Annotated in this window: 154 protein-coding genes and 2 pseudogenes; 79 read left to right on the top strand and 77 right to left on the bottom strand. The window is 71.0% G+C overall.

Annotated features, from left to right (window positions below; genetic code table 11):
• Nucleotides 1-614 precede the first annotated feature (614 nt).
• A pseudogene (locus AB0E94_RS16435) lies at nt 615-3,544 on the top strand (ATP-binding protein).
• Here the strand turns inward: AB0E94_RS16435 and AB0E94_RS16430 are convergent.
• Nucleotides 3,525-4,835, bottom strand: a complete 1,311-nt coding sequence (locus AB0E94_RS16430) for a lipase family protein (protein WP_360326882.1) — start codon at nt 4,833-4,835, stop codon at nt 3,525-3,527. The pseudogene AB0E94_RS16435 and the gene AB0E94_RS16430 overlap by 20 nt on opposite strands.
• An 82-nt stretch (nt 4,836-4,917) precedes the next feature.
• Nucleotides 4,918-6,516, bottom strand: coding sequence for an FAD-dependent oxidoreductase (locus AB0E94_RS16425; protein ID WP_360326881.1), 1,599 nt, complete (start codon nt 6,514-6,516; stop codon nt 4,918-4,920).
• Between the two features lie 97 nt (nt 6,517-6,613).
• On the opposite strand from AB0E94_RS16425, the gene AB0E94_RS16420 reads away from it, so the two are divergent.
• The 4 genes from AB0E94_RS16420 to AB0E94_RS16405 all read left to right on the top strand — a co-directional run bounded on the left by AB0E94_RS16420 (nt 6,614) and on the right by AB0E94_RS16405 (nt 9,268).
• Nucleotides 6,614-7,150 (top strand): helix-turn-helix domain-containing protein, encoded by a 537-nt coding sequence (locus AB0E94_RS16420; RefSeq protein ID WP_360326880.1) that lies wholly within the window; start codon nt 6,614-6,616, stop codon nt 7,148-7,150.
• The gene (locus AB0E94_RS16415) at nt 7,150-7,749 is read left to right on the top strand and encodes a methyltransferase domain-containing protein (RefSeq protein WP_360326878.1); all 600 of its coding nucleotides are present in this window, start codon (nt 7,150-7,152) and stop codon (nt 7,747-7,749) included. The genes AB0E94_RS16420 and AB0E94_RS16415 overlap by 1 nt, the downstream gene beginning before the upstream one ends.
• 73 nt (nt 7,750-7,822) lie before the next feature.
• Nucleotides 7,823-8,530, top strand: coding sequence for a VIT family protein (locus AB0E94_RS16410; RefSeq protein ID WP_360326877.1), 708 nt, complete (start codon nt 7,823-7,825; stop codon nt 8,528-8,530).
• Between the two features lie 15 nt (nt 8,531-8,545).
• Nucleotides 8,546-9,268 carry a helix-turn-helix domain-containing protein gene (locus tag AB0E94_RS16405; RefSeq protein ID WP_360326876.1) on the top strand — a complete coding sequence of 241 codons (723 nt, stop codon included), beginning with the start codon at nt 8,546-8,548 and terminating at the stop codon, nt 9,266-9,268.
• Here the strand turns inward: AB0E94_RS16405 and AB0E94_RS16400 are convergent.
• Nucleotides 9,250-9,828 (bottom strand): dihydrofolate reductase family protein, encoded by a 579-nt coding sequence (locus tag AB0E94_RS16400; RefSeq protein ID WP_360326875.1) that lies wholly within the window; start codon nt 9,826-9,828, stop codon nt 9,250-9,252. The genes AB0E94_RS16405 and AB0E94_RS16400 overlap by 19 nt on opposite strands.
• 147 nt (nt 9,829-9,975) lie before the next feature.
• Here AB0E94_RS16400 and AB0E94_RS16395 point away from each other — a divergent pair, with 147 nt between their 5' ends.
• The 3 genes from AB0E94_RS16395 to AB0E94_RS16385 all read left to right on the top strand — a co-directional run bounded on the left by AB0E94_RS16395 (nt 9,976) and on the right by AB0E94_RS16385 (nt 12,721).
• Nucleotides 9,976-10,674: an SDR family NAD(P)-dependent oxidoreductase gene (locus AB0E94_RS16395; RefSeq protein WP_360326873.1), complete on the top strand. Its 699-nt coding sequence runs from the start codon at nt 9,976-9,978 to the stop codon at nt 10,672-10,674.
• 74 nt (nt 10,675-10,748) lie between these two features.
• The gene (locus AB0E94_RS16390) at nt 10,749-11,735 is read left to right on the top strand and encodes an ATP-binding cassette domain-containing protein (RefSeq protein ID WP_360326872.1); all 987 of its coding nucleotides are present in this window, start codon (nt 10,749-10,751) and stop codon (nt 11,733-11,735) included.
• A complete protein-coding gene (locus AB0E94_RS16385; RefSeq protein WP_360326870.1) occupies nt 11,732-12,721 on the top strand; it encodes an ABC transporter permease subunit in 990 nt (329 codons plus the stop codon). The genes AB0E94_RS16390 and AB0E94_RS16385 overlap by 4 nt, the downstream gene beginning before the upstream one ends.
• 56 nt (nt 12,722-12,777) lie before the next feature.
• Here AB0E94_RS16385 and AB0E94_RS16380 read toward each other — a convergent pair whose 3' ends face one another.
• Nucleotides 12,778-13,005 (bottom strand): hypothetical protein, encoded by a 228-nt coding sequence (locus tag AB0E94_RS16380; protein ID WP_360326868.1) that lies wholly within the window; start codon nt 13,003-13,005, stop codon nt 12,778-12,780.
• Between the two features lie 214 nt (nt 13,006-13,219).
• On the opposite strand from AB0E94_RS16380, the gene AB0E94_RS16375 reads away from it, so the two are divergent.
• Nucleotides 13,220-13,618, top strand: coding sequence for a hemerythrin domain-containing protein (locus AB0E94_RS16375; protein ID WP_360326866.1), 399 nt, complete (start codon nt 13,220-13,222; stop codon nt 13,616-13,618).
• A gap of 160 nt (nt 13,619-13,778) precedes the next feature.
• Here the strand turns inward: AB0E94_RS16375 and AB0E94_RS16370 are convergent, their stop codons facing one another.
• From AB0E94_RS16370 to AB0E94_RS16350, 5 genes are all read right to left on the bottom strand, one after another.
• Nucleotides 13,779-13,943, bottom strand: a complete 165-nt coding sequence (locus AB0E94_RS16370) for a hypothetical protein (protein WP_360326864.1) — start codon at nt 13,941-13,943, stop codon at nt 13,779-13,781.
• A gap of 159 nt (nt 13,944-14,102) precedes the next feature.
• Complete coding sequence (locus tag AB0E94_RS16365) at nt 14,103-14,753, bottom strand: carboxypeptidase-like regulatory domain-containing protein (protein ID WP_360326862.1); 651 nt, start codon at nt 14,751-14,753, stop codon at nt 14,103-14,105.
• A gap of 18 nt (nt 14,754-14,771) precedes the next feature.
• Nucleotides 14,772-16,286: an aldehyde dehydrogenase family protein gene (locus AB0E94_RS16360; RefSeq protein WP_360326860.1), complete on the bottom strand. Its 1,515-nt coding sequence runs from the start codon at nt 16,284-16,286 to the stop codon at nt 14,772-14,774.
• A complete protein-coding gene (locus tag AB0E94_RS16355) occupies nt 16,283-17,680 on the bottom strand; it encodes a VOC family protein (protein WP_360326858.1) in 1,398 nt (465 codons plus the stop codon). Before AB0E94_RS16355 ends, AB0E94_RS16360 begins: the two co-directional genes overlap by 4 nt.
• A gap of 9 nt (nt 17,681-17,689) precedes the next feature.
• Nucleotides 17,690-18,820 (bottom strand): FAD-binding oxidoreductase, encoded by a 1,131-nt coding sequence (locus tag AB0E94_RS16350; protein ID WP_360326856.1) that lies wholly within the window; start codon nt 18,818-18,820, stop codon nt 17,690-17,692.
• A gap of 72 nt (nt 18,821-18,892) precedes the next feature.
• Here AB0E94_RS16350 and AB0E94_RS16345 point away from each other — a divergent pair, with 72 nt between their 5' ends.
• Together AB0E94_RS16345 and AB0E94_RS16340 are read left to right on the top strand one after the other, a co-directional pair.
• On the top strand, nt 18,893-19,870 hold the full coding sequence (locus AB0E94_RS16345; RefSeq protein ID WP_360326855.1) for a LysR substrate-binding domain-containing protein: 978 nt from the start codon (nt 18,893-18,895) through the stop codon (nt 19,868-19,870).
• 551 nt (nt 19,871-20,421) lie between these two features.
• Nucleotides 20,422-20,712, top strand: a complete 291-nt coding sequence (locus AB0E94_RS16340) for a hypothetical protein (protein WP_360326853.1) — start codon at nt 20,422-20,424, stop codon at nt 20,710-20,712.
• A 257-nt stretch (nt 20,713-20,969) separates the two neighbouring features.
• Here AB0E94_RS16340 and AB0E94_RS16335 read toward each other — a convergent pair whose 3' ends face one another.
• The 4 genes from AB0E94_RS16335 to AB0E94_RS16320 form a co-directional block, all read right to left on the bottom strand.
• Nucleotides 20,970-21,350, bottom strand: coding sequence for a hypothetical protein (locus AB0E94_RS16335; protein WP_360326851.1), 381 nt, complete (start codon nt 21,348-21,350; stop codon nt 20,970-20,972).
• Nucleotides 21,350-32,803 (bottom strand): LamG-like jellyroll fold domain-containing protein, encoded by an 11,454-nt coding sequence (locus AB0E94_RS16330; protein ID WP_360326850.1) that lies wholly within the window; start codon nt 32,801-32,803, stop codon nt 21,350-21,352. Before AB0E94_RS16330 ends, AB0E94_RS16335 begins: the two co-directional genes overlap by 1 nt.
• Before the next feature lie 349 nt (nt 32,804-33,152).
• Entirely contained in the window at nt 33,153-41,468 is an 8,316-nt protein-coding gene (locus AB0E94_RS16325) for a hypothetical protein (protein ID WP_360326848.1), read from the bottom strand.
• Nucleotides 41,469-41,898: 430 nt separating this feature from the next.
• Nucleotides 41,899-44,256 (bottom strand): DUF6055 domain-containing protein, encoded by a 2,358-nt coding sequence (locus AB0E94_RS16320; protein WP_360326846.1) that lies wholly within the window; start codon nt 44,254-44,256, stop codon nt 41,899-41,901.
• Between the two features lie 176 nt (nt 44,257-44,432).
• Between AB0E94_RS16320 and AB0E94_RS16315 the strand changes: the two genes are divergently transcribed.
• The 4 genes from AB0E94_RS16315 (at nt 44,433) to AB0E94_RS16300 (ending at nt 50,032) form a co-directional block, all read left to right on the top strand.
• Complete coding sequence (locus AB0E94_RS16315; RefSeq protein ID WP_360326844.1) at nt 44,433-45,509, top strand: serine hydrolase domain-containing protein; 1,077 nt, start codon at nt 44,433-44,435, stop codon at nt 45,507-45,509.
• Nucleotides 45,506-46,303: a MerR family transcriptional regulator gene (locus AB0E94_RS16310; RefSeq protein ID WP_360326843.1), complete on the top strand. Its 798-nt coding sequence runs from the start codon at nt 45,506-45,508 to the stop codon at nt 46,301-46,303. Before AB0E94_RS16315 ends, AB0E94_RS16310 begins: the two co-directional genes overlap by 4 nt.
• 154 nt (nt 46,304-46,457) lie before the next feature.
• On the top strand, nt 46,458-48,521 hold the full coding sequence (locus tag AB0E94_RS16305) for an ATP-binding cassette domain-containing protein (RefSeq protein ID WP_360326841.1): 2,064 nt from the start codon (nt 46,458-46,460) through the stop codon (nt 48,519-48,521).
• A 467-nt stretch (nt 48,522-48,988) separates the two neighbouring features.
• Nucleotides 48,989-50,032, top strand: a complete 1,044-nt coding sequence (locus AB0E94_RS16300) for an NAD(P)-dependent alcohol dehydrogenase (RefSeq protein ID WP_360326888.1) — start codon at nt 48,989-48,991, stop codon at nt 50,030-50,032.
• Between the two features lie 169 nt (nt 50,033-50,201).
• Here the strand turns inward: AB0E94_RS16300 and AB0E94_RS16295 are convergent, their stop codons facing one another.
• The 3 genes from AB0E94_RS16295 to AB0E94_RS16285 form a co-directional block, all read right to left on the bottom strand.
• Complete coding sequence (locus AB0E94_RS16295) at nt 50,202-51,185, bottom strand: aldo/keto reductase (RefSeq protein WP_360326840.1); 984 nt, start codon at nt 51,183-51,185, stop codon at nt 50,202-50,204.
• Nucleotides 51,186-51,255: 70 nt separating this feature from the next.
• Nucleotides 51,256-52,140, bottom strand: a complete 885-nt coding sequence (locus AB0E94_RS16290) for an aldo/keto reductase (RefSeq protein ID WP_360326839.1) — start codon at nt 52,138-52,140, stop codon at nt 51,256-51,258.
• On the bottom strand, nt 52,137-52,544 hold the full coding sequence (locus AB0E94_RS16285) for a DUF2255 family protein (protein ID WP_360326838.1): 408 nt from the start codon (nt 52,542-52,544) through the stop codon (nt 52,137-52,139). Before AB0E94_RS16285 ends, AB0E94_RS16290 begins: the two co-directional genes overlap by 4 nt.
• Nucleotides 52,545-52,644: 100 nt before the next feature.
• Here AB0E94_RS16285 and AB0E94_RS16280 point away from each other — a divergent pair, with 100 nt between their 5' ends.
• Nucleotides 52,645-53,517, top strand: coding sequence for a helix-turn-helix transcriptional regulator (locus AB0E94_RS16280; protein ID WP_360326836.1), 873 nt, complete (start codon nt 52,645-52,647; stop codon nt 53,515-53,517).
• Nucleotides 53,518-53,536: 19 nt separating this feature from the next.
• On the opposite strand, the gene AB0E94_RS16275 is transcribed toward AB0E94_RS16280, so the two are convergent.
• On the bottom strand, nt 53,537-54,043 hold the full coding sequence (locus AB0E94_RS16275; RefSeq protein ID WP_360326835.1) for a GNAT family N-acetyltransferase: 507 nt from the start codon (nt 54,041-54,043) through the stop codon (nt 53,537-53,539).
• A 55-nt stretch (nt 54,044-54,098) separates the two neighbouring features.
• Here AB0E94_RS16275 and AB0E94_RS16270 point away from each other — a divergent pair, with 55 nt between their 5' ends.
• The gene (locus tag AB0E94_RS16270; protein ID WP_360326833.1) at nt 54,099-54,749 is read left to right on the top strand and encodes a TetR/AcrR family transcriptional regulator; all 651 of its coding nucleotides are present in this window, start codon (nt 54,099-54,101) and stop codon (nt 54,747-54,749) included.
• Between the two features lie 250 nt (nt 54,750-54,999).
• The gene (locus AB0E94_RS16265) at nt 55,000-55,965 is read left to right on the top strand and encodes a GNAT family N-acetyltransferase (RefSeq protein ID WP_360326832.1); all 966 of its coding nucleotides are present in this window, start codon (nt 55,000-55,002) and stop codon (nt 55,963-55,965) included.
• An 18-nt stretch (nt 55,966-55,983) separates the two neighbouring features.
• Here the strand turns inward: AB0E94_RS16265 and AB0E94_RS16260 are convergent, their stop codons facing one another.
• Nucleotides 55,984-56,358 (bottom strand): hypothetical protein, encoded by a 375-nt coding sequence (locus AB0E94_RS16260; RefSeq protein WP_360326830.1) that lies wholly within the window; start codon nt 56,356-56,358, stop codon nt 55,984-55,986.
• A gap of 196 nt (nt 56,359-56,554) precedes the next feature.
• On the opposite strand from AB0E94_RS16260, the gene AB0E94_RS16255 reads away from it, so the two are divergent.
• Entirely contained in the window at nt 56,555-57,352 is a 798-nt protein-coding gene (locus AB0E94_RS16255) for a DedA family protein (protein WP_360326829.1), read from the top strand.
• Nucleotides 57,353-57,421: 69 nt separating this feature from the next.
• Complete coding sequence (locus AB0E94_RS16250; RefSeq protein ID WP_360326828.1) at nt 57,422-59,077, top strand: polysaccharide deacetylase family protein; 1,656 nt, start codon at nt 57,422-57,424, stop codon at nt 59,075-59,077.
• 9 nt (nt 59,078-59,086) lie between these two features.
• On the opposite strand, the gene AB0E94_RS16245 is transcribed toward AB0E94_RS16250, so the two are convergent.
• Nucleotides 59,087-59,644 (bottom strand): TetR family transcriptional regulator, encoded by a 558-nt coding sequence (locus AB0E94_RS16245; RefSeq protein ID WP_360326826.1) that lies wholly within the window; start codon nt 59,642-59,644, stop codon nt 59,087-59,089.
• A 101-nt stretch (nt 59,645-59,745) separates the two neighbouring features.
• Here AB0E94_RS16245 and AB0E94_RS16240 point away from each other — a divergent pair, with 101 nt between their 5' ends.
• Together AB0E94_RS16240 and AB0E94_RS16235 are read left to right on the top strand one after the other, a co-directional pair.
• The gene (locus AB0E94_RS16240) at nt 59,746-60,915 is read left to right on the top strand and encodes an MFS transporter (RefSeq protein WP_360326824.1); all 1,170 of its coding nucleotides are present in this window, start codon (nt 59,746-59,748) and stop codon (nt 60,913-60,915) included.
• 170 nt (nt 60,916-61,085) lie between these two features.
• Nucleotides 61,086-62,312 carry an oxygenase MpaB family protein gene (locus AB0E94_RS16235; protein ID WP_360326822.1) on the top strand — a complete coding sequence of 409 codons (1,227 nt, stop codon included), beginning with the start codon at nt 61,086-61,088 and terminating at the stop codon, nt 62,310-62,312.
• A 1,005-nt stretch (nt 62,313-63,317) separates the two neighbouring features.
• On the opposite strand, the gene AB0E94_RS16230 is transcribed toward AB0E94_RS16235, so the two are convergent.
• The gene (locus AB0E94_RS16230) at nt 63,318-64,481 is read right to left on the bottom strand and encodes a TetR/AcrR family transcriptional regulator (protein ID WP_360326821.1); all 1,164 of its coding nucleotides are present in this window, start codon (nt 64,479-64,481) and stop codon (nt 63,318-63,320) included.
• A gap of 59 nt (nt 64,482-64,540) precedes the next feature.
• Nucleotides 64,541-65,731 (bottom strand): cytochrome P450, encoded by a 1,191-nt coding sequence (locus AB0E94_RS16225; RefSeq protein ID WP_360326819.1) that lies wholly within the window; start codon nt 65,729-65,731, stop codon nt 64,541-64,543.
• 248 nt (nt 65,732-65,979) lie between these two features.
• Between AB0E94_RS16225 and AB0E94_RS16220 the strand changes: the two genes are divergently transcribed.
• The 5 genes from AB0E94_RS16220 to AB0E94_RS16200 all read left to right on the top strand — a co-directional run bounded on the left by AB0E94_RS16220 (nt 65,980) and on the right by AB0E94_RS16200 (nt 71,294).
• Entirely contained in the window at nt 65,980-66,597 is a 618-nt protein-coding gene (locus AB0E94_RS16220; RefSeq protein ID WP_360326818.1) for a permease-like cell division protein FtsX, read from the top strand.
• A complete protein-coding gene (locus tag AB0E94_RS16215; protein WP_360326816.1) occupies nt 66,594-67,148 on the top strand; it encodes a SigE family RNA polymerase sigma factor in 555 nt (184 codons plus the stop codon). The genes AB0E94_RS16220 and AB0E94_RS16215 overlap by 4 nt, the downstream gene beginning before the upstream one ends.
• Nucleotides 67,149-67,369: 221 nt before the next feature.
• Entirely contained in the window at nt 67,370-68,884 is a 1,515-nt protein-coding gene (mmsA, locus tag AB0E94_RS16210) for a multiple monosaccharide ABC transporter ATP-binding protein (protein WP_360326887.1), read from the top strand.
• Entirely contained in the window at nt 68,881-70,176 is a 1,296-nt protein-coding gene (mmsB, locus tag AB0E94_RS16205; protein WP_360326814.1) for a multiple monosaccharide ABC transporter permease, read from the top strand. The genes mmsA and mmsB overlap by 4 nt, the downstream gene beginning before the upstream one ends.
• Before the next feature lie 8 nt (nt 70,177-70,184).
• Complete coding sequence (locus AB0E94_RS16200; protein WP_360326813.1) at nt 70,185-71,294, top strand: sugar-binding protein; 1,110 nt, start codon at nt 70,185-70,187, stop codon at nt 71,292-71,294.
• Nucleotides 71,295-71,361: 67 nt separating this feature from the next.
• Here the strand turns inward: AB0E94_RS16200 and AB0E94_RS16195 are convergent, their stop codons facing one another.
• Nucleotides 71,362-73,125 (bottom strand): SDR family NAD(P)-dependent oxidoreductase, encoded by a 1,764-nt coding sequence (locus AB0E94_RS16195; RefSeq protein ID WP_360326812.1) that lies wholly within the window; start codon nt 73,123-73,125, stop codon nt 71,362-71,364.
• An 87-nt stretch (nt 73,126-73,212) separates the two neighbouring features.
• Complete coding sequence (locus AB0E94_RS16190) at nt 73,213-73,773, bottom strand: TetR/AcrR family transcriptional regulator (protein WP_360326810.1); 561 nt, start codon at nt 73,771-73,773, stop codon at nt 73,213-73,215.
• A 48-nt stretch (nt 73,774-73,821) separates the two neighbouring features.
• Between AB0E94_RS16190 and AB0E94_RS16185 the strand changes: the two genes are divergently transcribed.
• Complete coding sequence (locus tag AB0E94_RS16185; protein ID WP_360326808.1) at nt 73,822-75,249, top strand: MFS transporter; 1,428 nt, start codon at nt 73,822-73,824, stop codon at nt 75,247-75,249.
• Here AB0E94_RS16185 and AB0E94_RS16180 read toward each other — a convergent pair.
• Nucleotides 75,218-77,698 carry an alpha/beta hydrolase gene (locus AB0E94_RS16180; RefSeq protein WP_360326807.1) on the bottom strand — a complete coding sequence of 827 codons (2,481 nt, stop codon included), beginning with the start codon at nt 77,696-77,698 and terminating at the stop codon, nt 75,218-75,220. The two genes, AB0E94_RS16185 and AB0E94_RS16180, sit on opposite strands and share 32 nt — an antisense overlap.
• Before the next feature lie 58 nt (nt 77,699-77,756).
• Nucleotides 77,757-79,844, bottom strand: coding sequence for a BTAD domain-containing putative transcriptional regulator (locus AB0E94_RS16175; RefSeq protein WP_360326806.1), 2,088 nt, complete (start codon nt 79,842-79,844; stop codon nt 77,757-77,759).
• 293 nt (nt 79,845-80,137) lie between these two features.
• Between AB0E94_RS16175 and AB0E94_RS16170 the strand changes: the two genes are divergently transcribed.
• Entirely contained in the window at nt 80,138-80,779 is a 642-nt protein-coding gene (locus AB0E94_RS16170) for a ThuA domain-containing protein (protein WP_360326805.1), read from the top strand.
• Here AB0E94_RS16170 and AB0E94_RS16165 read toward each other — a convergent pair.
• The 3 genes from AB0E94_RS16165 to AB0E94_RS16155 all read right to left on the bottom strand — a co-directional run bounded on the left by AB0E94_RS16165 (nt 80,776) and on the right by AB0E94_RS16155 (nt 83,573).
• A complete protein-coding gene (locus AB0E94_RS16165; protein ID WP_360326803.1) occupies nt 80,776-81,768 on the bottom strand; it encodes a LacI family DNA-binding transcriptional regulator in 993 nt (330 codons plus the stop codon). The genes AB0E94_RS16170 and AB0E94_RS16165 overlap by 4 nt on opposite strands.
• A gap of 180 nt (nt 81,769-81,948) precedes the next feature.
• Nucleotides 81,949-83,145, bottom strand: a complete 1,197-nt coding sequence (locus tag AB0E94_RS16160; RefSeq protein WP_360326801.1) for an MFS transporter — start codon at nt 83,143-83,145, stop codon at nt 81,949-81,951.
• Nucleotides 83,142-83,573, bottom strand: coding sequence for a MarR family transcriptional regulator (locus tag AB0E94_RS16155; protein WP_360326800.1), 432 nt, complete (start codon nt 83,571-83,573; stop codon nt 83,142-83,144). The genes AB0E94_RS16160 and AB0E94_RS16155 overlap by 4 nt, the downstream gene beginning before the upstream one ends.
• 88 nt (nt 83,574-83,661) lie before the next feature.
• On the opposite strand from AB0E94_RS16155, the gene AB0E94_RS16150 reads away from it, so the two are divergent.
• From AB0E94_RS16150 to AB0E94_RS16140, 3 genes are all read left to right on the top strand, one after another.
• Entirely contained in the window at nt 83,662-84,297 is a 636-nt protein-coding gene (locus AB0E94_RS16150; protein WP_360326798.1) for an NAD(P)H-dependent oxidoreductase, read from the top strand.
• Nucleotides 84,298-84,530: 233 nt separating this feature from the next.
• Nucleotides 84,531-85,871, top strand: coding sequence for a hemolysin family protein (locus tag AB0E94_RS16145; RefSeq protein ID WP_360326796.1), 1,341 nt, complete (start codon nt 84,531-84,533; stop codon nt 85,869-85,871).
• Nucleotides 85,868-86,947 carry a hemolysin family protein gene (locus AB0E94_RS16140; RefSeq protein ID WP_360326794.1) on the top strand — a complete coding sequence of 360 codons (1,080 nt, stop codon included), beginning with the start codon at nt 85,868-85,870 and terminating at the stop codon, nt 86,945-86,947. Before AB0E94_RS16145 ends, AB0E94_RS16140 begins: the two co-directional genes overlap by 4 nt.
• On the opposite strand, the gene AB0E94_RS16135 is transcribed toward AB0E94_RS16140, so the two are convergent.
• The 6 genes from AB0E94_RS16135 to AB0E94_RS16110 all read right to left on the bottom strand — a co-directional run bounded on the left by AB0E94_RS16135 (nt 86,936) and on the right by AB0E94_RS16110 (nt 93,409).
• A complete protein-coding gene (locus AB0E94_RS16135; RefSeq protein ID WP_360326792.1) occupies nt 86,936-87,253 on the bottom strand; it encodes a hypothetical protein in 318 nt (105 codons plus the stop codon). The genes AB0E94_RS16140 and AB0E94_RS16135 overlap by 12 nt on opposite strands.
• A gap of 40 nt (nt 87,254-87,293) precedes the next feature.
• A complete protein-coding gene (locus tag AB0E94_RS16130; protein ID WP_360326791.1) occupies nt 87,294-87,923 on the bottom strand; it encodes a TetR/AcrR family transcriptional regulator in 630 nt (209 codons plus the stop codon).
• A gap of 1,064 nt (nt 87,924-88,987) precedes the next feature.
• Entirely contained in the window at nt 88,988-90,061 is a 1,074-nt protein-coding gene (locus AB0E94_RS16125; protein WP_360326789.1) for a hypothetical protein, read from the bottom strand.
• Nucleotides 90,062-90,153: 92 nt separating this feature from the next.
• Entirely contained in the window at nt 90,154-91,506 is a 1,353-nt protein-coding gene (locus AB0E94_RS16120) for an NAD(P)/FAD-dependent oxidoreductase (protein ID WP_360326787.1), read from the bottom strand.
• Nucleotides 91,503-92,498 carry an agmatine deiminase family protein gene (locus tag AB0E94_RS16115; protein ID WP_360326785.1) on the bottom strand — a complete coding sequence of 332 codons (996 nt, stop codon included), beginning with the start codon at nt 92,496-92,498 and terminating at the stop codon, nt 91,503-91,505. Before AB0E94_RS16115 ends, AB0E94_RS16120 begins: the two co-directional genes overlap by 4 nt.
• The gene (locus AB0E94_RS16110; RefSeq protein ID WP_360326783.1) at nt 92,495-93,409 is read right to left on the bottom strand and encodes a nitrilase-related carbon-nitrogen hydrolase; all 915 of its coding nucleotides are present in this window, start codon (nt 93,407-93,409) and stop codon (nt 92,495-92,497) included. The genes AB0E94_RS16115 and AB0E94_RS16110 overlap by 4 nt, the downstream gene beginning before the upstream one ends.
• 96 nt (nt 93,410-93,505) lie before the next feature.
• Between AB0E94_RS16110 and AB0E94_RS16105 the strand changes: the two genes are divergently transcribed.
• Nucleotides 93,506-94,120, top strand: coding sequence for a TetR/AcrR family transcriptional regulator C-terminal domain-containing protein (locus AB0E94_RS16105; RefSeq protein WP_360326781.1), 615 nt, complete (start codon nt 93,506-93,508; stop codon nt 94,118-94,120).
• On the opposite strand, the gene AB0E94_RS16100 is transcribed toward AB0E94_RS16105, so the two are convergent.
• The 3 genes from AB0E94_RS16100 to AB0E94_RS16090 are packed head-to-tail and all read right to left on the bottom strand — an operon-like array spanning nt 94,105 to nt 97,100.
• Nucleotides 94,105-95,433, bottom strand: coding sequence for a DUF1343 domain-containing protein (locus AB0E94_RS16100; RefSeq protein WP_360326780.1), 1,329 nt, complete (start codon nt 95,431-95,433; stop codon nt 94,105-94,107). The two genes, AB0E94_RS16105 and AB0E94_RS16100, sit on opposite strands and share 16 nt — an antisense overlap.
• Before the next feature lie 34 nt (nt 95,434-95,467).
• On the bottom strand, nt 95,468-96,433 hold the full coding sequence (locus tag AB0E94_RS16095) for a hypothetical protein (protein ID WP_360326779.1): 966 nt from the start codon (nt 96,431-96,433) through the stop codon (nt 95,468-95,470).
• 58 nt (nt 96,434-96,491) lie between these two features.
• Nucleotides 96,492-97,100 (bottom strand): M23 family metallopeptidase, encoded by a 609-nt coding sequence (locus AB0E94_RS16090; protein ID WP_360326777.1) that lies wholly within the window; start codon nt 97,098-97,100, stop codon nt 96,492-96,494.
• Nucleotides 97,101-97,223: 123 nt separating this feature from the next.
• Here AB0E94_RS16090 and AB0E94_RS16085 point away from each other — a divergent pair, with 123 nt between their 5' ends.
• The 4 genes from AB0E94_RS16085 to AB0E94_RS16070 all read left to right on the top strand — a co-directional run bounded on the left by AB0E94_RS16085 (nt 97,224) and on the right by AB0E94_RS16070 (nt 102,134).
• A complete protein-coding gene (locus AB0E94_RS16085; protein ID WP_360326775.1) occupies nt 97,224-98,342 on the top strand; it encodes a DUF3500 domain-containing protein in 1,119 nt (372 codons plus the stop codon).
• Nucleotides 98,342-98,980, top strand: a complete 639-nt coding sequence (locus AB0E94_RS16080) for a hypothetical protein (protein WP_360326773.1) — start codon at nt 98,342-98,344, stop codon at nt 98,978-98,980. Before AB0E94_RS16085 ends, AB0E94_RS16080 begins: the two co-directional genes overlap by 1 nt.
• 69 nt (nt 98,981-99,049) lie before the next feature.
• Complete coding sequence (locus AB0E94_RS16075) at nt 99,050-100,609, top strand: FMN-binding glutamate synthase family protein (RefSeq protein WP_360326771.1); 1,560 nt, start codon at nt 99,050-99,052, stop codon at nt 100,607-100,609.
• A 70-nt stretch (nt 100,610-100,679) separates the two neighbouring features.
• Nucleotides 100,680-102,134: a GGDEF domain-containing protein gene (locus AB0E94_RS16070; protein WP_360326770.1), complete on the top strand. Its 1,455-nt coding sequence runs from the start codon at nt 100,680-100,682 to the stop codon at nt 102,132-102,134.
• 19 nt (nt 102,135-102,153) lie between these two features.
• Here AB0E94_RS16070 and AB0E94_RS16065 read toward each other — a convergent pair whose 3' ends face one another.
• Together AB0E94_RS16065 and AB0E94_RS16060 are read right to left on the bottom strand one after the other, a co-directional pair.
• Complete coding sequence (locus tag AB0E94_RS16065; RefSeq protein ID WP_360326768.1) at nt 102,154-103,014, bottom strand: hypothetical protein; 861 nt, start codon at nt 103,012-103,014, stop codon at nt 102,154-102,156.
• Between the two features lie 123 nt (nt 103,015-103,137).
• Entirely contained in the window at nt 103,138-103,686 is a 549-nt protein-coding gene (locus AB0E94_RS16060) for a helix-turn-helix domain-containing protein (protein ID WP_360326766.1), read from the bottom strand.
• Between the two features lie 88 nt (nt 103,687-103,774).
• Here AB0E94_RS16060 and AB0E94_RS16055 point away from each other — a divergent pair, with 88 nt between their 5' ends.
• Nucleotides 103,775-105,523: an ABC transporter ATP-binding protein gene (locus AB0E94_RS16055; RefSeq protein ID WP_360326764.1), complete on the top strand. Its 1,749-nt coding sequence runs from the start codon at nt 103,775-103,777 to the stop codon at nt 105,521-105,523.
• A 180-nt stretch (nt 105,524-105,703) separates the two neighbouring features.
• On the opposite strand, the gene AB0E94_RS16050 is transcribed toward AB0E94_RS16055, so the two are convergent.
• From AB0E94_RS16050 to AB0E94_RS16020, 7 genes are all read right to left on the bottom strand, one after another.
• A complete protein-coding gene (locus AB0E94_RS16050) occupies nt 105,704-106,651 on the bottom strand; it encodes a hypothetical protein (RefSeq protein ID WP_360326762.1) in 948 nt (315 codons plus the stop codon).
• Nucleotides 106,652-106,819: 168 nt separating this feature from the next.
• Nucleotides 106,820-111,694: a diguanylate cyclase gene (locus tag AB0E94_RS16045; protein ID WP_360326760.1), complete on the bottom strand. Its 4,875-nt coding sequence runs from the start codon at nt 111,692-111,694 to the stop codon at nt 106,820-106,822.
• Between the two features lie 82 nt (nt 111,695-111,776).
• Nucleotides 111,777-112,085, bottom strand: coding sequence for a hypothetical protein (locus AB0E94_RS16040; RefSeq protein WP_360326758.1), 309 nt, complete (start codon nt 112,083-112,085; stop codon nt 111,777-111,779).
• A gap of 88 nt (nt 112,086-112,173) precedes the next feature.
• Nucleotides 112,174-113,049, bottom strand: coding sequence for an ABC transporter substrate-binding protein (locus AB0E94_RS16035; RefSeq protein WP_360326757.1), 876 nt, complete (start codon nt 113,047-113,049; stop codon nt 112,174-112,176).
• A 26-nt stretch (nt 113,050-113,075) separates the two neighbouring features.
• On the bottom strand, nt 113,076-113,798 hold the full coding sequence (locus tag AB0E94_RS16030; protein WP_360326755.1) for an amino acid ABC transporter ATP-binding protein: 723 nt from the start codon (nt 113,796-113,798) through the stop codon (nt 113,076-113,078).
• Complete coding sequence (locus AB0E94_RS16025) at nt 113,795-114,559, bottom strand: amino acid ABC transporter permease (protein ID WP_360326753.1); 765 nt, start codon at nt 114,557-114,559, stop codon at nt 113,795-113,797. The genes AB0E94_RS16030 and AB0E94_RS16025 overlap by 4 nt, the downstream gene beginning before the upstream one ends.
• Nucleotides 114,552-115,727, bottom strand: a complete 1,176-nt coding sequence (locus AB0E94_RS16020) for a M20 family metallopeptidase (protein WP_360326751.1) — start codon at nt 115,725-115,727, stop codon at nt 114,552-114,554. The genes AB0E94_RS16025 and AB0E94_RS16020 overlap by 8 nt, the downstream gene beginning before the upstream one ends.
• A gap of 104 nt (nt 115,728-115,831) precedes the next feature.
• Here AB0E94_RS16020 and AB0E94_RS16015 point away from each other — a divergent pair, with 104 nt between their 5' ends.
• Nucleotides 115,832-116,911 carry a DUF5937 family protein gene (locus AB0E94_RS16015; RefSeq protein WP_360326749.1) on the top strand — a complete coding sequence of 360 codons (1,080 nt, stop codon included), beginning with the start codon at nt 115,832-115,834 and terminating at the stop codon, nt 116,909-116,911.
• 87 nt (nt 116,912-116,998) lie between these two features.
• Here AB0E94_RS16015 and AB0E94_RS16010 read toward each other — a convergent pair.
• Nucleotides 116,999-117,838, bottom strand: a pseudogene (locus tag AB0E94_RS16010) (DMT family transporter); the annotation flags it as partial.
• A 73-nt stretch (nt 117,839-117,911) separates the two neighbouring features.
• On the opposite strand from AB0E94_RS16010, the gene AB0E94_RS16005 reads away from it, so the two are divergent.
• On the top strand, nt 117,912-118,856 hold the full coding sequence (locus AB0E94_RS16005; RefSeq protein ID WP_360326748.1) for a LysR family transcriptional regulator: 945 nt from the start codon (nt 117,912-117,914) through the stop codon (nt 118,854-118,856).
• Here AB0E94_RS16005 and AB0E94_RS16000 read toward each other — a convergent pair.
• Nucleotides 118,767-119,636, bottom strand: a complete 870-nt coding sequence (locus AB0E94_RS16000) for a dihydrodipicolinate synthase family protein (protein WP_360326886.1) — start codon at nt 119,634-119,636, stop codon at nt 118,767-118,769. The two genes, AB0E94_RS16005 and AB0E94_RS16000, sit on opposite strands and share 90 nt — an antisense overlap.
• Nucleotides 119,637-119,706: 70 nt before the next feature.
• Here AB0E94_RS16000 and AB0E94_RS15995 point away from each other — a divergent pair, with 70 nt between their 5' ends.
• Together AB0E94_RS15995 and AB0E94_RS15990 are read left to right on the top strand one after the other, a co-directional pair.
• Nucleotides 119,707-120,576 (top strand): LysR substrate-binding domain-containing protein, encoded by an 870-nt coding sequence (locus tag AB0E94_RS15995; protein WP_360326746.1) that lies wholly within the window; start codon nt 119,707-119,709, stop codon nt 120,574-120,576.
• A 5-nt stretch (nt 120,577-120,581) separates the two neighbouring features.
• Nucleotides 120,582-122,120 (top strand): sodium:proton antiporter, encoded by a 1,539-nt coding sequence (locus AB0E94_RS15990; RefSeq protein WP_360326745.1) that lies wholly within the window; start codon nt 120,582-120,584, stop codon nt 122,118-122,120.
• A gap of 194 nt (nt 122,121-122,314) precedes the next feature.
• Here the strand turns inward: AB0E94_RS15990 and AB0E94_RS15985 are convergent, their stop codons facing one another.
• Nucleotides 122,315-122,938 (bottom strand): NAD(P)H-dependent oxidoreductase, encoded by a 624-nt coding sequence (locus AB0E94_RS15985; RefSeq protein ID WP_360326744.1) that lies wholly within the window; start codon nt 122,936-122,938, stop codon nt 122,315-122,317.
• A gap of 115 nt (nt 122,939-123,053) precedes the next feature.
• Here AB0E94_RS15985 and AB0E94_RS15980 point away from each other — a divergent pair, with 115 nt between their 5' ends.
• Nucleotides 123,054-123,566, top strand: a complete 513-nt coding sequence (locus tag AB0E94_RS15980) for a MarR family transcriptional regulator (protein ID WP_360326742.1) — start codon at nt 123,054-123,056, stop codon at nt 123,564-123,566.
• A 744-nt stretch (nt 123,567-124,310) separates the two neighbouring features.
• Here AB0E94_RS15980 and AB0E94_RS15975 read toward each other — a convergent pair.
• The gene (locus AB0E94_RS15975) at nt 124,311-125,198 is read right to left on the bottom strand and encodes a LysR family transcriptional regulator (protein WP_360326741.1); all 888 of its coding nucleotides are present in this window, start codon (nt 125,196-125,198) and stop codon (nt 124,311-124,313) included.
• A 73-nt stretch (nt 125,199-125,271) separates the two neighbouring features.
• Here AB0E94_RS15975 and AB0E94_RS15970 point away from each other — a divergent pair, with 73 nt between their 5' ends.
• On the top strand, nt 125,272-126,159 hold the full coding sequence (locus AB0E94_RS15970) for an EamA family transporter (protein WP_360326739.1): 888 nt from the start codon (nt 125,272-125,274) through the stop codon (nt 126,157-126,159).
• Here AB0E94_RS15970 and AB0E94_RS15965 read toward each other — a convergent pair.
• From AB0E94_RS15965 to mptB, 3 genes are all read right to left on the bottom strand, one after another.
• On the bottom strand, nt 126,131-126,988 hold the full coding sequence (locus tag AB0E94_RS15965; RefSeq protein WP_360326737.1) for an NAD(P)-dependent oxidoreductase: 858 nt from the start codon (nt 126,986-126,988) through the stop codon (nt 126,131-126,133). The genes AB0E94_RS15970 and AB0E94_RS15965 overlap by 29 nt on opposite strands.
• Nucleotides 126,989-127,259: 271 nt before the next feature.
• Nucleotides 127,260-128,636: a CotH kinase family protein gene (locus AB0E94_RS15960; protein WP_360326735.1), complete on the bottom strand. Its 1,377-nt coding sequence runs from the start codon at nt 128,634-128,636 to the stop codon at nt 127,260-127,262.
• Between the two features lie 37 nt (nt 128,637-128,673).
• Nucleotides 128,674-130,140, bottom strand: coding sequence for a polyprenol phosphomannose-dependent alpha 1,6 mannosyltransferase MptB (gene mptB / locus AB0E94_RS15955; RefSeq protein ID WP_360326734.1), 1,467 nt, complete (start codon nt 130,138-130,140; stop codon nt 128,674-128,676).
• A gap of 124 nt (nt 130,141-130,264) precedes the next feature.
• Between mptB and AB0E94_RS15950 the strand changes: the two genes are divergently transcribed.
• On the top strand, nt 130,265-130,810 hold the full coding sequence (locus AB0E94_RS15950) for a helix-turn-helix domain-containing protein (RefSeq protein WP_360326733.1): 546 nt from the start codon (nt 130,265-130,267) through the stop codon (nt 130,808-130,810).
• Between the two features lie 53 nt (nt 130,811-130,863).
• Here AB0E94_RS15950 and AB0E94_RS15945 read toward each other — a convergent pair whose 3' ends face one another.
• Nucleotides 130,864-131,502, bottom strand: coding sequence for a hypothetical protein (locus AB0E94_RS15945; protein ID WP_360326731.1), 639 nt, complete (start codon nt 131,500-131,502; stop codon nt 130,864-130,866).
• 422 nt (nt 131,503-131,924) lie between these two features.
• Nucleotides 131,925-132,722: a PmoA family protein gene (locus tag AB0E94_RS15940; protein ID WP_360326730.1), complete on the bottom strand. Its 798-nt coding sequence runs from the start codon at nt 132,720-132,722 to the stop codon at nt 131,925-131,927.
• A gap of 154 nt (nt 132,723-132,876) precedes the next feature.
• Between AB0E94_RS15940 and AB0E94_RS15935 the strand changes: the two genes are divergently transcribed.
• A complete protein-coding gene (locus AB0E94_RS15935; RefSeq protein ID WP_360326728.1) occupies nt 132,877-133,215 on the top strand; it encodes an STAS domain-containing protein in 339 nt (112 codons plus the stop codon).
• Here AB0E94_RS15935 and AB0E94_RS15930 read toward each other — a convergent pair.
• Entirely contained in the window at nt 133,193-134,215 is a 1,023-nt protein-coding gene (locus AB0E94_RS15930) for a serine/threonine protein phosphatase (RefSeq protein ID WP_360326727.1), read from the bottom strand. The genes AB0E94_RS15935 and AB0E94_RS15930 overlap by 23 nt on opposite strands.
• 155 nt (nt 134,216-134,370) lie before the next feature.
• Here AB0E94_RS15930 and AB0E94_RS15925 point away from each other — a divergent pair, with 155 nt between their 5' ends.
• Nucleotides 134,371-134,526: a hypothetical protein gene (locus AB0E94_RS15925; protein ID WP_360326725.1), complete on the top strand. Its 156-nt coding sequence runs from the start codon at nt 134,371-134,373 to the stop codon at nt 134,524-134,526.
• A gap of 400 nt (nt 134,527-134,926) precedes the next feature.
• Here the strand turns inward: AB0E94_RS15925 and AB0E94_RS15920 are convergent, their stop codons facing one another.
• Nucleotides 134,927-135,928: a LacI family DNA-binding transcriptional regulator gene (locus AB0E94_RS15920; protein ID WP_360326723.1), complete on the bottom strand. Its 1,002-nt coding sequence runs from the start codon at nt 135,926-135,928 to the stop codon at nt 134,927-134,929.
• 287 nt (nt 135,929-136,215) lie between these two features.
• Between AB0E94_RS15920 and AB0E94_RS15915 the strand changes: the two genes are divergently transcribed.
• Complete coding sequence (locus AB0E94_RS15915; protein WP_360326721.1) at nt 136,216-136,698, top strand: hypothetical protein; 483 nt, start codon at nt 136,216-136,218, stop codon at nt 136,696-136,698.
• Between the two features lie 2 nt (nt 136,699-136,700).
• Here the strand turns inward: AB0E94_RS15915 and AB0E94_RS15910 are convergent, their stop codons facing one another.
• Both AB0E94_RS15910 and AB0E94_RS15905 read right to left on the bottom strand, forming a co-directional pair.
• Nucleotides 136,701-137,369, bottom strand: coding sequence for an enhanced serine sensitivity protein SseB C-terminal domain-containing protein (locus tag AB0E94_RS15910; RefSeq protein ID WP_360326720.1), 669 nt, complete (start codon nt 137,367-137,369; stop codon nt 136,701-136,703).
• 67 nt (nt 137,370-137,436) lie between these two features.
• A complete protein-coding gene (locus AB0E94_RS15905) occupies nt 137,437-138,480 on the bottom strand; it encodes a hypothetical protein (protein WP_360326719.1) in 1,044 nt (347 codons plus the stop codon).
• Between the two features lie 148 nt (nt 138,481-138,628).
• Between AB0E94_RS15905 and AB0E94_RS15900 the strand changes: the two genes are divergently transcribed.
• Both AB0E94_RS15900 and AB0E94_RS15895 read left to right on the top strand, forming a co-directional pair.
• A complete protein-coding gene (locus tag AB0E94_RS15900; protein ID WP_360326717.1) occupies nt 138,629-140,485 on the top strand; it encodes an alpha-amylase family glycosyl hydrolase in 1,857 nt (618 codons plus the stop codon).
• A 116-nt stretch (nt 140,486-140,601) separates the two neighbouring features.
• A complete protein-coding gene (locus AB0E94_RS15895; RefSeq protein ID WP_360326716.1) occupies nt 140,602-141,624 on the top strand; it encodes a hypothetical protein in 1,023 nt (340 codons plus the stop codon).
• A 42-nt stretch (nt 141,625-141,666) separates the two neighbouring features.
• Here the strand turns inward: AB0E94_RS15895 and AB0E94_RS15890 are convergent, their stop codons facing one another.
• The gene (locus AB0E94_RS15890; RefSeq protein ID WP_360326714.1) at nt 141,667-142,842 is read right to left on the bottom strand and encodes a BTAD domain-containing putative transcriptional regulator; all 1,176 of its coding nucleotides are present in this window, start codon (nt 142,840-142,842) and stop codon (nt 141,667-141,669) included.
• 138 nt (nt 142,843-142,980) lie between these two features.
• Between AB0E94_RS15890 and AB0E94_RS15885 the strand changes: the two genes are divergently transcribed.
• Both AB0E94_RS15885 and AB0E94_RS15880 read left to right on the top strand, forming a co-directional pair.
• Nucleotides 142,981-144,057, top strand: coding sequence for a hypothetical protein (locus AB0E94_RS15885; protein WP_360326712.1), 1,077 nt, complete (start codon nt 142,981-142,983; stop codon nt 144,055-144,057).
• Between the two features lie 2 nt (nt 144,058-144,059).
• Nucleotides 144,060-145,619, top strand: coding sequence for a hypothetical protein (locus AB0E94_RS15880; RefSeq protein WP_360326711.1), 1,560 nt, complete (start codon nt 144,060-144,062; stop codon nt 145,617-145,619).
• A gap of 7 nt (nt 145,620-145,626) precedes the next feature.
• On the opposite strand, the gene AB0E94_RS15875 is transcribed toward AB0E94_RS15880, so the two are convergent.
• The 5 genes from AB0E94_RS15875 to AB0E94_RS15855 all read right to left on the bottom strand — a co-directional run bounded on the left by AB0E94_RS15875 (nt 145,627) and on the right by AB0E94_RS15855 (nt 152,876).
• Nucleotides 145,627-147,027 (bottom strand): serine/threonine-protein kinase, encoded by a 1,401-nt coding sequence (locus AB0E94_RS15875; RefSeq protein WP_360326885.1) that lies wholly within the window; start codon nt 147,025-147,027, stop codon nt 145,627-145,629.
• Between the two features lie 184 nt (nt 147,028-147,211).
• On the bottom strand, nt 147,212-148,288 hold the full coding sequence (locus AB0E94_RS15870; protein ID WP_360326710.1) for a calcium-binding protein: 1,077 nt from the start codon (nt 148,286-148,288) through the stop codon (nt 147,212-147,214).
• 53 nt (nt 148,289-148,341) lie between these two features.
• The gene (locus AB0E94_RS15865; RefSeq protein WP_360326708.1) at nt 148,342-148,725 is read right to left on the bottom strand and encodes a hypothetical protein; all 384 of its coding nucleotides are present in this window, start codon (nt 148,723-148,725) and stop codon (nt 148,342-148,344) included.
• Between the two features lie 98 nt (nt 148,726-148,823).
• Nucleotides 148,824-151,667, bottom strand: a complete 2,844-nt coding sequence (locus AB0E94_RS15860; protein ID WP_360326706.1) for an AAA family ATPase — start codon at nt 151,665-151,667, stop codon at nt 148,824-148,826.
• A 120-nt stretch (nt 151,668-151,787) separates the two neighbouring features.
• Complete coding sequence (locus AB0E94_RS15855) at nt 151,788-152,876, bottom strand: calcium-binding protein (RefSeq protein WP_360326705.1); 1,089 nt, start codon at nt 152,874-152,876, stop codon at nt 151,788-151,790.
• Nucleotides 152,877-153,189: 313 nt separating this feature from the next.
• Here AB0E94_RS15855 and AB0E94_RS15850 point away from each other — a divergent pair, with 313 nt between their 5' ends.
• Nucleotides 153,190-155,049 carry a PQQ-binding-like beta-propeller repeat protein gene (locus tag AB0E94_RS15850; protein ID WP_360326703.1) on the top strand — a complete coding sequence of 620 codons (1,860 nt, stop codon included), beginning with the start codon at nt 153,190-153,192 and terminating at the stop codon, nt 155,047-155,049.
• 128 nt (nt 155,050-155,177) lie between these two features.
• Complete coding sequence (locus AB0E94_RS15845; RefSeq protein WP_360326701.1) at nt 155,178-155,798, top strand: PilZ domain-containing protein; 621 nt, start codon at nt 155,178-155,180, stop codon at nt 155,796-155,798.
• 45 nt (nt 155,799-155,843) lie between these two features.
• Here the strand turns inward: AB0E94_RS15845 and AB0E94_RS15840 are convergent, their stop codons facing one another.
• Nucleotides 155,844-159,545, bottom strand: coding sequence for a GH92 family glycosyl hydrolase (locus AB0E94_RS15840; protein WP_360326883.1), 3,702 nt, complete (start codon nt 159,543-159,545; stop codon nt 155,844-155,846).
• Nucleotides 159,546-159,759: 214 nt separating this feature from the next.
• Here AB0E94_RS15840 and AB0E94_RS15835 point away from each other — a divergent pair, with 214 nt between their 5' ends.
• From AB0E94_RS15835 to AB0E94_RS15825, 3 genes are read left to right on the top strand one after another with little or no spacing between them, the layout of a single operon-like run.
• Nucleotides 159,760-160,221 carry a (2Fe-2S)-binding protein gene (locus AB0E94_RS15835; protein ID WP_360326699.1) on the top strand — a complete coding sequence of 154 codons (462 nt, stop codon included), beginning with the start codon at nt 159,760-159,762 and terminating at the stop codon, nt 160,219-160,221.
• Nucleotides 160,218-162,176 carry a molybdopterin cofactor-binding domain-containing protein gene (locus tag AB0E94_RS15830; protein WP_360326698.1) on the top strand — a complete coding sequence of 653 codons (1,959 nt, stop codon included), beginning with the start codon at nt 160,218-160,220 and terminating at the stop codon, nt 162,174-162,176. Before AB0E94_RS15835 ends, AB0E94_RS15830 begins: the two co-directional genes overlap by 4 nt.
• 5 nt (nt 162,177-162,181) lie before the next feature.
• Nucleotides 162,182-162,598: a MarR family transcriptional regulator gene (locus AB0E94_RS15825; protein ID WP_360326696.1), complete on the top strand. Its 417-nt coding sequence runs from the start codon at nt 162,182-162,184 to the stop codon at nt 162,596-162,598.
• A 24-nt stretch (nt 162,599-162,622) separates the two neighbouring features.
• Here the strand turns inward: AB0E94_RS15825 and AB0E94_RS15820 are convergent, their stop codons facing one another.
• Nucleotides 162,623-163,609, bottom strand: coding sequence for a saccharopine dehydrogenase (locus tag AB0E94_RS15820; protein WP_360326695.1), 987 nt, complete (start codon nt 163,607-163,609; stop codon nt 162,623-162,625).
• Nucleotides 163,610-163,680: 71 nt separating this feature from the next.
• Between AB0E94_RS15820 and AB0E94_RS15815 the strand changes: the two genes are divergently transcribed.
• From AB0E94_RS15815 to AB0E94_RS15745, 15 genes are all read left to right on the top strand, one after another.
• Nucleotides 163,681-164,631 (top strand): helix-turn-helix domain-containing protein, encoded by a 951-nt coding sequence (locus tag AB0E94_RS15815; protein ID WP_360326693.1) that lies wholly within the window; start codon nt 163,681-163,683, stop codon nt 164,629-164,631.
• A 273-nt stretch (nt 164,632-164,904) separates the two neighbouring features.
• The gene (locus AB0E94_RS15810; protein ID WP_360326691.1) at nt 164,905-165,816 is read left to right on the top strand and encodes a sulfotransferase domain-containing protein; all 912 of its coding nucleotides are present in this window, start codon (nt 164,905-164,907) and stop codon (nt 165,814-165,816) included.
• Between the two features lie 306 nt (nt 165,817-166,122).
• Nucleotides 166,123-166,944, top strand: a complete 822-nt coding sequence (locus AB0E94_RS15805; protein ID WP_360326689.1) for a transglutaminase-like domain-containing protein — start codon at nt 166,123-166,125, stop codon at nt 166,942-166,944.
• A gap of 196 nt (nt 166,945-167,140) precedes the next feature.
• Nucleotides 167,141-168,598 (top strand): FAD/NAD(P)-binding protein, encoded by a 1,458-nt coding sequence (locus AB0E94_RS15800; protein ID WP_360326687.1) that lies wholly within the window; start codon nt 167,141-167,143, stop codon nt 168,596-168,598.
• Complete coding sequence (locus AB0E94_RS15795) at nt 168,595-169,824, top strand: ATP-grasp domain-containing protein (protein ID WP_360326685.1); 1,230 nt, start codon at nt 168,595-168,597, stop codon at nt 169,822-169,824. Before AB0E94_RS15800 ends, AB0E94_RS15795 begins: the two co-directional genes overlap by 4 nt.
• Nucleotides 169,821-170,741: an EamA family transporter gene (locus tag AB0E94_RS15790; RefSeq protein ID WP_360326683.1), complete on the top strand. Its 921-nt coding sequence runs from the start codon at nt 169,821-169,823 to the stop codon at nt 170,739-170,741. The genes AB0E94_RS15795 and AB0E94_RS15790 overlap by 4 nt, the downstream gene beginning before the upstream one ends.
• On the top strand, nt 170,738-171,571 hold the full coding sequence (locus tag AB0E94_RS15785) for a class II fructose-bisphosphate aldolase (protein ID WP_360326681.1): 834 nt from the start codon (nt 170,738-170,740) through the stop codon (nt 171,569-171,571). Before AB0E94_RS15790 ends, AB0E94_RS15785 begins: the two co-directional genes overlap by 4 nt.
• Nucleotides 171,568-172,371, top strand: a complete 804-nt coding sequence (locus AB0E94_RS15780; RefSeq protein WP_360326680.1) for an HAD-IA family hydrolase — start codon at nt 171,568-171,570, stop codon at nt 172,369-172,371. The genes AB0E94_RS15785 and AB0E94_RS15780 overlap by 4 nt, the downstream gene beginning before the upstream one ends.
• 13 nt (nt 172,372-172,384) lie before the next feature.
• On the top strand, nt 172,385-173,347 hold the full coding sequence (locus AB0E94_RS15775) for a pyridoxal-phosphate dependent enzyme (RefSeq protein WP_360326678.1): 963 nt from the start codon (nt 172,385-172,387) through the stop codon (nt 173,345-173,347).
• A complete protein-coding gene (locus AB0E94_RS15770; RefSeq protein ID WP_360326676.1) occupies nt 173,344-174,492 on the top strand; it encodes a hypothetical protein in 1,149 nt (382 codons plus the stop codon). The genes AB0E94_RS15775 and AB0E94_RS15770 overlap by 4 nt, the downstream gene beginning before the upstream one ends.
• A gap of 95 nt (nt 174,493-174,587) precedes the next feature.
• On the top strand, nt 174,588-175,559 hold the full coding sequence (locus AB0E94_RS15765; protein ID WP_360326674.1) for a chlorinating enzyme: 972 nt from the start codon (nt 174,588-174,590) through the stop codon (nt 175,557-175,559).
• On the top strand, nt 175,556-175,840 hold the full coding sequence (locus AB0E94_RS15760; RefSeq protein ID WP_360326673.1) for an acyl carrier protein: 285 nt from the start codon (nt 175,556-175,558) through the stop codon (nt 175,838-175,840). The genes AB0E94_RS15765 and AB0E94_RS15760 overlap by 4 nt, the downstream gene beginning before the upstream one ends.
• 4 nt (nt 175,841-175,844) lie before the next feature.
• Nucleotides 175,845-176,600 carry an alpha/beta fold hydrolase gene (locus AB0E94_RS15755; RefSeq protein ID WP_360326671.1) on the top strand — a complete coding sequence of 252 codons (756 nt, stop codon included), beginning with the start codon at nt 175,845-175,847 and terminating at the stop codon, nt 176,598-176,600.
• Nucleotides 176,593-178,164, top strand: coding sequence for an amino acid adenylation domain-containing protein (locus tag AB0E94_RS15750; RefSeq protein ID WP_360326670.1), 1,572 nt, complete (start codon nt 176,593-176,595; stop codon nt 178,162-178,164). Before AB0E94_RS15755 ends, AB0E94_RS15750 begins: the two co-directional genes overlap by 8 nt.
• Nucleotides 178,161-179,276 (top strand): acyl-CoA dehydrogenase family protein, encoded by a 1,116-nt coding sequence (locus AB0E94_RS15745; protein ID WP_360326668.1) that lies wholly within the window; start codon nt 178,161-178,163, stop codon nt 179,274-179,276. The genes AB0E94_RS15750 and AB0E94_RS15745 overlap by 4 nt, the downstream gene beginning before the upstream one ends.
• Nucleotides 179,277-179,284: 8 nt before the next feature.
• Here the strand turns inward: AB0E94_RS15745 and AB0E94_RS15740 are convergent, their stop codons facing one another.
• On the bottom strand, nt 179,285-180,520 hold the full coding sequence (locus AB0E94_RS15740) for a benzoate/H(+) symporter BenE family transporter (RefSeq protein ID WP_360326666.1): 1,236 nt from the start codon (nt 180,518-180,520) through the stop codon (nt 179,285-179,287).
• Between the two features lie 206 nt (nt 180,521-180,726).
• On the opposite strand from AB0E94_RS15740, the gene AB0E94_RS15735 reads away from it, so the two are divergent.
• From AB0E94_RS15735 to AB0E94_RS15710, 6 genes are all read left to right on the top strand, one after another.
• The gene (locus AB0E94_RS15735; RefSeq protein ID WP_360326665.1) at nt 180,727-181,356 is read left to right on the top strand and encodes an XRE family transcriptional regulator; all 630 of its coding nucleotides are present in this window, start codon (nt 180,727-180,729) and stop codon (nt 181,354-181,356) included.
• Between the two features lie 279 nt (nt 181,357-181,635).
• Nucleotides 181,636-183,336, top strand: a complete 1,701-nt coding sequence (locus AB0E94_RS15730) for an AfsR/SARP family transcriptional regulator (protein ID WP_360326663.1) — start codon at nt 181,636-181,638, stop codon at nt 183,334-183,336.
• Nucleotides 183,337-183,465: 129 nt separating this feature from the next.
• Nucleotides 183,466-184,047, top strand: a complete 582-nt coding sequence (locus AB0E94_RS15725) for a DUF6218 family protein (protein ID WP_360326662.1) — start codon at nt 183,466-183,468, stop codon at nt 184,045-184,047.
• A complete protein-coding gene (locus AB0E94_RS15720) occupies nt 184,008-185,273 on the top strand; it encodes a cation:proton antiporter (RefSeq protein ID WP_360326660.1) in 1,266 nt (421 codons plus the stop codon). The genes AB0E94_RS15725 and AB0E94_RS15720 overlap by 40 nt, the downstream gene beginning before the upstream one ends.
• Before the next feature lie 13 nt (nt 185,274-185,286).
• On the top strand, nt 185,287-186,342 hold the full coding sequence (locus AB0E94_RS15715) for a sucrase ferredoxin (RefSeq protein WP_360326658.1): 1,056 nt from the start codon (nt 185,287-185,289) through the stop codon (nt 186,340-186,342).
• On the top strand, nt 186,296-187,282 hold the full coding sequence (locus AB0E94_RS15710) for an LLM class F420-dependent oxidoreductase (RefSeq protein WP_360326657.1): 987 nt from the start codon (nt 186,296-186,298) through the stop codon (nt 187,280-187,282). The genes AB0E94_RS15715 and AB0E94_RS15710 overlap by 47 nt, the downstream gene beginning before the upstream one ends.
• Before the next feature lie 434 nt (nt 187,283-187,716).
• On the opposite strand, the gene AB0E94_RS15705 is transcribed toward AB0E94_RS15710, so the two are convergent.
• The 8 genes from AB0E94_RS15705 to AB0E94_RS15670 form a co-directional block, all read right to left on the bottom strand.
• Nucleotides 187,717-189,078, bottom strand: a complete 1,362-nt coding sequence (locus tag AB0E94_RS15705) for a Gfo/Idh/MocA family oxidoreductase (protein ID WP_360326655.1) — start codon at nt 189,076-189,078, stop codon at nt 187,717-187,719.
• Nucleotides 189,075-189,860 carry a cupin domain-containing protein gene (locus AB0E94_RS15700; RefSeq protein WP_360326653.1) on the bottom strand — a complete coding sequence of 262 codons (786 nt, stop codon included), beginning with the start codon at nt 189,858-189,860 and terminating at the stop codon, nt 189,075-189,077. The genes AB0E94_RS15705 and AB0E94_RS15700 overlap by 4 nt, the downstream gene beginning before the upstream one ends.
• Nucleotides 189,857-190,750, bottom strand: a complete 894-nt coding sequence (locus AB0E94_RS15695) for a PmoA family protein (protein ID WP_360326651.1) — start codon at nt 190,748-190,750, stop codon at nt 189,857-189,859. The genes AB0E94_RS15700 and AB0E94_RS15695 overlap by 4 nt, the downstream gene beginning before the upstream one ends.
• The gene (locus tag AB0E94_RS15690; RefSeq protein ID WP_360326649.1) at nt 190,747-191,814 is read right to left on the bottom strand and encodes a Gfo/Idh/MocA family oxidoreductase; all 1,068 of its coding nucleotides are present in this window, start codon (nt 191,812-191,814) and stop codon (nt 190,747-190,749) included. The genes AB0E94_RS15695 and AB0E94_RS15690 overlap by 4 nt, the downstream gene beginning before the upstream one ends.
• 58 nt (nt 191,815-191,872) lie before the next feature.
• Complete coding sequence (locus tag AB0E94_RS15685) at nt 191,873-193,153, bottom strand: extracellular solute-binding protein (RefSeq protein WP_360326647.1); 1,281 nt, start codon at nt 193,151-193,153, stop codon at nt 191,873-191,875.
• Nucleotides 193,154-193,176: 23 nt separating this feature from the next.
• Complete coding sequence (locus AB0E94_RS15680) at nt 193,177-194,031, bottom strand: carbohydrate ABC transporter permease (RefSeq protein ID WP_360326646.1); 855 nt, start codon at nt 194,029-194,031, stop codon at nt 193,177-193,179.
• A complete protein-coding gene (locus AB0E94_RS15675; protein WP_360326644.1) occupies nt 194,024-194,950 on the bottom strand; it encodes a sugar ABC transporter permease in 927 nt (308 codons plus the stop codon). Before AB0E94_RS15675 ends, AB0E94_RS15680 begins: the two co-directional genes overlap by 8 nt.
• 153 nt (nt 194,951-195,103) lie before the next feature.
• Complete coding sequence (locus AB0E94_RS15670; protein ID WP_360326642.1) at nt 195,104-196,144, bottom strand: LacI family DNA-binding transcriptional regulator; 1,041 nt, start codon at nt 196,142-196,144, stop codon at nt 195,104-195,106.
• Nucleotides 196,145-196,251: 107 nt separating this feature from the next.
• On the opposite strand from AB0E94_RS15670, the gene AB0E94_RS15665 reads away from it, so the two are divergent.
• Nucleotides 196,252-197,586, top strand: coding sequence for a LacI family DNA-binding transcriptional regulator (locus AB0E94_RS15665; protein ID WP_360326641.1), 1,335 nt, complete (start codon nt 196,252-196,254; stop codon nt 197,584-197,586).
• Between the two features lie 389 nt (nt 197,587-197,975).
• Here AB0E94_RS15665 and AB0E94_RS15660 read toward each other — a convergent pair whose 3' ends face one another.
• A complete protein-coding gene (locus AB0E94_RS15660) occupies nt 197,976-201,329 on the bottom strand; it encodes a carboxypeptidase regulatory-like domain-containing protein (protein WP_360326639.1) in 3,354 nt (1,117 codons plus the stop codon).
• Between the last annotated feature and the right edge of the window lie 487 nt (nt 201,330-201,816).

Genomic DNA, 201,816 nt, shown 5'->3' with positions numbered 1-201,816 from the left:
CTATCTCTTCCCGTTCCGCCACACTCAACCGCGCCGCCATCACAGCATCCCATCAAGATCCATCGACAGTGATGCAACGAAGTATTGACTCCGCCCCGACAGGAAGAAAGCTGCAAGGTCTCCCCGGCGCAGTAGACCTTGCACGACAAACCACTCCCAGACATGAATAAACGTGCAAGATCGGCGCGAGGGTGGAGAACCGTGCAAGATCGCCGCGAGGGTGGGGAACCGGGCAATATCGGCGCGAGAGTAGCGAACCGGGCAGGATCGGCGCGAGAGTGGCGAACCGGGCAAGATCGGCGTGAGGGTGGCGAACCGGGCAAGATCGCTGCGAACGTGGAGAACCGTGCAAGATCTACGAGGGTCGGCTCGGGCTGGATCCTCTTCGAGCACGACATTCCCGCCCCGGCCCGGTGTCGCGGTCGCATGCGTGACCGGCGCGACAGTCCGATGGCGGCGGGACAGCGGGGAGCCGGGACGACGGGGAGGGCGACCAGGCAGTTCGGCTGGCGGACGGTCGGTGGCGGATGTGAGGAGGCGATTCGGCCGACAGCGGTGGGTGGGGGCGGGGGGTTTGGCTCACGGGTGGGCGGGGGTGGCCGATGTGACTACATGTGACGGCGGACGTGATCGAGGATCCGGAGCGACTGCGGGCGCTCCGGGCCACCGGGCTGCTGGAGCACGGCACCGTCGTGACCGGGCTCGATCGGCTCACCCGGCTGGCGACGAGGCTGCTCGATGTTCCGGCCGGTGTGGTCACCCTGATCGAGCCGGATCGGCAGGTCTTCGCCAGTCACTGTGGGCTGACCGGGGAACTGGCCGAGAAACGACAGACCCCGATCGCCTACTCGTTCTGCCAGTACGTCGTGGCGGACTCCGCTCCGATGGTGGTACGCGATGCCCGTACCGATGAAAGGCTCTCCGGAAATCCGGCAATCGGTGAGTATCAGGCGATCGCCTATGCCGGATTTCCGCTTCGTGATCCGGACGGGCACGTCCTCGGGTCGTTCTGTGTCTTCGACGGCGAGCCGCGGGCCTGGAGCGAACGCGACGTGGCGGTTCTCGGGGATCTCGCGCAGGAGGCCGAGGCGGAGATCGCGCTGCGGGTCAGCCAGGGGCAGTTGCTGCTGGCCGCGGCCAGGACGCAGACGATCCTGGACACCTGCCCGGACGCGTTCATCTCGATGGATCACGCCGGGCATGTGACGGCCTGGAATCATGCGGCTGAGCTGCTGTTCGGGTTCCCGACTGCGGAGGCGCTGGACCGGCCGCTGGCCGAGCTGATCATTCCGGCGCCGCAACGGGCGGCGCACACGCAGGGTCTGGCGCGGGTCGCCGAGACGGGGACGTCGGTGCTGGCCGGGCAGCGGACCGAGCTGACCGCCGTCGATCGGGGCGGACGGGAGTTCCCGGTCGAGATGAGCCTGTCCGTGGACATCTCCGGTGAGCAGCCGATGTTCCACGCGTTCGTGCACGACATCAGCGGGCGGCGGGCCGAGCAGCAGCAGCTCGAATCGGAGCGGCAGCAGCTGGCCGAGGAACGGTCGTTCCTGGCGGCGCTGCTCGACAGCCTGGACACCGGGGTGGTGGCGTGCGGCAGTGACGGGCGGCTGCGGCTGTTCAACCGGGCGTTGCGGGAGGCGCACGACACGACCGAGGAGCCGCTCGGCCCGGAGGAGTGGGCGCGGGCCTATCAGTTGTACGCGGCCGACGGCCGTACCCCGCTCAAGCCTGAGGATGTGCCGCTGGCCAGGGCGTTCACCGGGGAGCAGGTGCACGGGGAGCAGCTGGTGGTGCGGCCGCCGGGCCGTCCGATGACCAGGTACATGACCAATGCCCGGCCGATCGAGCTCGGTGACGGCCGCCGGGCCGGGGCGGTCGCGGCCATGCACGACATCACCGCCGCGTACCGGGCCGACCGGTTGTTGCGCTGCCAGCATGCGGCGGCCGCGGCGCTGGCCGAGGCGACGACCGCCGGGCAGGCCGCCGCGGCGGCCACCGCCGCCGTCGGGGAGCAGCTCGGCTGGGCGTGCGCGGAGTACTGGGAGGTCGACGAGGACCGTGAGCAGGTGGTACGGGCCAGCTCCTGGACCCGTCCCGGCCTGGATCTGTCGGCGTTCACCGGCGCCGGCCCGCTCTCGTTCGAGCGGGGGCAGGGTCTGGCCGGCCTGGTCTGGAAGCGCGGCGCCGAGGTGTGGAGCAGCCGGATCGCCGAGGAGGCCGACAAGCCCGGGCGGCTACGGGAGGGTGTCCGGGCCGGCCTGGTCACCGGGATCGGCCTGCCGGTGCGCAGCGGCCGCCGCTGCGCCGGGGTGATCGCCTTCTACCTGGACGAGACGACCCCCTGCGACCCGGACGTGCTGAACATGCTGCGGGTGGTGGCCGCCCAGGTGAGCCGTTTCGTGGAGCGCCGCCGGGCCGAGGATCTGACGCTCGCGCTGTCGGCGGCCCGGCGTGACCTGGACCGGATGATCGAGCACGTCGACGACTACCTGTGGACCGTGCAGGTGCATCCGGACGGGCGGGTCGAGTCGGTCTACGCCAGTCCGAACGGCACGGGTGTGTTCGGTTCGGTGCTGCCGGTCGACGCGGACATGGCCGAGGTGCTCGCCGCGCGTATCCACCCGGACGATCTGCCGCTGTTCGGCGAGTTCCACGCCACCGTCGGCGCCGGGCAACCGGCCGAGGTGGAGGTGCGGGTGATCGGTTTCGACGGGGTGGTCCGCTGGGTGTGGACCCGGGCGACCTGCCGCCACGACGAGGACGGCCGCCTGTTCGTCGACGGCATCTGCACCAACATCACCGAGCGCCGGGAGCTCGCCGACCAGCGCGAGCAGCACGTGGTGCAGCTGGAGCGGCTGGACCGGATGAAGGACGAACTGGTCGCCGTCGTCAGTCATGAGCTGCGCAATCCGATCGGGGTGATCGCCGCCTACACCGAGGAACTGCTCGACGATCCGGCGCTCGCCGGGCGGCGGGAGCTGCAGGTCATCGAACGCAGCAGCGCCCATCTGCTGAACCTGGTGCAGGACCTGCTCGACCTGGCCCGCCTGGACGCCGGCCACGACACCATCGACCCGCGGCCGGTGACGATCGCCCGGCTGCTGCGTGAGGCGGTGCAGGCGCATCAGCCGTCGGCGGCGACCGCGAACGTCACGATCGTCACCGATCTGGCGCCGGTGCCGATCGTCGACGGGGATGCCGGCCGGCTGCGGCAGGTGCTGGACAACCTGCTGTCGAACGCGGTCAAGTACACCCCGGCCGGTGGCACGGTGACGGTGTGCAGCCGCGACGACGGGGACACGGTGACGCTCACGATCGCCGACACCGGCATCGGATCCCGGCCGAGCAGTACCCGAAGCTGTTCACCAGGTTCTTCCGGGCCAGCACGGCGACCAGCCGTGGCATCAAGGGCACCGGGCTCGGGCTGGCCGTGACGCACGCCATCGTGACCGCGCATCACGGCACCATCATCGCCCGGCCGTGCCCGCGGGGCGGGACCGAGTTCGTCGTGACGCTGCCGGTCAGGGCAGCAGCGGCATGACCCCGCAGTTGCTCTTCGCAGTCTTGCCGGCCAGCCGCTGGGACAGCCAGTCGACCGCCGTGCCCTGGTCGGTGAGCAGCGGTCCGAAGTGGTTGAGCAGCGGGCTCACCGTCCACGGCAGGGTCACCGGGGCGTAGACGACCGAGCCGCCGAGGCGGCACCAGGACGAGGCCAGGGTACGGGCCTGGCCGTGCGGCACCAGGTTGTCGAAGACCCCGGTCGCCACCCGGACCACGCCGGCCGGTTTACGGGTGCCGATCAACTGCTTGCCGATGTACGCCTGGAGCACCGGCTCGGCGTTGATGATGTCGGTGACCGACTGCCCGCCGGTGGTCCAGGCGGTGCTGCGGCGGCCGGCGTACGCGAAGATCGCGTCCCCCACGCACATCGTGGACAGGTCGGCCAGCACGGCTTTGCCGGAGGCGCTCAGGTATCTGTCGAGCAGTGGCCGCAGGCCCGGCTCGGCCTGGGCGAATCCGTTGACCGACCAGCCCAGCGCGCCGAGCAGCTCGCTGCCGTCGATCGCCTTGGTGACGGCGGCCAGGTCGGCCGGGGGCGCGCCGGCGTAGGTGGCGGTCACCTTGACGTCGGGCGCGTAGGTCGACTGCAGTTCGGCCGCCGAGGCCACCGCGCCGCCGCCCTGGCTGTAGCCGTAGAGCCCGATCGGCGAGTTCGCGGTGAGCGACGTGCCGGGCAGGGCGCGGGCGGCGCGGGCGGCGTCGAGCACGGCGTGCCCGGAGTCGACCCGGTTGACGTAGGTGTGCAGCCGGTCGGTGGTCCCGAGCCCGGGGTAGTCGGTCTGGACGACGGCGATGCCCTTGGCGAGCAGGCGGTAGATGGCCAGCACCTCGTAGCCGATCGAGACGGTCGTCTGCCCGTCGCCGGCGCCGAGGACGAGGCCGCGCTGAAGGGCGAGCGAGGTGGAGCACTGGTCGCCCTGGCCCATCGTGCCCGGGGCGAGGACCACGAGTGGGCGGGGTCCCTTCCAGGTGGCGGCCGGTTCCAGGTAGGCGCCGGTGACGGCGACCGGGTTGCCGGTGGAGTCGGTGGACTTGTACATGATCCGGGTGGCCCGGCCGGGCAGGGTGCCGTCGATGCCGGGCAGGGACAGTGCGAGCGGCAGCGCCTCTGTGCGGATCAGGGCGCCGTCGGCGGTGGGGAGCGTGGCGGGCGGGGTGTAGAAGTCGGGGACGGTGATGCCGCGGGAGACGACCGCGGCGTGGGCCGGGCTGCCCGCGACGAGCAGCGCGGCAGTGATCAGAGCGACGGAGAGACGGGTGCGTACGGACATGTACGGCCTCCGGGAACTCAGCTGTGTTACCGGACGGTAACCAGACGAACCGAGGGTTCCCAGAGGTTTCATTTCTCAGCTGTTACGGGGCGGCGTCGCGGCCCGCGAGGTAACCGAACACCACGGCCGGCGCGATCGTCGACCCCGGACCGGGATAGGTCCGTCCCATGACCGACGCCGACGTGTTCCCGGCCGCGTAGAGCCCGGGAATCACCGCGCCGGACCCGTCGAGGACCCGGCCCGCCTCGTCGGTGAGCAGCCCGCCCTTGGTGCCGAGGTCACCCGGCACCAGCTGGACCGCGGTGAACGGCCCCTTCTCGATCGTGCCGAGATTGGGGTTGGGTTTCACGCCCGGGTCGCCGTAGTAGTTGTCGTAGACGGTGCGGCCCCGGCCGAAATCCTCGTCGACGCCGCCGCGGGCGAACCCGTTGAACCTGTCGACGGTGGCGCGCAGCCGGCCCGGGTCCATGTCGAGCACCCCGGCGAGTTCCTCGATGGTCGCCGCGGACCTGACGATCCCGGCCGCCCGCAGCTTCTTCGTGCCCTGGAGAAACGCGTTGAACAGGTACCGGCGGCGGTGCCGGGTGTCGAGGATCAGCCAGGCCGGGATGGCGTCGCGGGCCAGCAGGGCGTGTCCGAAGTCGATGTAGCTGGCCGACTCGTTGGTGAACCGGTCGCCCGCCTGGTCGACGACGATGCTGTACGGCATCGACCGCTCGGAGAGGACGAACTGGTGGTGCCCGTCGCCGAGCGGCACCGACGCGCCCCACCAGGCGTCGTCCATCAGCGCGACCTGCGCGCCGGCGTCGCGGGCGATGCGGATCGGGTCGCCGAGGTCGCCCTCGGCGGCGCTGCTGTAGCCGGACACCCCGTGGTGTTCCTTGCGCCATTCGGCGTTCTGCGCGAAGCCTCCGCCGCCCAGGATCACGCCGCGGCGCGCCCGGATGCGGGTGCCGCCGCCGACGACCGCGCCGGTCACCGCGCCGCCGGCGTCGCGGACCAGATCGGTCAGCGGTGTGTTCAGCAGAACCTCGACACCCTGCTTGAGCAGGATGGACATCAGGTTGGCGGTCAGCGCGCCGCCGATCCCGAAGAGACGTTTCCCAGAGACCAACCCCCATATCGTACGGAAGACGAATCTCGCCCCGCGCAGGAAGCCACCGGGTGTGGACCAGGCCCGCGACAGCAGCCACACGTCGTCGGTCTTGAGGGGCGCCGGGATGCTGTCGCGCCCCCGGAAGGTCGCGAACCAGTCGCCGAGCCGGCGTGTGTCGAAGGGTTCCGCCTCGATGCCGCGGCCGGTCATGCCGCCGGGCCGGTCCGGGTAGTAGTCGGGGTACTCCTTGGCGACCGCCCACCGCACGCCGAGCTTCTCGAGGAAGGTGTACACCTCGGGCACCGTCTCGACGAACGCCCGCCGGCGTTCCGGCGAGCTGGCCGGCCCGGCGTCGCCGATGGCCGCCGCCATGTAGGTGAGCGCCTTGTCGACCGAGTCGGTCCCGCCCATCGCCGGGTGCGTCGGCATCCACAGTCCGCCGCCGCTGAGCGCCGTGGTCCCGCCCCACTTGGCGGTGCTCTCCACGATCAGCACCTCGGCGCCGCGGTCGGCGGCGGCGATGGCGGCCGTCATCCCGGCCGCTCCGGTGCCCACGACCAGCACGTCCACTTCACGATCCCACACGGCGCCCCTCCGCATCGACTAGCCGATCGGCTATCTTGATGTTGTCGGAAAAGTAGCCGAGCGGCTAGGCGGAGGCAAGGGCCGATAGGGTGATCCGATGGCCGAGAAACGCGCCCGGGAGCGACTGCTGTCCGCGGCCCTGGACCTCTTCACCGAGCACGGCGTGACAGGCACGTCGCTCCAGATGATCGCCGACCGGCTGGGGGTCACGAAGGCGGCCGTCTATCACCAGTTCCCGGCCAAGGAGGAGATCGTCCTGGCCGTGATCGGCCCGCCGCTGGCCGAGCTGGCCCCGATCGCCGAGGCCGCCCAGCGCCGCCGCACCCCGGCCGCCCGCCGCACCGCCGCCCTCACCGGCATCATCGACCTGGTGGTCCGTAACCGGCGGATCGCCGCCGCCCTCACCTTCGATCCGATGGTCAACCAGCTGGTCCGCCGGCACATCGCCATGGAGGTCCTCGAACAACTCCAGGATCTGCTCACCGGCCCCGACCCGGACGACGCCACCCGGGTCGCGGTGACCCTGGTCAGCGGTGGCCTGATGATCGCCGGTTCGGATCCACGGCTGGCCGCCCTCGACGACGCGACGCTGCGCGACCATCTGCTCGCCACGGCCCGGCGGGCGCTGCGCTGATGGAACACGTCCGCCGGGCGTACGGCTCGATCGCCGCCCTCTACATCGACCTGTTCGGCGCCGAGGACAAGGTGCACGCCGACGACCTGGCCCTGATCCGCCGGCACCTGACCGGACGGCCCGGCCCGGTCCTCGACCTGGGCTGCGGGCCCGGCCACCTCACCGCCTGCCTGCGCTCGCACGGCGCCGAGGCGATCGGCGTCGACCTGACGCCGGAGTTCGTCGACCATGCCCGGGCCACCTATCCGGACGGCGACTACCGGCTCGGCTCACTGACCGGCATCGCGTTCCCCGAAGCCTCGGTCACCGGCATCCTGGCCTGGTACTCCACGATCCACCTGCCGCCGCCGGAGCTGGACGCGGTGCTCGCCTCGTTCCACCGTCTGCTCGTGCCGGGCGGCCGGCTGGTGATCGGTTTCTTCACCGGCGACGAGCCCGGCCCGTTCGACCACAAGGTCACCACGGCGTACCGCTGGCCGCCCGGCGAGATGGCCGCCCGCCTCGCCGCCGCCGGATTCACCGAGGTGGAGCGCCTGCTGCGAGCCGACGACCCGGCCCATCGGCCACACGGGGCGATAGCGGCCACCGCCGGGCCGTGAGACTCTTCCGCATCCGGGAATCCACGGCGGATCATCGCGCTTGAACAGGCGGGCGATGAATCGAGGAGAGATCGTGGTCCGGCATCCTGGCGAGGCGCACGACACGGCCCTGTCCGGGCGGCTCAACTGGCTGCGTGCCGGTGTGCTCGGCGCCAACGACGGCATCGTGTCGACCGCGGGCCTGGTGATCGGGGTGGCCGGCGCGACCACCGCGACCGCCCCGATCGCGACCGCCGGCCTGGCCGGGCTGGTGGCCGGGGCGGTGTCGATGGCCCTGGGCGAGTACGTGTCGGTGAGCAGCCAGCGCGACACCGAGCGGGCGCTGCTGGACAAGGAGCGCGCCGAGCTGGCCGAGTTCCCGGACGAGGAGTTCGAGGAGCTGACCGAGCTGTACCGGGCGAAGGGCCTGAGCGCGGCGACCGCCCGTCAGGTGGCCCGGGAGCTCACCGACCGGGACGCGTTCGCCGCGCACGCCGACGTGGAGCTGCACCTCGACCCGGACGAGCTGACCAGCCCGTGGCAGGCGGCCGCGGCCTCGGCGGTGGCGTTCACCGCGGGCTCGCTGGTGCCGCTCGGGGCGATCCTGCTGCCCCCGCCCGGCGCGCGGGTGCTCGTCACGTTCGTGATGGTCGTCGTCGCGCTGGCCGCCACCGGCTACCTGAGCGCCCGGCTCGGCAGCGCCCGCCCGGGACGTGCGGTGGCCCGGCTGGTGCTCGGCGGCGCGGCCGGCATGGCGGTCACGTACGGCATCGGCGCCCTGGTCGGCGCGGCGGCCGGCTGACGTACGCTTCGATCCGTGGGGTTGCTCTTCGGGTCACGCCGATCCGACTCGCCGTGGGTCGACAGCGTCTGGACCAGCACGAGCCGCGGAGTCACCGAGATGACCTCGGTCGCCGGGGTGCACTGGGGCCTGGTCTTCTGGGAGCAGGCCGGTCAGTCGTTCGCCGCGGTCACCGGCCCGGAGACCCGCACCGGCACGGCGCCGGTGCCGGAGGATGCGACCTTCACCGGCATCGAGTTCGCGGTCGGCACCGCACTGCGGGCGCTGCCCACGCCGGCGCTGGTCGACGGTGGGATCGAGCTGCCCGACACCGCCCGCCGGACGTTCCGGCTGGACGGCGGCCGCTGGGAGACACCCGGCCCGGACGACGCCGAGGCCCTGGTCGACCGGCTGGTCCGGGCCGGGATCGTGGTCCGCGATCCGCTCGTCGCCGAGGTGCTGCGCGGCGCGGAGCCGGACGTGTCCGGGCGGACCGTCGAGCGCCGGTTCCGGGCCGCGACCGGTCTGACCAGGGGCGCGATCCGGCAGATCGAGCGGGCCCGCACCGCCGCCGAGCTGCTGGCCGGCGGCACGACGGCCGCCGACGTGATCACCAAACTGGACTACTTCGACGAGCCGCACCTGGCCCGCGCGCTGCGTTCCTACGTCGGGCGCACGGTCCGGCAGCTGCGGGCGGGCGACGTCGGCGCGATCGCGCTGCCCCTCGACGAAGAAAACGGTCAGCGCCGCACGTCGTAGATCAGCTTGAGGATGCCATTGGCGTAACTCTGCGACTCCCGCAGGGTCAGCATGTGCTTGTCCCGGTCGGCCCGCCCGAACAGGCTCTTGCCCGCGCCCAGCAGCACCGGGAAGACCAGCAGGTGGTAGCGGTCGATCAGGCCGGCGTCGGACAGCCGCCGGGCCAGCTCGGCGCTGCCGTGGATGAAGATCGCGCCGCCGTCGCCCTGCTTGAGCGCGGCGACGTCGTCGGTCGAGCGCAGGATCGTCGTCGGCCCCCACCCGTCGGTCAGCGCCTCGCCGGTCAGCGTGGACGACACCACGTACTTGGGCAGGTCCTTGTAGGCGGCATGGTCCTCGGAGCCGGGCCAGACCGGGGCGAACGCCTGGTAGCTGCGCCGGCCGAACATCAGCGCCGTGGTGTCGGCGAGTTCCTCGCCCTTCAGCGACCACGCCTCCGGCACGAACTCGAGGTCCTTGAACACCCAGCCGCCGCCGCGGTGCTCCTCGCCGGGCCCGCCGCCGGGCGAGTCCACGACGCCGTCGAGCGACATGAAACCGGTGTAGACCAGGTCACGCATGGTGTCTCCTCATGCTCGGGGGCTGCCTGGTCCACGCTAGGGCCCGGCCCCGGCCGCCGTCTTGGACAGAAACGACAGGGTGGTACTCGCGGTCCTACCGAGGAGTGGTCCCTGGATGGGCCTCCCGGACCGGCGGAGGGTGGTGGCATGTCAAAAATCGTGCTCATCACCGGCGCCAACAAGGGACTCGGCTTCGAGGCGGCCCGCCGGCTCGCCCAGCTCGGGCACACCGTACTGGTCGGGTCCCGGGACGCCGACCGGGGCCGCAAGGCCGCCGCCGAGATCGGTGGCCGGTTCGTGGCGCTCGACGTCACCGACGACGCCTCGGTCGCCGCGGCCGCCGCCGACGTCACGGCCGTCGAGGGCCGGCTCGACGTGCTGATCAACAACGCCGGCATCGCCGGGCCGCAGACCCAGGCCACCGAGCTCGCCGCAGGCGAAGCGGTCCAGGTCTTCGAGACCAACGTCATCGGCATCGTACGGACGACCGGCGCCTTCCTGCCGTTGTTGCGGGCGGGCACCGACCCGGCCGTCGTGAACGTCAGCAGCGGCCTGGGCTCACAGGCGCTCACCCACGACCCGAACCGGATCGAGTCGTCGGTGGTGGCGCCGCTCTACAACGCGTCGAAGGCGGCCGTCACCATGATGACCGTGCAGTACGCGAAGGCGTTCCCCGGAATCCGGTTCAACGCGGTCGACCCCGGATACACCGCGACCGATCTGAACGGGCACAGCGGCCCGCAGACGGTGACCGAGGGAACCGACGCGATCGTCACGTGCGCGACCGAGGAACCGGGCGCCGGCACCGGCCGCTACCTGGACCGATTCGGCCCGCTGCCCTGGTGATCTGTCACCCGTACCGATGAATGGCATTTTCCCGGGACATCGAAGGGTGGCACCGGTGATCTAGGGTCCCCCGAGTGACCCCCGTACTGGAGATATCAGGACTGCGAAAGACCTATCGCAGCCGTAAAGGTGTCCGGAACGCCCTGGACGGCTTCGACATGGTCGTCGAAGCCGGTCAGGTGCACGGATTCCTCGGGCCCAACGGCTCGGGCAAAACCACCACGCTGCGTACGCTGCTCGGGCTGATCAAGCCCAACGGCGGCCGCATGGCGATCCTCGGCAAAGAGGTGCCGCACCACCTGCCCGAGGTGGCCGGGCAGGTCGGCGCCATCGTGGAGAGCCCGCAGTTCTTCGGCAACTTCACCGCCGAGGTGACGTTGAGCCTGCTCGCCGACGCGGGCGGGGTGAACCGCAACCGGGTTCCGGCGGTCCTCGACCTGGTGGGCCTGCGGGACCGCTCCAAGGAGCGGGTGAAGACCTACTCGCTCGGCATGAAGCAGCGCCTGGCCGTCGCGTCGGCGCTGCTCAAGGAGCCGAAGCTGCTGATCCTGGACGAGCCGGCGAACGGCCTCGACCCGGGCGGCATCCGGGAGATGCGCACCCTGATGCGCGACCTCTCCGACTCCGGCATGACGGTGCTGCTGTCCAGCCACATCCTCGGCGAGATCCAGCTGATCTGCGACTCGGTCACGATCATCTCGGCCGGACGCCGGGTGACCTCGGGTTCGGTGGCCGACGTGCTGGCCCAGCACACCTCGGGCGCGGTCCGGGTCCGGCTGGAGGCCGGCGTCGACCTGCTGGCCGCGGCGAACACGCTGCGTGAGGCGGGCGCCCAGGTGAGCCTGGAGAGCGACTACCTGACCGTCGCGAACGCCCCCAACCCGTCCACCATCACCCGGGTGCTCGCCCAGAAGGGCGTCTACCTCAGCGAGCTGACCCCGGTCTCGGCCGACCTCGAGGACGTCTTCCTCGAGCTCACCGGCACCGCGCCGATCGCCGGGCAGAACCGGCAGGTCGACGAGTCCGCCATCAGCGGCGCCAAGAACGGATGGGGCCAATGAGCCTGGTACGCGCAGAGACCCGGCGCCTGTTCAAGCGCCGTTTCACCTCGGTGATCCTGATCGGCGTGGTGCTGATCATGTCGGCGGTCGTGGCCGGCACCTTCTTCAGCAACCAGAAGGTCACCGACACACAGATCGCCGCGGCCAAGGCCGAGGCGGACCAGTATTACCAGGACGCCGTGAAGATGGTGGCCCAGGAGAAGCAGAAGTGCGTGGCCGACAATCCGACCAACGCCGCCCAGTGCGAATGGCCGGATCCGTCCCCGTCCGACTACGACTACCAGTGGTACATGCCGGAGACCTTCGAGCTGCGGGCCGAGTACGGCAACATGATCACCCTGCTCGCGGTGCTGCTCGCGTCGGCGGCGTTCCTGATCGGCGCGTCCTTCGTCGGCTCCGAATGGCACAGCGGCGGCATGATGAACCTGCTGCTCTGGCGGCCGAAGCGGCTACAGGTGCTGAGCACCAAGCTGGCCGTCGTCCTGAGCTGGTTCACCGGCCTGTCGCTGCTGCTCGGCGCGCTCTGGACCGGGGCGTTCGTGCTGATCGCGAACCTGCGCGGCAGCACCGAGAAGATGACCTCCGGGGTGTGGCAGTCGTTCGGCCTGACCGGTCTGCGCGGCATCGCCCTGGTCGTGGTGGCCGGCGCCCTCGGCTTCGCGCTGGCGTCGCTGGGCCGGCACACCGGCATGGCGCTGGGCGCGCTCGTCGGCATCGGCGCGTTGCAGATCGGCGTCTACATCATGGCCAGCATGACCGGGGCCAAGTATCCGGAGGCGTGGCTGCTCCCGGTGTGGGGCTTCGCCTGGATGTACAAGGAGTACGTGGTCCAGGACTACAACTCCTGCAACTCCTCGTCCGACAGCGGCTGTGAGCCGGACACGTTCCTGATGACGTGGCAGACCGCCGGCATCGGCATGGCGATCGCCACGGTGCTGGTGGTGGGCGCGGCCATGTACGCCATGCGCCGCCGCGACATCGCCTGATCATTCGGCACGGACAGCCCCCGGACCTCGGTTGAGAGACGGGGGCTCTGTCGTGGTCAGCCGTGCACGCAGGTGACGATCATGCACAGGTGCGGGCGCGCCAGGTGACTGCGCGCCCACGGCAGGAAGCAGCACAGATCCGGTTCGAGGTAGTGGAGATCCGCGGCCCGGCCGGGCGACGGGCGGACCCGTCGCGGGCGGCGGCTGAGAGCGTCTGCCGAGCAGCTGATCATGGCCCGGCCCTCCTCCACATGCAGTTCGCCCGGGTGAATCGTAGGCGTCATCGTTCACCCGGGGAGATCGAACTCGTGGAACCGCGGCGGGCGCGGTAGGGTCTCGGCAGCGTCGCGTGCCGGTGGCAGACCGTGTCAGGCATGGAGGCGCCGTACCGAAGGAGGTCGACCTTGATGTCGCGCCCTTCGTTCCCGCAAAGCTGAGGCCGCCGTGTCTGAGCGCGAGACGACCAGGCTGGTGGCCTGGGCCCAAGAAATGCGAACGATGCACGCGCGCCTGCGTGCCGCGTTACGCCTGACCCTCGAATCGGAGTCGATGGCGATCGACGACCTGCTGCTGTACTGCCGCGGGTTCTGCGCCGCCCTCGACGGCCATCACCGCGGTGAGGACCGCACCCTGTTCCCGGCCATCGCGGCCGCCCACCCGAACCTGCGTCAGGTACTGCAGAAACTGACCCAGGACCATTCGATGATCGGCTACCTGCTGGGCGGCCTGCAGGCCGCCGCCGACCGGTCCGCCGGGCCCGGCGAGCTGCGGCAGCATCTGGAGGGCGTCGGCGCGATCATGGAGAACCATTTCCGGTACGAGGAACGCATGCTCCTGACCGTGCTGGAGTCCCTCGACCTGCGCGTGGATCCCGAGGAGGCGCTCGGCCCACTATGAGCTCGTCGCGGAGGCCGGTGCGTCATGAAGCGGCCGCCGGCCAGGCCGAAACCCGCCGGCCGTCGCCCACCACGGGAATCCGCGGCGGATTACCGCCGTAGGCGACGGCCGGCAGGCCGAAACCCGCCGGCCGTCGCCCACCACGGGAATCCACGGCGGGTTACCCCTGCTTCAGGGTGCCGATCACCAGGTCGGCGGCTCGGAACTCGGCCTCCCGGCGCAACGTCCGGGTGGCCACCAGCAGCGCCACCCACGGATGTTTCGCGTACGACTTACGGGTCGGCGCGGCGGGCGCGGCTACCGCGGGCAGGGCCGCCACCAGCACGGCCAGAATCGCCGCAAGAGCCGCGAATCCCTCGGACAGTGCGTTTCCCCTGGTGCATCCCGTTTCCCGGCGCCGGCGGCCACACATTTTCGCCGCGGCCCGCCCGCACGATGCGGCGGCGGCGCCGCATCGTGCGGGGTTGTCGGAGGACGGGTGGGGTCAGAACGCGGTCAGGGTGAAGTGGTTCACCTGGTCGGCGTCGGTGGTGGTCAGATCGAAGGCGGTCGCGTCTGCGGTCCAGGCGGCGATGACGTAGTCGTCGGCCGGCAGGTCGGCCAGGAGCAGGGTGCCCGACTCGGTGCAGCCGGTCTCGACGAAGTTGTCACCGCTCGCGTCGGCGCAGAAGGCGTCGATCGGCTCCCCCGCCAGGTCCAGCAGGGTCAGCGACAACGAGCCGGTCCGGAAACGGGTCTCGTCGACGACGACGTCGGATCCGGCGGTCACCGTGAACCGGGTCGCGCTCGCCGGCCAGGTCACCTGGTGGGCCCACTGGTGCCAGCGGGAGTTGGCGCTGCGCTCCACCCAGAACTGCACCCGGTAGGTGCCGGGCGGCAGGTCGGCGACGCTGTAGTGCCCGGCGGCGTCGGTGCGGGCCGGGGTGCCGGCGGCCGGGCCGGCGAGAGTGTGGACACTCACCCCGACGTCGGCCAGCGGGGCGCCGTCGGCGCTGGTCAGGGTGCCACTGATGGATCCGGTCACCGGGTCGGCCTGTGCGGCGGCGGGTGCCACCAGGGTCGCCACGGCGGCGGCGAGGATGCTCGCCACCGCCGCCGACCGTGCCCGGTGCCCCCCATGCGTATTGATCAGCATGAGGGCAACGTACCGGAATCAGAGGAAGCTGACGTTCTGGGCCAGCGCCAGCGTGCTCGTGTAGTTGACGGTGTTGGTGGCCCGGCGCATGTAGGCGCGCCACGCGTCGGAACCCGACTCGCGGCCGCCGCCGGTCTCCTTCTCGCCGCCGAACGCGCCGCCGATCTCCGCGCCGGACGTGCCGATGTTCACGTTGGCGATGCCGCAGTCGGAGCCGTCGGCGGCCAGGAAGCGTTCGGCCTCCTGCTGGTCACGGGTGAAGATCGACGACGACAGGCCCTGCGGTACGTCGTTGTGCAGCTCGACGGCCTCTTCGAAGGTGTCGTAGGTGAGCACGTACAGGATCGGCGCGAACGTCTCCTCCCGCACGATCGGGGACTGGCGGGGCATCCGGACGATCGCCGGTTCCACATAGGCGCCGCCGGCCGTGTCGAGGCGGCGGCCACCGGCGACGATCTTGCCGCCGTCGGCCTGGGCACGGTCCAGGGCGGACGCCATCGCGTCCGCCGCGGTGTCGGTGATCAGGGGGCCGACCAGGGTGGCGTCCTCGAACGGGTTCCCGATCGGCAGACGGCCGTAGACGGTGGCGAGCTTCTCGACCAGCTGGTCGGCGATGTCGCGGTGCACGATGAGGCGGCGCAGGGTGGTGCAGCGCTGCCCGGCGGTTCCGGCGGCGGCGAACACGATGCCCTGCAACGCCAGGTCCAGGTCGGCCGACGGGGCGACGACGGTGGCGTTGTTGCCGCCGAGTTCGAGCAGCACCCGGCCGAACCGGGCGGCCACCCGCGGCGCGACCTCGCGGCCCATCCGGGTCGAGCCGGTCGCGCTGACCAGGGCCACCCGCGGATCGTCGACCAGCAGTTCCCCGACGGCCCGGTCGGCGAGCAGCAGCCGGTGCAGTTCGCGGGGCGCGCCGGCCTGCTCGATCGCGCGGTCCAGCAGGTGGCTGGAGGCGAGCGAGACCAGCGGCGTCAGCTCACTGGGCTTCCAGACGACGGCGTCGCCGCAGACCAGCGCCACGGCGGTGTTCCACGACCAGACGGCCGCGGGGAAATTGAAAGCCGAGATCACTCCGACCACACCGAGCGGATGCCAGGTTTCGGCGAGGCGGTGGCCGGGCCTTTCCGAGGCGATCGTACGGCCGTAGAGCTGCCGTGACAGCCCGACCGCGAACTCACAGATGTCGATCATCTCCTGCACCTCGCCGAGCGCCTCCGAGCGGATCTTCCCCGCTTCGATGGTGATCAGATCGGCAAGATCGGATTTATGGGTACGGAGCAGTTCGCCGAGCGTGCGCACGAGTTCGCCACGCGCCGGCGGGGGTGTGACCCGCCACGTGCGGAACGCCTCGGCGGCCTCCCCGATCGCCTGTTCGGCCTGCTCGGCAGTGGTGGCCCGGAGCCCGAACAGCTGTTCGCCGGTGATCGGGGACCGCGCGTGCAGGTCGTCACCGGCGGGCACGGCCACCCCGATCCGGTCGAGGGCGGCCCGGGCCCGGTCGCGCAGCTGCTCGGTGGTCGGCAGGAAACTCATGGCACGTCCTTCAGCGTCGTCAGGTTCAGGTGCGCGGCGACCGCTTCGATGGAGGCGGCCTGCTCACGTGCGTACAGATGGAAGGGGTTTTGAATGTCGCGGTTGATCGCCCCGGCGAGCCAGTCCTGGTCGTAGTCGACGCCTTCGGCGAGGGTGTCGCGGCTGCCCTCGCTGCTGAGGTTGGACTGGAAGATCCCGGCGGCCGAGCGGGGCAGGAAGTCCTCGTAGACGATCGGGGTGGCCGTCACCCAGCCCTGTTCGACCAGGCCGGGGAGGCTTTCCGGGGGCACACCGCCGGGGCGCGCCGGGTTGACCGTGTAGGTGAAGTACGCGAGTTCCTGCTCGCGCAGGCCGGCCTCGGTGTCGGGCAGGCCTTGCTCCCAGACTTCGACGGCGATGTCCGCCCGGCTGCGCCCGGTGCCGCCGGCCAGCCTCCTGTCGATCTCGGTGAGGAGGAGATCGTACGAAGACCGGCCTTTGGGGGTGAGGGCGACGCCGCGTGCCTCGACCTCGCCGAACCGGACGCGCAGGGCGCCGGTGTTGATCGTGCCGTCGGCGTCGCGCATCGCGCGCGGCTCGGCGAGGGCCCGGAAGGACGTCTGGCGCAGCAGCACGTCGGGGCCGCGCCAGAGTGGCGGGCCCTGGATGGTGTCGATCATCTCGATGCCGCGGTCGGTCATCCGGCGGTAGAGGTCGTCGATGTCGAGCACCCGCGGGGTGAGGTGGTTGATGTGGGTGCTGCGGACGCCGCCGATGTCGGCGGCGACCGCGGAGACGGCTTCGAGTTCGGCGTACCAGGCGCGGTCGACGGGTTCCGGGGACAGTTCGAAGGCCTGGACGGCGAGTTCGAGGAAGCGTTCGGCGTCGGGTTCGGGCAGGCCGTGTTCGGCTTCGGCGCGGTCGGCGAGGGCGAGCAGTTCGGGGCCGAACAGCTCCCGGGCGGCGAGGAAGGCCTCCAGGCGGGCACGCAGTCCGGGGCTGAAGAACCGCGGGTCGGCCGGGGTGAGCATCGAGGTGAAGACCCGGAACGGGTTACGGGCCAGCTCCTCGGCGTCGACCGGGCGGAACGCGGTGGAGATCACCGGGACCGCGCTCTTCGCGGCTTCGCGCAGGTCGTAGAAGCCGACCGGGCGCATGCCGAGAGCGCCGAAGATCCGGGCCACCCGAGCCAGCTCGGCGGGGGTGCCGACCCGGATCGCGCCGTGCCGTTCGGCGGTGATCCGGTCGATCGTGCCGAGCCGCTGCGCCTGGTCACCGTCGCGGCCGACGACGTCGCGGTTCACCTGTCCGGAGACCTCGACGAGGGTGTTGTAGGCGGGCACCTCCCGGCCGTACATGCTGGAGAGACGCCTGGCGAAGGCGGCCCGCAGCTTCCATTGCTCGATGATGCTCATCGGGTCCCTTCAGACGATGTGGGTTTCCGGGCGACCGGACGCGCCGCCGGCGAAACGGTCGGTGGACAGCGGGGTCACGTCGACGAACGGCGTCCGGTCCAGGTGCAGGTCGCGGATCACCTCGCCGACGGCCGGCGCCTGGAGGAACCCGTGGCCGGAGAAACCCGTCGCGTAGAGGAAGTTCCCGGTCCGGCCGATGATCGCGTTGTGGTCGGGGGTCACCTCGTACAGTCCGGCCCAGCCGTTGCCCAGGCCCACGTCGAGCAGGCCCGGCGCGCGCCGGCCCATCGCGGCGCCGAACCGGGGCAGCCACTCGTCGGTGTAGTCGAGGTGGAAGCCGGGTTCCTGTTCCGGGTCGGACATGCCCATCAGCAGACCACGTCCCTCCCGGTGGAAGTAGAAGGTCGAGGCGAAGTCGATGGTGAACGGCACGACCCCGGTCAGGTCGGGCATCGGCTCGGTGAAGATGATCTGCCGCCGCAACGGGACGACCGGCAGGTCGACGCCGGCCATCGCGCCGATCGCCGCCGACCAGGCGCCGGCCGCGCAGATCACCGCGTCGGCGTCGATCGGGCCGCGATCGGTGTGCACCGTACGGACCTCGCCGCCGGCGGTGTCGATGCCGGTGACGGTGACGCCGGTCAGCACGGTCGCGCCGTGCCGGCGGGCGCCGGTGGCGTAGCCGAGCACCACCGACTCCGGGGTGCAGTGCCCGTCGTCGGGTGACCAGGCGGCGGCCAGCAGCCCGTCGGTGTCGATCAGCGGCGACAGGGCCTTGGCCTCGGCGACGTCGATCATGCGGCTGTTGACGCCCAGCTCGTTCTGGAGTTCGACGTCCTCCTCGAACGACTTCACGTCCTCGGGTGTCGACAGCAGGAACAGGTAGCCGACCCGGTGCAGGTCGATCTCCTGCCCCGGATGTTCGGCGAACCGCCCGAACGCGGCCAGGCTGCGCGCGCCGAGCTCGATGTTGATCCGGTCGGAGAACTGCGCGCGGACGCCACCGGCCGCTTTGCAGGTGGAGCCGGCGCCGAGTTCGCCGCGTTCGAGGAGTACGACGTCGCGTACGCCCGCCTCGGCCAGATGGAAGGCGATGCTGGTGCCGATCGCACCGCCGCCGATGATCACGACCTTGCCCATGTCTCATGGTCGGCCGCGTACTTCGTTGACGTCCATTCCTGATCTGCCGACGGAATCCTTTAGATTTTCTATATGGACTGGACGAGCGTGCAGCTGCGGTCGCTCGTCGAATTGCGCCGCCTCGGCACGGTCACCGCGGTCGCGGGAGCGCTCGGCTACACGCCCGGGGCGATCTCCCAGCAGCTCGCGGCCCTGGAGCGGTCGGCCGGGGTGCCGTTGCTGCGGCGGGTGGGGCGGCGGGTCGAGCTCACCGACGCGGGTTTGGCGTTCGCCGGGCACGCCCAGCAGATCCTGGACATCGAGGCCGCCGCGACGGCCGCTCTGGAACGCAGCGCCGGACGGGTCGCCGGGGAGCTGCAGATGGCGGTGTTCGCGACGGCGGCCGCCGAGATCCTGCCGGTGCTGCTGGCCCGCCTCGCCCGGCGCTACCCCGACCTGGTGGTCCGCAGCCGGGAGCTGGTCGTCGACGACGTGTACGACACGGTCGCCTCCGGGGCGGTCGACCTGGCCGTGGGCCTGGAGTATCCGGACGTGCCGATCCGCCGGGACCCGTCATTGCGGGTGATGCTGCTGCACCGGGAGCGGTTCTTCCTGGCCGCCCCGGCCGGGACGCTGCCGCCCGGCCCGGTGAGCCTGGCCCGGACCGGGCCGCCGCTCGGGTGGATCCTGCCGCCCGAGGACACCCACTACGGCCTGGCGATCCGCACGGTCTGCCGGCGCGCCGGGATCGAACCGGAACTACGGCACGAGGTGGTCGACACGGCGGTGTCGCTGGCTCTCGTCGAAGCCGGGATCGGTCTCAGCACGGTGACCGATCTGATGTTGCGGTTGCGGCCGTCCCGGTTCGACGTGCGGCCCCTGGTCGAGCCGTTCGAGCGGCACATCGTCGCGGTGATCAGGGCGTCAGCCGAGCACCGGCCGAACGTCGCCGCCGTGGTCCGCGTGCTGCGGGAGCTCCAGCTGGAACCCGTCGCCGGTCAGGGCGGTCAGGAAATCGGTGGGGTCGACCAGGTCTTCCAGGTGGGCGATTCCGGGGCGCAGCCCGGGTAGGCGGCGGATCACGTGCGCGGCGACCAGCCCGGTGGCGCGGCTCTGGCCGTTCCCGGTGAATCCGGGCCCGCTTCCTCTCGCCCTCTGGCCAGCAAGGCAGCAGTATCGGGGACCGTCTTCTCGAGTTCCGCGCAAGAGCCGCAGATCAGGCTCACGTCGTTTCCATGCCGGGCACCGCATGGTCTTCCTGATCCCCACCTGACGCATCACGTGCGCCTTCTCCCAGGCGCTCACCACGACAGTCTTCGGCCTAAGCCCGTTCTGTTCACGGTCGGTGACTCGTGTCGGTGCGGCAGCGGCGAGGGTGTAGTGACGAGGGCCTGCCGTCAGGCTACGCGACAGCCCTCAGAACAACACCGCGCGCCGTCTGGGGCAACAGGACGTGCGAAATATCGAGACGGTCAGATCCAACTACCGGAACGGTTGAACTCGCACCCAACGGCAAGATCGACTCGTGGTCAGGATGCGAAGATAAACCGGTCCGGAAAGCTGCATATCGTCAGCAATTACAGCCGATACTACGACACTAGAAAAAGAGATTAGGAGATCCCATGAAGCGCGCAAGAATAATATTGATCGCTGGCCTTTCCGCAGCCACTACAGCTCTTGCTTCATCGACCGCAGCTTCCGCCACAACCGCCTCGCCCACCAGGTCAGAAATCGCCCAGAACCCGACCGGAGAATGGCGATGGATGAAGCTGGGAAACTACCCCACCTCCGAACTCTGCACGCAGGCGCAAAAGGCGTACGAGGCGGCCGGGTATCGCGCCTTCTGCGGCCTTGACACCTGGTTCCAGAGCTACAACCTCAACGTCTACTATTACGACCCGTTCCAGCCTTGACTCGATGATTTGCTCGGCGACTATTGACCTCCTCAATGAATCGCGCGGCTGCCGCCCCGCCTGCCCCGACAGGCGGGGCAGAAGAGACGTTGTTCCATTCCGCGCCAAGGCCATCAACGGCGCGTCTGGCTCGAGGAGAAAACGTCAGATCTCGTTGCAGGTCGAAGCTGCGGGCAAGGTGTTGCGCCACGCAGTCCTCCCATCTGGAGTCAGTGACTATTCACCTCCTTTAATAAATCACCCACACAAACAGTTCGTCACAACCCAAAATCGGACGGCACCTCGCCCGCCTTTCTCCGATATGCATCAATTACCAGACTACTTTCGTTGATCAGATCGTCAAAAACCTCTTCTTTCTCTTCATCATAATCAGGTCCACCATACGTCCCGACCAGCTCGGCAAGCAGATTCGCCACCTCAATGAGATCAAGGTACCTGAATCCTTCTACCGCCCGATCAAATTCATTTGCATCAATCACCTCCATTGCGAAGTCAAATCCGCCGCCCATTATTGCGTTGTACACCCGGTGCACGTAGGCAAGCTTCTCAACCCCAGCCGGCGTGCCAGCAGGGACCGAACCATCGACACCGTAATCGATAGCCAGGTTGTAAACGCCATCTACCGAATTAGCTGCCATTAAACGTCCCCCACCAATCCAGGTTTGCCGAGCGTCGCCAGAGTTCTATTCACATAATTCCCGAAGTCCCACTGCTGATGGAACGGCATGTCCGAGAGCATCTCTCGAATCGGCTTCCCACCCGTCCAGTTGAACGTCTTGCCGTAGTATCCATTTTTTGCGAAGTTAATTTTCGAGTCCAGCAGATGCATGTTATCAGGATGGTTGATCCACTCCGGCGGGAAATTGGCTCGCCCTTTCTTGGCCTGGGACTGTTCAACAACATGCTCCCAGTTCAAAGTGGGACCACCCGGAGTGGCGTAATCCTTGGCCTTGCCATGCACCTGCAACCACCCACCAGCCTTTTTGTAACTAGGATATCCGTCTGCGGCATCTGGCGTCCACGCATTCGCACCGAAGTCGACGGGGCAAGACTCGCCGGCGGGAACTCCGAGCTGGATGAGGCCGGGATCATTGATGTTGTGGACAAGGACCGCGTCATTACCTGCGACGACAAAGTAGGTGTGGATGTCGTCAACGGTGAGGTCGCGCATCACCTTGGAGCCGGTGTAGTTCCGGACCTCGGTGACGTACTGGATCTGGCCGTCCGGGCCGACCAGCGTGGATTCGCCCGCGACCAGGTCGGCCGCGTCGACCCAGGCGCCGGTGGTGGCATCCCAGAACGGGTGGTGAGCAGTCGTCTCCAGCAGTGACTTCCCGGTCGGGCCGCGCGTACTGCGGTCGCCCCTACCTTCGGTCACGGACTTGCCGACGGTTACCAGCGCCCGGTCCGAGACCGTGACATCGGTCAACTCCAGGTCACGGTTAGCGTGGAGCAGGGTGACCGGGCGCGCGCCAACCTCGCCGGTAACCGGATCATTGGCCTGGACCTCGTCACCCAGGTTGATCTCGGAGATTGGCCTGGTCGAGCCGTCAGCCATCAAAACCAGCGTCGACGGGTCGAAACTATGCTTCGGAGTCGGCTCAGGCTTAACCTTCGGGCACGTCCCCGCAGTCTGCTCCTCAGTCCCCTCCTCAGTATCCCGATTCTGCTTCGCGGGCTTCTTGGGCTGGTCGGTCTTCGCCGCAGGCTTGGACGCCTTGGTCGCGGCCGGCTTCTTCTCCTTCTTCGGCTCGGTCTTCGGCTTCTGCGGCTTGGCCTGCTTTGCTGGCTTCGGCTTGGGTTCGGGCTTCGGCTTCGGCTTCGGCTTCTTCTTCGCCGGGGGCTTGACCTTCTTCTTCGGCGGCTTCGGCTTCTTCGGGACCTTCTGCATGATGTCGTTCAGGTGCTTACGCGCCTGGTTCATCAGGTCCTGCGAACGCCGCATCACCGTCTGCGCACCATCCACGATGCGCTTCCACGTGCGATAACCCGTCAACGCGCGGTCTGCGGCGTTGAACAATGAGCGGCCGATCTTCAACGCCTTGATCGGACCCAAGGCGCTCATGGCCAGGTCGACGCAGTCGAAGATGCTGCCGCCCAGACAACCGACCACCGAGTTGTAGCCGATCATGTCCAGCAGCATCCCGACACCGACCTGCAAGAGGATGTCCAGCAGCGACGTCTGGCTCTCGGCCACCGCCCGCTGGTACTCCGCCTCCTGCGCGGCGATCTCGGAACCGACCGCCTTCATGTCACGGTCGCGCTGTTCCATCTGCCCGGTGTAGACCGCCAGCTCCGCCTGGTACTTCTTCACTGCGCAGGCGTAGTCGTACTCACCGCACTTGCCGTCGACAGCGTTACCCGTGGTGTCGGTGTTCGACATCGGGTCGCCCTCGGCGTACGCGAACTTGTTCGCCGCACCCGACGACGGAGTCGGGCTGTTGTTCGCCGTGTCGCGGGTGTCGAACGCGCCGGTCTCCGGATCGTACCAGCGGGACCACATGTTGACCTTGCCGGTCGTCTGGTCGGTCCACTCCTGCTGATAGCCCAGGCGCCCGGTCATCCCACCCGCTGCCAGAACCTTGCCCCACGGGTCGTAAGAGACCGACCCGGTGAGCGCGGTTCCGGTCGCCGTGAACTCGCCGACCACATCCGTGTGGGTGTCGGTCCAGGCGTACCGGTTGCCGGCCGAGGACGAGACCCCGATCAGCTGGTCGGCGACGTCGCGGACGTAGACGGAGCTGCCATCGGCGGCCACGTCGTTGCCCAGACCGGTGTAGGTCAGGTTGGGCTGGATGACCCGGCCCAGACCGTCGTAGGAGTAGGTGCTCCGACCACCGCTCTCGGAACCCTGGGCGACCACCTGGTTGAACGCGTCAGTGGTGGTCTCCACCGTCTGACCGTTCTGCACCGTGGAGGCCAGAGTGCCGCGAGCGGTGTACTGGTATGTGGTGCCGTCGGAGTCGGTGGCCAGCTGGTTGCGCTGGTCATAGGTGAAGGTCTTGGTACCGGCCTGCACCCGGTTACCGGACTTGTCGTAGGCGTACACCACCGGGGTGACGCCGTTGTCCCACCCGATTAGCCGGTCAGCCAGGTCGTAGCTGTAGGTGTTCGTCGACGCACCGTTGAAGCCGGTGGTCGTCTTCTTGGTCAGGCTGTCGTTGAGGTTCCACTCGTACGCGAGCTTGCCGACACTGCCTCCGGCCGACGTCTTCAGCTCGTCCGAGGCCAGACGCTTCAGGTTGTCGTACTTCAACGTCCGGGTGTTACCGCCGTAGGCGATCGTCTCGACCTGCGACAGGTTGTTGTAGCCGTACGTCATGCTCACGCCGGCCGCGGTGTTGTCGACCTTCGCGGGACGGCCTGCCGTGTCGTACTGGTACGTCGTCGTACCGGCGCCATCGGTCCGCTTGGACATCTGCCCGTCGGCGTTGTACTCGTAGGCCGAGTTCCCGGACACGCCGCTGATCGACTTGACCAGACCACGGTCGTCGTACGAGATCGTGTTGGTTCCCGCTGAGCCGGTGAAGGCCGTCATCCGGCCGACCAAGTCGTAGTCGTAGGTCTTGTCAGCCGTCGCAACCTGGGCACCGGTGCCCGAGCTCTTCTTCAGGCGGCCCATCACGTCGTACTCGGACGTGACGCTCACCCCGCCCGGTGAGTCCAGGCGGGTGACCCGGCCCGCCTTGTCGTAGGCGATCTTGAAGGTGCGGTCGGCCGCGTTCGGCGTGCTCGTGGTCGCAGGTTCGATCTGCGACTCGACCAGACCCCACGAGTTGTACGTGGTGACGAACGTGTTGCCACGGCCGTCGGTGTACCTCGTCGGGTTACCGGCCTTGTCGTAGCCGAACGTGGTGACGATCGAGTCACCCGAGCTGATCGGCTCGTACTGCTTGGTCAGCTGGCCGAGCACGTCGTACTCGAGGTACCGGTAGGTGCCCCGGGCATCGGTCGATCCGGTCAGGTTGCCGGCGATGTCGTAGTCCTGGCTACGGGTACGCAGCGCCGTCGTCCCACCCGGCGCGTAGTCGGCTGTCCGGACCGCGCGACCCGCGAAGTCGTACGCTGTATTGGTGAACGAACCGTCCGGTGAGGTGACCCGGACCGGGCGGCCGGCCCCGTCGTACTTCGTCTTCGTGACGTTGTTCGCGGCGTCGATCATCAGCGTCGGCTCGCCGACGGTGTTGTACTTCGCCTTGGTGACGATGTTGCCCGGCGAGGTCACCTGGGTCGGCCACGGGCTGGTGCCGTAGGCGTACTTCGTCGTGTAGCCGGCGCTGTTCTGACGCACCGCCGACGTGCTCTCGATGGTGCGGCCCAGGTAGTCGTAGGTCGAGGCGACCGCCGAGCCGTTCGGGTCGGTGTGCTTGAGCAGGTCGCCGTTGGGCGTGTACTCGTACTGGGTGATCCCGCCGTCCGGAGTGGTGATCTTGGTGGTCCGGCCGAGCACGTCGTACTCGTAGTCGGTCTCCGCGCCGTTCGGGTCGGTGGTCAGCTCGACCTGGCCGGCCTGGTTGTACTCGACCCGCTTGAACGCCGTGACCGGCTCGGTGCTGCCCGGGGCGGTGTAGGCCGGCGACTGTGTCTCGACCAGGTTGCCGACACCGTCGTACCGGTTGATCGTGACCTTCTTGTGCGGGTCCTCCTGCTCGGTCGCCTCACCGAAGGTGTTGTAACCGACCCGCGTGACCGCCACCGAGGTGACCGGGGTGCCCTCGCCTTCGACGGTGGCGACCGCCGGCAGGGTGGTGACGACCGGGCGGCCGACCTCGTCGTTGCTGATGTAGGTGGTGACGCCCTTCGGGTCGGTGACCGAGTTGACGTTGCCGTCACGCGAGAGGGCGTAGCTGGTCCGGGAGACCCGCGCCGTGTCGGCGGGGGCGGTGCCGGCGACGAGCTGACCGATCTCGGCGGCGGTCAGGACCTTCTGGTAGGTCTGAACGTCGTCGATCTGGCCGGAGAAGTTGCCGCTCGACTCCGACTCCGCACCGAGACGCAGCCCGGTCGCCCGGTTGTTGAGGCTCTCCGTCGTGGTCACCGCCGCACCGGCGGCCGTGCCGTTGACATACAGCTGCGCGGTACGGGCAGCCGGGTCGACCGTGACCGCGAGGTGGGTCCAGGTTCCGGAGGTCGCCGTGCCGGTGGGGGTGGCGCTGCCGACCCAGGCGGTGGTGCCGTCCGCCTTGCGGACCGACATCGTGTACTGCCAGGCGTCGGTCTCGACGTCGTAGTACAGCTTGAACGCCGAGGTGCCGAGGTCGCCGGTCACAGTCGCGACGTACCGGTCGGCGTCTTCGATAGCCAGCTTCGTCCAGGCGCTGATGGTGTACGCCCGCTGGGTGTCCACCGACGGACGCGCCGACAGGTAGGAGTTCGCCGAACCGTTGAACACGGCGGCGCCACTGCGCTCGGTCGACCAGGTGACCGTGCCGGTGATGGTGGCGTTGTTGTTGCCCGCCGCGTCGGTGGCGACAGTGCCGGAGGTGTGGTTCATCTTCCAGCGCGCCGTCGGCGTCAGACCGCTGCTCAGGTACGTGGTCTGCTGGTGGGTCCGGCCCATCCGGTCGTAGATGAGGTCGGACTCGGCGAGCACCGTGCCGCCCTCGAGCAGCTGGGTGTTCACCACGTCGTCGTCGGCCGAGTAGGCGTACTTCGTGGTGCGGGTGGTCGTCGTGGTGACGGCCGGGGTGACCGTGTCGTCGACGTCGGTGACGACCACCGACGCCGCCGTTCCGCGCCCGACATAGTCGTAGGTGTGGTCGGTCGTGGTCAGGCCGTTGTTGGTGACCTGCTTGATCCGGTTGCCGGCCACGTCGTAGGTGTTGCTCTCCAGCACGTACGACTCCAGCGTGCAGCCCGGAGTCACCGCCGGGTCGCAGCCGTTCGTCCTGGTCACCGTGGCGAGCAGGTTGTTGTCGGTGTACGTGTACTTGGTGACGTAGTTCATCGCGTCGGTCTCGGACGCGAGACGCCCGGCCGGGTCGTAGGCCAGCGAACGGATCCGGCGGTTGCGGTCCGCCTCGACCTCCGCGTCCGGGTCCTGCACCCAGGTGGCCAGTTCGTTGCCGGCCGCGTCGAACTCGGTCAGCTGGATCGTGCCGTCGGCACTGATCTGCTTGTTCATCCGGCCGAACGCGTCGTAGCCGTACTCGGTGGTGAAGTTGCGCTGGTCGGTCTCCGACACGCGCCGGCCGAACCGGTCGTAGCCGTAGACGACCCGCCGGTCGGCGTCGCCGCCGGTCGCGTCGGAGACGGTCTCGGAGGCGAGCAGGCCGTCGACGTTGTAGTTCAACGTGGTGACCGGCTTGTGCTTGGCGCCGGTGACCGCGTTGGTGACCTCGGTGTCGGTGGTCTTGACGACCCGGTCCAGGCGGTCGTGTTCGAACAGCGTCTGCGAACCGATGTCGTCGACGCCGTTGGTCGTGCCGAGGTACTCGTACTCCTTGACGGTACGGCCGACACCGTCGTACTCGTACCGGGTGATCGCGCCGGCCGGGTCGGTGGTCTGCGCGATGTCACCGCTGGCGAAGTAGAGGATCTCCTGCATGCCGCCGTTGGGCTTGACGATCTTCCACGGCAGGTCGGGTGGGGCGGTGCCGCCCTGGTAGCCGCCGTTGGTGCCGCCGTCGGTGTAGGTGATCGAGGTCCGGCGGCCGAGCGGGTCGGTCTCGCTGGTCCGGTTGCCGCGGGTGTCGTACGTGAAGGTGGTCAGGTACTTGTTGTCGCTGACCGACGCCGAGCCGGGTCCGCGCTGCTGCAACAGCCGGTCGTTGCGGATGTCCGACGGGTTCGCGGTGTCGAGGTAGTACGTGGAGTACGACGTCGAGCAGTTGTTCGCCGACCGGTCCTGACAGTTCGTCGCCGACACCACGTTGCCGCGGGCGTCGTACTCGTTGATCGTCATGTTGCCGTTGGCGTCGGTGATCGTGCGCAGGTTGCCCTTGCCGTTGTACCCGTATCGGGTCACGTTCTTGAGCGCGTCGATCTCGGCGACCTTACGGCCGTACATCAGATCGGTGACCGTGGTGGTCTGCACGTTGTTGGGGCCGGTGATCGTGTAGTCGATCTCGCCGGCCGGCGCCGCCTTGGCCGCGTGCCGGGCCTTGAACTGGTACGACGCCTGCGCGTCGTCGAGCGCAGAGCCGTAGAAGGCGGCCTCGGCGATGCTGCCCTTGAAGAACGAGCTGGCCTGCGCGTTCAGGTAGTAGAAGTTGCTGGCCGCGTTGTCGATGTAGCCGCCGCCGAGGATGTACGTCGGGGTCTGGTCCGGGGCCATCGCCGGGCTGCCGGCCGACGACTGGGTCTTCGCACCGTCGACGTACAGGGCCTGGTTCGTGCCGTCGGTGGTCAACGCGATGTGGTGCCACTTGCCGTCGTTGACCGCGGTCTTGCTGGTCAGCGACGGGAGCCACTTCTGCGCTCCGGTGCTGTTGCAGTCGTACAGCTGAAGGTCGGTGCCGTAGGCGGTGGAACTGTTGGGGATGTCGATGCACCGGCCGGAGGCCGGGTTGTACAGCGCCTCGGCGGAGGCGTGGAACAGCTGGGCGGCGCTGTTGGCGCAGGTCGCCAACTTGAGCGTGGAGCCGTTGGCGGTGCCGCCGGCCGTGACGCACTTGTCGAGCAGCCGCAGTGTGAACCGGTTGCTGTTGGCCGCAGTCTGGACCAGCGACACGTTCTGCGCCGCGGTGCCGTTACAGCCCCAGCTCTGGATCACCCCGCCGGCGCTGCTGTCGACGTCCATGCACTTACCGGCGATGCCGATCGAGTTCATCGGGCCGGTGGGCGTCTTCGACGGCGACAGACCTCGCAGTTTGCCGTCCGCTGTGATCCACAGGGTCGGCATCTCCAGGTAGCCGGCCGTCCCGGAAGCGTTGTACTTCATGCCGAGCAGAGTGGTCTTGGTGCTGGTCGTGTTGATCCACATCGACACCGAATTGCTGCCGGTCGGCGCCACCTGCGACGGCAGCGTCAGGTAGGAGTCGGTGCCGTTGAACGAGCCGGCCTTGCCGGCCGCGCCGAACGGGCCGTCCACCGAGCCGAGCCCGACCTTGTTGTACGTGGCCACGTTGCCGTTGACCTGGTTCACCGCGTCGGTGACCCCGGCCGTGGTCTCGGCCATCCGCCAGTAGTTGGTCGGCGCGCCGCCGAGGACCGCGCTCTCGTACACCTTCGAGGTGCCGCCGAGGACCGGCTCTTCCGGCTTCCAGCTGGTGCCGTTGCCGTCGACCAGTTCGCTGACCCGGCCGCTGACCCCGTCGTACAGGATGATCGCGGCGTCGGCGCCGGACGGGCGGACCACCCGGGTCAGCTGCTTGACCGGGTTACGGGCCGCCCACAGGTCGTCGACGACCTGCTTGTCGACGGCGGTGTCGAAGATCGCGACCTCGGCGATCGTGCCGTTGAAGCCGTCCCGGGTGCCGACGTTGCTGTTCGCGTTGGCGAGGGTGGTCTGCGGCCAGCCGCCGCCGAGGAAACCACGGCCGACGTACGAGCTGTTCGCGCCTAGGTCCTGCACGGTGACGCCGGTCTCGGAGGCGACCTCGACACCGTTGACGTACATCTTCTGGGTGTTGCCGGAGGCCGACAGGACGACGTGCTTCCACTCGCCGTTGTTGACCGTGACCGACGACTCCATCGGCTTGTGCACGCGGGCGGTGAACAGCTGGTCGACCGGCCGGCTCTTGCCGCAGACCCAGATCTGCATCAGCGCGCCGGCCTGGCTGCCGTCACCGACCGAGTCCATGCACAGGCCGGAGGCGTCGTTGACGATCTGGCCGTCGACCTGCACGTCCCACTTCTGCGTGGCGTAGGTGCTGTTGCAGGAGTTGATGATCAGGTCGGCGCCGTTGGTGAAGCCCTGGTCCTCGGTGTCGATGCACTTGACCACGCCACCCGTGGTCACCTGGAGGCGGCCGTCGGTGGTCCAGGAGAAGCTCTGGTTCGCCGCGGTCGAACAGGTGGCCAGCGCCAGGACGGTTCCGTTGGTCGACGTGTTGCCGGGAACGGTGAGGCACTGTCCCTGACCGGCGGCCAGCAGGGTGCCCAGCGAGGTGCCGGGGGTGGCCGCCTTCGGGAAGCCGCCGAGCAGCTTGCCGTTGGTGCCGATGTAGAGCGTCGGGTTGTAGGCGGTCCTCGTGGTCGCCGCGGTCGAGCTCGTCGGCTCCAGGGACTGCCCGTACAGGACGCCGTCGGTCGCGGTGGTCTTGAACCACATGCTGACCGCCTGGTTGGTGGCGTCGCTCGCCGCCTTCGCCGGCACCTGGAGGTACGAGGTGGTGCCGTTGAACCAGGCCGCCTTCGCGGTCGAGCCGGTCAGCGGGCCGGGCTGGTTGAGCGACAGGTCGAGGTGCGGGGCGACGTCGGTGCCGCCGTTCTCCAGGATCTCGCTCTCCGCGGTGGTGCCGCTGGAGTGGGTCATCCGCCAGTACGAGGCCGGGCGGGCGTTGAGCATCGCAGTCTGGTAGAGCGACCGGGTGACCGTGTACTGGTAGGTGTGGCAGTCACCCCAGTTGGTCGGCGGGCACACCTTGGTCAGCTGGCCGTCGACGTAGTCGTACCACCAGGTGTTGACGCTGTCCCAGTCACCGGGGACCACCGGGTCGGTGGCGACGTAGTTGACCCGCTTCGGGGTGGTGGAGGTCCAGTACAGGTCCAGGGTCCGGCCGGACGCCGCGGTGATCGTCGACAGCAGGTTGTCGGTGTAGGCGAACGTCTGCTTGCGCCCGGAGACGTCGGTGATCGACGAGATCGCGAAACGTCCCTCGGCGACCTTCTGCGCGTACTCGGTGACCGAGCCGTCCTTCTCCCGCAGCCGGTAACCGGCGCCGCCGGCCAGTTCGGTGAACGAGGCAGCGAGCCCGGCCGGCGAGTTGAAGGTGCCGTCGGCGTTGCGGCCGTACGCCATCTCCCGGCCGTTCGGGCTGGTCACCACCACGGTGTTGACCGCCGTGACGCCGCCCACGGTCGCGGTCTTCACCACTGCCTTCGCGTCGACCACACTCGACCAGCCGGCGCCGAACGCCTGATCCGAACGGGGGTCGATGCTGTTGTAGGCGCGGGAGATCTCCAGCGGCGGGCCGACAGTGGTGACCATCGCGTCGCGGACGGTCGTGGTGTAGTTGCCGATCACCGGGTCGAAGCCCTGGCCGGAGTTCTGCGACAGGCCCGAGGTGATCGACGGCTGCGGCACCGGTGTGACCAGCAGATGTTTCGACAGGTATTCGGCGTTGTTGGTGAGACCGTCGGAGACCATCGCGGTCCAGTAGTAGGTCTCGCCCCAGACCATCTTCCCGGCCGGGACCGTCCACGACTTCTTCGAGATCCAGCCCGAGTTGGTGATCTCGGTCTTGGCGTCCTTGCTGTACAGGATGAACTTGTAGGTCAGCGTCTTGGGCCAGTTGTCCGGGTCGTGCGCGTCGGCGATCAGCTCGGGACGCAGCGTCTTGGCGGCCGCGCCGTACGCCGGGTACTGCTCGTCGACCTGGGCGTCGACGTTGTAGTCGTAGGTCAGCTCCAGGTACGGGTCGGTAGCCGCGCCGCCGTAGTTGGCCGAGGTGAACCGCTTGAACGCGGTCGAGTCGGTCTCCGACGCGGTCAGCGCCAGACCGAAGTTCGACATGGTGCCGCTGGACCAGCCGTTGAACGTCTTGACCGGCAGCGACGCCGACCGGAACTTGCCGGTGCCCCGGTTCGAGCCGGTGTTCTCACACGCCGGGTAGTTGTCGGTGATGTTGAGCTGGCCGATCGGCGCCGAGTAGGTCGGGCCGTCGGCGAGCTTGCCGTTGTCCTCCAGGCCGGCCACGGTCCAGGTCTTGGTGATCTGGCGGATGTCGACCGGCTTGTGGGTGGCGCAGTTGTACGACCAGGTGTGGAACAGGAACAGCTTCGCCGACCGGATCTGCGTGCCCATCAGGCCGTCGTTGTCGAAGTCGTCGAAGTGGATGAACGCCCGCGACCGGGTGGTGCCGCCGTCCCAGGTGCCGACCGGCAGGTTGTCGCCGTTGTGGTTGGTGGTGGAGTCGCTGTCGTCGGTGAAGACGTCACCGGTGTCCGGGGTGCTCCACTCGGCGGTCGGGTCGACGCGCACCGGGTACTGCCGGGCCGGGTCGTTGAGCCACGCCGCGTCCGCGGTCACCTTGAGCGCCTGCCGGCCGTCCTGGGTGATCAGCTCGTACTGCACACCCGAGGACTCGGCCGGGGCGCCCGACTTCGGGTCGACCTTCGAGTCCTGCATCCAGCCGCGCGGCACCCGCATCGCCACCGCGCCGGTCGAGGTGACCAGGTTGATCGAGCCGTCGGCCTGCTTCTTCGGCGTGAGGCCGTCGAGTTTGAGCGGGAAGACCCATTCGTTACCGGCGGCCGGCGACTTCAGGATCAGGGTCTCCTTGAGACCGTCGTTCAGAGAGCGCAGCTCCAGGTCGGTGCCGGGCAGGATCTCCGGGTACGTGGCGGTGTCCCCGTTGAGCACGGCCTGCACCGGGGCGGCGCCGTCGAGGTCGTACGCCATGGTGTGACCGGACGCGGTGGTGATCGAGGCGAGCGGGTCCTCGTCGGCCGCCGGCGTGACCGGAGTGGACGGCGTGACGGGGGTGGACGGCGTGACGGGGGTGGACGGCGTGACGGGGGTGGACGGCGAACCCGACGGCGTCGGGAGCGGCGCCTCGGTGGCGTCGGTGCCGACCGCGCTCAGGCTGACGTCGATCGAGTTGGCGCCCGCGTCGAGACGGTCGCCGTTACGGGTCAGCGACGTGTCGATCGGCTGGTACGAGCCGTCGGCGGCCCGGTAGTTGACCCGCGAGTCGTGAATCTGGCGGGTGATCGACCCGTCCTCGTTCTCGAACTCGGTGTACGTCGCCGTCGACTTCTTCGGCAGGCGCTCACTGGTCAGCGGGTCGAAGCTGTTGCCGTCACCGGGCTTGGTGTCGGTGGTGAACGCCTCGGCCTTCGGCTGCGTGGGCGGGGCCGGGTCGACAGCGCCCTTGCCACGGCCCGGCGCACGACCCGCGCCGCCCTCGGCCTGGGTCTCGTCCGTCGCCACATAGTGGTCGTCACCGGTGCCGGCGCCGAGCTTCTGCTCAGGCAGTCCGGTCACCGCGCCCAAGGCTGCTACCTGCCGGAACGGCGACAACAGACCGGCCACCGGCCAGCTTCCGCCCTCCGGAACAACCTCTGGTGGCACGCCCAGCGACAGCGCTACAGCCAAAGCGGTAGCGCCAGCGATCCCCCGCAGCATCGCGTTTCCCCGATCTCACAGCAACTATTCAGGTGCCGCGGCAGCATGCCGGAGAAAATCGATTGTTTCAAGATCTTGCATAAAGTGGCCCCGGCGTGCCTACCCGCTGGTAACGGCGGACATCGGTGATCAATGTGGTGGCGAAGCGTCCACTCGTGGACGAGGGCTTATGGCGCAAGTCACCGTGCAGACAACGGCTGGGCGGGGTTCAGTCCGGGAGTTCGAAGCGCCTTGCGCGGACGGCGCTCAGCAGCGTCAGCAGGATGCCACCGCCGAGCAGGAACACGCCGCCGACCAGCAGTGGCAGGCCGTCGCCGCCGGTGATCGGGTTCTCGCCCGGGTTGGCGCCGTCGTCGGTCCGCGACGGTGCCGGGGACGGCGAACGCGACGGCGTCCGCGACGGGGTGGCCCGGGACGGGGTCCGGGACGGCCTCGTCGACGGGGAACGTGACGGCGTCCGGGACGGCGACGCCGACGGGGACGGGGTACGGCTGGGTGTCACCGACGGTGACGGGGTGGCGGACACCGACGGCGAAGGGGACGGTGTCGGGGCCGGTACGGTCGGGTCGATCGAGGCCGGCGCGTCGGCCTGTGCCCCACCCGAGTTGTCCGGGGTCGTTCCGTTCGCCCGTACCAGAAAATTGCCGTGGCCTTGCGCGATGTCTTCCGCCGTCAGGTGGTACGGGTCGGACACGCAGGTCATGCTCTCGCCCGGGGCCAGGGTCGTCTTCGGACAGGTGACGCCGACCGGCAGCCCACTCAGGGTGATGTTGTGCAGGGTCACGTTGCCGCTGTTGGTGACGACGATGGTGGACGTGACGTCGTCGCTGGTGCCGAGGATCCCGTCGCCGTCGGTGTCGGCCCATCCGACGGTCTGTGCCGCGCCGACCGCGGGCACCTGCGGCTCGACCGGGGTCTCGGCGGCGGCCGGGCCGGAATCGGTCGGCACCGTGGCGCCCGGTTCGAGCCCGCTGGTCGAGGCGGCGGTGGTGATGATCCGTTTGCTGTCGATGTCGGCCTGGGTGACGATGTACAGCTTCGGGGCGACGCAGGTCATCAGCTCGCCGACGGCCAGGGTGGGTTGCGGGCACGGGATCGCGCCCATCGTCACGTCCGTCACGGTCACCGTCGACATCGTCACGTTGCCGTTGTTGACGACCAGGTAGCGGTAACGGATGCCGTCACCGACCGCGGGCATCCCGCCGGTGGACGCGATGCCGGCCGGGCGCAGCGCCCGCTCCTCGATGGTGGCCGAGATGTCGATGCCCAGGCTGCCGTGCCCGACGACGAGCCGGACGGTGGCCGCGTCGGTGTCGTAGGGGGTGTCGGTGAGCGCGCCGTTGCGGCGGCCGGTCACCGTCGCCGGTTCCCGGATGGCGCGGTCGGCGTCGACGTCGGCCTGGGTGATCCGGTACGAGGACTGGCTGGCGCAGATCATCGAGCCGCCGACCGGCAGGGTCGTGCCGGGGCACTGTGCGGGCCCGACCAGACTGTCGTCGACGGCGATGTTGGTGACCTCGAGGTCGCCGTCGTTGACGACGGTGTACCGGAACGCGACGGTGTCACCGGTCTGCGCGGCCGCCTGATGGTCGGACGGGGTGACCACGGCGACCACGGACAGGTCGAGCGAGTCGGCGGCGACCGCCATCTGCTCGGTGTCGGTGGCCGGGCCGAACGTCTGGTCCGAAGTGGCGCCGGGGGCACGCGCGGTGACCGACGCGCTCTCCACGATCGGCTGGCCGGCTTCGACGTCGGGCTGGGTCACGACGTACGGTGTGCCCGCGTTGCAGGTGGTGGAGGCGCCGGCGGCGAGCGTGGTGGCCAGGCAGTTCGCCGTCCCGGTGCGGACGCCGGTCACGGCGACACCGGTCATCGTGACGTTGCCGGTGTTCCGGACAGTGAACTCGTAGTCCACGATGTCGGCACGGACCAGCTGGTCGCGGTGCGCCCCGGGGGTGACGACGGAATCGGCCACGATGGTCAGTGCGGGCGCGGCCGCGACCACCGGGAAGCTGGCCTGCGGTGCCAGCAGGGCGGTGGCGGCCGGGTCGGACGGGCGTCGCCCGGAGACGGTCACGGTGGTCAGGACCGGGGTGTTGGTGTCGATGTCGCCGGCCGTGACCGTGTACGACGACACGCTGGTGCAGGTCATCGACGCGCCGGGGGCGAGACTGGTGCCCGGGCAGCTCGCGGTGCCCGCGCGGGTGTCGCTGACGGTGAGGTTGGTGATCGTCTGGTTGCCGTTGTTGGTGAGCACCGTCCGGTAGCTGACCGTGTCGCCGGCTTCGGCCGCGGTCTGGTGCCCGGCCGGGGTGACGAGCGCGTCGACGGTCGCGGTCAGTGACGGCGCGCCGGTGGCGACTCCGGTGGAGGCGGTGGCCGGGCCGTACGAGTGTGGCGCTGTCTGCCCGGTCTGCTGGCCGATCACGTAGGCGCTGGAGACGATCGGCTGCCCGGCGTCCACGTCGGACTGGGTCACCGGGTAGAGCGGGGCGCCCGTGCAGGTCAGTGTGCCGAGGGGGCCGATCGAGACGTTGGGGCAGGTCACCGCGCCGATCAGGCTGTCCGTGACGGAGAAGCTGTTCATCGTCACGTTGCCGTTGTTGGTGATCGTGTAGGCGTACGAGATGGTGTCGCCGGCCGCTGCGGCGGTCTGCCGGGCCGGATCGGAGACGGTGGCGGCGCTGCTGATCGTCAGGGACGGCGCCGCGGCGGCGACCGGGGCGCTGGAGGTCCGCGGTCCGAAGATGACGTCGGTGGCCGTGCCGGCCCGGCGTGCGGTGGCCTGGGCGGTGTCGGTGATCGGGAGCCCGGCGTCGAGGTCGCCCTGGGTGATGGTGGCGCCGGTGGCGCCGGTGCAGGTGGTGGTGTCCCCCGGGGCGAGCGTGACGGCCAGGCAGGACGCGGTTCCGGAGAGGTTGCCCGCGACCACGAGGGTGTTCATGGTGACGTTGCCGATGTTCTGCACCGTGAAGGAGAAGGCGATGGCGCTGCCGACGGTGTCACCGGTGGGGGTGGCGGCCGGGGTGAGTTTCAGCAGCGGGTTGGCCGGGGCGACCGGCACGGTGGACTCGAAGGGTCCGTAACCGACCGCGCTGCCGTCGGACGATTTCGCCGCGCTGACGGTGATCCTCGAGGTCACCGGGCCGCCGGTGTCGAGGTCGCTCTGCGTGACGGTGTACGGCCCGCCGCTGGTGCAGGTCATCTGGGCGGCGGCGGCCAGCGAGGTGAACGGGCAGACTGCGGCCAGGTTGGTCAGCGAGTCGGTGAGGCCGATCGAGTTCATCGTCTGGTCGCCGTTGTTGGTGACGACGATGCTGTACGTGATGGTGTTGCCGACCGCCGCGGCATAGCGGTTGCCCACCGGGTTGACCGCGGGCGTGATCGAGACGGTGAGCGATGCGGCCGCCTGGGCGAGCGCGATGGTGGCGCTGCCGGTGGCGTAGGTGGTGTCGGACGTGGCGGCCGGCGCGCGTGCGGTGAGGACGGCGTTGTTGGTGATCGGGTTCGCCGTGATGATGTCGCCGGCCGTGACGGTGTACGGCGAGGCGCTGGCGCACGTCATCGACGCGCCGACGGCCAGCGACGTGAACGGGCATTGGCCTGCTCGGACGTTGCCGGCCACGGCGATCGAGGACATCGTCACGTTGCCGGTGTTGCTGATGTCGAACGTGTAGTCGATCGTGTCGCCGGCCTGCGCCTGACTCTGCCGTATTGCGGGGGTCACGGTCGCGGTGACCAGCATGGTCAGTGCGGGCACGGCGGGGGCGACGCTGACGGTGGCGGTGAACGGGCCGAACGACGGGTTGGCGCCGCCCGGTGTGGTGGCGGTGGCGGAGGCGCTCGCGGTGATCGGCAGGCCGACGTCGATCCGGGCCTGGGTGACCGTGTACGGCATCGCGCTGGTGCAGGTCATCGACGCGCCGACCAGCAGCGACGTGGCCGGGCAGTTGACCGTGCCGGCCAGCGCGTCGGTGAGCCCGATCCCGGTCATCGTCACGTTGCCGTCGTTGACCACGGTGTAGGTGTAGGTGATCGTGTCGCCGACCCGCACGGCGTTCTGGTGCGCGGCGGGCGCCACGGTGGCCACCGACGTGATCGAGAGCGACGGCGAGGCGCCGGCCACCGGCACCGTCACGGTGTTCGAGCCGTAGACGGTGTTGCTGACCGCGCCGGGTCTGCGCCCGGACACCGATGCGGTCGACGCCACGCCGGTCGCCGCATCGACGTCGCTCTGGGTGACGGTGTAGCTGCCGACGGACGTGCACGTGGCGGTGGCGCCGGCCGCGAGCGGGGTGGCCGGGCAGGTGGCGGCGCCCAGCCGGGTGTCGCTGACGACGATGTTCGACATGGTCACGTTGCCGTTGTTGGTGACCGTGTACGAGTACGCGATGGTGTCCCCGGCGCGGACCGCGTTCTGCCTGGCGATCGGGTTGACCGACGGGACGACGGTGACGGCGAGCGCCGGCGCGGCGACGGCGACCGGGACGGACACCGTGAACGGGCCGTAGGAGCCGGTGGCGGCGCCGGGCGCCCGGCCGGTGACGGTGGCGCTGTCAGCGACCGGGGTGCCGGCGTCCACGTCGGACTGGGTGACCCGGTAGGACGAGGAGCTGGTGCAGGTCATCGTCGCGTTCACGGCCAGGGTGGCGGACGGGCAGCTGGCGGTGCCGGTCCTCGTGTCGGTGACGGCGATCGAGGACATCGTGACGTTGCCGTTGTTCGTCACCGCGTACGAATAGCTGATCGTGTCGTTGGGCGCGGCAGCGCTCTGCCGGGCCGGCGGTGTGACGCTGGCGGTGACCACCGCGGTGAGGGATGGTGCGGCCGCGACCACCGGGACGCCTGTGGAGAACGGGCCGAAGGTGCGGGTGGTGTTCGAGCCGGCGAGCCGCCCGCCGACGGTGGCCGAGTCGCGGATCGCCACACCGTCGTCGACGTCGGTCTGCGTCACCACGTAGGGGCTGCTGCTGGTGCACGTCATCGAAGCGCCGACGGCGAGGGTGGCGCCGGGGCAGGTGACCGGACCGCCCTTGGTGTCGGTGACGGTGATCGAGTTGAGGGCCGCGTTGCCGTCGTTGACGACGACGTACGAGTAGGTGACCGTGTCACCGGTCTGTGCCGCGCCGGTGTGCCCGGCCGGGCTGACCGTCGCGGTGACGGTCGCCCGCAGCGACGGCGCGCCGGTGGCGAGTTGCACGGTGACCGGCGCCGGGCCGAAGCTGACCGCGGCCGCGCCGCCGGGCGGGCGGCCGGTGACCGTCGCGTTGTTGTAGACCGGCTGCTGGGCGTCGAAGTCGGCCTGGGTGATCGTGTACGGGACCGGGCTGTTGCACACCATCTGCGCCCCGGCCGCGAGTGTGGTTCCCGGGCAGTCGGCGGTGCCGGTCAGCGCGTCGCGCACCACGAGCTGGTTCATCGTCACGTTGCCGTCGTTGACCACGGTGAACCGGTAGGTGACCGCGTCGCCGGTGACCGCCGCGTTCTGCCGGCTGGACGGAGTGACCGTGGCGACGCCGGTGATCTTCAGGGAGGCGTTGCTCGGGGTGATGGTGACGGCGGTCTGTGCGGTGTTGTTGCCCGACGCCGGGTCGGTGCTGTCGGCTGACACCACCCGGACCACGTTGTTCGGGGTGCCGGCGCTGAGCGCGGTGCCGGTCAGGGTGAGGGTGACCGATCCGCCGGCCGCGAGCGACGGGATCGACCAGCGGCCGGTGCCCGGGTCGTAGCTGCCGGACCCGGTGCCGGAGCTGATCAGCAGACCGGTCTGCGGCTGGACCTGGACGACCACGTTGGCGACGTCGGACGGTCCGGTGTTGCGGGCGGTGACGGTGAACTGCACCGGGTCGGTCGCCACCACGGTCGGGGTGCTGGTCGTCTGGGTCAGGTCGAGGTCGGAGATGTGCGCGACGGTCGCGGTCGTGGTGGCGCTGTCGTTGCCACTGGACGGATCGGCCGAGGTCGCCGACACGGTGACGGTACGGACGAACGAGTTGCCGCTGTAGCTCGCCTTCAGCAGCGTGTCGAAGGTGATGTCCCAGGTCGTCGAGGCGTACATCAACGGTCTGGTGCAGGTGAACAGACCACCGTCGGGGGTGATGCCGTTCAGGTCGGTGGTGCCCTGGAACGTGCAGGAGCCGGTGCTGGTGGTGGCCGTCGGAACGGTCTGCCCGGCCGGGACGGGCCGCTGGACCACGACACCCTCGGCCCGGGTCGGCCCGGCGTTGGTGACCGTGACGACACTGCGGATCCGCTCGCCGGGCACCAGCGTGTTGCCGCCGCGGTCCTGGTTGACCAGGGTCTGCGTCACCGACAGGTCGCCCTTGAGCAGAACCGTGAAGTTGGCTGTCTGCTTGTCGTTCGCAGAGTTGTTGTCGGTGGTGGTGGTGACCACGGTGACCGTCGCGGTGCCGGGGCCGGCCTGCGCGTCGGGGCCGAGGACCACGGTGCCGGACAGCGGGATCGTCACCCCGGGCGGCAGGTGCGGGATGGTGCAGGCGGTGGCGGTGCAGTACGCCGCCATCGGCCCGGTGGTCGGCCGGACGATCGTCACACCCGGTGGCAGCACCGGGATGAACGAGATGTTGTCGGCCATCGACGGGCCGTTGTTCGTCACAGCGAGGGTGTAGGTGGTGCTGTCCCCCGCATAGGCCGTGTAGGTGCCGAGTGTCAGGGCGATCCCGACGTCTGCGATCAGGGCGCCGGCCCCGGTGACGGTGGCGATGTTGTTGTTGACGTCCGGGTCGGGTGTCGCCGCTTTCAGCGAGACCGCGTTGTTGACGACCGGATTCGTGTTGTGCAGCGTCATCGTGATGGTGGCCGTCACCGACGCCCCGGACGCCAGCGAGGCCAGCGCGCATTCGATGGTGCCGGTCGTCGTGGTGGCGCAGGTGCCGCCGGGCAGGGTCGCCTGCGCGTTCGTCGAGCCGACCGGGATCACCTCGGACAGCACGATGGTCCGGGCGGTCGACGGCCCGGCGTTGGTGACCTGCACCGTGTAGGTGATGGTGCTGCCACCTGTCGGGTTCGCCGGCGAATAGCTCATGGTGACGCCGAGGTCGGCGCTGCCGGTCACCGCGTTGCTCACCGACGCCGTGTTGTCCGACTGTTTCGTCTCGTACGTGGCGCTGGTGATCGCCGCGCCGACCGTGTAGGCGGTGCCCGGGGTCTCCCCGGAGGGCACGTTGCCGGTGATCGTCATGGTCCGGCTGGCGGCCGCGGCAAGGCTCGGGTAGTTGCAGGTCGCCTTGGTTCCACTGACCGAACAGGTACCGCCGGTCGAGGCCGCGGTGACCCCGGTCAGCCCGGACGGCACGGTGGCGGTGAGCACCACCGTGGCCGCCGTGCTCGGGCCGGCGTTGTTCGCCGTGACGGTGTAGCTCGCCTGCTGGCCGGCCACGACCGCCGAGCCGGCCAGGGCTGCGGTCACCGACAGGTCGGCGGCCGGGTTGACCGCGATGGTCGAGGTGTTGGAGGTCGAGGTGGGCGAGGTGTTGGTGACCACCTCGGTGTAGGTGGCGGTCGCGTCGTTGGACAGCGCGGAGTTGGCGATCGAGGAACCGACCACCACCTGGTAGGACAGTGTCTGCGACTCACCCGGCGCGAGGGTGCCGCCGACGGAACCGGTGGCGCCGGTGCCGACCCGCAGTTTCACGGTGCCGGTGCCGCTCACGTACTCGCCGACGTCGTCCCCGGCCGCGTCGGTCGGTTTGGTGGTCGTCGTCCCGGTGACCGATTTCAGTGATCCGGCCACGTAGGTGGTGCCGGCCGGCAGCACGTCGGTGATCGCCGACAGGGTGGCCGGGGTACCGCCGTCGTTGCGGGTGGTCACCGAGTAGGTGAGCGTGTCGCCGACGTTCGCGGTGGTGGCGCCGGAGCTGTTGACGACCGACGTGGTGGTGGTCAGGCAGCCCGCCGAACCGAACGACACCGCGTCGAGGAAGTTGCCGATGCTCGGGTCGGTGCTGGCCGACGAGACCGACTTGAACGCGAACCGGGTCTTGGTCTGCCCAGCCGGCACCGTGTACGTGCCGGTGTAGGAGCCCCACGTGGTCTTCGGATCGGCGATGTTCGCGCCCTGCTGCACCAGCGTCCCGGCCGGCGGGCCGATGATCACCGCCATGGTGTCGGTGCCGGTCCGGCCGCGGTGGTTGAGCTGCCAGCGCAGGATGGTCCCGGGAATCGTGTCGAGATCCTGGTACAGCGTCGACACCATGTTGGCGTTGAGCTCGGCGTGCTGGCTGCCGGAAGCAGGTGTCACACCGCCGTAGCCGCGCCACAGCTCGATCATCTTGTCGGTCGCGGTGGTCAGCCAGCCCGGCACCAGCGTCTGCGCCATGATCGACACGCTGCCGGTGGAGATCACCGGCTGTTCGAAGTCACCGTTGGTGAGCGACACCGCCGTCGGGCAGACCGTCTGCGCGGCCACCGCGGGCGTCATCCGGAACGGCAGGACCAGGGACAACGCCAGAATCATCGCGAATGCGGCGATGGTGAAACCGACACGCCTGACTAGCCCACGCACGGACTCCCCCGTTGCTCTGGTGACGCAGGCCGGAAGCCCGGCCCTACCCGGGCCATTGCAGGCTAATACGACATCAAGACCTCAAAAAAGAAATTCCTCATATTTGTACGGCTACCCGCACCCATTCCACCGGATGCAATAGTCAGGCATTTTCCTGGACCATTTCCGTCCCACCGGTTCCCAGCGATCCCGGCTGTAACGAGACGTCAGAGCAGGCACATCAACCGCTGGAACCTCCACCGCACCAGTCCACCGAAATGATCTTCCCGATGGCCGGAAATGCGCGAAACGGCCGGGCGACATGGTCACCCGGCCGTTTCCTGAATACGCCGTCACCGGCCGAACGCCTCCGCTTCGAACCGGCCGCACACCCTCGCGCCGTTACGCGGCGAACGCCTCCGCTTCGAACCGGCCGCACACCCTCGCGCCGTTACGCGGCGAACGCCTTCGCTTCGAGCAGGCCGACCGAGCTCGTGCCGGAGGCGCGCAGCACGAACCGCAACCGGGTGGTGGTCACCGGGGTGAACGTCACCGTGTTGTAGGTGTTCGCGGCCCGCGCGTACCCGCTGGCCTTCGGCACGTCGGCGTAGGCGGTCCCGGTCCAGTACTGGAGCCGCCACGAGGCAGGCAGGCGCACCCCGTTGCCGTCGTCGAAGAAGTAGGCCTGCGCCCGGCCGACCGTGACGGCGGACGGCCATTGGAGTTCGGCCCACTGGCGGCCGCTCTGCGGCCACGTTCCCCAGCGTCGATTGACGGTGTCGTTGGACGTCGCGGGCTCGATGCCGTCGTTGATCGCCGCGACCGACTCCCAGGCCGAGGTGTAGGAGGCGGACGCGGTGGCCGTGCCGGCAAGGTTGCCGCTGTCGCTTCCGCCGCCGCTGCCGTTTCCGCTGCCGTCTCCGCTACCGTTTCCGCCGCCGCTTTCCGTGGAGCCGGACGGTGCGGGCACCGTCGTCGTCGGAGCGACCGTCGCCGGTGTGGTCGGCGCGGCAGTCGTCGGGGTCGCCGACGGCTCGGTGGTCGCGACGTCCTGGATCGCCAGATCGGCGCTGGCGAACGCGGTGAACGACGGATTGACGTCGGTCTCGCCGGCCCCGCCGTCACACTTGCGGTCCGGGTTGAACAGCAGATACGTGCCGGACGAGCAGGCGAACGCGATCTCCGCGTCACCACCGACCACGACGTTGCCGGACAGGTTCGCGCCGTCCTGGATGAGTGCGTTGTCCTTGACGACCGCGTTGCCCCCGACGGTGCCGCCGTTGACCCAGCCCAGGCCTTCGATCCGGGCGTTGCCGGTGACGGTTCCGCCCATGACGGCGGCCTTCGGCCCGACGTAGGCGGTCGACGCGACAGTCGCATTGCCGGCCACCCAGCCACCACCGTTGGAGTGCCAGCGCCCGCCGTTGGTGGCGGCCGGCTTGACGTAGCCCGGCTCGAACCCGGACGGCGTCGCCCCCTCCACCCGGAACTCGTAGGGATAGCGGCGAGCCTTGGTGTACCCGTCGAGGAACCCGTAGTGCGGAACCGCGTTCGGCGTGCCGGTGACGACCAGCCACACCTCACTCTCACCGGACTGGAGCTGGAAGTCGATCTGCCCATCCGTGCCGGACTTCAACGTGGAGTACCGCGGGACGCCGCCCTTGACCGCGACCAGCCCGAACGTCCACCCGGTGGCCCCGGTCTCGGCATGTCCCTTCAACCGCAGCCGGACCAGCCCACCATCCGTGGACGGCACCAGCTTGATCTTGTTGAACCCGTAGTCGGACGGCGCCACCCTCGGGTTGATCTGGTAGTGGCCTTGACTTGAGTTGACTGGATCAACATTGCCGCCGTTGTACGCATTGAGGAACCCGGCGCCCCATACATTGTTGATGAACGGCATCAATGTTGACCGGTTGCCGAAGTCGTACGTGACGGTCCGGGTGGCGTACTCGCCGAGCCGACGGTTCAGTTCGGCCTGGTCGATGCCGGCGATCCGCCGGTACACCTCGAGCGGGTGCTCGGTGTTGCGGGCCTCGTTCCAGATGCGGTTGAACATCTCCAGACCGTCGCGGTCCTTGATGTACTGCGCCAGCATCCAGTTGCCGTAGTGGTGCCGGCTGGAGCTGTAGTACAGGTTCTCCGAACGCAACCACCTGGTCAGGTCACCGGCCGCCGTCGTCGGCAAGGTCTGCATGGCCATGAACTCCGCACTGGTCTCCCAGAACGTGCCGGCCGACTGATCGGTGAACCCGTAGCCGCTCCGGCCGAGGAACGTGTAGTTCTGGAAGACGTGAGCCAGCTCGTGCGCAAGGCCCCACGAGCCGGGCAGGGCCGCGCCGGGCGCGATGTTGATGACACCGACCCGGCCGTCGACCGAGCCGCCGGTCGCCCAGGCGTTGAGTTCGGTGCGGTTCCAGGTGTTCGTGACGATCACGATGATCTTGTGTTCGGCGAGCAGCCCGGTCTCCGGCGTGAACTTCATCGTGTTCACGTAGAAGCTGTACAGGTTCTCCAGCTGGCTGAGCACATTGTCCGGATCGAACTTGTACGGGTCACTGGCGGACGCCGGGTCGGTGCCGGACTTCTCACCCCAGAGCAGGATGAAGTTGTTCGACTCCTTGGTCCGCTCGGCGGTCCACGGGACCTCACCGGTCCGGGTCCACGATTCGGGGATGTAGACGGTCTTGGTGGCAGCCGAGGCGCGGGACATGATCTGGGGGACGAGCCCCACGCCTGCGAGAAGCACGAATGCACACGCGATGACGAACCACAGCTGACGCCGTGATCGCGCTTGGGGAATCGGCATGACCCGGGACCCTAGACCAACTTTGGAAACGCTCCCAAATCTCCTGAACACCCTCTTTGAGCAGCCTTTACGCAGCCTTAAGCGGGCGTGACGCAGGTCACCGGTGAGGTTGACCCGAGGTCAGGGTGCACGCTCCTGGCACGGCGCTGACGCCGCTTCAGAGAGGAAACGAAACCATGTCCCAGGCACTCCGGCCGGAACTTCAGCAGGCCGTCGAGGACGTCGTCGCCTCCGGATTTCTCGGGGCCGCGTTGCGCGTACAGAATGAAGAGGGTGAACAGGAAGGCGCCGCCGGGCTGGCCCGGATCGGAGACCTCGCCGCACCGCCTGCCGACGGCCGTTTCCGGATCGGCAGCAACACCAAGACGTTCGCCGCGGCGCTGGCCCTGGGCCTGGCCGCCGAAGGCGTGCTGGATCTCGACGGCCCGGTCGCCGAACATCTCTCCGGCCGGAACCTGGACCGGCGGATCACCGCGCGGATGCTGCTGCAGCACACCAGCGGGCTGTTCAACTTCACCGGCGAACTGGGCGCGGACGGCGGCTACCTGCCGGGCATCCCGGCGCCCGGCACACCGAAGGGCGGCGAGTGGCTCGACGACAGGTTCCGGACCTACCGGCCGGACGAGCTGATCGCGGTATCGCTGGCCCGGCCGCCACGGTTCGAGCCGGGCACCTCCTGGAGCTACTCCAACACCAACTACGTGCTGCTCCGGCTGCTCGTCGAGCAGGTCACCGGCCGCCCGTTCGCCGGCGAGATGCGGCGCCTGGTCCTCGACCCGCTCGGCCTGTCCGGCACGATGACCCCGGAATCCGCGAGCGAACTGCCCGAGCCGCACGCCCACGCCTACTACCGGCACGGCCCGGAGACGATCGACGTCACCTGCCACGATCCGTCGTGGATCTCCACCGGCGGTGACATGATCTCCACGAACCGGGACCTGACGGCGTTCCTCTCCGGGTTGCTCGGCGGCCGGTTGCTGCCCGCTGCCCTGCTGGCCGAGATGTGCACGCCGCATCCGACCGGCATCCCGGGAATGGGCTACGGCCTGGGGGTTTTTGTGCAGGAGACGAAAGGCGGACCGGTCATCACCCACAACGGCGGCATCGCCGGATACGCGACGCTGATGTACGGCGCCCCCGGCGGCGGCACCGTCATGGCCGCGTCGCTGACCTGTGTGGACGACTCCCGCCTGTCGATCGCGCCGGCGTTCCTCAACGCGCAGCGGCGGCTGGTGGGCGAGGTCTTCGGATGAGCGGGGTCACCATCGGGCAGGCGGCGGCGTTCATCCGGGTCACCGTTAAGACGGTGCGGCACTATCACCGGATCGGCCTGGTCCGGGAACCGGCACGGGACGCCTCCGGCTACCGGCGGTACGGCTCGGACGACCTGTTACGGCTGGTACGGGTACGAACGCTGGCCGCCGCCGGAGTGCCGCTGGCCGAGATCGGGCCGATGCTCAACGCCGACCCCGAAGGTTTCGCCGGCGCTGTGACCGGTGTCGAGCAGCGCCTCACCGCCCAGATCGCCGAACTGACCGCACGCCGTGACACCCTGCGCCACCTCGCCGACGGCGACCGGGCCCTGCTGTCCGAACGCGCCGCCGAACTGCTGGAACGGATGCCCGCCCTCGGCTTCCCGGCCGCCGAGGTGACCGCGCTACGGGAGGGCTGGGTGCTGGCGAAAGCCCTGGTCCCGGAAGGTTTCGACGACTATCTGATGGACGTCGCGCACGCCCTGGAGGATCCCCGGTTCGTCGCGCTGATCAGGCGCGGCGCCGAGGCCGCAGACTGGCCGCCCGACGACCCGCGGCTGGACGGACTGGCCGCCGAGATGGTCGGGCACTACCTGGCGAACCCGGCGCATCTGCGCACCCTGACCGGCCTCCAGGCGCGCACCGACGCCGCGGACCGCTACCGGCTGATCGCCCGCTACGGCGAGACGCCGGGCTCGACCGCGTCGCGGCTGACCACGCTGGTGGAGACCAGGCTGCGGGCGGCCGGGATCCGGGTGAACTCCGGCTCGGCCTCGGGCCGGCCGAAGTGGTGACCCGGCAACAGCCGGTACCCGATCCGGGTCCATCGGACGTCCCGGCCCTCGGCTGCGGAAATTGGGAGGCGGTGCCGAACCTCACCGCCTAGGGTCGGCGACATGAGGACAACCAGCGCATCCCCCGCCCTGTTCGCCGCTGGAGAGGTCTTCCGTGTTCTTCTCGAACCCCGTCAACCCGTTCCCCGCCGGTAACGGCGCCACCCCCGCCGCCGACGTCAGGCGGTTCATCCTCCAGGAGTTCCGGCCGCTGCGGCCGGTCGTGATGATCGCCGTGCTCACCACGATCCTGTGCGCCTCCATCGAGGTCTGGCTGATCGGGTACGCCGGCCGGCTCGTCGACCTGCTCGCCGCCACCGACCCGGCCGCCCTCTGGGCCGACCGCGGCACCGAACTGCTGACGGTCGCCGCGTTCGTGCTGCTGGTCCGGCCGGCGCTGATGCTGCTCGGCCAGGTGCTCGACGACATCACGTTCCGGGCCAACGCGCGGCCGCTGGCCCGCTGGCGCGCCCACCGCTACGTGTCCCGGCAGTCGGTCGGCTGGTTCCGCGACGACCTGGCCGGCCGGATCGCCACCTGGGTCCGCGACGGCGGGGACGCGGCCGCCACCGCTGCCTACTCGGTGATCCACACGCTGGTGTACGTCACCGCCTACATCGCCGGCTCGGTGTGGGTGATGTCCGCGATCGACGTGCGGCTGCTCGTGCCCCTGTGTGCCTGGATCGTCGCGTACATCCTGCTCATGGGTTTGATCGTGCCTCGTTTCCGGCGTGCGTCGGAGAACCTGCAGGCCGCCGAGTCGGCGCTGACCGGCCTGCTCGTCGACTCCTACGCCAACGTCGACACGCTCGCCCTGCTCGGCGGCGCGGACGCCCGCACCGAACACGACCGGCGGGTGTTCGCCGAGGCCAGGCAGGCTCACCTGCGGTTGCAGCGGGTCGAGGTGACGATCAACAGCAGCATGATGGCGCTCGGCAGCGCGCTGCTCGTCGGCCTGGTCGGTTACGGCATCGTGCTGTGGCGCTCGGAGGCCGCCCCGCTCGGCCTGGTCGCCGCCGCGCTGGCGCTCAGCTTCCGGATCACCTCGATGGCCGAATGGCTCCTCGACGCGGTCTCGTCCCTTTTCGGCGCCGCCGGCGCCCTTCGGCAGGCGTTGCGCACGGTCGCCCAGCCACTCACGGTCGCCGACAAATCAACTGCCACCCCTTTGGCGGTACGGGCCGGAGCGATCAGTTTCCAGCAGGTCAGCCATCACTACGGGCGTGGCGCGGGCGGACTCGACCGGCTCGATCTGGCCATCGCCGCCGGGGAACGGGTGGGTCTGGTCGGCCGTTCCGGGGCCGGCAAGTCCACGCTGGTCGGGTTGCTGCTGCGGTTCCACGATCCGGAGTCGGGCACGATCACCATCGACGGGACCGATGTCACCGACGTCACCCAGGACAGCCTGCGGGAGCAGATCGCCATGGTCGCGCAGGAGGCGACCCTGCTGCACCGGTCGGTGCGGGAGAACATCGCCGGCCCCGGCCACGCCGATGACCAGCGGATCTCGCTGGCGCTGGCCCGCGCCTCGGCCGGGTTCGTCGGGGCGCTGCGGGACGCGGACGGGCGTACCGGCCTGGACGCGCACGTCGGCGAACGCGGGGTCCGCCTCTCCGGCGGTCAGCGGCAGCGGATCGCGCTGGCCCGGGCGTTCTACCGGGACGCCCCGATCCTGGTCCTCGACGAGGCCACGTCGGCGCTGGACTCGGAGTCGGAGGCGGCCATCCACGACACGCTCGGCGCGGTGATGGCCGGACGGACCGTCATCGCGATCGCCCACCGCCTGTCGACGATCGCCGGCATGGACCGGATCGTGGTCCTCGACGACGGCCGGATCGCCGAACAGGGCACCCACGCGTCGTTGCTGGAACTCGGCGGCCTCTACGCCGACCTGTGGTCCCGGCAGTCCGGCGGTTTCCTGGGCTCCCTCGCCCCCGCCGCCACTTCTCCCGCAGACCCAACCCTCCTTCCCACCGAACCGCACCCCTCCCCCACCGAGCCACATGCCACCCCCACCGGACCGAATCCCTCTCTCACCGAGCCGAATCCCTCCCCCGCCGGGCCGCATCCTTCCCCCACCGCGCCGCATCCCTCCCCCACCGCGCCGCATGCCACCCCCGCCGGGCCGCATCCCTCCCCCACCGCGCCACATCCCCTCCCCGCCAGGCCGCATCCTTGAGCGGCTGGTGCGGTGTCCACCAACCTTCTGGTCGCTCATGCTGGAGCTAGGCCCAGCCAACCTGCCCGCTTACGTCCCGATCTTGCACGTTCCTCCACTTTCGCGGCAACCTTGCACGTTTCTCCACCTTCGCAGTGATCTTGCACGTTTCTTCATGTCTGGGCCTGGTTTATCGTGCAAGGTCTGCCGCGCCGGGGAGACCTTGCAGCTTTCTTCCCGTTGGGACGTGGAAAGGGCTGCAAGATCGGTGCGAGGGTGGAAGTTCGTGCAAGATCCGCGAGCGGGCACACCGACCGAATCGACGCCGGCCCGGACGCGGCCGTCACGCCCGAGGCGAGCCGCAGTGGACACGCGCCAGCCGCCTGCATCAGGAGTGGTACTGGGGGTACACCTATCAGCAGGGTCTCCCTGCGCGGCCGCGCCCGTGATGCCCTGGCTCCATGAACCGTTCGTCTTCGGAGGCCGTCATCGCTACCGTCAACGCCATCGCCGCGCCCTCGGCAATCGAGCCGCTCGTTCGCACCACCATCGAGCGGCGTGCCGTCGGGCCACGTGATGTTCTGATCGAGATTCGTTACGCCGGCATTTGCCACTCCGACATCCACACCGTGCGCGGCGAGTGGGGCAGGGTGCCATACCCGCTGACCGTCGGTCACGAGATCGTCGGCCAGGTCACCGAGGTCGGCGCCGAGGTCACCCGGCACAGCGTCGGCGACCGGGTCGGCGTCGGCTGCATGGTCAACTCGTGCCGCGTGTGCGACAACTGCAAGGCCGGCCAGGAGCAGTACTGCCTGAACGGCAACGTCGGCACCTACGGCGGGAGCGACCGGGACGGCACGATCACCCAGGGCGGCTACTCGACCCACATCGTCGTCGACGAGGATTTCGTGCTCCGCGTGCCGGAGGCCATCCCGTATGAGACGGCCGCCCCACTGCTCTGCGCCGGCATCACCACGTATTCGCCGCTGGCCCATTGGAAGGCCGGCCCGGGCCGCAACGTGGCCGTCGTCGGCATGGGCGGCCTCGGCCACATGGCCGTGAAGATCGCGGCCGCGATGGGCGCCGAGGTGACGGTCCTGTCGCAGACCCTGAGCAAGAAGGACGACGGCCTCGCTTTCGGCGCCAAGCACTACTACGCCACCAGCGACCCGGCCACCTTCAAGACGCTGTCGAACTCCTTCGACCTGATCATCAACACCGTGAGCGCCCCGATCGACATGGCGTCCTACCTGCGCCTGCTCCGCCTGGACGGCACGCTGGTCGCTGTGGGAGCCCCGCCGGAGCCGCTGCCGGTCCAGGTGTTCGCCCTGTTCGGAGCACGTCGTTCGTTCGCCGGTTCCAGCATCGGTGGCATCGCCGAAACCCAGGAGATGCTGGACTTCTGCGCCGAACACGGAATCTCCGCCCAAGTCGAAGTGATCAACGCGGCCGACGTCAACGAGGCCTACGACCGAGTCCTGAAATCCGATGTCCGCTACCGCTTCGTCATCGACATCAACACACTCCACTGACCTACCACCCGACCACCCCGGCCGGACCCGCAACCCAAGGTCCGGCCGCCCGTCCGGCGGCCCGCGGTCGGCCTGTCTGTGCGGTGAACCGGGCCTCCACCGCCCTCGCCGCAGCCGTATGTCGAACGGCCCGGGCCGCGGCACTCCGGTCTGCCGTGGGCCGGGCGGGTCAGCGTTCGATCATCTGCATCTGGGCCTCGTTGTGGTGACCGCCCTCGGCAGGGGTGAGAGCGTCGAGCGTCGCGACCTGGGTCGCGGTGAGTTCGACGGTGGCCGCGGCGGTGTTCTCCTCCACGCGGGACACCCGCTTCGTGCCCGGGATCGGGACGATGTCGTCGCCCCTCGTCAGCAGCCAGGCCAGCGCCACCTGAGCCGGTGTGGCGGCGACCTGGTCGGCGATCTCCTGCACCTGGTCGGCGAGCCGGAGGTTGCGCAGGAAGTTCTCCCCGGTGAAACGAGGATTGTTCTTCCGGAAATCGCTGTCGTCGAGGGCCTCGACATCCGCCGGTGTCCGCAGTGAGCCGGTGAGGAACCCGTGTCCCAGTGGCGAATACGCCACCAGACCGATACCCAGCTCCCGCAGGACCGGGAGGATCTCCTCCTGATCGCGGGTCCACAGCGAATACTCCGACTGGAGCGCCGTGATCGGATGCACGGCGTGTGCCCGGCGGATCGTGCCGACCCACGCCTCGGACAGGCCGATGTGGCGGATCTTCCCCTCCCGCACCAGGTCGGCGAGGGCTCCGACAGTGTCCTCGATCGGCGTCGCCGGGTCGACCCGATGCTGGTAGTAGAGGTCGATGTAGTCGGTGCCGAGACGTTTCAGTGACCCGTCGACGGCGATCCGGATGTTGGCCGGGCTGCTGTCCAGACTCCACGGACCGCGGCCGCCGTGTGAGACCAGACCGAACTTGGTGGCCAGCACGACCTGGTCACGCCGCCCCTGAAGGGCCCGGCCGACCAGTTCCTCGTTGAGGTAGGGGCCGTAGATCTCCGCGGTGTCGATGAGAGTGACACCCAGGTCGATCGCCCGGTGGATCGTCCGGATCGATTCGGCGTCGTCGCTGCCGGCGCCGGTGTAGCCGTGCGACATCCCCATGGCGCCCAGACCGATCCGGGCGACCTCCAGGCTGCCGAGCTTCGCGTTGTGCATGTCGTCTACTCCTGTCGGATGAGCCACCCCACGAACTGTCGGGTGAGCCACCCCACGAAACCCAGGGCGGTCAGGCCTCGGGGATCGTGAGGCTGAAGGTCTTGAGGCTGATGTCGGCCGGCTCGGGCCCGCCGCGCTTGCCGGTGTCGAGCGCGTCGAGGACGGCGAGCTCCTTCTCCGTGAGCGTGAAGTCGAAAACGGCGAAGTTCTCCGCGATGCGCTGCGGGTTCGTCGACTTCGGGATGGCCGAGCGGCCCTGTTGCAGGTGCCAGCGCAGCATCACCTGCGCCGGGGACCTGCCGTGGGCTGCGGCGATCTCGCCGATCGCCGGGTCGTCGAGGGTGCTGCGGTGGCCGCTGTCGCGGTAGAAGGTGATGCCGCCGATGGGCGCCCATGCCTGGGTGACGATGCCGTGCTCGGCTCCGAGAGCCTGCACCTCGGGCTGGGTGAAGTAAGGGTGGACCTCGATCTGGTTGACGGCGGGCACGACGGTCACCGAGTCGAGCAGGGCCGTCAGGTGGTCGACCATGAAGTTGCTGACCCCGATGGCGCGGACCCGGCCGTCGGCGAGCAGGGTCTCCAGGGCGCGGTAGGCGTCGAGCGTCCGGGTGAACTCCGACGGCAGGGCCTGATGCAGGATCAGCAGGTCGATCTGGTCGACACCGAGCTTGCCGGCGCTCTTGTCGAAGGAGTGCAGCGTCTCCTCGTACCCATAGTCGTTGATCCAGATCTTGGTCTCCAGGAAGACCTCGGCGCGGGACAGCCCCGACGCGCGGAAGGCCTCGCCGACGCCGCGCTCGTTGCGGTAGGCGGCAGCGGTGTCGATGTGGCGGTAGCCAGTCCGGAAAGCCGTCGCGACAGCGGCGCTCGTCTCCGCCGGTGGGGTCTGGAAGACGCCGAATCCGAGAGCGGGCATGGTCACGCCGTTGTTGAGAGTGAGCTGCGGGACGGTCATGAGGGGTCCTCTCCGGATCGGGGAAGCAGGCGCAGCGTGACCGGCTCGGCCTGCGCGCCGACGACGGAGCCGACGATGGCTGCCCCGTAACGGTCGTATTTGGCGTGGTAGGCGGCGTCGATCGCGGCGTGCACATCGTCGCCCGGCCTGGTGAAGACGACATCCCGCTCCAGGCCGGCGGCCCGGATGCGCCCGGCGCCGCTGCGGACCGCGCGGGCGAACCAGCCGTTGCCGGGGCCGCGGGCCGACCTGACGAACAGGTCGTCTCCGGCACGGACGACCCAGATCGTCACGTAGGGACGCAGTGTGCCGTCAGGACGCAGGGAGGCGAGCCGGAGCTCCTCGGCCCGGCCGATCGCCGTGAGGTCGCCGGGCGGCCATGGGGTTGCGGTGGTAGCGGACATGCGACCAGGAAAGCGCGGATTTCATCGGTCAGGGAGGCTCTGTTGATAGGGGTAAAAGCAGGGCCACCCTCCGGGTCTGCGGGCGGCCTAACCTCGGGTCATGGGCATGGACAACCGTAGCGAGGTCCGGGCGTTCCTCACCTCACGCCGGGCGAAGATCAGTCCGGAGCGAGCGGGCATTCCGGCGTATGGCGGCCGCCGCGTCGCCGGGCTGCGCCGTGGCGAGGTCGCGGCCCTGGCCGGGGTCAGCGTGGAGTATTACATCCGGCTGGAGCGAGGCAATCTCACCGGAGTCTCCGACAGCGTGCTCGATGCCGTGTCACGCGCACTCCAGCTCGACGAGACCGAGACCGCCCACCTGCGCCATCTGGCCCGCGCCGCCGGGCCACAGCCGGCCCGGCCACGCAGTCGCCGTGCGGGCTCGCCGGAGGTCCGGCCCGCGGTGCGGCGGCTGCTCGACGCGATGACCGGGATGCCGGCGATTCTGCGTGACTTCCGGTTCGACATCGTGGCGGCCAATCCGCTCGGCCAGGCGTTGTATGCGCCGATGTTCGCCGGTGCGCCGACGCTGCCGGTCAACACCATGCGGTTCACCTTTCTGGATCCGCAGGCGCAGGCGTTCTATCCCGACTGGGCGCTGATGGCACGCTCTGCGGTCGGCGCTCTGCACATGGCTGCCGCGCAGCACCCGACGGATCAGCAGCTGATGAATCTGATCGGTGAGCTGTCCATGCGTAGCGACAGTTTCCGCACCTGGTGGGCCGCGCAGGATGTGTTCGTGCACCGGCACGGGGTCAAACGCTTCCGGCATCCGGGCGTCGGCGAGCTGGAGCTCACCTACGAGGGCCTGGAGCTCTCCGGCGAGCGTGATCTGACGATCGTCACCTACTCCGCCGAGCCGGGCACGCCGTCCGGTGACGGCCTGCGTCTGCTGGCCACCTGGGCGGCGACGCAGGAGGCAACCGCGAGCTGAGCACGAGCTCGGTGCGTGATCAGGTGAGTTCGAGGGTCCAGGTCTGCCCCACCAGGTGGTGGCCGAAGCTGTGGTGGGGGTCTTCGTCGACCAGCACGAATCCGTATGACTGATAGATCTTGCGAGCGGAGGTGAGGATGTCGTTGGTCCACAGGGTGACCGTTCGGTAGCCGGCCTCGCGGGCGAAACGCAGGCATTCGTCGACCAGCCGGGTGCCGAGGCCGAGGCCGCGGGCCGCGGGGGTGACGAGCAGGATGCGGAGCCTGGCCACGGCCGGGTCGTCGCCGGACACCAGGAAGATGCTGCCAGCCCGGGTTCCGTCGACGTCGGCGATCCAGGCGGCTTCGCGGATCGGGTCGTGGTCGGTGGCGTAGTCGGCGACGATGCGGGCAACCAGAGCTTCGAAGTCGGTGTTCCAGCCGAACTGTTCGTCGTAGATCTCGCCGTGCGCCATCACGACCCAGCCGAGGTCGCCGGGGCGGTCGGCGCGGCGGATGACCACGCCGGGTTGCTTCGTTGTCGTCATGTGCCCCTCCGAGGTCTACTGAAACGACTGTTTCAGTGAACTGTAGGCTAACCACATGAGCGAGCAAACGGCCAGCCCATCCGCCCGGCAGGTGGAGCTTCTGGAGGCGGCCTACCGGTATGCGCTCGAACACGGCCTCGCCGATCTGTCGCTGCGCCCGCTGGCGGCGGCGATCGGTTCCAGTCCGCGGGTGCTCATGTTCCTCTTCGGCAACAAGGACGGTCTGGTCAAGGCGCTTCTGGCCCGCGCCCGAACCGACGAGCTAGCGGTCCTCGACGCGCTCGACGAGCCGGGCGGTCCGGGACCGGACGGGCTGGGGCCGGACGGTCCGGGACCGGACGGGCTGGGGCCGGACGGTCCGGGACCGGACGGGCTGGTTGCGGCAGCGGAACAGGTCTGGGCCTGGCTGGGCGAACCCCGGCACCGGCCGTTGCTCCGGCTCTGGACGGAGGCGTACGCCCGGTCGCTGATCGAACCGGACGGAGCCTGGGCCGGCTTCGCCGCGGCGACCGTGAGTGACTGGCTGGGGCTGCTCGCCTCGCGCCAGCCGGAGGCGGAGCGGGTTACCGCCGGCGGTGTGGCGCGGCGGACGGCGGTCCTTGCCGTACTTCGCGGGTGCCTGCTCGACCTGCTGGCCACGGGCGACCAGGACCGCGTTGACGCCGCCCTCCATCTCCAGCTCGGCCTGATCAGAACGGGCCCGTGAGCAGCACCGCCGAGATCCCCAGCTCGGCCTCATCAGAACGGGCCCGTGAGCAGCACCGCCGAGATCCCCAGCTCGGCCTCATCAGAACGGGCCCGTGAGCAGCACCGCCGAGTCGGTCGGTTGCCGCATCCGAAGAGGGCAACCGAGGCCGGGACCCGCTGAGATCGGAAGCTGCTGAAGTCGAGGACTGCGGAAACGGTCCAATATCGATTCGACGGCCGGGCCGACTTCTGGGACAGTGGCGCGCACCATGACGAACTTCGAGCTTCTGACGGCCGCGGACGTGCAGCTCATGCAGGGTCTGGCGCAGCGCGTCACCGCGACGAATCCGGAGATGGTCAACGCCGAGGCGACCTACGGCGAACTGGCCTGGAACTGGGGCAAGAGCCATGCGGCGCACGGTTCGACCTGGCCGAGGCGGCTGTGGTTCGCGGGTGGCCGGCTGGTGGCGTGGGCCTGGGCGCAGCTCCCCCATCGGGTGCTCCGCAGCGACGGCCAATGGAAGGACGTCACCAACGCGAATCTGGTCTACCTGGTCCACCCGGATCACGCCGACCTGATCGACGAGGTCATCGGCTGGTACGACCGGATCGCCGCCGACGTGGAGCGCACGGTCGTCCCGACGGCGTCGGACGGGTTCGCCGTGAAGCAATGGGCGGCTCACGGCTACGAGACCGACCCGGTGTCGCTCGGTGACACCGGGTTCTGGACCCAGCTCAACCAGCGCGACCTCACCGATGTCGAGGAACCGGTGCTGCCGGCCGGGTTCCGTTTCCGCACCGCTGACGAGGCCGGCCCGGCGGCGGCGGTTCGTGCGCATGTTGACGCGTGGGCGCCGTCGACGTACTCGGCCGAGGCCTACCAGGGTGTCCGGCAGACCGCCGGGTACCGCGGCGACCTGCATCTGCTGGTCGAGGCGCCGGACGGGACGATGGCCGCCTCGACGATCATGTGGCTGGACGAGGTGAACCGTACCGCGGAGTTCGAGCCGGTCGGCACTCATCCGGACTTCCGGCGGCTGGGGCTGGCGCGGGCGATGATGCTGCACGGCATGCGGCGGGTCCGGGCGCTGAAGGCTTCGCACGTCACGGTCGCCTGCCTGGGCGCGCCGGGCCACCCGCGGGCCCGCGGCCTCTACTACGGTCTCGGTTTCCGGGAGATCTCCCGGGACGCCCCACTGATCAACTCCAGGCACAACGAACGGGAACCAGACTGAGCGGGCCCGGAGTCAGGCTCAGGAGTATCGGACGATGACGATCACATCGCCGTCCCGGATCCGGGCGCCGCGGCTCACGAACCCGGGATCGGTCAGGGTCGGCGGCAGTTCTTCCGCCCTCTCCAGACCGAGTTGCCGCTTCAGGTCCTCAGGCGACGTGCCGGCCGGCGGGCGCAGGGTGATCTCCCGCCAGCAGCCGCCGGACCCACAGTTGTGGGTGTTGTCGAGCACCACCACGCGGGGCGGTGTTTCCGGGACGCGCCACTCCGGAGGCAGCAGCCCCTCCTCCTTGAAGAGCAGGATGAACACGAAGCTCAGACTCCACAGGCAGCCGCCCGCGACCACGACGAGGGTGGTGCCACGGGTGAGCCAGCGCCTGGTCCGGGACGTCATTGCGGCGAGGCTAGCGAAGACGATCAACCACGGAGAGTGTCGAACCGCATGCGTGCGCCTGGCGTATCTCCTCGGCAGGGGTAGTGCTAGCCCCACCATTGGCGGCGGGATGGCACCATTCAATGGCTTCTCCGGGACCCGTACGGTCAAGGGCAGGCGCAACGGGGAGGACGACTAACGCATGATGGATCACCTGATGCCACTGATCTGTTCGCCGTGGCTCTATGTGATCGTCTTCGTGGCCGTGACGGTGGACGGATTCTTCCCGATCGTGCCGTCCGAGACGGTGGTGATCAGCCTGGGCGCCCTGTCGGCGACCGGCTCGCCCCACCTGCTGGCTCTCCTGGCGGTCGTCGTGGCCGGTGGCATCGCGGGCGATCGGGTGTCCTGTGTGCTCGGCCGAAAGGCGAGCAGCCGACTGAGCGAGGGCAAGCGGCCAGGCAGCCGGCCAAGTCAAGGCAACCGGCCAGGCACTCGGCCGAGCAAAGACCGGCCAGGCACTCGGCCGGGTGGAGAGCCGGGCGGAGGGCCAGGCGGAGAGCCGGGCGGAAAGCCGAGCAGAGAGCCGGGCGGAGAGCCGAGCAGAGACAAGCCGACCAGTTGGCGGATCGGCGAGGAGAAACTGGCGGCGGCCCGGAAACGGGCGGAGGGTGCGCTCCGGCGGCATGGGGCGGTGACCATCCTGGTGGGACGGTTTCTGCCGTATGGGCGGACGGCGACCGGCATGATGTCGGGTTCGGCGCGGATGCCGATGGGGCGGTTCTCGCTCTACAGCACGCTGGCGAGCGTGGGCTGGGCGATCTATGTGATCGGCCTGGGCCGGCTGGGTGGCATGGCGTTCTCCGATTCGCCGCTACTGGGGACGGCGTTCGGCCTGATGATCGGGATGAGCCTGGCGGCGGTGTGTGCGCTGACCGAGAAGCGGTGGACCGCGGCCCGGCAGCGCCGGAGGCTGGTGACGGTGAAGCGCCCGGTGCCGGCCGCCACGCGATAACATCGACATCCATCAACAGAGGAGGCTCCCTCCGCCACCGATTTGGGAGCGCTCCCAGAAGGGAAGCCGATGAAGCACCTCGCCGCCCTCATCGCCGCGACCGCCCTGGTCATCGTCGCTCCAACGCCCGCTGCCGCCGGCCGGTCCTGCTCCGGATACGTCGGGCTCACCTTCGACGACGGTCCCACTCCCGGCAACACCCAGGCCCTGCTCGACGCGCTGCGCACGGCCCGGCTGCGGGCCACCATGTTCAACGTCGGCCGAAACGTCGAGGCCGATCCGCCGCTGGCCAAGGCGCAGGTCGCGGCCGGCATGTGGATCGGCAACCACAGCTGGGACCACCCGTTCATGACCCAGCTCCCGGAGGCCGACCAGGCCGCCCAGATCTCCCGCACCCAGGCCGTGATCCAGCAGGCGACAGGCGTGACCCCGACCCTGTTCCGGCCGCCCTACCTGGACACGAACGACGCCCTGCGAGCGGTCGAGAAGCGGTTCGGCCTGACCGAGATCAACACCGATGTGGACGCGAAGGACTGGGACAATGCCTCGGTCGACGAGATCGTGGCGGCCGTCGGCCGGCTGCGCGACGGCGACGTGATCCTGCTGCACGACTGGCCGCCGAACACGGTGGCGGCGATCCCGCAGATCGCGACCACCCTGCGCGAGCGGGGCCTCTGCTCGGGCAAGATCTCGCCGGTCACCGGCCGGGCCGTCGCGCCGGACGCCCGCGCCCTCAGCGGTGTGCACACCGTCGGGCGGGTCGACGACCGCGACTCCGGCGTGCGTTACACGTGGCCCGGCGTCTACTTCGAGGGCCGGTTCCGCGGGACGAGCGTCGGGATCGTGCTCGACGACGCGGTCAACGACTACGAGGTGCAGATCGACGGCCGGGCCGCGGCAACGCTGGTCACGCCGGGCCGGACCACCCACTGGATCCGCGACCTCAAACCCGGCGTCCATACCGTCCGGCTGGCCAAGCGGACCGAGAGCCCGTGGACACCTGGGCAGTTCGGCGGCTTCACCGGTGACCTGCTGGGCAAGCCGGCGGCCCGCAGCCGGCAGATCGAGTTCATCGGCGACTCCTGGACCGCCGGCTACGGCAACGTGTCGGCGGGGCGCGACTGCAGCGCCACCGGCATCGACCGCAACTCCAACGCCGACCGCACGTTCGGCGCCCTCGCCGCCCGCGCCCTCGGCGCCGATTACCAGTTGAACGCCTGGTCCGGCATGGGCATGGTCCGCAACTACGACGGCAGCAACCCCGACGTCGACTATCGCACCTACTACGACCGGGTCCTCCAGGCCGCCGACGAGGCCAACTGGACCCGCCCGGCCAGTTGGAGACCACAGATCGTGGTCATCGGGCTGGGCATCAACGACTTCTCCACGCCCGTGCACGCGGGCGAGAGGTGGCCCGACGAGGCGGCACTCGCCGCCGACTTCCGGGCCGCCTACCTCGATTTCCTGCAAAAACTCAGGCAGCGGTACGGCCACCGCGCCCAGTTCGTGCTGACGTATCCGTCGATGTGGAACACCACGGCGCTGGCCGACTCGGTTCAGGCCGTGGTCACCGAGCGCAACGCCGCGGGTGACCGCCGGGTGAGCGCGCTGTACTACGACAACGCGGCGCTCGGGCTCGACCTGCTGGGCTGCGACTGGCACCCGTCGGCCCGTGACCACGAGTTGCTGTCGGGGGTGCTCACGGCGTACCTGAAAACGCTCTGAAAAAGGTTTTCAACGAAGTCGCTCGGCCACGGCTGTGATCGTTTCGCGAACCAGTTCGCGGTCGAGCGGCTCGCCCTCCCATGCCTGATGCATGGGCCAGCCCTCGATCAGCGCGTCGACGGCCCGGCACGCGCGTTCGGAGAAGTGCCGGGCCAGGCTGGCCCGGCTGCGGCGCAGCCACTGCCGCAGCGTCTCGGCGACGGTGCGGTTGTGGTTGGCGTAGGCGTACATCTCATGGAGGAGGGTCAGCTCGCGGGGTGTCGCGTATTCCTCGCCGCAGATCAGGTCGGCGACCGCGGCGCAGGCGGCGGGCTGGTCGGGCGCCGCGGTCAGGGCCGCGTGGTATCGCTGCGACATCGATTCGGCCATCCGCGCGAAGGCCTGCTCGATGATGTCGCCGAGCGAGTCGAAGTGGTAGGTGAGCGAGCCGAGCGGCACCCCGGCCTCGCTGGCGATCCGGCGGTGGGTGGTGCCGTGCACGCCGTGCTGGGCGATGACGTTCAGGGTCGCGTCGAGGATGCGCTGCTTGCGCAGTGGATCGTTGGCGACCCGGCGCGATCCGCCCATGTGATCCTCCTCGCGGCCCACGGTGGGAGCACTGCCGGTTCGGCCCATTCTAGGGAGCCCTCAAAAGTGTGTACATTCGTACGCACTTAGAGAGGGTAACCATGGAACACAGCACCGCCCGCCGCCGGATCGCGCTGTTCGCGCTCTTCTTCCTGCCCGGCCTCGGGATCTCGTCGTGGGTGACCCGCACCCCGGACATCCGTGACCTGCTCGGCGCGTCGACCGCCGAGATGGGGCTGATCCTGTTCGGCATCTCGGTCGGCTCGATGATCGGCATCCTCGGCTCGGGCGCGCTGGTCACCAGGTTCGGCACCCGCCCGGTGGCGACGGTCGGGATCGTGGCCACCACGCTGAGCATCCCGGTGATCGGGGCGGGCGCCGCGCTGCATCAGGGCCTGCTGGTCGCGGCCGGGTTGTTCCTGTTCGGCATCGGCATGGGCGGCGGCGAGGTCGCCATGAACATCGAGGGCGCCGACGTCGAGCGCATCCTGGAGCGCCCGGTGCTGCCGACCATGCACGGGTTCTTCAGCCTCGGCACGGTGGTCGGCGCGGCGATCGGCATGATCCTCACCGCGGCCGAGTTCCCGGTGGTCTGGCATCTGGCCCTGATCGGCCTGGTCAGTGTCCCGGTCGCGCTGGCCGCGGCGAGCCGCCTACCGGCCGGTGTCGGGCGGCAGGCGGCCGCCGCGGTGAAGGGCGAGCCGGTCTGGCGCGACCCGGTGCTGCTGCTGATCGGCACGATCGTGCTGGCCATGGCGCTGGCCGAGGGCGCCGCGAACGACTGGCTGCCACTGATCATGGTGGACGGTCACGGCCTGGACCCGGCGCTCGGCTCGGCGGTGTATGTGGTGTTCGCCGCCGCGATGACGATCGGCCGGTTCACCGGCAACCGGCTCCTGGAGCGGCACGGCCGCGCGACGGTGCTGGCGGCGAGCGCCGTGATCGGCGCGGTCGGCGTGGCCCTGGTCGTCTTCGTCGACAACCAGATCGTGGCGGGCGCGGCGGTGCTGCTCTGGGGCCTGGGTTCGGCGCTCGGCTTCCCGGTCGCGCTGTCGGCCGCCGGCGACTCGGGCGACAACCCGACCGCCCGGGTCTCGCTGGTCGCCACCGCCGGTTACGTGGCGTTCCTGGTCGGGCCGCCGGCGCTCGGTTTCCTGGGGGAGCACTACGGGCTGCGGGCCGCGATGATCACCGTGCTGACCCTGCTCGCGATCGCCACGGTGGCCGCGACGACGTTGCGCCGCTCGACCACTCCGGCCCTGACCCGCTGACCTGGCCCGCAGGGCGCTCACCACTGTCACAACGACCGCGAGACAGCGGTGACCACCCCACGGGCATCCAGCCTTGCCGATGCCGACGGCGGCCGCTATGTTAATGGGAAATCACACACTGGCGAACTTTGAAACACGCTAGAAGCCCAGCCAGCGCCACCATCGTGGAAGTGGGTAAGCGAATGCAAAATCTCAGCAGAAGAGGCGTTCTGACTCTGGGTGCCGCACTCGGCCTGGCCGGCGTGGCGGACCCGTCCAAGGCCTGGGCGTGGTCGTCGGCCGGTTCCATCGCCGCCACCGACACGGTCACCGACCCGTGGGGCGTCTGGGACGACGCGACCGACCCGCTGCTCGCCTCGCTCCTGCAGAACGGGCAGATCCCGGCGGTCAACACCGCGTTCGAGTCGTGGGTGAACAACGGCGACGCCTTCCCCGCCGGGCTCCCGGCCGCCCTCACCACGTGGATGCAGACGCACAACCGGCTGCCGTCCTGGGCCGACCAGACGAAACTCGACCGGGCCGCCCAGTTCAACAAACGCATGAGCATGTATCTGTTCCTGCTCTACGGCCTCGGCAGCGGCATCATGAGCACGGTCATCCCGCGCGAGGCCCGCAACGTCTACTGGTCCGAGGGCGGGGCCGTGATGAAATCAAGAGCGGCAAAAACCTTCACATATGGGTACGATCTAAGCGCCATCGATGCGTTCAAACCGACCGGCCACTTCGTCGTCACGTCGAACAAGACACGTCTCACCCACGCCGCCGTCCGGCACCTGCTCCCGCAGTCGTCACACTGGCGAGCGGTCACCGACGATCAGGACTTCATCCCGATCAGCAACGGCGACATCCTGATCACGTTCCACAGTCTCGGGACGTTCGTGCACGGGAAGCTGAAGTCGTGGGGCATCCGGATGTCCGCCGCCGAGGAGGAGGCGTTCCTGCACATGTGGCAGGTGGCGCTGCACCTGCTGGGCGTGCGCGACGACTTCATCCCGGCGTCCTGGGCGGCGGCCAAGGCCCAGTCGGCCTACGCGCTGACCCCGCTGATGGCGCCCACCCCGGAAGGCATCGACCTCGCCGACATCCTGCTCAACCTCACCTCGGCGGTCGACCTGGGCGTGACCCGGGGCTTCCAGCGCGAGTTCGCCCGCTACCTGCTCGGCGACAAGGTCGGCGACTGGCTGAAACTGCCGCGCGACTACGCCTCCCGCACGGTCATCGAGGTGGGCTGGCCGGCGTACGTGGCGTTCCGTGAGGGACTGTCGCCGATCATCCCGACCACATTCTCGCTGTTCGACCGGTTCATCCGTGGCCTGGCCATGCTGTTCCTGAACAACGGCACCTCACCCACATACACCCCGATCACGATCCCCACCGGCAACCGAGCCGGCACCTGACCCCCGCCCACCCCGCACGGAGCACCGCGCCGCCCCGCGCCGCGCCACCCTCACCCCTCTCGCCGCGATCTTGTGGACTTCTACGGGTGTGCCCGAAATCCACAAGATCGCGGAAAGGTGGCGGGAGCCATGCCACCGAAAGAACAGCCTCGTCTCGATCTTGTGGACTTTGGCGAGACTCGAGTTTCGCCATTTGCGCAGCGACATTGCAGGTCAGGGCCACAGCCGAAGTAAGTCCTGCATTCGTCCTGGCCAGCGTCATCCTCAGCGAACTCCGCAAGATCACCGTGAGGTCTGATGGCCTTTGGGCGGCCATCCAGAGGCGATGCCGAGAGCGGCTCCGTCTTCGTCCTGACCGTTGACACCATCGGCCGCAGCGATGGTCAGCGCACACGTTCGCCGACCGTGTGCGTCTGCTTCGTTCTGACGGGGACGGGCTCACACGTTGTGCCGTCCGTGTGCGCCTGTCATCGCTCCGGCGAGGGTGAAATCGCACGTTGCCGCATTGTGTGCGCTGGCCGTCGCACACCGGAGACCACGCCGGGCCGGGCGCCGGCGACCGCAACGAACAGCCCCCTTGTCGCGGAGGGCAAGGTTCGCCGCTGCTCCTTCCCACCTTCCATCCCGACGGACACCCGATGCACTGTCACCGTGAACGGCGGCGTCCACAAGACCGGCGCGACCGACGCAAACGATCCCCAAATGACGAAACTCGAATGCGAGACAGGTGTGCCCGAAATCCACAAGATCGGCGAGGAGCCGTGCCGGCGCGGGAAGCGCGCTGAAGCGCGGCGCGGGAAGGGTCGCTGAGGGCGCGGGCGGCGCGGGCGGCGCTGAGGGCGCGGGCGGCGCGAGGTGCGAGAGCGGCGCAAGGTGCGAGAGCGGCGCGAGGTGCGAGAGCGGCGCGAGGTGCGAGAGCGGCGCGAGGCGGCGACCGGCGCTGAGTCGCGACATGGAAAGGGCCGGCGACACGGAAAGGGCCAGCGACACGGGGGTGGGGTGGGGTCAGGTGCCGAGGGCGCCGATCACCAGGGCCGTTACCGCGTCTCGGTTGGGTGGGGTGTTGCGCCAGCGGAGGGCTCGGCCGGCCTCGACCACCACGCCCAGCCCGGCGTGGGCCAGGAGCCGGGCCTGGCGGCGGTCGAGGTCCGGGCGGGCCAGCCGCAACTGCTGTTCCCAGACCGCGATGTGTTCACGCTGGGCGAGGATCAGCGGCCGCTGGAGGTCGGCCGGCAGTCCGACGATCTCCGCCTCGGCGACGCTGGTCAGGGCGTTGTGCTCGAAGCTGTACGCGACGTAGGCCGCGGTCAGCGCCACCACCGCCGACCGTGGGTCGGCCGCCTGGTGCAGGCTGCGATCGACCGCCTGGGCCAGCAGCCCGGCCGCCTGAAGGCACGCCGCGACCAGGATGTCGACCTTGCCGGGATAGTGCCGGTAGATCGCCGACGGCGCGAGCCCCACCGCCTGGGCGATCTGCCCGTTCGTCACGTTGGCGAACCCGTCCCGCGCGAACATTGGAATCGCCGCCGCCAGGATCTCGGCCCGCCGGGTCCGCGGCACCGGCTGGGCCGGCAGCTCGACCAGCCCGGCACTGCCCGCGGCGGCCCCCGGATCGGTCGCCGCCACCCGCAACGCCGACGCGACGAGCATCTCCTCGACCCGGCGCTGCGCGATCGAGGTGTGGTGCATGGTGACCGAACCGATCGCCCCGAGCGCCGCCACCGCCCGCAGACCCTCCTCGGGCAGCGGGAACTCACGCGCCACCAGGTCGGTGACCCGCCCCACCATCTGCCCGAACTTGGCCCGCAACAGCCTCCTGTCGTCGCGGTCCAGGTAGCGGGCCTCCCACCGGTACAGCCCGCCGGAGGCCCGGTGGGTCACGGTCACCCGGGTCAGGGCGGCCAGCACGTCCGGCAGCGCGGCCTCCGGCGGCGACTCGTCGAGCGCCGCGAGGAGCCGGTCGATCATGATGTTGGCGCACTCGGCGAACAGCGCGTACTTGTTCGGGAAGTGCCGGTAGAGCGCGGCCGCGCTGATCCCGACGCCCGCAGCGATCTCCTCCATCGAGGCCGCGTGATAGCCGCGCTCGCTGAAGACCTGCCCGGCCGCTTCGACGATCAGCTGCTTGCGGTTGTGCGGCCGGGTGGCCGAAGCCGGCCCAGCGGTCACCGGTTCACCCGGGCTGACGAGGGCACACGCTGGACCATGAACGCTAGTCAATCACAGTGCTAACAGGGAGTCTGCCGGGCGGCCAGCCGGACCGGCAGGTGGGCGTAGGAGGGGATCAGCACGTTCCGGCGGTAGCTACGCTGATGGATGCGCCAGGCCCGGCCGGGGGCGAGCAGGGTCTGCAACAGGCCGGTGATCTCGGCCCGGGCCACCGGAGCGCCCAGGCACAGATGCCGGCCCGCGCCGAACCACAACTGGCGCTGGTCCGGCTGGTAACCGCGGTCCAGGTCGAAGGCGCCTGCCGCGTTGTTGGCAGTCCAGGTCAGCATCAACACCCGCTCCCCGGCCCGCAGGCGGCGGCCTTCGATGTCGACGTCGGCGGCGACCGCCCGGCCGATCACCGGGGCCGGGGACGTCACCCGCAAACCCTCCCGGACCGCGTCGGGCAGCCTTTCCGGTTCGGCGCGGAGCCGGTGCTGGGCACCGGTGTCATGCAAGATGGCGACGGTACGGGCCATCGCGCTCGCCGCAGTCTCGGTGCCGGCCACCATGAGCAGTGTCGACAGCCCTTCGGCCTGGCGTTGTTCGAGGCCCAGGTCCCGGCAGCGGCCGAGCACCGTCTCGGGGGCCGCGGTCCGCCACGCCTCGGCCACGTTCACGGTGAGCCGGGCGACGATCGTCTTGGCGCGCGCGATCGTCTCCGGCGCGAGGCGGGTGGAGGTGGTGGTGCCGAGCGCGAGGGCCGCCAGTTCCTCCCCCACCGCGAAGATCTCCCGGTACGCGTCGTCGCGATCGGCGACCCGCAGTTGCAGCAGGTCGGCGACGATCCGGCCGACCAGCACCCGGCCCAGGTCGGCGATGTCGACGGCCCGCCCGGCGGCCAGTTCCGCCCCGGCCTGCGCGAGCCGCGGCCCGATCACCCGGTCGGTGAGCTGGCGGGCGTTGTCGTCGGTGAACAGGTCCCGGGTTCGCCTGCGCAGCTGATGGTGTCCTGGGCCGTCGAAGATCTCGTTCACCCAGTCGCCGAGGACCTGCGCCCACAGGTGTCCGACGCCGCCTTCGCCGAGCAGGGTGAAGTGGGCCGGGTCGTTGAGGATCCGCCGGGCCACCACCGGGTCACAGGTGACCCAGCCGATCCGGGGCACCCAGCTCAGTTTCCCGGCCAGCCGTCCGGCGGTCAGCAGCACGGGCAGGCTCGGTTTCGCGGCGGCGAGAACCCGGAACTCGTGGCGGCGCGCAGTGTCCAGCATCCCGACATCCTCACCCCGGCGGGCCACCGGACGCTGCCTGATCCCCGACCCACCGCCGGATCCCGGCCCTCCGCCGGACGCTGCCTGATCCCCGACCCACCGCCGAATCCCGGTGCCGGCCGGCACGACCCGATACCAGGCCGCGCGGCCCGCCCGATCCGGAGCCGGCCGGGACCGGGTTGTGACCGGATCGCCGGGCCAGGCAGTCATACGAGCAGAGACCGAGCGACGTATTGGGGAGTGTGGCTGTGAACAGGGATCTGCGCGATCGGTTCGACGGTGCGGTCGGCGGCGACCCCGGGGTGCCGCCCGGCGAGCTGGCGATGGCCGCGATCGCCGAGGGCAGCCGGATCCGGCGCCGCACCCGGATCGCGGCCGGGGTGGCGACCGGGCTGGTCCTGGTGGCCGGTGGCGCGGCCGGGGCGGCGCTGCCGTGGGGTGCGCCCGATCCGGCAGCGCCCGCGCCGGAGACGATCGCCGCGGCGATGCTGCCGGTGTCGGCGCCGACGTGTTCGGAGCGGCCGGTCGACGAGAACGCCACCGACCTGGCGGTCTTCCTCGCCACCGGGGCGACCGATGGGCAGCGGGCCGAGGTGGAGGCGGCGGTGCACGACGACGCGCGGGTGGACGTGGTGGTCTTCGAGAGCCGGGACAGCGCGTACGAACGGTTCGCTGACCTGTGGGCGGACAGCCCGGACTTCGTGGCGGCGCTGGATGTGCGGGAGTTCCCGGAGTCGTTCCGGTTGCGCCTGGTCTCGCCGGAGCAGGACGCAGCGGTCCGGGGCCGGCTGGCGGCGCTGCCCGGGGTCTCGCAGATCATCGGTCACACGTGCCCGAAGAGCGCTCCGGTGGGAGGCCTTCGGTGACGGACACCGTGACGCCGGCGCCGGCCTTCTGGACCCGGACCCGGCGGCGCGCGAAGGAGGCCCGCGACGAGGAGTTCACCGCGTTCGTCGAGGCGTCCGGCACCCGGTTGCGGCGCAGCGCCTATCTGATGTGCCGGGACTGGCATCTGGCCCAGGATCTCACCCAGCACACCCTGGCCAAGATGTACGCGGTGTGGGATCGCATCCGCACGAACGCGAGCCTGGAGGCGTACAGCCGAAGGGTCTTGATGAATGTGGTCTTTGATCAACAGCGGCGGCGCAGCGGCTCGGAGATCGTGCTGGCCGACCTGCCGGACCGGCCGGATGCCGGCGCCTCGGGGGCGCCGGAGCTGCGGGTCACGCTGGTCGACGCGCTGGCCCGGCTGGAGGTGCGCGACCGTGCGGTGCTGGTGCTGCGGCACGCCGAGGACCACAGTGTGGAGACCGTGGCGACGATTCTCGGCCTGTCGGTGTCGGCGGTGAAGATGCGTAACGCCCGCGCTCTGGACCGGCTACGCAGCGTGCTCGGCGAAGACTTTCTCGACCACTGAACGATCGGGCCGCCCGGCGTCGGTGATCATGCGCTGACCTGCATGTTCACTGTCGCCGGGCGGTCCGTTTCCAGTTTGTGATCAAGTTCCGGAACCAGGAAAGGCCTTGCCCGGATAGCGGGAACTCCTAATCAGATTTACAGTGCGGAAACGTCAGCTTCTCGGGAAGTTGATCTTTTCGGCTGTACCGGGGGTTTCACGTGGGCAACGCGCTGCTGGAGATGCGGTCGATCACCAAGGAGTTCCCGGGCGTCCGCGCGCTGTCCGATGTGAGCCTGGTGGTCAACGCTGGTGAGATCCACGCCATCTGCGGGGAGAACGGGGCCGGCAAGTCGACGCTGATGAAGGTGCTCAGCGGCGTGCATCCGTACGGGACGTACTCCGGGGAGATCGTCTACCAGGGACAACCGTGCCGCTTCTCGGACATCCGGGCCAGCGAGCACGCCGGGATCGTGATCATCCACCAGGAGCTCGCGCTCGTGCCGGGGATGTCGATCACCGAGAACATCTTCCTCGGCAACGAGCCGCGCCGGTGGGGCCGCATCGACTGGAAGGCGGCCAACCACAAGGCCCTGGAGCTGATGCGGCTGGTCGGGCTCGAGGAGGACCCGGACACCCTGATCAAGGACATCGGCGTCGGCAAGCAGCAGCTCGTCGAGATCGCCAAGGCGTTCGCCAAGGACGTCAAGCTGCTCATCCTGGACGAGCCGACGGCCGCGCTCAACGAGAACGACTCGCAGCACCTGCTCGACCTGCTGCGCGGGTTCAAGCAGCGCGGCATCACCTCGATCATGATCTCGCACAAGCTCAACGAGGTGGAGGCGATCGCCGACGCGATCACCATCCTGCGGGACGGGCGGACCATCGAGACGATCACGGTCACCGCCGGCGACGTCGACGAGGACCGGATCGTGCGCGGCATGGTCGGCCGTGACCTGGAGAGCCGGTTCCCCGAGCACGAGCCGAAGATCGGCGAGGTGTTCTTCGAGGTTCGCGACTGGACGGTGCGGCACCCGATCTCGGCCGAGCGGCTGGTGTGCAAGAACTCCAGCTTCACGGTCCGCCGGGGCGAGATCGTCGGGTTCGCCGGTCTGATGGGCGCCGGGCGCACCGAACTCGCGATGAGTGTGTTCGGGCGGTCGTACGGCGTACACCTCGGGGGAAAGATCTTCAAAGACGGTCGCGAGGTGGACATCAGGTCGGTCGCCGACGCGATCAGGAACGGTCTCGCCTACGTGAGCGAAGACCGCAAGGCGATCGGCCTGAACCTGCTCGACGACATCAAGACCTCGGTCGTCGCCGCCAAGCTGTCCAAGATCACCAGACGCGGAGTGCTCGACGAGGCGATCCAGTACCACGAGGCGGAGAGCTACCGGAAGAGCCTGCGGATCAAGACGCCGACCGTCGACGAGCCGGTCACCCGGCTCTCCGGCGGCAACCAGCAGAAGGTCGTCCTGGCGAAGTGGATGTTCACCGACCCGGACCTGCTGATCCTCGACGAGCCGACCCGTGGCATCGACGTCGGCGCCAAGTACGAGATCTACGGGATCATCCAGCGGCTCGCCGACGAGGGCAAAGGCGTCGTGCTGATCTCCAGCGAACTGCCTGAACTGATCGGCCTCTGCGACCGGATCTACACGGTCACCGAGGGCACGATCACCGGTGAGGTCGCCCGGCGCGACGCCGACCCGGAACTCCTGATGAAGCGGATGACCTCGACCCGGAGAAACGCATGAGCCGGCTGAAAGACCTGCAGAAGAACCTCTTCGGGGGTACGACCTCCAACGCCCGTCAATTCGGGATGATATTCACGCTGGTCGCGATCATCGTGTACTTCCAGATCGCCACGAACGGGCTGACCCTCACCTCGGGCAACCTGATCGCGCTGACCCAGCAGTACGCGTACATCTCGATCCTGTCCATCGGCATGCTGATGGTGATCGTCGCCGGGCACATCGACCTGTCGGTCGGCTCGGTCGCCGCGTTCGTCGGCATCGTGGTGGCCAAGGCCATCCAGGAGTACGACGTGCCCTGGCCGGCCGGCATCGTCCTCGGCCTCGCGGTCGGCGCGCTGATCGGCGCGTGGCAGGGCTTCTGGGTCGCCTACATCGGGGTGCCGGCGTTCATCGTCACGCTGGCCGGCATGCTGCTGTTCCGCGGCGGCAACCAGTACATCGGCAACGCCGACACCGTCCCGGTCCCGGAGGGCTTCCGGACCATCGGCGCCGGATACCTGCCCGAGGTCGGCCCGGCCACCGGCTACAACAACCTGACCCTGCTGCTCGGGCTGCTGCTGTGCGCCGCCGTCGTCTGGCGGGAGTGGCGCTCGCGGCAGGTGCGACGGCAGATGGAGGGCGCCGAGCCCGCGCCGCTGTGGATCTCGGTGCTCCGGCTGGTGATCATGCTCGGGGTCATCGTCTTCGCCACGCTGCGGTTCGCCGGCGGACGGGTCGGCACCAGCTTCCCGATCTCCGGCATCATCCTCGCCGTCCTGGTGATCGCCTACTCGTTCTACACCCGCAACACCGCCGGCGGCCGGCACATCTACGCGGTCGGCGGCAACGCCCGAGCCGCCGAACTGTCAGGTGTGCAGCTGCGCCGGGTGAACTTCCTGGTGATGACCAACATGGGCCTGCTCGCCGCGCTGGCCGGGATGATCTTCGTGGCCCGGTCCGCGGCCTCCGGCCCCCAGGACGGTCTGAGCTGGGAACTCGACGCCATCGCGGCCGTCTTCATCGGCGGCGCGGCGGTCTCCGGCGGACTCGGCACGGTCAGCGGCTCCATCGTCGGCGGCCTCGTCATGGCCGTGCTCAACAACGGACTCCAGCTCATCGGCACCGGCTCCGACATGGTCCAGATCATCAAGGGCCTGTTCCTGCTCGGAGCGGTCGCTCTCGACGTCTACAACAAGAAACAGGGCCGGTTCTCGATCATCGGGTCGCTCATGCGGCCGTTCCGTCGCGAGGATCCGCCCGCTCCCGCCGCACCGGCGGCACCCAGCCCCACCGGTTCCCTTTCGAGAAAGTGAGCTGTTTGATGCGTACAACTTTGGCAAAGGTCCTTGCCGTCGGTGTGGCCGCGGCCATGGTGGCCAGCGGCTGCAACAACGACCGGGAAGGCTCCACCCCGGCCGGCGGCGCGTCCGGCGCCCCGGCCGCCGGCTTCGCGAAGGACGCGCTGATCGGCGTGGCCCTGCCGTCGAAGACGTCGGAGAACTGGGTGCTCGCCGGTGACCTGTTCACCAACGGCCTCAAGGACGCCGGCTTCCAGTCCGACGTCCAGTACGCCGGCGCCTCCACCACCGTCGCCGACCAGCAGGCCCAGATCACCGCGATGGTGACCAAGGGCGCCAAGGTGATCGTGATCGGCGCGACCGACGCGGCCCAGCTGTCCACCCAGGTCGAGCAGGCCAAGCAGTCCGGCGCCGTGGTCATCGCCTACGACCGGCTGATCACCAACACCACGAACGTCGACTACTACATCGCGTTCGACAACTTCAAGGTCGGCCAGCTCCAGGGCCAGGCCCTGCTGGACGGCATGAAGGCCAAGAAGGCGACCGGCCCGTGGACCATCGAGCTGTTCTCCGGCTCGCCGGACGACAACAACTCGGGTGTCTTCTTCAACGGCGCCATGGACGTGCTCAAGCCGGCCATCGACAAGGGTGACGTCATCGTCGGCTCCGGCCAGACCGACGTGAAGCAGACCGCCACCCAGGGCTGGAAGGCGGAGAACGCGCAGAGCCGGATGGACTCGCTGCTCACCTCCACCTACACCAGCAAGACCCTGGACGGCGTGCTGTCGCCCAACGACACCCTGGCCCGCGCGATCATCACCTCGGTCAAGGGCGCCGGCAAGCCGATCCCGGTCGTCACCGGCCAGGACTCCGAGGTCGAGTCGGTCAAGTCGATCGTCGCCGGCGAGCAGTACTCGACGATCAACAAGGACACCCGCAAGCTGGTCGCCGAGACCATCAACATGGTCAAGACGCTCCAGACGGGCGCCACCCCGCAGGTCAACGACACCAAGTCGTACGACAACGGCGTCAAGGTCGTCCCGGCCTTCCTGCTCGCGCCGGTCATCGTGACCAAGGCCAACGCGGCTGAGGCGTACGCCGACGACCCGAAGCTGGCCCCGCTCACCAAGTAACCCGCCCCACCGTCGCGGCCCGGCCTCCCCTCACGGAGGCCGGGCCGTCGCCGTTCCCGCGCTGGGATCAGGCGACCGAGGCGACACCCCGGGCGAACCGGGGCGGTCGCCGGTCCGCGACGGGGGCGGTCAGATCCAGGACGGTGCCGGCTGCGCCGGTGCGGATCAGATCCAGCGCGGCCGCGGTGGCTGCCGCGGGCGCCAGTTCGTCGGTGATGAGGAGCATTGTGCGTACGCCGTCCCGCACGCCCGTCTGCTCCGCGGTGAAGCGGGTCAGCGCCGGACGATCCGCGGACGACGCCGGGACGGTGTTGAGGACCGCGCCGGCCCGGGTCCGCATCGCCTCGGCGGCCAGGACGGTCAGCCGCATCTCGGCGGTCTCGCCGGGGTTCGGGGCGGGCCAGCCGCCGGCGCCCGCGGTCACCAGGACCTCGGTGCGGCCCCACTCCTCGGCCACCGCGATGATCCGGTCCAGGTAGCGGGGGTCGGACAGGTCCGCGCGGACCGCCTGAGCGGGGACGCCGTAGGTGCGGGCGTCGTTCGCGCAGATGGCGGCGTTGTTCGCGTCCAGGTCGACGGCGAGGATGCCGTAGCCGGCGTCCGCCAGGGCCAGGGCGATCGAGCGGCCGAGGCCGGCGCCCGCTCCGGTGACGATCGCGATCCCGGAACCGGAGTTTCCGGGGGCGCCGGACACCGGCTGGTTGCGGTAGGCGGAGTCGTGCACCGTCGCCCGGGCGACCGCCCGCACACCGCCGTAGGGCACTGGCCGCGCCGGGAGTTCGGCGGACTGGACGAGCGGTGCGATGGGCTGGGCAACCGGTTGCTGATCGGCAGGGCGGGCTGACCGGCGGGTGCGTAGCCCTTGGCGGGCGCGCTCCAGAAGGCTGGGCTTGCTCGGGCCGGACGGCTGCGGGCGAGATGCGGCTGCCTGGCGAGACGCCGGGGCGGTGGGTGAGGTGGTTGCCGGGGACGTGTTCCGGTTCGCGCGGGCCCGGCGGACCGTCACGACCGCGAGGATCACCACGAGCAGGAGGAGCAGCAGGAGCGGCCGGGACAGCAGATAGTCGGCGAGGGCCGCGGGCTGCGACTGGGCGTAGTCGATCACGTCGGTGGTGTCGCCGGTCAGGGTGTCCGGCAGGTCGGGCAGGGCCGGGAAGCCGGGGCGGAGGTTCAGGGCGAGCAGCGTCGGCGCCGCAGCGGCGAGGGCGACGGCCACCGTGGCGGCGACGTGCAGGGCGGCGGCACGGGCCGGCGAGACGCGGAACGCGGTGACGGAGACGCCCGCCGCGAACAGGACCGGCAAGGTCAGCATCAGGTAGAGCGGCCGGGCGGCGGCGAGCGGGCCCGCGGCCAGGACGACGAGAACCGTCTCGGCCACCGCGATCAGGCTCACCGCGGACAGCGCACCGACCGGAAAGAGCTGCACCGGCTTGCGGACCTGGGCGATCACCCGGTCGAGGCGGACCGGTGCGGCCGAGCGCCGCCGGCGGATCGTCAGCACCACGACGACGACCTGGAGGGCCGCGATGACGCCGAGGTACAACCACATCGCCGAGCCGTCCGGGCGGAGCATCCGCAGGGCGGTGACCAGCAGGAACACCACGCCCGCGGCCATCGTGCCGAACCCGGCGGCGAAGCAGGCCGCGGCGGTGCCGGCCCGGCCGCGTTCGACCGCCCGGCCGGCCGCCACCGCGGTGACGCTGGATGGATCGAAGGCCTGCCGGAGGCCCAGCAGATAGGCGACCAGCAGGACGATCCGGGCCTCCCACGGAAGCGGGAACCCGGCGACCGCTCCGAGCCCGGCCAGATGCAGCAGCACGACCACCGACATGACGTCCTCCCCTCGTTGTTGCCGGGGATTCGCCGCCGGTCGCCGCCCGGATGGGTCCGCAGCGCCGATTGTCCGGACGAGGCCGGGTCAGCGGTGGGCTCGGAGGCCGTCCAGGGCGATGTCCAGGACCCGGCGGCGCTGGTCGTCGTCGACGAAGGCGGCTGAGCTCAGGCCGGAGACCAGGCGCAGGACATCGTCGAAAGCGGCGTCGGCGCGGATCTCGCCGGCCTGCTTGGCCCGGTCGAACAGGGGCTCGCCGGCCGAGTACATGACGGCCCGGCAGGCGCCGAACATCTCCGAGTCGCGGTTGAGCAGGTCGATGATGGCGCGCTTGGTGGCCACGTAGTCGACGAAACGCCCCAGCCAGGCACGCAGCGCCGGCCACGGCGGCTGGTCGGCGACCGCCGCGGCGGCGTCGCTGAGCCGGGTGACCTCCTCCACATACACCGCCTCGATCAGGTCCTGCCTGGTCGGGAAGTTGCGGTAGAGGGTGCCGACACCGACGCCGGCCTTCTTGGCGATCTCCTCCAGCGACGTGTCGGCGCCGTTGGCGGCGAACGCGTCGCGCGCGGCGGCCAGAAGCGCGTCGAAGTTGCGCCGGGCGTCGGCTCGCTGCGGCCGTCGCACCGTGATCGGCGTCTCGGTCATCCGAATATCCCTTGCGAAGCGGAGGCTAGCCTCCGGTAATGTGGAGGCATGCCTCGACTTTACCAGGCCAAGCCACGAATGACCTTCGCGGTGCTGGCCGCGGCCGCTGCCGCGTTCGCGCTGATGCAGAGCCTGCTCACCCCGGTGCTGCCGACCATCCGGCAGGACCTGCACACCTCCACCGGCACGGTCACCTGGGTGCTCACCGCCTGGCTGCTCGCCGCCTCGGTGGCCACCCCGCTGATGGGCCGGGTCGCCGACATCATCGGCAAGGACCGCACGCTGCTCGTGGCGCTCGCCGCCATCGCGCTCGGCTGCCTGGTCGCCGCGCTCGCCCCGAACATCGGCGTGCTCATCGCCGCCCGCGTGCTCCAGGGCCTCGGAGCGGCCGTCTTCCCGGTGTCGTTCGGGATCATCCGGGACGAGTTCCCGCCGGACCGGGTGGCGTCCGCGATCGGCACCCTGGCCGCGGTCATCGCCACCGGCAGCGGCGTCGGCATCGTGCTGGCCGGCCCGATCGTCGGGTTCCTCGACTGGCGCTGGCTCTTCTGGATCCCGATGGCCGTGGTGACCGTCGTCGGCATCGTGGCCTGGCGGGTCGTCCCCGCGTCTCCGGTACGCAGCCCGGGGCGGATCAACATCCTGTCGGCGTTCCTGCTGGCCGGCTGGCTCGTCGCCCTGCTGCTGCCACTGAGCAAAGGCGCTGTCTGGGGATGGGGCTCCGCCCGTACCATCGCAATGTTCGCCCTGGCCATCGTATTGCTGGCCGGATGGATGGCGGCCGAGTTGCGCGCCGCCGAGCCGTTGATCGACATGCGGATGATGCGCCTGCCCGCGGTCTGGACCACCAACCTGGCCGCCATGCTGTTCGGGGCCGCGATGTTCGGGGTGTTCGCGTTCCTGCCGCAGCTCATGCAGGTTCCGGCGGCTTCCGGGTACGGGTTCGGCGCGTCCGTGACCGAGGCCGGCCTGCTGATGGCCCCGATGCTGGTGGCGATGGCGGTCTTCGGGTCGCTGAGTGGCCCGCTGACCCGCTGGGTGAGCAACAAGGCGCAGCTGCTCTGGGGTTCGGCGATGGGCACCCTGTCCTGCCTCACCCTGGCCCTGGCCCACGATCAGAAGTGGACCGTCTCGCTGGCCGCCGCGGTGTTCGGAATCGGTCTCGGCCTGATCTACTCGTCGATGATCAACCTCATCGTGCAGAGCGTCCCGCGGCACCAGACCGGCGCGGCCAGCGGCATGAACACCAACATCCGCACCATCGGCGCGTCGATCGGCACGGCCCTGGTCAGCTCGATCGTCACCGCACACCCGGGGGCGCACGGGCTGCCCGCGGAGACCGGCTACACGATGTCGTTCCTGCTGCTGGCCCTGGCGAGCGCGGCCGCGTTCGGGGTGTCGCTGCTGGTCCCGGGGCGGGCAGCGGCGCCCGCCCCGGCCGTGGTCACACCGGAGAGCGAGCTGGCCCCGGCGTGACCGGCGACGTCGAATGTTCCGCTCCCGGCACGACCGGCATCGCGGAGCCGGCCGGCCCCGGCACGACCGGCATCGCGGTGTCAACCGGCCCTGGCATGACCGGCATCGCGGAGTCAGCCGGCCCCGGCATGACCGGCGTCGCGGGGCCGGCCGGCCCCGGCCCGACCGGCGTCACGGAGTCAGCCGGCCCCGGCCTCGCCGGGGCCGGGATGTCGGCGAGGCGCTTGGCCACCGTCTCGTCGATGTGGGCCCACATGGCGTCGTCGGACCAGTAGCCGGTGTGGCGGCGCATCGGCGGGAGTGGCTCGCCGGCGATGTGCCAGGAGGTCGCCGGGTCCGGCAGCGGGATGTCGACGCCGCCGCAGCCGACCGGGCCGCCGATGTAGTCGGTGCGGTAGGAGAAGTTGACCCACTCCCCCTTGATCCGGCCGCACAGGTCGGCGTTGATGTAGGCGGGGAAGCCCCAGCCGTAGAGCGTGGTCAGCGGGGAACCGAAGGTGACCAGGACGGTGTCCGGGTCGGGCTGCTGGGCCAGGGCGGTGGCGGCCAGGACGCTGCCCTGGCTGTGGCCGACCAGCACCACCTGGTTGCCGTTGTCGCGCAGCCAGCGGATGCGGCGTTGCAGGTCGGGGACGGCTCGTTCGGCGTAACACGGTGGGGCGAAGGGGTGGAAGGCCCGCGGCCAGAAGGTGCCGACGTCCCAGAGGACGCCCAGCCAGCGGCGGGCGCCGGGCCGCCGCCAGCCCCAGCGCAGCAGGACCACCCCGGCGCTCGGAGTCATCACCGCCAACGAGACGGCGAGGTTCTCGGCGAAGGTCGGGAACCACGGGGCCTCCCTCAGGTAGAGGGCCGGAAACAGAAGGGCGACCAGCGCGACACCGGCCGCCAGGTAGCGGACGTCAGCCGAGTAGGTGGCCGATTTCCGGGCTCGGGCGATCGAACGGACCCACCGCACGGCTCGCCTGCGGCAGAACGGGGACATGCCCGGGGCTGGGAGGGCGCTGCGGCGCCACACATCCCAGGGCGGCTCCGGCGCCGGGCCGGCGTCGGACCGTCCGGTGTACTCCGCCACGATCGGCCCGGTGCTCCGGTCGCGGCCGGCGAGCACCCACCGCGCCAGCTCGACCAGCAGGAACACCGCCACCACCGCGGCCGGGGCCAGCGTCAGCCACGGGCCCACCACCCGCAGGACCGGGAACATCGCCAAACCGTCGGCCAGGTCGGCCGGATCGACCGGTTCGACGGAGGCGGCGAGCAGGTCGAACGTCCAGACCACCGAACCGAGGCCCTGGCCGATGGCGATCAGGCTGCCCAGCCCGACGGCGTTGATGCTCACGACGCTGAGCACCGCCACCACGAACGGGGCCGCCCGCCACTTCCGGTCCGCCGGGGGGCCGTCGACCACGCCGCGCCGGAATCCGAGCCGTCGCAGCAGGACGATGAGCGGCATGAGCAGCACCCGCGCCGCCATCAGGCCGCCGATCAGGGCGAAGGTGGCCCGAACGGCCGCCAACATGCCCGGAAGGTGCCCGGGCACCTCGCCTATCGTTGACTGCCTCCAGACCCAGACCGCGACGACGACTGCCACCAGGGGCGCCGCCCCGGTCAGCAACAGGGTCAGCCGGTTACCTGTCACCTCGCAGGCGATCAGCACGATCGTGATGAGGAGCGTCGCGGCCGCCAGTTTCACGGTCCAGGTGTCGAGCTGTTCACCACCGCCGATCCAGGCCAGCAACAGCGCCAGCCAGGCGACTCCGGCGCTGAGATGCAGGCGGGCGAGCCGCCAGGCCGTCGTCTGCCCGTCGTAGAACCGCGGGTCGGCGACCCCGTCCGGCTGTGCGGCCGCGCTCCCCCACATCGGCTTCCGGGTCGGTGCGCTCGCCGGGAGGACGTCCTCGTAGCGGCTACGGGTCCGCTCGGCCAGCAACGCGATCACCAGCAGGTTCGCCAGAACCAGGCCGGCGCCGATGACGATGCGCTGCCCAGGCCGCAGGCCGGCCGGCAGGTGGAGCACCCGCTCGATCCAGAGCGCCGACCCGGGAAGCGGGCGGCCGGAGAACTGGTAGGCCCACACGTCCATGGCGGCCATCGCCGCGATCAGGAGCAGGTTGAGGGTCACCGCCAGCGCGGCCAGCCGCCCGCACGCCCGGTGCGCCGCGAACATCCACCGGTCCCGGCGGACCCGGGCCGAACACGTCCAGCCGGCGACGTTGGCCAGCATGAACGGGAACAGCAGCAGCCACAGGACCCGGGCGCTGCTGCGTGAGGTCATGCCGCCCCAGCAGTACGCCTCGACCCGCCGCCCACGGACCTCGCCGTCGGCCGCGTAGAAGCCGGCGATCCGGTCGCCCCACACCTGTCGATGGGCCGTGGTGCCCAGTAACTCATCGGGGGACGCGCCGCCCACACCGTGCACACGCAGTTCGACCGTCGGCCGAATAGCTACCATATGTCCATATTATCCAGGCCAGGCAACCGGCGAGGCTCGCCGTACCGGAACCGCCCGGTCAGGACGCCGCCCAGCGGGAGGACTCCACCAGGTCGGACATCCGGGCCAGCGCCTCGTCGTCGCCGTGCTCCCGGGCGGCGGCCAGCCCGCGTTCGTTGAGGACGGCCACGTCGTCGTGGTAGCCGCGGCGGCAGAGGGCGTACCAGGCGGCCCGAGGGATCCACCAGGCATAGTGCGGTTGCCCGGCCCGGACCGCGGCGTCCAGATACCGGGGCAGGTCGCTACGGAGGCGCTCGAGCCGGGCGGCCGGGTCGCCGACCACGCGAACCAGGTCGGGGCGCAGCAGCGGCATCGACTCCAGGTCACGTTCGACGAACCGGCGGTACGCCTCGGGCATCGTCGCCATCAGCGCGTGCGTCTCCAGGTTGAGCACCCCGAGCACCGCCGCGCCGGTCCGGCCGGGCAGCGCGGACGCATACTCGCGCAGCAGCTCGTGCAGGCGGTGGACGCCCGGTTCGGGTTCGTCGACGAGGCGGGCGTCGGCCAGTTCGGCGAGCAGCGCCGCCCCGTCGGCGAGCGGGAACCCGGTCAGAGCGGCCGCGGCGAGCGCGTCGACGGTGGCGCCCGGGTAGGCGCCGAGCAGCCGGAACAGCTGCTGCGCGGGTTCGCTGAGGTCGGCGTAGGAGAGGGCGAACGCGCCGATCACGGTACGGTTCTCCACCGCCAGCTCGGGCAGGGCCGCCATGGTCAGCCGGGCCAGCAGGTCGGCGACCCGCCAGCGGGGCCGGTGCGCGAGCCGTGACCCGGCCAGCCGGACCGCCAGCGGCAGGCCGCCGCAGCGCCGGACCACATCGGCGGCCGCCGCCGGCTCGGCCCGTACCCGGTCGCCGGCGATCCGCCCCAGCAGCGCCACCGCCTCGTCCGTGGCGAGCAGCGGCAGCGGCTCCCGGTGTGCGCCGGGCAGCCCGCGCAGGCGACGGCGGCTGGTCACCACGGTCAGGCTGCCCGGTGTGCCCGGCAGCAGCCCGATGATCTGGGCGACCGAGGCGGCGTCGTCGAGGACCACGAGCAGCCGGCGGCGGGCGGCCTCGGCACGCCAGCGGGCGGCCCGTCCGGCGTGGTCGGCGGGGATGTCGTCGGCGGGCAGGCCGAGCTGGCGCAACAGCACCTGGAGGGCGGCCGGTGGTTCGAGTGGGGCCCGCTCGCTGTGCCCGTGCAGGTCGACGAAGAGGTGCGCGTCCGGGAACCGGTCGCCGGCCAGCGTGACCAGGTGCAGCGCCAGGGTCGTCTTGCCCGAACCGGGCATCCCGTCGATCACCACCACCGACGGGTTCGTTGCGAATACCCCGGTTTGCAGACGCGTCAGAACCTCATGCCGACCGGTGAAGTCGACGACCGTACGCGGAAGGCATCTGATCGGACGGTGAGTGACGGAAACCGTGCCGGACAGGATCTCCCGGTGTGCGGCCTGGAGATTCTCTCCAGGTTCCATGCCCAGCTCGTCACGCAGCGTGTCGGATGCCCGATGGAATTCGGCGAGCGCGTCGTTCGGGCGGCCGGCGCCGTGCAGGGCCAGCATCAGCCGGCCGCGCAGCCTCTCGTGCAGCGGGAACCGCTCGACCAGCGTCGCCAGCTCGGCGACCAGTTCCTCGGCGCGGCCGTCGGCCAGCTCCAGATCGACCCAGTCCTCCACCGCGAGGGTGTGCTCCTCGTCGAGCATCGCGGCGGCCTGCCGGACCGGCGGCGCGTCGATTCCGGCGCAGGCTTCGCCGCGCCACAGATCCAAGGCCATCTGGTACGCCGTACGCGCGCTCCGGTCACCGGAAGAGGCCCGCGCGGCCGCGACGAGCCGTAGGAAGACGACACTGTCCAGGTCGTCGGGCCCGGCCTGGATGCCGTAACCGGCCGGATCAGTGAGGATCGCGTCGGCCGGCAGCACCCGCCGCAGCCGGGAGACACAGTTCTGGAGCTGGTTACGTGCCGTAGCGGGCGGCCGTGGCCCCCACACCGCGCTAGCCAGTTCGCTGAGCGCGACGATCCGGTTCGGGCGCAGCAGCAGCATCGCGAGCACGGTCCGGTCCCGTCCGGCCGTCACCTGCCGCTCGCCGTCCATGACGGAGAGGGGCCCGAGGATGCGGTAGCGCACGGTCGGCCACTGTAGACCTCAACCGGCGGCCGGTGGGGGCAGCTCCGCCCGGGGCGGACCGGCCTGCCACCCTCAACACAGTCCCGGGCCGTCTACGCGTTACGCGAGCGGGTCCCCACCTGCTCGGCGCCGGGCATGTGAAGGGTCCCCGTGGGCAGCGGGCCGGCCCCCGCCGCACCTTGCGGCGCAGCGTCCGCCCATCATGCCTAACCCCGCTCTCGCTCCTCTCTCGTTTCGCTTCTCGCCCGCTCCTGCGGGTCGCCGGGCCGTTCGATGCGGCATGATCGAGTCTCATGAACGTTCTGATCGTCCGCGGCGGCTGGGACGGCCATGAGCCGGTGGTCTGCACCGAGCTGTTCCGCGACTTCCTCGAGTCACACGGCGCGGCCATCACCGTCGCCGAGACCCTCGACGTCTACACCGACCGGGCGGTCCTCGACGCCACCGACCTGATCGTCCAGTGCTGGACCCGCGGCGACCTCACCGCCGAGCAGGAGGACAGCCTGGTCGGCCGGGTCCGGGCGGGCGCCGGTTTCGCCGGGTGGCACGGTGGCGTCATCGCGTTCGGATATTCGGCGGCCCGCTACCAGTACATGGTCGGCGGCCGTTTCCTGCACCACCCGGGCGGCCTGATCGACCACACCGTCGACTTCACCACTGCGCACCCGATCACCGCCGGCCTGACGTCGTTCGAGGTGCACACCGAGCAGTACTACTGCCATGTCGATCCGAGCCTGGAGGTGCTGGCCACCACCACCTTCGACGGCGGTCACGGTGAACCGGACACCGCCGGCGTGGTGATGCCGGTCGTCTGGACCCGCCGTTTCGGGCAGGGCCGGGTCTTCGTCTCCACGCTCGGCCACTCCCCCGCCGACCTGCGGGTCCCCCAGATCCGGACGCTCACCGAGCGTGGCCTGCTGTGGGCCGCCGCCTAGACCGGCGCCGTGCTCTCCCGGACCACCAGGTCGGTGCCGAGAACGCCGCCCTCGGCCAGCCCGAGCGCGGTCCGGGCGGCGAGCGCCCCCATCTCCCGCAGCGGCTGCCGGACCGTGGTCAGCGGAGGCGCAGCCCACCGGGATCCCGGCAGATCGTCGAACCCGACCACGCTCAGCTGACCGGGAACGGACATCCCCCGGATCCGGGCGGCCTCGTAGACCCCGATCGCCATGAAGTCGTTCATCGCGAAGACCGCCGTCGGCGGCACATCGCGGTCGAGCAGCCGCCCACCGGCGGCCACCCCGGACGGGAAGTCGAACTCCCCGTGCTCGATCAGCCTCGGATCCGGTGCGAGCCCGGCGTCGTCGTGCGCGGCCAGGAACCCGTCGAACCGCGCCCGGCTGCACATCAGCTCGTCGAACCCGGCGATCAACCCGATCCGCCGGTGCCCCAGCTCCAGCAGGTGCGCGGTGGCCGCCCGGGCGCCGGCGAAGTTGGCGGCGTCCACACTGAGCAGATCCCCGGCGGTCCGGCAGGTCGGATCCAGCGCCACCACCGGCACGTTCAGCCTGTTCAAGGCCGTCACCAGCGGCCCGGCGGCGGTGAGCGTGGCCAGGATCGCCCCATCGGTGCGCCCGGCCCGGAGCCGCTGCAACAACTGCCGCCGGGCGGTCTCCCCACGGTCCAGCGACGACACCACGACCCGGACCCCGGCCTCGTGCCCGGCCGCCTCGATCCCACGCAGGTGCTCGCCCTCCCACGCGCAGTCGATCTCCTGGAAGATCACGTCGATGGTGCCGGCCGACTCGGTAGGCCACGCCCGCCGCCCGCGGTAGCCGTGCAGGCGCAGCAACTCCTCGACCCGCTCGCGGGTGCGGTCGGAGACGTCGGCGCGCCCGTTCCACACCTTCGACACGGTGGCCACGGAGACTCCCGCGGCCTGTGCGATCTCGGCCATCCTGGTGCGCTCGCCCGAGGTGTCACCCATCATCGGTCAACCCCTCTTCCGGTACGCCTGAGCCGCAGCCCTCGCTCGGTCGCCCTACTGAATCGCCTCTCCCGCGTTCACGATACTCACGCCATCCATCGATTTCCGTGCCCGATTCCCGAGCGTGCCGACCAGCGGCGCGATCCACACCGCAGCGTGCCGACCAGCGGCGCGGGCTGGTCAGGCCGGGCGGGGGCGGATCCAGAACCACACGGCCGGCGCCAGGATCGCGGTGACCAGCGCGGACGCCGCGACCCCGCCCCGAGCGCCGAGAAGGGTGACCACCGGCCCGCCCACCCCGAGACCGAGCGGTGCCGCCAGCGCGATCCCGGCCGCGTAGATGGTGAGGATCGGCTGGTGGTCGGCTTCGTCCAGGTTGTCCTGCAAGAGGGTGTAGGCGACGGCGAGGAACGGCCCGTACAGGAACCCGCCGACGAGCAGCGCCCCGGCCGCGACCGGAACCGTCGGCGCGACCGCGAGCAGCACCATGGCGCCCGCCCACCCGCCGATGATGACCACGACTGTCGCCTGCGGCCGGAACCGCTGCAACCGCCGGGTGAGCACCGCCCCGCCGAGCGCCCCCGCCCCGAAACAGGTCCAGAGTGTGCCGAGCGCGCCCGCCCCGGCCCCGAGGTCGTCGGTGACCAGCAGCGGCAGCGCCACCTCGACCGGCCCGTAGAACAGGTTGAACAGGAAGTCCACGACGAGCAGCCGGTACGCGACGGGGTTGCGGCGCAGCACCGACCATCCGGACCGGGTGGGCGCCTCGGTACCGGCCGAGGTGCTGCGGGCCAGCGCCGCGCAGACGATCAGCGACAGGTAGGCGCATCCGCCGACGGCGACGGCGACTCCGGGCCGGGTGACCGCGGCGAGCACCCCGCCGACAGCCGGCCCGACGACGTACATGGCGAGGCTGTCCGAGGTGCCGAGCAGCCCGTTCACCGAGAGCCGGGCGCGTTCGCCGGCCATTCCGGTGGCCAGCAGCCGCCGTCCGCTGGCCGACATCAGGCGCAGCCCGGAGCCGGCGGCCAGCACGAGGATCAGCGGGCCGAACGAGATCCGCCCGCTGTCGGCGAGCAGCCCGCAGACCACGAACGTGACCGCCCGCAGCACGCCGTCAGCGGCGACGACGAGCCGGGCCCGGAACCTCCGCCGCCCGGCGCCGAAGTACATCGACAGGGCCATGGCCAGCACGTACGGCGCTGAGATGATGATCGAGACGGCCGCGGCCGGGCGCAGGCCGCCGTGCATCTGGAGGGCGAGCAGCGGCAGCGCCACGAACAGCATGCCGTCGCCGAGCTTGCCGACGGCGTCGCCGGCGATCACCCCGGAGAGCCGCCCGCTTCGCAGAACCTCGAGGTAGGAGACGCCCGTCACCGTGCGTCGAGGATTTTTTGCAGAGCAGACGCGATGGTACGGGACTCGTCCGCCGTGATCAGGCTGGTGAAATGCCGGCGGATCCCGTCGAGGTAGACCGGAGCGGCGGCCCGGAATCGCTGGAGTCCCATGTCGGTCAGTGTCGCGTAGGCGGACCGCCGATCGTCGGGATTGCTCTCACGAGTGACGAGTCCCGCTTCGGCGAGGGCGTCGACGACCCGGCTGACCCGGGTGCGGCTGACCACCGCCCGTTGCCCGAGCTCGCCCATGCTGAGCCGCCGCCCGGGCGCGTAGTTCAGTTCGAGCAGCACGTCGTACCAGGTGAGAGGCAGTGAGCAGGCGGCCTGGAGCTCCCGGTCGAGAACCGGGACCACCGCGGCGTGCACCCGCAGCAGGGCCGCCCACGCGGCCACGTCGGTGTCGCTCATCACCGAAGCCTACCGAATTCTTGTGCGTGCGCACGCAACGGAGTAGGAATGTGCGTGCGCACGCAATCACTTCTCTCTGGAGGATCCCGTGAAGCTCCTGCACATCTCCGCCTCGCCGCGCGGCCGCGACTCCGAGTCCCTGGCCATCGCCGGAACCTTCCTCGACACCGTCCGGGAGGTGAACCCGGACACGCCGATCGAGCAGTGGGATCTCTGGGACGGCACGCTGCCGCCGTTCGGCCCGCCCGCGGTGTCCGCAAAGATGACCGTCTTCGCCGGTCAGCAGCCGTCCGGCGAGGCCGCCCAGGCGTGGGACGCGGCGATCACCACGTTCCGCCGCTTCGACGCCGCCGACACCTACCTGTTCAGCGTCCCGATGTGGAACGCCGGAGTCCCGTACATCCTCAAGCAGCTCATCGATGTCGTCAGCCAGCCCGGCCTGGCCTTCGGCTTCGACCCGCAGACCGGCTACACCGGGTTGTTGCAGGGCAAACGCGCCGCGGTCATCTACACCAGCGCGGTGTACGGCCCCGAGCGCCCGCCCGCGTTCGGCACCGACTTCCAGGCCCCCTACGTCGAGGACTGGCTCCGCTGGGCCGGGGTCGCCGACATCACCCCGATCCACTTCCGCCCCAACCTGGCGACCGCCGACGCCGCAGCCGCCCGCGCGACGGCCCACGCCCGGGCCCGGGAGGCGGCAAAGCTCCTGACAGCGGCTCCCTGACCGCCGGCCGTACGCCACCACGGTCAAAACGTGCCCATTCCAGCGCTGAGCGACGGCTCGCGGGCCTGGCGGTGCGGGACGCATCAGCCCGGCGGTCGCGTTTCGGCCGAGAGGTGACGCGGGCGTCGCGGTGCAGGGAACGGTTCCTCCGCGTAGCCGTACCGTCAAAGAATGGCCCTTGAGGGACCTGCTAGGTTACGGAGCGTGTCTGATCGTTGGAGCGGTGACTGTTCGTGCTGATTGCGATCGGCATTGTGGCCATTGTCCTGTTGACCGCGGCGACCGGCTATTTCGTGGCCCAGGAGTTCGCCTATGTGGCGGTCGACCGGGAACGTCTGCGGGTGCTCGCCGACGAGGGTGACGCCGCCGCGAAACGGGCGCTCGGGGTGACGCAGCGGCTCTCGTTCGTGCTGTCCGGATCGCAGGTGGGCATCACGGTGACCGCCCTGCTGGCCGGTTATGTCGCCGAACCCTATCTGGGCGAGGGCACCGCCGAGCTGCTCGGCGCGACCGGCCTGCCGGAGTCGGTGACCACGTCGATCTCGATGGTGTTCGCGCTGCTGTTCGCGACGGTCGTGCAGATGGTGCTGGGCGAGCTGGCGCCGAAGAACCTGGCGATCGCCAAGCCGGAGGCGGTGGCCCGGGCGCTGTCGAGGTCCACGGTGATCTACCTGACCGTGGTGGGGCCGCTGATCCGGGTGTTCGACGCGACCGCGACGCGGCTGCTGCGGGCGGTCGGCATCGAGCCGGTGGAGGAGCTGCCGCAGGGCGCCACCTCCGAGGACCTGGACCGGATCATCGAGACGTCGCGTACGCACGGCGCGCTCGACGCCGAGGCGGCCCGGCTGCTCGATCACGGGCTGGACTTCCGCAGCCGGACCGCGGCCGAGGTGATGCGCCCACGGGTCGATGTGACGTCGATCGGCGCCGCCGAACCCGCCTCCCGGGTGGTGGAGTTGCTGGACACCGGGCATTCCCGGTTCCCGGTGATCGGCGACGGGCTCGACGACGTGATCGGCGTGGTGTCGATCAACGACGTGGTCACGCTGGATCCGGCGGTTCGCGACAGCACCCCGGTGCGGCAGCTGGCCACCGACCCGGTGGCGCTGCCCGAGTCGTGCACGCTGCCGGTGGTGCTGGACCGGCTGAAGGCCGCGCACCGGCAGATGGCGGTGGTGGTCGACGAGTTCGGCGGGTTCGCCGGCATCATCACCCTCGAGGACGTGGCCGAGGAGCTGGTCGGCGAGATCCGCGACGAGGACGACCTGCCGGAGCCGGCGATCGAGCGTGACGGCGACGGCTGGCTGATCCCGGGCCGGGCCCGGATCGACGAGGTCGCCGAGGCCACCGGGGTGCAACTGCCCGAGGACGACCTCTACGACACGGTGTCCGGCCTGCTGATGACCCGTCTCGGCCGGCTGCCCGCGGTTCGCGAGAGCATCGAGGTGGAGTTGCCGCCGGGGATCGACGAGGACGGCGAGCCGGTGCCGCAGGGTGTGGCGACGCTGACCGTGCTGGCGATCCGCCGGCGGGTGCCGGGACGGATCCACCTGATCGTGAAGGACGGCGTATGAGCACCACCCCGGCCCTGCTCGTGTCGCTGGCGCTGCTGGTGTTCAACGGGTTCTTCGTGGCGGCCGAGTTCGCGCTGGTCGCGGCGAAACGGCACCGTCTGGAGACGGCGGCCGCCGAGGGTTCGCGCGGGGCCCGGGCGGCTCTGGCCGGCACCCGGCGGCTGTCGCTGATGCTGGCCGGCGCGCAACTCGGCATCACGCTGTGCACGCTGGGGCTGGGCGCTCTGGCCAAGCCGACCGTGGCGCACCTGCTGGAGCCGGTGTTCACGATGACCGGGCTGCCCGAGGACGCCGCCTACGCGGTGGCGTTCGTGCTGGCGGTGGCGCTGGTCGGGTTCCTGCACGTGGTGGTCGGTGAGATGGCGCCGAAGTCGTGGGCGATCAGCCACCCGGAGACGTCGGCGCAGCTGCTGGCGATCCCGTTCGTCGGGTTCACCACGATGCTGCGCCCGGTGCTGGCCGCGTTGAACGGCCTGGCCAACGCCTGCCTCAAGCTGGTCAAGGTGACCCCGCAGGACGAGCTGGCCCAGGTGCACAGCGCCGAACAGCTGCGGATGCTGATCGAGACCTCGAAAGAGCACGGCACGATCCCGGACGCCGAACACGAGTTGCTGACCGCGATGCTCGCGGTGGAGTCGACGACGGTACGCGACGTGATGACCCCGACCGCACGGATCGTGTCGGTGCCCACCGCGGCCGATGCCCGTGAGGTGGAACTGCGCAGCATCGAGGCGGGCCGGTCCCGGCTGGCGGTCACGTCGGCGGACGGGGCGATCGCCGGGATCGTGCACGTACGGGAGGCGGCCAAGGCTGTCGGCTCGTCCAGTGGCGCCTCCGCCGGGCAGCTGATGATCTCGCCGCTGCGCCTGCCGGCCGGGACCAGCGGCCTGGACGCGATCGCGGCGATGCGCGCGGAACGCAACCAGGTCGCGCTGGTCACCGAGGCCGGCGAGGTGGTCGGGCTGGTCGCCCTGGAGGATCTCCTGGAGCAGGTGATCGGCCAGTTCGACGACGAGACCGACCCGGTGATCGACGCCGCGCGCCGGGCCGGACGGACCTCACGGTCAGGCGCGTAGCCACTCGCCGTCGGGGGTGCGCACCTCGAAACCGTTGTCGAACCGGACGTCGGGACAACCGTCGGCGACCGTGCTCCAGCCGCCGTGGGAGTGGACCGCGTGCTGGCGGCAGTGTTTCTCGTCGACGAAACCCCAGGCCATCAGGACGGTCCGGCCGCGGTACGAGTAGCGGCCCACCGAGGCGACACGGTCACCTTCCGGGCGGCGATAGAAGTCGGCACGCAGGCCGGGAACGATCGTGCCCTCGAACTCGGCGTCAGGCGTCGAACGATGCGGGGCATAGGTGGTCAAATCGGGGATATGCACGCCGGGGTAGTCGTTCCTGCCGCGCGAGTGGTTCCCGAGATCAGTCTTTCAGGTGGCTGCGGATCTTTGATCGCAGTGCCCGCCGGGCCAGCGGGCCCAACTCGTCGACCACCTCGACGAGCACCGCGAGCTGATCGAGCGCCGCCAGCGCCTGCCGGCCACCGTCGTGATCCACGCCCTCGTAGAGTTCCAGCCCCACGAACGCCGCCGCCACCGCCTTGGCCAGCCCCGGCAGGTCGGCGACCTCGGCCACCGGCGAACCGGTGAGCAGCCGCCGCAGCACCGACTCGATCTCGTCCGACCACATCCGCAGCGCCGCCGCCGTCGGCCCGGCCAGCCGCTCCCCGGTCTGCGCGGCCGCGAGCATCTGCGCCAGCACCGAGACGTTGCCCGCCTCCAGCTCCGATTCGTGCAGCTCACGGCCCACCGCCAGCAGCTCCCGCAGCGACGCGACCGCCGCGAACCGGTCCGCATAGGCCGCCACCCGCAGCCGGGTCGCCTGCTCACACGCGGCGCCGAGCAGCTCGTCGACCGACCCGAAGTGGTAGAAGACCAGCGCCTGGTTCACCCCCGCGGCGGCTCCGATGGTCCGCGCCGAGACTCCGGTGACACCGTGTTCACGCAGCGCGGCCAGGGCGCCCTCGAGCAGTCGCTGCTTGGTGTCGCTCATGACCGGACATTCTGCCTCAGCGTCACTTGCGGCGATGCGATCAGGTCACCGAGATCAAACCCGGTCAGCTGTACGCCCGACGCACTCCACTCGTCGACCTCAGGCCGATGGCGGCGAGCCGGCCACAGCCGGTGGTTCCCTGGTTTCGCCACCATCGGCCTCCCCCGTTTGAGCAACCGCTCAACGTCAACATACCGGCGTTTAAGCAATCGCTCAAGTCGCCCGCCGGCCTCTCACCCCATCGTGCGACCCGCCTTCCCGCCCGACCCAAACCCGATCTTGTGGAGTTCGGCGGGACAGGGCAGACCTAAGTCAACAAGGTCGCCCAGGCCAGGGCGGCGACGGGTGAGGCGGGTTGGGGTCGGCCGGGGCTATGGCGGTCCGCGGAGTCGATCTTGTGGAGTTGTGCGAGACAGGCGCGTCTCTCGAGTTTCGCCGTTTTGCGCAGCGGCATCGCAGGTGAGGGTCGACGCTGAAGTGAATCTTGCATTCGTCCTGGTCAGCGCCATCCTCAGCGAACTCCGCAAGATCACCGCGAGGTCTTATGGCCTTGGGTGGCCGTCCGGAGGCGATGCCGGGAGCGGACCGCCGAGAGCGGGCCCGCCGGTCGCAGCGGTGGTCAGCGCACACGTTTTCCTGGGCGCAGCGATGGTCAGCGCACACATTCGCCGATCGCGTGCGCCTGCTTCGCTCTGACGGGGACGGGAGCACACGTTGTGCCGTCCGTGTGCGCCCGTCGTTGTTCCGGCGAGGGTGAAATCGCGCATTGCCGCAATGTGTGCGCTGGTCGTCGCACGCCTGCGACCACGCCGGGCCGAACACCGGCGACCGCGTCTGGCCGCCCGCCGACAACCACGCCGGGCCGAACACCGGCGACCGCGTCTGGCCGCCCGCCGACGACCACGCCGGGCCGAACGCCGCCGACCGCGTCCAGCGGAAGGCCGACAACCAAGGCTTGCGACGACGGACGCCGGTGCGCCGTCACCCAACGAGCCCTCAAATGGCGAAACTCGAGCGTGTCTGGAGTCAACAAGATCGCGGCGGAGCGGCGGGACTACGGGGGGTCAGGACTGGAAGCGGCCGTCCTTCGGCAGGCCGGCCGCGGCCAGCAACGAGACCACGTAGGGGCCGTCGCCCCAGGCGTCGGCCTCGATCAGGGCTCGCACGGCGGCCAGTTGCAGGTCGGTGAAGCGGCTGATCAGCTTGTCGGTCCGGGGGAACACCGCGTCGACGAGCGCGCCGATCAGTTTGGTGCGCTCCTGGCCGGGGCGGGTCCGGCGTAGGCGGCCGATCAGCAACTCGACCCGGTCGGCGCCGGTGGACGGGTCCAGCCGGGACAGGGCCAGGGCGGCCAGGGTGCACATGTCGCCTTCGAGGAACGGCCAGTTCGGCACCGGGTCGTCGGCTTCCAGGAGGCATTCGTAGACCTGGTCGATCACCTCGCGGGGCGGCCGGGTGTAGAGCGTGGCGACCGAGATCGCCGCGGCCCAGCGCTCGGTCGGCACCGGCCCGCCCAGGCGCGTGGCGAGCGCTCCGGTCAGTGCCCGGTCGGCGGCGACCCCACCGGCCAGGGCGGCGGCGACCGAGGCGACCGCGGCGACGTCGACGGAATCGGCGGGCTCCGACTCGATCACCCGGGTGAGGGCGGGCACCACGACGTGGCGCTCCTCGGGGAACCAGGAGAGCAGGTGTGCGGTGTGCATGCGGACCGCGGGATCGTAGTCGTTCAGCGCTGCCAGAAATGCCGGAATCCGCGCGCGAACCGCATCATATGCCGCCATGTCCCACTGCTCGGGGGCCGGTGTGGCGCGCAGCGCGGCCGGGTTGGGGCGCTCGATCAGCCACAGCGTCTCGTCGCCGATCGCGATCAGTCGCAGCAGCTGGCAGGCGCCGAAACGGTCGCCGGCGGCCGGGTCGGCGATCACGTCGATCAGGAACGGGATCGCCGCGATGCTCACCGGGAACCGGCTGCCCTGCTGGACGAGGGTGCCGGCCAGGTAGTTGTAGGCGCTGCGCCGGAGGAACTCGTCAGTCGACCAGAGCGCGTGCAGGGCGGCGGGCACGCCGGTGGAGGCGCGGGGATCGCGCGTCAGGGACACCCAGTTGACGGCATCCACCATGTGCGAGCGCTCGGGCATACCCCGGAATCTAGACGATCATCTCCGCATACGACGCCCGCCCCCGGCAGCCTCAGCGGCAGGCGGGGGCGGGTGGCCGTACAAAATGGGATTTAAATGAGGATGCGGGCGGCGACCGCCTCGCCCATCCGGATGGCGCCGTCGACGTGCTGGAATCCGAGGCCGGCGATGTCGCTGCTGGCGAAAGCCAGCGGGCCGACGTCGGACCGGAGGTGCCGGCCGTATCGGGTGAGCGAGCCGATGTCGAAGGAGGTGCCGAAGGCGCCGACGGTCCACTCGTCGGCCATCCACGGGCTCTCGTAGTAGTGGACCGGGGTGAGCGCCTGCTCGCCGTAGTAGGCGGCGAGCGCCTCGAGGACCTGGCGCTTGCGGGATTCCGGGTCGAGGGAGAGCAGGCTGTCGGCTTTGACGTCGGAGACGAAGCCGACGAGCGTGCCGCGGGTCTCGCCTTCGACGTCCTCGTTGGTGTTGTCGTAGGCCTCGTGGACCAGGGAGTACGGGCTGAACGCCGTCCCGGACAGTCCGAGGTCGCGCCAGAACGGGGTCTCGTAGGTGATGTGCAGCTTGATCACCAGGCCGAAGGAGATGTGCTGGCGCATCTGGGCCTGCACCGGCGGCAGCGCCGGCAGGTATTGGACCCGGCTGACCAGGGTCGGCGGCACGGCGAGCACCACGTTGCGGCCGTGGTAGCTGCCCTGGCCGGTGAAGACGGTCGCGCCGTCCCCGGTCCATTCGATCTTGGTGACCGCCTCGTCCAGCCGGACGGCGCCGTCGGGCAGCCGGGACGCGAGCGCCAGCGGCACCCGCTGGAGGCCGCCGACGACCCGCCGGTCCAGGATGAAGTCGGCGTCGACGAGGTGGCTGAACCCGCCCGCGCTGGCCGCCATCAGCACCGCCGACAGGGCGGAGAACGAGTGCGCCGGTTTGGTCAGCATCGCCGGGCCGACGTACAGGCCGACGTTGTCGCGGGCCTCCGGGTCGTCGGTCTGCCCGGCCAGCCACGCGGCGAACGAGATGCGGTCGAGCTCGTCGGCGTCCGGATGTTCCCAGGGGCTGAGCGGGTCCATCATCGCGGCGAGCCGGTCCAGTTCCTTGACCAGGCGTTCCACCTCGGCTGCGGTGGTCTCGGAGACCGGGAACTTCTCCCCTTCGAAGGTACGGCGCACGCCGTCGCGCCCGATGTAGACCGAGTCGCCGGCCCGGTAGCGGGAGTACATCTCCAGGTTCAGCTCGTCGATCAGGGCGAGCAGGGCGCTCTGGTCCGGGGAGACCCACTGGCCGCCGACCTCGAGACGGACGCCGTCGACGTCCTCGGTCAGCAGCCGGCCGCCGACGCGGTCGCGGGCCTCCAGGACGAGCACCCGGCGGCCGGCCGCGTGCAGGCGGTTCGCGACGGTGAGCCCGGTGACACCGGCCCCGACCACCACGACGTCGAAGTCGGTCACGACTCTCCTCCAGGTATAGCGGGTTCCTGCTGGGTGATGCAGTGGATGCCACCACCGAGGGCGAAGATCGCCCGGGCGTCGACGCCGACCACCCGGCGGCCGGGGTAGGCGGCGGCCAGGATGTCGAGCGCCTCGGCGTCCCGGGGATCGTCGAACGTGCAGGCGACGACACCGGCGTTGCACACTAGGTGATTGACGTACGAGTGATCAACTGGGCCGCGGTCGTCCTCGATCCCCTCCGGCGCAGGCAGATCGATGATCTTCCAGCCTCCCGGCACGGCCCTTCTCAACTCCGCGTCCAGAGCGTGGTCCGGGTGCTTCGGCGACGGCTGGACGTGCAGCAACACCGTTTTCTCATCGACCAGCGTAGCCAGTATGTCGACGTGCCCGCGGGTGCCGAACTCCTCGTAGTCACGGGTCAGACCGCGGGGCAGCCACACCACCTCGCGGACCCCGAGGGTGCGTCGCAGCTCACCCTCGACCCGCTCTTTCGTCCACCCAGGGTTACGGCCCGGGTCGAGTTGCACGGTCTCGGTGACCAGCACCGTGCCGCGCCCGTCGACGTGGATGCCGCCGCCCTCGTTGACCATCTCGGAGCTGATGATCGTGGCGCCGGCCCACTCGGCGACCTGCCGGGCGATCTTCGCGTCCTTCGCCCACTGCGCCCAGCTCTGCCCGCCCCAGCCGTTGAAGACCCAGTCGACGGCGCCGAGGCCACCGGGGCCGACGACGAAGGTCGGGCCGATGTCGCGCATCCACGCGTCGTCGAGCGGCGCCTGGAAGTATTCGACGGCGCTACCCAGCCAGTCGTGGGCCTCCCGGATCGCGGACGGGTCGACCACCATCCGGACCGGCTCGAACTCGGCGACCGCGAGCGCCACCGACGCCCAGGCCTGCCGGGCCGCGTCGCCGTCGGCGTAGCCCGAGGACGGCCAGGCCATCCAGGTGCAGGTGTGCGGCTCGGTCTCGGCCGGCATGCGCCAGGTGCTCATGCCAGACCACCGTAGGTGTCGGGACGCCGGGTCCGCAGGAACGGGAAGAGCGTCAGCCAGTCTTTGCGCTGGTTCAGGTCCAGGTCGGCGACCAGCACGGCCTCACGGCCGCGAGGGGCCTGGGCGAGGATCCGGCCGTACGGGTCGACGATGAACGAGGACCCGTAGAAACTGATCCGCCCTTCGTCGCCGGTGCGGTTGGGCACCACGATGAACAGGCCGTTGGCGATCGCATGACCGACGATGACCTGCTGCCAGAGCGGCTGGGTGTCGAAGTCGGGGTGGTCCGGCTCGGAGCCGATCGCGGTCGGGTAGGCGAGGACGTCGGCGCCCTTGAGCGCGTAGGAGCGCGCCACCTCGGGGAACCATTCGTCCCAGCAGGTCGGCAGACCGAATCCAACATTGCCGACATGGTGGATCGGATACGCCTCATCGGCCGGGCCGGGGCGGAAATACTTGTCCTCGACATAACCCTCGGTGACCGGGATGTGCGTTTTCCGAGTCTTGCCGACAACATTTCCGGACTTGTCGACTAATACCGCGGTGTTGTACCCCAGGCCGTCGCCCAGGTCGACGTTCTCGTAGAGAGACGCATGCACCAGGATGCCGTGCCGCCGGGCCGCCTCCGCCGCGAGCGCCACGGTCGGCCCGGTCGCGAGGTCCTCGGCAAGGGACACGGGTTTACCCGCCGGTTCCTCGAACGCCGGGTACTTCGACAGCGTCAGCTCTGGCAGGAACACCACCTCGGCCCCGGCGCCGGCGGCCTGGGCGATCCCGTCGAGCAGCACCGCACGCAGCTCGGCGGCATCGGGCCGCCAGTGGTGCTGGACCAGACCGACCCGTAGTGGCGGCCGGGTCGGCTCGTCGACGCGAGCTGGCGAGTCGTACCCCGCGGACCGGATCAGTTCCATGGCCATCCTCGACTTTCAGCGTGCCACCGCACTTTAACGAACGGCATTCGTTTTACTATGGTGGTCCGCCTCACCGCAACGCAAGGGGGTTCGCCGATGGCCCGTCCCGCCACGCCGAAACTGTCGGTCGACAAGATCGCCGCGGCCGCGCTGGCCCTCGTCGACGCCCGCGGCGAGTTCACCATCGGTGAGGTTGCGACCGCACTATCGGTCCGCCCGTCGTCGATCTACAACCATCTGAGCGGCAAGACCGAGATCATCGAGGCGATGCGGGCGCTGATCTTCAGCGAGGACCCACCCGCGGACGTCTCCGGGGACTGGCCCGGCGCGTTACGGGCGCTGCTGCTGCGCTACCGGGACGCGTTCGCCCGCCACCCGCGGCTCATCCCGATGCTGACCGCGCACACCGTGTCCTCCCCCGAGGTCGTGCACATGTACGACGACATCGCCACCGTGCTGCACTCGGCCGGCATCCCGACCGGGCAGCTCCTCGACGTGATCACCGTGCTGGACAGCTTCGTGATCGGGTCGGCCCTGGACATCGCGGCGCCCGACCAGGTCTGGGACCCCGGCCAGGCCCGCACGCCGGTGCTGGTCGCCGCGATCGAGGCGGCCGGGCAGGGCCGGGTCCGCGCCGACCGGGCCTTCGAGCTCGGGCTCGGGCTCATCCTCGGCGCGCTCACGACATTCGCGGCTCAAGGGCGTGGATAGATCAGGTACGGCTTGCGTCTCCGCTCGAAGGCGGCCAGCTCGTCCGCCCAGGCGCCGGTCACCTCGGCCAGTGGCGCGCCGGCGTCGATCATCGTGCGATAGCGGTCCGACCCGGCCAGCTTGTCCACGAAGTGCGGGACCGGCCAGGGGTCGGTGCGCCAGGCGAACCCCGGGTAGCGCTTCGCCTCGATCAGCATCGCGGTGGCCGTACCCACCGGGTCGAAGGTCTCGGGGTCGCTGACCCGGACCTCGACGCCCACGCAGAGCTGGTCGGCGAACTTGCCGACCCGGGGTTCGAAGTAAGCCTCCCGGAAGACGACGCCCGGCAGGTCGAGCCCGGCCAGCCGGTCGCGCCAGTGGAAGTCCAGGCCGGGGGCGCCGGCCAGCTCGAACGGGCGGGTCGTCCCGCGGCCCTCGGACAGCGACGACACCCCCTCGAACAGGCAGGTGCCGGCGTAGACGAGCGCGGTGTCCGGCGTCGGCATGTTCGGGCTGGGCATCACCCACGGCACGTCGGTGTCGGCCGCGAACAGGCCGCCGTGCCAGCCCGCACACTCGATCACCTCCAGGCGGACCTTCGGCAGCCACTCGCCGCGGTAGAGGCGGGCCAGCTCGCCGATGGTCATGCCGTGCTGCTGGACGATCTCCTTCTTTCCGATCGCCGACGCGAACCCCGGTTTCAGCATCGGCCCGCGGGCGCGGCCGCCGATCGGGTTCGGCCGGTCCAGGACGAGGTAGCGCAGGTTCATCGCGGCGGCCGCCGCCATCGAATCGAAGAGCGTCCAGATGTACGTGTAGAAGCGCGCCCCGACGTCCTGGATGTCGAAGACCACGGTGGTCACCCCAGCCTCGGTGAACATCTTCGTCCAGCCGTCCAGGGTGGCGAGGTGGCCGTCGTACACGCGCAGCCCGGTCCGCGGGTCGGCGCCGATGCCCTCGTCCCCGCCGGCCGGAGCGGAGCCGCGGAACCCGTGCTCGGGCCCGAAGATCGCGGCGATCGTCACCCCGTCGGCGTGCATCAGGTCCACCAGGTGCCGGTAGTCGCGGTCGACGGCGGTCAGGTTGGCGACCACGCCGACCCGCTCACCGGCCAGGGCGGCCCACTTCGCGGCGGCCATCCGGTCCATCCCGGTGCGCACGCGTTTCCGGGCCGGGGCCGCGTCCGCCCGCAACCCTGCCGCGTCCGCCCGCAACAGGGCCGCGTCCGCCCGCAACAGGGCCGCGTCGGCCCGCAACAGGGCCGCGTCCGCCCGCGACGGGGCCGCCAGTCCGGTCAGTGCACCGCCGGCCGCGGCCAGAAGGTTTCGTCTCATCACGGCCGCAAATCGTATTATACGGACATAGCACTCACCCGAAGACCAGCTCGATCAGGCGATCGCCGGCTGCCAGGTAGACGGCAGGGCCGTTGGCCGGTTCGGCGAGGATCCGCCGGCAGCCGTCGCCCTCGATGTTGACGGTGCCGCCCGGCTCCAGGTGGATGACCGCGAACCGGCTGGCCGGAGTGGCGCAGGTGGCCTGCCCGGGAGCGGCCGCCTCGATCTCCCGGCGGATCGCCGCCCAGTTGGTCGTGGTGAGCGGCCCGCCGGCGCGGAAGTTGCCGGCCGGCTTGCCGGTGCCACGCTCCTTCACCGGCACGTCGTAGACACACCGGCGCGCCGAGGTCCGGCTCGGCAGCGGCGCGAGCGTGTTCTCCTGGACGTTCTCGAAGCCGCCGCTCGCCCACGTCATGTCACCGTAGGTCTGGGCGCACCCGGCGGTCGCGGCCTCGTCCGACTCGAGCTGGTGCAGCACCCGGGTCTCGACCTCGACGGTGGTCAGTTTCTCGTACGCCTTGCGGAACTCGATGCGGGGCTTGGCACAGGAGTCGACCGGGATGCCGGGGCGAATCCAGCGGCCGTCCTTGTCGATCAGCGCCAGCCACGGCACCGCGGGCAGGTCAGCGGTGCAGGCCTGAGCGGTCGCCTGCTCGGAGGGCAGGCGCAGCGCCGGCAGCAGGGTGCTCAGGTCGTCGGCGCGGGCCTCCACGGCGGTCATCTCGGTGCCGCCGCCCGGCCGCTGCTGGATGCCGGTCCGGCAGATCACCGCGGCCACCGGCTGGAACGCGCTGTCGAGAGGCGGCAGGGTGAGCCCGTCCTGGGCGTCCGCGTACTCGGGGGCCGCCTTGTCACAGGACTCCCAGCGCGCGTTCACCACGGGCGCCGGCCCGCTCGGCAGCGGCCAGGGATCGGTGCCGCCGACGTCGGTGTCGGGCCGGGCACATCCACCGGCCAGTAGAGCGACTAGGACGACTGTCGTCGCCGTGAAGATACGCATGGTCTTCTCCTCCGTGTCTCAGGCTGAGACGGGCCGGAGGGTCCGACGGTTGCCACGGTCACGCGGGGCAGTTGCGGCTGGTGCGGCGGACCTCGTACTCGCTGTCGTCGTCGGTGATGCCGGAGGGCTCGCCGGCGAAGATCGCCTCGGTCTTCTCGCCGGCGGCCCGCTGCTCGTAGTGCAGGTGCGGCGCGCCCGACTTGCCGGTGCTGCCGACCCGGCCGAGCTGCTGGCCCTGCTCGACCCGGTCGCCCTCGGCGACCATCGGCGGTTCGAGCATGTGCAGGTACTGGGTCTCCCACAGGCCGCCGTGGTCGATCTTCACCCAGTAGCCGGCGCCGCTGCCGTACGGGCCCTTCGGGTCGTCCGGGGTCCGTGAGCCCAGGGTGCCGCTGATGCCCGCCTCGACGACGGTGCCGGCGGCGGCGGCGTGGATCGGGCGGCCCCAGGCTTCGCCCGAGGCCGGGAAGAAGTCGATGTCGAAGTCGTCGTGGCCGGGATAGGTGCCGAGAATCCAGGTCTCACCGCACGCGACGGGCAGCTGGAAGTCGGGGCGCGGGCCGGGGGTGCCGAGGTTTCGCATCCGCGGGACGGTCACGATGATGAGGCCGAGGAGAGCGGCGAGAGTGACGGCCACGGCTATTCCGGTACGGGTACGGGCAGTCACCCGGCTGATCCTGGCAGAGCCTGTCAACTCGTACCCCAGCAGCTTGCTCTTTTTGCTAATCACCCGAAACCGGATTTATGTCGCATTATGGTGCGAGCCATGCCGAGATCTCACCGAGCCGTCATGTCTGTCGCGCTGTTGCTGCTCAGCGCCGGATGCGGGGGCGCCGACGAGTCCGCGACGACCGGCACGGCCACCTCCGCGGCAGCGCCGAAGAGCGGTCCCGGCGGGGGCATGGGCCAGAGCTGCACGGGGTCTGCCGCCACACCCACGGCCGCCGCCACCGGCGCGGTTCCGGCGTCCGGGACGACCACGGCGGTGACCGCGGCGGTGGCCAAGGCGCAGGCGTTCCTGGCCACCCTGTCGGCCGACCAGAAGACCGCCGTCACCCAGCAGTACAGCGCGCTCGGCAGCAAGCAGTGCACCTGGTCGAACTTCCCGGACGGGCTGTTCAACGGCCGGATCGGGCTGAAACTCGGCGACCTGGACGACGCGCAGAAGAAGGCCGCCTACGCCGCCGTCGAGAGTGTGCTCTCCGCCGACGGGTACACCCAGGTGCGCAACGAGATCGCCGGCGACGACCAGCTCGCGAGCCAGGGCGGGGCGCCCGGCGACATGGGCGAGGACTACTACCACATCGTGTTCTTCGGGGAGCCGGCCGCGGACACGCCGTGGACCCTCCAGTTCGGCGGGCACCACCTGGCCCACCACATCTCCGTCGGTGGCGGCGCGCTCAGTGTGTCCCCGCACTTCAGCGGCATCCAGCCGATCAGCTTCGAATCCGGCGGGAAGACCGTGCAGGGCATGAAGCAGGAGACCGACCACCTGTTCGGGCTGTTCCAGTCGCTGACCGGCGACCAGGAGTCGGCCGCGCAGACCGCCGACTCCTACGACGACCTGGTGATGGGGCCGGGCAGCGACACCGACTACCCGGACCAGGAGGGGCTGTCCTACACCAAGCTCACCGCCGCGCAGAAGAAGCTGGTCAAGGCGGCGATCAAGGACTGGGTCGGGGACGCCGCCGACGCGTTCGCGACGCCGCTGCTCGACCTCTACGAGTCGCAGCTGGACCAGACGACGATCGCCTACTCGGGGACGATCGAGCAGGAGACCACCGGGGCGTACATGCGGATCGACGGGCCGCGGGTGTGGATCGAGTGGATCAACACGGAGGCGGCCGGGTTCCACTACCACACCGTCTACCGGGACAAGCTCATCGACTACGGCACCGGCGTCAGCTGATGCGGGCCGCCGTGCTGGCCGGGCTGCTGCTGTCGCTGGCCCCGGCGCCGGCCCTCGCCCACGACGCCGGGTCGACGCTGGTCACGGTCACGCCGGGGTACGACGATCTGGGGCTGACCGCGCAGATCCCGCTGTCCCGGATCGATTTCGCCTACCACACCACGCTGGCCGGGGACCCGCGGCGATCGGTCGAGCAGGCCCGCAACTGGCTGGCCGCGACGGTCCTGGACCGGGTCTCGCTGACCGGGCCGGACGGGCGGGCGTGGCCGCTGCGGGTCGACTCGATCATCGCGGACCGGCTGGAGGGGTTCGACACCGCGCGGGTCGAGCTCACCGGCACTCCCCCGGCCTGCGCCCGGCGCGGGCCGGCCGACCTGCGCTGGCGTGTCGTCGGGGACGTGGTCTACACGCACCGGGTGTTCGTCGGGCGGCACAACGGGGCGGGCGCCGAACTGACCGGGCTGATCACCCGGAAACGGCCGGTCGCCCGGCTGCCGGTCACCGCCACCGGGCCCGAGGTACGAGCGGGGGCTCTGCTCGGCACCCCCGGATGGCTGGCGGCCGTGGTCGTCGCGATCGCGCTCGGGGTGATCGGCCGGTACAGCCGGGCCCGTCCCCGTCGTCTGGCGACCGGGTGACCGCCTCTCTCGTGGCCACGGGGCGGGTGGCCGTACGCCCTCTTCATCGTCAGCGGCAGAATCGGGACCATGAGACGGGGTCTTTGGGCGGCCGGCGCCGCCGTGGCGGCGGTGGCCGCCGTCGCCGTGCGGGATCTGACGCAGCGCCGTCACGCGCTGCTGCGCAACTTCCCGGTGATCGGGCACGGCCGCTACCTGATCGAGGCGATCGGGCCGGAACTGCGGCAGTACGTCGTGGCGGCCAACGACGAGGAACGGCCGTTCACCCGTGACCAGCGGCGATGGGTCTACGCGTCGGCGAAGAAGGAGAACAACTACTTCGGGTTCGGCACCGACAACGACATCGAGTACACCGCCGGTTACCCGATCATCAAGCACCGCACGTTCGGGCGGGCGGTGCCGCAGTCGAACCCGGAGGCCGGCTACGAGGCGTCGGTGCCGTGCGCGAAGGTGCTCGGCGCGGCTCGCGGGCGGGCCAAGGCGTTCCGGCCGGCGTCGGTCGTCAACATCTCCGGGATGAGTTTCGGGTCGCTGTCCGGGGCGGCCGTGGAGGCGCTGAACCGGGGCGCCGCCCTCGCCGGCTGCCTGCAGAACACCGGTGAGGGCGCCCTGTCGCCGCACCACCGGCACGGCGGTGAGATGGTCTTCCAGATCGGCACCTCGTATTTCGGGTGCCGTGACGAGCACGGCCGGTTCGACCTGGCGAAACTCAAGGCCGTGGTCGAGTCGAACCCGATCCGGGCGCTGGAGATCAAACTCAGCCAGGGCGCGAAACCGAGCCTCGGCGGGCTGCTGCCCGGGGCGAAGGTGTCCGCCGAGATCGCCGAGACCCGCGGCATCCCACAGGGTGTCGACTGCGTGAGCCCGTCCCGGCACGCCGAGTTCTCCGACACCGACAGCCTCCTCGACTGGGTGGAGCTGCTGGCCGCCGAGACCGGTCTGCCGGTCGGCATCAAGTCGGCCGTCGGCGACCTGGACTTCTGGGAGGAGCTCACCACCCTGATGGCGACGACCGGCCGCGGCGTCGACTTCGTGACCATCGACGGCGGCGAGGGCGGCACCGGCGCGGCCCCGCTGATCTTCTCCGACTCGGTGTCGCTGCCGTTCCAGGTCGGCTTCGCCCGCGTCTACCGGCTGTTCGCCGAACGTGACCTGCACGAGAAGGTCGTCTTCATCGGCGCCGGCAAACTCGGCCTGCCGGACAACGCGATCGTCGCGTTCGCGCTCGGCTGCGACATGGTCAGCGTGGCCCGCGAGGCGATGCTGGCGATCGGCTGCATCCAGGCCCAGAAATGCCACACCGACACCTGCCCGACCGGCGTCGCCACCCAGAACAGGTGGCTGACCAGGGGCCTCGACCCGGCGCTGAAGTCGGTGCGGGCCGCCAACTACGTCAAGACGCTGCGCCGCGACCTGCTCAAGGTGGCCGAGGCGTGCGGGGTCGAGCATCCCGGCCTGATCGAGACGTCGTCGGTGGAGATCCTCGACGGGCGCACCACCGCCACCCCGCTCGACCGGGTCCACGACTACCAGCCCGGCTGGGGCCTGCCGTCGAAGGCCGACCGGGAGGCGATCATCGCCCTGATGCTCGACGAGCCACAGGGCGGCAGCGCGCCACCGTCGCGGTAGGCGATCGTCCGGGCCGTGGGCCGCCGGTGATCCGGCACCTGGTGGGCGTCCCGGCTGTTTGAATGACCCGGTGAGGTCCCTGTGGCGCTGGTACTTGGTGATCCTGGTGGTCGCGGTGCTCGGGTACTTCCGGACGCCCGACACCTGGTTGCAGACCATCGTCTACGACTCGATCGCGGTGTCGGGTGTGATCGCGATGGTGGTCGGCGTGCGCCGCAACCGGGCCGCGGCCGCGCATCTGTGGATCATGTTCGCCGGGTGCAAGCTGCTCGCGGCCTGCGGCGATTTCGTCTACGCCTGGTACGCCCGCTATCTCGACCTGTCCCTCTATCCGGCTCCGGCCGACGGGTTCTACCTGGTGGCCGGCGCGTGCGAGGTCGCGGTGCTGGTGTCGATCCTGCGGCGCCGGCTGCCGGCCCACGACCCGGGCGGTGTCATCGAGGCGGTGATCATCACCGGGTCGGTCTCGCTGATCGCCTGGGTGTACCTGCTGAAGCCGGCCACCCAGGACGACGAGTTGACCGTCGTCGGCCGGATCGTCGCGATCAGCTATCCGATCCTCGATCTGCTGCTGTTCATGCTGCTGGCCCGGATGCTGGTCGGCGGCGGCATGCGCAACGGCGCGTTCCGGCTGCTGGCCTGCGGGATGATGAGCTACCTGGCGGCCGACTACGCGTGGGCGTTCACCGACCACTTCCAGTTCGACGCCGGCACCTTCGGCAGCCACCTGCTGGATTCCGGCTACCTGCTCGCCTTCGTCCTGTACGGCGCGGCCGGCCTGCACCCGGGCATCCGTGATCTGGCCGCGCCGGTTCAGGTGATCGAGCGGGGTTTCTCCCGCTGGCGGCTGGCGCTGCTCACGGCGGCCACCATGACCGCGCCGGTGCTGCTGGCCGCGCAGGCGTGGTTCGACGACAACCACGTGCCCGACGCGCAGGCCATCGCGGGTGGCTGTGTCGTGATGTTCCTGCTGGTGGTGGCCCGGATGACGGTTCTGATCAGGCAGGTCGAGCGGCAGGCGTCGAAGCTGGAGAGCCAGGCCGAAGAGCTGACCGAGCTGGCCCAGCGGGACACCCTGACCGGTCTGGCCAACCGGCGGGCCTGGGAGCAGGCGCTGCCGCTGGCCCTGGACCACGCCCGGCGTGACGGCACACTGCTGGCGCTGGCGGTGATCGACCTCGACCATTTCAAACGGTTCAACGACCGGCACGGTCATCAGGCGGGCGACCGGCTGCTGAAGGAGGCCGCCGCGGCCTGGGCGAGCGGGCTGCGGGCCGGTGACCTGCTGGCCCGGTACGGCGGTGAGGAGTTCGCCCTGATCATCCCGAGTGGCGGGAGCGCCCTGGCCGGGGAGTTGCTGGACCGGTTGCGGCCGCTGACCCCGTCCGGGCAGACCTTCTCGGCGGGGGTCGCGGTGTGGGACGGGCAGGAGTCCTCGGAGGCGCTGTTCGCCCGTGCGGACGCCGCCCTCTACGAGGCCAAGGGGGCCGGCCGCAACCGGGTGGCACTGGCCTCCATCGGGTAGTGGACGCGACACGACCGGCTCAGTGTGCGGCCCGCAGGATCCGGGCCGAGCCGACCGTGGCGTAACCGCGCCACTCGATCGCCGCGGCCGGGCTGTAGGCCGGGAAGTCGACGGTCCAGCCGCCGTCCGGCTGCTGGCCCGCGGCCAGCCGGTCCAGGTCGGCGGCGATCGTCTCCTTGCTGAACAGCGCCCGCGACGGCCCGTCGGCGTGCGGCGTGAAATCGAGCGGATGCAGCACCTCGCCGGTGCCGCCGACAGGCGTCGGACCGTCGGTCCGGACGAAGGCGGCGAGACGTTCCAGCAACGGGCCCGGCTCCGGGACGGCGTCCAGAAAACGCATGACGAACATCAGCTCGTACGCGCTGGGCGCCCCGGTCAGGCCGTCGATCACCGACAGGCAGTACCGGGTGGCGCCGGTCAGCCACGGATGCCCGGCCAGTTCGGGCCGATCGCGGGCCAGCCGGTGCGCCTGGGCGGCGAGCTGCGTGGTCATCTGCAGCGACGACGCGTCCGGGTCGGCGGTCGTCCAGTGCGGGGCGCTGCCGTCGATGTCGGCGAACGGCAGCGCGAACGGGATGCCGCCGTCACCGAGGGCGTGCCCGGCCAGCCAGTCGAACAGCCGGGGCGTACGCGAACTCGTGTCACCGACCTCGGCCAGCACCTCCAGGGCGTGCATGGCGGCGACCGGCTGGCTCGTCACCGAACGCAGGTCGGGTTCGAGCGCCCAGCCGTACCCTCCGTCGGGGTTTCGATAGGCGTCCAGAGCGGTCAGCACCTGCTCGGTGGTGGCGGCGCCGAGCAGGTGGCGCATCCGCCGCCAGTCGAGGGCCCGGCCGTTCATCGCGACGAACCTGGCCGCTGCGTCGAGATCGAAGCTCATGCCCCCGATCCTGCCCGGTCAGGGATGCGGCCGCACGGCTGACCTTTGCCCGGTCAGGGATGCGGGCGCACGGCTGACCTTGGTCCGGTCAGGGATGCGGCCGCACGGCTGATCTTTGTCCGCTCAGGGATGCGGCCGCACGGCGCCCGATACGCACCGGAGCACCAGCCGCAGCGTGTCGTGCCGGGACGCGCCGTGCTCGGACCGGTAGCTCCAACCGGCGTAGAGCTGCGACCACATCAGATTCATCACCCAGACCGGTGGCAGCTCCGGGTCGATGCTGCCGTCGGCGTGACCACGCCGGACCATGGCGTCGAATCCGTCGTCGCAGGCGCCGTCCTCGGACTCGACCTGCTCCCGGAACAGCAGCGACAGCACATCGCCGAGATCGAAATACTCCTGGCAGAGGCGCACCAGGGCGGCCGCGCCGGCGCCCTCCTCGATCCGGGCCCGGGCGCCCGCGCCGTCGACGCGGGCGAACGCCTCGGCCCGCAGGGCGGTGATCAGGTCGCTGCGCTCCGGAAAATATCGATGCAGAGTGGTACGCCCGACGTCCGCCGCCTCGGCCACGTCACCGAGCGACGCGCCCGGATTGCGGGCCAGCACCTCGATCGCCGCGTCGAGGATCGCCTGCCGGGTCCGGGCCCGGCTGCCGGATGGGACGCCTGTCACCGGCGCAGAATAACACTTGCCCAGAACGGAACAGTAGTGTTCCACTATGGGAATGCCGGACTCCACGCGACTGAGAACTCTCCTCACCGTGCTCCGCCCGCATCGCCGCACCATGCTGCTCGGCCTGGTCCTCGGCCTGGCCGCCAACGCCGCCGGCCTGGCCACCCCGATGGTCACCAAGTGGGTGCTCGACAGCTTCTCCGGCGGCCTCGACCTGGCCCGCCCGGTCGCCGTCCTGGGCTGCCTGGTGATCATCGGCGCGGCCATCGGCCTGTGGCAGTGGATCCTGATGGGCACGCTCGCCGAGCAGATCGTCCTGGACGCCCGCACCTCGATCATCAGGCGCTACTTCCAGGCCCGCGTCCTCGACCTGCAGCGCCGCCCGACCGGCGAGCTGGTCACCCGGGTCACCTCCGACACCGGCCTGCTGCACGCCGCCTCCGGCAGCCTGATCGGCCTGATCAACGCGGGTGTCGGCCTGATCGGCACGCTGATCCTGATGGGCGTCCTCGACCTGACCCTGCTCGCCTGCACGCTCAGCGCGGTCGTGCTGGTCGGCGCCGTGATGAGCCGCCTGCTGCCCCGCATCGGCGTCGCGCAGACCGCCGCGCAGGAGTCGGTGGGCCGGCTGGGCGCCAACCTGGAGGGCTCGCTGCGGGCCATCCGCACGGTCAAGGCGAGCCGCGCCGAGACCCGCCAGAGCGACCAGATCATCGGCAACGCCCGAGACTCCGCAGCCCACAGCATCCGCGCCGCGCGGGTCTCGGCCACCGTCTGGACCATCTCGTGGTCCGGCATCCAGCTCTCGGTGATGCTGATCCTGGCCGTCGGCGCGTGGCGTGCCAGCCTGGGCCTGCTCGAGGTGTCCACGCTGGTGGCGTTCCTGCTCTACGTGTTCCAGCTGATGGGCCCGATCAGCGAGCTGACCCAGAACCTGACGGCTCTCCAGTCGGGCATGGCCGCCGCCGCCCGCATCAACGAGCTCGACACGATCGGCCAGGAGCCGGCCGCCCCCTGCTCCGCCAATCCGGCGCAGCACTCACCGGCGGCCACCGGTCCGCCCTTGGCGTCATCTCCGGCTGCCGGGTCCTTGGCCGTCGCGGGACCTGTGGCTGGGCCGGTCCTTTCCCTGCAAGGAGTCACCGCCCGCTACGGGCCGGATGTGGCGCCGGCGGTCCGCGGCATCGACCTGGAGATCCCGCGCCGCGGCCACACCGCCATCGTCGGCCCGTCCGGCGCCGGCAAGACCACCCTGTTCTCGCTGCTGCTGCGCTTCCTGGAGCCGGAGACCGGCCGCATCCTGCTGGACGGCCGGCCCTACACCGAGTGGAGCCATGCCGAGGTCCGCGGCCGGCTCGCCTATGTCGAACAGGAAACCCCGGTGCTGCCGGGCACCATCGCGGAAAACCTGCGGTTCACCCATCCCGACGCCACCGACGATGAGGTACGGGCGGTGCTGTCCGCCGTCCGCCTGGCGGACATCGACCCGGCCCTGAACGCCACCGACCTGTCCGGTGGCCAGCGGCAGCGGATCGCCCTGGCCCGCGCGTTGCTGCGCACCCCCGAGATCCTCCTGCTGGACGAGGCGACCGCCCAGGTCGACGGCCTGACCGAGGCCGCCGTGCAGGACTGCATCCGGGACCGTGCCGCCTCCGGCGCGGTGGTGACGATCGCCCACCGCCTGTCGACAGTCCTCGACGCCGACCGGATCATCGTCCTGGAGGACGGCCGGGTCCGGGCCCAGGGCACCCATTCGGACCTGTACGCCACCGACGACCTGTACCGCCGCCTGGTGGAGGCCCTGCGGATAGCCGCCGCCGACACCTCCTACGTCTGATCAGGCAGCGCTCGGAGCCAGGTCGGTACCGGACCGCCAGCCGTCGCTGAGCACGGGAATGCGTGCGGTTTTACCGTGCTGAGCGACGGCTGGCGGTCTCGGTCGTAGCCGAGCCGGCAGGACCTCGACTCCGAAGGCTCCCTGGTCGAGCCCGGTCGGCCGGGCCGTCCCTCTCCCTGGCTACGGCTTGGTTTCGGGCTGTGTGCCAGTGGCCGGGTCTTCGTGGGCCAGGTACACGGCCTCCCCGCCGGCGAGGAGCATCAGATCTCCCCCGGCGGTGGCCGCCAGCCCGTCGACCGGGACCGGGGCCGTCAGCACATCCACGGGCCGGTGCTCGGCGAGATCCCAGATCGTCACCTGCTTGGCGCGGATCACCCCGGCCATCCGCCGCCCACCGGCGTCGAAGCAGAGCACCGGTCCGGCCGCCACCGCTGCGGGACCGGTCGCGGGATCGAGCCCCCGGGGCGCGTCCTCGCCGAGACCGGCCGCGGACGGGGCGGTGTTGCGGCGGGCGGCCGGGATCGTGGTCGTGGCGACCGGGATGGGGGTCACCTGGAGGACACCGCCGGCGTCTGCCGTCACGGTCACCGGGTGGCCGTCGAGGAAGACGGCCGGGTTGGGCTCGAACTCGTCTCTGGCGACTTTCCGGCCGGAGGCCAGGTCGATCAGGACGCCCCGCCACTCGTCGCCGGCCAGCGACGCGATCAACCGGCCGCCGATCGAGACGAGGCTGAGGTGGGAACCCCGGCGGCCGGTCAGTGCCACCGAGGTCAGCGGTTCGCCGGTCAGGCCGTCCCACAGTTGCAGGACGTTGCCCCGGTCGATCGAGACCAGGTAGGACCGCCCGGCGTGATGACCGCCGGCCAGGGCCGTGAGACCGGCTGTGCGGCCGGTGCGCCGCTCGGTGATCAGCTCGCCGTCGCTGCGGTAGAGGCGCAGGCACCCGCTCCGGTCGCCGACCGCGATCAGGTCCGCCCCGGGCGAGCAACCGACGGCGGTGACGAATCCGTCGGGCGACGAGCCGGTGTCGGCCACCCAGATGGGCCGCCACCGCGGCGGCGAATCATCGGGCCGGCCGGAGAGAGCCGACGCCACCTCGGGCGAACTCTTGCCCAGCGCCTGCCGCACGGTGCCGCCGCCCTTCCCGCGAAGTGACGGAGACCATGGTAGTCCCCATCGGGACAGCGCCCACCCACTGTCCACTTCATTCCGCTGGCTCGCACCGCTGTCTCGCAGTTCCCGGCACAGCGCCCACGACCAGCCGGGCCCTCGGCCCGGCGCCGTCCGGAGCGGCGGTCAGGAGGCGGCGACCCGGTTGCGGCCGGTGCGTTTGGCCTCGTAGAGGGCCTCGTCGGCCCACTTGATCAGGTGGTCGGGTGGGACGCCGCCGGCAGGGGTCGCGCTGGTCACGCCCACACTGATGGTCACGATGCCGCCGTCGGCCAGCACGTGTGGCTCCTGGAGGGCGGCCACCGCCTGCACGGCCCGTTCGGCGACCGCGACGGCGCCCGGTGTCTGGGCGGCGGGCATGACGATGCAGAACTCCTCGCCGCCGTACCGGGCGACCAGGTCGGTGGTACGGACGGCGTCGCGCAGGGCGCCCGCGACCCGGCGCAGGCATTCGTCGCCGCCCTGGTGGCCGTAGTGGTCGTTGTACTTCTTGAAATGGTCGATGTCGATCATGGCCAGGCCGATCGGATCGCCGGAGCGCAGCGACTGCACCCACAGGGCGTCCAGCGTCTCGGTGAGGCGGCGACGGTTCGCCAGGCCGGTGAGCGGGTCGGTGAGGGTCAGCATCTCCAGCCGGCGGTTCGCCTCGCCGAGTTCCTCGGTGCGTTCGGCGACCCGGCGTTCCAGGGAGGCGTACACCAGGGCGTTGTCCAGGGAGACGGTGAGCTGCCCGGCGATCAGCTGGACCGCGTCCAGCCGGGACGCGGAGAACGCCTGCCGGGTCAGCCGGTTCTCCAGCACCAGCATCGCCCGGGGCAGGCCCTGGCTGAGCACCGGCACGACCAGCAGCGAGCAGTGCGGCAGCCCGGCCAGGTACGGATCGCGGGCCACCCGGTCGTCGTGGCCGGCGTCGTCGACGACCATCGGCTCGCCGGTGCGGTCGGCGTAGCGGACTGCGGTCACCGGCAGCAGCCCGCGTTCGCCTGCCTCGGCGAGGGTCAGCGCCGGCCGCACCGCCCGGACGTCGGCCGGCAGCATCCACTCGCCGCTGGTGTCGTCGCGCAGCAGGACCCGTACGGCGGTCGCCCCGGTCATCGCGCTGAGCACCTGTTCGACCCGGTGGCGCAGCCGGTCCAGGTCGGTCTCCGAACTCAGCGCCCGGGCCGCCTCCAGCACCGCCATCAGGTCGATGACCTCGGTGGACAGGTTGATGCTGTGCGACGTGCGTACGGCCGGCGACACGGTGGCGGCGGACGCGGGCGGCGCTGCGAGGAACGGATGGTCCCGTTCCAGCAGGCGGACCTTGTGGTGTGCGCGCCAGGCCGTGTAACCACGGTGCGCCTCGGTGAGCATCTGCCGGCTGACGTGCGGCATCTCGTGGGCGTCGAAGAACAGCGCGGCCCGCTCGGCGATCAGCGCCGCGTGCCAGGGCGAGCCTCCGCCGGACGCGCCGGACACCGCGGCGTCGTAGGCGGTGGCCGCGGTGTCGAAGTCACCCGTCGCCCAGGCGCGTTCCGCGTCGGCGAGCCGGAGCAGATGCCCGAAGTTGCCGGGCTGGTCGGCCGTCCGCTCGGCGAGGAACCGCGCGCTGAGGTCCAGGTCGGCCAGGGCCGTCTCCCGGTCGCCGTCGCCGGTGGCGGTGCGGGCCCGGCCGGCCGCGGCGAGCGCTGCCAGGGCGTGTGCCTGCGCGTTGCCGTACGTCGCGGTGATGCACGGCAGCAGGGTCAGGGCGGCGGCGGTGTGCCGGTTCAGGGCGTCGCGTTCGCCGAGGACGGCCGCGGCCACCGACCGTACGATATGGAAATTGACTGCCGCTGTCGGGTTTCCCTCGACCGTGGCCTCGTCGAAGCCGTCGTCGTCGGTCTCGCCGCGCAGCGTCCGGGCGAGCTGCCGGTGCGCCCGGAAGGCGGCGTCGGCGTGTTCGTATCCGATCCGGCCGCACAGCGTCAGCGCGGCGTCGGCCTCGGCGGCGTAGGCGTCCAGGTCCGGCCCGCCGTCCAGCAGCCCCGGCAGGGACGCGAAGTAGGTGGAGGCGGCGTTCTGCAGGTCGCCGCCGCGCAGCAGCCCCTCGTGCGCCTCCCGAGCGAAGTGGACCATGTGCTGGACCGGCTCGAACCAGGAGACCGTGCCGAGCGCGTGCAGGAATTTGGCCTGTGAGGTGTCCGGTTCCCAGCCACGGGCCTCGCCGACCGCGAGCACCCGGCGTACCGCCCGGTAGCCGGCCCGGTAGTCGCCGCGGGCCGGGATGGTCACGAATCCGGCGTGGCTGAGCGGGCCGACGAGCGCGGCGGCCGGGCCGTGGGCGGCCCACACCGCGCCGGACTCCAGCACCAGCCACGCCATCATGATCTGGTCGCAGAAGAAGGCCGGCGGGATCAGCCGGTTGATCACCCGGGCGATGGCGACCTGGCGGGGTTCGGTGAGCTCGGGGCGGGCCAGGTCGTCCCCGGCGTCGCCGGTGGCGAGCCAGCCGTACAGGACGTCCAGGCCGGCACCGATCCGCGGGCCCAGCTCGTCGCGGCCCGGTACGGCGACGCCGAGCCGGCCCAGCAGGCGCAGCCCGAGCTCCAGCGCGTCGGGCATCCGGCCACGGTTGGTGAGACCGACGATCTGTTCGCAGACCGCGCTCGCGTGCGGCACGGGATCGCCGCCGGCCTCCTCCAGGGCCTGGAACACGTCGTCGGCTTCGGTGAACCGGCCGAGGCTGCACAGCGACGCGTGCCATTCCGCCTGCGCCGGCTGGTAGCCGCTGTCGGTGGCGGGCAGCAGCCGTACCGCCGCGGCCAGGAACGCCTGTGCCGCCGCGTGGTTGACCACCAGGCGGGCCGCGGCTGCGGCCCGGCGCAGCAGGGACGCGGCCAGCAGCCGTTCGGCCGGGTCGGTCAGCTCGTCCACGGCCGTCAGGTAGAGGCGGGCGGCGGCCAGGGCGTAGTCGGGTTCGGACGCCAGCCGGCGGGCCAGCGTCAGGCTCAGCGCGATCCGGGCCGGTGGATCCAGGCGGGCGTACGCCGCCTGCTGCACCCGGTCGTGCCGGAAACACGCGGCCGGTGTGCCGTCGCGGCGCACCTCGACCAGGCCCTCGTCGGCAGCGGGCAGCAGTTCGGCGTCGACCGTCTCGGCCGGGCGCCCGGCGGCGATCGGCAGCAGCGTCAGGTCGACCTCCCCGCCCAGGCAGGCCATCACCTCCAGCAGCGTGCGGGTCGGCTCCGGCAGTTCCTCGATGCGGGCGCCGAGCAGGTCCACGACGTCGCCTCGGCCGACGAACCGGCGTACCGTCGCCGGGTCCCAGCGCCAGCCGTCGCCCTCGGGCACCAGGGCCCCGTCGCGGCGCAGCGCGTTGACCATCTCGACGGAGTCGAACGGGTTGCCGCCGGTGTGCGCGGCGAGCAGCTCGGCCAGCGGCGCCGCGGCCGGGTCGGGCAGGCGCAGCATCCGGGCCAGCAGCGTGGTCAGGTCGCCGGGCGGCAGGTTGGCCAGCGGCAGCTCACCGACGTTGCCGCCGGTGTCGCGCAGCCGGGCCAGGATCGGCGTCAGCGGGTGCGCGGCGTCCACCTCGGCCTCCCGGAACGCGCCGAGGATCAGCACGCCGGGCAGGTCCGGTTCGGCGAGCACGGCGTCCAGGAACCCGAACGCGCCGGCGCTCGCCCACTGCAGGTCGTCGATGAACAGGGTCACCGGGTGGGCACTGGACGCGACAGCCCGCAGCAGGTCCAGGCCGACCTGGCGCAGCCGGGACGCCGCCCGGCGCGGGTCGTCGTCGCCCGGTTCCGGCGCCACCCCGAGCAGCGCGGCGAACGGTGGGAGCACGGCCGCGGCCAGTCCCGCGTTCGGGCCCAGGCGCCCCGGCAGCCGCTCGCGCAGGCGGGCCAGCTCGTCGTCGGGTTCGGCGAGCAGCTGGTCGCCGAGGGCGCAGAACGCCTGCCGTACCGCGTCGGCGCCGAGGTCGCGGCGGAACTGGTCGAACTTGCCGGCCACGAACCGGCCGCCGGCCGCCGCCACGGCCGGGCGCAGCCGGGCGACTAGCGCGGTCTTGCCGACGCCGGGCGGGCCGGTGATCAGCGCGACGCCCCGGTTGCCGGCGGTGGCGGCGGTGAGCATGCCGCGCAGCGCCGCCAGCGGCTCGTCCCGGCCGACCAGTTGCCGCGGCGGGGCCAGGCGCATCGGGAAGTCCCGCTCCCCCAGCACGAACGCGGCGGTGGTGTCCCGTAGCCGGGTCAGGTCGTAGGCGAGTCCTTCGCCGCTCTGGTACCGCTGGTCGGGCTCCTTGTCGAGCAGCCGCAGGATGATGTCGGACAGCCGGGGCGGCAGGTCCGGGTTCGAGGCGACCGGCGGCGCCGGCACGCGGGCCAGGTGGTCGTGGATCAGGCGCAGCGGGTCGCCGTCGCGGCCGAACGGGGGCGCCCCGGTCGCTGCCTCGTACAGCACGGCGCCGAACGCGTACAGGTCGGCGCGGTGGTCCACCGGGCGCCCGGTCCGGCCGGTCTGTTCCGGCGCCAGGTAGGCCAGCGTGCCGGCGATCACGTCACCGGCCGTTGCCGCCGGGGTCGCGAGGTCCACGGCGACCGTGGTGGCCAGTTCGAAGTCGATCAGGATCGGCCGGGTGTACGGTGCCGGGTCGCCGTCCACGACGGGAATCAGCACGTTGGCCGGGCTGACGTCGCGGTGCACGACGCCCTGGCGGTGGACTGCGGCGAGCGTGCCGGCCAGGTCTATCGCCAGGTCGAGCAGGGCGGGGACGGGCAGCGGGGTGGTCAGCGAGGCCAGCGTGGCGGCCGGGGTCTCGGTGTAGCCGACGGTGCCGTCGGGGGTGTCCGGGAGGAGCCGGGGCACGCCGGGGGTGCCCTGGAGCCGGCGCAGGACGGCCAGTTCGTTGCGCAGCCGGTCGCCGGCGCCCGGCCCGAGCGGCTGTTTCTCGATGACGGCCGGCCCGCCGCCGTACGGCTGCACCCGGATCACCCGGGTGCGGTCGCTGTCGTACAGGACCTCGCGGACCGGCGACACGGAGCTCACCTGATCCTGATCGGCCGGGCCCACGCCGCGCTGAGCGCTTCGGGCCCGGACCCGGGCACGACGTCCCCGGGTCTCAGGGCCACTGGTTGCTGGTGCACCAGACCTGGGCGCTGCCGGTGGCGGTCGCGCCGGAGGCGTCGGTGGCGGTGAGCGTCACCGTCAGGAACCGGTTGGGGGTGCACCGGCCACTGGCGGCCGGGCTCCAACGGGTGGTGATCGGGGTGATCCCGCCGGAGACCGAGCCGCGACAGATGTACTGGCTGTTACCGGACTCGCAGAAGCCGACGGCGGCGGTCAGCGGGTCCGCGGCGTGGGCGGGTGTCGCGAGGGCGAGCGGGATCGCGACGGCCACCGCGCCCAGCGCTGTCCGAACAGGGCTCATGATGTTCTCCCTCCGAGGTGGACCGGGTCATCGAAACATCCGGCCCGGACCGGGTTCGCCCTTCTCGGACAGCGTTGGACACCGTTTGTCAGCCGGCCGCTGACGGCGTGGGGCTGCCGGACGTGACGGCGAGTCCCGGCCGGATCTCCACGAGTTTCGGTGAGACCGGCTCGGTGAACCACTTGTCGTACAGCCGCAGATAGACGCCGTCGGCGATCATGTCGTCGATCTGCTCGTCGAGGGCTTCGACGAGCGCGGTCCGGCCCTTGCGCACCGGGAAGGAGGTGCCCTGTGTGCTGTCCGCCCGGGCGGCGATCCGGAGGGTCTTCTCGCGGGCGAGGTAGGCCTGTGCGTCGGGTCCGCCGACGACGAACGCGTCGATGCCGCCGGACAGCAGCTGCCCGACCGCGGCCGGCTGGTCCTTGAACTTGACGACGACGGCGCCGGGGACATTGCTGTTGGCGAACGTCTCCTGGACCGAGCCGCTGACCACGCCGACGCGTTTGCCGCCGAAGTCGGTCAGCGCGCTCGCGGAGCTGCCGGTGGTGGTGACGACGGCGGTGAAGCTCCAGAAGTACGGTTTGACGAAGTCGACGCTCTTCTTGCGTTCGTCGGTGGCGCCGACGCCGGCGATGCCCATGTCGTACTTGTCGGCGGTCAGTCCGGTGAGAATGCCCTGGAGGTTGGTGATCTTGTATTCGATGCGGAGGCCGAGCCGCCGGGCGGCCTCCTCGGCGAGGTCGATGGAGAATCCGCGCGGCACGCCGCCGGCGTCCGCGAACGCGAACGGCGGCTGTTCGGACTGGGTGCCGGCGGTGATCACGCAAGGTTCGAGCAGCTGGTACGGGTTGCCGCCCGGACAGCCCGCGGGCGACGCGCTGTCGGTGGCCGGGCCGGTGGCCCCGCATCCGGCGAGCACGAAGAGTCCGGCGACGGCGAGGATCAGCAGGAGTCGGTGACGCATCGGTATGGTCCCCTCTCGGGTTCGGTTCACAGGATCTGGGCGAGGAAGCGCCTGAGCCGTACGTGTCGTGGCGCTTCGAAGATCTGCTCGGGTGTGCCGGCCTCGGCGATGACGCCGTCGTCCATGAACACGACCCGCTGCGACGACTCGCGGGCGAAGGCCATCTCGTGGGTGACGACGAGCATGGTCATCCCGGATGCGGCCAGGTCACGCATGATCGCCAGCACGTCCTTGACCAGCTCCGGGTCCAGCGCCGAGGTGGCCTCGTCGAACATCATCACGGCGGGTTCCATGGCCAGGGCCCGGGCGATGGCGACCCGCTGCTGCTGGCCGCCGGAGAGCCGGGCCGGCCGTTGCCCGGTCAGATGCGCCAGCCCGACCTCGGCGAGCCGGGCGCGCGCGACCTGTTCGGCCCGGTCCCGGGGCAGGCCGCGGACGTGGCGCAGGCCGACGGTCACGTTGTCCAGGACGGTCATGTGCGGGAACAGGTTGAAGTGCTGGAAGACCATGCCGATGCGGGCGCGGGCGCGGTCCACGTCGACGCCGGGGCCGGTGATGGCCGCGCCGTCGAGCAGGACCCGGCCGCGGTCCGGCGTCTCCAGCAGGTTCGCGCATTTGAGCAGGGTGGACTTGCCGGAGCCGGAGGCGCCGATCAGCGACACGGTCTCGCCGCGGGCCACGTCCAGCGTCACGCCGCGCAGGACCTCGACCGGGCCGTACGACTTGTGGATGTTCTCCAGGGTGATCATCTCGGGCTCCCGGTGGTGGCTGGGGCGGGGGTGTCGTCGTCGAGGGGCACGGGCCGGGCCGTGCGCCCGTCACGCAACCGCCGGTCGAGCCAGTTCACGAAGTAGGTGAGCGGCACGGTGATCGCCAGGTAGCACATGCCGGCGGCGATCAGCGGCGACGAGTTGTAGGTGCGGGCCACCTCCTCCTGGGCGATGAAGAACAGCTCGCGCTGCCCGACACCGAGGCCGAGGATGTAGACCAGGCTGGACTCCTTGACGTCCTTGACGAACTGCCCGGCGACCGCCGGCAGGACCCGCCGGACGCCCTGCGGGATGACGACCAGCCGCATCGCCTTGCCGTAACTCATCCCGAGGCTGCGGGCGGCCTGCATCTGGCCCGGTTCGACGCTCTGGATGCCGGAGCGGAAGATCTCGGCGAGGTAGGCGCCGGAGATGATCCCGATCGCGAGGACGGCATAGCCGAACGGCTCCCGGCCGAACGGGCGCAGCCCCGACGCGGGCAGGCCGATGCCGATCAGCATCACCGTCAGCAGCACCGGCAGGCCCCGGAACACGTCGACGTACACCCGTGCCGGGAATCGCAGCCACCAGCGCCGGGACAGCAGCAGCACGGCCATCGCCATGCCGATGAGCACGCCCGCGACGATCGACAGGAACGCGATGAGCAGGGTGTTGCGCAGGCCCTCGGCGAGCAACCGGGGAAACGTCTGCATGATCACTTCGAGGTTCAGGAAGGTGTTGACGAACGGGTTGTCAGTCATCGGCGGGCTCCCGGGCGGATCGGAACTCGGCTTGCACGTCGGAGAGGAACGCCGGGTCGCTCAGCGCGTCCAGCGCCGTGTGGGCGAGGGCGACCGCCATCAGCGCGGTCCGGTCGTGGGCCTCCGGGGCGGCGGCGGCGTCGCGCATCGGCTCCGAGTGGCCGGGCGTGTCGCGTTCGGCGATCTGCAGGTACGGGTGGATCACCGGGACGGTGTGCGAGAGGTTGCCGACGTCGGAGGAGCCGGCCGGGTTCGCCGGCGACGGGGGTTCCAGGTCGATGCCGAGCTCGCGGAGGTAGCCGGCGCAGCGGTAGGCCATGGTGAGGTTGTGGACTCGGCCGGCGTACTGCGGCGCGGTCTCCACGATGTCGGCCTTGCAGCCGGTCGCCAGCGCGGCGCCGTTGGCCGCGTCGGTGACCCGGGCGATCAGGTCGGCCACCCCGCCCGCGGTGGTGTCGCGGACGTAGAAGGTGGCCTCCGCCAGCGCCGGGACGACGTTCGGCGCGGCGCCGCCGTTGGTGACGATGCCGTGCAGCCGGGCGGTCGCCGGCACGAACTGGCGCATCATGTCGACTGCGGCGAAGAACAGCTGGACCGCGGCGAGCGCGCTGCGGCCGTCCTCCGGGTTCTTCGCCGCGTGCGCGGCCCGGCCGTGGAAGCTGATGCCCAGGTGGGCGGCGGCCAGGGCGTGCCGGGCGACGAGTCCGCGGTCGGCCGGGTGGAACATCAGCGCCGCGTCGACGCCGTCGAAGACACCCGCCTCCAGCAGGTGGATCTTGCCGCCGCCGCCCTCCTCGGCGGGTGTGCCGACGGCGAGCAGCGTGCCCGGATGGTCCGGGTCGGCGCGGGCGGCCAGGATCGCGGCCAGGGCGCCGCCGGCGGCGATCAGGTTGTGCCCGCAGCCGTGGCCGAGGCCGGGCAGGGCGTCGTACTCCATCAGGACCGCCACCGTCGGGCCGGGGCGGCTGCCCTGGTGGCGGGCCACGAACGCGGTCTCCAGTCCGCCCGCCGGCGTGCCGACGGCGAACCCCTCACCGGCCAGCCACCTGGTGAGTTCGGCGACCGCGTGCCGTTCCTCGAACCGGATCTCCGGCCGCCCGTGGATCGCCAGGCTGACCCGGTCCATCGTGGGCCGGTACGCGGGCAACAATCGAAGCAGGTCATCCATCACAGCGGCGACGCTATGGCCGTGCGGGGCCGGCGCCGCGGCGATTACCGCGGGTGCGGCAAGCGTCGTTGACCTCGGTCAACGGCTGTGCCCCATACTGGGCCATGGCGGTATCCGTGATCGTCGACAACCTGCCGGCGGCGGCGGTACGGCCGGGGCTGTCCCCGTTGGCCGAGCTGACCGCCCATCTGCACGCGCACACCGAACGGGAGCATCACCCGCAGATCCGGCCCGGCGACGGCTCCGGCCCCGGGCCCGAGCTGACCGAGCAGATGCATCAGTGGTCGCCGCTGTGGGCGGCGTATCAGGCCCGGTTCCTCTTCCCGGCCGGCCCGCAGCCGGGCCGGGCGCTGGCCGACGAGCTCGCCGACGTCGCGGATCTTCCGCTGGATCGGTTCGCCGAACACGCCGGGTACGCGTTGCGCGGCGGCAATTCGGGCCCGCCGCTGGACGCGCTGCTGCACGACACCGGCCAGCAGCAGCATCTGCGCCGGGCGGCCCGGCTGCGTTCGACGAGCCGCCGGGAGCTCACCGAGCAGCTGCTGGACGGGCCGGGCGCGTTCCGGGCCGATCTGCTGGAGTTCCTGGCCCGGTACGCGGAGGCGTGTTTCGACGCCGAGTGGCAGCGCCTGCATCCGCGGCTGCTGGCCGAGACGCACCGGCTGGGGATCCGCCTGCGGGACCGCGACGTGGCCACCGCGCTGGCCGAGCTGAGCCCCAGCGCGACCGTTCTCGACCAGCCGCGGCGGGTGCTGCTGGACAAGATGCACAGTGGCATCGTCCGGCTCGGCCGGCGTCCCTGCCTGGTGGTGCCGTCCCACTACTGCCGGCCGCACCTGCTGGTCAAACACGAGCCGGGCTGGCCCGTCGTCATCCAGTACGGCGTGCCGACCGCCGGTGGCGCCGCCGAGCCGTCGCTGGCGCTGCTCCGGTCTCGTCTACAGACGCTGGCCGACCCGGCCCGGATCCGGCTGTGCCGGCTCATCGCGCGTGAGGCGCTGACCACTGTCGACCTGGCCCAGCGCAGCGGCATGACCGAGCCGCAGGTGTCCCGCCACCTGCGGCAGCTGCGCGACGTCACCCTGGTCCGCCCGGAACGTGACGGCCGGCTGGTCCACTACCAGCTCGACCTGGAGGCGATCCGCAACCTCGGCCTCGACCTGGAGCACGCGATCTACCGCTGAAGGCCGGCCGGCCTGTTCCCTGCCCGCTCGAGTCGATGAGGCCGGGGCCGGGGTGGCGCGGCGGGAGCGCAGCTGGACGACGGTCACCGAGGCGAGCACCAGCATCCCGCCGGCGAGCTGGATGGGGGTCAGGAACTCGCCGAGCGTCACGGCGGCCAGGGTGGTGGTGATGACCGGCTCGACGGTGGAGAGGATGGCGGCGGTCGACGGGCCGGTTCGGCGCAGGCCGGCGAAGAACGTCAACGACGCCAGCACCGTGGAGACGACCGCGATGCAGGTCACCCAGAACCAGCCGGCCGGGCTGAAACCGAGGTCCACTCCCCCGGTGAGCAGCGCCTTTCCGGTCAGGGCCAGGGCGGCCCCGGTCATCACCAGGGTGGCCAGCAGCATCGGTGGCACACTGCGCAGCACGCTGTCCGAGGCCAGGATGTAGATCGTGTACGTGAGGGCCGCCCCGAAACCGAGGGCGGCGCCGGCCGGGCTCAGCGCGCCGGCTCCGGCGCCGAGCAGGACGAGCAGGGTTCCGGCGGAGGCCACGGCCAGGGCGAGGGCACGGTTGCGGGTCATCCGGTCGCGGCGCAGCAGCACCGCGGCGGCGGTCACCATCAGCGGGTACGTGTAGAGGATCAACGACAGCAGCGAAGCGTCCATCAGCCGGAGCGCCTCGAAGTAGAGCGTCGCCTGGGTGGCGAACCCCACTGCCCCGAGCGCCAGCGCGAGGAGCACCGTCCGCCCGCTGAGCCGGAACAGCGGTGCCCGGCCCACGACGGGCCGGAGTGCGAGTAGGCCGGCGAGGATCAGGGCGGCCATCACGAAACGCACCAGGAGCAGGGCGGACGGCGAGACTCCGGCGTCGTACGCGAATTTTCCGAAGATCGACATGGCGCCGAAACCGGCGGCCGACAGCAGGCAGAGCAGTGGACCCATACCGGAGAGCATCGGGCCTACCACTATGCAGGTCCAGTGACGATTCCTGGAGTTGAATGGTAAGCATTTGTGCATGGTGACGCTGGATCTGCGACGGCTCCGGTTCCTGCGCGAGTTCGAGGAGCGGGGCACTCTCGGTGCTGTCGCGACCGCTCTCGGCTACAGCCCGTCGGCGGTGTCGCAGCAGCTCACCGTGCTGGAGAAGGAGGTCGGCACGCCGCTGCTGGAGCGGGCCGGGCGCGGGGTCCGGCTCACCGACGCGGGACGGCTGCTGGCGCAGCACGCCCGGGTGCTGCTGGCCGCGGCCGAGGCGGCGACGTCCGACCTGGCGTCGCTCGGCGATCAGGTCAGGGGTACGGTCCGGGCCGGCGGTGTCCAGTCGGCCGCGCGGCACCTGCTCGTCCCGTCGCTGGCCCGGATGGCCGCCGAGCATCCGCTGGTCCGGATGGAGGTGTCCGAGTTGGAGCTGGAGCAGGCTCTGCCCGGTCTGCGCCTGGGTTCGGTCGACCTGGTGATCAGTGACGAGTATGACGGGCATCCCCGCCCCCGGCCGCTGGGCATGCGGTTCGAGCCGCTGCTGTCCGAGCGGCTGCTGATCGTGCTTCCGGCCGGTCATCCGCTGGCCGCGCCGGGCGGTCCGGTGGCGCTGTCCGATCTGCGGGACATGGTGTGGGTGTCCTCCGACGAGACCACCGGCCACCACGCGATGATCGTCGGGAACTGCCGGACGCTCGGCGGTTACGAACCGGACGTCCGGCATCACTCCAACGACGCCGACGTGCAACTGGCGGTGGTCCGGCACGCGGCCGCGGTCGCCCTGCTGCCGCTGCTCAACCTGCCCGCGGAGGATCCGACGCTGGCCTACCGGCCGGTGGCCGAGACCGACCTGGGCCGCCGGCTGTTCACCGTGACCCGCGACGGCCCGCTGTCACCGGCCCTGACCGCGTTCCTGAGCGTGGTGACCGACCAGGCCGCCGGAGCTTGCCAGCGCCACGGCCGCGGCCACCGTGTCCGGTGATGCGGGGAGCAGCGGTAGCCGTACCGTCGCGGTGGGGATCTGCCCTTGATCTTGCAGGACGCCCTTGATCACGGTCGGGTTGGGCTCGGCGAACAGGGCCCGCGACAGGTCGGCGAGCGGACCGCCCAGACGCCTGGCGCGCGGCACGTCGCCGTCCTGCCAGGCGGCTGCCAGGTCGGCGAACGCCCTGGTCGCGATGTGTGCGGAGGCGAGGATTCCGCCGTGCGCGCCGGTGGCGAGCATCGGCGAGATCAGCGGATCGTCGCCGCCGAGCAGCGCGAAATCATCCGGAAGATCACCGATCACGTCGATGGTCCCGGTCGCGTACTTCATTCCGATCACTCCCGGAATCGAGGCCAGTCGCCGGATCGCGGTGATCGACAGCTCCTGCCCGGTCCGGTACGGCACGTGATAAATCACCAGCGGAACATTCCCGGCGAGTGCTTCGAAATGGGCGACGACACCCGCCTCGCCGGGCCGCACGAACGGCGGGACCAGACTCAGCGCCGCCGTCGCCCCGGGCCGCGCGGCGAGATCCGGCCGCGCCCCGACGATCAACGGCACCCCGCGCTCCCGCGCCACCCGGGCCGCGACCTCGACGACATTCTCCTGCTCAGCGGGGGTCAGCGACCCCGGCTCGGCGGTCGTTCCGAGCGCCACCAGCCCGGCCGCGCCGTCGTCCAGCACCCGGTGAGCGAGCCGTTCCAGCACCGAAAGGTCAACTTCCCGATCAACCCCAAAAGGCGTGATCAGCGGTACGAAAATCCCGCGCAGTTCCATGCCGAAAGCCTCGACCCGATCGAGCATCAGGTCCAGTTCACATTCCTGTGGTGATACGTAAGCTGAACTGATGCTCGACGTGCGCCGCCTCCGCCTGCTCTGCGACCTGGCCCGCCTCGGCACGATCGCCGCCGTCGCGTCGGCGCACACCTACACCCCGTCGGCCGTCTCCCAGCAGCTGTCCGCCCTGGAACGGGAAGCGGGCATCGCGCTGCTCGAACGCACCGGCCGCCGGGTCGCGTTCACCGCCGCCGGCCGCCTGCTCGTCCAGCACGGCGAAACCGTCCTGGCCGCCCTGGAACAGACCGGCGCCGCCCTGGCCGCGGCGCGCACCGGGCTCACCGGCGAGCTGCGCATCGGCGCGTTCCCATCGGCGATCCGGGCCCTGCTCACCCCGGCCCTGATCACCCTCGGCAGCCGGCACGCCGCCCTCGATCTGCAACTGGTCGAACTCGACCCGGCCGAGGTCCCGGCCGCCCTGCTGGACCGCCGCCTCGACGTCGGGCTCGTCCAGGACTACGACGTCGTGCCGATGGCGACCGTGCCCGGCCTGCACAGCGTGCCGCTGCTCGACGAGACCGTGCACCTGGCCGTCGCCGCCGGCTCCGGCGCCGGCACGCTACGGGACGTCAGCCGGGCCGGGTGGATCCTGGCCGGGCCGGGCACGCTCTGTCACACCGCCACACTCAAGCTGTGCGAGGCGGCCGGGTTCACCCCGCGGGCCCGGCACCGGGTGGACGACTTCGGGACCGTCCTCGCCCTGGTCGCCGCCGGTCAGGGCGTCGCGGTCGTCCCGCAACTGGCCACCGCCGGGATGCCGTCCGGCGTACGGCTGCTGCCCCTGCCGACCCGCCGCCGCACCCGGATCGCCTTCCGCCAGGGCGCCGCTGCGCATCCCGCCGTGGCGGCGTTCATCGCCGCCCTCGCACCACTAACCTGATCACCGTGAATGGCGTCCAGCTGCTTCTCATCATCGGTGTCGGGATCGCGGTCACCTCGGTCGCCCGGCGGCACCGGTTCGAACCGGGCTGGGCGATCGTGGTGCTCGCCGCCGCGGCCTCGTTCATCCCCGGCATGCCCGAGCTGGAACTCGACCATGAGCTGATCATGGCGCTGGTCATCCCGCCGCTGCTCTACTCGGCGACGCGGGGCGCCTCGTTCGCGGCGTTCGGCGCCAACCTGCGGGCCATCATCTACCTCGGCGTCGTCGTGGTGGTGCTGACCGCCGGGTTCCTCGGCTGGCTGTCGACGCTGCTGCTGCCGACGATCGGGGTGTACGCGGCGTTCGTGCTCGGCGCCGTCCTCGCCCCGCCGGACACCATCACCACCGTCTCGCACGGCCACGAGATCGGGCTGCCCCGGCGGGCCACCTCGATCCTCACCGGCGAGAGCCTGGTCAACGACGCGACCGCGCTGACGCTGTTCACGCTGGCGGTCGCGGCCGTCGACGGGGCGCACACCACGTGGCAGGGCGGTTTCCGGGAACTGCTGCGGGCCGCCGCGATCGGGGTGGGCATCGGTGCGGCGTACGCCCTGGTGGGTCTGATCATCAGGAAACGTCTCGGCAACCCGACGCTGGAGACGGCGCTGGTGCTGTTGCTGCCGTTCACCGCGTTCCTGACCGCCGAGCAGGTGCACGCGTCAGGCATCCTCGCCGTGGTGATGGCCGCCTTCTCGATGAGCATCAACCTGACGCTCGACCCGAACCACCAGTACCCGGGCGGCTACCGGACCCGGCTCCAGGAGGAGCAGGTGTGGCGGGTGCTCGACTTCCTCCTCGAGACGTTCGTCTTCGCGTACATCGGCCTGCAGTTGAAGTTCGTTCTCGAAGATCTCTCCGAGGACGGTGATCCGGGGCTGGTCCGCACCCTGGTCGCGGCCGGGGTGCTGCTCGTGGCGGCGATGCTGTTCCGGTTCGTGGCGGTGTTCGCCCTGTTCGGACGGTGGCGGCTGCGTCATGGGATGGCGCTGCGCCGCGCCGGACGCGACCCCCGCTACCGGCAGGCCCGTGAGGCGCGGCTGCAACGACGCCGCAGCCGGCCGCTGCCACCGCCGACGGTCAAGGAGACGGTGCTGGTCAGCTGGACCGGGATGCGGGGCATCCTCACCCTCGCCGCGGCGGCCGCGATCCCCGAGTTCACCAAGCAGGGCGAGCCGTTCCCCGGGCGCGACGCGATCCAGGTCATCGCGTTGATCGTCACCCTGGGCACGCTGCTCGTCCAGGGCACCACGGTGGGCTGGCTGGCCCGGCGGCTCCGGTTCGACCTGGCCGCCGAGAACGCCGAGGAGGAACGGCTCCGCTCGGTGGGGCGTGCGGTGGTGGCCGAGGCCGCCGCCGAACCGGCCGCCGACGTGGACGCGTCTTTCGAGGCTCGGCGGCTGGCGCTCGGGCGGGCCGTGCACGAGCAGCGGATCACCGAGGACGTGGCCCGTTCGCTGATCGAGGAGCTCGACCTGCAGCAGGCGGCCCACCACACCACCTGACCGCCGGCCGTCGCTCACCACGGTAATCCGCGCCTCATTCGGCGCGTCAGCGACGGCTCGCGGCCTCAGCCGTCGCTCACCACGGTAATCCGCGCCTCATTCGGCGCGTCAGCGACGGCTCGCGGCCTCAGCCGTCGCTCACCCTTGGAATCCGCGGCCGATGAGGCCGGTGGGCGACGGCTGGTGGGGTGGGATCAGGCGCGGGCGGCGAGGGCCCGGCCGGCCTCGACGGCGGCCTCGTGGGCGGACTTGCGCATGACCGCGGCGGTCTCCTTGAACGCGTCCAGCGCCGGGTTGACGCCGACCAGGGTGAACTCGCGCTCGATCAGGGTGAGGTCGGCGCCCCAGATGTCGCCGACGACGCGGCGCAGGTAGTCGGTGTTGTGGTCCCAGCCGTCGCGGGGCGTGCCCGGGCCGTAGGAGCCACCGCGGGTGGTCAGGACCACGACCGGCTTGCCCTCGAGGAACTTCTCGCCGTTGTCGCCGCCGGCCATCGCCAGGTCGAACCAGGTCTTCACGTGCTGCGAGACACCGTAGTTGTAGAACGGCAGGGCCAGGATCGCGGCCTCCGCGGAGCGCAGCTCGTCGGCCAGCTCGCCGGCGAGGGCGACAGCGCCGTGCTGGGCGTCGCTGCGCTGGTCGGCGGGAACATAGGCGGCCTGGATGGCGGTGGCCCAGGCGTCCGCGGGCAGCGGGCTGGCGCCGAGGTGGCGGCGGACGATCGGGGCGCCGCCCAGTTCCTTCTCCACGAGGTCGGCGAGCTCGGTGCTCGCGGAGTTCGGGCCCAGGATGCTGGCGTCGACACGCAGAACGGCCATCGAATTCTCCAAATTTCATGTCAAGTCCGGATCAGTTGGACTTGAACGTTCAAGACGAAGCATGACACCGCAAGTGTTGAACGTTCAAGTGGTTGATCGCGTATTCTTCTGATCCGTGAGCGATCCCACAGCCGCGCCCTGGCTATCCGACGACGAGACGAGCGCCTGGATGGCGCTCACCGCGGTGCTCACGGCGCTGCCGCCGGCCATCGATGCGCAGCTCAAGCGGGACGCCGGGATCAACTTCTTCGAGTACACGATCCTGTCGTCGCTGTCCCAGGCGCCGGGCCGGGCCGTACGCATGGGAAGCCTCGCCCACCTCGCCGCGGGATCACCGTCGCGCCTCTCGCACGCCGTCTCCCGCCTGGAGAAGCACGGCTGGGTCGCCCGCCGGGTCTCCCTCGACGCCACCGAGACCCGCTGCGTCGAAGCGGTTCTCACCGACGCCGGCTGGGACGCGGTCGTCGCCGCGGCCCCCGATCACGTACGCGAGGCCCGCCGCCTGGTCTTCGACGCCCTCACCGCGGAGCAGGTGGGCCAGCTCGCCAAGATCGGGCGTCAGCTGCTGACGGCCGCCGCCCCGCACCTGACCGCCTGCCTCGGCGACAAGCCCGCCGAGGCCTGCTGACCGGCCACCACCTGGACGAGCACGTCACCATTCCGCACGTCAGACACGCCGGAATCGAGCAAAAGGTCAGATCACGGGCGCCACCCGCCCCGCCGCCTGGACAAAAACGCCACCCGGACAAACGAAACACTCGCGGGACACTCGCGCCAATCGGACAAAAACGGCACCGCTCGCGGAACACAACACCCCACCCGGACAAATACGGCACCGCTCGCGGAACACACACCCCACCCGGACAAATCGGCACCGCTCGCGCCATACGTGTTCCACCAAAACCTACTCGCCAGCCATGCCCAACCTGGACAGTTCGGGCACCAATCGCGCACGGGGCACCCGGTGGAACGCATTTGCCACCAATCGCAGGTGCGGCCTTTACAGATCTTGCACGCATTTACACCCGCGCGCCGATCTTGCAGCTTTCTCCATGCCCCGACGGGAAGAAAGCTGCAAGGTCTTCATCGCGAAGTGGTTCTTGCAAGCCAAACCATGTTATAGGCGGCCTAATCGTGCAAGATCGCGGGCAACAGGAAGAATCGTGCAAGATCTACGACCTCGCTGGACCGTGCGAGTCGCGGACCCGCCGCAGGTCAGTGCGTATGCCACAGGTGAGGGCGCGCGAGCGCCGGCGGGTTACAGAAACGCGAGGGCCGGCGGTTTGCAGACACGCCAGGGCCGGCGGTTTGCAGAAACGCCAGGGCCGGCGGTTTGCAGAAACGCGAGGTCCGGCGGGTTGCAGAAATCGGGTCAAGGGGCGATCGACTTCAGGGTTTCCAGGACTGTGCGGACTGCGGCCCGGTGCAGGGTCTCCGGCCTGGCCAGGATGTCGATGTGGCGGGCGGCCGGGATGTCGTCGAGCGGGCGCAACGCCAGCCGTGGGTGCGGGGTGGTCGTGCGGCCCGGCAGGAGCGCCAGCACCTCGCCGGCCGCCACCACCGACGCGGCGACCGTGAACTCGTTGATCCGGTGCCTGATGTCCAGCGGCCGCCCGGCCGCCGCCGCGATCGCCGCCAGCACCCCCTCCAGCGGGAACCCCTCGTGCACGCTGATCCACGGCCACCCGCCGGCGTCGGCCGCGGTCAGCCGGCGCCGCGTGGCGAGCGGATGGTCGGCGGACATCGCGACGTACAGCGGCTCCTCGATCAACGGGATCACCGTGAGGCGGTCGGCCGGCCAGGGCGGGCTGTGGGCCAGCCGGTGCGCCACGACCAGGTCGTAGTCGCCGACCAGAGCCGGGAAATCGGCGTGCGCCACATCCTCGTCGGCGCAGCGCACCGGCGGGCCGCCGATCTCGGCGAGCCTGGTGATCAGCGGCGCGAACCAGGTCAGCCCGGCACTGTGGAACGCGGCCACGCTCACCGGCGCCCCCGGATCGTCCAGATGATCACCGACCGCCCGGGCAGCCCGATCCAAAGCGGTCATCACCTCGACGGCTGCGGCGGCAAGGGCACGGCCGGCGCCGGTCAGCACCAGGCGGCGGCCACGGCGCTCGGTGAGCGGCACCCGCGCCGACCGTTGCAACGTGTTCAGCTGCTGGGACACGGCAGACGGCGTGATGTGCATCGCACGGGCGACGGCGGCGACACTGCCGCGCTCGCCGAGTTCACGCAGCAGCCTCAGATGATGCGGATCCACAAGGCCTCACTACATCGTCGGTTCACGGGTTGGCCTCTTGTCTACCGGATCGGCGGGCCACAGGCTTCCCCCTGTGACCGGAGACCTCCTCCTGCTGGCCGTGGCCGCCGTCTGGGGCAGCAGCTATCTCGCCGCCAAGACCCTGGTGGCCGCGGCCGGCGTGCTCGTCGTCCTGGCGCTGCGCTACCTGGTGTCGATGGCGGCGATGCTGCCGCTGATGTTCCGGCGGCGGGTGCAACGGCGTGAACTGGCCGTCGGCCTCCTGCTCGGATGCACACAGGCGTCGGTCCTGGTGCTCGAGACGTACGGGGTGTCACTCACCAGCGCCACCAACGCCGGCGTGCTGATCAGCCTGACCATCCTGCTCACACCGGTCATGCAGGGCGGCCTGCCGGGACGGTTCCTGCTCGCCGCGGCGGTCGCCACCGGTGGGGTCGTCCTGCTGGTGGCGGGGCCCGGGTTGCGTACACCCTCGGTCGGTGATCTTTTGATGTTGATCGCCGCCGTGGTCCGGGCCGCGCATGTGACGCTCTCCGGGCGGCTGGCCCGGCCGTCGTTCGACACGGTCACGCTGACCACGTTGCAGACGGTGGTGGGGGCCGTCGTGTTCACCGCCGCCGCGTGGCCGCTCGCGGCCGGCGGGCTCGGCGCCGGCGAGTGGCTGGGCGTACTTTACCTGGCGCTGGGATGCAGCGTCTTCGCGTTCCTGGTGCAGCTGTGGGCGATCCGGCGGACCTCACCGGCCCGCGCGAGCCTGCTGCTGGGCACCGAACCGGTGTGGGCGGTGCTGATCGGAATCAGTCTCGGCGGGGAGCATCTGACCGTCCTGGCCGGGGTCGGCATCGCGCTCGTGCTGGCCGGCACCTACTGGGGGCAGCGGGTGGAACGCGAGCACCGGGCCGGTGCGGTCACGCCGCCGCGACAGCCCGAACTCACCCGCGTGCCTCCAGGGCGCGGATGACCGCGGCCATGTCCTCACCGCCGAAACCGGCCCGATCCGTCTCGGCGAACAGCTCGCGGCACACCTCCAGCAGCGGCGACCCGAAACCCGCCTGCCGGGCGGCATCGACCACCAGCTCGTTGTTGTAGAGCACGTCACGGATCGCGGCCTGCACCTCGAAGTCACGTTCGCGCAGCTTGCGGCCCTTGACCCGGGACACGACGCTGGCCATCGGCCCGGCGTCGAGCGCCGCCGACAGCGTCCCCGGGTCGAGGCCGTGCCGCTGGGCGAAGTGGAACGCCTCGGCCAGCCCGGTGACCATGCTGATCAGGAACGTGTTGACGGCCAGCTTCATCAGCAGCGCGCCCGGCACGTCACCGCAGCGCACGATCTCCCGGCACATCGGCCGCAGCAGATCCTCGACCCCCGGCCCGCCTCCGGCGATCATCACCACCAGGTCGCCGGTCTCCGCCGGGCCGCGGGACCCCGAGACCGGAGCTTCGGCGTACGAGCCACCGGCCCCGATCACATCCTTGCCGAGCCCGGCCGAGAACGCCGGAGCGGTGGTGCCCATGTGCACGACCGTCCGGCCGGCCACCAGCTTGCCGAACGTGCCGGTTCCACGGCTCAGCACCTCGTCGATGACCTGGTCGTTGGCCAGCATCAGGATGACGGTGCCGGCCGCCGAGAACACCTCGGCCACGTCGCGGGCCACGGTGGCGCCGGCCTGCCGAAGTGGTTCGGCGCGGTCCGGGGTCCGGTTCCAGACGATCAGCTCGGTCCCGGCGCGGGCGAGATTGAGCGCCATCGGCTGCCCCATCACCCCGAGCCCGACAAATCCCACGGTCACATCTCGACGCTACGACTACGGCCCCGCATCACCGCAGTCCAATCCCAACCTCCTGGCCCACCCGCCGCCCCGCCCGCCCCCCGTACGGCTAGCCGGACGTCAGACAGGTTATGCGGATGGGATAACCGGTCTGACGTCCGGCTCAGCCGACCGAGCCGGACGTCAGGCAGGTTAAGGGCACGCCATTACCTGTCTGAGGTCCGGCTAGCCGGGAATTGGCGCGGCGTGACCTGTCTGGGCTACGGCTAGCCGTCGCTCAGACGGGTTTGGGTCACGTGAAGTTGGCCTTGATGGCTTCGGCCTCGGTGGTCACGGTGTCGGCGCTGATCAGGTCGGACGCCTTGGCGGTCAGCACCGCCGCCCGGGTCTGCAGGATCGCCGCCGCCTTGCCGCTGGTGAACATCGTGGCCTTGAGGTCGGTGAGCGCCTTGTCGTACGACGCCTTGAAGCCCTTGTCGGCGTTGAACCGGGTGACGAGGATGTTGCTGCGCCCGCCGGGACCACCGCCTCCGTTGCGGCGGCCCTGGCCGCCGTTCTGCTGCGTCTGGCCCTGCGCCCCGGCCGGCGGCTGGCCCTGCTGCTGATCGCCGCCACCGGCGGGCGCGCCCCCGCCGCCCCGGTTGCCACCGCCGCCGCCCATCCCGCCGAAGGCGAGGTTGTGGTCCCAGGCGACCACGGTGAACTGGTCCTTGCCGGTCGTGTACCGCAGGTACGAGTTGTTGCCGGGCCCGTCGATGTCGTCGGTGTTCTTGACCAGCTCCTGGAAGGCCAGGTAGTTCGCGAACGCGGCGACGTCCAGGTGCTTGGACAGGTCGGCGGCGAACGTGGCGTCGTCGGACTGGTTGATGAACTTGAGGAACGCGGCGAGCGGCGCCAGGTTCGGGTTGTCGGTGTCGGTCTCCTGGTCGAAGACGTCCTTGTAGCTGTCGGCGTCGTCACCGCGGTAGGAGTAGTCGCCGCCGCTCTCGGCCTTGTAGAGGATGCCGGCCGAGGCGAAGTTGTCGGCGTCCCATTTGTCGGCCGGGTTCTCGATGATCAGGCGCAGCACCTCGCTGCCGCCGTTGACGCTGAGCCGGGTCGACACCGATTTCTGGGTGGCGAGGCCGGCGACGGCGAGCAACTCCAGGGCGATCGCCTCGTTGAGGGCGCTGTCGGTGTTGTTGGAGCGGACCACGAACTCGTTGTAGCCGCCGAGCTCCTGCCCGTCGGTGTACTTGTCGAGCCGGACCAGCCACGGCAGGTCCTGTGGCTTCTCGGCGGAGAGGCTGCCGCCGGGACCGCCGCCGCGGTTGTTGCCGGTGCCGGCGGTCGCGCCGGTCTTGGTGAGCCCGCGCAGTGTCGAGTTGCCTTTGAGGCGCAGCCCGGCCTTCTCGAACGTGGTCCCGTCGATGGTGACGGTCGCCTCCAGCCACTCCTTCGACTGGTCGTTGAGGTAGGCGTCGATCACTTTGTCGTACGCGTCCTGGTCGAAGGTGAACGTGATGCTGTGCACCTGGGTGGCGTCGAACAGGCCGCTGCCCGCGGTCGCGGTGGTCGACGACGAGGCCGCCGAGGAGGAGCCGCTCGAACATCCACCGGCTACGGCCAGGCCGACGGCCCCGAGCAGGGCGGCGCCGAAGGACCGGCGGGACAGGGTGTGAGCGGGCATGCGGGGCCATCCTTCGTCGCCATGGGAGCTGGACGACTCAAGGAAAGGTCGCTTGCTGAGGATCCGGTTGTGTCACGGCTGTGCGTCGCCTGTAAAAGCGGACCGCCAGCACGATCAGGAAGACGGTCATCAGGGGTGCGCCGGGGAACTTCACGAACCGGGGCAGACCGCCGCCGTCAGGGAGCACCGAGAACGCGGCGACGATCGAGATCCACATGAAGGCGCTGGTCCGGAGGGTGACGGCGGCCAGCAGGGTGAGCGGCCACATCGCGTACCACGGGTGGAAGACCGGTGACAGCAGGACCACGGCGGCCATGCCGAAGGCTGCTCCCCGCAGGGCGGCCCGGTCCCGGTCCGCGTCACGCCAGGCAGTCACGAACAGCATGATGAGTACGGTGGTGAGCGCCGCGAGCGCAAGTGCGCGGACCGCCGGCACCGCGTCGAATCCGGGGAACAGTGCCTGGCCGGCGTAGGTGAGGGTCATGCCGACAGCGGTCGGCGGCGAGGTGAACTGGATGATCGTGGTGCTGCCCTGCATGGCCGGCACCCAGCCGAAGCCGAGTCCGCCGGCCGCGGTCACCGCGAGCAGCGCCGCCACCGAGGAGCCACCGACGAGTGCGGCCGCCTTCGCGAGCGGCCCGAGTTCGGCGCGCAGGCCACGCCAGCTGTCCGGGCCGGCCGGCCGGTGCATGGCGATCAGGGCGGCGAACGGGATGACGACGATCGCGGTCGCTTTCACGGCCACCGCGAGTCCGAGCAGGACACCGCCGGTGAGCAGCGGGATCGGGCGCGCCTTCGCTCGTACGGTCAAGAAGAGGCCGGCCACCAGCAACCCGATCATGACCGCGTCGTTGTGTGGCGCGGCGAGCATGTGGGCGCCGACCAGCGGCCCGGCGAGCGCGACCCAGATCGCGCGTTCCGGCGCGATGCCGCAGCGGCGCGCCAGCGCCGGCAGGCAGGCCGCGACGACGACGATCGCGGCCAGGGTGATCAGGCGGAAGACGACGATGGTTCCGGTGAGCGTCTGGCCCACCGCGACCGCGGCGCCGGCGATCAGGAGAAAGAGGGGGCCGTACGGGGTGACGGTGTCCCGCCAGATCTCGGCGACCGTTTCCAGCCAGGTGCACGGCAGTGCCGAGACGCCCAGCCGGTACGGGTCGATGCCGTGCGTGAACATCTCGCCCTGGCAGGCGTAGGAGTACACGTCGCGGCTGCCCATCGGTGGCACGAACAGGAACGGCAGCAGCCACAGGGCGGCTGTGACGAGCCCCCAGCGCAGTGCCGGCACCCGGTCGCGCAGGGTCCACCAGGTGTACGAGGTGACGGCGGTGCCGGCCAGCCAGAGTCCGAGAATGATCGGGCCGTAGGGGCCGCGGGCGACGCTGAGCGGGGTGGCTTCCAGGTCGGCGCCGGGGAACGCTCCGCCGAGCCAGCCGGCGCCGGCCAGCATCAGCGAACCGGCCAGTCCGAGCCATCGGAGGAAACCCACTGTCACGCGCCCCATAGCCGTCGAGCTTCGCGCATCGGGGCGGGCGGTGACACACCGGGTCTGGGCCAGTCCGGTTCCACCGGTTGTGAGCTGCAACTGATAGTAGGCTGCAATCGGTTTGCGGGGAGTGGGGACACACATGCCAGACACCGAGGCGCATCGGTCGGGGTGCCCGATCAACCTGTCCCTGGAGGTGCTGGGCGACAAATGGTCGCTGCTGATCATCAGGGACATGATGTTCGGTGACCGGCGGCACTTCCGGGCGCTGCTCACCGGCTCCGAGGAGGGCATCGCCACGAACATCCTGGCCGACCGCCTGAACCGGCTGACCCGCCTCGGCATGATCACCTCGGCCCCCGATCCGGGCCACCGCCAGCGGCTGCGGCTGAGCCTGACCGAGCAGTCGATTCAGCTGGTCCCGGTGCTGGCCCACCTGGGCGCGTGGGGCCGCCGCCACCTGCCGGCGACGCCGTCGCTGTCGGTGCGGGCCGAACTGCTGGAGAACGGCGGCCCGGCGATGTGGTCACGTTTCATGGACGAGCTGCGCGAACTGCACCTGGGCATCCCCCGCCCACCGGCCGCCCGGTCGGTCCTCGCCGAACTGGCCGCCGTCTACCACACTTTCGTCAGCGACCAGCGGCCCGCGGAGCCGGCGACCTCGGTGGGCGGTCAGCAACCCGTGTAGCCCGCGGCTCTTTGGCGGTCAGCGGCCCGCGCAGCCGGCGGCTCTTTGGGCGGTCAGCGGCCCGCGTATTCGGTGGCGGCCAGGATGTCGTCGCGGGCCGCCTGGTCGAGGTCCGGGTTCAGGGCGGCGACGATGTCTGCGGTCACCCGGCCGCCTGCGACCACGTGCTCGACGGCGGTCCGGTCCACGGGGTGGCCGTAGTTGTCCTCGGCGTATGCCACGAACCGGCCGGCGGTGCCGTCGAGCAGGACGTCCAGCATGTCGCTGCCGTCGGCGGCGCCGTCCGGGATCTCCACGCCGTCGCTGGTGTGCCAGTGGTCGTCGTCGTGCCGGCGCCACAGCACCGCGGTGGCGATGAACCTGCCCTCGTCGGTGAACATGTCGTCGTCCAGCAGTTCCCGGAAATCGTCCGGCAGCTCGTCCACCAGGCCGGGCCACAGCTCCAGGTCGGCGTCGGCATACGGCGACATCGGCGACTCGTGGCCGAACACCCGGATGAACGCGCCCGCCCCGGTGAACACCACCGCCCATTCGTCGCCGCTGCCGTTCTCCATCAGAGCCCAGCCGCTCGCATACGTGTAGTGCGCCCAGCGCCCGCCACTGACGATGTGATCCAGGAGAGCAATCGCCCGGCAGCGGGAACGCAGCTCGGCGATCGACGGCAGCTCACGGGCGAGATCGGGAGCGTTCACCCGACCACGGTACGCCCCGGGCGCGGCCCGCAAAGACCGCCAGCCGTCGCTGAGCACCGGAATACGAGCGGCAATACCACGCTGAACGACGGCCGACGGTCCCAGCCGTCGCTGAGCACCGGAATACGAGCGGCAATACCACGCTGAACGACGGCCGACGGTCCCAGCCGTCGCTGAGCACCGGAATACGAGCGGCAATACCACGCTGAACGACGGCCGACGGTCCCAGCCGTCGCTGAGCACGGGAATGGGGGCGGCGATACCGCGCTGAACGACGGCTGGCGGTCTCTGCCGTCGTTCAGCGCTGGAATGCGGGCGGTTTTACCGTGCTGGGCGACGGCTGGGGAAGGCGGGCGCGAGCCATCGGGTGGTGGTCTTGGCGGGGTCCGGCCACTTCGGCGGGACCTGGCTGCGGAGGCTCGCTAGACGATGGCGGCTACCTCGTCGCGGGTCAGGGGGCCGTCGACGACCAGGACGGTTATCTCGCGGGTCAGCGGGACGCCTGGCTTGATGGTCAGCGGGTCCTCCCAGGCCAGGGCGGCGCACACGCCGTTGTAGTCGCCTGGTTCGGTGCGGGCGAACCAGCGGTCTTCGCCGTCCAGGCCGGTGAAGACCAGGGTGTACGCGTCCTCGACGGACAGTGCCAGCCACGGGTCGGTGGAGCCGTGTGGTTCGGTGCCGGAGGGGGTGAACGTGACCGCGGCGCCCTCGCCGGCTCGCCAGAAGAAGCCGCCGTAGCCCGCTCCGCCGGTTCGCCCGTTCGTCGCCGGGCTGCCGATGGTCACCTCTGACTGGGTGGGGGCGCCTAGCGCGTACCGAAAGAAAAGCCGCCAACCTCGCGCCGCCGGACGGGCCGTGACCGAACGCTGCTCGGTCAGCAGGAGCCGGCCGCCTGCGTCGACCCACCGCAGGTTTTCGGCGAAGCCGCCGGGCAGCGGTGTGCGGCCGTCGGAGAGGACGCGCCCGTGGTCGTCGCGCCAGATGTAGCCTTGGTCGCGCACGTAGGTGCGGCCGCCCCAGACGTTGACGCCGTCGACGTCCTGCATGGTGACCGAGGCCCCGAGGTGCCAGGGGTGGTCCTGCGGGAGCTCGCCGGTGACGACGGCGCCGCCCAGCGTGCGGACCGGGTGCAGGTAGGGGCGGGGCGCGAGACGGATGTCGAGTTCGGGGGCGTCCACATAGGTGGCGACCCGGGTTCCGTTCACGTGCAGCTCGGTCATCCGTTCCCCTTACCGGCAGGAAAGCGCTTTCCAGCAGCCTAGTGGCCCGAACCTGAGCCCGGCAAGCGGTGGAAGTTTCCGCCATCGGAGTGATCTGGCCCCGTAACCCGCCGCCGGTGCCGGAGAATCGGGGCTTCGACGGAGGGGAAGTGAGATGACCGGCCCGTTCACGGTGTGCAAGCACGACGACGGCGACGGCGCTGTGCGGCTCGAGGTCGGCGGCGAGCTCGATCACGACGTCAGTGAGGCGCTCAGCCTGATCCTGATCAACGCCGCCGAGCAGTCCGGGGTCCGCCACGTCGTGGTCGACCTCAACGCCGTGCCGTTTCTCGGCTCGGCCGGGATGCGCAGCCTGCTCACCGGCCGTCAGGTGGCGTTACGGCACGGCCGTACGTTCATCGTGTCCAACCCGCAGGCCAACGTTCTGGAGACGCTGCGGGCCGCCGGGGTGGCGGGAATCCTGTCCCCGGCTACCGAGACCGCAGCCGTCTGAGCTCCTCGGCCGGGTACGGCGTGCTCTTGTCGTTCCACAGCTGTTCGAAGAAACCGCCGGTGATCAGGGCGGTCGGCAGATGGCGGCGGACGATGCGGTCCGCCGCCGGCGGCAGACCCGGATCCGAGGGGTACGCCCGCAGCCGCCCCAGAACCTCGGGCCACGGCACGTCCAGCAGCCGGTGGATCAGCCACCGGGCCAGGTGGGCAGCCGTGTAGCTGCGGTCGTAGTCGAGGTGCCGGCGGTGGAAGTCCTGCTCGGCGGCGTCGAGGTCGAACCCGGTGTGGACGGCCAGCCCGAAATCGGCGAAGTAGATCCGCTGCCCGTCGGTCAGCAGGTTACGGAAGTGCGCGTCGAAGTGGATCAGGCCCTGGGACCGCAGGAACGCCGCGCCCTCCGCCAGAGCACGGTCGACGGCGTCGTACGCCTGCTCGCCCTGCCCGGCCAGCCACACGTCCAGCGTCAGCGGGAAGTGTTCCATGAACAGGGCGATCGCCGCCGAGGCGCCGCCGATGGCGGTCAGCCGGGCACGAACCGCGGCGTCGTCGTCCCAGTGCTTCACCCAGCGGTCGAGGTCGGCGGCATCCATCGGGTTCGGGGTCCGGGGCAGCACCCGCCAGTGGTGGACGAGCGGGAAACCGGCGTACCCGCCGTCCAGCGCCCATGCGGTGGTCATGGTGTGCACGGCGAGTTCCCGCCAGGCGCCGAACCCGGCCGAGCCGATGCCGTACTGGTAGAACAGCGGCAGGTGGAACAGGTTCGCGGTCGAGCCGAGGTTCTCCGGGCGGCGTTCCAGATCGGTCAGCGGGACCAGCTTCACGAAGACCGGCGTCCCGTCGACGGTCACGGTGGTGGTGTCGCCGCCGAATCCCCTGGTCACCTCGCCGAGCAGGGCTTGCAGGGCGGTGTCGTCCATGGCGGCGAGGCGCTTCGACAGGGCGTGGTGCCGGTCCGCGCGCTCGGCGTCGTCAGTCGACTGTGGTGGTTCGCCGGTCTCCATCCCGCCATCGTCCCAGGGCCAGGGCCGCGGCGATCTGCAGGAGGCCCGCCGCCACCAGGGTCGGCCGGGCGCCCGCGGCGCGCCGTTGTCTGCTCGTCTCGCGGCTTGCCGCGCTGGGTGCGGAGGCCCGCACCGCGGCGACTGCGGAAACCGTCGTGCGTCTCGCCCGGGTCGCGGGGATTCCGGCGGTGCTGCCGCGTTGCCTGGCCCGGATGTATGCGGCGCCGGACGCTGCGGAGGTGGCCCCGGCGGTGCGTGAGAAACCCCAAACCGCCGCGGAGGCGGCCCCAGCGGTGCAGGAGGAACCCTAAAACGCCGCGGAAGCAGCCATGCCGTGCCGCCGGCGGCTCGATCAGCCCGGGAAACAGCCATACCGTGCCGCCGGCCGATCAACGCGCGCCCGAAGCAGCCATGCCGCGCCGCTCGCGGGTTCCGGAAACGACGGTCGGGGCGCCTCATGACGGGCTCGGATGTTCCTGCTGTCCTTCGGTGGGTTGCGGGCGCTGTCACACCGCCGCCGGCCGAGGACGGGCTTCCGCCCTCGCGGTGGGTGTGCGCTGTGCAGCCGGCGGGCGGGCGGCCCGGCGGCGGATGGTGGTGCGGAGGCCGCTCAGGAACAGGGCGACGATGTACACGCTTGCCGCGGCGGCCGCCCATGCGCGGCCAGGCAGGTCGTGAAGCCGAGGAGGATGCCGGAGCGGGCGAGGTCGGTCATCTCAGCGGGGCGGTGGATTCCCGGGTGATCAGCCGGACCGGGAAGGTCTCGACCCCGGAGGCGGCGGTGCCGTCCATGGCGGCGGACAGGCGCTGGGCCGCTATCCGGCCGAGGTGTTCCAGGTTGAGGTCGATGGTGGTCAGCGGCGGCCGGGAGTTGACGGCCAGGACGCTCCAGTTGTCGAACCCGATGACGGCGACCCGGGACGGCACGTCGATGCGCTCCTCGTGCAGGACGTCGAGGACCCCGCGGGCGATCTCGTCGGAGCCGGCGAAGATCGCGTCGACCTCGGGGCAGCGGTCGAGGAGCATGCGGGTGGCGCCGCGGCCCCACGCCTCGGACCACATGCCGAACCAGACCTCGCCGCCGGCCAGGGTGAGCCCCTCCTCGGTGAGGCGGTCGACGGCGCCGCGGGCCCGGTCCTGGGCGGCGCTGTAGCTGGGGTCGCCGGTGATGTGGGCGATCCGGCGGCGTCCACAGCGGATCAGGTGGTCGACTGCGGTCCGGCCGCCGCCGGTGTTGTCGGTGATCAGTGACAGGTCGGCCGGGTCGTCGGAGGGCGCATAGGCGTAGACCACCGGAACGGGCAGGTCACCGAGGGAGGGGCGGGTGTCGGGCCGGGCGCCGACCACTATCAACCCGTCGACCCGGCGGGACAGCAGCGCGCGCAGGTGATGTTTCTCCCGGATCGTGTCGCCTCGGGCGTCGCACAGGAAGACCGAGGTCTGGTCGGAGCCGAACGCGTCCTCGGCGCCCATCAGGATCGGGATGGAGAAGCGGCCCTCCAGGTCGGAGGTCAGCAACCCGACGGTGCCGCTGCGCTGGGTGATGAGGCCCTGGGCCAGCGTGTTGGGTGAGAAGGAGAGTTGCTCGGCGGCGCGGATGACTCGTTCCCGGGTCTCGGCGCGGACCTGCGGCTGCCCGTTGAGCGCTTTGGACGCGGTCGCGACCGACACACCGGCGAGCTTGGCGACGTCGCGAAGAGTGGCCCTTGACAAGAAATCTTCTCCCGCATGCCGTTCTTGAAAACCTTTTCGGCCCGCTGACCGTCTGGTCAGCCTAGCTCAGTGCCCGCAACTCCGAAACACACGTCCGGTTGGCACGGTCCCGGGCACAAGGGACATACGACTATCCTGTCCGCATCGATGATCATCTCCGGGGGTGGGTGCGGGTGCGGGTGAAGGCCGGGTTGCTGGCGGTCGGTGCGGTGGCGGCTCTCACGGTGGTCTGGCTGTGGCCGGGACGGACGGACGGCCCAAACCCAGAGCCGGCGCCGGCGCCGGCCGTGACCGTTTCGGACAGCCGCGCCGTCGTTCCGGGGCCGGTGGCGGGTCTGACCGTCTCCGGTCTCACGGCCGGATGGGAGAAGGCGGTACGAACCACTGCGAAACACCCCCGGGGCCAGGTGAGCGTGGCCAAGGGCGACGTCGCGCTGACCGTGGTCCCGCTGCCCGACGACGCGGACGCGGCCTGGGGCATCTCCTGCGCCCGGTACGGCAAGCCGGCCCCGCACGACACGACGGCTCTCTTCGGACTGTGCTGGCCGGCCGGCGTCGACGACCCGGAACGCGCGAAGGTGGCGGCGTGGCTGGCCGACGTCCCCGCCGATGCCCGCGACGCCAGGCACCGCTTCGACGGCTACACGGCGGTCGTGGAGTATGCGCCACCGGGCACGTACAACAACGGCCCGGATCCCGACCCGGACCGGGACGGCTCGGCGTTGAAGATCTATCTGACCGGCGGCTCGGGACAGCCGGGCCTGACCTGAGGTCAGCGGCGGGCGTAGAACGGCGCGGTCCGGGTGAGCATCCAGGCGGTCTCCGAGGACTGCTCGTCGAGCAGGACTATCTCGATGTCGTGGGCCACCGGGGTGAGAATGGCGGCGTGTTCCACCGCCGCCCGGATCTCGCGGGGCCAGGTCGGGATCCGGCGGTTGGGCCGGATGCCGATCATCAGGGTCTCCGGGCCGTCGTCGATGCGGCGCAGCGCCCGGCGGGCCTCCAGCACTCCGGGCACCGCCTGAAAACCTCCGGCAAGGGCCTGGAGCAGATGGTACGGCTCGGGGCGCGGATCTCCGAGGAGGATGGCGGGCGCCCGGTGGCCACGGAGCCGGTCGACGTTCTCGGCGGCGACCGGGACGCTGGTGGCCGAGCCCGGGTTGACCGCGAAGCCCAGGTCGGCGGGGATACGCTCGGCCAGCTGGCGGCCGGTGAGGCGGATCTGCCGGCGGTGTCCGGCGCCGGCCCGGGCCAGTTGCTCGGCGGAGGTGTAGACGGTCACGTACGAGTAGCCGCCGATGATGGTCAGTGGCAACGGCCCGGTGGTCGGCAACGGCACCCACACCGGCTCGTCGGCGAGCGCGGTGAGCAGTGCGTCGGGTGGTGACTGCCCTCGCCGTACATGCAGAAGGGTGGTTTCGAGCGTGTTGGTGGGAAACATGGTCGACTCCCGTCTGTCGGCGCCCCCACCAGCAGGTACGCGGCATCGGCCGGGTCGGTTCACGTTTTCAGATGGCGTCTTGACGGGCGTTTTCGCTGGTGGTGGCGGGAGCGTTCCCACGGCGGTTGCGGACGGCCCGGGCGAGTAGCGCGAACGGCCAGAGCAGGAGGACCAGGACGCCGAGGACGAGGTACTCGGCCATCGGGACGCGCAGGAGTTCGTGCAGGTGGCCGAGTCCGCGGTGCCAGTAGACGAGGGTGGCGCCGGCCAGCCACGCGGCCAGCAGCAGCCAGCGGGTGCGGGCACTGAGACCGAGCCCGTGCATCTGGGTGATCACGAAGACGGCGAGGAACCCGAAGAGGAACCGGGGCCAGGCGCCGTCCGGCCCGGAGTTCATCACGGCGACGAGGGTGCCGTGTACGGCGACCATGAGTTCGAGGCTGATGGTCCACCAGCGGTTGGTGTGTGCGGTGGTGAAGAACAGGCTGCTCTGCAACAGCAGCAGGAACATGTAGAAGAACCCGATCAGGTGCCCGCTGGTGGTGACCATCGGGTGATACCAGAACGTGTAGATGATCGCCCAGCTGAACAGATAGCCGTGGTACCGCCGGGCGAAGTCGATCACGACGGCCGGGATCGGCGCGGGCTTGCCGGCGATCAGGCCGCGGCGGCGGTTCTCCATGAGAAGGACGGCGACCAGCAGGAGTACGACCGAGCCCTGTGAACTGAAGATCGAGACGTCCTGGGCCAGGCCGTCGTAGAACACCTGGGTCTGGATCTCGTGCAAGGCGATGAACCCGAGGTTCGCGCCGATCGCTACGACGTTGACCGTCTTGAGCCCGCGGGTCCACTGCCGGGCACGGGTCTGGGCGTAGTAGATCAGCCCCCACGACACGATCTGGTGGGCGGCGTATCCGGTCCACGCCGACAGCCGGGTCCACGTGGTGGGTTCGGGGAGTTTCCACTCGTACCAGGCGGCGCCCTGATCAGGCAGCAACGCGACGCTGGTCAGGCCCTGGCCGAGGAGCCACACCAGGCCGGTGAGCAGGGCGACCGCCGGCACACCCCAGAGCAGGACCCGCTCGCTACGCACCGCCGTGTCGTCGACCACACGGGGAGTATGGCGGATGTTCAGCAGACTGAACAATGGGCACTCATCGATGGACAGGGCCGCGGCGAGCTGATGGATCCGGACACTCCGGGCCGCGGTGCCGGGCGGCGGCGTTAGCCTGGCTGGGGCCGGCATCGAGGAGACGATCATGACCGTACGCCGAGTGGCCGATGTGAACTTCGCGCAGCTCGTCGATCGTGACTTCCATCCGTCACCCGCGGCGTGGGAGGACCAGGTTCTGTACTTCCTGATGCTGGACCGGTTCTCCGACGGGCGGGAACGCGACTACCTCGACGACGACGGCGCGCCGGTGACCAGCGGTACGACACCGCCGCTGCGGGCCGCCGACCACGGCAACGCGATCACCACTGATGCGGACAAGGCGCGCTGGTCGGCCGCCGGCGCGGATTGGGCCGGCGGCACCCTGGCCGGCCTGCGGAGCAAGCTGGGCTACCTGCGCCGGCTCGGAGTCACCGCGATCTGGATCAGCCCGGTGCTGCGGCAGGTGCCCGGCTCGGACAGCTACCACGGGTACGGCGCGCAGAACTTCCTCGACGTCGACCCGCACTTCGGTTCCGCCGACGAACTTCGCGATCTGGTCTCGGCCGCACACCAGCAGGGTGTCCGGGTCATCCTCGACGTGGTCGTCAACCACGCCGGCGACGTGTTCGGCTACGACCCCGACCGCTACCTCACCGAGCAGGACGGCGTCTCGTTCCTCGACCCACGCTGGGACGGTAGCCCGTACCGCATCGAGGGTTTCCGGGAAGCCGGCGGCAAGCCGCTTCTTCCGTTCGGACCGGCCGGCGACATCGCGTGGCCGGACGGCGCGGTCTGGCCCGCCGAGTTGCAGCAGCCGGGCACGTTCACCGGCCGGGGCCGGATCGTCAACTGGGATCACCATCCCGAGTTCGTGGAAGGCGACTTCTTCGGGCTCAAGGACATCGCGCTCGGCGCCGGGCCGGTCGACAGGTATCAGCCGTCCCCGGCGTTACGCGCGTTGACCCGCGTGTACCAGTACTGGATCGCCTTCGCGGATCTGGACGGTTTCCGGGTGGACACGGTCAAGCACATGGACCCGGGCGCGGCCCGCTACTTCGCCTCGGCGATCCACGAGTTCGCACAGAGCATCGGCAAGGACAACTTCTACCTGATCGCGGAGATCACCGGGGACCGGGGGTTCGCGTACCGGACGCTGGAGCAGGTCGGCATGGACGCCGCGCTGGGCATCGCCGACGTGCAGGACCGGCTGGAAGGACTGATCAAGGGGGTCCGCGATCCCGCCGAGTACTTCGATCTGTTCCGCAATGCCTTCGAGATCGGCAAGGACTCGGCGACCTGGTTCCGGGACCGCGTGGTGACCAGCTACGACGACCATGATCAGGTACGCAAGGGCGAGCGGAAGGCACGGTTCGCGGCGGACGGCGACGGCGGGCGGCTGGCCCTCGCGGCGCTCGCCCTGAACGCCGCCACACTCGGGATCCCGTGCGTCTACTACGGCAGCGAGCAGGGCTTCGACGGCGCCGGCGGCAACGACCGGTACATCCGGGAGGCGATGTTCGGCGGCGACTTCGGGCCGTTCCGCAGCCGCGGCGGGCATTCCTTCGACGAGAGCCACCCGACGTACCGCCAATTCGCCCGGTTCCTGGCTTTGCGGCGCCGGATGCCGGCGCTGCGGCGCGGCCGGCAGTATCTGCGGGAGATCTCCGGCGACGGCCGGAACTTCGGGTTGCCGCGCGTCCTCGGCGGGCGGATGTCGTCCGTCGTGCCGTGGTCGCGGATCCTGGCCGACGACGAGGTTCTGGCCGCCGTGAACACCGACCCCGACCGGCCACGCACCGCCTGGGTCACGGTCGACGCCGGCCTGCACGCCGAAGGCGGCACCATGACGTGCCGGTTCAGCACCGATCCCACCGAGGAGGGCCGGGTGGTCGAGGTGGAGTCCCGCAACGGCAAGGCCGTCGAGATCACGGTCCCGGCCGCCGGTTTCGTGGTGTACACCTGACGCGGGCGCGAGCGGCCTCCCCGACCAGGGGCCACCGGTGTCCAAGTCTGTCCAACGTCCGGCGCAACCCCGGCGTACCCCTGCTTGGATGACGGCTCCGAGGAGGGAGTCGGGCCATGGTGGCGTTCAGCGGGTGGGGTTTCCTGGTTCTGGTGTGGTGGATCGTGCTCGGCGGCACCCTGTTCACCACCATCGACAACACCGGCGGCGACTGGGCCCGGGCCTGCCTGAACACGGCGATGGCGGCGCTGGTGGTGACGGTCCTCAACCTGGGCGCCGCGGTGGCCGCCAACCGTGAGGACACTCCCGCGGGCCCGGTCTGGACCGGCCGGCACCGGACGAGCGGAACCCCGTTGCAGGGGCAGACCCCGCTCTTCCTCGGGATCGCCGCCACGATGCTGCTGTTCTGGGCCGCCCCGTGGATCTCGTGGCCGGGCGCGGTCCTCGGCGTCCTGCTGCTCATCGCCGCCTACCACGGTGTGCCGGCGATCCTGCGGATACGCGAGGAGTACCGGGTGGCCGCACGGCGCCGGGAGTCCGTCGAGGACGAGCCCGGCGTGTCGTTCCGTGGCGAACTGGAGGAGCTGCGGGCCCGCTGGACGCTGATCGATCCCCGGGCCCGGCCGGTGACGATGGCCGGGGTTCTGAACAACCTGTCGGCGCCGGCCCTGCGGCATCCGTTCGCGGTGATGTCCGGCAGATGGGAGGGCCACCCGTTCACCATCGCCGACGCCTGGATCACGATGCCCAACACGATCTTCCGGGCCTGGAACCGGCACCGGGTCACGATCTGCGCCGTACACCTCGACGTCGCCGTGCCGCCGGTACGGATCACCCTGGCCGAAGGCGACGACGGCGCCGTGACCGTCTGGTGCGACACCCAATTCCCGGAGCTGGCCCAGCAGCTTCTGACCACCGACCTGGTGACCGCCATGCTCCAGGCGGACCTGCTGTCGGTCGAGTTCCAGGGCCGCGACATCCTGGTCATGGTGGCGCTCGACGGCGTCACCCCGGACCCGGACGGCTGGGCTCTCGACGCGGTCGAGCAGCTCGCCATGCTGAGCTCCGTCCTGCCCGACCTCGTCGACGGCTGGGACGGTGAGATGCCCCGCCTGCCCAGATCCGTTCCGGTCGACTGAGCCGGGCCCGCCGCCGGCGTCCCCGGCCGGCGCAGCGTCCGCTCACTCGTCGCCGAGGGCCAGGTGGGCGACGGATGCCCCGGCGCCGGTCCGGGTCGGCAGGAGCACCTCATCGCTCGTCACCGCCGCCTTCTGTGCCGGGGTGGTGAACGCGAGCACCGTGTCGCCGCAGCGCAACAGGTCGCCCGACCGGACCCGGACGGTGTCGGACGGGCCCAGCCTGGCGCCGTTCAGAAAGGTGCCGTTGCGTGAGCCCAGGTCGGCGACGACGACGTCGCCGCCGGTCACCCGGAGGGCGGCGTGTCGCCGGGACACCGCGACGTCCCCGGACAGGGACACGTCGGCGGCCTCGGCGCGGCCGATCACCAGCTCGCCGGCTCCGGGCAGCTCCCGGCGGCGGACCCCACCGGAGGCGTCCAGCCAGGTCAGTACCGGGCGGCCCGCGCCGGCCGGCTGAGGGGCGACCACCCGCAGCAGCTGCGAGGTGGCGGCCTGCCCCAGGATCGCCTGCTCCAGCTCGCGCAGGGCGGTCCCCGGGTCCAGGCCCAGCTCGGTCGAGAGGACCTGGCGGGCCCGGCGGAACGTCGCCAGCGCGTCGGCCTGCCGGCCGTCCCGGTACAGCGCCACCATCAGGTGCCCCCACAACCGTTCGCGCAGCGGATGGCGCAGCACCAGCTCCTCCAGCTCGGGCACCAGTCCCGGCATCCCCAGCCGGAGCTCGGCGGCCAGCGCAGCCTCCAGCGCGTCCAGCCGGACCGTCTCGTAGACCGCGCGGGCCGCGTGGAAGTACTCATGGTCCGGCAGATCGGCGCAGAACTCGCCACGCCATCGGGCCAGCGCGGACCGGTACCCGGCCGCGGCGGCCCCGGCGTCACCGGCCCGGTCGGCGGCCCGGGCGCGGCGCAGTCCGTCCTCCATGGCCTGCACGTCGCTGGCGGCCTCCAGCCGGTAACCGGCCGGGCCGTACAGCAACGCGGCGGCCTGCCCGCCGAGGGCCCGCCGCACCTGGTGTACGTGCACGTGCAGGGTGCTGCGGGCAGCGGGCTGGTCGGTGTCGGACCACACCGCCTCGGACAGCCGGTCGGCCGGCACCGCGGTGCCGGCGGCGGCGGTCAGGGTCGCCAGCAGCGCGCGCTGCCGGGCCCCGGCCAGGACGACGGGCTCGCCGTCCACCGTCAGCACCACCGGCCCGAGCAGGCCGACATCGAGGCTGCTCACCGGCCCGCCCGCCTCCCATCCCCCGGCCCGTGCCGGCCACTAAAGCGCCGCTTAAGTGGCACGGGCTGAAATGGTGCCCGTCAGTCCGGGGTGGACAGTCTCCACCCGGCACCTGGATATTCTCCATGGAGGTTTGCGATGACGACAGTGTTGGCTGTCCTCGACACAGTAGTGGAACGCTTCGGACCGGCGGCTCTGGCCGACCCGCTGGCCCTGGCAGCGGCACTGCGAGGACTGCCGGACCCGTTGCCGGAAGACCAGATCGGCCTGCTGACGGCGGCGGTCGCGTCGGGTGCGCCGGGCCGGCTACGGACCGAGCTGGAGGCCGGGGCCCCGGTCCCGGCGGCCCTCGCCGAAGCGGTGGCTCTGGCCTCGGGAGCCGGCTCCGGGATGCCCGCGGAGGTGGCCCGGTGGGCGGTCACCCAGCTCGGCTGCGCGGGCGGCCTGCTGCCACGGCACATGGCTGACCAGGAGGCCGTCTCGTCCGCGTCACCGCCGCCGCCCGGTGCGGGTGAGCCGCCGGCTCGCCGTACGCGCGGACGTGCCGTTCCGGTCCTCGCGGCCGGCGCTGTCGTGGCGGTGGCAGCCGTCGCCGCCCTGACCTGGACCCAGCTCGGCACGGCCGCGGACACCGGCACCGACGCCGCGGCGACGCCGAGCCCGTCCGCAGCGCCGTCGACCACGGCCCCGGCCTTGCCGGCAGCGGATCCGACACCGAGCACCTCGCAAGCCCCCGAGACCGCGACGGACCCGCTCGAGGTCTTCCGGGCGCCCGAACTGCGGCGGCTGGCCGAGATCTACGTGAAATCGGGCGGAGTGCAGTGCCGCACAGCGGCGACCCCACTGGGCGTCCAGGAGGCCGTGGCGTGCAATTTCGGCGACCACGGAGTGGTGGGCATCTTCTACAAGTACCTGGGGCCGGAGACGCTGAGCAAGGCCCGGGACGGCCTGATCGGCGGTGAGGTCACCGCGAAGAACGGCACCGTACGGCAGCTGTGGTGGCGGTTCCTGAACGAGCGGGCCGGGACCAAGTACGGCATCCCGATGGGTGTCAGTGCCCGCGCCGAGGGTCTGCGGGTGCGGTTCCACAGCAGCGCCACGAGCACGCCGACCCTGTACTTCGACCAGGAATCCACCCTGTGTTCCGGCCTGTTCACCTCGCCGACGGCCGACCGGACCGAGTTGCGCGAGTTCTGGGCCGACCCGCAGCGATGATCATGGACGCACCTGACCCGATGTCCACCGCACTCACCCGTGTGGCGGCCGGCCACGGCAGCGCCACCCTGATCGATCCGGTGGCGCTGCGGGCGGCGCTGGGCGCCGCCGGCGTCCCCCGGCTGGCGCCCGACGAGACGGAACTTCTCGTGACGGTGTCCGCCAGTGGCCTGGTCCCACGCCTGCGATCCGCCGCGGGCACGGCGGAGGAGACCACCGTGGCCCAGGCGACGGTCCGGGTGGTCGCCGCCGGTGGGCTCTCCGATGTGACGGTGCGGCGGGCCGTCGATGCCTTCGTCACCGCCCTCCGCGGCTCCCCGCGCCTCGCCCCGGCCACGATGGTGGAGACCGGACCCGACGTTGATGCGACCCAGGATCCCGTTCTGCCCACCGGGTCACCTGCGGCAGCAGCCGTGGCGCCGGCTCATGCCGTCCTGTCGTGGGACGACGCCACCGGGGTGTCCCGTCCGGTGGCGCCGGAGCTGCCGGTGACGCTGTCCGGGCCTCCGGCATATCGGCGGACCGCCAGAAACCGGCTGTTCGCGGCGCTGGTGGCCGGGTGTGTGGCCGCCGCCGCCGCGGCGGCGGTGATCGGCGGTCTCGCGGTCAACCGCGACAGCCCGCAGGAGCCGGCCCCGGTCGTGGACCGGTTCGCGTTGTCCGAGGTGGCGCAGCGATACCGCGCGCTGGGGGCGGAGCTGCTGGCGGGCGCCCGCGACTGCGTCCCGTTGACACCGGAGGTCGACGAGGTCGAGCGGGTGCGCTGCGAATTCGCCGACCGCACGCTGGTGCTGGTCCAGTACGGCTCCGCGGCCCGGCTCCGGCAGGCCCGGGCCGAAACCGTGGACAGCACGATCGAGTGGGTCCGTTTCGGCCAGGTCCTGGATCAGGACGCGGCGTTCTCGATGCACGAGGACCGCACCGGCGAGGCCACCGTCTACTGGGACTCCGTCCTGCCCCGCCCGCAGAGCGCCGTCGTGACCAACGCCATCGGTTCGGAGGAGACCGAGGGAACCGGCGCCACCGTCGGGCGGCTTTCGCTGCCCGATCTGGTGGACTTCTACGACGGCCGGCGGTTCGGCGCCCTGACCCGGCCGGACCTGGACGCCCCGGAGTTCCGCTCCGGTGTGCTGGCCGACCTCGCGCAGAACGACCTGAACGAACCGGGGATGCAGTGCCGGGCCGAGCCGGGCGGGCCGTTCCAGCGGGCCGCCGAACAGGTCACCTGCACGTTCCGGGAGGGGGTCGTCGCATGGTATGTCCTGGTCGAGGACGAGGACTCGTTCGCCCTCTACCGCAAGGACATCGCGTCCTCGGCGAACGCGGTCCGGGGTTCGCACCACACCGAGGCCTGGAACATCAGCACCAACCACAAGGGCGGTACGTTCACCTACTACCGGGAGAGCACGTCGAACCAGTCGATCCTGTACTCGGAGCTGACCTACCGCGACCCGAGCGGCTCCGGTCCCCGGCAGCCGACCCTCGCCCTTGCCGTGTACCGGCATCCGACCATGAGCCCCACCCAGCTCAAGGCGTGGTGGACCCGGACGATGGTGGACTGACCCCGGGTCAGCCGGGATAGCTCAACGCGTCGAAGATGCGCCGGACACCGTTCACGTCGGCGGGGTAGGCGCGGTCGGGGTCGCCGTCGAGCACGGCCACCACGTCGTCGCCGACGGTCCAGGCGTACCGCAGGTTCTCGCCCGTCACGAAGCAGTAGAGCGTGCCCGAGCGGCCTCCACTCGACCACGGCTCCTGGGCCGGCAGGTTGTCCGGGCAGGCGCCGCTCGGCAGCGCGGAGGGGTCCGGACCGCCGAGATGACGGAGGTAACCGGCCACCGCCCCCGGCCCGCTGAGCGCCGTCAGCCGCAGCGCCCCGACGGAGTCGTCGGCGAGCTCACAGGCCTGACCGGCCTGCGCGCCGGCCTGCCGGTCGGCCGTCTCCAGCCCGATGTTCCGGCAGGTAAGACCGGCGGGTGTTGCGGCCGTCAGCCGATCCACCGGCGAGGGACCGCGTTCGTCCAGGTAGAACCACGCTCCACCGCCGAGCAGCACAGCCGTGGCCAGGCCGCCGACAATTAGAACCCGGCGACGGCCGACCGGCCGGCCCGCCCCGGCCTCCCCGGCTGCCCCGGCCGGATTCGTGGCGGGGGCCGCGATCGCTTCCGTCGCGGGCATCGCCAGGATCTGCCGGATCTGCCGACGGGCCTCGGCGACGGTCGGCCGCTGCTCGGCCTCCTTCGCCAGCAGGCCGGCCAGAAGCCGGTTGAGTTCGCCGGTACGTGGATCGTCGCCGGCGAGCTGCGGGATCGGACCCCCGGCGTGTCCCATGATCACTTGAATCTGGGTGCCGCGGAACGGCGGAGTTCCGGTCAGGAGCGTCCACAGCATGCATCCGAGCGAGTACACATCGGATGCCGGAGTGGCCGGCCGCCCCTCGAACCTCTCCGGCGCCAGAAAAGCGACGGTGCCCACCACGTCGCCGGTCGCGGTGGCCTGCCCCGCGGGCTCGCTGAGGCTCCGGGCGATGCCGAAGTCGCACAGGTAGACGAAGTCCTCCTCGTCGTGCGGAGACCGGGGCCGGCACAACACGTTGCTGGGCTTGACGTCCCGGTGCACGACCCCGGCCGCGTGCCCGTCGCCGAGCGCGGCGGCCACCTGGCCGGTGATTCGCAGGGCACGCCGCGGCAGCATCGGGCCGCCGGCGACCAGCCGGCCGAGGTCCGGCCCCTGCACCAGTTGCATGGCCAGATACAGGTTGCCGTGGATCTCGCCGTGATCGTAGATCTGGGTCACGTGCGGGGAGTCCAGCTGGGCCAGCGCGGCGGCCTCGCGGCCGAACCGGCCCCGGTAGGCCGGATCCTGTGCCACGCCCTGCGGCAGAACCTTCAGCGCGACCGGCCGATTCATCCGGGACTGCCAGGCGCGATACACCACACCCATGCCGCCGCGGCCGATCTCGGCGTCGATCCGGTAGTCGCCGAACTCCTCCCCGACCTGGGGTAGCCCTGTCCCGGTTATGGCCGCGCACCTCCCGCTCCCGACGCGACGGACAGACTCGACCGGCTAACCCTAACCGAGCGGCTCAACAGGGAGCGAAGCATCCACCGCGGCCACTGCACCGTGGGGTTTCCGAGGGCACGGACGAAGCGTGTCAGCCGACGCGTTCGCAGGTGGCGTCCGGGATGAGGCCGTCGCCGGCGCACCGGTCCGACCCCGCGCCGCCCGAGACCCGCTGGGCGGCACCCTGCTGCGCGTCGAGGATGTCGTCGCCGCCCCGGCCCTCGATGATGTCGTTGCCCGCACCACCCGTCACCGTGTTCGCCAGGTCGGAGCCGATGATCCAGTCGTCGTAGCCCGAGCCGGTCACATGCTCGATGTCGGAGTGCACGTTGTGCGGGATGTAGAGGTCCCAGCGCGGACCGTCGTCGGCGACATCGTTGAGCGCGACGTTGAATCCGATGGTGGCGTCGGCGTGGTCGTAGGCGATGGTGTCGGACCCGGCCCCGCCGTGGTAGTCGGAGGTGTTGTTGTGCCTGAAGTGGACCAGCAGGTCGTCACCTTCGTCGCCCCAGGCCTGGTCGCTGCCGCTGGTGAACAACAGGTCGTTGCCCCGGCCGCCGTACACGTCGTTGTTGCCGCTGTCGCCGTACAGTTCGTCGTCCTCCTCGTTGCCGCGCAGGATGTCGTCGCCATCGCCGCCGAAGAGGGCGTCGGCGCCACGATGCCCCTCGAGGAGGTCGGCGCCCGCGCCTCCGTAGAGGCGATCCTCTGCGGACAGGCCGTACAGCTCGTCGTCGCCGTCGCCGCCGGAGAAGTAGTCCGTGCCGACCCAGCCCCACAGCTCGTCGTCACCGGCCCCGCCGTACACGTTGTTGTGGATGGTCGTGTAGTTGCCGAAGTAGTCGTTCCGGTCGAAGAGGTTGATGTCCACCATGTCGATCGTCGCCGGGCAGACGACCGACCACGCGTCGCGCTGGCGGCAGCCGCCGGCCCGGTCCGGATCCAGCCTGATCTCGGCGGCGTTGTCCTCCAGGTACACCTGGCCCCCGGTCTCCACGACCATCGACATCCGGTTGGCGACGCCGGCGCCGGCAACCACCCACAGGATGTTGCTGCTGACGTGCGCCCGGCCGGCCGCAACGGCCGCCGAGGCCCGTTCGGGAACGGCGCCGATGCCGGCCGGCACCAGCGCCAGCGCGACCGCTGCCTGGACTGCGGACGAGAGCAACGATGACGAATGGATATCGCGCCCGGCGTCCCGAAGCCGGCGAGACGCTTGCATCAGCCCCACCGGCCGTGGACCTTGTTGGTCCCCACGTTGAGCGTGCTGCCACCAGGTAGCCGGACCGTCGCCTTGGCGTAGATCTCGTCCCCGGCGCCGGGGTCCTCGTTGAGCTTGCCCCCGTCGACGATGATCTCGTAGCCGTCACGCTGGGTGAAGAGCCAGTCGTCGTCCCACAGGTCGGAGCCGTGCACCGAGAAACTGACCACGTTGCCCACCGTGCAGCCGACGTGCAACAGGTAGTAGTCCTGGTAGGGCGGGTACGCCGCGCCGATGGTGAGGGTGCACACCGGCGTCGCGGCCGCGGCCGCGGGCACGGCGAGGAGAGCTCCGGTAGCCAGCCCGAAAGCCGCGGCCAGCCCGGCCGCATGGGAGAAGCGCATGATCGTCCTAACGTCGGTGATCGTGGTGGAGATCCGCCGACCAGCCTTCCCGGTCGATTTCCGCGCCGGTATTCCTAGAACTGGGTATACCGGCGTGTTCAGTCCTCGCCGTCGGCGGCCACCAGGCCGAGTGCCCGTGCCCGCAGCACGGTGGCGAGCCGGTCGCCGGTGCCCAGCTTGCGGTACAACGCCGCGAGATGCTTGTGGACGGTGCCGGCGCTGATCCCGAGCCGGCGTGCGATGGCGGCGGCGGTCAGCGATTCCGCCAGCAGCGCCAGCACGTCGCTTTCCCGGACGGTGATCCCGTATGTCTTCGCCGGATCGTCGCGCCGGGCCGGCGCCTCGTCGTCCAGCGCGATGCCGGTTGCCCGGGCCAGCCAGTGCGGCCGGGCGCCGCAGCCGGCGAGCTTGATCCGGGCTTCCGCCACGGCCCGCGCGGCCTCGCCGGGGTCGCCGATCTCGCGGTACGCGACAGCGGAGTAGAAGAGCGCCTGCGCCGTGCCGAGCCGGTCACCGGCCCGGGTGAAGAGCGCCGCCGCACGCACCGCATGCCCGGCCGCCGCATGCGGGTCGGCGTGCAGTCCGGCGTGGACCTGCGCCATCGCGATCATGCCGGCCCGCCGGGGACGGCCGGCGACGGCCGGCAGGCGGGCCGCGCGGGCTGCCAGGTCGGCGGCCCGCCGGCGGTCACCGGCGGCGGCCGCCGCAGCGGTCAGCACCTCGAACCACCGCGGCTGCCAGAGCGGCCGGACGGCGGGCAGATCGGGTCCCTGGCCCGCCTCCAGCATCACCTCGGAGCAGCCGTCCGGGTCGCCGGCGGCGTAGCGGGCCCAGCCCAGCATTCCTTCCGCCACCGCCGACTGCCAGTCCTGCACGCTGCGGCCGCGTGCCAGCGCCACCGCCTGCTCACCCAGGGCCAGCGCTTCGTCGACGTCACCGGTCCAGACCCGGGCCCAGCACTGGTAGCCGAGCACCCGGGGATGCGCGTCCCGTCCTCCGGTGAGCACGACCGACTCCATGGCGTCGTCGAGCACCGACAGCGCGCGGGGAAGGTCGCCGGTGGCGCAGTGCGCCACCGCTTCGATCGTCTGCAGGGAACCGATCAGATGGCTCTGGCCGGTCGCCCGCGCGATGTGCAACGTGCGCTGCAGGTGGCGCAGCGCGGCCGGGTAGCGTTCCAGGTAGAGCTCGCCCCACCCGAGGAACAGCGCGGTGTCGAGCCGCTGGGCCACCTCGTGGTCGGGCATCGCGTCGATCAGTTCCACCGCCTCGTCCAGCCAGGCATGGGCCTGGCTTCCGGGCCTGCCGAACGCCTGGCTCGCCACCACTCCGACGCCCAGGGCGGCCGCGAGCAGGGCCCGGCTGCCGGTCTCCCGGGCGGTGCTGATCGCAGCCTCGACCGCGGTGTCCTCGGCCGGCCCGGACATCAGCGTGGTCAGCGCCTGGGCGACCCGCAGCGCGCCCGCGGCAGCGGCGCTCCCGTGGTCGGGCCACTGCTGCGTCTCGCGCAGTACGAGCGCGCGGGCCTCGCCGTGTTCGCCGAGCAGGTGCTGCACCATGGCCAGGAAACTCACCACGGCGACCCGGGGTTCGGTGCCGGGTGGCAGCAGCGAGAGGATCTGGCCGAGCATTTCGCGGCTCTCCGCCAGCCGGCCGGTGATCCCGAGCGCCTGGGCCCGCAGGTTGAGCAGTTCGAGCCGGGTGTCGACGGCGCCGGGCTCCCCCGGCAGCAACCGCAGCGCGGCCTGCAGCCAATGCGCTGCCGCGGCGGGGGTGATCCGCATGACGTCCATCGCCGCCGCCTGCAGCAGGCGCACCGCGGCCAGGTCGCCCACCGGCGCGGAGGCTTGGATGTGCGCCGCCCGGTCGGCGACGGGTGCGCCGCGCCGTGCCAGTTCCTGCGCTGCGCGTGCGTGCGCTGCCAGCCGCCAGCCCGCGCCGGCCTGCTGGTATGCGGCGCTGCGCAACAGCGGATGCCGGAACCGGAACGCGCCACCGGTCCCGTACGGCCGGATCAGGTCCCGGTCGGTCAGGCCGTCCAGCGCGGGCAGCACGTCGGAGAGGGGCAGGTCGGCCACGGCCGCCAGCAGGCCGGCGTCGACGTCGTCGCCGGCCACCGCCGCCGCGTACAGGATCCGCCGGTGCAGGCGGTCGAGGCCGGTGAACTCGCCGGCGAGGGCGGCCGGCAGGGCAGCCTCCCCGTGGTCGGGACCGCGGGCGAGCAGCTCCAGGTGGAACGGGTTGCCCGCGCTGGCCTCGTAGAGCTGCCGGAGCCGGGACGGGCTCAGCCCGGCCGGCAGCAGCGCGCCGGCTTCGGTCCGGCTGAGCGGGCCCACCGCGACGACGGTGGCGAGCCCGCGCTGCACGGCCGCCGCCACCGCCTGGCCGAGCCGTGCCTCGACCTGCCGCGGCCGGTACGCCAGGGCCACCAGCACGCCGCCCCGGGGTGGATGCCGTAGCAGGTGATCGAGCAACTCCAGCGAACCTTCGTCGCTCCAGTGCAGGTCGTCGAGGATCAGCACGAGCCCGCTGTCGCTCGCCATGGCCTCCAGCAGCGCCCGGACCGCCCGGTGCACCCGGTACCGTTCCCCGGCGAGCAGCGGCGGCCCGGCAGTGTCGTCGGGCACGGCCAGCCCGGGGAAGACCGTCCCCAGCAGCCGGACGTCGGCGTCGTCGAGGGCCGCCGACCACCTGGCGACGTGGTCGGCGAGGGCGTTCTTGACGGTGCCGAACGGCACCTCCCGCTCGAACTCGGCCGCCCGGCCGGCGAGCACCAGGCGGCCACGGCGGCTTCCGTCCGCACCGAGTTCGCCGAGCAGCCGGGTCTTTCCGATGCCGGGATCCCCGCTGATCGCGACCACTACCGGGCCGGTCGTGCTCCGGTCCAGCGCGGCGTGCAGGACCGCCAGCTCCGCCTGCCGCCCGACCAGCGAGTCTGCCACTCGTATCCTCCCGGCTAGCGCATCAGCCCCCCGATGCGCCGGGCGATCCTATCGATCACCGTGAAAGCCGGTTCGGTACGGTCCCGCGCCGCGCGGCGCCCCGGCCGCTCCACCTGGCGCTCAGAGCACGTCGCAGCCGCTCTTGCTGAGCGTGCCGGAACCGCGGCAGGTGTCGGTGCCGGTGCCGCCGTTCAGTGTCTGCGAGGTGCCGGCCTGGGCGTCGAGCAGATCGTCGCCGCCGTTGCCGTACAGCTTGTCGTTGCCGCCCCCGCCGTAGATCTCGTCGGGCTCGCCGTTGCCGGAGATCCGGTCGCCGTTCGGGCTGCCGATCACCCGTTCGAAGTCGCCGTGCACGTTGTGCTGGGCGGAGGGCACCGGGCAGCCGATCCAGTCGTCGCACGCGGCCGCCTCGGAGCCGTCGTTCGAGTTGCCGTCCAGCGAGACGTAGACCGGGATGGTCCAGGCGGTGTAGTTGAGCGTGTCGTATCCGTCGTCGCCCCAGATGTCGCCGGTGCCCTGGTGACGGATGTTGACGGTGTCGTCGCCCCAGCCCGCGTCGACGAAACGGCTGTCCTGGATGGTGTCGTTGCCGAAACTGCCGAGCAGCCGGTCGTTGCCGTCGGCGCTCTCCAGCGTGTCGTTGCCGTCCTCGCCGTGGGCCTCGTCGACGCCGGGCCCGCCGTCCATGATGTCGGCGCCGTCGCCGCCCCAGGTCCGGTCGTTGCCGGCGCCGCCGTACACGACGTCGTGGCCGCCGCGACCCTCGAGGTGATCGTCGCCCGCGTCGCCGTGGATCCCGTCGTAGCTGCCGCCGCCGAGGATCCGGTCGTTGCCGTCGCCGCCGTGCACGTTGAGCCGCCGGTCGGTGTCGTTCTGGACGTAGTCGTCGCCGTCGCGGGCGTCGACGGACAGGACGAGCACCGAGAGCGGGCAGGTGATCATGCTGGACGTCGCCGGCACGCAGCCGCCGGTCCGGGCCGGGTCCAGCAGGATGGCGCCGTCGCTGTCGTAGAAGTGGAAGACGCCCGTGCCGCTGCGCACGTAGTAGTTGTTCACGACGCCGTAGGCGGCCTCGACGGTCAGCCGGTTGCCGTCGACATAGGCCCACGACGTGCCGGCTGCCCTGGCGGGCGTGGCCGTGACCAGGGCCGCAGCGGTTCCCACCGCCACCGCGAGCGCCCCGGCGGCGGTCTTGCGCACTGTGGTCATGCTTCTCCTCGAATTGTCGGGGTCGCACGACGGCGGTCCACCGGCCGACGTCGATGTGCGTGCTACCCCCAGCCGCACATCGACGTCGGCATCGGCGCGAGTGCGCCGCAAGGACCGTCCCCATGCCCCCCAGGAACCGAATCCCCGACGGTCCGGCATGCTTCCCCCGGCCGGACCGCGGCAAGCATGCCGTCCCGCGGCGCCCGTGGACCATGGGCAGAAGTAGGTAGTACGAACAGACACGCACGCCGGTCCCCGATCCGGGATGGATCACGGAGGGCGCGCGGGATCACGGGCAGGGGAGGGAGCGTCGGTGGTGACGCAGGGCGACGGGATGTTCCGGGGTGGCTCGCACCGGACCGGCGTGAGTGGCGAGGCGGGACCGCCGCCGGGATTCAGCCCGTGGGGCAGGCGGATGTCCGGCCCGGTCCGTGCTGCCCCGGTCGTCACCGACGGCTTGGTGGTGGCCGGGGACGCCGGCGGCCGGCTGGTCGCCCTCGACGCCCTCGACGGGAGTCACCGGTGGAACCTGCGCACGGACGCCGGGCCGCTGCTCTCGCCGCCGATCGCCTACGCCGGACTCATCCTGATCCGTGCCGGCGGTTCCGGCGGGACGCTGCTGGCCGTCGATGCCGCCAGCGGCGAGGTGCGCTGGCGATTCGCAACCGGGGCCGGGTTCAGCGCCCCACCTGCGGCCGCCGACGGCCTGGTCGCCGTGGTTGCCCACCGAGGCCTGACCATCCTGCGGGCCGCCGACGGTGAGGTGGTCGCCGAACGGGAACTCGGCGGACCATCGCAGTTCACCGCCCTGGGCGTGCTTCAGGAAGTGATCGGCTCCGCCGGCCGGCCCGACTTCTACGGCTGCCCACCGGCCATCGCGGACGGCCGGGTCCATCTCGTCGTGCCGAACCAGAGCCTGCGCGCGTTCGCGCTGGCCGACGCCCGGCCACTGTGGCAGGCGCCGCTGAACCTGGCCATGCACGCGGGTTGCGCGGTCGCCGGCGGCATCGTCCATGTCGCCGACCTGGCCGGGGAGGCGCATGCCCTGCGGGCCGACGACGGGGAACCGGTCTGGACCGAGCAGATCAGCCTGCTGGTCGATCGGGCGATGCCGGTGGTCGATGGCGGGATCGTCTATTTCGCCGGACGGGCGCCTTCGACGCATCCGCCGCTGCTGACCTCCGGGGCGATCGTCGCGCTGGACGCGGCCACCGGCGAACTGCGCTGGCGGAAGCCGACCGCTGCCTGGGTGGAGGCCTCGCCGGCGGCCGGGCACGGCCGGCTGATCTACGCGACCCGGGGCACCGCGGAGAACGCTGCCGAACTCGCTGCCGTCGACGCTTCCGACGGGCGCCACCTCTGGAGCCGGCCGGTCGAGCACCGCGGCCCCGGCATGGACACCTCCCACGACGGACTGCGCGCGTCGCCGGTGGTGCACGACGGGATCCTCTACTTCGGTATGCCGAGCGGCAGCCTGCAGACACTCGACGCGGCCACCGGCACCGACGCCGGCACCTTCCGGGCTCGGGACAGGATCCGGCGAGGGGTGCCGGCCGGGCCGTTCCCCGGCCCGGCCGCGGCCCACTTGAACACCGTGCTGACCGGCGCGGCCACAGCGTTCGGTGGTGGGTTGCTCGGCGCGCTGGCCACCGGCCGACCGGCCGGGATGCTGGCCGGCCTGGCCGTGTCGCCGCTGGTCATGCTGGCCGCCGACCGCCTGGCGGCGCTTTTCTTCCGGATCGGGCTCAAGTACTTCACCGCCGGACGCGGCGGGGCCTCCGCCTTCTGGTCCGGGCTGGCCCGCCTGACGATGTATCTGGTGCCGCCGACCCGGAAGCGGGGTGCGCGCCGGGTCCGGGCGGTCGCCAACGTCGCGGCGGGACTCGGCGCGGCCGGCTACCGCTCGGCGTGGCCGGTCGCCGCCGGTATGCACCTACGGCAGGCGAACGCCCTGGCCGAACGCTTCCCGGGGCCGGACACCACCCTGCTGCGCGCCCACGCGACCGGTCTGGCAGCCAGGGGCTACGCCGAGTTCGGCGAGCGCGACGTGGCCGCCCGGCACGCCGCGCACGCGGTCGACCTCTACCTGTCGATCGACGCGTTCGGTGACCCGGCGAACCTCGAACAGGCCCGGCAGATCGACGCGCTCTACCGATCGCTGACCGGGAACTGACGGGAACGTCGCCGGGCCATCTGCTTCAGTTCGCCCCGCTGCTGCCGACATGGTTGGTCGCCCACAGACGGGTCGGCGACCGAGCAGTCGGCGGACCGATGCCGCGAACTCCCCCGAAAGGCACCATCATGGTCGAGTTTCCGCCGGTCGGTACGCCGGTATTTCTCGCCGCCGACGCGGAGGCGACCTACCGTTCCCGGCTGGAAGAAGTCGACGGCACGCAGATCACGGTCTCGGCGCCACTGGAGACCACCGACCGGATCACCCTTCAGCCCGGCCAGCGGCTCGAGCTGTTCTGGGCGCAGCCCCGCTCGCGTGCCGTCCTGCCCTGTCAGCTGGTGTCCACCGGTGACGACGCCTCGTCGCGCTGGGTGCTCAAGGCCGTCGGCGCCCCGGCGACCAGCAACCGTCGCCAGTTCGTCCGCGGCGGGGGCGGCGGCGCCCTGCACCTGCTGGCGGACGAGCAGGGCCCGCTCGGCGCCCGGCTGCTGGACATCAGCGAGGGCGGGCTGCGGTGCTGGACGGAGCACGCGGTGCAGGCCGCCGTCAACGACCGGATCCAGGCCGCGGTCTCGCTGCATGGTGGCAACGTCGAGATCGACGGTGTGGTGCACGCCGTCCGGGACGCCTGGGACATGCCGGGTTACAACGTGGTGATGCGGTTCGAGGCCGAGGAGGCCCTGGCGAAGTCGATCAGGCAGCACATCTTCGCGTCGGAGATCGCCGAGCGCCGTCGCGGTCAGGACTGACCCGCATCCGGCCCGGTGGGCTTGCACCGGGCCGGACGCGGCCGGCTAGGCCAGCAGTTCCAGCTCGGCCACGGTGGCCGGGCCGGTGAACTCCAGGCGGTAGTGGGTGTACGCGCCGGGCGACGCCACCGTGAACGGGCGGGTCTGCCGCCGCCACGGGAAGGCCTGCCCGGTGCGGGTGTCGAGTTCGGTCCAGGTGACGCCGTCGGCCGAGCCGAGCAGTCGCCAGCCGGCCGGGTCGGCGCCGGCCGCCGCCGCGGACGTGATCGTGTACTGGCCCGCCTCGGCGGCCGCGGGCAGGGTCCACTCCTGTGTCGTGACGGTCGCCTCGGTCGCCGAGGAGTCGTCGGCCAGGGCGGCCGTGGTGACCGTGCCGGTCACGTCCTTCTGCGGGCGGGCCGGTTCGGCGCCGGAGGTCAGCGACGGCGGCACCGCGTTCGCCCCGGTGGCCCACTTCGACGGTTTCGAGCCCATGGTGAAGTCGAGGGTGGCGCCGCCGGCCAGGACCTTGTGCGGCAGGTTCGTGGAGTTCCACGCCTTGCCGTTGACCTTCAGGGACTGGACGTAGACGTTGCGGGCCGAGTTGCCGTGCGCCCGGATGACGACCTTCCGGCCGTTCTCCAGGTTGATGGTGGCCTTGGTGAACAACGGCGAGCCGATCACGTAGTTGGCGCTGCCCATCTGCAACGGGTAGAAGCCGAGCGCGGCGAACACGTACCAGGCGGACATCTCACCGTTGTCCTCGTCGCCCGGGTAGCCCTGGCCGATCTCGCTGCCCAGGTAGAGCCGGTCGACGATCTCCCGGGTCAGGGCCTGGGTCTTGGCCGGCTGCCCGGTGAAGGTGTACATCCACGGGAGGTGGTGCGACGGCTGGTTGCTGTGGCCGTACTGGCCCATCCGGACGTCCCGGGCCTCGGTCATCTCGTGGATGACGCCGCCGTAGGAGCCGAACTTGAGCCCGGTCTCCGGCGTCGAGAAGAAGGTGTCCAGCTTGCCGGCGAGCGCGTCCCGCCCGCCGTACAGGTTGGCCAGGCCCTGCCCGTCCTGCGGCGCGTGGAACGCCATGTTCCAGCCGTTGGTCTCGGTGTAGTCGTAGCCCCACACCTCCGGGTCGTACTGCGCCGGGCCCCACCGCCACTGCCCGGCGGAGTTCTTCCCCTGGAAGAAGCCGGTCGACGCGTCGAAGTGGTTGACGTAGTTCAAGGCACGCGACCGGTAGTACTCGGCCTCCTCGGTGTGTCCGAGAGCCTGGGCCATGTTGGCGATGCCGTAGTCGTTGATGTAGCCGTCCATCGCCCAGGACATCGCCTCGCCGGTGACGTCCGACGGCGTGTACCCCTTGAAGATCGAGGTGGTCAGGCCCTTACGGCCGACGTTGTCGTTCGGCGGCGCGACCGAGGCGTTCTTCACCGCCGCCGCATAGGCGTCTTCAAGATCAAAACCTTTCACGCCCTTGAGGTACGCGTCCGCGAACGCCACATCGGAGCTGGTGCCGACCATCAGGTTCGCGTATCCCGGCGACGACCAGCGGGAGATCCAGCCGCCGTCGCGGTACTGCTGCACGAACCCGTCCACCATCTCCCCGGCCAGTGCCGGGGTGAGCAGCGAGTAGGCCGGCCAGGTGGTGCGGTAGGTGTCCCAGAAGCCGTTGTTGACGTACACCTTCCCGTCCTTGATCTCGGCTCCGGTCTGGGTGGGTGTGCTCGGCGGCGTGGTCGTCGACGACTGGACCGCGTGCCGCCACACCGGGGCCGCGGTGGTGCCGGTGTTCTCGTGGGCCGAGTTCGGGTAGAGGAACAGCCGGTACAGGCTGGAGTAGAGGGTGACCAGCTGGTCCCGGCTCGCGCCCTCCACCTCGACGGTCCGCAGTTTGGCGTTCCAGGCGGCTTCGGCGCGGTCGCGGACGGTCTCCAGGGTGTCCGCGGCGGCGATCTCCAGTTCCAGGTTGTGCCGGGCCTGGTCGACGCTCAGCAGGGAGGTGGCCACCCGCAGGTGCACCGTCTTCGCGCCGACAGTGACGTATCCGGTGGAGGGCCGGTTGCCGGCCGGGAGCATCCCGCCGCCGAGCACCGGGGCGTCGACGGTGGCGTAGAGGAACATCCGGGACGCGCCGTTGGACAGGCCGCTGCGCACGTCGGTCCATCCGGTGACGGTGCCGGTCGCCGGGTCGACGGTCAGGCCGGCGCTGTCGTTGACGTTGTCGAAGATGATGTTGCCGCCGTCGCCGGTGAAGGTGAACCGCAGCAGCGCCGCGTGATCGGTGGGCGCGACCTCGGCTTTCAGCCCGCTGTCGAACGTGACGCCGTAGTAGTGCGGTTTTGCGGTCTCGTTCTCGTGGTGGAAGGGCAGCGCGCGGGCGGTCCGGTCGGCGTTCGGGACTCCGGCGCCGTCCTGCGGCATGAACTGGAAGGTCTGCCGGTCCGCCATCCACGGGCTCGGCTCGTGGCTGACCGACAGCGCCTGCAACTGCGGCAGGTTCGCCGCGTTGTTGGCCTTGTGGTACTCGTACAGCCAGCTCAGGGTGGACGCGTTGGTCACCGGGGTCCAGAAGTTGAACCCGTGCGGCACGGCGGCGGCGGGGATGTTGTTGCCCCGGGAGAAGCCTCCGCTCGACTGTGTTCCGCGGCGCGTCTCCACGTACCCGGCGAGGCTCTTGATCGGCTTTTGATCCTTGACGCCAGTCAGGGTGATGTCGTCGAACCAGGCGCGCCAGGGGCTCTGCGGGCCGGACGGCTTGTCGTAGGCGACCAGGATGCGGTCGACGGTCTTGCCGCGGGCGACCTGGCCGATCCGCGACACGATCTTGTTCCACTGGTTCGCGGACAGCTTCTTCGCCGCGCCCTGGGCCTGCGGGCTGACCACCGTGCCGTGCTGGTCCTTGGCCTTCAGCGCGCTCAGGAACGTGCCGTCGGTGAAGGCCAGATCGACCGCGGTGTAGGTGGCCGGGTAGCTCAGGTCACCGCGGCTGAACTCGGGGAACACCAGATAGGAGAGTTCGGTGTCCGGGCCGATCTTAAGATCCACGTCATAGATCCGGTTGTACGTGTACCCGCGCCCGTCAGTGGCATGACGCCCGGCGAACTCCAGCGAGGCCAGGCCGGAGTACCCGACCCGGGCCTTGGCAGCCGGCGCGTTGGCCGGCCCGGTCCCGATCGCGCTGCGGGCCGGTTCGGGTGGTGGCGGCGTGTCGTCGCCGTTCGACAGTTGCAGGTCGGCCAGCTGCACGATGGTCGCGCCACCGTTCGCGGTCACGGTCAGCCGGTAGTGGAGGTAGTCGCCGGGGGTGGCGACGTCGTAGGTGGTGGTCGCGCCCCGTTCGCCGAGGGTCTGCCCGGTCCGGGTGTCGACGGTGGTCCAGGTGCTGCCGTCGGCCGAGCCTTCGAGGCGCCAGTCGCGCGGGTCGCGGGCGGGCACGTCGTTCGCCGCGGTGAGGGCGTAACGGGCGACCCGGACCGGCGCGTTCAGCTGGTAGGCGGCCCAGCCCGTGGCGGTGAAGACCAGCCATTTGGTGTCCGGGTCGGCGTCGAGCAGGTTCTCCTTGACCTCGCCGCCGCCGGTGTTCTCGCCGGAGGCGGTGACGGCGGTGACCCGGTCGTTGACCGAGCCGGGGATGCCGGCCCGCAGGCGGCCGTCCACTCCGGAGGTGCGTTCCGCGGTGTTCTGCCAGGTGGGCGGTGGATCCCCGGTCTCGAACGAGGTGCTGAACCGCGGCGCCGGAGCGGCCGCGGCCGGTCGGCTCACCGCCATCGATCCTCCGGCCAGGACGAGCGACAACAGGGCGGCGAGCGGAGTACGACGCATGAGGCCTCCATCGACGAGGAAGATCACTCGTCATCTTTAATCGCCTGATATCGATCTGTAAAGGTCTCTTAACAGAAAGGGTGTCGTTGACCGCGCGGGACGGAATGGCGGATATTCAGCAGGCTGAGCGATGGGCGTTCATCGATGATCAGGGGGCAGCGTGGGCCGGTACCGCTTACACGTCAACGGGCGACGGCAGACGGTCGAGGTGCCCGGGGACACCCCGCTGCTGTGGGCGCTGCGCGAGGAACTGGGCCTGACCGGGCCGCGGTACGGCTGCGGCGTCGGCGCGTGCGGGGCCTGCACCTCGCTGGTCGGCGGGCAGGCGGAACGGCCCTGCGTACGGACCGTCGCCGACTCCACCGGCGAACGGATCACCACGATCGAAGGGCTTTCCGCGGACGGCGACCATCCGGTGCAGCGGGCCTGGCTGGAACTCGACGTGGCGCAGTGCGGCTACTGCCAGCCGGGCCAAATCATGACCGTGGTGGCGCTGCTGGCCGCCAACCCCGACCCCACCGATGCCGAGATCGACGCGGCGCTGCACGACAACGTGTGCCGCTGCGGCACGTATCCGCGGATCCGGGCGGCCGTCCGCCGCGCCGCGGAGCTGGCCCGATGATCACCCGGCGGAGCCTGCTGGGCGCCGCGCTGGTGGTGGCGGTCCCCCTCCGTACCAGAAAAGATCTGATCAATGTCTTCGTCCGCGTCGATCATCGGGGACGGATCACGGTCACGGTTCCGCGTCCGGACACCGGCCAGGGGGTACGCACGATGGCCGCCGTCCTGGTCGCCGAGGAGCTCGCGGTCGGCGTCGGCGACCTGCGGCTCGAACAGGCGCCCGGCGACACCGCGACCTACGGCTCGCAGGCCGTCGCCAACTCCACGTCCAGCCGGATGATGGCCGAACCGCTGCGCACCGCCGCCGCCACCGCCCGCTGCCTGCTGATCGCCGCCGCGGCCGCCCGCTGGAACGTCCCCGCCGCCGAGTGCACGGCCCGCGACGGCCGGATCCGGCATCCCGCGCACCGGCCGCTCCCCTACCGTGACCTGGTCGACGACGCCGCCGCGATCGACCCGGCCACCGTCCCGGTCACCCTCACCCCGCCCGAGCAGTGGCGGCTGATCGGCCGCACCCGGGCCGGACGCGCCGACGCCCGCGACATCGTCACCGGCAAAGCCCGCTACGGCGCCGAACACGCACCGCCGGGCAGCCTGATCGCCGTGGTCGCCCGCCCGCCGTGGATCGGCGCGAAGGTCGCCACCGTCGACGACACCGCGGCGCTGGCCGTGCCGGGCGTGACCGCCGTGGTGACGCTGACCGCCGGGCAGGGCGGGGTCGCGGTGATCGCCGGCAACACCGACACCGCTCTGCGCGGACGGGCCGCCCTATCCGTGACCTGGACCGGCGGCACCCCGGCGGCGGACAGCCGGGTCTGGCTCGACGAACTGGAGGCCGCGCTGCCCGCGGTCCCCGGCACCCCGGACGTGCAGCGGGTGTACCGGTTGCCGCTGCTCGCGCACGCCCCGATGGAACCGATGAACGCGACCGCACACGTCACCGGCACCGCGATCACGGTGTGGGCGCCGGTGCAGGACCCGGGCGGGCTGCGCAACCAGCTCGGTCCGCTGGCCGTGGTGCATCCGACGCTGGCCGGCGGCGGGTTCGGGCGGCGCATCGAGACCGACGCGGTGATGGAGGCGGTGGCCTGCTCCCGGGCGGTCGGGCAGCCGGTGAGCGTGCGCTGGACCCGGGCGGACGACACCCGGCACGACTCGTACCGGCCGATGTCGGTGCACCGGCTGACCGCGACCCTGGACGCCGACGGGATGCCGGCCGGCCGCGCCCATCAGGTGGTGACCTGGCCGTTGACGGTCAGCCCGCCGTTCGCCAGCCCGGTCGTGGTGCGCGCCAGCGGCGATCACTTCCCGTATGCGGTGCCCGGCAGTGTGACCGTCACGCTGCGGCCGGCGCCGCTGCGGACCGGGTTCTGGCGGGGCGTCTACGCCGGGCAGTTCGGCTACGCCGAGGAGTGCTTCCTCAGCGAGATCGCCGAACGCGGCGGCCACGACCAGGTCGGGTTCCGGCGGCGGCTGCTGCCCGCGGACTCCCGGCTGCGGCGGGTGCTGGACGCGGCGGCCGCGGCGGCGCCGTGCGGCGGGCGGACCGGGGTGGCCTGCCATCTCGACTACGGCTCGGCGATCGCCGTCATCGTGAGCGCCGATCCGGAAGCCCGCCGGGTACGGCACGTGACCGCCGCCGTCGACGTCGGCGTCCCGGTCCACCCCTCGGGTGTGAAAGCCCAGGTCGAAGGGGCGATCCTGGACGCGCTGTCGACGGTTCTCGGCGCGCAGATCACGGTCCGCGACGGGGCGGTGGTGCAGTCGTCGTTCCGGGACTACCCGTGGGCCCGGATCACCGACTGCCCGCAGATCGACGTGATCGTGGTGCCGTCCGAGGCCCCGATCGGCGGGCTCGGCGAACTCGCCTATCCCCCGGCGGCCGCGGCCATCGCCTCCGCGCTCGCGGGCGGCGCACCGGTCACCGGGATGCCCTACGGAGTGCCTGTAGGTTGACCGGCGTGCAGGATGACGTCGAAACCTGGCCGACCGGGCGGCTGCTGTCGGTGGCCGCCCGGATGGTCGAGGGCCGGTTCGACCGGTTCCTGGCCGGGCTCGGGCTCACCCACGCCGGGCTGATCGCCCTGCACCACCTGGCCGGCGGGCCGCTGTCCCAGCGCGAGCTCGCCCAGCTGTGCCGGGTCACCGACCAGACGATCAGCCGGACCATCGAGCGCCTGGTCCGCACCGGCCATGCCGGCCGTGCCGCCGACGACCGGGACCGGCGCCGCACCGTCGTCACCATCACCGAGGCCGGCACGCGGGCGCTGGCCACCGCCCGCCACGAGGAACAGCAGTCCGAGCAGCTGCTCGGCGCGGTCGAGGACTACCACCACTTCCGCCGCCAGCTGATCACGCTGATCTCCCGGACGTCCTGACCCTCCCCCGGGCGTCCCGCCCTTTCACTCGGGCGTCCCGGCCTCTCTCCCGGGCGTCCCGGCCTCTCTCCCGGGCGTCCGGACCTCGATCGTCTCCGGGCCCAGAGCGGTCAGGAAGGCGATCGGGTCGAACCGGGCGCCGAGGGTCGCCACCCCCGCCTTCGCGCCCTCGCCGGCGAGGATCCGGACCGCGGCCTCGACGACCAGCGGCGCGGTGACCGCGTAGATGTCCCGGCCGCTCGCCGTCACCCGCCGCTCCTGTCGACCGGACCGGGCCACCACCTCGACCAGGAACGTCTGCGTGGACCGGCCCGACGCGTCGGCGGCGACCGGCTCCGGGGCGTCCGGATCGCGCAGGTCGGCGACGGCGTTCGCGGTCATGAACGAGTGGATCACCGGGGTGCCGATGTGCGAGGGGATGGTGGCGCTGTCCGCGGTGACGAACTCACCGACCACCGCGCGGCGACCGACCGGGGCCGGGAAAACCCACTCGGCGCGGGGCGCCTCGCCGTCGCGGACACGCAGGCGGTGGTCGACGAAGGCGATCCGGTTGCCGTCGCGGCGGGACATCGAGACCTTGCCGGTACGGCGGGTGCCTCCGGTCGGATGCCAGCTGCTCAGCGCGTACGCGATGGTCAGCTCCTCGACCACGGTGAACGGTGACGTGGCCGCGGTGGCCAGCAGATCGCCGAGGCCGCCGTAGAAGGCCGCCGCCGGAACGATCGGGATGCCCGCGTCGCCGAAGGCGGCGAAGGTGTCGCCGACCACCTCGACCTCGGCCGTCACGTCCAGGTAGGGGATGCCGGCCCGGATCGCCGCCTCGATCGCCGGCCCGGCCGTGGCATTGAACGGCCCGGCGCAGTTGATCACCGCGTCCGCGCCGCGGAAGGCCTGGTCCAGGTCGGTGCCGCGGCCGGCCGGGATCGGGGTCAGCCCGCGCCGTTCCAGCTCGGCGACGATGAAACGGCCGGTGTGCCCGGCGGCCCCGAGGACCGCGATGCGCTTGTTCATGCCGTCAATGCTCGCGATCCGGACCGCGCCGGGACAGTGTCCGCAACGACATCTGCCGTACAGTTTCGGACATGCACCGCGTCGCCCTGCCGGTCACCGACGGCACCCCGCTCTACGAGCTGGCCGCCGCGTGCGAGGTGTTCGGCGCCGACCGGGAGCTCGCCGGCACCTGGTATGAGCTGGTCATCTGCGGTGAGGACGGCGCGTCCGTCGGCGGCTGGCTGACCGCCGGGGTCCGGCACGGCCTGGAGGCGCTGGCCACCGCCGACACGGTGCTGATCACGTCCTGCCGCGACCCCCTCGACCCGCCCGCGCCGGCCCTGGTCGAGGCGGTCCGCGCCGCCCACGCCCGGGGCGCCCGGGTCGCGTCGCTGTGCACGGGCGCGTTCACGCTGGCCGAGGCCGGCCTGCTGGACGGGCGGCGGGCGACCACCCACTGGGCGCACACCGACCTGTTGCAGTCCCGCTATCCGTCGGTGACCGTCGACCCGGGTGTGCTCTACATCGACGACGGCGACGTGCTCACCTCAGCCGGCAAGGCCGCCGGCATGGACCTGTGCCTGCACCTGGTGCGCCTGGATCACGGCACCGCGGTCGCGAACGCGCTGGCCCGGACGCTTGTCGTGCCGCCGCACCGGCCCGGCGGGCAGGCCCAGTTCATCCCGGCCGCGGTCGGGCACGGGCGCACCCACGTGCTCACCGGCGTGATGGCGTGGGCGACGGCCCGGCTCGGCGAGCCGCTCTCGGTCCGTGACCTGGCCCGGGAGGCGGGCATGAGCTCACGCAACCTGGCCCGGCACTTCCACGCGGTGACCGGCGGCAGCCCGCTGCGCTGGCTGCACGACCAACGGGTCCGCCGGGCCCAGGAGCTGCTGGAACTGTCCGACCTCAGCATCGAGCAGATCGCCACCAGGACCGGCATGGGTACGGCCACCACGCTGCGCCGGCACTTCAGCCAGCAGCTGGGCGTGCCACCGGAGACGTATCGGCGCACGTTCCGCGCCTCCTCTTCGGATCGTTGACGTTCACGCAACGTTCAACCTGTGAATTCGTTCAGCTTCGGCGCCGCGTGACGAACCGGGCGCTCGATCGTTTGTGCAGGTGAGGTGTCCTTGGGCCGGACCCGGGCGGAGGCCCGGCCCAGCCCTCTCCAAGCCTTTTCACAGGCTGGAGGCCGTGACCGAGACGTGACACTCTCGTAACGGTGTCAATGTTCTTGTAAAGTGCCCCCAACGCACGACGGCGTGCGCGACGTCGGCGTGCCGTTCCGCCTGGCGACGAATTGGACTTTGACGATGCTCAATCGCACCGTGATGTTCGCGAAACAGCACAGCCCCGACTCCGTGCGGGTGTTCGCGCGACGGGCCCTGCTCGAGGCGCACAACGCGAAACTGCGGATCACCGTGCCGGTCGAGGACCGCAGCCCATTCGTCAACGTCTACCACTGCGCGGTCCGCAAGACCGCCAGCCAGTGGGTGAAATCGGTGTTCAGCGACCCGATCGTCTACCGTCGTTCCGGGCTGGTCACCTACGACCCCCGTTACTACGGCTGGAAGGACCCGCGGGTCTGCCCGCCGCAGCGGATCGGGCTGTCGCTGTACTTCCCGTACAAGCGTTACCAGAAGATGGCGAAACCCGAGTCGCACCGCACCTTCTTCATCTACCGCGACCCGCGTGACCTGCTGGTCTCCAGCTACTTCTCGACTCGTGACTCGCACACGCCGATGGGTGACGTGCTGGCGGTCCGGGCCGCCCTGCGGGAGCGGTCACAGAAGGACGGAATGCTCTACCTCATCGAGAATCTGACCCGGAAAGGAATGTTCAACGCGGTCCGGTCGTGGGTCGAGGCCCCGCCGTCGGAAACCATCCGGCTGATCCGCTACGAAGACCTCACCGGCGCGGACCAGCTCGGCGAGATGGACGCGCTGATGCGCCATTGCGGAATCAACCTGCCGCCCGAGGAACTGACCGCCCTTCTGGAGAAGTACAGCTTCTCGCGGATGAACGAGCGCAAGAAGGCCGGCGGGATCTCGCACTACCGCAAGGGGAAGTCCGGCGACTGGCGCAACCATTTCGACGACGACATCGAACAGGCCTTCCGCAACGCGACCGGGAATCTTCTGGACATTCTCGGCTATTCGGCGACGGACGTGACGGAGAGCCGGCCGGTGGAGCCGCTCACCGGGCCGGGCCCGTCCCGGCGCTGATCGGCGTGAATCTCATCCGTGGATGAGTAGGCCGCCCCACCCCGGAACGACTAGCGTGAACGCTCGGTGAACCAAGCGCACACGCTGCGTATCCGGAAGGTTTGCGGGAGCTGAGCCGCCGGAGGTTCCGGGAGCGGAGGGAGCTCGACATGGCCAAGAAGTCGAAGAAATCCAAGAAGGACAAGAAGTCCAAGAAGGACAAGAAGAAGTGACCGAGCAGGGCCGCCGGCGGACTCCGGCGGCCCTGCTCGGCTCCACCGTCCGCCGGGCCGCAAAATGTCGGACCGCACGCCTACGATACGGGGCATGACGGCGACGATCGATTACACGGCGGGCGGCCCCTTGACCGATCTCTCCTCGGTGCGGCGCGGCGCTCTCGCCGATCTCCCGGAGGACCCGATCGCCATCGCCGGGCTCGTGCACCGGCTGGTCATCCAGCCCGATGACGCCGGTCGCCTCGGGCTGCCACCGGGCCGCTTCGACGAGAATCAGATCCGCCCCGCCGCCCGCCTGGTCACCACCCTGCTCGGCCTCGACCCGTCGCCGCTGACCGTGCCCCGGCCACCGGAGCGCCGCGTGGTCGGCACCTGCCGCCACTTCGCCGTCCTGGCCTGCGCCCTGCTGCGCCACCAGGGCATCGCGGCCCGCGCCCGCTGCGGCTTCGCCACCTACTTCCAGCCCGGCCTCGGCCTCGACCACTGGGTGATCGAGTTCTCCACCGACGGCGAGCCCTGGGTCCGAGCCGACCCGGAGGCGATGGGCCTGACCGTGCTGGCCACCCCGGAGGCGCTGGCCCCGGGCCAGTTCCTGACCGGCGGCGAGGCCTGGGCGGAGTTCCGGGCCGACCGCATCGACGCCGCGAAGTTCGGAGTGTGGGGCACCGAGAATTTCGGTCCGGGCGAGATCCGCGGCAACGCCATCCGCGATCTGGCCTCGCTGAACCGTGTCGAGACCCTCCCCTGGGACGAGTGGGGCCGGATGGACGACTCCTACCAGGGCCACACCGGCGCCGACTACGACACCCTCCTCGACACCGTCGCCGCGACCTGCGCCGCCGACGACCCGGCCGAGGTCGCCGCCCTCTACCGGACCGAAGACCTCGAGGTGCCGCCCGCCCTGATCGCCTGACCACACCGCCGCGCATGACCGGCCCGGCGCTCTGATCAGGCCCGGCCGGAAGCGGAGTCGCCGTCTGCCCGACACCGGGTCGCCGCCCGGTGAGGACTTCGCGAGGATGGCGTGAGGACACGCCCCGACAGAGTCATGACAGCAACGCGGCGCCGATCGGCGCCGCACCGTCATGACGACACGGAGGCGGCGGCCAGTGAGACTGTCATCGACCACGCCGGGCGAGCAGGTGGTGATCATCGGTTGCGGGATGACCGGTGTGAGCGCCTACCTCCAGCTGGTCCGGCACGGCGTGGTCCGTGGTGTCACGCTGATCGACCCGCACGAGCCGGGCTTCGGGCCGGCCTTCGGTTCGGCACACGTGCACGCCCTGTGCAACACGCCCGCCGGTGACACCTCGCTGCTGCCGGACCGGCCCGACGACCTCTGCGACTATCTGCGCGGCCGGGGCTGGCCGCACGACCGGGCCGCGTTCGTGCCGCGTTTCCAGGCGGCCCAGTATGCGCGGACCCGTTTCCTGGAGCACCGCCGCACAGCCCAGGCCCGCGGCATCACCACCCGGCACGTCCGGGACCGGGCGCTGCGGGTCACGGTCGGCCCGGGCGGCGGCTACCTGGTCCATCTCGCCTCCGGTGACGTGCTGCCGGCCTCCGAGGTGCTGGTCTGCGTAGGCCTGGGCGAGCCGATCGTGCCGATGCTGATGACCCCGTACGTGGGGCATCCGGCGTTCGTGCCCACCCCGTACCCGGCGGCGGCGATGCTGCGTCAGGCGCAACCGGGCGGTGACGTGCTGGTGCTGGGCAGCCGGCTGTCGGCGATCGAGACGGCGCTGCTGCTGATCGACTCGGGCCGGCGGGTGGTGATCAGCTCCCCCTCGGGCGAGTTGCCGGCGGTACGGACCCGGCTGGCCCGCACCGAGCCGGCGGCCTGGCTGGCCGCGCAGCTGGGCCGGCTCGCCGGGGACCTCCCGGACCCGGCGATGGACCGTGCGGCGGCGCGCCTGCTGGTGCGGGCGATTCGAAGGGTCCGGCCGCTGGCCCTGCGCCACCAGATCGTCCAGGCCGGTGATCCACACGAACGGCTGCGCCGGGAGACGGCCCTGGCCGAGACCGACGACACGCCGTGGCAGGACGTGGTGGCCGGTGTCATCGACGGCCTGAACGAGTGGCTGCCGCAGGCCGGCCCGGCCCGGGCGGCGGCGTTCATGAAACGGCACCGGTCGCTGATCAGCCGGTACGTGTCGGCGATCCCGCTGGGCAGCGCCCGTCGCCTGCTGGACGCGATCGACGCGGGCCGCCTGACGGTCCGCACCTACCCGGCCGGCGTCGAACCGACCGCGGACGGCGGCTGGACCGCGACCTGGGACGACACGTCCCGCCGGTTCGACACGGTGGTGGCGGCGGCCGGCAACCACAAACGGACGGTGCACGTCGACGGCGACGCCCTGCACCTGGACGGGACACCGGCCACCGGACCGCTGCGGCCCGCGGCGGACCTGCGGGTGGTGATCCGCCCACCGGCACGCGAACGCATCTGGCTGGTCGGCCCGTCGACGCACGGCCGCAGCCCGATCACGAACTATCTGCACGCCGCCGCCGGCCAGGCCGGCACGGTTTTCGTCAACTTCCTCGACCAGGTCGGAGTTTCGGTGTGATCGCCCTCGTCAATCCGGTTTCCAGCGGCGCCGAGTTGGCCCGCGCCTTCCACGAGCGGGGCGCCGCGTGCGTCCACGTGTACGGGCCCGGCGTCCCGGTCGGCCCGGCCCCGGCCGGTGTCCGGGTGGTCGCCTACACCGACGTCACCGCGGCCGCACGGCAGCTGCGAGCGCTGGGGGTGTCGGTCGTGGTCGCGGCCAGCGAGTTCGGGGTTCGACCGGCCGACGAGCTGGCCCGCCTGCTGGAACTGCCCGGCAACGACTACGCGCTGTCGGCGGCGCGCCGGGACAAGTCGCTGATGATGGACCGGTTGCGGCAGCAGGGGGTGCGAGCCACCCGGACCGCGATCGTACGAACCACGGCGGAGCTCGACCGGGCGCTGGCCGACTTCCCGTTCCCGCTGGTGATCAAGCCCCGGGACAGCGCCGGCAGTGACGGCTGCCGGGTGTGCGCCGGCCCGGAGCAGGCGCGGGCGGCGTTCGCGCAGGTCATCGACGAACGCAACCTGATGGGGCGCACCAACGACGCGGTCCTGGTCCAGGAGTACCTGGACGGCCCGCAGTTCATCGTCAACACCGTCAGCGTCGGCGGCCGGCACACCCTCGGCGAGCTGTATGCGGCACGCATCGACCGGCAGGCCGGCGGCGCGCCGGTGTTCCGGCACATGATCTCGGCGCGGACGCTGGACGGCCCGGACAAGGAGCTGGTCGGCTACGTCTTCGACTGTCTCGACGCGCTGGGGGTGTCCGAGGGGGCCGCGCACACCGAGGTACGCCGTACCCCGGACGGCCCGTGCCTGGTCGAGGTGAACGCGCGGGTGATGGGCCCGTGCCTGGCGCCGGACGCCTACTTCGCCGCGTTCGGCTACTCCCACCAGCACCTGGTGGTGGAGAGCATGCTGGATCCGGCGGCGTTCGCGCTGCGTGACGCCGCCGGGTACGGCCCGGACCGGCATGTGGCGAAGGTGTTCCTGCGGGCGCATCGCGACGGGGTGATCCGGGCGGCGCCGGGGCTGGACCTGCTGCGACGGCTGCCGGGGTTCCACAGTGTGGCGCGGCTGGCCGGGATCGGCGGCCCGGTCCCGGACCGGCTGCTGACCACCGGCGCGTCCGGCATCGCGTTCTTCGTGCACGAGGATCCGGCGACCATCGAGAACGCGTTGCGGGTCCTGCACGAGCTGGAGGACGCCGGGCAGTTCTACCAGCTGGAACCGGTGGACCGGTGAACGCGCCCCTGGCCCTCATCGGCGTGGCGGTGCTGATGCAGGCGGGCACCAGCGGCTTCCTGTCCGGCCGGCTGGACGGCGCGCAGAGCCTGCTCTTCTCGACCACCGCGTTCGCCCTGGCCACGGTGGTGTTCACGGTGGTCGACCGGGTCCGCCGGGGCCCCGGCCGGGCGGTGTTGCGGGCGCACGGCCGGCTGATGGTGGCGGCGAACGTGCTGACCGCTGTCACGTTCATCGGTTTCTATCTGAGCCTGGTGTACGTGCCGGCCGCCCTCGCCGTGTCGATCGAGACGGCGATCGGGCCGCTGGTGATCGCCATCGCGGCCGGGCGGGCGGCCCGGGTCGGTGACCATCTGGTCGGCTGGGTGCTGCTCGGCTGCTCCGGCGCCCTGGCGTTGCGACTGTCCGGTGACGCCGCCGGCGCCGTGCCGATGGGCCGGCTGGCCACCGGTGTCGGCCTGGCTCTGCTGGCCGGACTGGGCGCGGCCGGGCTGGCGTTGCTGTCGAAGCGGCTGGGCCGGCTGGCGGTGCCGCCGGTGACGGTGACGGCCAACCGGTTCCATCTGACCTATCTGGCGGCGCTGGTGCTGCTCGCCCTGGACCCGCCGGCGGTCGCCGACGTCCGGACCCGGTTGCCGCTGCTGGTGCTGGTCGGCCTGATCGCCGTGGTGGTCCCGCTGTACCTGCTGCAGGTCGGCCTGCAACGGGCCGACTCGCTGGGCGCGATGACCCTGATCACGACGATGCCCGGCCTGACCTATCTGGCGCAGGTGGCGTTCGGGGTGCCGTTCGACCCGTGGGCGCTGGCGCTGACCGTGGTGATCACCGTGATCGCCGTCGGGTACGCCCGGAGGCCGCGCCGAGCCGATCCGCAGCCGGCCGCGGTCGTGCCGGTGTCGCAGGGGCCGGGCCGATGACCGCGGCACACACCCTCGGGTCGCTGCTGCGGCAGGCCCGGGCGCAGGGGTACGCGGTCCCGGCGTTCAACGTGGTGGACGAGGCGACGATGGCGGCGGTGCTGGACACGGCGGCCGAGGCCGGTTCCCCGGTGATCGTGCAGACCTCCGCCCGTACCGCCGCGTTCTGGGGCGCGGTGCCGCTGCGAGCCGCCTTCGAGGCCCGCCGGGCCGTGTCGGGGGTGGCCGCGGTGCTGCATCTGGATCACTGCACCGATGCCGGCCAGGTCCTCGACTGTGTGCGGGCGGGCTGGGAGTCGGCGCTGTTCGACGTGTCGGACCGGCCGTTCCCCGAGGCGGTGACGGCCACCCGGCGGGTGGTCGCGGAGGCCGCCGGCCATGGCGCGGAGATCGAGGGCGAGTTCGAGCGGATCGCGCGGATCGGCGAGGCCACACCGGCCGCCGCGGCGGCGTCGTACGACCGGAGCCGGCAGTTCGTGGCCGAGACCGGTGTGCTGTGCCTGAGCCCGGACCTCGGCACCCGGCACGGCTGCTACGACGCGGATCCGCCGATCCGGCTGGATCTGGCCCGGCGGCTGGCCGCGACGGTGCCGGTGGTGCTGCACGGCGGCAGCGGGCTGTCCGCGGCGGCGCTGGCGGCGACGGTGGCCGCCGGCATATCGAAGATCAATTTCTCGTCGGCGGTGAAGGCCGAGTACCTGGCGACCGTCCGCGACCTCGCCGGGTCGGCCGGCGAGCCACTGGACCTGCCGCGGGCGCTGCGGGCCCGGGTCGGCGCGGTCTGTGCCACCTACATCCGCCGGTCGGGCAGCCAGGGGAGGCAGGCATGACCCGTGCGCTGATCTTCGACTGTGACGGCGTGGTGGTCGACCTGGAGCTCGGCCGGCACCGGCGGGCGTTCAACCAGATGTGGCGCGAGCAGGGCGTCGGCTGGCAGTGGACCGATCAGCAGTACGCCCGCGCGCTGGCCGTCTCCGGTGGCCGGGAGCGGCTGGCCGCGCTGCGCGACGATCCCGCGTTCCGGGCCGTGTACGACGTGCCCGCCGACCCACGGGCGTGGGCCGCCACGGTGGCCCGATGGCACGCCCGTAAGACCGAGATCTACGCCGGCCTGGTGCGCACCGGGGTGACGGCGCGCTCCGGGGTGCGGCGGCTGGCCACCGCGGCGCTGGCCGCCGGCTGGCGGGTCGGGGTCGCGTCAGCCGGCGCCCGTGCGTCGGTGCTGACCGTGCTGCGATGTGCCGTCGGCCCGGACCTGACCGCCGCGATGTCGGTGACCACCGGCGAGGACGTCACCGCCAAGAAGCCGTCGCCGCAGGTGTACGACCTCGCCGCACGCCGGATGGGCGCGAACCCGGCGGACTGCGTCGTGGTCGAGGACACCCGCAACGGCATGCGTGCCGCCGCGGCCGCCGGGATGACGTGTGTCATCACCCCGACCCGGTTGACGTTCCACGACGACTTCGACGAGGCGGCCCTGGTGGTGACCGGACTGGGTGATCCCGGCCGCCCGCCGGAGCTGGTGATCGGCGGCCGTTGCTGGTCACCCGCCCGGCCGTACCTGAGCCTCGGTGATCTCGCGGCGCTGACCGGCGCCCGGCGGCCGCTGACCGCGGGCCGGCCGCGGTGAGAGGGGACCGGCGATGATCCGCGATTCGGTCGTCGACTGTGTCGGCGGCACTCCCCTGGTGCGGCTCGCCCGGCTGTTCCCGGAACCCGGCGTCGAGGTGATCGCCAAGCTGGAGGCCCTCAACCCGAGCGGCGACGGCACCGACCGGGCCGCCCGGCACATCATCGAGCAGGGCCTGCGTGACGGGCTGTTCACCGCCGACACCCGCCTGGTGGAGAGCGTCGGCGGGGACGCGGGCGTCGGCATCGCCATGGTGGCCCGGATCTGCGGTCTGCGGCTGACAGCCGTGGTCGACTCGACCGTGGCGGCAGCCGACGTGGCGGTGATGCGGCTGCTCGGCGCCACCGTGGACACGGTCGCGGGTGACGACGACCCGGCCGGGAACGCGCGCCGCCGGCTCGACCGGGTCCAGGAGATCCTGCGCGCCGATCCGCACAGCCGGTGGATCGATCAGACCGCGAACGCGCTCAACGTGGACGCCCACTTCCGTACCACCGCCCGGGAGATCGCCGACGCGGTCGGCGACCGGCTCGACGTGCTGGTCGCGGCGGTACGCACCGGGGGCACCCTGACCGGCGCGGCCCGCCGGCTGCGCGCCGAGTTCCCGGCGCTGTCGGTGGTGGCGGTGGACATGGTCGGCTCGACGGTGTTCGGCGGGCCGCCGGGAGCCAACCGGTGGCGTCCGGCCGGCGGCGGTCCCCGGCCTCAGCTGCTGGAACCGGCCGGGATCGACCGGGTCGTGCACGTCACCGAGGCGCAGACGGTCGCCGCCTGCCGCCGCCTGCTGCAGACCGAGGCGATCCTGGCCGGCCCGGCGTCCGGCGCCGTGGTCGCCGCCCTGGACCGGATCCTTCCGCTGCTCACCCGCCCGGTGCGGGTGGCCGCCGTGCTGCCCGACCGCGGCGACCGGCACCTGCACGACATCTTCGCGCCCGCCGGGCCGGAGACCCCCCGACCCGGAAGGCAAAGCCCGTGACCGACCAGAACCCGGCACACCAGCCCCTGATCATGGTGATCGGCAACGGCGACCTGTCGGCCCGGCTGCTGTCCATGCTGCTGGCCGGCGCACACACCGCCCGGGTGGTGCTCGCCGGCCGGGACGCCACCGCCCTGCGGCTGCGCGCCAACCTGGCCCGGTTCGCCGCCGCCAACCTGGGAGTGAACGCCCACGCCGGCACCGCCGAGCTGGATCTGCGCGACGTGTCCCGGACCGCCGCGACGCTGGCCGAGGTCCGGCCGGACATCATCTTCATGGGCGCGTCCCTCCAGTCCTGGCGGGTGATCACCGAGCTGCCGCCGAGCGTGTTCGCCGAGCTCGACGAGGCGCAGCTGGGCCCCTGGCTGCCCATGCACCTGACACTGAACCACCTGCTGATGCAGGCGGTCCGGGAGTCCGGGATCACCACGACGACGGTGAACGCGGCCTTCCCGGACGCGGTCGGCCCGGTGCTGAAAGCCGTCGGCCTGGCGCCCGACCTGGGCATCGGCAACGTCGCCAACATCGTCCCGGCGCTGACCTTCGCGGCCGCCGCCCGGACCGGGCTGCCGGTGAGCGGCCTGCGGGTCCGGCTGGTGGCGCAGCACTACTTCAGCCACTACGTGCCCCGGTTCGGCACCGGCCGGCCGGACACGTACCGGCTGGCGGTGACGACCGCCGACGGCGACCGGCCGGTGAACGTCGACGCCGACGAGCTGTTCGCGATGCTCACCGGCCCACTGAAACGGCTCGGCGGCGTGGCGGGCCAGCTGCTGACCGCCTCGTCGGCGATGAGCGTGCTCGCGGCCGTCGCCGGTGACACCGGCCGGCTGGTGCACGCCCCCGCGCCCGGCGGTCTGCCCGGCGGCTATCCGGTCCGGGCCGGGCGTTCCGGCGCCGCACTGGATCTCCCGGCCGGGATGACCACGGCCCAGGCGATCGCCGTCAACGAGGCGGGACTGCGCGCCGACGGCATCGAACACATCGACGCCACCACCGGAACGGTCACCTTCACCGAGCCGGAGATGGCGGTCATGCGGCGGATGCTCGGCTACCACTGCCGCACGATGAAACTGTCCGAGGCCGCCGACCACGCCACCGAACTGGGCGCCCGCTACCGCGAATTCGCGAGCCGCCATGCCTGACCGCGGCGGCGCCCCGCGGCGATCGCGTGCCCCTCCGGGCGTACCCCTCCCCCTCGGTTCTTCTGACGGACATCAAACGATGAGGCGGTTTCGACGTGACGACACAGCAGCAGCAGACCCGGTTCTCCCTCACCGACGCCGAGCTGGAGCTGTTCCACGAGCAGGGCTACATCGGCCCGTTCGACCTGTACGACCCCGACGAGATGCAGGCCGACCTGCAGCGGCTGCGTCCCAAGCTGCTCGACACCAGGTCCGCCATCTACAGCGGCGGCAAGGCCGTCTCCGGTGTCACCAACCTGGCCAACTACGACCGGCACCTGGACGTCGACTTCCTGGCCGAACACATCACCCGGCCGGAGATCGTCGACCGGGTGTCCAGCATCCTCGGCCCGGACACGCTGTGCTGGCGCTCCGAGTTCTTCCCGAAGTACCCCGGCGACGAGGGCACCGACTGGCACCAGGCCGACAACTTCTCCAACGTCGCCGGTTCCAAGCACCCGCAGATCGTCTGGCCGGAGGACGCCGACTTCGGCGGCACCATCACCGTGTGGACGGCGTTCACCCCGGCCACCGAGGACATGGGCTGCCTCCAGTTCATCCCCGGCTCGCACAAGACGATGAACTACGACGAGTCGAAGACGATGACCTACGACGCCGGCTCGGTGAACCAGGTGGAGAAGGACGGCGTACGCCGCGGCTTCTTCGGCTACGACTACCGGCAGCTGCAGAAGGACCCGAACTGGAAGCCCGACGAGTCGAAGGCCGTGTCGCAGGTGATGCGACAGGGACAGTTCATCGTCTTCTGGTCGACGCTGATGCACGCGTCGCATCCGCATGCCGGCCTCACCGACCAGATGCGGCTCGGGTTCGCGGGCCGCTACCTGCCGACGTCGGTACGGGTCTACCCGTACTCGGACTCGCTGGAGGAGTTCGGCGGCGGCGCCAGCCTGGCCAGATTCGGCAACGTGCTGACCTCCGGCACCGACACCTACCAGCACAACCGGTTCGTCGACCGGACGGTCAACGGCTTCCGGTTCCCGACCCGCGACGGGCAGGCCCAGCGATGACCGGACAGGCGACCACGCCGGACGTGACGGCGATCCAGGAATGGCTGCTCGGCACGTGCCGGGATCTCGGCCTGGCGGCCACCGAACCCGGGCACGACTTCTTCGAGACCGGCGGCACGTCACTGACCGCGATCAAACTGATCGCCAAGGCCGAGGAGCGGTACGGCGACGGCGCGCTGCCGCCCGACGACCTGTTCACCCAGAGCAGCCTGCACGGCATCGCGGCGTCGATCGGCCGCAACGCGACAGTCACCGGCACATCGGGCGAACCCCGGGCGTGATCGCGTGACCGTCACGGACAGGTGGGTCCTGCGGCTGCGCGGGGCTCGGACGTCACCCGGCGTACGGCTGATCTGCATTCCGTACGCCGGGGGCAGTCCCGAAGCATTCCGGGCCTGGTCAGCCGACCTGGCCCCGCACGTGGAACTGCTCGCGGTCCAGCTGCCCGGCCGAGGCCCACGACTGCGGGAGCCGTTGTACGAGGACTGGAAGCCGCTGCTGGACGACACGTTCGCCGCGCTGGCGCCCTACCTCGACGAGCCGCACGCCTTCTACGGGCACAGTTTCGGCGGCCGGCTCGCGTACGAGCTGACCCATCTGGCCGAGACGCGTTTCCCGGGCCGGACCCGCCGCCTGTTCGTCGCCGGTTGCCGCAGCCCGGACGTCCCGCAGCGGACGCCGTTGCTGCACACCCGATCCGACGGGGACTTCCGGGCCGCGTTGCGGGAGATGGGCGGCAGCCCCGACGAGGTGCTCAGCAGCGATCTGCTGATGGCGATGCTGCTGCCGACGATCCGCAGCGAGATCCGGCTCGCCGAGCTGTGGCAGGACTGGCATCCCGGCGGGGTGTCGGCCCCGATCACGGCCGTCTACGGGCGCGACGACCCGATCGACAGCCACCCGGAGATGCGCCACTGGCCCCGGTACAGCCGGGACCGCGGCGACGTCGCCGAACTGGCCGGTGGGCACTTCTTCATGACGAGCCACGGCCCGGAGCTCGTGCACATCATCAACACCCGGCTGGAGGACGGCGATGGATAGGTTGCGGGCCGACGACGCGGCACGCGCGGCACACCGGCGGATCAACCGGACGGCGACGCCGTACCCGGACGACCGGAGTGTGCCGGAGCTCTTCGCCCGGCAGGTCGCCCGGGCGGCCGGGGCCACCGCCGTGGTGCACGGACGGCAGCGCCTCACCTATCGCGAGCTCGACCGGGCGGCCGACGTGGTGGCCGCCCGGCTGGCCGCGCACGGCGCCCGGCCCGGCGACCCGGTCGGGGTGTGCGTCCGGCGGTCGGCGGACCTGGTCGTGGCGCTGCTGGCGGTGCTCAAGTGCGGGGCCCACTACGTGCCCTTCGAGGCGTCCTGGCCGGACGGTCGGCTCAACGGCCTGTTCGAGCAGGCGGGCGCCACGGTGCTGCTGACCGACCGGGCCGGGGAGCTGACCGGCCGGTTCCCCGCGGCGACGGTCGTCGAGGTGGCCACCCGGCCCGGTGTCGAGGCCCCCGGCCCCGGTGTCACCGTCGATCCCGGCACGCTGGCCTACGTCAACTTCACCTCCGGGTCGACCGGCCGGCCCAAAGGCGTCCCGATCACCCATCGGGGCATCACCCGTCTGGTGTTCGGCGCGCGCTACGCCGACCTGGACTCCGGGGCGGTGGTGCTGCACACCGCGCCGGTCACGTTCGACGCGGCGACCTTCGAGATCTGGGGGCCGCTGCTGCACGGCGGTGTCTGTGTGCTCTACCCGTCGCCGCATCTGCGCTGCTCGGAGCTGCGCGCCGTGCTGACCGAGCACGGTGTGACGGTGGTCTTCCTGACCACCGCGCTGTTCAACACGATCATCGACGAGGCGCCGGACACCCTGGACAGTGTGCGCACCATCCTCACCGGCGGGGAGGCGCACTCGATGCGGCACATCGGCGCGGCCCTGGCCCGGTACGGCCCCGGCCGGCTGGTCAGCGTCTACGGCCCGACCGAGTGCACCACCTTCGCGACGTTCCACCCGGTCGACGCGCTCACCGGCGGCGAGGAGTCGCTGCCGATCGGCCGTCCGATCCAGAACACCCGGGTGTACGTGGTCGACGGTGACGAATTGTGCGCCCCCGGCCGGACCGGGGAGATCCTGCTCGCCGGCCCGGGACTGTCCCCCGGCTACCTGGCGGCGCCGGAGCTCAACCGCGACCGGTTCCTGCTGCGTGACGTGGGCGGCGTGCCCGAGCGCCTGTACCGGACCGGCGACCGGGGCGCGCTGCGCGCCGACGGGGTGCTGATGTTCCACGGCCGGGTCGACGACCAGGTGAAGATCAACGGGTACCGGATCGAGCTGGGTGAGATCTCCTACCACCTGGGCCGGCACCATGACGTGCGGCAGAACTTCGTGACCGTGGTGGAGACCGCGGCGGGCGAGAAGTCGCTGGCCGCGTTCGTCGTCACCGAGGACGACAGGTGCACCCCGGCCGGGCTGCGCGACTATCTGAGCGGCCTGCTGCCCGGCTACATGGTGCCCGGTCAGATCCGGTTCTGTGCGGAGCTGCCGCTGTCGGCGACCGGCAAGGTGGACCGCCGGGCCCTGCTGGCCACCGCCGCGGCGGACGTGCGGTGAGCGCCCCGGCCGTCGTGGACGTGCGGGCGCGGATCCGGGAGACGCTGGCCCGCGACGTGCTGCCCCACGCCGGGCAGTGGGAACGCCAACGGCACATCAGCGCCGACGGCTGGCGAGCCATGGGCGCCGCTGGGCTGTTCGGTTTCGCGCACTCCGGGCCGGGTTTCCTGGACAGCGCGGTCCTCCTGGAGGAACTGGGGAACACCGGTTACGCCGGGATCCGCGCGGCCGTCGGGGTGCACGCCTACATGGCCGCGTCCTATCTGGAGATGTTCGGCTCGCCGGAGCAGCGGGCGGCGTACCGGCCGGGCATGCTGGCCGGCACGACCGTCGCGGCGCTGGCGATCAGCGAGGACGCGGCCGGCTCGGACCTGCGGCATCTGAGCACGGTCGCCGTCCCGGACGGCGCCGGCGGTTACCGGCTGACCGGTGTCAAACGGCATGTCGCCAACGGGTCCCGGGCGGGTGTGTTCGTGGTGCTGGCCCGGCTCGGCGGCGCGGTGTCCGGCAACGGCCTGACCGGTGCGGTGCTGCTGCTGGTGGACGCTGCCCGGCCCGGGGTGGCCCGGGAACCGGAGGCGATGGTGGGCTGGCACTCGGCCGACGTCTGCCGGGTCGGTTTCACCGATGTCCCGGTGGCCGGGGACCGGGTGATCGGCCGGCCGGAGCGCACCCTCATCCACCTGATGCAGGCGCTGAACACCGAACGGCTCGTCGCCGGGCTGCTCGCGGTCGGTGGGGTGGCGCACTGCGTCGAGCTCGCCGACCGGTTCGCCCGCACGCATCTGATCCGGGACGCGCCGTTGAGCGCCAACCAGAGTGTCCGGCATCGCCTCGCCGACCTGCACGCGCAACTGGACCTGGTGCGCGAGTACGGACGCCACGCCGCCCGGGCACACAGCCGGGGCGAACTGGACGTGCGGACCGCGTCGGTGCTGAAGTTGCAGGCCACCGAACTGGCGGTCATCGCCGCGCAGACCTGTGTGCAGTACCACGGGGCACGCGGCTACCGGGAGGAGTCGGTGGCGGCCCGGCTCTACCGCGACGCGATGGCCGGGACGATAGCGGCTGGGGCCAGCGAGCTGATGCGCGAAATGATCTTCGAGGGATGACCCTGGCGTCACGATTCGCTGCGCGACGCCGCCGCGGCCGGCACGGCAGCCGCGGCGGCGTCGGCGGCGGGCTGTCGCGCCTGGGCGGGGCGGCGATACAGCACCAGGGCGGTCAGAGCGCCGGCGACCAGGCCCCAGAAGGCCGATCCGATCCCGAGGATGGTCATGCCGGAGGCGGTCACCACGAAGGTCACCACGGCGGCCTCCCGGCCCTCGGGCTCGGTGACCGCGCTGGCCAGCGACGAGCCCAGCGCCGGGATCAGCGCGAGCCCGGCGACCGCGATGACCAGGACCGGCGGCGAGAGCAGCACCAGGGCGGTGGCGAGGCCGGCGCCGAGGCCGAGGGTCAGCTGGCCGAAGCCGAGCGCCACGGTGGCCGTCCACCGCCGGCCCGGATCGGGGTGGGTGTCCGGGCCGGCGGTGAGCGCGGCCGTGATCGCCGCCAGGTTCAGTGCATGGCCGCCGAACGGGGCCGCCACCATGGTCGCGGCCCCGCTGCTCACCAGCACCGTGCGCAGCGGGACCTGGTATCCATACGTCGCCATGACCGCCATCCCGGGCACGTTCTGCGCGGCCATGGTGACCAGGAACAGCGGGATCGCCAGGCTGATCAGGGCGGACAGATTGAACTCGGGAACGGTGAACACCAGATCCGGGCGCAGCGAGGCCTGCGACAGCCCGCCGTCGACGCCGCGGACGGTGATCGCCACGATCGCGGCGGCCAGCGCGCCGGGCACCGCCCACTGACGGGCGAAGCGCATCAGCAGCGCCCAGGTGAGCACCACCGGGATGGCCAGCGCGGGCACGTCGATGACGGCTCGCACCGGCGCGGTGCAGAGGCTGAGGATCACGCCGGCCAGCATCGCGCCGGCGATCGGGCGGGGAATGGCGTCGATCGCCCGGGCCAGCCACGGCAGCAGCCCGGCCAGGACGATGAGGACACCGCAGATCAGGAACGCGCCGACGGCCGCCTGGAAACCACCCGGGACGGTGCCGGTGGAGACCAGCAGCGCGGCGCCGGGAGTGGACCAGGCGATGCTGATCGGCATCCGGTGGCGCACGCTCAGGCCGATGGCCAGCACGGCGATGCCGGTGCAGAGCACGAGCAGACCGGAGGCCGCCTGGCCGGCGCTCGCGCCGACCGCCTGCAACCCGGCCAGCACCACGGCGAACGAGCTGGCGTAGCCGACCACCGCGCTGACCAGCCCGGCCAGCGCCGGCTGGGCCGTGTCCCAACGTGGCATGCCCGCCTCCCTCTCCCCCGGATCGGCTGCTCGCCCACTGGACGGGCCGGCATCTCTGCGGCTCGCCCACCGGACGGGCCGGTGTCTCTGTGACTCGCCCACTGGGCGGGCCGGTGTCTCTGCGGCTCGCCCAGTGCACGGGCCGGTGTCTCTGTGACCAAGACCGTTCCGTAAACGGAACGCCGATCGTTTGCCACACTAGCCGGGTGAACGCGGACCAGACAAGCGAGGCCGGACTGGCGGTCGGCCAGCGGGTGCGGCGGCTGCGGCTCGCTCAGGGCACCTCGCTGTCGGCGCTGGCCCGGGCCGCCGGCATCGGCAAGGCGACCCTGTCCGGCCTGGAGCACGGCACCCGCAACGCCACCCTGGAGACGCTGCACGCGGTGGCCGGCGTGCTCGGCGTGCCGATCACCAGCCTGGTGCTGGAGCCCGGGGCGCCGCCCGCACAGATGGCCGACGTGCACGGCTCGGCGGTCACGCCCAGCCTGATCGAGGTGTTCCACGAGCCTGGTGTGACCTTCGAACTGCTGACCATCCGGGTACGCCCGGGGGTGCTCCAGCACTCGCCGGCTCACGCGCCCGGGGTGACCGAGCACCTCACCGTCACCCGCGGCCGGCTGCGGGCCGGGACGGCCGAGGCGCCGGCCCTGCTGCGCACCGGCGAGCACCACTCGTGGCGGGCCGACACCGCGCACGTCTACGAGGCGCTGGACGGCGAGGAGGCGACGGCGGTGCTCCTGATCCGCTCGCCGGCCGCGGGAACCCATCTCCCAGATGCTGAGACAGAAGTCTATGAATCGCCGGACACCTCGGCCGGCTCGCCACACAGACGGTGAACTCCGGCGCGCCGCTCACCTGCAAGTTGCACGCAATTATGTGACTCTCCGTATCGAGAATGTGCCGCTTAGTGACGCATCGCGTTGACGACAGCCGATGGGCTGACCTAACGTGGCCGCTGCGGCGCCGGCCGCCTTTTCTCGGGCCACCGTTTCTCGAAAATTGTCGACGTTGTCGCGTGGACCGCCGGTGACCATTCGAAACTACGGGGGAAACCGATGTCGAGAATCAGTTTTCATCTCCTCGGACCACTCAAATGCCAGGCACACGGCGCCACCGTGCCGATCAGGGGCGCGAAACAGCAGACCGTGCTGGCGATCCTGTTGCTCGCCGGCGGCAAACCGGTGGCGCTGCCCCGCCTGATCGACGCGGTATGGGACGGACAGGCCCCGCCGACCGCGACCAAACAGATCCGCAACGCCGTCTCCGACCTCCGCCACGCGCTGGCCCACACCGGAGTGTCCATCCAGCCCGGCGGCGACGGATACCGCCTCGACCGCGCCGGATCAGCCCTCGACCTGGACGAGTTCACCCGCCGCGCGGAACTCGCGGCCTTCAAGAGCGACCCGGCGGCCAAGGCCGAGGCGCTACGGTCCGCGCTCGCCCTGTGGCGCGGCCGGGCCCTGGCCGGCCTGACCAGCCCGGTGCTGCGCGCACAACTGGCCAGCATCGAGGAGTTGCGGCTGGCCGCCCTCGAACAGCGCGTCGACCTGGAACTGGAACTCGGCATGCACGCCTCGCTGATCGGCGAACTGACCGCCGCCGTCGCCGAGCACCCGTTCCGGGAACGGTTCGTGGCCCAGCTCATGACCGCCCTGTGCCACTCCGGATCCCGTGCCCAGGCGCTCAAGGTCTTCGACGACACCCGGCGCCGGCTGCGCGACGAACTCGGCGTGGACCCGGAACCCGAGCTACGCGCCCTGCACCTGCGCATCATCACCGGCACCCGGGCGGACACCGTCGCCACCACCACGACCGACGAACTGCCCTGGCACAACCTGCCCGGCGACACCGCGCCACTGACCGGCCGCGACACCGAACAGGACCTGGTCCTGCGGGCGCTGCGCGGGCACCCCGGCGGACCGGGCGCCACACCGCCGGTGGTCGCGGTCGACGGCATGGCCGGAGTCGGCAAGACCGCGTTCGCCCTGCACCTGGGCCGGCAGCTGGCGCCCGTCTACCCGGACGGGCAGCTCTACGTCGACCTGCGCACCCACGGCCTGGCCGGACCCCGCCTCGACGTCCCGGCCGCGCTGGCCGTGCTGCTGCGTGCCGCCGGCCAGCCGGCCGGATCGATCCCCGCGGACCTGGAGGGCCGCCGCGCCGCCTGGCACCACCGGCTGGCCGGCAAGCGGGTCCTGATCATCCTGGACGACGCCGCCGCCGCGGCGCACATCGCGCCGCTGCTGCCGCACGCGCCCGGCTGCCTCACCGTCGTGACCAGTCGCCGCCGGCTGTCCAGCCTGCACTCGACCTATCAGCTGTCACTGCCGGAATTCAGCATCGCCGCAGGCCGGGACCTGTTCGGCCGGGTCGTCGGCGACAACCGGCCACAGGCCGAATCGGCCGCCGTGGACGAGATCCTGCGACACTGCGGGCGACTGCCGCTGGCCATCCGCAGCGCCGCGGTACGACTGCGCCACCGTACCGCCTGGAGCGTGTCCTACCTGGCGTCCCGGCTGGCCGACGGCCGGTCCCGGCTGGCCGAGCTCAGCATGGACAGCGCCGGGCTGGCCGAAGCGTTCGACATGTCCTTCAACCGCCTCGACCCCGAACATCAGCGACTGTTCCGGCTGCTCAGCCGGATCGGCGCACACGACGTCGACGCCGAACGGGTGGCCACGCTGGCCGGGCTCCCGGTACACCACGCCACCCGCCTGCTGGAGGACCTGGTCGACTCCCACATGCTCCTGGCCACCGGGCCGGGCCGATACCGCATGAATGAGTTGGTGCACGCCTATTCACTCCAGCTGGTGTAACGAATACGCCTTCCGAAAACACCCCCGGAAATGGGGGCCGAGGACTCGCCGAGGACCATCCGAGGACACTGTGGAGCACGATTTCCACGATGATTCAGTGCACTCCCCGGACCACATTGTGGAGGCGAGATGTCCATTCACCCACGCCTTTCCGGGCCCACCCGGGCCGGATCGGCGACAGTGGATTGCACAGGCCTGTCGGCACTGCTGCCGGCTGGTTCCGGTGATCGTCTGGTGGTCTGCGCCACCGGCCCGGACGAGAACGGCGCCCCGTCGGTCGCGGTGTGGTGGACCGATCTGTCCGGCGAGCCGAAAGCGGGCTGGCTCTTCCCCGAGGAACGAGCCGAGAACGACACGGACGTGGCCGGGCGGCTCCTGCTCGCCGCCACCTACGGACGGGCGGCGCACCGGCGCGCCGACGCCGGGTGGGCCCTGCTGGACCGTCTCGCCGAGCGTGCCGGCCGGCACCGGCCGGCCACCGCGTCACTGGACGTCGACGACCTCGTCGCCGGAGTCCGGCGCCGCACCGGACAGACCCCGGACCGGCCGGAAACCGCCAGGCCCGGCCGCTGCCCGGTGGTGACCGAACTCCTGGCCACCTGCGAGCTCATCGGCTGGGCCACCCGCGCCTGGGCCGCGGCGCCGAAACCCGGCCCGTCACCGGTGTCGCAGTGGCTGGCCCCGAAGCCCGTACCGGCGCGGCTCTCATGATCACAGCGCAGGTGCTGCTGGCCGCCGGACTCGTCATCGTGGTGGTACGCCTGGTCGGCTGGCTGGTCGCCCGGCTCGGCCAGCCACGGGTGATCGGCGAGATCGTCGCCGGGATCCTGCTCGGGCCCAGCGTCCTGGGACTGCTCTGGCCGCATGCCCGCACGCTGCTGTTCCCGTCCGGCGTCATCGCCGGCTTCCAGGTACTCGCCCAGTTCGGCCTGGTCCTGTTCATGCTGCTGGTCGGCATGGAACTGGACGGCCGGCTGCTGCGCGGGCAGGGCCGCCGATCGGCGGCGATCAGCCTGGTGTCGGTGGCGATCCCGTTCGGCCTCGGCGCGGGACTGGGCGTGCTGCTCCACCCACAGTTCGGCGCCGGACCCGGACGGACCGCATTCTGCCTGTTCCTCGGCGCCGCCGTCGCCATCACAGCGTTCCCGGTGCTGGTCCGGATCCTGCAGGAGACCGGGCTCTACCACACCCGGGTCGGCGCGATGGCGATCGCCTGCGCGGCGATCGACGACGTGATCGCCTGGTGCCTGCTCGCCGTCGTGGTGGCCGCCGCGGGCGCCGGCAGCCCGGCCGAGGTCACCTGGCACATCGCCGGCACGCTCGTGTTCGTGCTGTTCATGGTCAAGGTGGTCCGTCCACTGCTGGCCCGGCCGGCCCACCTGCCGTTCTGGGTCACGCTCGTGGTGGCGTTCCTGAGCGCCTGGGCCACCGAGACCATCGGGATCCACGCGATCTTCGGCGCCTTCCTCGCCGGCCTGGTGATGCCACGCCGGCCCGAGTGGCAGGACCAGGTCCGGGTGCGCCTGTCCGGTGTCGTCGACGCGTTCGTGCTGCCGATGTTCTTCGTGGTCGTCGGCATGTCGACCCGCATCGACCAGCTCGGCTCCTGGCAGTCCGCCGGCGTGGTCGGGCTGGTCACCGTCACCGCGATCGCCGGCAAGCTGGGCGGCGCCACGATCGCCGCCCGGTCGATGCGGGAACGCTGGCCGGTCGCCCTGACCATCGGCGTGCTGATGAACACCCGCGGACTCACCGAGATCGTCATCCTGACCGTCGGGTTGCAACTGGGCGTCATCGACACCAGGCTGTTCACCGTACTGGTGATCATGGCCCTGGTGACCACAGCGATGGCCGCGCCACTGCTGCGCCTGCTGTCCCGCTCGGACGCGGTCTCCGCGGCCACCGCCACACGGCCCCGTGCCGTGGCGCAGCACTGAGCGGGCGGCCGTGATGACATCGCCGCAACCGCAGCGGGCCGACGTGCCGGCGATCCGGGGCTGGCTGCTGATCGAGCACCCAGGACCGTGGGGCTTCTCGGCCGGCGCCGACACACCGGCGCTGCCCGCCGACGTCCGGGCGGCCGCCGACGCCCTGGGCTTCCGGATCAACCTCATCCGGCAGCACCGGCACGTGCCCCGGCCAGGGCAGGAGCGCTGCTTCGTGTCGTCGCCGGCCGGCGGCCGGCAACTGCTGGAACAACTTCCGGTCGACCGTCTCACCGGCCGGTTCGCCGCCGTCGCCGAGGCGCTCGCCGCCGGGCGGCCGTCCGGGCTGGCCACACCGGTCGCCGAGCCGATGTACCTGGTGTGCACCAACAGCCGGCGCAGCCCGGTCTGCGGCGGGCCGGGCCGATCGGTCGCCCGGGCGGTCGCGGCCGCCGCCGGGCCACGCGCCTGGGAGACCACCCACGTCGGCGGATGCCGCTTCGCCGCCAACCTGGTGTGCCTGCCGTCCGGTGTCTTCTACCGGGGCATGGCCCCGGCCGAGGCCGCCGCCCTGATCGCGGCAGCCGACCGGGGCCGGATCGTGCTGTCCCGCTATCGAGGCCGGGCCGGGCTGTCACCTCAGGCCCAGGCAGCGGAATGGGCGGTACGGCAGGCCACCGGCCTGGACGGGATGGACGCGCTACGGGTCGCGGAGGCCGGGCCGCCGGACGACGACGGCCACCGGGAGGTGTCGGTGGCGACCCCGGCCGGGACCTATCAGGTCACCGTGCGGCCCCGTGATCGCGCAGGTCAGCGCTACGACGTGCTCGCAATGACCGCCCCCGGCTGCCTCTCGATCACCACGCCGCGCAGCCTCCCGACTGCCGCGCCCGGCCTCCCGACTGCCGCGCCCGGCCTCTCGATTGCCGCGCCCTGTGGCGAGGCCGGTCCACGGTTCGGTGACGGTCGCCACGGATCGGGGGCGGAACTGCCGGAGCCCGCCTGCACCGCCGGGACGGAGGTACGGTTCAGCCATGGTGTCCTTGAACGAAAACCAGCGACTGGATCGATCGGGCCATGACCCGGTCATCAAGCTGGGGTACCAGATCCCGAATTTCACCTACCCGGGCATCGGCGTCGAGAGCCTGTTCGACACGGTCGTCGCGCAGGCCCGCGAGGCGGAGGCCAACGGTTTCGACACCGTGCTGGTGATGGACCACCTGTACCAACTGCCAGGCATCGGCCCCGCGGAGAACGCGATGCTGGAGGCCTACACGACCCTCGGGGCGCTGGCGTCGGCCACCTCCACGATTCAGCTGTCGACGCTGGTCACCGGTAACACGTACCGCAATCCTGCTCTTCTGGCCAAAACCGTGACCACGCTGGACGTGGTCTCCAAGGGCCGAGCGGTCCTCGGCATCGGAGCCGGCTGGTTCGAGCTGGAGCACGACGCGTACGGTTTCGAGTTCGGCACCTTCGGGCAGCGGTTCGAACGCCTCGAAGAGGCGCTGCAGATCATCACGCCGATGCTGAAGGGTGAGCCGGCCTCGCTGGACGGCAAGTGGTACACGGCCCGGTCGGCGATGAACAATCCACGGCTGCGGCCGCACATCCCGGTCATGCTGGGCGGCCAGGGCGAGCAGAAGACGTTCCGGCTGGCGGCCCGCTTCGCCGACCACATGAACATCATCTGCGACGTCGACGACCTGGCCCGGAAGGTCTCGGTGCTGCGCGAGCGGTGCGAGGAGATCGGCCGAGACCCGGCCACGCTGGCCACCAGCTACCTGGTGATGGGCGGGGTCGGCGAGACCGAGCAGGAGGCCAAGGAGATCGGCGAGACGATCCCGGAGGACCGTCGCAACCGGGCCTTCATCGGCACACCGGAGCAGGTGGCCGATCAGATCCAGGAGCGGGTGCTCGGCGCCGGCATCGGCGGCGTCACCATCAACCTGATCCGCAACGGCCACCGTCCCGGCGTCGTCGCCGCGGTCGGCTCAGCCCTGAAACCGCTGGTCAAGTAGGGCCGACACCCGCGGCAAAGACGTTCCGCGTCCGGTCACCCGCGCGGTCGACAGCACCGATTCGCGTGGTGACCCGCGGTTCGAATCGAGCCGCAGGTGTCCACGCGGGGCTCGCAGTCCCAGCCGTCGCCCACCACGGTAAAACCGCACCCATTCCCGCGCTGAACGACGGCTCGCAGCCCCAGCCGTCGCCCACCACGGTAAAACCGCACCCATTCCCGCGCTGAGCGACGGCTCGCAGTCCCAGCCGTCGCCCACCACGGCAAAACCGCACGCATTCCCGTGCTGAGCGACGGCTCGCGGTCCCGGCCGTCGCCCACCACGGTAAAACCGCACGCATTCCCGTGGTGAGCGACGGCTCGCGGTCTCGGGTGGGACCGAGCCGGAAGGCCCCGACCGCGCGGGCTTCCGGTCGACGCGTCGGGGGTGGGGCGTTAAGTCAAGTCGGACAGCAGCACCGGCAGGCCGGTCCGTGCGGATCGGTCTGCCGCGACGCCGGTCAGCACGCTCCGGATGCCGTCGCGGTAGCCGGCCTGCCGGGCCAGTGGATCATCGCCGGGGCCGCGGAAGATGTCGTCGAGCAGCAGTCTGTCACCGCCACCGTGGCCGCCGGCGCCGTTGACGATCGGCACCTCCTCGGCCTTCTGCCAGTGTTCCTGTACGGTCAGCCGCTCGAATCCCCCGGTCTCCTCGAGGGCGCTCGGGTCGATCGCACCGTGCGCCGGTGTCCACGCGCGCTCGCAGACCTCGAGTTCGATGCGGCCCCGGGTTCCGTTGAAGGCGACCCGGTATCCCTCCCACGGCGAGTACGCGGTGAGCGAGTAGGTCATCGCCGTCCGGTCGGCGTAGCTGACCAGCACCGACATGGTGTCGTCGATGTCGATCCCGGCGCTGAACACGTCCCGGTCCCGGATGTACCCGTCCTCGTGCTCGGCGTCGAGGTAGAGCGCCTTGAGCCGCGGGTCGGCCGTCATGTCGAGCAGGAAGGGATCGGTGCCCAGACCGGGCGCGCCGTGCGCCCGTGCCGGCCGCGGCAACCCGTCCGAGCCGGCCGGGCCGGCAGACACGGACGGGCCGGCAGACACGGACGGGCCGGCAGACACGGACGGGCCGTCAGACCGCCGGCCTGCCACCGCCGCCCCGGTGGGGCCGTAGAAGCGCAGGCCGGCGTGGGCGAAGACGGACTCCGGATGGCTGCCGAGCCACCAGTTGACCAGGTCGAAGTGGTGGGTGGACTTGTGCACGAGCAGGCCGCCCGAGTTGGCCTTCTCGCGGTGCCAGCGGCGGAAGTAGTCGGCGCCGTGGATGGTGTCGAGCAGCCACTCGAAGTGCACCGACGTGACCTTGCCGATGCGCCCGTCGGCGAGCAGTCGCCGTACCGCGCTGTTGCGGGGTGAGTATCGGTAGTTGAACGTGACGATCAGGCGGGCGGGGCTGCGTTCGGCCGCGGCGGCGATCCGGCGGCAGCCCTCGGCGTCGACGGTCAGCGGCTTCTCGACGATCACGTCCACACCGGCATCGAGGGCCGCGCACACATATTCTGCGTGCCGGGCGTCGACCGTGGTGATCACCACGGCGTCGGCAGCGGCCAGGACCTCGGCGTAGCGGTCGGGGTGGAAGACCGGCACAGGTTCGCGGCCGGACGCCACGATCCGGTCGTTGTGGTAGGCCATCCGGGTCCGGTTGGTGTCACAGAACGCGACGATCTCCCCGGTGTCGCTCCACTCGCCCAACAGAGCGTCGATGTAGAGCTGCGCCCGGTGGCCGAGCCCGACAACTGCGTATCGGCGGGTCATCGGTTTCCTTCCGAGTCGGTGGCGCCGGGAGCAGGGAGAAAAGCGGCGGGAGCTGGGAGAGAGGCGGCGGGAGCAGGGAGAAAGGAGGCTGGGGAGACGACGTTCGGGTGGTGGATGTCGTGGGCGCCGAGTTGCCCGCACATCCCCCATCGAGGCGGATCGGAGGGCGGCGAGCTGAGGACGGCCGAAGCCGAGAGATGCCGTCCGTCGCCCTCGCCGAGCGCGTCGAGGATTTCAGCGGTCTGCCGGGTGGCCGACTCCACGGTGGTGCTCCAGAGCTCACGCCAGCCCGCGACGGACGGCCGGACCAGGGCGGCCGCCGCCGTGTAGAACTCGGCGAGGGGTTCCGGGTCGCCGGCCTCGGCCGCGTCGACGAGCTGCTGGAAGCCTTCGAGGGCCAGGTCGCGCCGGTGCCGGACGGCGAGGCCGGGGTCTCCGTCGAGGTGGGCCGCCGCGCGGTAGCGGGCCGGGTCGGCGACGATCTCGGCCGGGAACGTCATCACCGCGTCGCCCGCCTCGGGCAGCCCGGCGTTCGACATGATCACGAGAACTTGCAGGTCGCCGTGGTTGATCGCGCGGTGGATGGTGCCCGGCGTGAACCAGACCGTCGATCCGGCCGCGAGCGGCGTCTCGTGCAGGCCGTTCGTGTCGAGCGTCAGCAGCGTGCCGGTGCCGCCGGTCACCACGTACGCCTCGGTCGACACCGTGTGCAGGTGCGGCGTGCCCCCTTCGCCGTAGACGGCCAGCCGGCTCACCGACGTACCGCCGGGAAAGGTCGTCATGTCAGGGCCTCCGCGCCGAGCGCGGCGAGTTTCTCGGTGCCGGCATCCCCGTGGTCACCGTCAGCGATCACGACCGCGTAGCGGAACGCGACGGAGTCCCCCGCCGCCAGGTCCAGTTCCGCGCTGAAGAAGGGCGCCGGGTTGAGGCAGGCGAATTCTTCGGTACGGGCGAACCACTGCGGCGGATGATGCGGGTTGGCCGGGTCGTCCACGACCACGACAGTCGACGACCGGTCCACTCCGTCGTGCCGCCCGCGGAACGCGAACCACGGTCCTCGCGTGCCGCGCAGTTCGTCGCCCCCGGTCCCGCCCGGCGACTGGAGGATCCCGTTGGTGAACGAGCGCGGCCCACGCCAGAACAGCCCGCCGTACCCGGCGTTCTCCCGGCCCTTCGTGGTGGGCGACCCGAACGCGAGCGTCGCCCCGGACACGTTGGTCATCGTGGTGGCGAAGGTGAGCACCCAGCTGACGTCGTCGGCGATCGCCCAGGTCAGGGCCCGCTGCTCGGTGATCACGGGCGCGCCCTGCTCGGAGACCCAGTCGAGCGTGTGGGCGAGCGTGCCGTCGGTGAGCGTGTCGAGACTGCGGTGCAGGGCGCTGCCGTTGTTGGGTTTCTGCACGTAGAACTGGCCGTGCACGTAGGTCGGGCCGCCCCAGAAGTTGTGCTCGCCGACGTACGGCAGCGACCAGGCGATGCCCTTGTGCCAGACGTGATCGTGCGGGCGGTACAGCGACACCAGGTCGCCGGCCAGGGTGCGGATCGGATGCAGGTACGGCTTCGGCGACTCCAGCTGCGGGGTGTCCGGCCGGTACACGTACGAGAAGAGGGGTGTCTGCCGGTAGGAGACGGTGACCGAACCGCCCAGCCGGTGGTCGACCTCGATGGTCATCGGACGGCTCCGTTCATCGTGGCCGCGAAGGGGTGTCCGGGGCCGATCTCGCCGCTGCGGACCGGCTGGCCGGTGGCCGCCGAGGCGTAGAGGGCGGCGATGAACTCCATGGTGGTCCGGGTGTCCGGCAGCGACACCGGCGGCGCGAGACCGGCGTCCAGGGCGTCGAGGACCGCGGCGAGCTGGTCGATGTGCCCGCTGACCGTTTCCGATCGGGTCCGGTTCCAGCTGGCGGTCAGGTCCTCGTGACCGGGCACCGGGGTGATCGTCCAGTCGGCGTCGCGGTAGCCGTACAGGTGGGTGAGGTCGACCGTGGCGTTCTCGAAGTCGAACCGCAGCGCGGACGTCTGCCGGGGCGAGACCACCGAGTTGACCACCGAGGCGAGCGTGCCGTCGGCGAACGTGACCAGGGCCATCGACACGTCCTCGGTCTCCACGTCGCGGGCCCGGGTCGCGGTGACCGCGGTGACCTGCTCCCACCGGCCGAGGATGGACAGCAGCAGGTCGAACTGGTGGATGCCGTGTCCCATGGTCGGGCCGCCGCCCTCGGTCTCCCACTTGCCGCGCCACGGGACCCGGTAGTAGTCGTCGTCGCGGTACCACTGGGTCTCGCAGGTGGCCAGCAGCGGCCGGCCGAGCTGACCGGATGCGATCATCTCGCGCAGCCGGTGGGCGCCGGTGCCGAACCGGTGCTGAAAGACGGTGGCGACGTGCGCGCCGGTCCGCCGGGAGGCCTCGGCCAGGAGGTCGAGCTCGGCCAGCGACAGCGTCGGCGGTTTCTCCACCAGCACGTGCGCGCCGGCTTCGAGGCATTTCAGGGCGAGCGGGGTGTGCGTGGCCGGCGGGGTGCACAGGTGGACGAGGTCGACCCGGTCCAGGGCGTCCAGGTCGGTGTGCACCTGCGGGATGTTCCACTTGGCGGCGAAGTGCCGGGCCAGGTCGGCGTTGACGTCGATGACCGCCGTGAGGGCGACCCGGTCGGAGTGGTGCTGGAGGGCCTGGGCGTGCGCGGCGGCGATGGCTCCGGCGCCGACGATGGCCGCACGATAGCGAGGTTGAGACATGGCTCCCTCATGGGCCGGCCCGCGCCGCCGGAGCGGCGCGGGCGTGGATCATGCATGGTCAGGCGGCGTCGATGCCGGCCTGAAGTTCCTTGATGAAGGCTTCGGCGGCCTGCTGCGGGGTCTCACGTTCGAAGAGGACCGACTCGGTGTGGCGCTTGAGGATGGCCTCCACGTCACTGGCGCCGTTCGGGGTCACCCGCGGGGCCTCGCCGACCTTGACCGAGTCGAGGAACTCGGCGGCCGCCTTGTCGGTGCCTTCGAGCTTGCCGGTGAGCGCGGTACGGATCTTGGTGTTGGCCGGGATGCCACGGTCGGTGAGCAGGATGTCGGCGGCCTCCTGGCTGTTGCCGAGGAAGTTCACGAACGCGGCGGCCTCGGCCGGGTGCTTGGACCGCGACGAGATCGACCAGAACATCGACGGCTTGTAGTAGGCGCCGGTGGCCGTACCCTCGCCGGGGATCTTGAGAAGTTTGAGGTTTTGCCCTGACGCCTTGGCCAGGGAGGTGAGCTGGCTGTTCCACCAGGTGCCGATGGCCGACTTGTTGGTGGCCGTGCCGGACTGGTCGAGGCCGGCCCCGGCACGCTCGACGCTGACCGACGCGGGCGGGGCGACGCCCTGCTTGGCGATGTCGAGCAGGTACTGCCAGTACTTGGCGAGGATGTCGGCCGGGATGGCGACCTTGCCGTCCGGGGCGTAGAGCGAGGCGCCGGCCTGGCGGGCCCAGATGTTCACGCCGCCGATGTCGAAGCCCCACGACTGGAGGCCGGTGACCTCACCGCCGCTGGCCTTGGAGATCTGGTCGCCGACGGTCTTGAGGTCGTCCCAGGTCCAGGTCGCGTCGTCGGGCAGGGTGATGTTGTACTTGGCGAGCAGGTCGGTGTTGGCGACCAGGGAGTATGTGGTGACGCCGGTCGGCAGGCCGTACTGCTTGCCGTCGATGGCGCCGGTGGCCAGCGCCTTGGCGTCGAAGTCGGTGCTGCTCAGGTTCTTGCCGGCGGTGCCGAGGTCGAGCAGGGCGCCACGCTCGGCGTAGGACGCGAGGTACAGCTCGTCCATCTGGATGACGTCCGGCGCGTCGTTGGCGGCGACCGTCGTGGCCAGGCTGTCCCAGTAGCCGTTCCACTCCTTGAACTCGCCCTTGATGGTGATGTTCGGGTGGGCCTTCTGCCACAGGTCGATGACCTGCTGGGTGCGCTGGTGGCGGGCGTCCGAGCCCCACCAGGTGAAGCGCAGCTCGATCTTGTCGGCGGTCAGGTCACCGTCGGCCTTGCCGCCGCCACTGCCGCCGCAGCCGGCGAGCAGTAGTGCGGCCAATGCTCCTACCAGGACTTTTTTCATGATATTTCCTCCGGGAGTGGAGTTCATTTGATGCCGGTGGTCGCAATGCCCTTGATCAGGAAGCGCTGACCGACCAGGAACGCGAGGAAGATCGGCAGCAGCGACACGACGCTCATGGCGAACATCGATCCCCACGACGTCGAGACCGTGGCGTCGACATAGGAGCGCAGGGCGACCGGGACGGTGTACATCTCCGGGTCGGTGAGGTAGATGAGCTGGCTGAAGAAGTCGTTCCACGTCCAGATGAACGTGAAGATCGTGGTGGTGGCCAGGGCCGGCAGCATCAGCGGCAGGATCACCTGCAGGAAGATGCGGGGGTGGCCGGCGCCGTCGATGCGGGCCGCCTCGTCCAGCTCGCGTGGCAGGCCACGGATGAACTGGACCATCAGGAAGACGAAGAACGCGTCGGTGGCGAGCAGCTTCGGCACGATCAGCGGCAGGAACGTGTTGACCCAGCCGAACTGCGAGAACATCACGTACTGCGGGACGATGATCACGTGGATCGGCAGCATGATGGTGCCGAGCATGATCGCGAACCACAGCTTCTTGCCGGTGAACTCCAGGCGGGCGAAGGCGTAGGCGGCCATCGAGCAGGAGACCAGGTTGCCGATGATGCAGCCGATCACGACGATCGCCGAGTTGATCAGGTAGTGGCCGAACGGGGAGGCCAGCGCGGTCCAGCCCTCGCTGTAGTTCTCGAAGCGGAGGCTGTCCGGGATGACGCCCGGGGAGCGGAAGATCTCCTCGTTGGGCCGCAGCGAGCTGACCACCATCCAGATCACCGGATAGAGCATCACCAGGGTGAGCAGGATCAGGCCGGTGTGCTTCGCCGCGCTTCTGGTCAACGTCTTTCTGCTCAGCGCGCGCGGGTCAGTCATCGTAGAAGACCCATCGCTTGGCGGCCCAGAAGTTGACCGCGGTGAATGCGGCGATGATCAGCAGGAGCAGCCAGGCCAGCGCCGACGCGTAACCCATGTCGAAGCTGTGGAATCCGCGCTGGTAGAGGTAGAGCGTGTAGAACATGGTCGAGTCGGACGGGCCGCCGGTGCCGCCGGACACCACGAACGCCTGGGTGAACGACTGGAACGCGTGGATGATCTGCAACACCAGGTTGAAGAAGATGATCGGCGACAGCAGCGGCACGGTGATCCGCCGGAACTGGGTCCACCGGCCCGCCCCGTCGATCTGCGCGGCCTCGTAGTACATCACCGGGATCTGCCGCAGCCCGGCCAGGAAGATCACCATCGGGGCGCCGAAGGTCCACACGTTCAGCACGATCAGCGTGGACAGCGCGGTGTCCGGGTCGGAGATCCAGCCGGTGCCCTCGATGCCGAAGAAGCCGAGCATCTGGTTGATCAGGCCCTCGGCGCCGAAGATCTGCCGCCACAGCACCGCGATCGCGACGCTGGAGCCGAGCAGCGACGGCAGGTAGAACGCCGACCGGTAGAACGCCAGGCCACGCATCCCCCGGTCGAGCAGCATCGCCAGGCCGAGCGCGGCGGCGAGCTGGAGCGGCACCGAGACGAAGACGTACGTGAAGGTGACCCCGAGTGAGTGGTGCAGCCGCTCATCGGTGAACATCCGCTCGATGTTCTCCAGCCCGTTGAACTCCGGCGGCTGGATCAGGTTGTAGTCGGTGAAACCCAGAACGAACGACGCCGCCACCGGGCCGGCGGTGATCAGCAGAATCCCGGCGAACCAGGGCAGGAGGAACAGCAGGGCGGCCTTGGTGTCCCGCTTACGCGGCGGGCCGCCGGTGGAGGTGTTGAGCCGTTGGAGTTCGCCGATGGCGCTCACCCGACCCCCTCTCGTCGCTCATCATCGATGGAAACCGTATTCCGGAGTCTGCGACGTTACGACGGGGCGGTCAAGTGTTTCGCGTCGATGAATTTATATCGGGGAAAGCGCTTACCCCGAGGCTCGGTCACCGACCGTGTCCATCGAGGCGCCTCAGGCCCGGCGGGTGCTCTCCCGCACGATCAGCGTGCCGCGGATCGTCTCGCGCGCCGGCGGCCCGCCCACCGGGCGCTCCCGCATCGCCATCTCGATCGCCCGGATCCCGATGTCGGTGAACGGCAACTCGATCGTGGTCAGCCGCGGCGTCAGGTCACGGGCCAGCGGCACGTCGTCGAACCCGGTCACCGACACCTGCCCCGGCACGTCGATCCCGGCCGCCCGGCACGCCGACAGCACCCCGATCGCCACCGTGTCGTTGATCGCCACCAGCACGTCCGTGCCGCCCAGGCCCTCCCGGATCAACTGGGCCGTCGCGTCGAACCCGCCCTGCCGGCTGACCTCGCAGTTCACGATCCGGATGTCCTGCACATCGGCGCCGGCCGCCAGCAGGCCCTCGACGTAACCCGAGGTGCGCGCGGCCGCGTACGCCCGCTCCCGGGTCCCGGCCAGAATGATCGCCCGCCGGTGCCCGGTCCGGGCCAGGTGCTCGCCCATCAGCCGGGCCGAACCGCGGTCGTCGACGGCGATCGCGTCGAACGGCAGGTGCACACTGCCACTGCCGTAGAGGATCACCCGGCCGCCGCCCCGCTCGAACGCCAGCAACTCGTCGAGAACCCGGGTCTCCGCCGGATCCTGGCTGATCCGGGTGCTGGTCAGCACCACCGCCCGCGGCCGGAACCCGGACAGGTTACGGATCGTCGCGGCCTGCAACTCGGGCAGGCCCCGGGTCGACGACACGGTCACGAACGCGTCGACGGTACGGGCCTGGCGCTCCATCGCGGCCACCACGGCAGCCACCGCGGGCGTGGCCAGATCGTCGGCGATCAGGGCGATCGCGTCACTGCCCCGGTTCATTGCCCGGGCCGCCGCGTCCACCGTGTAACGCAGCCGGGTCGCCGCCTCGATCACCTTCCGCGCGTTCTCCGGAGCGACCGACCGGCCCCCGCCGAGAGCCCGGGACGCGGTCGCCAGCGACACACCCGCCTCCGCGGCGACATCGCGGAGGGTGACGGTATCCCTGGCACGGTGCGGCAATCCGGGCGTCCTCTCCAGTTGTCACGGCTCGGTGCGGCTTTGTATACGGCGCCGAAAGGATAGCTCGGCCGACGGAAACCGTATCCCGTCGTGCCAGAATCACGGCTGTGACTGACCAGAACCGGACCACCGTGACGCTGCACGATGTGGCGCGCGAGGCCGGCGTCTCCTACGCGACGGCGTCCCGGGCGCTCAACGGCAGCGACCGCAGTGTGCGCGCGGAGAACCTGGCCCGGGTCCGTGAGGCGGCCGCCCGCCTCGGATACACCCCGCACGTCTCCGCGCAGGCCATCGCCCGCGGGTCCAGCACCACCGTCGCGCTGGTCGTCGGCGCGGTCGACGACCCCTACTTCGCGTCCATCGCGGACGGTGTCGCCGAAGGCGCCTACGCGGCGGGCCTCACCCTGACCGCGGCGGTCACCGACCGATCTCCGGACATGGGCCTTCATATCGTACGGACCCTGCGCGGCCGCCGTCCGCAGGTGATCCTGATCGCCGGCAGCCGGGTCGACGACGACGGTGTCTACGCGGCCCTGGCCGAGGAACTCGACCAGTATCGCCGGGCCGGCGGCCGGGTGGCCCTGCTGAGCCGCAACGAGCTCGACTTCCCGACCCTGACCGTCGATCACCACGGCGGCGCGTTCCGGCTGGCGCAGGCGCTGGCAGGGCTCGGGTACCGGCGGTTCGCGGTGCTGCACGGCGGTGACCGGATCCGGATGTCGCATGATCGGCGGCGCGGTTTCGTCGACGGGCTGCGCCAGGCCGGAATCACCGTCGAGGACCGCCACGTGATCGCCACCGACCTCAACCGGGACGGCGGCCACCGGGCGGCGGCCGCCCTGCTCCGCGACATCCCCAACATCCCCGGCATCCCCGGTATCCGCGACACCCCCGGTGTCTCCGGCATCCACGACATCCCCGGCGTCTCCGGTATCCGCGACATCCCCGTCGTCTCCGGTATCCGCGATATCCCCGGCATCTCCGGTATCCCGGGCGTCCCCGGCAGCTTCTCCGGCGGCGACCGGCTCAGCGGGAGCGCCCTCTCCAGCACGGCCGACAGTTCCAGCGACGGTCATCGCGCGGACGTCAGCTCCAGCGACCGATCCGACATCGGCACCGACACCGACATCGGCTTCAGCGGCCGATCCGCCGGCCGATCCGGCCCGGGCGGCGTTGAGGCGATCTTCGCGGTGAACGATGTGATGGCGATCGGCGCGATGACCGCGATCCGCGAGGCGGGGCTGCAGCCGGGCCGGGACGTGGCGGTCGCCGGCTTCGACGACATCGACGCGGCCCGCGACGTCACCCCGATGCTGACCTCGGTCCGGGTGCCGTTGCGCGACCTGGGCCGCCGTGCCGTGGAGCTGGCCCTGGCCGGCGACCCGGCCATCGTCGAGGTCCCGGTCGAGGTGGTCCTCCGAGACAGCACCCCACCCCGCTGACCCGCCGGCAGCCCGCGAGCCGTCGCTCACCCCTGGAATCCCACCCCCATAACCACCGTGAGCGACGGCCGGCGGCCTCAGCCGTCGCCCAGCGACGGAAAGCCGCCCGGAATACCGCGCCCAGCGACGGCCGACGACCTCCAATGCCACTTAGCTTAAGTTGATCTTGCGCGGGCGCACTTCGGGTTCCAGGGGGCTTGACCTGCACGCATGCGGCTGCGGCATGAATTTGTGGCCGCGCCGGACGCCGACGGCACTCGCCGAGAACCTGCAGGTCACAGCCTTGATCAACTTAAGCTAAGTGGCATTGGACGACCTCAGCCGTCGCTCAGCGACGGAAAGCCGCCCGGATTACCGCGGTGAGCGACGGCTGGCGGTCTGCCGGGGGTTCAGGGGAGCGGGAGCCGGCAGCGGGGCCGGGTCACCGTGATCGTGTAGGTGCTGGTGGCCGTGCCGTCCGCGGAGGTCACGACGATCGGGACGGCGGTGGTTCCGAACGGCACCCGGATCGTCGCCGGGCTGGGGTTTCCGCCCACCGACACGGCCGAGCGCGGGTTCGCCGGCACCGCTGTCACCTGCAGCTTCGTGGTCCTCGACGGCACTTCGACGGCGTAATCGAGGAGGTCCGGCGTGAACGCCGGATCAAGATCCGCGACGCTGGCGGTCAGTGCGGAAAGCGAGGCGTCGGCGGCGAGTGAGGGCTTGCGGATCTCCAGGGAGTACGCCGTACGCGTTCCGTCCTCCGCGGTCACCGTCACCGGAACCGTGGACCCCGTATCACCCAACGTCACGGTGGCGACAGCCCGGTCACCGTCCGTCGTCGAGTCACCGATCGCCACCGACCGCGCGAACCGGCTCCGGGCCACCGCGGTCACGTCGACCGAGCCGACCGTGGCCGCGACCTCCAGCAGGTAGCCACTCCCGGTCACCGGCTGGGGCAGCCCGTGACCGGTGGACAGGTGACGCAGGGCCGTATCGTCAGGTGTCAGGCCCACGCCCTGCGACACGCGCAGGTCGTCGAGGTGCACGACGCCGTAGTTGCTGCTGTTGGCGAACCAGTCGAGCCGCGCCACTCCGTCGACGGGCACCCGGAAGGTGGCCCGGCTCAGCACCTGCACGCCGTCGAGGTAGAGGTCGAAGCGCTGGTTCACGGTGTCGATCACGCAGCGCAGCCGGTGCCATCGGCCCAGCTCGTAGCGGCCCACGGTCACCGTGCTCGCGCCGTTGTAGGCGACCACGGTGTTCTTGGTGAACGCCACGCTGATCGCGTTCACCCCGTCGCTGCCGGTCACGTAGGGCACGCCCCACCAGTGGTTGCCGGAGACGTACGGCTGGTCGATCATCACCCGCGACTCCACCGTGACCAGGCCTTTCAGCGGCGGATCGAAGGTGCGCAGAACCCGGGTGGTCCCGCTGTTGACGGTCCGGGTGAGCCGCGCGGCGCCGCCGGTCACCTCGACCGTGCCGCTGACCGTGAGCCCGTTGGTGCCGGTGGCGAGCGGACCGTCCGGCAGGCCGGCGAAGTCCTGCACGTCCACATGGTCGGGCACGTCCGCGGCCAGCAGCAGGGCGCCCGCGTCGGTGGTGGCGTCCGGCCCGACGGTCAGACCGGCACGCGACGCCGGGACGAGCGCGGGCGCCGACGCGGTCACCGTGAAGCCCTCCCCCACCGGCACGCCGCCGACCGAGAACACCCCGTCGGCGCCGCTCGTCCCGCCGGCGATCGTCTGGGAGCCGTCACGAACGGTCACCTCGGCTTCGGCTACCGGCTGTGCGTACTGGTCGAGGACCCGACCGGTGATCACCCCGACCGTGCTCGTGGATGCCAGCTCCACCCGTACCGTCGCCCGATTTTGATCTGTCACGGAAACCGTTTGCTCGACGCTCTCGTAACCGTTGCGCGACGCGGTGAGCGTGACGGGCCCGAAGGGCACGTCCGGAATCGCGAACCAGCCGCCGGCCGAAGTGGTCGCGGACCGCCCGGCGGCGGTCACCGCAGCGTCGGCGACGGGAAGACCCGCGGGGGTACGCACGTAGCCGGCGACCGTTTCAGCCGAGGCGCCGGCGGGTGTCCGGTATTCGAAAGCGCCGATGTCCGGGTCGCCGTTGTAGAGGGCGGCGCCCGCGTAGTCCAGTCCGCCGTTCGCTTCGATCACCACACCACCGTCGATCGCCGGGGAGGCCGAGGTGACCGCGAACCCGTGCGCCGTGGCCAGCTGCGGTCCCGTCGCGGGCGTGCCGAAAGGTCCGGTGACCTGCGGATTCACGAAGATCGGAGCGCCGATGACGGGGCGGGTGTCGCTGTCCGGGACGGCCAGTTCGGCGCCGCCGTAGAGGTTGCTCTCGTAGCGGATCGTCGGGCTCGTGGTGAGCGCCGCACCGGCCCGCGTCGAGAACAGCACGTTGTTGCGAAGCGTGTACGTGGCGTTCAGCGAGCTCCCGTAGCCGTAGACGAGCGTCGCACTGCGATCGCTGTAGATCGTGTTGTGGTAGACCTCCGCCCGTGCGGCCCGGTCCGAGTGCAGGTAGACCTGATGGCGGCTGTTCGACGCCACCACATTGCCGCGGATCACCACGTCACCGAAGCTGAACTGGCAGATCAGGAACCCGTCGCCGTTGTGGTGCACGAAGTTGTACTGCAACACCTGCCGGGTGGTGCCCTTGTCCGCGTCGATGCCGTTCGAGTCGGCGCCGCCCGCTTTCACCGTCGTCTCGTACACCTCGTTGAACTGCACGGTCACGTCGTCGGCGAAGTAGGTCTCGATCCCGGACGTGCCGGTGCGGTGGACGACGTTCCGCTCCACCAGAGCGCCGCGGACACCCGTCAGATAAATGCCGTTGCAGCCGTACGGCGTACCGTCCTGCCTGATGTAGTTGCCCCGCAGGACCACGCCGGTGTGCGGGACGAACTTCGGATCGGTCGCGTTGTCCCGGCTGCCCCAGCCGGTGGCCGCAGCACCCGGGGCGTCGCCGCTGTACTGCTTGACGACGATCCCGGCGAACGAGGTGTTCACGATCGTCGAGTTCTGCACCGTCACGTCGTTGAGCACGGTCGGGGTGGCGCCCGGCGCGGTGATGTCCGCAACCGTGGTGTCCAGGACGACGCCGCCGGTCCGTTTCGAACGGTCCCAGCCGTTGCCCTTGTAGATGCCGGGCTCGGTCTGCTCGTAGGCGCCACTGATCCAGCGGACCTCGCCGGTCACGTCGTGCACGTCGACCGCGTCGATCAGGAAGCCGTCCAGGGTCCGGCCGTTGTCGCCGCTGATGTGGATTCCGCGCAGGTCGGCGAGGTTCTCACCGGGAGTGCCGGTGGATGGGGCGGCGTTGGTGACGTCCAGGTTGCGGATCGTCCAGTGCTCCTGGTTGAACAGCCGGACCGCATCGTCTGTCGTTCCGCCGGCGTCGATTCCGGGCTTGTCGCCGTCACCCCAGCGGTCGACGACGATGGGCGCCTCACCGGTGCCGTCGCCTTTCGGCCAGAGCTGGCCGGTCCAGCGTTGTCCGGCGCGCAGCAGGATCCGGTCGCCCGGCTGGAACGCGGTGCGATTCACCTGGTCCAGGGTGCGCCAGGCGTTGGCGCTGGTCAGGCCGGTGTCAGTGTCGTCTCCGGCTACCGCGTCGACGTAGTAGGTGGCGCCGGTGGGTTCGGCTCGCGCCGGCGCGGCCATCGGTGTGGTGGTCAGGATGGCGGCTACGGCTACAGCGGTGAAACGTCTCAGTCGGGAGGGAGCGTTCGGATGCATCGACATCTCTCCATGGGTTGAAGCCCGGTTCAGCCCCGGTGGCAGGGCGGATGCGGGTCGACGGTGCGGTGGGCAGCACTCACAGCAGGCGCGCGGAGGGGTCCGGCGGCCTGGAAACCGTATTCCGGAGTTTTCCGGGCGACGCCCCGGCCGTCAAGAGGGTGGCGTCTGCCGGAAACGGGGCAGCATCGGCCGGCCAGGAACTCACCATGAAGCCGTGCAGATACCCCGTCTCGCCCGGCTCGGCGTCACTTCAGCGCTGCTCGCCGGCCTGGCCGTCACCACAGCCCCAACCGCCACCACAGCCTCAACCAGCACCGTCAAGTCAACACATCCTGTCAACTCAACGCGCGCCGTCAAGTCAACGCATGCCATCAACTCAACCGATGCCAGGTCACGTCCGCTGGCGTGGTGTAAGAGGCAGCCAGCGCGATCCGTGTGTGTTGATCTTATGCGGCGATTGCGGTGGTTTCGAGGATTTCGGTGT

The organism is Actinoplanes sp. NPDC026670 (assembly GCF_040638175.1).
Taxonomy (GTDB): Bacteria; Actinomycetota; Actinomycetes; order Mycobacteriales; family Micromonosporaceae; genus Actinoplanes.
This window is presented reverse-complemented; position numbering and strand designations above follow the sequence as displayed.

Bases quoted from the DNA above. Each gene is read 5' to 3' on its own strand.
- AB0E94_RS16430 (WP_360326882.1), bottom strand. From the start codon at position 4,835: ATGTCCGTACGCACCCGTCTCTCCGTCGCTCTGATCACTGCCGCGCTG.
- AB0E94_RS16420 (WP_360326880.1), top strand. From the start codon at position 6,614: ATGGCCGAGAAACGCGCCCGGGAGCGACTGCTGTCCGCGGCCCTGGAC.
- AB0E94_RS16415 (WP_360326878.1), top strand. From the start codon at position 7,150: ATGGAACACGTCCGCCGGGCGTACGGCTCGATCGCCGCCCTCTACATC.
- AB0E94_RS16400 (WP_360326875.1), bottom strand. From the start codon at position 9,828: ATGCGTGACCTGGTCTACACCGGTTTCATGTCGCTCGACGGCGTCGTG.
- AB0E94_RS16395 (WP_360326873.1), top strand. From the start codon at position 9,976: ATGTCAAAAATCGTGCTCATCACCGGCGCCAACAAGGGACTCGGCTTC.
- AB0E94_RS16385 (WP_360326870.1), top strand. From the start codon at position 11,732: ATGAGCCTGGTACGCGCAGAGACCCGGCGCCTGTTCAAGCGCCGTTTC.
- AB0E94_RS16380 (WP_360326868.1), bottom strand. From the start codon at position 13,005: ATGACGCCTACGATTCACCCGGGCGAACTGCATGTGGAGGAGGGCCGG.
- AB0E94_RS16375 (WP_360326866.1), top strand. From the start codon at position 13,220: ATGCACGCGCGCCTGCGTGCCGCGTTACGCCTGACCCTCGAATCGGAG.
- AB0E94_RS16365 (WP_360326862.1), bottom strand. From the start codon at position 14,753: ATGCTGATCAATACGCATGGGGGGCACCGGGCACGGTCGGCGGCGGTG.
- AB0E94_RS16360 (WP_360326860.1), bottom strand. From the start codon at position 16,286: ATGAGTTTCCTGCCGACCACCGAGCAGCTGCGCGACCGGGCCCGGGCC.
- AB0E94_RS16355 (WP_360326858.1), bottom strand. From the start codon at position 17,680: ATGAGCATCATCGAGCAATGGAAGCTGCGGGCCGCCTTCGCCAGGCGT.
- AB0E94_RS16350 (WP_360326856.1), bottom strand. From the start codon at position 18,820: ATGGGCAAGGTCGTGATCATCGGCGGCGGTGCGATCGGCACCAGCATC.
- AB0E94_RS16345 (WP_360326855.1), top strand. From the start codon at position 18,893: ATGGACTGGACGAGCGTGCAGCTGCGGTCGCTCGTCGAATTGCGCCGC.
- AB0E94_RS16340 (WP_360326853.1), top strand. From the start codon at position 20,422: ATGAAGCGCGCAAGAATAATATTGATCGCTGGCCTTTCCGCAGCCACT.
- AB0E94_RS16335 (WP_360326851.1), bottom strand. From the start codon at position 21,350: ATGGCAGCTAATTCGGTAGATGGCGTTTACAACCTGGCTATCGATTAC.
- AB0E94_RS16320 (WP_360326846.1), bottom strand. From the start codon at position 44,256: ATGCCGATTCCCCAAGCGCGATCACGGCGTCAGCTGTGGTTCGTCATC.
- AB0E94_RS16315 (WP_360326844.1), top strand. From the start codon at position 44,433: ATGTCCCAGGCACTCCGGCCGGAACTTCAGCAGGCCGTCGAGGACGTC.
- AB0E94_RS16310 (WP_360326843.1), top strand. From the start codon at position 45,506: ATGAGCGGGGTCACCATCGGGCAGGCGGCGGCGTTCATCCGGGTCACC.
- AB0E94_RS16295 (WP_360326840.1), bottom strand. From the start codon at position 51,185: ATGCACAACGCGAAGCTCGGCAGCCTGGAGGTCGCCCGGATCGGTCTG.
- AB0E94_RS16290 (WP_360326839.1), bottom strand. From the start codon at position 52,140: ATGACCGTCCCGCAGCTCACTCTCAACAACGGCGTGACCATGCCCGCT.
- AB0E94_RS16285 (WP_360326838.1), bottom strand. From the start codon at position 52,544: ATGTCCGCTACCACCGCAACCCCATGGCCGCCCGGCGACCTCACGGCG.
- AB0E94_RS16280 (WP_360326836.1), top strand. From the start codon at position 52,645: ATGGGCATGGACAACCGTAGCGAGGTCCGGGCGTTCCTCACCTCACGC.
- AB0E94_RS16275 (WP_360326835.1), bottom strand. From the start codon at position 54,043: ATGACGACAACGAAGCAACCCGGCGTGGTCATCCGCCGCGCCGACCGC.
- AB0E94_RS16270 (WP_360326833.1), top strand. From the start codon at position 54,099: ATGAGCGAGCAAACGGCCAGCCCATCCGCCCGGCAGGTGGAGCTTCTG.
- AB0E94_RS16265 (WP_360326832.1), top strand. From the start codon at position 55,000: ATGACGAACTTCGAGCTTCTGACGGCCGCGGACGTGCAGCTCATGCAG.
- AB0E94_RS16260 (WP_360326830.1), bottom strand. From the start codon at position 56,358: ATGACGTCCCGGACCAGGCGCTGGCTCACCCGTGGCACCACCCTCGTC.
- AB0E94_RS16255 (WP_360326829.1), top strand. From the start codon at position 56,555: ATGCCACTGATCTGTTCGCCGTGGCTCTATGTGATCGTCTTCGTGGCC.
- AB0E94_RS16250 (WP_360326828.1), top strand. From the start codon at position 57,422: ATGAAGCACCTCGCCGCCCTCATCGCCGCGACCGCCCTGGTCATCGTC.
- AB0E94_RS16245 (WP_360326826.1), bottom strand. From the start codon at position 59,644: ATGGGCGGATCGCGCCGGGTCGCCAACGATCCACTGCGCAAGCAGCGC.
- AB0E94_RS16240 (WP_360326824.1), top strand. From the start codon at position 59,746: ATGGAACACAGCACCGCCCGCCGCCGGATCGCGCTGTTCGCGCTCTTC.
- AB0E94_RS16225 (WP_360326819.1), bottom strand. From the start codon at position 65,731: ATGCTGGACACTGCGCGCCGCCACGAGTTCCGGGTTCTCGCCGCCGCG.
- mmsA (WP_360326887.1), top strand. From the start codon at position 67,370: ATGCGGTCGATCACCAAGGAGTTCCCGGGCGTCCGCGCGCTGTCCGAT.
- mmsB (WP_360326814.1), top strand. From the start codon at position 68,881: ATGAGCCGGCTGAAAGACCTGCAGAAGAACCTCTTCGGGGGTACGACC.
- AB0E94_RS16200 (WP_360326813.1), top strand. From the start codon at position 70,185: ATGCGTACAACTTTGGCAAAGGTCCTTGCCGTCGGTGTGGCCGCGGCC.
- AB0E94_RS16195 (WP_360326812.1), bottom strand. From the start codon at position 73,125: ATGTCGGTGGTCGTGCTGCTGCATCTGGCCGGGCTCGGAGCGGTCGCC.
- AB0E94_RS16190 (WP_360326810.1), bottom strand. From the start codon at position 73,773: ATGACCGAGACGCCGATCACGGTGCGACGGCCGCAGCGAGCCGACGCC.
- AB0E94_RS16185 (WP_360326808.1), top strand. From the start codon at position 73,822: ATGCCTCGACTTTACCAGGCCAAGCCACGAATGACCTTCGCGGTGCTG.
- AB0E94_RS16180 (WP_360326807.1), bottom strand. From the start codon at position 77,698: ATGGTAGCTATTCGGCCGACGGTCGAACTGCGTGTGCACGGTGTGGGC.
- AB0E94_RS16170 (WP_360326805.1), top strand. From the start codon at position 80,138: ATGAACGTTCTGATCGTCCGCGGCGGCTGGGACGGCCATGAGCCGGTG.
- AB0E94_RS16165 (WP_360326803.1), bottom strand. From the start codon at position 81,768: ATGGGTGACACCTCGGGCGAGCGCACCAGGATGGCCGAGATCGCACAG.
- AB0E94_RS16155 (WP_360326800.1), bottom strand. From the start codon at position 83,573: ATGAGCGACACCGACGTGGCCGCGTGGGCGGCCCTGCTGCGGGTGCAC.
- AB0E94_RS16140 (WP_360326794.1), top strand. From the start codon at position 85,868: ATGAGCACCACCCCGGCCCTGCTCGTGTCGCTGGCGCTGCTGGTGTTC.
- AB0E94_RS16130 (WP_360326791.1), bottom strand. From the start codon at position 87,923: ATGAGCGACACCAAGCAGCGACTGCTCGAGGGCGCCCTGGCCGCGCTG.
- AB0E94_RS16125 (WP_360326789.1), bottom strand. From the start codon at position 90,061: ATGCCCGAGCGCTCGCACATGGTGGATGCCGTCAACTGGGTGTCCCTG.
- AB0E94_RS16115 (WP_360326785.1), bottom strand. From the start codon at position 92,498: ATGAGCACCTGGCGCATGCCGGCCGAGACCGAGCCGCACACCTGCACC.
- AB0E94_RS16110 (WP_360326783.1), bottom strand. From the start codon at position 93,409: ATGGAACTGATCCGGTCCGCGGGGTACGACTCGCCAGCTCGCGTCGAC.
- AB0E94_RS16105 (WP_360326781.1), top strand. From the start codon at position 93,506: ATGGCCCGTCCCGCCACGCCGAAACTGTCGGTCGACAAGATCGCCGCG.
- AB0E94_RS16100 (WP_360326780.1), bottom strand. From the start codon at position 95,433: ATGAGACGAAACCTTCTGGCCGCGGCCGGCGGTGCACTGACCGGACTG.
- AB0E94_RS16095 (WP_360326779.1), bottom strand. From the start codon at position 96,433: ATGCGTATCTTCACGGCGACGACAGTCGTCCTAGTCGCTCTACTGGCC.
- AB0E94_RS16085 (WP_360326775.1), top strand. From the start codon at position 97,224: ATGTCTGTCGCGCTGTTGCTGCTCAGCGCCGGATGCGGGGGCGCCGAC.
- AB0E94_RS16080 (WP_360326773.1), top strand. From the start codon at position 98,342: ATGCGGGCCGCCGTGCTGGCCGGGCTGCTGCTGTCGCTGGCCCCGGCG.
- AB0E94_RS16075 (WP_360326771.1), top strand. From the start codon at position 99,050: ATGAGACGGGGTCTTTGGGCGGCCGGCGCCGCCGTGGCGGCGGTGGCC.
- AB0E94_RS16065 (WP_360326768.1), bottom strand. From the start codon at position 103,014: ATGAGCTTCGATCTCGACGCAGCGGCCAGGTTCGTCGCGATGAACGGC.
- AB0E94_RS16040 (WP_360326758.1), bottom strand. From the start codon at position 112,085: ATGAGCCCTGTTCGGACAGCGCTGGGCGCGGTGGCCGTCGCGATCCCG.
- AB0E94_RS16035 (WP_360326757.1), bottom strand. From the start codon at position 113,049: ATGCGTCACCGACTCCTGCTGATCCTCGCCGTCGCCGGACTCTTCGTG.
- AB0E94_RS16030 (WP_360326755.1), bottom strand. From the start codon at position 113,798: ATGATCACCCTGGAGAACATCCACAAGTCGTACGGCCCGGTCGAGGTC.
- AB0E94_RS16025 (WP_360326753.1), bottom strand. From the start codon at position 114,559: ATGACTGACAACCCGTTCGTCAACACCTTCCTGAACCTCGAAGTGATC.
- AB0E94_RS16020 (WP_360326751.1), bottom strand. From the start codon at position 115,727: ATGGATGACCTGCTTCGATTGTTGCCCGCGTACCGGCCCACGATGGAC.
- AB0E94_RS16015 (WP_360326749.1), top strand. From the start codon at position 115,832: ATGGCGGTATCCGTGATCGTCGACAACCTGCCGGCGGCGGCGGTACGG.
- AB0E94_RS16005 (WP_360326748.1), top strand. From the start codon at position 117,912: ATGGTGACGCTGGATCTGCGACGGCTCCGGTTCCTGCGCGAGTTCGAG.
- AB0E94_RS16000 (WP_360326886.1), bottom strand. From the start codon at position 119,636: ATGGAACTGCGCGGGATTTTCGTACCGCTGATCACGCCTTTTGGGGTT.
- AB0E94_RS15995 (WP_360326746.1), top strand. From the start codon at position 119,707: ATGCTCGACGTGCGCCGCCTCCGCCTGCTCTGCGACCTGGCCCGCCTC.
- AB0E94_RS15985 (WP_360326744.1), bottom strand. From the start codon at position 122,938: ATGGCCGTTCTGCGTGTCGACGCCAGCATCCTGGGCCCGAACTCCGCG.
- AB0E94_RS15960 (WP_360326735.1), bottom strand. From the start codon at position 128,636: ATGCCCGCTCACACCCTGTCCCGCCGGTCCTTCGGCGCCGCCCTGCTC.
- mptB (WP_360326734.1), bottom strand. From the start codon at position 130,140: ATGGGGCGCGTGACAGTGGGTTTCCTCCGATGGCTCGGACTGGCCGGT.
- AB0E94_RS15950 (WP_360326733.1), top strand. From the start codon at position 130,265: ATGCCAGACACCGAGGCGCATCGGTCGGGGTGCCCGATCAACCTGTCC.
- AB0E94_RS15940 (WP_360326730.1), bottom strand. From the start codon at position 132,722: ATGACCGAGCTGCACGTGAACGGAACCCGGGTCGCCACCTATGTGGAC.
- AB0E94_RS15935 (WP_360326728.1), top strand. From the start codon at position 132,877: ATGACCGGCCCGTTCACGGTGTGCAAGCACGACGACGGCGACGGCGCT.
- AB0E94_RS15930 (WP_360326727.1), bottom strand. From the start codon at position 134,215: ATGGAGACCGGCGAACCACCACAGTCGACTGACGACGCCGAGCGCGCG.
- AB0E94_RS15910 (WP_360326720.1), bottom strand. From the start codon at position 137,369: ATGTTTCCCACCAACACGCTCGAAACCACCCTTCTGCATGTACGGCGA.
- AB0E94_RS15900 (WP_360326717.1), top strand. From the start codon at position 138,629: ATGACCGTACGCCGAGTGGCCGATGTGAACTTCGCGCAGCTCGTCGAT.
- AB0E94_RS15895 (WP_360326716.1), top strand. From the start codon at position 140,602: ATGGTGGCGTTCAGCGGGTGGGGTTTCCTGGTTCTGGTGTGGTGGATC.
- AB0E94_RS15885 (WP_360326712.1), top strand. From the start codon at position 142,981: ATGACGACAGTGTTGGCTGTCCTCGACACAGTAGTGGAACGCTTCGGA.
- AB0E94_RS15880 (WP_360326711.1), top strand. From the start codon at position 144,060: ATGGACGCACCTGACCCGATGTCCACCGCACTCACCCGTGTGGCGGCC.
- AB0E94_RS15865 (WP_360326708.1), bottom strand. From the start codon at position 148,725: ATGCGCTTCTCCCATGCGGCCGGGCTGGCCGCGGCTTTCGGGCTGGCT.
- AB0E94_RS15855 (WP_360326705.1), bottom strand. From the start codon at position 152,876: ATGACCACAGTGCGCAAGACCGCCGCCGGGGCGCTCGCGGTGGCGGTG.
- AB0E94_RS15845 (WP_360326701.1), top strand. From the start codon at position 155,178: ATGGTCGAGTTTCCGCCGGTCGGTACGCCGGTATTTCTCGCCGCCGAC.
- AB0E94_RS15840 (WP_360326883.1), bottom strand. From the start codon at position 159,545: ATGGCGGTGAGCCGACCGGCCGCGGCCGCTCCGGCGCCGCGGTTCAGC.
- AB0E94_RS15830 (WP_360326698.1), top strand. From the start codon at position 160,218: ATGATCACCCGGCGGAGCCTGCTGGGCGCCGCGCTGGTGGTGGCGGTC.
- AB0E94_RS15820 (WP_360326695.1), bottom strand. From the start codon at position 163,609: ATGAACAAGCGCATCGCGGTCCTCGGGGCCGCCGGGCACACCGGCCGT.
- AB0E94_RS15815 (WP_360326693.1), top strand. From the start codon at position 163,681: ATGCACCGCGTCGCCCTGCCGGTCACCGACGGCACCCCGCTCTACGAG.
- AB0E94_RS15810 (WP_360326691.1), top strand. From the start codon at position 164,905: ATGCTCAATCGCACCGTGATGTTCGCGAAACAGCACAGCCCCGACTCC.
- AB0E94_RS15805 (WP_360326689.1), top strand. From the start codon at position 166,123: ATGACGGCGACGATCGATTACACGGCGGGCGGCCCCTTGACCGATCTC.
- AB0E94_RS15785 (WP_360326681.1), top strand. From the start codon at position 170,738: ATGACCGCGGCACACACCCTCGGGTCGCTGCTGCGGCAGGCCCGGGCG.
- AB0E94_RS15780 (WP_360326680.1), top strand. From the start codon at position 171,568: ATGACCCGTGCGCTGATCTTCGACTGTGACGGCGTGGTGGTCGACCTG.
- AB0E94_RS15775 (WP_360326678.1), top strand. From the start codon at position 172,385: ATGATCCGCGATTCGGTCGTCGACTGTGTCGGCGGCACTCCCCTGGTG.
- AB0E94_RS15760 (WP_360326673.1), top strand. From the start codon at position 175,556: ATGACCGGACAGGCGACCACGCCGGACGTGACGGCGATCCAGGAATGG.
- AB0E94_RS15750 (WP_360326670.1), top strand. From the start codon at position 176,593: ATGGATAGGTTGCGGGCCGACGACGCGGCACGCGCGGCACACCGGCGG.
- AB0E94_RS15740 (WP_360326666.1), bottom strand. From the start codon at position 180,520: ATGCCACGTTGGGACACGGCCCAGCCGGCGCTGGCCGGGCTGGTCAGC.
- AB0E94_RS15725 (WP_360326662.1), top strand. From the start codon at position 183,466: ATGTCCATTCACCCACGCCTTTCCGGGCCCACCCGGGCCGGATCGGCG.
- AB0E94_RS15715 (WP_360326658.1), top strand. From the start codon at position 185,287: ATGACATCGCCGCAACCGCAGCGGGCCGACGTGCCGGCGATCCGGGGC.
- AB0E94_RS15710 (WP_360326657.1), top strand. From the start codon at position 186,296: ATGGTGTCCTTGAACGAAAACCAGCGACTGGATCGATCGGGCCATGAC.
- AB0E94_RS15705 (WP_360326655.1), bottom strand. From the start codon at position 189,078: ATGACCCGCCGATACGCAGTTGTCGGGCTCGGCCACCGGGCGCAGCTC.
- AB0E94_RS15700 (WP_360326653.1), bottom strand. From the start codon at position 189,860: ATGACGACCTTTCCCGGCGGTACGTCGGTGAGCCGGCTGGCCGTCTAC.
- AB0E94_RS15695 (WP_360326651.1), bottom strand. From the start codon at position 190,750: ATGACCATCGAGGTCGACCACCGGCTGGGCGGTTCGGTCACCGTCTCC.
- AB0E94_RS15690 (WP_360326649.1), bottom strand. From the start codon at position 191,814: ATGTCTCAACCTCGCTATCGTGCGGCCATCGTCGGCGCCGGAGCCATC.
- AB0E94_RS15685 (WP_360326647.1), bottom strand. From the start codon at position 193,153: ATGAAAAAAGTCCTGGTAGGAGCATTGGCCGCACTACTGCTCGCCGGC.
- AB0E94_RS15680 (WP_360326646.1), bottom strand. From the start codon at position 194,031: ATGACTGACCCGCGCGCGCTGAGCAGAAAGACGTTGACCAGAAGCGCG.
- AB0E94_RS15660 (WP_360326639.1), bottom strand. From the start codon at position 201,329: ATGCATCCGAACGCTCCCTCCCGACTGAGACGTTTCACCGCTGTAGCC.